Annotated in this window: 182 protein-coding genes, 1 tRNA gene and 1 pseudogene (2 of these 184 cut by a window edge); 94 read left to right on the forward strand and 90 right to left on the reverse strand. The window is 59.4% G+C overall.

What is annotated here, in order from left to right:
* The 3 genes in view from nuoL to IPP95_11130 are tightly spaced (each overlapping or abutting the next) and all read right to left on the reverse strand, a layout consistent with a single transcriptional unit that may run on beyond the window.
* On the reverse strand, positions 1–205 hold the 5' end (the start) of the coding sequence (gene nuoL / locus IPP95_11120) for an NADH-quinone oxidoreductase subunit L (protein ID QQS71734.1). Its footprint begins 1712 nt before the window's first position; the window shows 205 of its 1917 coding nt (coding positions 1–205); it begins with the start codon at positions 203–205; the stop codon falls past the left edge of the window.
* Positions 199–528: an NADH-quinone oxidoreductase subunit NuoK gene (gene nuoK, locus IPP95_11125; GenBank protein QQS74252.1), complete on the reverse strand. Its 330-nt coding sequence runs from the start codon at positions 526–528 to the stop codon at positions 199–201. The genes nuoL and nuoK overlap by 7 nt, the downstream gene beginning before the upstream one ends.
* On the reverse strand, positions 528–1061 hold the full coding sequence (locus tag IPP95_11130) for an NADH-quinone oxidoreductase subunit J (GenBank protein ID QQS74253.1): 534 nt from the start codon (positions 1059–1061) through the stop codon (positions 528–530). Before IPP95_11130 ends, nuoK begins: the two co-directional genes overlap by 1 nt.
* 352 nt (positions 1062–1413) lie before the next feature.
* On the opposite strand from IPP95_11130, the gene IPP95_11135 reads away from it, so the two are divergent.
* On the forward strand, positions 1414–2142 hold the full coding sequence (locus IPP95_11135) for a transposase (protein ID QQS71735.1): 729 nt from the start codon (positions 1414–1416) through the stop codon (positions 2140–2142).
* 135 nt (positions 2143–2277) lie between these two features.
* Positions 2278–3090: a universal stress protein gene (locus IPP95_11140; protein QQS71736.1), complete on the forward strand. Its 813-nt coding sequence runs from the start codon at positions 2278–2280 to the stop codon at positions 3088–3090.
* A gap of 123 nt (positions 3091–3213) precedes the next feature.
* Here the strand turns inward: IPP95_11140 and IPP95_11145 are convergent, their stop codons facing one another.
* The 3 genes from IPP95_11145 to IPP95_11155 all read right to left on the reverse strand — a co-directional run bounded on the left by IPP95_11145 (position 3214) and on the right by IPP95_11155 (position 5712).
* A complete protein-coding gene (locus IPP95_11145) occupies positions 3214–3969 on the reverse strand; it encodes a response regulator transcription factor (GenBank protein ID QQS71737.1) in 756 nt (251 codons plus the stop codon).
* Positions 3970–4154: 185 nt separating this feature from the next.
* Complete coding sequence (locus IPP95_11150; GenBank protein QQS71738.1) at positions 4155–4646, reverse strand: hypothetical protein; 492 nt, start codon at positions 4644–4646, stop codon at positions 4155–4157.
* 646 nt (positions 4647–5292) lie between these two features.
* Positions 5293–5712, reverse strand: a complete 420-nt coding sequence (locus IPP95_11155) for a hypothetical protein (GenBank protein QQS71739.1) — start codon at positions 5710–5712, stop codon at positions 5293–5295.
* Between the two features lie 690 nt (positions 5713–6402).
* Here IPP95_11155 and IPP95_11160 point away from each other — a divergent pair.
* The 10 genes from IPP95_11160 to IPP95_11205 all read left to right on the forward strand — a co-directional run bounded on the left by IPP95_11160 (position 6403) and on the right by IPP95_11205 (position 21447).
* Positions 6403–7044 carry a TIGR02594 family protein gene (locus IPP95_11160; protein QQS71740.1) on the forward strand — a complete coding sequence of 214 codons (642 nt, stop codon included), beginning with the start codon at positions 6403–6405 and terminating at the stop codon, positions 7042–7044.
* 183 nt (positions 7045–7227) lie between these two features.
* Positions 7228–9027, forward strand: a complete 1800-nt coding sequence (locus IPP95_11165) for a hypothetical protein (GenBank protein ID QQS71741.1) — start codon at positions 7228–7230, stop codon at positions 9025–9027.
* 111 nt (positions 9028–9138) lie between these two features.
* A complete protein-coding gene (locus IPP95_11170; GenBank protein QQS71742.1) occupies positions 9139–9735 on the forward strand; it encodes a hypothetical protein in 597 nt (198 codons plus the stop codon).
* A gap of 357 nt (positions 9736–10092) precedes the next feature.
* Positions 10093–12408 carry an SAM-dependent DNA methyltransferase gene (locus IPP95_11175; GenBank protein QQS71743.1) on the forward strand — a complete coding sequence of 772 codons (2316 nt, stop codon included), beginning with the start codon at positions 10093–10095 and terminating at the stop codon, positions 12406–12408.
* 194 nt (positions 12409–12602) lie between these two features.
* Complete coding sequence (locus IPP95_11180; GenBank protein ID QQS71744.1) at positions 12603–13511, forward strand: Abi family protein; 909 nt, start codon at positions 12603–12605, stop codon at positions 13509–13511.
* A gap of 13 nt (positions 13512–13524) precedes the next feature.
* The gene (locus IPP95_11185; GenBank protein ID QQS71745.1) at positions 13525–15351 is read left to right on the forward strand and encodes a DUF262 domain-containing protein; all 1827 of its coding nucleotides are present in this window, start codon (positions 13525–13527) and stop codon (positions 15349–15351) included.
* Positions 15348–16757, forward strand: a complete 1410-nt coding sequence (locus tag IPP95_11190; GenBank protein ID QQS71746.1) for a restriction endonuclease subunit S — start codon at positions 15348–15350, stop codon at positions 16755–16757. The genes IPP95_11185 and IPP95_11190 overlap by 4 nt, the downstream gene beginning before the upstream one ends.
* A gap of 36 nt (positions 16758–16793) precedes the next feature.
* Complete coding sequence (locus IPP95_11195; GenBank protein ID QQS71747.1) at positions 16794–17951, forward strand: ImmA/IrrE family metallo-endopeptidase; 1158 nt, start codon at positions 16794–16796, stop codon at positions 17949–17951.
* Complete coding sequence (locus IPP95_11200; protein ID QQS71748.1) at positions 17951–18442, forward strand: DUF4411 family protein; 492 nt, start codon at positions 17951–17953, stop codon at positions 18440–18442. Before IPP95_11195 ends, IPP95_11200 begins: the two co-directional genes overlap by 1 nt.
* Entirely contained in the window at positions 18439–21447 is a 3009-nt protein-coding gene (locus tag IPP95_11205) for a type I restriction endonuclease subunit R (protein ID QQS71749.1), read from the forward strand. The genes IPP95_11200 and IPP95_11205 overlap by 4 nt, the downstream gene beginning before the upstream one ends.
* Before the next feature lie 30 nt (positions 21448–21477).
* On the opposite strand, the gene IPP95_11210 is transcribed toward IPP95_11205, so the two are convergent.
* Positions 21478–22248, reverse strand: coding sequence for an HNH endonuclease (locus IPP95_11210; GenBank protein ID QQS71750.1), 771 nt, complete (start codon positions 22246–22248; stop codon positions 21478–21480).
* A gap of 366 nt (positions 22249–22614) precedes the next feature.
* On the opposite strand from IPP95_11210, the gene IPP95_11215 reads away from it, so the two are divergent.
* Positions 22615–23097, forward strand: a complete 483-nt coding sequence (locus IPP95_11215; GenBank protein ID QQS71751.1) for a hypothetical protein — start codon at positions 22615–22617, stop codon at positions 23095–23097.
* Positions 23098–23208: 111 nt separating this feature from the next.
* Here the strand turns inward: IPP95_11215 and IPP95_11220 are convergent, their stop codons facing one another.
* From IPP95_11220 to IPP95_11255, 8 genes are all read right to left on the reverse strand, one after another.
* Complete coding sequence (locus IPP95_11220; protein QQS71752.1) at positions 23209–24834, reverse strand: T9SS type A sorting domain-containing protein; 1626 nt, start codon at positions 24832–24834, stop codon at positions 23209–23211.
* 126 nt (positions 24835–24960) lie between these two features.
* Entirely contained in the window at positions 24961–27375 is a 2415-nt protein-coding gene (locus IPP95_11225; GenBank protein ID QQS71753.1) for an SBBP repeat-containing protein, read from the reverse strand.
* A gap of 107 nt (positions 27376–27482) precedes the next feature.
* Positions 27483–28220, reverse strand: a complete 738-nt coding sequence (locus tag IPP95_11230; protein QQS71754.1) for a response regulator transcription factor — start codon at positions 28218–28220, stop codon at positions 27483–27485.
* A 22-nt stretch (positions 28221–28242) separates the two neighbouring features.
* Positions 28243–30018: a histidine kinase gene (locus IPP95_11235; GenBank protein ID QQS71755.1), complete on the reverse strand. Its 1776-nt coding sequence runs from the start codon at positions 30016–30018 to the stop codon at positions 28243–28245.
* Positions 30019–30120: 102 nt separating this feature from the next.
* Positions 30121–31332: an N-glycanase gene (locus tag IPP95_11240; protein QQS71756.1), complete on the reverse strand. Its 1212-nt coding sequence runs from the start codon at positions 31330–31332 to the stop codon at positions 30121–30123.
* A 323-nt stretch (positions 31333–31655) separates the two neighbouring features.
* Positions 31656–31883 (reverse strand): DUF1902 domain-containing protein, encoded by a 228-nt coding sequence (locus IPP95_11245; GenBank protein QQS71757.1) that lies wholly within the window; start codon positions 31881–31883, stop codon positions 31656–31658.
* 313 nt (positions 31884–32196) lie between these two features.
* The gene (locus tag IPP95_11250) at positions 32197–32781 is read right to left on the reverse strand and encodes an HNH endonuclease (protein ID QQS71758.1); all 585 of its coding nucleotides are present in this window, start codon (positions 32779–32781) and stop codon (positions 32197–32199) included.
* Complete coding sequence (locus IPP95_11255; GenBank protein QQS71759.1) at positions 32781–33734, reverse strand: DNA cytosine methyltransferase; 954 nt, start codon at positions 33732–33734, stop codon at positions 32781–32783. Before IPP95_11255 ends, IPP95_11250 begins: the two co-directional genes overlap by 1 nt.
* A 2047-nt stretch (positions 33735–35781) precedes the next feature.
* Here IPP95_11255 and IPP95_11260 point away from each other — a divergent pair.
* Positions 35782–36735: an IS256 family transposase gene (locus tag IPP95_11260; GenBank protein QQS71760.1), complete on the forward strand. Its 954-nt coding sequence runs from the start codon at positions 35782–35784 to the stop codon at positions 36733–36735.
* Between the two features lie 47 nt (positions 36736–36782).
* On the opposite strand, the gene IPP95_11265 is transcribed toward IPP95_11260, so the two are convergent.
* The 4 genes from IPP95_11265 to IPP95_11280 form a co-directional block, all read right to left on the reverse strand.
* A complete protein-coding gene (locus IPP95_11265) occupies positions 36783–37430 on the reverse strand; it encodes a hypothetical protein (GenBank protein QQS71761.1) in 648 nt (215 codons plus the stop codon).
* Between the two features lie 162 nt (positions 37431–37592).
* The gene (gene fdhF, locus IPP95_11270; protein ID QQS71762.1) at positions 37593–40415 is read right to left on the reverse strand and encodes a formate dehydrogenase subunit alpha; all 2823 of its coding nucleotides are present in this window, start codon (positions 40413–40415) and stop codon (positions 37593–37595) included.
* 60 nt (positions 40416–40475) lie between these two features.
* Positions 40476–41021: a 5-formyltetrahydrofolate cyclo-ligase gene (locus tag IPP95_11275; GenBank protein ID QQS71763.1), complete on the reverse strand. Its 546-nt coding sequence runs from the start codon at positions 41019–41021 to the stop codon at positions 40476–40478.
* A gap of 6 nt (positions 41022–41027) precedes the next feature.
* Positions 41028–42713: a formate dehydrogenase gene (locus IPP95_11280; protein QQS71764.1), complete on the reverse strand. Its 1686-nt coding sequence runs from the start codon at positions 42711–42713 to the stop codon at positions 41028–41030.
* 328 nt (positions 42714–43041) lie between these two features.
* On the opposite strand from IPP95_11280, the gene IPP95_11285 reads away from it, so the two are divergent.
* Complete coding sequence (locus IPP95_11285) at positions 43042–44802, forward strand: alpha/beta hydrolase (protein ID QQS71765.1); 1761 nt, start codon at positions 43042–43044, stop codon at positions 44800–44802.
* Positions 44803–44998: 196 nt separating this feature from the next.
* Here the strand turns inward: IPP95_11285 and IPP95_11290 are convergent, their stop codons facing one another.
* Positions 44999–46123, reverse strand: a complete 1125-nt coding sequence (locus tag IPP95_11290) for a hypothetical protein (protein ID QQS71766.1) — start codon at positions 46121–46123, stop codon at positions 44999–45001.
* A gap of 395 nt (positions 46124–46518) precedes the next feature.
* Here IPP95_11290 and IPP95_11295 point away from each other — a divergent pair, with 395 nt between their 5' ends.
* From IPP95_11295 to IPP95_11310, 4 genes are all read left to right on the forward strand, one after another.
* Positions 46519–47040 (forward strand): hypothetical protein, encoded by a 522-nt coding sequence (locus IPP95_11295; protein QQS71767.1) that lies wholly within the window; start codon positions 46519–46521, stop codon positions 47038–47040.
* Between the two features lie 76 nt (positions 47041–47116).
* Positions 47117–48358, forward strand: a complete 1242-nt coding sequence (locus IPP95_11300) for a nuclear transport factor 2 family protein (protein ID QQS71768.1) — start codon at positions 47117–47119, stop codon at positions 48356–48358.
* Between the two features lie 155 nt (positions 48359–48513).
* On the forward strand, positions 48514–50592 hold the full coding sequence (locus IPP95_11305; GenBank protein QQS71769.1) for a hypothetical protein: 2079 nt from the start codon (positions 48514–48516) through the stop codon (positions 50590–50592).
* Positions 50589–52916, forward strand: a complete 2328-nt coding sequence (locus IPP95_11310; GenBank protein ID QQS71770.1) for a hypothetical protein — start codon at positions 50589–50591, stop codon at positions 52914–52916. The genes IPP95_11305 and IPP95_11310 overlap by 4 nt, the downstream gene beginning before the upstream one ends.
* Here the strand turns inward: IPP95_11310 and IPP95_11315 are convergent.
* The gene (locus IPP95_11315) at positions 52903–53085 is read right to left on the reverse strand and encodes a hypothetical protein (protein ID QQS71771.1); all 183 of its coding nucleotides are present in this window, start codon (positions 53083–53085) and stop codon (positions 52903–52905) included. The two genes, IPP95_11310 and IPP95_11315, sit on opposite strands and share 14 nt — an antisense overlap.
* 566 nt (positions 53086–53651) lie before the next feature.
* Here IPP95_11315 and IPP95_11320 point away from each other — a divergent pair.
* Positions 53652–55007, forward strand: a complete 1356-nt coding sequence (locus tag IPP95_11320; GenBank protein QQS71772.1) for an adenylate/guanylate cyclase domain-containing protein — start codon at positions 53652–53654, stop codon at positions 55005–55007.
* Between the two features lie 2 nt (positions 55008–55009).
* Positions 55010–55354: a ribose-5-phosphate isomerase gene (locus IPP95_11325; GenBank protein QQS71773.1), complete on the forward strand. Its 345-nt coding sequence runs from the start codon at positions 55010–55012 to the stop codon at positions 55352–55354.
* Between the two features lie 102 nt (positions 55355–55456).
* On the opposite strand, the gene IPP95_11330 is transcribed toward IPP95_11325, so the two are convergent.
* Together IPP95_11330 and IPP95_11335 are read right to left on the reverse strand one after the other, a co-directional pair.
* On the reverse strand, positions 55457–56038 hold the full coding sequence (locus IPP95_11330; protein ID QQS71774.1) for an ester cyclase: 582 nt from the start codon (positions 56036–56038) through the stop codon (positions 55457–55459).
* 192 nt (positions 56039–56230) lie between these two features.
* Positions 56231–58417 carry a S8 family peptidase gene (locus tag IPP95_11335; GenBank protein ID QQS71775.1) on the reverse strand — a complete coding sequence of 729 codons (2187 nt, stop codon included), beginning with the start codon at positions 58415–58417 and terminating at the stop codon, positions 56231–56233.
* Positions 58418–58500: 83 nt separating this feature from the next.
* Between IPP95_11335 and IPP95_11340 the strand changes: the two genes are divergently transcribed.
* Positions 58501–59448, forward strand: a complete 948-nt coding sequence (locus IPP95_11340) for an aldo/keto reductase (protein ID QQS71776.1) — start codon at positions 58501–58503, stop codon at positions 59446–59448.
* Positions 59449–59466: 18 nt separating this feature from the next.
* Here the strand turns inward: IPP95_11340 and msrB are convergent, their stop codons facing one another.
* Positions 59467–59991: a peptide-methionine (R)-S-oxide reductase MsrB gene (gene msrB, locus IPP95_11345; protein ID QQS74254.1), complete on the reverse strand. Its 525-nt coding sequence runs from the start codon at positions 59989–59991 to the stop codon at positions 59467–59469.
* A 242-nt stretch (positions 59992–60233) separates the two neighbouring features.
* Between msrB and IPP95_11350 the strand changes: the two genes are divergently transcribed.
* Entirely contained in the window at positions 60234–60623 is a 390-nt protein-coding gene (locus IPP95_11350; GenBank protein ID QQS71777.1) for a hypothetical protein, read from the forward strand.
* 141 nt (positions 60624–60764) lie between these two features.
* On the opposite strand, the gene IPP95_11355 is transcribed toward IPP95_11350, so the two are convergent.
* Together IPP95_11355 and IPP95_11360 are read right to left on the reverse strand one after the other, a co-directional pair.
* Entirely contained in the window at positions 60765–61337 is a 573-nt protein-coding gene (locus tag IPP95_11355) for a DUF1211 domain-containing protein (GenBank protein ID QQS71778.1), read from the reverse strand.
* Between the two features lie 69 nt (positions 61338–61406).
* Positions 61407–63461, reverse strand: coding sequence for a M13 family metallopeptidase (locus IPP95_11360; GenBank protein ID QQS74255.1), 2055 nt, complete (start codon positions 63459–63461; stop codon positions 61407–61409).
* A 171-nt stretch (positions 63462–63632) separates the two neighbouring features.
* Between IPP95_11360 and IPP95_11365 the strand changes: the two genes are divergently transcribed.
* Entirely contained in the window at positions 63633–65378 is a 1746-nt protein-coding gene (locus IPP95_11365) for a hypothetical protein (GenBank protein QQS71779.1), read from the forward strand.
* A 65-nt stretch (positions 65379–65443) separates the two neighbouring features.
* Here IPP95_11365 and IPP95_11370 read toward each other — a convergent pair whose 3' ends face one another.
* From IPP95_11370 to IPP95_11405, 8 genes are all read right to left on the reverse strand, one after another.
* A complete protein-coding gene (locus IPP95_11370) occupies positions 65444–65791 on the reverse strand; it encodes a hypothetical protein (GenBank protein QQS71780.1) in 348 nt (115 codons plus the stop codon).
* 249 nt (positions 65792–66040) lie between these two features.
* The gene (locus tag IPP95_11375; GenBank protein ID QQS71781.1) at positions 66041–67489 is read right to left on the reverse strand and encodes a hypothetical protein; all 1449 of its coding nucleotides are present in this window, start codon (positions 67487–67489) and stop codon (positions 66041–66043) included.
* 181 nt (positions 67490–67670) lie between these two features.
* Positions 67671–69122: an asparagine--tRNA ligase gene (gene asnS, locus IPP95_11380; protein ID QQS71782.1), complete on the reverse strand. Its 1452-nt coding sequence runs from the start codon at positions 69120–69122 to the stop codon at positions 67671–67673.
* A gap of 199 nt (positions 69123–69321) precedes the next feature.
* Complete coding sequence (locus tag IPP95_11385; GenBank protein QQS71783.1) at positions 69322–71073, reverse strand: tail fiber domain-containing protein; 1752 nt, start codon at positions 71071–71073, stop codon at positions 69322–69324.
* Entirely contained in the window at positions 71070–72818 is a 1749-nt protein-coding gene (locus tag IPP95_11390) for a tail fiber domain-containing protein (protein QQS71784.1), read from the reverse strand. Before IPP95_11390 ends, IPP95_11385 begins: the two co-directional genes overlap by 4 nt.
* Complete coding sequence (locus IPP95_11395; protein QQS71785.1) at positions 72815–74572, reverse strand: tail fiber domain-containing protein; 1758 nt, start codon at positions 74570–74572, stop codon at positions 72815–72817. Before IPP95_11395 ends, IPP95_11390 begins: the two co-directional genes overlap by 4 nt.
* Before the next feature lie 187 nt (positions 74573–74759).
* Positions 74760–75572, reverse strand: a complete 813-nt coding sequence (locus IPP95_11400) for an AraC family transcriptional regulator (GenBank protein ID QQS71786.1) — start codon at positions 75570–75572, stop codon at positions 74760–74762.
* A 121-nt stretch (positions 75573–75693) separates the two neighbouring features.
* Positions 75694–75831, reverse strand: coding sequence for a hypothetical protein (locus tag IPP95_11405; GenBank protein QQS74302.1), 138 nt, complete (start codon positions 75829–75831; stop codon positions 75694–75696).
* 197 nt (positions 75832–76028) lie between these two features.
* On the opposite strand from IPP95_11405, the gene IPP95_11410 reads away from it, so the two are divergent.
* The 7 genes from IPP95_11410 to ccsA all read left to right on the forward strand — a co-directional run bounded on the left by IPP95_11410 (position 76029) and on the right by ccsA (position 87422).
* Complete coding sequence (locus tag IPP95_11410; GenBank protein ID QQS71787.1) at positions 76029–76697, forward strand: TetR/AcrR family transcriptional regulator; 669 nt, start codon at positions 76029–76031, stop codon at positions 76695–76697.
* The gene (locus IPP95_11415; GenBank protein ID QQS71788.1) at positions 76694–78013 is read left to right on the forward strand and encodes a TolC family protein; all 1320 of its coding nucleotides are present in this window, start codon (positions 76694–76696) and stop codon (positions 78011–78013) included. Before IPP95_11410 ends, IPP95_11415 begins: the two co-directional genes overlap by 4 nt.
* An 89-nt stretch (positions 78014–78102) precedes the next feature.
* The gene (locus tag IPP95_11420) at positions 78103–79275 is read left to right on the forward strand and encodes an efflux RND transporter periplasmic adaptor subunit (GenBank protein QQS71789.1); all 1173 of its coding nucleotides are present in this window, start codon (positions 78103–78105) and stop codon (positions 79273–79275) included.
* A gap of 117 nt (positions 79276–79392) precedes the next feature.
* Complete coding sequence (locus tag IPP95_11425) at positions 79393–82950, forward strand: efflux RND transporter permease subunit (protein ID QQS71790.1); 3558 nt, start codon at positions 79393–79395, stop codon at positions 82948–82950.
* Positions 82951–83153: 203 nt separating this feature from the next.
* Positions 83154–83537: a TM2 domain-containing protein gene (locus IPP95_11430; protein ID QQS71791.1), complete on the forward strand. Its 384-nt coding sequence runs from the start codon at positions 83154–83156 to the stop codon at positions 83535–83537.
* Positions 83506–83829 (forward strand): DUF2752 domain-containing protein, encoded by a 324-nt coding sequence (locus tag IPP95_11435; protein ID QQS71792.1) that lies wholly within the window; start codon positions 83506–83508, stop codon positions 83827–83829. The genes IPP95_11430 and IPP95_11435 overlap by 32 nt, the downstream gene beginning before the upstream one ends.
* 455 nt (positions 83830–84284) lie before the next feature.
* The gene (gene ccsA, locus IPP95_11440) at positions 84285–87422 is read left to right on the forward strand and encodes a cytochrome c biogenesis protein CcsA (protein ID QQS71793.1); all 3138 of its coding nucleotides are present in this window, start codon (positions 84285–84287) and stop codon (positions 87420–87422) included.
* Positions 87423–87425: 3 nt separating this feature from the next.
* Here ccsA and IPP95_11445 read toward each other — a convergent pair whose 3' ends face one another.
* From IPP95_11445 to IPP95_11480, 8 genes are all read right to left on the reverse strand, one after another.
* Positions 87426–88205, reverse strand: coding sequence for a hypothetical protein (locus IPP95_11445; protein ID QQS71794.1), 780 nt, complete (start codon positions 88203–88205; stop codon positions 87426–87428).
* Between the two features lies 1 nt (position 88206).
* Complete coding sequence (locus IPP95_11450) at positions 88207–89817, reverse strand: hypothetical protein (GenBank protein ID QQS71795.1); 1611 nt, start codon at positions 89815–89817, stop codon at positions 88207–88209.
* 6 nt (positions 89818–89823) lie between these two features.
* Positions 89824–91566: a hypothetical protein gene (locus IPP95_11455; protein ID QQS71796.1), complete on the reverse strand. Its 1743-nt coding sequence runs from the start codon at positions 91564–91566 to the stop codon at positions 89824–89826.
* A complete protein-coding gene (locus IPP95_11460) occupies positions 91542–95114 on the reverse strand; it encodes a hypothetical protein (protein ID QQS71797.1) in 3573 nt (1190 codons plus the stop codon). Before IPP95_11460 ends, IPP95_11455 begins: the two co-directional genes overlap by 25 nt.
* Positions 95115–95965: 851 nt before the next feature.
* Positions 95966–97519, reverse strand: a complete 1554-nt coding sequence (locus tag IPP95_11465) for a hypothetical protein (GenBank protein ID QQS71798.1) — start codon at positions 97517–97519, stop codon at positions 95966–95968.
* 26 nt (positions 97520–97545) lie between these two features.
* Complete coding sequence (locus tag IPP95_11470) at positions 97546–98877, reverse strand: NAD(P)-binding domain-containing protein (protein QQS71799.1); 1332 nt, start codon at positions 98875–98877, stop codon at positions 97546–97548.
* On the reverse strand, positions 98877–99701 hold the full coding sequence (locus IPP95_11475) for a hypothetical protein (protein QQS74256.1): 825 nt from the start codon (positions 99699–99701) through the stop codon (positions 98877–98879). Before IPP95_11475 ends, IPP95_11470 begins: the two co-directional genes overlap by 1 nt.
* 343 nt (positions 99702–100044) lie before the next feature.
* Positions 100045–101790, reverse strand: a complete 1746-nt coding sequence (locus tag IPP95_11480; GenBank protein ID QQS71800.1) for an APC family permease — start codon at positions 101788–101790, stop codon at positions 100045–100047.
* A gap of 800 nt (positions 101791–102590) precedes the next feature.
* On the opposite strand from IPP95_11480, the gene IPP95_11485 reads away from it, so the two are divergent.
* The 4 genes from IPP95_11485 to IPP95_11500 all read left to right on the forward strand — a co-directional run bounded on the left by IPP95_11485 (position 102591) and on the right by IPP95_11500 (position 106671).
* Entirely contained in the window at positions 102591–104012 is a 1422-nt protein-coding gene (locus tag IPP95_11485) for a chloride channel protein (GenBank protein ID QQS71801.1), read from the forward strand.
* A gap of 263 nt (positions 104013–104275) precedes the next feature.
* Complete coding sequence (locus IPP95_11490; GenBank protein QQS71802.1) at positions 104276–105403, forward strand: T9SS type A sorting domain-containing protein; 1128 nt, start codon at positions 104276–104278, stop codon at positions 105401–105403.
* 66 nt (positions 105404–105469) lie between these two features.
* On the forward strand, positions 105470–106366 hold the full coding sequence (locus IPP95_11495) for a J domain-containing protein (protein QQS71803.1): 897 nt from the start codon (positions 105470–105472) through the stop codon (positions 106364–106366).
* A complete protein-coding gene (locus IPP95_11500) occupies positions 106363–106671 on the forward strand; it encodes a MerR family transcriptional regulator (GenBank protein QQS71804.1) in 309 nt (102 codons plus the stop codon). The genes IPP95_11495 and IPP95_11500 overlap by 4 nt, the downstream gene beginning before the upstream one ends.
* Here IPP95_11500 and IPP95_11505 read toward each other — a convergent pair.
* From IPP95_11505 to IPP95_11515, 3 genes are all read right to left on the reverse strand, one after another.
* On the reverse strand, positions 106653–106889 hold the full coding sequence (locus IPP95_11505; protein ID QQS71805.1) for a hypothetical protein: 237 nt from the start codon (positions 106887–106889) through the stop codon (positions 106653–106655). The two genes, IPP95_11500 and IPP95_11505, sit on opposite strands and share 19 nt — an antisense overlap.
* Before the next feature lie 96 nt (positions 106890–106985).
* On the reverse strand, positions 106986–107552 hold the full coding sequence (locus IPP95_11510; GenBank protein ID QQS71806.1) for an isoprenylcysteine carboxylmethyltransferase family protein: 567 nt from the start codon (positions 107550–107552) through the stop codon (positions 106986–106988).
* A gap of 122 nt (positions 107553–107674) precedes the next feature.
* Positions 107675–108085 carry a RidA family protein gene (locus tag IPP95_11515; protein QQS71807.1) on the reverse strand — a complete coding sequence of 137 codons (411 nt, stop codon included), beginning with the start codon at positions 108083–108085 and terminating at the stop codon, positions 107675–107677.
* 104 nt (positions 108086–108189) lie between these two features.
* Between IPP95_11515 and IPP95_11520 the strand changes: the two genes are divergently transcribed.
* Genes IPP95_11520 through IPP95_11530 form a run of 3 tightly spaced genes read left to right on the forward strand, consistent with a single transcriptional unit; the run spans position 108190 to position 111235 of the window.
* Positions 108190–109275, forward strand: coding sequence for an efflux RND transporter periplasmic adaptor subunit (locus IPP95_11520; GenBank protein QQS71808.1), 1086 nt, complete (start codon positions 108190–108192; stop codon positions 109273–109275).
* 8 nt (positions 109276–109283) lie between these two features.
* The gene (locus tag IPP95_11525; GenBank protein QQS71809.1) at positions 109284–110555 is read left to right on the forward strand and encodes an ABC transporter permease; all 1272 of its coding nucleotides are present in this window, start codon (positions 109284–109286) and stop codon (positions 110553–110555) included.
* Entirely contained in the window at positions 110552–111235 is a 684-nt protein-coding gene (locus tag IPP95_11530; protein ID QQS71810.1) for an ABC transporter ATP-binding protein, read from the forward strand. Before IPP95_11525 ends, IPP95_11530 begins: the two co-directional genes overlap by 4 nt.
* Before the next feature lie 9 nt (positions 111236–111244).
* Here the strand turns inward: IPP95_11530 and IPP95_11535 are convergent, their stop codons facing one another.
* Positions 111245–111709: a DUF1569 domain-containing protein gene (locus tag IPP95_11535; GenBank protein QQS71811.1), complete on the reverse strand. Its 465-nt coding sequence runs from the start codon at positions 111707–111709 to the stop codon at positions 111245–111247.
* 299 nt (positions 111710–112008) lie between these two features.
* On the opposite strand from IPP95_11535, the gene IPP95_11540 reads away from it, so the two are divergent.
* From IPP95_11540 to IPP95_11555, 4 genes are all read left to right on the forward strand, one after another.
* Entirely contained in the window at positions 112009–112761 is a 753-nt protein-coding gene (locus tag IPP95_11540; GenBank protein QQS71812.1) for a hypothetical protein, read from the forward strand.
* Positions 112762–112832: 71 nt separating this feature from the next.
* The gene (lysS, locus tag IPP95_11545; protein ID QQS71813.1) at positions 112833–114347 is read left to right on the forward strand and encodes a lysine--tRNA ligase; all 1515 of its coding nucleotides are present in this window, start codon (positions 112833–112835) and stop codon (positions 114345–114347) included.
* Positions 114348–114354: 7 nt separating this feature from the next.
* Positions 114355–115770, forward strand: coding sequence for an MBOAT family protein (locus tag IPP95_11550; GenBank protein QQS71814.1), 1416 nt, complete (start codon positions 114355–114357; stop codon positions 115768–115770).
* Positions 115739–116674, forward strand: a complete 936-nt coding sequence (locus IPP95_11555; protein QQS71815.1) for a hypothetical protein — start codon at positions 115739–115741, stop codon at positions 116672–116674. The genes IPP95_11550 and IPP95_11555 overlap by 32 nt, the downstream gene beginning before the upstream one ends.
* A gap of 19 nt (positions 116675–116693) precedes the next feature.
* Here IPP95_11555 and IPP95_11560 read toward each other — a convergent pair whose 3' ends face one another.
* On the reverse strand, positions 116694–118514 hold the full coding sequence (locus tag IPP95_11560) for a peptidylprolyl isomerase (GenBank protein QQS71816.1): 1821 nt from the start codon (positions 118512–118514) through the stop codon (positions 116694–116696).
* Positions 118515–118634: 120 nt separating this feature from the next.
* Here IPP95_11560 and IPP95_11565 point away from each other — a divergent pair, with 120 nt between their 5' ends.
* The 4 genes from IPP95_11565 (at position 118635) to IPP95_11580 (ending at position 122551) form a co-directional block, all read left to right on the forward strand.
* The gene (locus IPP95_11565) at positions 118635–120317 is read left to right on the forward strand and encodes a M28 family peptidase (GenBank protein QQS71817.1); all 1683 of its coding nucleotides are present in this window, start codon (positions 118635–118637) and stop codon (positions 120315–120317) included.
* The gene (locus IPP95_11570; protein QQS71818.1) at positions 120314–121330 is read left to right on the forward strand and encodes an NAD(P)H-dependent glycerol-3-phosphate dehydrogenase; all 1017 of its coding nucleotides are present in this window, start codon (positions 120314–120316) and stop codon (positions 121328–121330) included. Before IPP95_11565 ends, IPP95_11570 begins: the two co-directional genes overlap by 4 nt.
* Positions 121331–121676: 346 nt before the next feature.
* Entirely contained in the window at positions 121677–122096 is a 420-nt protein-coding gene (locus tag IPP95_11575) for a polyketide cyclase (protein QQS71819.1), read from the forward strand.
* Positions 122093–122551, forward strand: coding sequence for a MarR family transcriptional regulator (locus tag IPP95_11580; GenBank protein QQS71820.1), 459 nt, complete (start codon positions 122093–122095; stop codon positions 122549–122551). The genes IPP95_11575 and IPP95_11580 overlap by 4 nt, the downstream gene beginning before the upstream one ends.
* Before the next feature lie 354 nt (positions 122552–122905).
* Here the strand turns inward: IPP95_11580 and IPP95_11585 are convergent, their stop codons facing one another.
* Positions 122906–123604 carry a ComF family protein gene (locus IPP95_11585; protein ID QQS71821.1) on the reverse strand — a complete coding sequence of 233 codons (699 nt, stop codon included), beginning with the start codon at positions 123602–123604 and terminating at the stop codon, positions 122906–122908.
* A 92-nt stretch (positions 123605–123696) separates the two neighbouring features.
* Between IPP95_11585 and IPP95_11590 the strand changes: the two genes are divergently transcribed.
* Entirely contained in the window at positions 123697–124614 is a 918-nt protein-coding gene (locus IPP95_11590; protein QQS71822.1) for a hypothetical protein, read from the forward strand.
* Positions 124615–124851: 237 nt separating this feature from the next.
* Here IPP95_11590 and IPP95_11595 read toward each other — a convergent pair whose 3' ends face one another.
* Positions 124852–128286 (reverse strand): hypothetical protein, encoded by a 3435-nt coding sequence (locus IPP95_11595; GenBank protein ID QQS71823.1) that lies wholly within the window; start codon positions 128284–128286, stop codon positions 124852–124854.
* 199 nt (positions 128287–128485) lie between these two features.
* On the opposite strand from IPP95_11595, the gene IPP95_11600 reads away from it, so the two are divergent.
* Positions 128486–130210 carry an ABC transporter substrate-binding protein gene (locus IPP95_11600; GenBank protein QQS71824.1) on the forward strand — a complete coding sequence of 575 codons (1725 nt, stop codon included), beginning with the start codon at positions 128486–128488 and terminating at the stop codon, positions 130208–130210.
* Here IPP95_11600 and IPP95_11605 read toward each other — a convergent pair.
* Positions 130180–130908, reverse strand: a complete 729-nt coding sequence (locus IPP95_11605) for a hypothetical protein (protein ID QQS71825.1) — start codon at positions 130906–130908, stop codon at positions 130180–130182. The genes IPP95_11600 and IPP95_11605 overlap by 31 nt on opposite strands.
* Before the next feature lie 95 nt (positions 130909–131003).
* On the opposite strand from IPP95_11605, the gene IPP95_11610 reads away from it, so the two are divergent.
* A complete protein-coding gene (locus tag IPP95_11610; GenBank protein QQS71826.1) occupies positions 131004–131960 on the forward strand; it encodes an OmpA family protein in 957 nt (318 codons plus the stop codon).
* A 99-nt stretch (positions 131961–132059) separates the two neighbouring features.
* Here IPP95_11610 and IPP95_11615 read toward each other — a convergent pair whose 3' ends face one another.
* The 4 genes from IPP95_11615 to IPP95_11630 all read right to left on the reverse strand — a co-directional run bounded on the left by IPP95_11615 (position 132060) and on the right by IPP95_11630 (position 135961).
* On the reverse strand, positions 132060–132584 hold the full coding sequence (locus tag IPP95_11615) for a VOC family protein (GenBank protein ID QQS71827.1): 525 nt from the start codon (positions 132582–132584) through the stop codon (positions 132060–132062).
* Positions 132585–132611: 27 nt separating this feature from the next.
* On the reverse strand, positions 132612–133565 hold the full coding sequence (locus IPP95_11620; GenBank protein ID QQS71828.1) for a carbon-nitrogen hydrolase family protein: 954 nt from the start codon (positions 133563–133565) through the stop codon (positions 132612–132614).
* A gap of 126 nt (positions 133566–133691) precedes the next feature.
* Positions 133692–135002 carry an aspartate aminotransferase family protein gene (locus IPP95_11625; protein QQS71829.1) on the reverse strand — a complete coding sequence of 437 codons (1311 nt, stop codon included), beginning with the start codon at positions 135000–135002 and terminating at the stop codon, positions 133692–133694.
* 104 nt (positions 135003–135106) lie between these two features.
* On the reverse strand, positions 135107–135961 hold the full coding sequence (locus IPP95_11630) for a class II glutamine amidotransferase (GenBank protein ID QQS71830.1): 855 nt from the start codon (positions 135959–135961) through the stop codon (positions 135107–135109).
* Positions 135962–136244: 283 nt separating this feature from the next.
* On the opposite strand from IPP95_11630, the gene IPP95_11635 reads away from it, so the two are divergent.
* The 9 genes from IPP95_11635 (at position 136245) to IPP95_11675 (ending at position 146327) form a co-directional block, all read left to right on the forward strand.
* Positions 136245–136814, forward strand: a complete 570-nt coding sequence (locus tag IPP95_11635) for a DUF1003 domain-containing protein (protein QQS71831.1) — start codon at positions 136245–136247, stop codon at positions 136812–136814.
* Between the two features lie 380 nt (positions 136815–137194).
* Positions 137195–138208 (forward strand): (2Fe-2S)-binding protein, encoded by a 1014-nt coding sequence (locus IPP95_11640; protein QQS71832.1) that lies wholly within the window; start codon positions 137195–137197, stop codon positions 138206–138208.
* On the forward strand, positions 138205–139227 hold the full coding sequence (nuoH, locus tag IPP95_11645; GenBank protein QQS71833.1) for an NADH-quinone oxidoreductase subunit NuoH: 1023 nt from the start codon (positions 138205–138207) through the stop codon (positions 139225–139227). Before IPP95_11640 ends, nuoH begins: the two co-directional genes overlap by 4 nt.
* Positions 139224–139838, forward strand: coding sequence for an NADH-quinone oxidoreductase subunit I (locus IPP95_11650; GenBank protein QQS71834.1), 615 nt, complete (start codon positions 139224–139226; stop codon positions 139836–139838). The genes nuoH and IPP95_11650 overlap by 4 nt, the downstream gene beginning before the upstream one ends.
* 129 nt (positions 139839–139967) lie before the next feature.
* Complete coding sequence (thiL, locus tag IPP95_11655; GenBank protein QQS71835.1) at positions 139968–141011, forward strand: thiamine-phosphate kinase; 1044 nt, start codon at positions 139968–139970, stop codon at positions 141009–141011.
* A 339-nt stretch (positions 141012–141350) separates the two neighbouring features.
* On the forward strand, positions 141351–143294 hold the full coding sequence (locus IPP95_11660) for a 1-deoxy-D-xylulose-5-phosphate synthase (protein ID QQS71836.1): 1944 nt from the start codon (positions 141351–141353) through the stop codon (positions 143292–143294).
* Between the two features lie 216 nt (positions 143295–143510).
* Positions 143511–145256, forward strand: a complete 1746-nt coding sequence (locus IPP95_11665; GenBank protein ID QQS71837.1) for a T9SS type A sorting domain-containing protein — start codon at positions 143511–143513, stop codon at positions 145254–145256.
* A 394-nt stretch (positions 145257–145650) separates the two neighbouring features.
* On the forward strand, positions 145651–146175 hold the full coding sequence (locus IPP95_11670) for a zeta toxin family protein (protein QQS71838.1): 525 nt from the start codon (positions 145651–145653) through the stop codon (positions 146173–146175).
* Positions 146172–146327 carry a hypothetical protein gene (locus tag IPP95_11675; protein QQS71839.1) on the forward strand — a complete coding sequence of 52 codons (156 nt, stop codon included), beginning with the start codon at positions 146172–146174 and terminating at the stop codon, positions 146325–146327. The genes IPP95_11670 and IPP95_11675 overlap by 4 nt, the downstream gene beginning before the upstream one ends.
* A gap of 144 nt (positions 146328–146471) precedes the next feature.
* Here IPP95_11675 and IPP95_11680 read toward each other — a convergent pair whose 3' ends face one another.
* The 5 genes from IPP95_11680 to IPP95_11700 all read right to left on the reverse strand — a co-directional run bounded on the left by IPP95_11680 (position 146472) and on the right by IPP95_11700 (position 154390).
* A complete protein-coding gene (locus IPP95_11680; protein ID QQS71840.1) occupies positions 146472–148493 on the reverse strand; it encodes a glycoside hydrolase family 2 protein in 2022 nt (673 codons plus the stop codon).
* A gap of 46 nt (positions 148494–148539) precedes the next feature.
* On the reverse strand, positions 148540–150141 hold the full coding sequence (locus IPP95_11685) for a hypothetical protein (GenBank protein ID QQS71841.1): 1602 nt from the start codon (positions 150139–150141) through the stop codon (positions 148540–148542).
* 151 nt (positions 150142–150292) lie between these two features.
* Positions 150293–150559 (reverse strand): hypothetical protein, encoded by a 267-nt coding sequence (locus IPP95_11690; protein ID QQS71842.1) that lies wholly within the window; start codon positions 150557–150559, stop codon positions 150293–150295.
* A 19-nt stretch (positions 150560–150578) separates the two neighbouring features.
* A complete protein-coding gene (locus tag IPP95_11695) occupies positions 150579–153629 on the reverse strand; it encodes a histidine kinase (GenBank protein QQS71843.1) in 3051 nt (1016 codons plus the stop codon).
* Positions 153630–153631: 2 nt separating this feature from the next.
* Entirely contained in the window at positions 153632–154390 is a 759-nt protein-coding gene (locus IPP95_11700; protein ID QQS71844.1) for a response regulator transcription factor, read from the reverse strand.
* 437 nt (positions 154391–154827) lie between these two features.
* On the opposite strand from IPP95_11700, the gene IPP95_11705 reads away from it, so the two are divergent.
* Positions 154828–155088, forward strand: a complete 261-nt coding sequence (locus tag IPP95_11705) for a hypothetical protein (GenBank protein QQS71845.1) — start codon at positions 154828–154830, stop codon at positions 155086–155088.
* Between the two features lie 584 nt (positions 155089–155672).
* Here the strand turns inward: IPP95_11705 and radA are convergent.
* The 4 genes and pseudogenes from radA to IPP95_11725 form a co-directional block, all read right to left on the reverse strand.
* Positions 155673–157178 (reverse strand): DNA repair protein RadA, encoded by a 1506-nt coding sequence (gene radA, locus IPP95_11710; protein ID QQS74257.1) that lies wholly within the window; start codon positions 157176–157178, stop codon positions 155673–155675.
* A pseudogene (rfaE2, locus tag IPP95_11715) lies at positions 157106–157585 on the reverse strand (D-glycero-beta-D-manno-heptose 1-phosphate adenylyltransferase). The gene radA and the pseudogene rfaE2 overlap by 73 nt, the downstream one beginning before the upstream one ends.
* Complete coding sequence (locus tag IPP95_11720; GenBank protein QQS71846.1) at positions 157582–158601, reverse strand: flippase-like domain-containing protein; 1020 nt, start codon at positions 158599–158601, stop codon at positions 157582–157584. Before IPP95_11720 ends, rfaE2 begins: the two are co-directional and overlap by 4 nt.
* Before the next feature lie 84 nt (positions 158602–158685).
* Positions 158686–159531, reverse strand: coding sequence for a pantoate--beta-alanine ligase (locus IPP95_11725; protein ID QQS71847.1), 846 nt, complete (start codon positions 159529–159531; stop codon positions 158686–158688).
* Between the two features lie 99 nt (positions 159532–159630).
* Here IPP95_11725 and IPP95_11730 point away from each other — a divergent pair, with 99 nt between their 5' ends.
* Genes IPP95_11730 through glmS form a run of 3 tightly spaced genes read left to right on the forward strand, consistent with a single transcriptional unit; the run spans position 159631 to position 163651 of the window.
* Positions 159631–160449: a glycogen/starch synthase gene (locus IPP95_11730; protein ID QQS74258.1), complete on the forward strand. Its 819-nt coding sequence runs from the start codon at positions 159631–159633 to the stop codon at positions 160447–160449.
* A 4-nt stretch (positions 160450–160453) separates the two neighbouring features.
* On the forward strand, positions 160454–161797 hold the full coding sequence (locus IPP95_11735) for a DUF4270 domain-containing protein (GenBank protein ID QQS71848.1): 1344 nt from the start codon (positions 160454–160456) through the stop codon (positions 161795–161797).
* Positions 161798–161806: 9 nt separating this feature from the next.
* Positions 161807–163651 (forward strand): glutamine--fructose-6-phosphate transaminase (isomerizing), encoded by a 1845-nt coding sequence (glmS, locus tag IPP95_11740; protein ID QQS71849.1) that lies wholly within the window; start codon positions 161807–161809, stop codon positions 163649–163651.
* On the opposite strand, the gene IPP95_11745 is transcribed toward glmS, so the two are convergent.
* Positions 163638–164036 carry a TM2 domain-containing protein gene (locus IPP95_11745; GenBank protein QQS71850.1) on the reverse strand — a complete coding sequence of 133 codons (399 nt, stop codon included), beginning with the start codon at positions 164034–164036 and terminating at the stop codon, positions 163638–163640. The genes glmS and IPP95_11745 overlap by 14 nt on opposite strands.
* Before the next feature lie 66 nt (positions 164037–164102).
* Positions 164103–164711 carry a superoxide dismutase gene (locus tag IPP95_11750; protein QQS71851.1) on the reverse strand — a complete coding sequence of 203 codons (609 nt, stop codon included), beginning with the start codon at positions 164709–164711 and terminating at the stop codon, positions 164103–164105.
* 125 nt (positions 164712–164836) lie between these two features.
* Between IPP95_11750 and IPP95_11755 the strand changes: the two genes are divergently transcribed.
* The gene (locus IPP95_11755; GenBank protein QQS71852.1) at positions 164837–165085 is read left to right on the forward strand and encodes a hypothetical protein; all 249 of its coding nucleotides are present in this window, start codon (positions 164837–164839) and stop codon (positions 165083–165085) included.
* Positions 165086–165150: 65 nt separating this feature from the next.
* On the opposite strand, the gene IPP95_11760 is transcribed toward IPP95_11755, so the two are convergent.
* From IPP95_11760 to IPP95_11780, 5 genes are all read right to left on the reverse strand, one after another.
* Complete coding sequence (locus IPP95_11760; GenBank protein QQS71853.1) at positions 165151–166791, reverse strand: S41 family peptidase; 1641 nt, start codon at positions 166789–166791, stop codon at positions 165151–165153.
* Complete coding sequence (locus IPP95_11765) at positions 166788–167237, reverse strand: dCMP deaminase family protein (GenBank protein ID QQS71854.1); 450 nt, start codon at positions 167235–167237, stop codon at positions 166788–166790. The genes IPP95_11760 and IPP95_11765 overlap by 4 nt, the downstream gene beginning before the upstream one ends.
* A 199-nt stretch (positions 167238–167436) precedes the next feature.
* Positions 167437–167694 carry a GIY-YIG nuclease family protein gene (locus tag IPP95_11770; protein ID QQS71855.1) on the reverse strand — a complete coding sequence of 86 codons (258 nt, stop codon included), beginning with the start codon at positions 167692–167694 and terminating at the stop codon, positions 167437–167439.
* Between the two features lie 4 nt (positions 167695–167698).
* Positions 167699–167780 (reverse strand) — tRNA-Leu (locus tag IPP95_11775).
* A gap of 799 nt (positions 167781–168579) precedes the next feature.
* Positions 168580–168813 (reverse strand): T9SS type A sorting domain-containing protein, encoded by a 234-nt coding sequence (locus tag IPP95_11780; protein ID QQS71856.1) that lies wholly within the window; start codon positions 168811–168813, stop codon positions 168580–168582.
* A gap of 152 nt (positions 168814–168965) precedes the next feature.
* Here IPP95_11780 and IPP95_11785 point away from each other — a divergent pair, with 152 nt between their 5' ends.
* On the forward strand, positions 168966–170345 hold the full coding sequence (locus IPP95_11785) for a T9SS type A sorting domain-containing protein (protein QQS71857.1): 1380 nt from the start codon (positions 168966–168968) through the stop codon (positions 170343–170345).
* Positions 170346–170473: 128 nt separating this feature from the next.
* Here IPP95_11785 and IPP95_11790 read toward each other — a convergent pair whose 3' ends face one another.
* From IPP95_11790 to IPP95_11820, 7 genes are all read right to left on the reverse strand, one after another.
* Positions 170474–170770, reverse strand: coding sequence for a PIN domain-containing protein (locus IPP95_11790; GenBank protein ID QQS71858.1), 297 nt, complete (start codon positions 170768–170770; stop codon positions 170474–170476).
* On the reverse strand, positions 170760–170984 hold the full coding sequence (locus IPP95_11795; protein ID QQS71859.1) for a hypothetical protein: 225 nt from the start codon (positions 170982–170984) through the stop codon (positions 170760–170762). Before IPP95_11795 ends, IPP95_11790 begins: the two co-directional genes overlap by 11 nt.
* A 27-nt stretch (positions 170985–171011) precedes the next feature.
* Positions 171012–172553, reverse strand: coding sequence for a glycine--tRNA ligase (locus tag IPP95_11800; GenBank protein QQS71860.1), 1542 nt, complete (start codon positions 172551–172553; stop codon positions 171012–171014).
* A gap of 305 nt (positions 172554–172858) precedes the next feature.
* On the reverse strand, positions 172859–173644 hold the full coding sequence (locus IPP95_11805) for a hypothetical protein (protein ID QQS71861.1): 786 nt from the start codon (positions 173642–173644) through the stop codon (positions 172859–172861).
* Positions 173641–174330, reverse strand: a complete 690-nt coding sequence (locus IPP95_11810) for a hypothetical protein (GenBank protein QQS71862.1) — start codon at positions 174328–174330, stop codon at positions 173641–173643. The genes IPP95_11805 and IPP95_11810 overlap by 4 nt, the downstream gene beginning before the upstream one ends.
* Positions 174327–176267 (reverse strand): AAA family ATPase, encoded by a 1941-nt coding sequence (locus IPP95_11815; GenBank protein QQS71863.1) that lies wholly within the window; start codon positions 176265–176267, stop codon positions 174327–174329. Before IPP95_11815 ends, IPP95_11810 begins: the two co-directional genes overlap by 4 nt.
* 51 nt (positions 176268–176318) lie before the next feature.
* Positions 176319–177209 (reverse strand): WYL domain-containing protein, encoded by an 891-nt coding sequence (locus IPP95_11820; protein ID QQS71864.1) that lies wholly within the window; start codon positions 177207–177209, stop codon positions 176319–176321.
* Positions 177210–177308: 99 nt separating this feature from the next.
* On the opposite strand from IPP95_11820, the gene IPP95_11825 reads away from it, so the two are divergent.
* Positions 177309–177926, forward strand: coding sequence for a DUF3109 family protein (locus tag IPP95_11825; protein QQS71865.1), 618 nt, complete (start codon positions 177309–177311; stop codon positions 177924–177926).
* 200 nt (positions 177927–178126) lie between these two features.
* On the opposite strand, the gene IPP95_11830 is transcribed toward IPP95_11825, so the two are convergent.
* A complete protein-coding gene (locus IPP95_11830) occupies positions 178127–179308 on the reverse strand; it encodes a TIGR03862 family flavoprotein (GenBank protein ID QQS71866.1) in 1182 nt (393 codons plus the stop codon).
* A gap of 275 nt (positions 179309–179583) precedes the next feature.
* Between IPP95_11830 and IPP95_11835 the strand changes: the two genes are divergently transcribed.
* From IPP95_11835 to IPP95_11850, 4 genes are all read left to right on the forward strand, one after another.
* Positions 179584–181074, forward strand: coding sequence for a SprB repeat-containing protein (locus IPP95_11835; GenBank protein ID QQS71867.1), 1491 nt, complete (start codon positions 179584–179586; stop codon positions 181072–181074).
* 9 nt (positions 181075–181083) lie between these two features.
* Positions 181084–183534: a T9SS type A sorting domain-containing protein gene (locus IPP95_11840; GenBank protein QQS71868.1), complete on the forward strand. Its 2451-nt coding sequence runs from the start codon at positions 181084–181086 to the stop codon at positions 183532–183534.
* A gap of 5 nt (positions 183535–183539) precedes the next feature.
* Positions 183540–185237, forward strand: coding sequence for a hypothetical protein (locus IPP95_11845; GenBank protein ID QQS71869.1), 1698 nt, complete (start codon positions 183540–183542; stop codon positions 185235–185237).
* 241 nt (positions 185238–185478) lie between these two features.
* The gene (locus IPP95_11850) at positions 185479–186237 is read left to right on the forward strand and encodes a DUF481 domain-containing protein (GenBank protein ID QQS71870.1); all 759 of its coding nucleotides are present in this window, start codon (positions 185479–185481) and stop codon (positions 186235–186237) included.
* A gap of 33 nt (positions 186238–186270) precedes the next feature.
* Here IPP95_11850 and IPP95_11855 read toward each other — a convergent pair whose 3' ends face one another.
* Positions 186271–187485 carry an acyl-CoA dehydrogenase family protein gene (locus IPP95_11855; GenBank protein ID QQS71871.1) on the reverse strand — a complete coding sequence of 405 codons (1215 nt, stop codon included), beginning with the start codon at positions 187483–187485 and terminating at the stop codon, positions 186271–186273.
* A gap of 132 nt (positions 187486–187617) precedes the next feature.
* Between IPP95_11855 and IPP95_11860 the strand changes: the two genes are divergently transcribed.
* From IPP95_11860 to IPP95_11885, 6 genes are read left to right on the forward strand one after another with little or no spacing between them, the layout of a single operon-like run.
* Positions 187618–188301: a DUF4271 domain-containing protein gene (locus IPP95_11860; protein QQS71872.1), complete on the forward strand. Its 684-nt coding sequence runs from the start codon at positions 187618–187620 to the stop codon at positions 188299–188301.
* Positions 188302–188313: 12 nt separating this feature from the next.
* Positions 188314–189171, forward strand: coding sequence for a uroporphyrinogen-III synthase (locus tag IPP95_11865; protein QQS71873.1), 858 nt, complete (start codon positions 188314–188316; stop codon positions 189169–189171).
* Positions 189172–189222: 51 nt separating this feature from the next.
* Positions 189223–189621: a ribonuclease P protein component gene (locus IPP95_11870; GenBank protein QQS71874.1), complete on the forward strand. Its 399-nt coding sequence runs from the start codon at positions 189223–189225 to the stop codon at positions 189619–189621.
* A complete protein-coding gene (gene yidD / locus IPP95_11875; protein QQS71875.1) occupies positions 189602–189823 on the forward strand; it encodes a membrane protein insertion efficiency factor YidD in 222 nt (73 codons plus the stop codon). Before IPP95_11870 ends, yidD begins: the two co-directional genes overlap by 20 nt.
* Before the next feature lie 14 nt (positions 189824–189837).
* Entirely contained in the window at positions 189838–191508 is a 1671-nt protein-coding gene (locus tag IPP95_11880) for a S41 family peptidase (GenBank protein ID QQS71876.1), read from the forward strand.
* A gap of 18 nt (positions 191509–191526) precedes the next feature.
* Positions 191527–193182 carry an O-antigen ligase family protein gene (locus IPP95_11885; protein ID QQS71877.1) on the forward strand — a complete coding sequence of 552 codons (1656 nt, stop codon included), beginning with the start codon at positions 191527–191529 and terminating at the stop codon, positions 193180–193182.
* A 94-nt stretch (positions 193183–193276) separates the two neighbouring features.
* On the opposite strand, the gene IPP95_11890 is transcribed toward IPP95_11885, so the two are convergent.
* From IPP95_11890 to IPP95_11900, 3 genes are read right to left on the reverse strand one after another with little or no spacing between them, the layout of a single operon-like run.
* Positions 193277–194272, reverse strand: coding sequence for a glycosyltransferase family 9 protein (locus IPP95_11890; protein ID QQS71878.1), 996 nt, complete (start codon positions 194270–194272; stop codon positions 193277–193279).
* Positions 194269–195027 (reverse strand): glycosyltransferase family 2 protein, encoded by a 759-nt coding sequence (locus IPP95_11895; GenBank protein ID QQS71879.1) that lies wholly within the window; start codon positions 195025–195027, stop codon positions 194269–194271. The genes IPP95_11890 and IPP95_11895 overlap by 4 nt, the downstream gene beginning before the upstream one ends.
* 39 nt (positions 195028–195066) lie before the next feature.
* Entirely contained in the window at positions 195067–197673 is a 2607-nt protein-coding gene (locus tag IPP95_11900) for a S8 family serine peptidase (GenBank protein ID QQS71880.1), read from the reverse strand.
* A 96-nt stretch (positions 197674–197769) separates the two neighbouring features.
* Between IPP95_11900 and IPP95_11905 the strand changes: the two genes are divergently transcribed.
* A complete protein-coding gene (locus IPP95_11905; protein QQS71881.1) occupies positions 197770–198495 on the forward strand; it encodes a hypothetical protein in 726 nt (241 codons plus the stop codon).
* 14 nt (positions 198496–198509) lie between these two features.
* Here the strand turns inward: IPP95_11905 and IPP95_11910 are convergent, their stop codons facing one another.
* Positions 198510–199982 carry a carboxylesterase family protein gene (locus IPP95_11910; protein ID QQS71882.1) on the reverse strand — a complete coding sequence of 491 codons (1473 nt, stop codon included), beginning with the start codon at positions 199980–199982 and terminating at the stop codon, positions 198510–198512.
* 225 nt (positions 199983–200207) lie between these two features.
* Here IPP95_11910 and polA point away from each other — a divergent pair, with 225 nt between their 5' ends.
* The 3 genes from polA to IPP95_11925 are packed head-to-tail and all read left to right on the forward strand — an operon-like array spanning position 200208 to position 204457.
* A complete protein-coding gene (polA, locus tag IPP95_11915) occupies positions 200208–203069 on the forward strand; it encodes a DNA polymerase I (protein QQS71883.1) in 2862 nt (953 codons plus the stop codon).
* Positions 203070–203126: 57 nt separating this feature from the next.
* Positions 203127–204011: a hypothetical protein gene (locus IPP95_11920; GenBank protein ID QQS71884.1), complete on the forward strand. Its 885-nt coding sequence runs from the start codon at positions 203127–203129 to the stop codon at positions 204009–204011.
* An 8-nt stretch (positions 204012–204019) separates the two neighbouring features.
* Complete coding sequence (locus IPP95_11925; GenBank protein ID QQS71885.1) at positions 204020–204457, forward strand: hypothetical protein; 438 nt, start codon at positions 204020–204022, stop codon at positions 204455–204457.
* 83 nt (positions 204458–204540) lie between these two features.
* Here IPP95_11925 and IPP95_11930 read toward each other — a convergent pair whose 3' ends face one another.
* From IPP95_11930 to IPP95_11940, 3 genes are all read right to left on the reverse strand, one after another.
* On the reverse strand, positions 204541–206652 hold the full coding sequence (locus IPP95_11930; GenBank protein ID QQS71886.1) for a T9SS type A sorting domain-containing protein: 2112 nt from the start codon (positions 206650–206652) through the stop codon (positions 204541–204543).
* A gap of 101 nt (positions 206653–206753) precedes the next feature.
* Positions 206754–207893, reverse strand: a complete 1140-nt coding sequence (locus tag IPP95_11935; GenBank protein QQS71887.1) for a cystathionine gamma-synthase — start codon at positions 207891–207893, stop codon at positions 206754–206756.
* Between the two features lie 100 nt (positions 207894–207993).
* On the reverse strand, positions 207994–208953 hold the full coding sequence (locus IPP95_11940; GenBank protein QQS71888.1) for a PHB depolymerase family esterase: 960 nt from the start codon (positions 208951–208953) through the stop codon (positions 207994–207996).
* 242 nt (positions 208954–209195) lie between these two features.
* On the opposite strand from IPP95_11940, the gene IPP95_11945 reads away from it, so the two are divergent.
* Entirely contained in the window at positions 209196–209546 is a 351-nt protein-coding gene (locus IPP95_11945) for a hypothetical protein (GenBank protein QQS71889.1), read from the forward strand.
* 201 nt (positions 209547–209747) lie between these two features.
* Here the strand turns inward: IPP95_11945 and IPP95_11950 are convergent, their stop codons facing one another.
* Together IPP95_11950 and IPP95_11955 are read right to left on the reverse strand one after the other, a co-directional pair.
* The gene (locus tag IPP95_11950; GenBank protein QQS71890.1) at positions 209748–212204 is read right to left on the reverse strand and encodes a bifunctional UDP-N-acetylmuramoyl-tripeptide:D-alanyl-D-alanine ligase/alanine racemase; all 2457 of its coding nucleotides are present in this window, start codon (positions 212202–212204) and stop codon (positions 209748–209750) included.
* Positions 212204–212812 (reverse strand): thymidine kinase, encoded by a 609-nt coding sequence (locus IPP95_11955; GenBank protein QQS71891.1) that lies wholly within the window; start codon positions 212810–212812, stop codon positions 212204–212206. Before IPP95_11955 ends, IPP95_11950 begins: the two co-directional genes overlap by 1 nt.
* A 115-nt stretch (positions 212813–212927) precedes the next feature.
* On the opposite strand from IPP95_11955, the gene IPP95_11960 reads away from it, so the two are divergent.
* The 3 genes from IPP95_11960 to rsmI are packed head-to-tail and all read left to right on the forward strand — an operon-like array spanning position 212928 to position 215601.
* Positions 212928–213650 carry a hypothetical protein gene (locus IPP95_11960; GenBank protein QQS71892.1) on the forward strand — a complete coding sequence of 241 codons (723 nt, stop codon included), beginning with the start codon at positions 212928–212930 and terminating at the stop codon, positions 213648–213650.
* Positions 213650–214918: a M28 family peptidase gene (locus tag IPP95_11965; protein QQS71893.1), complete on the forward strand. Its 1269-nt coding sequence runs from the start codon at positions 213650–213652 to the stop codon at positions 214916–214918. The genes IPP95_11960 and IPP95_11965 overlap by 1 nt, the downstream gene beginning before the upstream one ends.
* Positions 214915–215601, forward strand: coding sequence for a 16S rRNA (cytidine(1402)-2'-O)-methyltransferase (rsmI, locus tag IPP95_11970; GenBank protein ID QQS71894.1), 687 nt, complete (start codon positions 214915–214917; stop codon positions 215599–215601). The genes IPP95_11965 and rsmI overlap by 4 nt, the downstream gene beginning before the upstream one ends.
* A gap of 136 nt (positions 215602–215737) precedes the next feature.
* On the opposite strand, the gene IPP95_11975 is transcribed toward rsmI, so the two are convergent.
* Positions 215738–219679 (reverse strand): PKD domain-containing protein, encoded by a 3942-nt coding sequence (locus tag IPP95_11975; protein QQS71895.1) that lies wholly within the window; start codon positions 219677–219679, stop codon positions 215738–215740.
* Positions 219680–220036: 357 nt separating this feature from the next.
* On the opposite strand from IPP95_11975, the gene IPP95_11980 reads away from it, so the two are divergent.
* Together IPP95_11980 and IPP95_11985 are read left to right on the forward strand one after the other, a co-directional pair.
* A complete protein-coding gene (locus tag IPP95_11980; protein ID QQS71896.1) occupies positions 220037–220618 on the forward strand; it encodes a hypothetical protein in 582 nt (193 codons plus the stop codon).
* Positions 220619–220715: 97 nt separating this feature from the next.
* Positions 220716–221735 (forward strand): zinc-binding dehydrogenase, encoded by a 1020-nt coding sequence (locus IPP95_11985; GenBank protein ID QQS71897.1) that lies wholly within the window; start codon positions 220716–220718, stop codon positions 221733–221735.
* Between the two features lie 2 nt (positions 221736–221737).
* On the opposite strand, the gene IPP95_11990 is transcribed toward IPP95_11985, so the two are convergent.
* On the reverse strand, positions 221738–221926 hold the full coding sequence (locus IPP95_11990; protein ID QQS71898.1) for a hypothetical protein: 189 nt from the start codon (positions 221924–221926) through the stop codon (positions 221738–221740).
* An 83-nt stretch (positions 221927–222009) separates the two neighbouring features.
* On the opposite strand from IPP95_11990, the gene IPP95_11995 reads away from it, so the two are divergent.
* The 9 genes from IPP95_11995 to IPP95_12035 all read left to right on the forward strand — a co-directional run.
* A complete protein-coding gene (locus IPP95_11995) occupies positions 222010–223176 on the forward strand; it encodes a bifunctional 3-deoxy-7-phosphoheptulonate synthase/chorismate mutase type II (GenBank protein ID QQS71899.1) in 1167 nt (388 codons plus the stop codon).
* Positions 223177–223220: 44 nt separating this feature from the next.
* Positions 223221–226022, forward strand: coding sequence for a VCBS repeat-containing protein (locus IPP95_12000; GenBank protein ID QQS71900.1), 2802 nt, complete (start codon positions 223221–223223; stop codon positions 226020–226022).
* Positions 226023–226108: 86 nt separating this feature from the next.
* Positions 226109–226771, forward strand: a complete 663-nt coding sequence (locus IPP95_12005) for a ThiF family adenylyltransferase (GenBank protein QQS71901.1) — start codon at positions 226109–226111, stop codon at positions 226769–226771.
* A gap of 3 nt (positions 226772–226774) precedes the next feature.
* Positions 226775–227503, forward strand: a complete 729-nt coding sequence (locus tag IPP95_12010) for a sulfite exporter TauE/SafE family protein (protein QQS71902.1) — start codon at positions 226775–226777, stop codon at positions 227501–227503.
* Complete coding sequence (locus IPP95_12015; GenBank protein ID QQS71903.1) at positions 227500–228672, forward strand: molybdopterin molybdotransferase MoeA; 1173 nt, start codon at positions 227500–227502, stop codon at positions 228670–228672. Before IPP95_12010 ends, IPP95_12015 begins: the two co-directional genes overlap by 4 nt.
* On the forward strand, positions 228672–229241 hold the full coding sequence (locus IPP95_12020) for a molybdenum cofactor guanylyltransferase (GenBank protein ID QQS71904.1): 570 nt from the start codon (positions 228672–228674) through the stop codon (positions 229239–229241). Before IPP95_12015 ends, IPP95_12020 begins: the two co-directional genes overlap by 1 nt.
* 3 nt (positions 229242–229244) lie before the next feature.
* Complete coding sequence (locus tag IPP95_12025; GenBank protein ID QQS71905.1) at positions 229245–229469, forward strand: MoaD/ThiS family protein; 225 nt, start codon at positions 229245–229247, stop codon at positions 229467–229469.
* Positions 229466–229936, forward strand: coding sequence for a molybdenum cofactor biosynthesis protein MoaE (locus IPP95_12030; protein QQS71906.1), 471 nt, complete (start codon positions 229466–229468; stop codon positions 229934–229936). The genes IPP95_12025 and IPP95_12030 overlap by 4 nt, the downstream gene beginning before the upstream one ends.
* A 106-nt stretch (positions 229937–230042) precedes the next feature.
* On the forward strand, positions 230043–230686 hold the 5' portion of the coding sequence (locus IPP95_12035) for a bifunctional molybdenum cofactor biosynthesis protein MoaC/MoaB (protein QQS71907.1). 274 nt of this gene lie beyond the right edge of the window; the window shows 644 of its 918 coding nt (coding positions 1–644); its start codon is at positions 230043–230045; the stop codon falls past the right edge of the window.

A 230686-nucleotide genomic window follows, 5' to 3' on the forward strand; every position in this document is an offset into this window, starting at 1 on the left:
AGAGCGTGGTGATGTGCGTCGGCTCATCCGCGCCGCGATGCAGGAAGAGGATGGCGCTGACAACGAATGATAAGGCGATCAATGCCGTCCCGAGGATGCCCGCCGTGTTGCCCTTCAGCTTGCGGCGCATCGCACCGATCACCACCGCGCCGAGCAGCGGGAAGGCCGGGACCATCAGCACATGCAGATCCAGTGCGCTCACCATTTCAGGCGGTTCAATTGGTTCATGTCCACGCCGTTGGTGTTGCGTTTCAGCAACACCAAAATAGCCAAGCCCACCGTGACTTCCGCCGCGGCCACCAGCATGATGAAGAACACCATGATCTGTCCGCCGGGGTCGCTGTGGTAGGCGCTGAAGGCCACCAGCAGCAGGTTCACGCTGTTGAGCATCAGCTCCAGGCACATGATCACGATGATGATGTTCCGCCGCACCAAGGCCCCGACCATCCCGATGCTGAACAGCAGGAAGCTGAGGATCAGGTAGTGGTCCAGCGGCACCAAGCGGATGGCGGTCATCACGTTCTCCATCATGCGGCCTTCTCGTTAGGTCCTGCCTGCCGTAGGTCAGGCTCGCTGCTGGGCGGGCGGTTCACGTTGGAGGGGTCGTCCTTCTTGGCCAGCATCATCGCCCCGGCCATGGCCGAAAGGAAGAGGACGCTGCTCAGCTCGAAAGGCAGGAGGAAATCCTGGAAGAGGGACATGCCGATGCGCTTCACCAGCCCGATGCCGGGGTCGAAGCCTTCGGGCACCGGCGTGCTCAGTCCGGAGCGCGTAGCCGCCAAAAGCACCAAGAAGAAGAGGCCGCCCGTCACCACCGCGAGGATCCGCGTCACCATCGGCTTGCGCACCTCCACGATCGTGTTCATGTTCAGCAGCATGATCACAAAGAGCATCAGCACCAGGATGGCGCCGGTGTAGACGATCACATGCACCATGGCGAGGAACTGCGCGTTCAGCAGGATGTAGTGCGCCGCGATGCTCAGGAAACACACCACCAGCGCGATCACGCTATTGATCGGGCTTTTCGCCGACACCACCACCAACGCGGCAATGACCGAGATAGCAGCGAAGAAGTAGAAGAGGTATAGCATAGCGGCCCGGAAGGGGTTCCGATACGTATCGGACGGCGGCGAAAGTAAACGCTCCGTTTGGATTGGCGAGCATGGGTGGTGGTTAGTTGTTCGGAGGGGAGTGTTATGCCCTCACCCCGGCCCCCCGCTGCTGCGGGACTGGGAAGCTCTCCGAGGGAGAGGGGAGTTGATACCTACAGTGCTTATCGCCCAATAACGGTCCGCCGGGCTCCAGCCCGGCAGCTAGCCAACCGGGCTCCAGCCCGGCCCAGCGCCTCATAACCAGATCCCGACCCATATCTTCGGAACTTACCGAGTTCCTTCAACTCCCACGAGCCGACACATGCCCACCGACAACGACAAAGACGATCCCAACAAGCAAGGCACCGGACGCTTAAAGGATGGTCTGGACGCAGCGGGAAAGCTGCGTCCAGGAGCGCACATCTGGTGGGACCGCGACTACCTCCCTCACGTGGAAAGCACGGACCTCGTCCAACATGTCTGTTTCCGCCTCGAGGACAGCCTCCCACGCCAGGTAGTGCAACAAATGGAAGCGGAGCTGATGAGCCTGCCGCCAAGCCTGCGCAGCCCCGAGCAAGAGAAGCGTGTGAACGCCTACCTCGACGCGGGCCATGGAAGCTGCATCCTGCGCGATCCGTTCATCGCGGAGCTGATCGATTCAACCCTGCTGCATTTCCACGGCGACCGCTACACGCTCTATGCGTGGTGCATCATGCCCAACCATGTCCATGTGCTGTTCCAGCCGGAAGCGGGTTGGACGATGAGCAAGATCGTGGCGTCCTGGAAATCGTTCACTGGCAGGAGGATCAGTGCGCATCGGAAAGAGCTGTTGGCATCAACGGCCGGGCTGGAGCCCGGCGGACCAAAATTGGGGGCGGCCGGCCCCGTGTGGCAGCGCGAATACTTTGACCGCTTCATGCGCGACAGCGCGCATTTTGCCAACACCGTCAACTACATCCACATGAACCCGGTAAAAGCTCGACTGGTACAAAAGCCGGAGGACTGGCCCTTCTCCTCCGCCTCAAAGAGCGACGATCCGCCCACCCCATAACCCCGGTCCGCCGGGCTCCAGCCCGGCCATGACCATAACCATAACCTCCGGCCACGGCATTCCACCATCTGATCACCTGATCAAGCTCAACTTCCAGCCCACCACCCGCGGCTATCTTGCAGCACCATCCCATCCATGAAGCACATCTTCCATCCCACCGACCTTGGCCACGGTAGCACCACGGCCTTCCTGATCGCCCTGCGCCTCGCCGCCACGACCAAAAGCGCGCTCACCATCATGCACGTGGACGGCACCGGTGAAGGTGAGTGGTCCGACCTGCCCGGCGTGCGCAAGACCTTGAGCCGCTGGGGCATGCTGAAGGATGAGCACGACCTCGAAGAGTTCGAGCAGATGGGCATCCGTGTGAACAAGCAGATGATGAAGGGCGATCGCCCGGTGAGCAATTGCTTGGACTACCTGAGCGAGCATCGGTCCGACCTCATCGTGCTGGCCACCCACCAAGGCAGTGGCAACAACTGGCGCAAGCGCAAGGTGGCCGAGCCGCTCGCACGCGGTGCCGGCGAACCCACCCTCTTCGTCCCCGAGAACGCCAAGGGCTTGGTGGATGCCGACACCGGCAAGGTCAACCTGCGGAGCATCCTCGTGCCGGTAACGGTGGACCCCGACCCGCAGCGCGCCATCGACATGGCCGTAAGCACCGCGAAAGCGCTGGCGGACGGGCGCGTGCGCTTCAATTTTTTGCATGTAGGCGGGGAATACAAGGCACCCGTGGTCACCGTTCCGGAACATCCGAACTGGACCACCGAGCACATGCTCCGGCTGGGCGACCCCGTGGAAACCATTGTGAACGTGGCCGACGCGACCAGCGCGGACCTGGTGGTGATGTCCACCAAAGGCCACGATGGCTTCCTCGACATGCTCCGCGGGAGCAAGACCGAGCGCGTGTTGCGCGCGGTGCGTTGCCCCATAATGGCGGTGCCGACGTAGGGCATCCCCCCAATTTCAGTCCGCCGGCCTCCAGCCTCCCCAATTTTGGTCCGCCGGGCCCGGCCCGGCAGATGCCCTATCGGGCTCCGGCCCGGCCCATAATGCCAAGCACGCTTGGCGCGCTCACAGCCGGGACAAACTGTCCATCAGCTCCTGCTTCTTCCTGCGGGAGACCGCCACATTGGTGCCATCGTTCATGATCACCTCGCCACCTTCCCCGCGGATGTACTTCTTCACATGCCGCGTGTTGATCAGGTAGGAGTGGTGTACGCGCACGAAACCCTGCCCGCCCAGCATGTCCTCGAACTGCTTCAGCGTCCGCGTGATCAGCAGGCGCTTCTGGTCCTGCTGATGCACGATGGTGTAGTTGCTGTCGGATTCGCAATAGAGGATGTTCCGCGGGTCCACCATCTCCAGTCCGTCCGCCACCGGCAACGCGATCTTGGACGGCCCGTTCGCGGCACCGGAGAGGTTGTGCAGTAACGCCCGGAACAGCTCCGGGTCCTGCGGGATGCGTGTGGCTTGCTTCACCTTGCCCAAGGCCTCCGTCAGCTCGTCGGGGTCCACGGGCTTCAAGAGATAGTCCAAGGCACTGAAGCGGATCGCCTTCACGGCGTAGCCCTCATGCGCGGTCTGGAAGATCACGTGCGGCCGGTCGGGACCCAGCGCTTCAAGCAGCTCGAAGCCGGTGCGGTCACCGATCTCGATATCTAAAAAGAGGATATCGGGGGTGGTGCGGCCCAGCAGTTCCAGCCCCTCCTCCACACTACTGGCGATACCCAGCAGTTCGACCTCCGGATGGTTGCGTTTCAGCACCCCGGACAAAGCGTCCTGACAGTGCTTCTCATCGTCCACGATCACGGCCGTCTGTGCTGGCATGGGGAAGGTTTAAGCGCTGGAAGATAGGCCAATTATTATCCAGTCCAATTATGGTCCGCCGGGCTTCAACCCGGCCCACAAGGGCCTCCGGTCCGACCCGGCACAAGACCGCCGATGCCGGCACCAAGGGCCCCAACGCAAAAAGCCGTCGATGGACGGCCATTGCTCGTTCGATCGGAACGTTCTCAACGCTGCGTGGAGGCGACGGAGTTCTGTTCGAGCTGGAACTGTGTCTGCTCCCAGGTCAACCCGGTATAGACGCGTTCGGCCAAGGTGGTCCCATGGGCGTCGAAGCGTAGCCAGAGCCCCGTCTTGATGCCCATTGCGTAGGAACCTTGGGCGCTGACCTGGCCATTGCCGTAGTAGTAGGTGAAGGGCCCGTTCTGCACCAGGCACTCCGGGTCGCTGTAGCTGCCTTCCATCATCAGGGTGCCGTCGGGCGCGGTGACCTGTACCGTGAACTTGCCATCCGCCCCGGCGCTGACCACGCGCTGCAAAGTGTTCACCGTGTCGGTGGTGGGCATGAAGAACATGTCCACGGGCTCGATGCGCAGGACGTTCACCGCGCCCGAGACCCCTTCAGGTGCTCCGTCCATGGCGTTGGCGTGGAGGGAGCAGCAGCAGATGATGGCGGCGGCGATGGCGGCGGAGAGGAGGGTGCGTTTTGCGGTGTTCATAGTGTTCGGGGTTTTTTTGGTTCGTTATCGTTGATGACGGGTCAAAAGTCCCCTGACCTGAAGCGGTTTTCATGCGCCCCGGAGCAAGTGGCGGGGTCCACTGAGCAAGTGGCGGGGGGTGACGCCCAATAATGGTGCGCCGGGCTCCAGCCCTCCCGCCGGCGCCTGCGGTGCAGGCTTGCTCGATCAACCGCAACGCGGGGCAGCGATGGTTATTAACCGCAACGCATGCAACGAACGCAACGCGGATCGGTGGTGTTTTTTAACCGCAACGCCCGCAATGAGGAGGGTGACACAGCGTCGGTTCCATGCTCTCGCATTTCGTTGCGGTCGTTGCGGTTCCCCTTTGCATTGCCGGCACACCTGATAATGGTCCGCCGGGCTCCTCCAGCCCGGCATATGGACCACCAAGTGTGCGCCTTGGGGGCAAGTCCAAGTCCTCATAATGGATGCCACCGTGCTGCTTCCGCACCAAGCGCGAGCGGCTGTGGGTGATGGCCGTGCCCAAAGAGTTCTTCTTGGGGACTGGACCATCACCGGAGGACGGGGTCCGGTGATGCTGGCCGGGTCCCAACGCAAAAAGCCGTCGATGGACGGCCTTTGCACGAGCGATATGGGCTTGCCGATCTCCGAGGCACGTTCAAGGCTACTTGGCGGCCAGGGCGATCTTCCGTGCATCGAAGTGCATCCAGGTCCCCGTCTTGGTGCCCATCTCGTAGTAACCCCGGTCGCTGACCTGGCCATTGCCGTAGTAGTAGGTGAAAAGCCCGTTCTGCACCAAGCACTCCACATCGCTGTAGCTGCCTTCCATCATCAGGGTGCCGTCGGCCGCGGTCACCTGTACATGGAACTGGCCATCGGCACCGGCGCGGACCGTGCGATGCGAAGTGTTCACCGTGTCAATGGTGGGCATGAGGAACATGTCCACGGGCTCGATGCGCAGGACGTTCACCGCGCCCGAGACCCCTTCAGGTGCTCCGTCCATGGCGTTGGCATGGAGGGAGCAGCAGCAGATGAGGGCGGCGGCGATGGCGGCGGAGAGGAGGGTGCGTTTTGCGGTGTTCATGGTCGTTCGGGTTTTTGGTTGTCGTTGATGACGGGTCAAAAGTCCCCTGACCGGAAGCGCTTTTCATGCGCCCCGGAGCAAGTGGCGGGGTACACTGAGCAAGTGGCGGTCGATGACCGCCCAATATCAGTCCGCCGGGCTCTAAGCCCGGCACACTAAGGCCTTCCGCCCGTCTCTTTCTCCTTCTTGGTATGTCACCTGCGCCAGTGGCGCAGCCAGGATCGGTTTGTTTCCGGCTTGCTCCGGATCCGATGGGATCCCAAAGGCGACCACCCTGAGCCGTGAAAAGCGCTTTGCCATACAAATCACTGGCGTCCGGGGAAAAATGACAAACAACGGCTGCGACCCTTTCAGGGTCGTTGTCGACCTAACTCCCAGTGCAACAGGCTGTGACCCTTTCAGGGTCAAAAGCCTCGTTGCTGCCGGGTTTCGACCCCGAAGGGGTCGCAGCATTTTGTATTCATGGACAAGAGGATATTCGACCCTGAAGGGGTCGCAGCCGGTGTTTATTTCCGAATGCGATAGGTGGGGCCCTTGTCGGTGATATGGACGATCAACCGTACAGGATGGACATTCCGGGACGTTGCTGGAAAATTTCCCGGACGCCAGTGCATACAAATACAAAATACCCATTTCCGGGTATTGCGGACGGCAGCCTGCCAGCTAAGATTTGACGTGCAATTCAAGCCGATGCCCACCCATCGCACCACAGCATCCGTACTTCGGCTTCGCGAAGGACCGAGTACCGAACACGCCATCATCGGTCGCCTACCCCAACACACCGCGCTGGACCTCCTACAAGGACCAACCAAAGGGTGGGCACGGGTTCGGGCGAAACTCCGCGACGGTGAACTGATCGGTTGGGTAAGCACAAGCTACATCGAACCCGTCGCCACCGCGCCACCGATCGATGACCCGAGCTGGTTGAAGGCCGCCCGTGCGGAGATCGGCACCAAGGAATATCCAGGGCCGAGCCAGAACCCGCGCATCCTGGAGTACTTCCAAACCTGTTCTTACAAGGCCACCACCGACGAAACGCCGTGGTGTTCCGCTTTCGTGAATTGGTGTATGGCCCAAGCGAAGATCAATGGCACCAAGAGTGCCGCGGCTCGCAGTTGGAATAAATGGGGCCGCGAATTGAGCACACCCGAACACGGCTGTATAGTGGTCTTCGACCGCAGTGACCCCACGAACAACCAAGCAGCGCACGTGGCCTTCTACTTGGAAACACGCGGCACAGGAATTTTGGTCTTGGGCGGCAATCAGAGCAACTCCGTCAGCATCACAAGCTACTCAGCAAGCAGGGTCCTCGGTTATCGAGGGAAACCTTGACAGAGCAACAAGACCACCATCCGATGCTTGAGAACCCCTACCTCGATATGATTGCTGGCTTGGTGCTGGTGTATGTGCTCTTGAGTGCTTTGGTCAGTGCTGCAGGTACTTCGCGTGGGGATCAAGTAGCACCGCAACTTCTAGCAAAGAGAACAGATCACAACACACCAAATACCAACCACCATGGCCAAGTCAGCTGCACTGGCATTCGCGAACAATGATGTGATCACCATCGCATGGACACACGGCAAGAAGTTGCCCGGTTGCATGGGCTACGCGATTTACCGCATCGACAAGAACGGCAAGAAGGAGGCCCTGCCTGCCAAGGCAACATTCAAAGGGCATCCTTGGAAGAAGGGCCAAACCTGCGAGGATGCTCCGTACCAAAAGTTCTATTGGAAGGATGTGTATGCCCGCTTGATCAAGGAGCATAGCAAAGGGGATCTGGACACGTTCAGCTACCGCATCGTAGCCTTGGAGGGTAAGCCCGGCAAGCTGAAGCCCATGAACGTGGAGGAATTGGCAACAAACAAGGTCACCATCGGTGCCGAGGTCTCCCCTAAGATGAAAGCCTACTTCAACCGGGGCCTTATCAGTACACAACGCATTTCCCGTGCGCTGGATGGCAAGCCCGCCAAGGGCAAACTGCTGGCGCGTGTTGCGGACGTAAAGGACGATCTGCGCGCGAGTCTGAGCGGAGATATGGTTGAGGCCCTCACGGAATTCATGCGGCGCACAGGAACGGATGGGCACATCTATGCCGCTTTGTACGAATTGAATGATGAGGAACTGGAGGGGCTGCTCATGCATCTGGGCGATCGGCTACATATCGTGTTGAGCAACCCTTCGTCTGATGACAAGGAGACCGGGGGCATGGCGGATGGGAACAAGGTTTCGCGCGGCCGCCTGAAACGGGGCGGGGCAGATATGTACGATCGCCTGTTAAAGAAAGGACAGATCGGCCACAACAAGTTCCTGGTGCATGTGGACAAGAACGGTAAGGCCCAAGCGGTGCTCTGCGGATCCACGAACTGGACCTTCACTGGCTTGTGTACCCAAACGAACAATACGGTAGTGATCGACAACCCCCAGGTTGCGGAACGCTATCTGACGTACTGGGAAGAACTGAAGAAGGATACCAAAGCGGCCAAGAAGGATGCGACCAAGTTGCAAGCCAAAGCGCTCCGCGACCTCAACGCGAAGAGCAAGACCATCGACCTTGGGAAAGACGGAACGTGGACCAGTTGGTTCTCGCCGAACACGCCGAAACTGAGGGCCTCGAATACAAAGAACGAAAAGACACCGCCCGATATGCAGGAAGTGCAAAAGCTGATGCATGAGGCCAAGGAGGCCGTGCTCATGCTCGCCTTTTATCCTGGATCACCATGCCTTACGAACTGGGCAGCGGATGTGCAGAAGAGCAAGCCGGACGTGTTCGTGCGCGGGTGCGTTACACACATTAGCGCCGCCGAGGGCTTCTACTACCAGTTGCACGGCATGACGCCACCGAAGTTGACGAAAGAAGAAAAGGACAAGGGAGTGAAGAAGGTGTACAAGCAGGATGGCCGCGTGTTCGCCGCTAGGGCGCTTGATGAGAAGACCGTCCCGGAGGGCTGGATCGAAGAGATCCTCTCCGCCGGCTTTGCGGTGATCCACGATAAGATCGTAGTTATCGACCCGTTCAGCGATGATTGCGTCGTGATCATGGGCAGCCACAATCTTGGGCACAGGGCGTCATACAATAACGATGAGAACCTCGCCATCATCCGTGGCAACCGCAAATTGGCCGAGGCCTATGCATCCCATGTGCTTGATGTTTACGATCACTTTGCTTGGCGCTACCGGCTCTCACAAGGCAAGGTAGATCCGAACGCGGGCTACTTGAAAACGGATCCAAACGCTTGGCAGGATGTCTATTTTGATGCGGACGGGAAGATCAAGGTGGCGCAATTACGTTTCTGGTTGAACGCCGCCAAAGGATGAACAAACTGGCCTTCATCATCAACTACGACATCAAGTTCACTAGAGACACTAAAGATCAAGTGACGGCAGAAGGCACATTCTGAATAGAACAACCAACCAACAAACAAGACCATGAAAAAGCTTTTGACGATGCTCGTGCTGACGTTATGTATGGCCATGGCCGTTCAAGCACAGAAACAACCGGCCGCTAAGACCGATGGGATCGAAACAAGGGGATTGGATGAGGTCGTGCAGGAGGTTAATATCGGTATTGGCCTTGCCAGGGAGGATCTGAAAGCGAACGGACTGGAAATTTCAACGGCTGAAGTGACGCTCAAAACCATACGGAGCACCGATGCGGGTGGGGGGTTCAAGATCTTCGTTAAGGCTTCCAAGAAGTGGCAATTGGAAAAGGCGAGCAGCGTCAAGTACTCCTATGCGAAGATGGAATCTTTGGTGGCCATGGACAGTACCAAGGGCAAGGAGAAACTCCACGAAGCATTGCGCAAGGCGATTTCTGCATCAGCGGCGCAGTGGAAGAGAGCGAGTTCTGCCATCCAAGGCTTGGAAAAGAATTCCTTCACGATCGAGATTTCGTTCGGGGTGACAAAGTCAACGAGCGGTGGGGTCGAGTTCGAGGTCTGGGGTGTTGGTTTGGATTTGGAAGGGAGCAAGGAGCTGACCGCATCCCACAGCATATCGTTAACATTCAAGAGTGAGACTCGATAGCCGAAAACAGCGCCAATGAGCTAACCGGGCATTTGGCCTCTTGGCTTTGGCTCAGGCATGGGCTGAAGCCTTTCAGGCCTCTTCGGCTGCGTTCGGGTGTTCAGGTGTATTTCGATCGTTTGGTCGGGGTCAGGCGTATTGGGTTTCTTGGCTTTGGGCTTGCTTTAGGCGCATTCATGCATTGGGCCTTTAACTCAGGGTGGGGGTTACGCGTCGGCTTGGCATTTGTCTTCTTGGTATTCAAGGCGCATTCAGTTCTTCGGCCGTTTGGCGGGTTCAGGCTCAGGCGGTTCTCACGGTTTGTGGAATTAGGTACTTTGAGCGCCCTTTAGCCTTCTATCCCTTCCTTATCCACCCATGGACCACGCCCTCCACACCCGCATCGTTTCCTTCATCTGGGGCATAGCCGACGATGTACTACGCGACCTCTATGTACGCGGCAAGTATCGCGACGTCATCCTGCCCATGACCGTGCTGCGTCGCTTGGACGCGGTATTGGAACCCACCAAAAAGGATGTGCTCGACCTGAAGAAGACCTTGGACAAGCAAGGCATCGTGAACCAGGACGAGGCCCTGCGCGCCGCTGCGCAGCAGGCTTTTTACAACACCAGCGCCTTTACCCTGCGCGACCTGAAGAACCGCAGCAACGCGCAAACGCTACAGGCCGACTTCCTCGATTACCTCGACGGCTTCAGTCCCAATGTGCAAGAGATCTTCGTCAACTTCTCCTTCCGCATCCAAGTGCCGAAGTTGGTGAAAGCCGACGCGCTCGGCTACCTCATCGAGAAATACTTGGACCCTACCATCAACTTCAGCCCGAAGCCCGTGGGCCAATTGCCGGGGTTGGACAACCACAGCATGGGCACCATCTTCGAGGAGCTGGTGCGCAAGTTCAACGAGGAGAATAACGAGGAGGCCGGTGAGCACTGGACCCCGCGCGACGTGGTGAAGGTGATGACCAAGCTGATGTTCATGCCCATCGCCGACCAGATCGAGAGCGGCACCTACCTGCTCTATGACTGCGCATGCGGCACCGGCGGCATGCTCACCGTGGCGGAGGAGACGCTCAAAGAGATCGGCGCGAAACAGAACAAGCAGATCGCCACGCACCTCTACGGACAGGAGATCAACGACGAAACATACGCCATCTGCAAAGCCGACATGCTGATGAAGGGCGAGGGGGACGGCGCCGACAATATCGTGGGCGGCGGTGAGCGCAGCACACTGAGCAACGATGCCTTCCCGGGCCGCGAATTCGACTTCATGCTCGCCAACCCGCCCTATGGCAAAAGCTGGAAGAAGGACCTGGAGCGCATGGGCGGCAAGAGTGACATGAAGGACCCGCGCTTCGTTATCGAGCATGACGGCAATCCTGAGTATTCGCTGATCACGCGCAGCAGCGATGGCCAGATGCTCTTCCTGGCCAATATGCTCAGCAAGATGAAGCGGAACACGCCGCTGGGCAGCCGCATCGCCGAGGTACACAACGGCAGCTCGCTCTTCACGGGCGATGCCGGGCAGGGCGAAAGCAACATCCGCCGCTGGATCATTGAGAACGATTGGCTGGACGCCATCGTGGCCCTGCCGCTCAACATCTTCTACAACACCGGCATCGCCACCTACATCTGGGTGCTCAGCAACCGCAAGGCGGAGCACCGCAAAGGCAAGGTGCAGCTGATCGATGCCACGCAATGGTATAAGCCCCTGCGGAAGAACCTCGGCAGCAAGAACTGCGAGCTGGGCGAGGAGGATATCCAGCGCATTGTGGACACCTTCCTCGATTTCAAGGAGACCGAGCAGAGCAAGATCTTCCCGAACAAGGCTTTTGGCTATTGGAAGGTGAAGGTGGAACGGCCGCTGAAGTTGCGCGCCAAGTTCACCCGGCAAGTGGTGGAGGAATTGCGCTTCGCCAGTGGTGATGCGGAACTGCGCATGGCCCTGTACGAGGAATTCGGTGATGCGCTCGGCGAGGACTTCGCAAAACTGCGCAAGCCCATGGAAGCTTGGTTGGACGAGCAAAGCAAAGGCAGCGACGACGAGGACGGTGACGAAGATGCACCCAAGGCAAAGGCCATCCCCGAGAAGAAGCGCAAGAAGCTGCTCGATGCCAAGACCTGGGAGCGTGACCTGCGCTTGGCCGACATCGGTGGTGAGCTGCTGAAGCGTTTTGGCACCACCGTCTTCAACGACCTGATCGAACTGGACAAGGCGCTGGATGCGGCCGAGAAGGAATTGAAGTTCAGCCTCAGCAAGCCCGAACGCAAACTGCTCGTGAACGCGGTGAGTTACCGCGATGAGGCCGCACCGCCCGTGATCAAAAAGGTCCACAAGCCAGGGAAAGCAAAGGCCGATCCGCTACACGGCTTGTTCGAGGCGGTAGTTGATGGCAAGAACTGCGTGATCGAATGCGAGCCGGACGGCGAGCTACGCGACTATGAACAGATCCCCTTGCTCGAAGGGGGCGGTATTGAAGCATTCATCCGCCGCGAGGTGTTGCCTTATGCGCCGGAAGCATGGATCGATGAAGAAGCCACCAAGATCGGTTACGAAGTGAGCTTCAACCGGTACTTCTACAAGCCCCAGCCACTGCGCAGCTTGGAGGAGATCCGGTCTGACATTGTGACACTTGAGAAGGAGACGGAAGGTTTGTTGAATGAAATTATATCAGCCTGATGAACAGTTGGTTGAACAGGTACGTACCACCCAGTTACGCACAGTTACACAATCTGCCAATTGTGGATAAGTTGTTAATAGGCTTGTGTATCAATGGTCTATGTACGTACGTTTGCAGCAACAGTAGCCGCCACGCTTCCCATCAGAACAGCGCACCAGGGCGGCTCTTTTTTTGCACCCAAGCCAACTGAGCCATGGGTGTGGAATTTGCAAAGGAGCCACTGACGCTCGATAAGCAGATCGACCTGCTCCGAGAGCGAGGCATGGTGATCAGCGATGAGGCCAAGGCCCGGACCTACCTTACCAATATCAGCTACTACCGGCTTAGTGCCTACTGGTACATTTTCTTGGAACTGCCGCAAGCGGCCCACAAATTCAAGGAAGGCACCGAGTTCCATCGTGTGGTGGACACTTACGTCTTCGACCGCAAGCTGCGCATGTTACTGTTTGATGAGATCGAGCGCATTGAGATCTCCATCAAGACCCGATTGATCCAGGAATTCTGTGAGACCAAAGGGAAGAACTGGTATGAGGACCCTGCGCTTTACACGAAGCCCTATCACCAGCAGAAGTTCCTCGAGTGTGTGGACGATGAGATCAAACGCACCAGTGAGGTCTTTATCAAGCATTATCGGCAGAAGTATAACAATGGGGTTAGACCACCTGCTTGGATGGTGTTTCAATTGGTCTCGTTCGGCCAAGTGAGCCGCCTTATGAAGAATCTTCGCTCTTGCCCTGAATTAAAGGCTGTGGCGGACCATTATGGTGTGGACGCACAAGTGCTCTTGTCCTGGATGGAGAGTCTTTCCTTCGTACGGAACACTGCGGCCCATCACGCCCGGCTCTGGAACAGACGGATCCCCAAGGCACCCGTACTTCCCAACAACCCCCAGCATGCTTGGTTGAAGGCGGTTCCTGGCCCGGGAGAGGAACGCAAGCTCTATGCGGTGTTGGCTGTGGTCCGCTACTTATTGGCCCGCTTCATACCCAGTACATCATTCAGCACGAAGTTGAACAAACTGCTTGCCGACCATCCAGAGGTGCTAGAGTCCTATATGGGGTTCACACCGAACTGGAGGGACGAACCACTTTGGAAGAATTGAGTATTCAACGAACATGAGAGAGATTCTAGGAAAGGCCAAGACCGTTCGCGAATTGCTCAAGGAGGTCAAGTACTCCATTGACTACTACCAGCGGGAATACAAATGGCATGAGAAGCAGATCCGCGAGCTTGTGGATGACCTGAGCGACAAGTTCTTGGAGGAGTACCAGCCGGGACATCCACGGGCCAAGGTCGCCGAATACCCGCATTACTTCTTGGGTTCGATCATCATCAGCAAGAAGGAGAATGTCGGTTACATCGTGGATGGCCAGCAGCGCCTTACGAGCTTGACGTTGCTGCTGATCCTCTTGCGTAACCTACAGAAGGGGCGGGAGAAACAAGTGAAGGTGGACGAGCTCATCTTCTCGGAGAAGTTCGACCAGAAGTCGTACAACCTGCATGTGGATGAACGCACACCAGCGATGGATGCACTATACGAGGGGCTTCCTTTCGACGTGACCGACCGACCGGAATCTGTGCAGAATTTGGTACAGCGTTATCGCGATCTTGAGAGCTGCTTCCCTGAGGAATTGCGTGATGATGCCCTTCCTTACTTCATTGATTGGCTGTTGGAGAACGTTCACTTGGTGGAGATCACGGCCTACTCCGATGATGATGCTTACACCATCTTCGAGACGATGAACGACCGGGGGCTTTCATTGAGCCCGACGGATATGTTGAAGGGCTATCTACTTGCGAATATTGACGAGAACAAAAGGACCGCAGCGAACACGAAGTGGCGTGATCGCATTCGTGTCCTGAATGAGGCTGGAAAGGAGGTGGAGTCGGACTTCTTCAAAACTTGGTTGCGTAGCCAGTATGCAACCAAGATCAGGGAACGCAAGAAGAATGCAAGGCCAGAGGATTTCGATCGGATCGGAACCGAGTTCCACCGATGGTTGCGGGATACGTCGGACGTTGTCGGTCTCAAACAAAGCGCAGACTTCTATCGCTTCATCGATCGCGATTTCGAATTCTATAGCCGACAGTATCTCCGGTTGATCGACGCAGGCAAGCGGCCTGTTCCGGGCCTTGAACACGTGCTATACAATGCGCAACATGGCTTCACGCTGCAATACATGTTGTTGATGTCGCCACTTGATCCGGATGATAGCGATGAGGTCGTGGTGCGAAAAGCAGGACTTGTCGCCCGTTACTTGGACATTCTGTTGACATGGCGATTATGGAATTTCCGCACGATCTCCTATTCAGGAATGCAGTATGCCATGTTCCTCGTCATGCGAGATATTCGCGGGCTCGCCGTTGATGCCCTGTCCCAGAAACTTCACGACCTTCTGACCAAGGAGAGCGAGAATTTCACGAGCAACGACCGGCTGCGCGTTCACCAGCAGAACCGCTATTACATCCATCGACTCTTGGCGCGGATCACGGACTTCGTGGAGACCAGTTCAGGACAACCGTCACGCTACTTGGATTATGTCAGCGAAGGAAAGACACGCTGTGAGGTGGAACACATTTGGGCGGACCATGCTGAACGACACACCGATGAGTTCGACCACCCGGCTGACTTCGCTGAGTACCGCAACCGGATCGGGGGCCTCCTTCTCTTGCCGAAGAGTTTCAACGCGAGTTACGGGGATCTGACATACATAGAGAAGCTGCCGCATTACAACACGCAGAACCTGTTGGCCCGTTCACTGCACCCACAGTGTTACCAACACAACCCAGGGTTCATCCGGTTCAAAAGCGAAAGCGAGATCCCGTTCGCTCCAATGCCAGCGTTCAAGAAGACAGAACTTGAAGCACGCGGAGATCTCTATCGGCAGTTGGCCGAGAAGATCTGGGACCCCGCACATCTTCTACAAGGAGTGCCAGCATGAGCAACACCACCCTCAACCCCTACCCCGCCTACAAGCCCGCAGGCGTACCCTGGCTCCAGCAGGTGCCGGAGCATTGGGCGTTGCTGCGCACAAAGAACTTTCTGCGCGAAGTGAACGTGCGGAGCAAGACCGGCAAGGAAGACCTGCTTTCGGTTTCACAATACACGGGCATCACACGGCGCAAGGATTCAATGCGCGGTGGCTCGGGTTTGGTGACTACCGCGAAGACATTGGTCGGCTACAAGCTTGTTGAGCCCGGTGATCTGGTCATGAATATCATGCTCGCTTGGCGTGGAAGTCAGGCGGTTTCTCCGATCGCAGGCATAACAAGTCCGGCATACAGCGTCTTCCGTGTCACGACCGACCAGGTCATCCCGCAATACCTGCATTACATCTACCGCACGGATCTGTATAATGGCCTGTTCAAGACCGTTTCAACAGGTGTAATGGATAGTCGGCTGCGCTTGTATCCCGAGGTGTTCTTTAGGCTACCAACGCTATTGCCGCCCCCCGACGAACAACACCTCATCGTCCGCTACCTGCAGGCCTTGGATGCCAAGGTGAAGCGCTACATCCGCACCAAGCGCACCCTCATTGCGCGCTTGCAGGAGCAAAAGCAGGCCATCATCCAGCGGGCCGTTACGCGCGGGCTGGACCCCAACGTGAAACTGAAACCCAGCGGCGTGGAGTGGCTGGGGGAGGTGCCGGAGCATTGGGAGGTGAAGCAGCTGAAACAAGCGGCTACAATTCTGCGCGGAAAGTTCTCGCATCGGCCAAGGAATGACCCAAGGTTCTATGGTGGGTCGTATCCCTTCATACAGACCGGTTCAATTGCACGCGCGAACAAGTTCATCACCGAGTACAAGCAAACGCTGAATGAGAAAGGTCTTTCGGTTAGCAAACTGTTTCCGAAGGGTACGCTCGTTATGGCCATTGCAGCCAACATTGGTGACGTGGCGGTTCTCTCCTTCGATTCTTGTGCGCCGGACAGCGTTATAGGCTTTCTACCATTTGCACAAACGAATCAAGACTATCTGTATCTGACTCTCACGGCGATGAAACCTGAGCTTCTTGCCGAAGCACCGGTCAATACACAAGGCAATCTGAGCATCGCACGAGTGGGAAGCATGGCAATGCCCTACCCGCCAATTGAGGAACAAGGAATCATTGCTGATCACATCAACCAACATGTAACGCATATCGACCAGAACATCTCGCTAATGCTTCGGACCATTCAACAAGTACACGAGTACCACACGCGCCTGATCGCGAATGTGGTAACGGGTGCGGTGGATGTAAGAGCAGCCGCACAAGCCTTGCCCACTGATCAGACAATTGGTGGATCAGACGATCAGACAATGGAGGAGGAGGAAATGGAGGTGGAAGAGGAGGCTGGAGAAGAGTAGAAAGAGCGATAACCGAACTTTGTGGTACTTGGCCCAATGGATCTCACCCTACAACCCAGCCTCTTGCAGTGGGCGCGCGAACGCGCGCGGCTCACGCGGGATGACCTTGCCCAGAAGATGGGCCTGGTGCCCAAGCGCGTGGAAGAGTGGGAGGAGACCGGTGTGATCAAAGCGGATTGGGCGCAACGCCTGGCGGACAAGACCCACGCTCCGTACGGCTACCTCTTCCTGAAGGAACCGCCCGAGGTAAAGCTGGACATACCGGACTTCCGCACCTTGGGCGACCAGCGTGTGCGCCGCGCAAGCACGGAGCTAGTGGATACGGTGGACATCGCGATCCTGCGCCAGGATTGGTACAGGGAATACCTGATCGCCGAGGGCGAAGAGCCCCTGGCCTTCGTGGGCAGCATCACCCCATCCATGTCCATCGCGAAGGCCGCAGCGCTCATCCGCGATACCATGGCCATCGGTACCGAAGTGCGCCGCCAGGAAAGCACTTGGGAGGACGCCTTGCGCGTAATGGTCGCGCACATCGAGGAGCGCGACGTACTGGTGATGCGCAACGGCGTGGTGGGCAACAACACCTCCCGTCCCCTCAGTGTGGAGGAGTTCCGGGGTTTCGCCATCGCGGACGAGTTCGCCCCGCTCATCTTTATCAATGGCGCGGACTACCTGAGCGCCCAGATGTTCACGCTTGCGCACGAACTGGTACACGTCTTTGTGAAGGCTTCGGGCATTTCCAACCTGCACGACACTTTTCCTTCGGACCATGTGATCGAACGCTTCTGCAACCAGGTTGCGGCGGAGTTGCTGGTACCCGAAGAGGAACTGCGTGCCCTGCATGCGGCCATCGGCAGCAACGGCGACCCGGCGGACCGGCTGGCACGCCACTTCAAGGTCAGCGCCATGGTGATGCTGCGCCGCCTGCTGGACCTTGGCCTGATCACGAAGCCGGACTTCATCGCCCGCATCAGCGCCATCAAAGCGCAGTTCGATGCGCAACGCGCGCAGCGTCCGTCCGGCGGCAGTTTCTACAACACCTACAAGACACGCACCAGTGGCCGTTTCGCACGTGCCATCATCGCCAGCACATTGGAAGGTCGCACCTCCTACCGCGAAGGCCTGAAATTGTTGGGCCTGGCCAAGTACGAGACCTTCCAGAAAGTGGCCCGCGAATTCAACTTCCAAGTCTGATGGCCTATTGCTTGGACGCCGATTCGCTCATCGACGCGAAGAACCACTACTACGGAATGGACTTCTGTCCGGCCTTTTGGCAATGGTTGGACGTGCAAGCGCAGGCGGGTCAAGTGTTGAGCATCGTGCAAGTGGCCGATGAACTGGAGCCCTACGGTGGTCCCTTGAAAGCCTGGGGCGAAGCACGAAAGGGACCCCTGTTCAAGGGCCTCGACGCCGGGGTGACCAAATGGCTCGCAGAACTGGCCGAGTGGACCATGCGGCAGCCGTATCTGGAGTCTGCGAAGAATGAATTCCTCTCGTCCACCGACCTGAAGTTGATCGCCTACGCGAAGGCGCACGGGCATACCGTCGTGACCCGCGAAGTACACGAGGATGGGAAGAAGAAGGTCAAGATCCCCACGGTGTGCAAAGCCTTCGACGTGGACATTGCACGCACCCATGACATGCTGCGGACGCTGAAAGCCCGCTTTGTACTCGAAGCCGCATGAGCAGTACCAACACCAGCGAAGCCGGCCTTGAGGCCCTGATCGTGGCGGACATGACCGGCAACGGGGCCGCGAAGACCAAGGGCCACGAAGCCAAGGACCTTGCTGCCGCCGTGGCCGACCCCGCTGGGACCTATGGCCAGTGCTGGCTGCCCGGCGATGCCAGCGACTACGACCGCGCCCATGCCGTGGACCTGCGCCAATTGCGCCTCTTTCTGGAAGCCACCCAGCCAAAGCTGGCCGAAGAACTGGACCTGGCCAACGACAGCCACCGGCGCCGCAGCTTCTTGGCCCGCCTGCAAGGCGTGATCGCCAAAGAGGGTGTGGTGCATGCCCTGCGCAAAGGCATCGATGACGGTCCGCTGCACATTGACCTGTATTACCCCACACCCACACCGGGCAACGCAACGGCCTCGCTGCACTATGCCGCGAACCGCTTCACCGTAACCCGCCAACTGCACTTCAGTCCCGACCAAACGAAACTCTCGTTGGACCTGTGCTGCTTCCTGAACGGCCTGCCCATCTTCACCTTCGAACTGAAGAACAGCCTGACCAAGCAGACCGTGGAAGATGCCGTGGAGCAGTACCGCCGCGACCGCGACCCCAAGGAACTGCTCTTCCAGTTCGGTCGCTGCGTGGCGCACTTCGCGGTGGACGATGCGCTGGTGAAATTCTGCACTGACCTGAAAGGCAAGGCCAGTTGGTTCCTGCCCTTCGACCAAGGGTGGAACGATGGTGCGGGCAATCCGCCCAACCCCAATGGCCTGAAGACCGACTACCTGTGGAAGCGGGTGCTGGCACCGATGAGCCTGAGCAACATCCTGGAGAGCTACGCGCAGGTGGTGGAGTTCAAGGATGACAAGACCGGCCGCAAGAAGCAGACGCAGATCTACCCGCGCTACCATCAGTTGAGCGTGGTGCGCGCCCTGTTGAAGCACGCACGCGACAACGGTGCAGGGCAGAAATACCTGGTGCAGCACAGCGCGGGCAGCGGCAAGAGCAACAGCATCGCGTGGCTCGCGCACCAGCTCACCGGCTTGGAGCACGAAGACAAGGTGCTCTTCGATAGCATCATCGTCGTTACCGATCGTCGCAACTTGGACAAGCAGATCAGCGAGACCATCAAGCAATTCACGCAAGTGCGTGCCGTGGTGGGCCACGCGGACCGCAGCGGCAACCTTCGCGAGATGATCGAGGGTGGCAAGAAGATCATCATCAGCACCATCCAGAAGTTCCCGCACATCCTGGACGAGATCGGCAGCGCGCATGCCGGTCGTCGCTTCGCCATCATCATCGATGAGGCGCACAGCAGTCAGGGCGGCAAGGCCAGCGCCGCATTGAACACTGCATTGAGCGGCGAAGAGGAGGAGGAGGAAACGATGGAGGACAAGATCAACGCCTTGATCGAGGCGAAGAAACTCTTGCCTAATGCCAGCTACTTTGCCTTCACCGCTACGCCGAAGCACAAGACGCTGGAGCTGTTCGGTGTGCCGTATGAGCACGACGGCCGCACGAAGTTCAAGCCCTTCCACAGCTACACCATGAAGCAAGCCATCCAGGAAGGCTTCATCATGGATGTGCTGAAGTACTACACGCCGGTGGATAGCTTCTACAAGCTGGTGAAGCGCGTGGAGGAGGATCCGGAATTCGATACCAGCCGCGCCAACAAGAAACTGCGCCGCTATGTGGAAGGGCACGACCATGCCATCCGCATGAAGGCCGAGATCATGGTCGATCACTTCCATGAGCAGGTCCTCGCGCAGAACAAGGTGGGTGGCAAGGCCCGCGCGATGCTGGTGACCAACGGCATCGACCGAGCCATGCAATACTTCGCAGCCTTCAACGCCTACTTGGCGGAGCGCAAGAGTCCGTACAAGGCCATCATCGCCTTTAGCGGCGAACAGGAGTTGGATGGCCACAAGGTGACCGAGGCCAGCATGAACGGTTTTCCGAGCAACAAGATCGAAGAAGAGATAGAGCAGGACCCCTACCGCTTCCTCATCTGTGCGGACAAGTTCCAGACGGGCTACGACCAGCCCTTGATGCACACGATGTACGTGGACAAGACGCTCAACGGCATCAAGGCCGTGCAGACGCTGAGCCGCCTGAACCGTGCGCACCCGCAGAAGCACGACGTGTTCGTCCTCGACTTCATGAACGACGTGGACACCATCCAACAATCCTTCGCCGACTTCTATCGCACCACCATCCTCAGCGAAGGCACCGACCCGAACATCCTGCACGACTTGAACGGTGCGTTGGACGGACACGGGTTGTATGACACTTCGCTCATCGACGATTTCGTTGCCAAGTACTTGGGCGGTGCCTCACGCGACACGCTCGACCCCGCACTCGACATCACCGTGGCGCATTACGTGGCCGACCTCGATGAAGACCAGCAGGTAGCCTTCAAGGGCAGCGCCAAGGCCTTCTGCCGCACCTACGGTTTCCTCAGCGGCATACTGCCCTACAAGAAACCGGAATGGGAGAAGCTCAGCATCTTCCTCAATTTCCTGATCCCTAAGTTGCCCGCACCGGTGGAAGAGGATCTTGCACGCGGCATTCTCGAGGCCATCGACATGGACAGCTACCGCGTGGAGAAAAAGGCCATGCAGGCCATCGACCTGCCGGACGCCGACAGCGAGATAGCGCCCATCCCCGGCACCGCCGGTGGCCGCAAACCGGAACCGGAGCTGGACCATCTGAGCAACATCATCAAGGTCTTCAACGAGCACTGGGGCAACATCCCGTGGGAGGACAAGGACCGCATCACCGAGCGCCTAACGAAGGAGATTCCAGCCAAGGTCGCCGCCGACAGCGCCTACCAGAATGCCATCAAGAACAGCGACAAGCAGAACGCCCGCATCGAGATGGACAAGGCCCTGCTCCGCGTAATGATAGGCCTGATGAAGGACGAGACGCAGCTCTTCAAGGAATTCAGCGATAACCCTGGCTTCAAGCGGTGGCTGGGGGATAGTGTGTTTGGGCAGACGTATTTGGAGCGCTGAGATTCCTGTGCTCTCCGATAGCAGGTCGCCTTAAGCGTTTGCTCGCTTCGCTTTCCATGCTTTGGAGCGTTCCGCGCGCATGGCCCACTCTGCCTTTTGCCAAGTCTTTGGATCGTAGCAATTGCGCAAAGGCGTCTCGCTGAATATGGCCTGAATGTATGCATCACCCGAGGTGAACAGACTGAGTTGCTTCAGGAAATGCGCTTCGAGTTCCTTCCGGCTCATCGACCTAGCGCGAGGAACATGTGGACCCGCAATTTCATATCCGAGTGATCGACCATGCAGATCATCATGGCAATCCTTACAAAGCAGTTGAAGGTTCTCAAGCGCACTGGACGATCCCTTCGCATGATGGATCTCAGTCCCGCGGTTCCCGCATAGTTCGCACTTATTATGGCTTCTCTTGTGTACAGCTTTGCGTACTATGATCGATACGCTCCTGGCCTTCAAATTGTATCCTCCATTTGAAATGCTTTTCACGCGGGTATATATGGCATCAAGGATGTCAGATCTCCAAAAGATGCCTTCCCGCAACTTGGCCCTTCCATAGCGTATGGCCGCTGCCTTTTGCCGACACAGGTAGCCGCAATAGGCACTGGGTTGGTCAACGGTAACTCCGCAGTTGGCGCATTGCAATGAATGGGCGAAGCGGAACAATGCGATAGGAAGTTCGTCGGCTTTGGTTGCAGAGGCAACACGGAGAACGCTCGTATTCAGGATCGACTGAGGGTAAGGATGGTAACCGCGCACGGGTGCGCTTTCACGTCGTGTGTGATCGTTAAGGGATTGAAGGTGGCTCATGGTGGCTGAGTTTTTGGTGCTCTATTCTATTATCGTGCCAAGCACTTAAGGGTTGATTGCATCCGGTCCAATTCCTACTGTGGCCGATGCCGGGAGCTTATTGCCGTAGGGCCTGATCCGCCAGAAAACCTGAACCCGCCAAATACCTGAGCCGAAGGCCAAGAAGCAAGGGACCTGAAAAACATAGAGTCCGAATGCGCATGAAGGCCTGAAGCCGCCTAGAGGCCTGAAACCAAGAAACCGAATGCGCTTAAAATGCCAGAAGGCCAACTAGCCTAAAGAGGCCTGAAGCCGCTGAACCTTGCATTTGTTCCACCCCTCGATATATTGCGTTGCTGATCAACTTGACTTGACCTATTCCATTCCATGGCCCTCTCCACCTTCTCCCAAAACAGCATCAAAGGCCGCGTGGCCGAGACCATCATCCAAGAGCTCTTCTTGGCGCACGACTTCAATGTCTTCCACTACGGCATGGAACGCAGTATACCGGGCATCGCGCAGTTGACGCGCAAGACCTTCGGCGCTGTGAAGCAGCAGATCCGCAGCATGCCGGACTTCGTGGTGCAGGACCCGCGTAACAACAAGCTGCACTTCGTGGAGGTGAAGTACCGCGCCAGCGGCACCTTCAGCATCGAGGACATCAAGGGCGAGTACCCGTGGCCGCACGCCTTCTTCATCGTGGTGAGCAAGAAGCATATCAAGTGTCTCACCTACAAGCAGCTCGCGGCGGGCAAGGCCATCACGCCGGAGTGCAACAACCTGCTCATCGTCCGCAAGGACCTCGATCTGGACCGTAAGCTGATCGTGGAGTTCGGGCAGATGGCGCAGAAGTTCTTTACGGGGGTGTGAGGGATGGCGATGACCGTCAATTGCCGTCATCGCGCGCGGTAACCCGCGCACGATCCCGCATCGGCGCCCGCGACCGACACGCTGACAAGATCGTACCTGCTTCGCTGCGGTTCACCTGCTCACCACCAAGCGAGCGCTCCGTGGCGCCTGCCCTTCCACACGGACCATCACCAGGTACAAGCCCTCTTTCCGATCGCTCGATAGTTCGAGCTCTTGCAACACCTTCAGCGATGCGACCTGCTCCGCCTGTACGCGCTTGCCGGTGGCATCGAACACTTCGATCACACCGCGTTTGCCGAAGAGGTCCGCACCGCACACGATGTTCACCCGATCGTGCGCGGGGTTCGGGAACGCTGTAAGGATAACCGCATCATCCGGCGCGGATATCCCCGTGCTGATCCCGCTACTTGGATCGATACGCGTACCGTGGATGTTGTTGCCCTGCGTGGCCCAGAAGATGACGGCATTGCCATCGGAAGTGGGAAGCATGCGCACGTCACCGTAGAACGGAGCGTAGCTCGCTTCCGTCATCTTGTAGGCCGGGTCCCATACCGGTACACCGGAGCTGTTGAGCAGCATCGCCTTGAAGCCCCCGCTCGCCTTGTGTACCACGTACGCGCCACCGTCAGGTGTTGGCGCAATGCGGGCATGTGGGATGTAGGTGTTTTCCCGGATGGCCAATACGCCATCCACGGTCCAGAGCGGATCGCCGTTCAGGTCCATCTTCTGCGCGAAGAGGTCGGTGTTGTTCGCCGGTGGGCGCGCATCGGACCATGCGAAATAAAGGTGACCTCCCTGCGCGACAACGGTGGGCCGCCGCTGTGTATTGGACTGCACGCACACCGGCTTGATCGCGGGGCTCCAGGTGAGCGCACCACTGATATCGACCCGGCTCATGAGCACATCACCATTATTGTTCCACACCACCACAAGACCGTCCGTGCCGTCGTACACTGCGGTGTACTCGCCATCGGAGATCCCCGCGGACCCAGTGGTCGGCGCCACATTGCCGACCCATTGAAGATCGCCGTTGGCGTCCACGCGCCGCACACGGATCCCTGCGCCGAGCGCATTCGCGGTGGCCCAATGGATGAACATGCCGCCGCTGCCGTCCGGGTTGACGCCGTTCACCGCATAGCCGCTGCTGGGGATGTAGATCCCATTGAAACCGTGCATCACTCCACCTGCTCCATCGACCACGTTATAGGCCACGACGGCATTCGAGCCCTGATGGTCAGCCATCCAGGTGACGAACGCGCCGTTGCCCCGTGCGAGCACACGTGGCGCTGCGATGTTGTACGCATTGGCATTCAAGCGGCCCGCAACAAGGGCGGGCTGGGGCCAGGTGGAAGCACCGGCTGCGTCCAGCAACTGCGCCTTCAGTGTATCGGTGCCATGGACCCATGCGATGAAAAGCGAGCCTGCATCGGTCAGGCATACAGCGAAGTCGCCGACCTTCTTCACCGGATCGGCGATCAGCTGCCTGCCGTCCGCTTCCCAGAGCGCCACGCCGTCGGCATTCACGTGTTGGCCATACACTTCATCCTTTGTGTTGCTCACGCGGCCATCGAGCCAGAGCACATACCAGCCATCCGCCCCATCGCTCACGGCCTTCACGGCGTTCTGCTCGTTCGCTGCTGCGCAGATCGCCAGCGGTGGGTCCGGGAAGTTCGTCCATTGGGCGTTCGCGGCGAATGCCATGGTCATACAGGCGAGCAGGGCTGAAATGGTCTTCATGATGATGGGTTATTGGCCACCAAGTGAAGGTCTTTCGCCACGGCATGAAAGAACTTCCGAGGGAACGGTAAGGGATCGAGGGAACGGTCCAGTTCCCGACCGGTCGGGAACTGGACCGGGACCCCCTCAATGGATCACCACGCGCACCACCCAACGTTGATCGGCGCTTTCCAGGATCACGAGATACGCGCCGACCCCGCATACGGAGCGATCGAACCTGACCTCTCGCTGATCCACGGGAATGCGTTGCTCCAATACGCCTCGACCCAGCACATCGGCTACCCGGAGCATCACAGTGCTTGCGGCAAGCTCCTGGACCGCTCCGGGAAGCACGACGCTGAAGCCAGCTGCATCAGCGCGCACAACGAGCTCGTCGCTCGCATCACTCGCAGCGTTGGCATTCTTTGCGGAGAAGACCGGTGCGGTGAAACGGGCCACGAACTTGCTGTAGTTGTTCGGGGATGCGTTGGATGTGGTCTGGAACGCACCCGAGGTGGCGATGCCTGTCGAGGATTCCGTGTAACCGACCAACGCGAAGTCGGTTCCCGAGACGGCCATGCCCAGCGCGCTCTCGCCGTCCTCGCCACCGTAATACGTGCCCCATACGCGCGAGCCGGAATTGGTGAACCCCACCGCCATCGCATCCGACGGGCCGGAAAGTGCGGTGCTCCATGCATCAAGGGTGGCGATGCCGGAAGTGGACGTCGTTCCGCCCGAAACGAACACCCGCGAGAACGAGCCCACGGCAACGCTCGCGATGCCGTCGGTGCCCGACCCGCCGAGATACGTGCCCCATTGCCGGGTGCATGCACTGTTGAACTTGACCAGGAAACCGTCCTGTCCCCCCGAAAGGAACTGCTGATGTGAACCCCCCGTCGCGATGCCGCTTGTCGAAGTCGACTGTCCCGCCAAGTAAACATTGCCCGTGCCTGTTTCAGCGAAGCAGCTATTACCCGCGTCAGTGCCGGTGCTGCCATAGTAGGTGCCCCACACCTTCTGCCCGGACCCGCTGTATTTCACCAAGTAGGCATCAAAGCCGGAACCGCTGTAGGTGGCATCGTGCGCGGTACCCGATGCGATCCCGGATGCCGACATCGTGGTCCCCGCAAGGAAGAAAATGGTTCCATCACACGTTACGGAATTGCCCACATCCGTTCCGGTCCCTCCCAAGTAAGTGGACCATTGGCGCACACCCGATGCGTTGAATTTTGCGAGGAACGCATCGTTGCCGCCCCCGAGCGTGCCATCGGCCGCACCACCGGTCGCAATGCCACTGGTCGATGAAGTGGTGCCTGCGATCGCCGGGTTCCCGGCACCGTCGATCACGATCGAGTTCGCACGGTCCGAGGAGGAGCCGCCCATGTACGTGCCCCACACCCGTGTTCCTTGCGGCGTGAACTTCACCAGGAAAGCATCGGTCTGTCCGGCCTGCGTCATTTGGTGGGAGAAGAGCGTGGCGATGCCGCTCGTGCTCCAAGAATCGCCTGTTAGGTAGATGTTGCCATTGGCATCCACCGCCACGCCGTTGCCGAAGTCGTGATCGTTACCACCGTAGTACGTGGCCCAAATACGCTGTCCGTTCGCATCGAACTTCACCAGTAGGGCATCCCCACTGCCGGAAAGGGTTTGGTCATGCGTCCCTGCTGTTGCCATGCCGGTCAGTCCGATCGTACCCGCAGCGAACGTGTTCCCGCTCGCATCGATGGCCACCGCGTTCATGCTGCCATGGTGGTCGGCATTGCCGTAGTAGGTGCCCCACTCCAGGTCCGGGACCGGGTCGATCACCAAGGTGCGGTCCTCCGTCCACGGCGCCGTGGCGTCCTTTAATTGAAAGGTGAACACGTTCGGTTCCACTTCGAACAGCGATACGGATGCATGCTGCTGTTCCGCACGGGTCTGCCAATAGCTCTTCGGCACGCGATCGTGCAGCACGCCTTCATCCCACGCCAGCGATATGGCCGGTGATGTTGCGTTCAAAGCTGCCGTGGCACCGCGATAGCGCATGCGGATCATCGCCGGATCACCACCGCGGCGCACGATGAAGTCGTATTTCACGCCGCTATGATCATCCGTGGTCCGGAACTCCAGATCGATGAAGGGATAGATGTTGCGGCACAGCACGCGTCGGTAATGATGCACCCCCGTGACCCCTTCCTCAGCCGTCCCGGTGGTGTAGTAGTTCAGCACATCAAGTGAAGCATCGAAGGCCTCCCAACGCGCAGCGGGATCACTGCTCCCCAGATCGATGTCGATACGGTGCATGCGGACATCGTGCTTTTCGCCGGATCCATCCGCTGCCTCCGATACCTCTTGCCACGTGTCGTATGAGAAACCACCTTGCCGCAACTGCACATTCAGGCCGTCGCCCTGGAACAGGAACAGGGCCTCTGCATTGGGCTTCCCTTGCTGATCGACCAATTGGCCCCGGTTCGGGATGAAGCCCGTGGGCGAGTATGCCACATCTCCCTGACGGGCTGTAGCGGGAAGCATGGCGACCATCAGCGCGGCGGCTGTGGTCAAGCGGGATGGGATCAAGCACATGGGTCGGGGAGTTTCCAACGAAGGAACAGGTTCCGCGCCAACAGGGCCGGAAGTACCGAGGGAACGGCAAGGGATCGAGGGAACGGTCAACTCCCGCCAAGCCGGGATCACTTGGCCCGCAGCTCGCGCGTCACTTCCTCCAGCCGCCTCCGGCTGATCTCCACACGTGTACCGTTGCGCAGCCGCACGCGCCCTTCGCCATCGATGCCCTCCACATGGCGGCGGTTCACCAGCGCGCTCTTGTGTACGCGGATGAAACCGAGCGGTGAAAGCATCCGGTCATAGTCCATCAACGTGCGGGCGGCGACCAAACGGCGCTCATCGGCGAGGTGCAGCGCGGTATAGTTGTCATCGGCCTGGCACCAGGCGATGTCGGCGGGGTCGATGGCCAGTGTGCGATCACCGCTGGTGATGCTCAACTTCATGGTGCGCTCATCGGGCTGCGCGATGTTGTGGAGCAAGTGGGCCTGCACATCTGGATCCGTCGGGCGCTTAGCGATGTGCCGATCGATCGCTGCGCGCAATTCATCACCGAGCACTGGCTTCATCAAGTAGTCGAGCGCGCTGTAGCGGATGGCTTGGATGGCGTGTTGGCTGCTGCCGGTGGTGAAGACCACATCGAAGTCCCAGTGGCCGAGATGCTTCAGGAGTTCGAAGCCATCGCCGCCGGGCATCTGCACATCGAGGAAGAGCAGATCGGGTTTGTGTTCGGCGATCAATGCCTTGGCTTCCGCCATGGAGGATCCTTCCGCCAGGATCTCGACGTCCGATGCACAGCGATGCAACATGGCGCGGAGCACGTCGCGTGCTTCCTCCTCATCGTCCACGATCACCGCTCGCACCATGGGCACAAGTTATCACGCACCGCTACAATTTCAGGCTGACCCGCGTGCCGGTCGGTGCTCCTTGCCCGTCCTTGAGGTCCACCACGTGGAAGGCCCCTTCGTTATCGAGGCGTTCGGTGAGCAACTGCAAGCGTTCACTCGTGAGCTGCAGGCCCAGGGACCGTCTTCCGGGTGTGGGCACCTTGTCGGTCCGGCCCATGCCGTTGTCCTCCACGGTACAGGTGATCGCACCGTCTTTTTCCGCGAAGAAGACTTCCAATCGTTTGGGGCCGGACCTTGGTGCCAAGCCATGCCAGATCGCGTTCTCCACGAAGGGCTGCACCATCAGGGACGGGATCAGCGGCTCATCATCGATCAGGGCTTGGTCCGCGGTGATCGACCACGTGAAGTCATCACCCAAGCGCAGTTGTTCCAGCTTCACGTAGTCCTCAAGGAAGGCGATCTCTTCCTCCAACGTGATGCGGTCGCGCACGCTGTGCTCCAGCACGGTACGGAGCAACCGCGCGAAGCCTTCGAGGTATTCATCGGCACGTTCGTGGTCGCCTTTCAGGGAGAGCGCACGGATCGCGTTCAGGCAATTGTGGATGAAGTGGGGATCCATCTGCGTGCGCAACACCTTCATGCGTAGCAGGGCGTTGATCTCCTCGATGCGCGAACGTTGTTCCTTCAGCTCGCTGTTCAGCTGTTCCAGCACCACCGAATAGCGGCGTTTCTGTCGCAGGCTGCGCCACACGAGCACTACTGCGGCCAAGGCAAGCAATGCGAGCGCGAGGCTTCCATACAGCTGGATGTTGCGCAGCCGAAGTCGTTCCTCCTGTGCGTGCGCCTGCGCATCGAGCCGTTGGATCTCCTCTTCCTTCAGCTTCGTCCCGAAGCGTGTCTCCAGTTCGAGCAACTGTTCGTTCATGGAGCGGTCGAACAAGGTGTCCTGCAGGTCGCGCGCCTGCTTGATCAGCTTGAAAGCGCCGGCATTGTCGCCCATGGCTTCCAGGATGTCCGCCCGCACTTCCGCAAGTTCGATGGCCAGGTCCAGTGCGCCGCCGCTCGTGTTGTTCAGGGAATCACTTTCATTCAGCACGTTCAATGCCTCTTTGTACCGCTGTGCATGCATCAAGGACTGCCCCAGGTTGTTCAGTGCCCATGCCCTGTTGCGCAGATCGGCACTGTCCAGTTCCGCCGCAACTTGTTGCAGCAGCAATGCCGCTTCATGATGATCGCCCTGTGCACTGAGCACACTGGCCAGGTTGCCCATGAGGGCCTGTTTCACCGGATGCTTGCGGTCACCAAGCAAATGCAACCCCTCGCGGTAGAAGTAGATCTCCGAGTCGGGTTTTTCCAGTCGACTGTACATGCTGCCCATGCTGTTTAGGGCGAGCGCAAGTTGGATGGTGTCCTTACCGTAGGCTTGAGCAGTTGCCAGGTGCTCGCGTCGATGGCGGTCCGCTTCCTCGTAGTGCCGCCCTTCCACGTTGAACTTGGTGAGCTGGTAGAGCGAACCGAGCATGCGGCTGGAGTCGCGTAACGCATACGCGATCAATAAGCCCTGCTGCGCGTGCGATATGGCGCCCAAGGCATCGTTGTTGGCGCTCAATGCGAATGCCAACTGCCACTCCGCTTCGTAGCGCGGAATGCCCGGCCCCGGCGGAAGTTGCTTGAGCAGGTCGATGGCCACCTGCTGCAAGGAATCCATCTCACCGGCGGCCCGCAAGCTCGCCATCCGTTCCACGGCAGTGCCTGTATCCTGGGCGCGCGCGGCACCGAGAAGCAATACGAGCCATACGAACGTCCAGCGGCGCATGGGGTGAAGATCGTCACGATCCGTGCATAGGACGCGAGAAGCGCTCCTCGATCATCGCATCGGCACCTGCGGCCGACCCTCCCTTCGATGGTCCCATGTCCCTCACTCCCGCCAAGTCAAATAAGCGGAGACTAACCAATGATTGAGTTCATTGGCCTTGCCGTCCCATTGCTGGGCCTCCGGAATGGCGATGGACAACACGTGTTCTCCGGGTCCCAGGTCATGCAGCTCCATCACTACGGGGTCTGCCATGCTTCCCGGGCACCATCCCGAGCGGGACAGGTCCGAGGAGGCCAGTGATTGTTCCTCCGGCTTTCCGTGGTAATCCTTGGTCTTCACCCGCCACACCCCTGAGGTGGGATTGAAGCGGCGGAAACTTGCACAATCGTCACGCCATGGGGTGAAGGCCTTGACCAGGCTGTCGTCCAACGAGATCCTGTTCTCCTTCCGGACGAATTCATCCCCACCCTCATGGCCACCATGGCCGGTGGTGATGTAGTGCAGTTGGACGTCCTTGGCGGAGTCGGGCAGGTTGAAGGGGACGTCCAGCGGCCCATCGTGAAAGGCTGCGTACGCCCTTTGCGGATGCACGTACCTGACGGTGTTGCACAGTGGGAGCACCTGTTGCTTTTTCACCAGGTCACCTGCGATATCACTCTCATCGAAGGTCAGTTCAACGGTGATCGAAAAGCCTTCCTTGGTCCAAGTGTCGATGTAACAGCCCAGCCAGACCTCGCCTTCCAACGCGCTGAGCAAGGGAGTGATGTCCGCCTCCCAGGTGACGCTCTTCTCCCATTGCGGCACATAGATCGGCGGCCTTACCCGTGCCGTATCGCTGAAATGCCCGATGCCAAAGGGTGTCATGAAGCGGAGGAGCTCGATCGCCGGTGCATAGCCGGCTTGCGCCACCACGCCCGGGTATCCGGTGGTATCCATCGGAAGGGTCCCGTTCTCCACCTGCTGGAAAAGGGGAAGGTCCGCACCGGGCAAGATGAAGAGCGAACCGGCTTTGTCCCACGGGTCACCGAGCGAGACCAAGCGCATGCGGAGATGTACGTCCACCCGTTTATCGAAATGAGGGACGGTGATCTTGGTCATCACGACCCTTCCCGCATCCAGCCGGAGCAGTCCGTAGGTATCCGGCGCCTCGCCTTTCTTCCAGGCCGTGTCGAACCGCACGTGGCAGGTATCGAAAACAGAGATCACCACATCGCCGTTCGACACCGGGCCTTTCGGAGCAGGAGTGGTGCATGCTGAAGTACCGAGCAGCAGGAGAGCTATGAACGAGCAGTAGGTGGAATGCATCGTGTTCATCGCTTGGCGCGATAGCCGTCCGTTGTGTTCCGGCAATTTGCCATGAGGAGGCAAAGGTCGGAGATGGTGGGGTCGGTGCTGCTGAGGATGCCGGGCTTCAACGTGCTTTGAGGAACTCCTCCACATCAACTTCCGCTTACTTGAGTATGGCGCGCAACGTTCCTTCCGGCATGTCACCGGTGTGGTGGGTATTGTGGTATACCGTTTCGTTTGTTCACAATACCAGATCTCATGACTTCCCGCCGCTTGGCGGTGGAAGATGAATCCGAAGCGCTTCAACCGGGAAATGATCTCACGGTAGCGGAAACCGCCGAGCCGACCCATCAGAACCCGATCACTAAGGGGTGATCGAAGTTGTCGCCGAACTCGACCGCTTTAATGTCGGTGTCCGGTTCACTGGATTCGATGAGCTTCTTCGCTACATCACGTGCGATCTCCAAGGTCTCGGCTATGGTACGCCCTTGCGCCACCAAGCCCTGCAACGAATCGGAAGTGGCGAGATAGAAGCCTTCCGGCAGCTTCTCTATGTGCAGAATGATCTTGCGTTCCAAGCATCTAAGTTAATTGATCATAGTGACAATGGCATTTCCGACCCCGGCGCGCGGCTTAACGATAACCTCACGGCTCTGCCCTGTGCCCGGCACTTGATCCGCCATTGGCGGGTTCCGCCAATGGTCCATGTGTCCGCTCTCTTTCAGGTGGTCCGCAGCGCACATCTTGAAGGTTTATACATGATGTGTGGAGATGCGTTGAAGATGGCCGGAGGCCGCAAGGGATGGGCACTCGGGAACCCCGGATGAGGCACCGGGGCCGAGCGCCGGTGTGGGGAGGTGGTTGCCATAGGAGAGCTTCGGGGAGCAGTGATCACCCCTTCGCCTGCTTCGGAAACTTCTGCAGTAACCACTTCAGCACATCCAACTGGTCCTTGGCCGGAGCACGTCGCACCTGTGCGATCAGTTTGATCGCATCCGGTCGGTTCAAGGTCAGGTTCGAGGCCCCTTCGTTACACACAGAACAGATCGCACGCAAGTTGTTCGGGCTGTCATCCCCGCCCATTGACTTGTCGATGATGTGGCCCAAGTGTAGACGGGTCTTGCGCCCGTTGTCATAAGGATGTGGTTCCCCGGCAGCAGCGCCACACATCTGACATGTGAAGCCATTCCGGTCCAATACGTGGGCGCGGGTCTCTTTCGAGATATTGCGCTCAAAGGCAGGCTTGGGTTTGGCGGAAAGCAAAATGTATTGCCCTGGCTTCAGGTCACTGCGGTCGTTGTGGGTTTGGATATCGTAGCCCTCTTCATTCCGCAATTCACGGATCCGTCGACCGAACTCATTGGTGCCTCCCGAAACTTCGAATAGCGTTGCAGAGTCGAGTACCTCGCCGACATTCTCCAGAAAGTATCGGCGTAGTTTGGATCTTGCCCCTTCGCCACGTTTCGCCTTCGCCATCACGCCACCATAACGGTCCGTTGTGCCGCCAACTCGAACATCCGTGCAATGCTCCTTCCGACTGCTTCAGCCACCGGTGGAGGAAATGCATTGCCCACCTGTCGGTAAGCTGCCGTCTTCCTTCCTGTGAAATGCCAATCGTCCGGGAAGCCTTGGATGCGGGCCACCATGCGAACGGTTAGCCGTGGGTTGCCGACGAAGCCGCGCTCGGGTGCTTCTTCCGCGATCGTCCGACCTTCCACACCCAACTGTGCCCATGCCATTCGGGCACGTGTCGGGCCGAGGTCCGGACCGCCGTGCTTCTTGGATCCGCCTACGATCGTGGGTGCAATGGACTGCGCACCAGCCGCCCATTGTTCTGCCTTCTTCCAACCGTTCGCGGCCATCAGGTCAACAAGCGTATCACCGACGGTGCGAACAGATGTGTTCAATTTCTCTGGCCAAGTGAAGTGATCGGCATCATCGGAACGCAAGGCGACGATCACCACGCGTGGGCGTAGTTGCGGAACGCCATGGTCCGAGGCATGGAACAGTTTGATGTCCGGCACGTAGCCCAGCTTCCGGAAGTTCTTGAAGAGCTTGGTCCTGTAGTCCGCGAACGAGGGGTCAAGGAAGCCGCGGACGTTCTCCAGCAGCACGGCACGTGGCCGCATCTCGTCCGTTAGGCGCAGCGCTTCGGGGAATAGGTCGCGCTCATCCTTGGCCCCTAACTGTTTGCCGGCCACCGAGAACGGCGGACAAGGAACACCGCCCGCAAGCAGATCGATACCCTTGTACGGTCGGCCATCGAACTGCGTGACATCGCCGTGCAGCACATTCCACTCCGGGCGGTTGCTCCGCAACGTCGCGCAGCAGGCATCATCGATCTCCACCAAGGCCTCATGCCCAAAGCCAGCCCGCTCCAACCCCAGGGACTGGCCTCCCGCACCGGCACAGATCTCTACACTTGTCATCTTCTTCGCTTGACGGGATAGCCGTCAGTTGTGTTTCGGCAACTTAATCACGCGAGGGCAAAGATCAGACATTGTGAGGTGGGCAAGTTGTACACAACGAAGGCGCAGATCTCAGATACGGACCAGTGATTGAACAGCTTCGTTTTCCATAGCTGTTAAACGCTCCACCCCCGGCGCTCGGCTTTACAATAACCTCACGGCTCTGCCCTGTGCCCGGCGCTTGATCCGCCTCGGGCGGGCTCCGCCAATGGTCCATTCGTCCGCTCTCTTTCAGGTGGTCCGCAGCGCACATCTTGAAGGTTTATACATGATGTGTGGAGATGCGTTGAAGATGGCCGGAGGCCGGAAGGGATGGGCACTTGGGAAACCCCGAGCGCCAGTATAGGACCTGTCCCGCCTTGGTGCGAACTGCGGGAGGGGGGTACATTCGCCAGCTGTGACGCAGTGGCTTAACAATTTGAACGAATGACTCTTCTCGTTTCATGGATTGGAGTAGATTATAGGAAGATTTCCTCCCTCTACATCGCAAGTGATAGTCGAATTTCTTGGTCGTCTTCTGCGAACTACGATAGAGGACGAAAAGTGTTTGGTTGTGCCAAAGAGCCAATTGTGGTGGGTTACTGTGGAGATGTGCTTTTCCCTTCACAAGTGTTAGGTCAGGTTGTAGAAGCAGCGGACTGTGGTGTCCTTTTCTCGGAAACCAGCTCCAACGATACTCGACTCGATGCTGTTGAAAGCATGATCAAGTGCTGCTTACAGGAGTATATTCTAGGGGCTTCAAGACTTGCAGGTGACTCTGTGGAATTCTTGTTGGCCTCAAGAGCAAGTGAATCCGACTTTCTCTGTCGCACACTAAGATGGACAAGTAAGACGAATGCATGGGAAATGAAGACTGAAGTCTTCAAGCCTCACTCGTACACTTTAGCCGTCCTTGGATCAGGAGCTGCTATTTTCAGAAGGAGGTTCGAAGAGTACCAAAGTGGGAATGACCGGAAGACAAGTCGGGCGGCTTATCAGTGCCTATGTCATGCATTGGCCGATGAGATGGATAATTTCTGCGGTGGGGCACCTCAACTAGTTGGTTTGTACAACAGAGGTCCCGCACGAAGGTTCGGGATAGTTCACCAAGGCCGTCGGTTCTTGCATGGCGTTGAGATACCGGAGAATGCTGATATTAACTTTGATGGAGTGGAATGGAGGAATGACCTTTTTGAACGCTGCGATCCACGAACAAAGATGATTTTGGAAGGGGCACAACGACAACCCAATCCTTTGAGATATTGAAGAGGCGATTCCCTGGGCGTCCACTGGTCTTTGACCATCCAGATTGGGCGTGCTAGTGCTTGGTAGGGTTGGCGGGAAACTGCCAGCCCTATCTACCGGGGTTGGGTCCATCAGTTACCCCAAGTGGATTGCCCATTCGGTAGGATTGAATGCCATTGACACCCCTCTCGATGCAGACCACCACTTTGTACAATGAAGGCGAGCCCGTCCAAAGCCATTCACCAATCATAGAAGCCTTGCCGGGAATGGTTGCGATATTAGCCTCTTCTCGAACTTCATCTGGTTCGCGAAGGCCATCAAGAAGACTACCGACGGTGCCAGCTGCGAGATCTGGTATCGCAGTGAACGAGGTACCCACGGGATGTAAGTGATCAAATGTCAAGTTCACAGCGCTTCTTCTTGTTGATCCCGTGAACCCATGGAGAGTATTCTGAAAAGTGTGTCAAGGATAGTTTGACAAACCATTCAGAAACTTGCCCCATGAAAAAGAGAAAAGTTGAAAAAGAGAAGGCGTTCGACTACGCCAAGTTCGAGCAAGAAGCCATCCAAGGATTGACAGAAGGCAAGGGCCTGATCGGAGAACACGGTGTGCTCACGGGCATGATCGGCCGCCTGCTTTCCGCCGCCTTCGAAGGGGAGATGGACGCGCATTTGGACCAGGAGAAGAAGCGGAGCAATAGGCGCAACGGCTACACCGACAAGACCGTGAGAACGGCACTGGGTCCCGTTTCGGTCAGGCCTCCGCGAGACCGCAACGGCAGTTTTGAGCCGACGATCATCAAGAAGTGGGACCGGTCGCTGGCCCCCGAACTGGAGAACCAGATCCCCGCATCTGTACGGCAAGGGCACCAGCTACGAGGACATTGGGGACCATCTAAAGAAGATGTACGGGGTGAGCTACTCCCCATCGTTCATCAGCTCGATCACCGACCGGGTGTTCGAGGAGATCGAGACATGGCGCAACCGCCCGCTGGAAGAGGTGTACGTGGTCATTTATCTCGATGCGGTCCACTACAAGGTCCGGGAGAATAGAAAGGTGTTGACCAAAGCCGTTTACTCGGTATACGGGGTGAGGATGGACGGGGAACGTGATGTTCTCGGCTTGTTCATCGGCGATGCGGAAGGAGCACGCCATTGGGCGCGCGTTCTGGAGAACATCAAGGACCGCGGGGTAAAGGACGTGCTGTTCTTCAGCGTGGACGGCCTGAACGGCTTCAGCGAGGCGATCCAAGGCGTATTCACGCGAGCGGTCGTACAGCGCTGCATCGTCCATATGGTGCGCACCAGCTTGAAGTTCGTCTCTTGGAAGGACTACAAGACAGTTTGCCAAGGACTGCGTTCGATCTACCAGCAGGATAGTCCCGAAGCGGCCTGGGAAAAGCTCCAGGAGTTCAAGCGGGAATGGGTAGGGAGATATCCGGAGATCGCGGCCAAGTGGGAGAAAGACTGGTGCGAGCTAAGCCCGTTCTTTGATCATCCCGATGCCATACGCAGGGTGATCTACACCACGAACCCGGTGGAGGCCCTGCACCGCATTCTTCGCAAGGCCACCAAGACCAAGGGTGCGTTCATCAGCGAAAGTGCCTTGGAGAAGCAATTATATTTGACACTTAAGCACAACGAGAAAAGCTGGAAGAGAAAGGTCCGCAGCTGGCCGCAGATCCTTCAGTCGTTGAGCAACATGTACCCCGAAAGATTGGCCCATGTGCTGGTCTGAGGATCCGGCACGGAGACATTCTCCTTTGGCTTGGGGCCAGGAGAATGTCACCGTGCCTCAGTGCAGATTGACACACATTTCGGAATACTCCCGAACCCATGCCAAGAACTTAGTGCCGTATTGAAATCCATGCGTTGATTTTCATTCCCCAAGAGGTCATCATCATTGTCGAAGAAGACCAAATTGCGATCGTCATCGGCAACGAACGCGCCTAAAAGCAGGTTTAGATTGTCAGCAACAACAAACGATTTCCACAGGTTTGTCGTCTTCCACTTGTGATGAAACGTACTTCCTATAAGCAGCTCGAAGTCGTGGCGGTGATGTTCAACCCAGTGGGCGATAACAGCTTTCTCAATCGCGATGGTGATGCACACTCCCCGTAGTTCATGAGCAGCCTGCAACAGCGGTAACAAGCCCTTCTGACGCACCTTGTCGTTGAGCTTCGAGTACTTTATCACTCTTCCTTTCGTGATGTCGAGAATCGAGGTCTGCCTTTGGCGCCAGACATGAAAGGAAGTACTATCAACACACAGGAACGAATCGATGTGATAGTGTTTGTTGTGACCGGCATCCCAAGCGATAAAGCTTGCGGGACCTGTACTCACCTGCAATTGGGCCTCCCTTAGGACACGCTTCAGGTATGAACTCCAACCAAAGATGCCAGAGGGTTTGACTTCGTGCAGATTGGAATCCATGACATCGATTTACACTATTGAGCAAGGTGAGAGTTATCGCGTCAGAGCTCCGCGTGACGGATTGAAGCGTAAAGCCCGCAAGCGAGGAGGAACGACGAGTGCGGACTTGCAGCGAAAAGCCGGACCCCGCCTGCATTTGAGGCGGGGGCACGCCCTAATACTTCAAGCATTTAAGCTAATCTCCCCCGCCTTCCTCAAATGCCCTTTCTTCGCCTTCCGTATCCGGCAACTCACCACCTTATACTCCGGGCATAGCGCCTCACTATCGTGTACATCACTGGTGATGATGTTGAGCATGATCTCCGGGAAGTGGAAGGTGCTGCTGAGGATGCCGGGCTTCACTTCGTCGGTGATCTTGGCCTTGATGTCCACCTTGCCGCGCGGGCTTTCCACGCAGACCATGTCGCCATCGGCGAGGTTGTTCTTGGCGGCATCGTCCGGGTGGATCAGCAGCACATCTTCGGTAAGGATGTCGCTGTTGAGCGTGCGGCGCGTCATGGTGCCGCAGTTGTAGTGCTCCAGTTCGCGGTTGGTGGTGATGATGTAGGGGTAGTCTTTGCCGTGCTCGCTCACCTCCTTGCTCTCGATCCAGTCCGGCGCGAAGAACCGGCCCAGGCCGCGCTTGAAGGTGGCGCCGTGCAGGATCTGCGTGTCGGTACCATCCTCGGCCACGGGCCATTGCTTGCCATTTTCGCCGAGGTTCTCCCAGCGGATGCCTTTGAAGAACGGCACGATGCGGCTGATCTCCTCCAGCACCCAGCTCGGGTGGTAGTCCGGCTGCTTGAAGCCCATGCGGTTCATGATGTCCACGATGATCTGGCCATCGGGCTTGGTGCCGGACAATGGTTCCACTGCCGCGTTCACGCGTTGCACACGGCGCTCGCCATTGGTGAAGGTGCCGCTCTTTTCCAGGAAGCTGGCACCGGGCAGGATCACATCGGCGTACTGGGCGGTCTCGGTCATGAAGAGCTCTTGCACCACCAGCAACTCCAAGCTTTCCATGGCCTTGATCACCTTGTTGGTGTTCGGGTCCGTCTGCACCACGTCCTCTCCGATCAGCCACAGCGCCTTCAGGCTGCCATCGATCGCGGCGTTGAACATCTCGGGGATCTTGTAGCCGATGTGTGATGGAACAGGCACGCCGTAGTGGGCTTCGTACAGTTTGTTGATCTCGGCATCATCGACCTCGAAATAGCCAGCGCCTTGGTGCGGTTGCGCGCCCATGTCCGCCGCGCCCTGCACGTTGTTCTGTCCGCGCAACGGGTTCACGCCCACACCGCGTCTGCCGATGTTGCCGGTCATCATCGCCAGGTCGGCGATCTGCATCACGGTGAAGGTGCCTTGCGAATGTTCGGTGACGCCCAGGCCGTGGAAGCTCATGGCGGCGGGGCTCTTCGCGTAGGTCATCGCAGCGGCGCGCACCTGCTCACGCGGCACGCCGGTAACAGCTTCCATTTTGTCGATGTCCAGTGCCAGCAGGTGGTCGCGGAACTCCGTATAGCCCTCCGTGCGGCTGTCGATGAACTTCTGATCCACCAATCCTTCCTTGATGATGTAGTGCATCATCATGTTCAGCAGGGCCACATTGGTGCCGGGCTTCAGCTGCAGGTGGTGTTGCGCGTACTTGGCCAAGTGGATGCGCCGTGGATCGATCACGATCAGCGTCTTGCCCTTCATGGCCTGCTGCTTGATCTTGGCACCGGTCACGGGGTGCGCATCGGTGGGGTTGGCACCGATCACCATGATCGTGTCCGTGTCGTTGAGGTCGTCGATGCTGTTGGTGGCCGCGCCCGTGCCATAGGTGTACTGCATGCCCAAGGCCGTGGGGCTGTGGCATACGCGCGCGCAGCAGTCGATGTTGTTGGTGCCGATCACCGCCCGCATGAATTTCTGCATGAGGTAGTTCTCCTCGTTCGGGCAGCGCGCACTGCTGATCCCCGCTATGCTGTCGGGTCCGTGGTCCTTCTTCAACTGCGTGAATTTGTGTACGATGAAGTCGTAGGCCTCGTCCCAGGTGGCCGGAACGAACTTGCCATCCTTCTTCAGGAGCGGCGTGCGGATGCGGTCCGGATGGTCATAGAAGCTGAAAGCGTAGCGGCCCTTCAAGCAGGTGTGCCCTTGGTTCGCTTCGGCATCATAGGGCGCGCGGATGGCCACGACCTTCTCGTCCTTCACGCGAACGTCCAGGTTGCAGCCCACGCCGCAGTAGGTGCATACGGTGCGCACGATGCGGTCGGCCTCGGTCTCCTTGCTGCGGAACACGTCGGTGATGGCGCTGGTGGGGCAGGCCTGCGCACAGGCGCCGCAGCTCACGCAATCGCTCTCCATGAAGCTCTCGCCCGTGCCCTTCGCGATCCAGCTGTCGAAGCCGCGACCGGCCATGGTCAACACCATTTCACCCTGCACCTCATCGCAGGCCCGCACGCAGCGGTAGCAGTTGATGCAGCTGTCGAGGTTGCTCACCATATACGGGTGCGTGGTGTCCTTCGCGAAGGCGCGATCGGCACCGGCGGCATCCAACGGAAGCGCGCCTTTCGGGTAGCGCACGTTGTCCACGTCGAAGCCGATCTTCTGCACCACGTTGTAGAGTTCGTTGGCGCCGTGGTCCTCGGTCTTCAGCTGCTCCACCGGGTAGTTGGTGAGCACCAGCTCCACGATGTTCTTGCGCAGGCGCTTCATGCGCTCGCTGTGCGTGGTGATGTACTGCCCTTGCGCCACGGGCGAATGGCAGCTGGCCATCACTTTCGTCGGTCCGTCCTCCTTCAACGCCACTTCCACGCTGCACACGCGGCAAGATCCGAAGGGTTCCAGGTTCGGTGCATCACAGAGCGTGGGCACGGGGTCCGGGCCCATGGAGCGGCGCAGGAAGGCGAGCATGGTTTCGCCCTCCACGATGGGGTGCGCCTTCCCGTTGATGAACGCCACCTTGGTATCGGTCGGCGCGGACTTCGGACCGGAATGAGCTGTGGTTGTGGTGTTTGCCATGGAAGCGGACGTCGGATTCATTGGGGATGTACGAAGGTAATGAACGGTGCAGGCCAAGGCCTAAGTGCCGCCGCTTGCCACGCGGTGCACCACATGGTCATGGCCTTCTACGGGCAGGCTGGCCACCACTTGAAAAGGGAAGCAGACCGCCACGGTGAACGCCTCCGGGTGCTGTGGCAGGAAGGTGTCGTAGTACCCGGCGCCGTAGCCCAGCCGGTGGCCCTTGGCGGTGAAGGCCAGCCCCGGGACGATGATCAGGTCGAAGGTTCCGGTATAGGCATCGCCCGCCGGATGCCGTGTGCCGAAGACACCGGGCACCAGGTCTTGCTGACCCGTGTAACGGTAGTTCTCCATCACGCGGCCCTTCAAGGACTTCGGCGCGTAGACTGCAATGCCCTTCGCCACGGCGCGGTCCAGCAGCGGAAAGAGGTCCACCTCCGAGCCCATCGGCAGGAAGCTGTGCAGCACCTTCACCTTGCGCACGCGCATCACCGCTTCGATCTCGGTGATGATGCATGCGCTCAATGCGGCACGTTCGGCAGGGTCGCAGGCATCGCGCAGGGCGGACATGCGTTGGCGCAGGGCTTTCTTTTCGGCAGCGATCATTCCGGCTCAGGCCTTGAAGTAGGCCTTCAGCTCTTCATCGAAATACTGAAGTGCGTTCTTGATGCCGAGCGGCAGGCCGCCACCGAGCGCACAGAGGCTGCCGATCTCCAGGGTCTCCAACAGGTCGTCGAAGAGCGCGCGGTCGATCTTGTTGCCGTTGGTCTGCGCTTGATGCAGCAGTTCCTCGCCGCGCTTGCTGCCGATGCGGCAGGGGAAGCATTTGCCGCAGCTCTCCACGGCGGTGAATTGGAAGAGGTGATCGAGGTATTCCACCATCGGGAAATCTTCGGGGATGCTCAACACGCCGGCATGGCCGAGCAGGAAGCCCTCCTGCTGGAAGCTCTCGAAATCGATGCTCAGCTTGTCGATCTTGCTCAAGGGCACGATGCCGCCGAGCGGTCCGCCGATGTGCAGGGCCTTCACCTTTTTCCTGAAGCCCTGTCCGAGCTCGTCGATCACTTTGCGCAATGGCGTGCCGCATTCCACCTCGTACAGACCGGGCCGGTTGAAGGCGCTGTCCATGCTCACGAGTTTGGTGCCGTTGCTTTTTTCGGTGCCGAGCTTCGCGAAGGCTTCACCACCATTGGCGATGATCCACGGGACGCAAGCCAGGGTCTCCACGTTGTTCACCAAGGTGGGGCGGTTGAACAGGCCTTGTTGCGCGGGGTAGGGTGGACGCGTGCGCACTTCGCCACGCTTGCCTTCGATGCTGTTGAGCAGGGCGGTCTCTTCGCCGCACACGTATGCACCGGCGGCCATGATCACCTTGAAGCGGTAGTTGAAACCGCTGCCCTTGATGTTCTTTCCGATCCAGCCTTTCGCTTCCAATTCCGCAACGGCCTCCTTCACGATCTGCACAGCTTCGGGATACTCGGCGCGTATGTACAGCACACCCGTATCGGCCCCCGCGCAGTACCCGGCGATCATCATGCCTAACAGCACGAGGTGCGGTCGTTGCTCCAGCAGATAGCGATCGCTGAACGCGGCGGGATCGCCTTCGTCGGCGTTGCACACGATGTACTTGCGCGGTGTGCCATTGCCCGTCCTGTCCTCCGCATCGCGACAGGCCTGCAGCTTGAAGCCCATCGGGAAGCCCGCACCGCCGCGGCCGCGGATCGTCGCGACCTTGATCTCGTTGAGGACGTCGGCGGGGTCGGCCTTCAGCACGCGTTCCCAGATGGCGTAGAAGTCGCCGAGCGCAGGCATCGGTGCCGTAAGGACCGGCTTCTCCATCGAAGTGCCGACATAGTGCTTGCCGTTCGCTTCGGCTTTGCCGCTCTTCATGAGATCACCGAGATGATCGACACTATCGCCGCTGTAGTTCCGGCCGCCGATGTTGAACGCACTGTTCTCGTGGCAGCGTCCCAGGCAGCACATGTGGCCGATCTCCTCCGCCTTGAAATGCTTGCTCAGTTCCTGGTGGACATGATCCTGCGTGCCGGCCACCAAGCAGGTGCTGCCGTTGCACACGTAGGCCTTCACGCCCTTGTTCTCCCGCTTCAAAAAATCGTAGAAACTGCTGGTGCCGTAGGTGTTCGCCTCGCCCACGAGGAAGTCATCACCCACTTCAGTGAGCGCTTCCACGGAAGGTGATCCGCCGTTCGATCGGGCGCGGTCCTGCAGTCGTTCCCATAGTGCGTCGTCGAGCTCCTTGCCGTCGCGGCCGCTGAGCGATGTGATGTTCTTGGACATGCGTAGTTGGATCCTTTTCCGGACGTGCCAAGGTAGGAAGAGAAGCGATTTGGATGAACGCACGCAGGATCGGAGTGATCGTTAAGGCATCCGTCGGCAGCCTGACAACTGACAACGAACAACTGACAACTACATGTCGCCTAGCCCCCACCTTAATGGCCTCTGGTCCAGCGCTGTGCTTGTGTTCCAAGTCTTTGCGTGTAGGACGAGCCGGGTCCCTTTCGACCTTTCCGGCACCGCTCATCGCGAGCTTCAGATAGACGTCGGCCCTGTAGTTGTCGGACCATGTCCATATCGATCGGGATCGAAATGCCGTTACCATACCATCATGAAAGCCGGGTTCCGTGCATTGTCCTTTGCCAATCTATCGGTGCTCACGGCGCCGGCACTGCTCGCGCAGGACTGCTCCATCCCCTTCACCGAGCCGATGTTCGGGGTGCAACAGGAGATGGACATCCTCTACGGTTCGAGCGTTCGGTACAACGGCACCACGCAGGAGCTGCGGTTGAACCTTTTTAAGCCCGTGGACGACGAGCAGACGCAACGGCCGTTGATCATCCTGATCCCCGGCGGCGGCTTCTTCGACGGGGACCGCAGCGACCTCAACGCGATGTGCCGTGATCTGGCGAGCAAGGGCTGGGCCGCGGCCACCATCAGCTATCGGCTGGGCTTCTATGCTCCGTGGCCGCTCAGCTCGCCGTTCGCCTATGACCCGGCAGAGATCGTGCGTGCGGCGTACAGGGCCCAGCAGGATGCGCGCGGGGCCATCCGCTTTCTGAAAGCCCGCAGCGCGATCGACAGCACCAGCACCGTGAATGTGATGCTGATGGGCTTCAGCGCCGGCGCCATCACCGCCTTGCATGCCGCGTATGTGGACGACCCCTCGAAGAAGCCGGCCGCATGCGAGGCCATCGGCCCGGTGACGCGCTTCACCAGCACCTATCCCCGGCCGGACCTCGGGCCGATCGAGGGCACCTTGAACCTGAACGGCCAGAACGAAAAGGTGTTGGCCGTGGCCTCGAACTACGGCGGATTGCTGGACACGTCGCTCATCTCCGGACCGCTGGATCCTGCTTTGTACATGTACCATCAGACGGGCGACCCCGTGGTGGGCTGCGGCTACCAGCAAGGGCTCTGGGGCCTGCCCTTGGGCGTAGGCGACAACTTCCCCTGGCTCTATGGATCGTGCGTTACCGACATCAGGATCCAGCACCTCGACCCGGCACCGGGCCGCTACCTCCTCCATCTCTATGCCGGCAACGAACACGGTGTGCATGACCCGGACGCGATCCTATTGGAGACGGAACTCTTCCTGCGGGACCTTTTCTGCAGCCCGGTCACGGGGGTGAACCTCGCCGCACGCGTTTTTCTGGACGGCCCGTACGATGCTTCGACAGGTCTGATGGACGATCAGCTCCGCAGCTTAGGCGGCTTTCCTATGATCGAACCCTACACCGCATTGGGCTATTCACATGCTGGTGGCGGCGACGAGTTCATCCAGCCCGCCGTGCTCATGGTCACCGGCAACGACGCCATTGTGGACTGGGTGGTGCTGGAGCTGCGCGATGCGATGGACCCCGCAGTGGTATCGGCCACGCGCAGTGCCTTGCTCCAACGTGACGGCGACATCGTGGACGTCGACGGCAACTCCCCGGTCCACTTCAACGCGGCCCCCGCGATGTACAATGTGGCAGTGCTGCACCGCAACCATTTGGGCGCGATGACCCTGGACCCTGTGATCTTGGATGCCACACCTACTCCGGTGGATCTCACCAATGCGGCCACTTCCACCTATGGCACCGAGGCACGTAAAAGCGTCTGGGGAGCCTTCCCGGTCAAAGCGCTCTGGGCGGGCGACGTGAACTTCGACGGGGCGGTGAAGTACACCGGTGCGGACAACGACCGTGATGTTGTCCTGCAGAGCATCGGCGGCAGCTCACCCACAGAGATCGCCACGGGCTACCTGCCCACCGATGTGAACATGAACGGCGTGGTGCAGTACACCGGCGCGGCCAACGACCGCGATATCATTCTACAGAGTGTTGGCGGCAGCTCGCCCACGGGTACGCGGACGGAACAGCTGCCGTAGAGCGCATTGCGGAAGGAAAGGTTGAAGTTGGCCGGAGGCCACAAGGGATCGGTGCGCGAAAAAAAACGAGCGCCGGCGCTGGAGGCTAATGCTGGGCATGGCGGTCATTGTTGAGCGGCCGGATCAGAGGTCCGCGCTAGTCATCTTCCGCTTCAAGCGGCCCTGTCGAAGTTCGTGCCTATCATATCAGGCGTTGTCATCGTTCATCGCTCGTGAAGAGCATGTCCTCGACCGGCATGCGCAGCGAGCGCACTTCCGTGGCACCGGCGAGGGTCAGCTTCATCATGAGCGCTGGCTGAAGTCCCTGCACGTTGAACAGGGAGCGTATCTCCTGGAGCAATGCGCGGCACTTCTGTGCTTGCGCATCACCCAGCACACGCAGTGATGGGTGCTCGGCAAGATGCCCAAAAAAGATGGAGGCCGATACCGGGTGGACCGCCACACCCATCGCCGTGGCCTTCAACCATACCCGCTGGGCAGCACGTCCGGCCAGCAGGCGCCCGCGCAGGTCCAGTTGTGGCACGGCCACCAGTACCACCGCGGCCGCGTTCCGCACGGCATCGGCGGTCGGGCGCTCCAATGCGCGGCTACCGCTCCGCCGCAGCAGATCGATGAACCAGGGCTTGGCCGCAAGGCGCAGGGCCATGCGCCCGGCCGCTGGCAACCCGAGGGTCCGCACATCCAGCCCGTCGCGGGTGCGGGCCGCTTCCGCAGCGGTCCAACGCACCTCGCGCCCGAAGAATTCGGCATGTCCATGCGGGTCCAGCAGCCGGATCTGTTCCGCCGTTCCGCAGATGCCGCCTACCCGGGCCAGCGCATCGCGGTCCTCGACCGCCAGCAGGCGTGCCCCCTCCACCGCTGCCAGGGCCTCCTGCAATGCTGCGATCGTTCCTTGAGGCAGGTCCGTGCCCAGGGAGGGGCCCCGGTTGGTATGCCGGGCAGCGAGCTGTTCCGCCCACGCGTAGGACTCCGGGCGTGGCGTTCCCTCGACGCGTTCGAACCAGGCGATCGGACCCGGGCCGACTGCTTCGGCCATGCGGACGTCGAGCTGCACGCCGGATGCACCGGCTTGCTGGAGCACGTTCTCAATGAACATCCCGAGCGCGATGTGCGGGATCATTCGTTCGGGGTCGTGGACGGAGTAGGACCGCTCGGCGTCGTGGAACAAGAGCAGGCGGCCGCCGTGCAACAGCAATTTCCATGGCTGATCATTGCCTGCCGAGGGTGCCAGAGCGCCTGCGGACACGAGTTTTTGGGCTAGATCGGCACTGATGGTCAGGCGTGGCGTCGCAAGGCCGAGCCGCGATGCTTGCGAGATCATTTCCTCAGGTTGCAGAGGTGCTGGTCGGTTCGTATCCATGGGCGATCAGCAATATTAGCTCAACAGGGCCATGCTGATCATGACCAATGTTATTTGTTCCGGGTCGATGCCTGAAAGCGGCCCTTTGTTGGTATGGACCGGTCATGAGTCCCAATGTGACGCGACCTCTGGGATTATTGCAAATCGGATACCCTAACGATGGATGTGGATATTGTCGGCAGCATTCACGCTCAGGCCTTCCGCCCAGCTTCGCCCTTCGGTGCTCCGCACCCATTGCACCTCGCCGAGCGTGTTCACCTTGATCAAGAAGGTACTGTCGGTTTCCGCTTCGAAGCACCTAGAGGCTATCGGGGGTGGCGATGCTGATCTCGCCGAGGTAGCTGCCGTACCGGATAATGCTGCTGTCCGACTGCATGCCCACACAGGCAGCGCCCGCTTTCCGGCATGAGGGTCAGGTTGTCCGTGCCTCGTGGACCGATGAACTATTTTGGCGTTCCGCACTAGGAGGAGGCCGTCTGGCCATGCCGGCCTTCATGCATGAGCACAAGCAGCAGCCCGTTGCGGCAGGCAAGCCCGTCTTCGAAATGCGCGTGGGCATCCACACCGGCCCGGTCGTCGCGGGTATCGTAGGCGTGAAGAAGTTCCAGTACGACATCTGGGGCGACACGGTGAACACCGCCAGCCGTATGGAGAGCAGCGGTGAAGTGGGGCAGGTGAACATCAGCGAGGCGACGTATGTACTGGTGAAAGATGTGAATAGCGAATGGTCATTGGCGAATAGTGAGCAACCCATTCACCATTCACCAACTCCCATTCACCGACCTGCATTCACCTTCACCCCGCGCGGCAAAGTGCAAGCAAAGGGCAAGGGTGAAATGGAGATGTACTTCGTTAGTAACAGCCTTGGTGAAGGCTGACTTCGTGAGGTGGCAACTCAGTCAGGGAGGCAGTGGTTATTGCGACCGGTCGGTACCAGCTTACCTTTCCGCTTCAATGGCGGAACCAGGATCGACATCGGGTAGTCCATCGGATGAAGGGCGACCATTTCACGGGGATCCCGAGGAAGCAGCCGTGCTGGCTGCTCACGACAAGTTCTGGCAGAGCTATGCGCGCCGCGACCTCGACGAACGCTTCAGCATTTGCGCCGAGGACATCACATTCTTCGGCACCGCAATGCACGAACGGGCCACCAACAAGGCCCAGTACCGCGCCATGAACGAGAAGGGCTTGGAGCAATATCCTGAGCCCTTCGTTATAGAGAACCTGTGGCTCGATGTGCACCTGCTAGGCGACACGGCCTGGACGGAATGCGATTCCTACTGGATCCAGGAGCACGCCGGTACACCCATTCGCGACCTGCTGCGGCAGACCACCATTTTCCACAGGCGGGACGGCCAGTGGTCGGTGGTGCACGTACACGGGTCCGAGCCGGATTACCGTTTGCAGGAAGGCGAATACATGACCAACCCGAAGATCATTGCGCGCAACAAGGAACTGGAAGGACAGGTGGCGGAGCGAACGCGCCAGCTGAAGTATGAGAAGAAGCGCAGCGAAGATCTGTTGCTCAACATCCTGCCTGCGGAGGTGGCGCAGGAATTGATGGACACCGGCACCTCGATCGCAAAGCAGTACGAGAACGCCACCATCCTGTTCACGGATTTCAAGGATTTCACGCGGGCCAGTGAACTGATGTCACCGCAGGAACTGGTGGCGGAACTGAACAGCTGCTTCAAGGCTTTCGACAACATCATCACCGCTCGTGGCATCGAGAAGATCAAGACCATAGGCGACTCCTACATGTGCGTGGGCGGCCTGCCCGACCCCGGCACAAGCACGCCGACGGACGTGGTGCATGCGGCGTTGGAGATGCAGTCGTTCATGAAGTCGCGGAAGAAGGAACGCGATGGGCAAGGCCTGCCCGCGTTCGAGATGCGGGTGGGCATCCACACCGGTCCGGTAGTGGCGGGCATCGTAGGCGTGAAGAAGTTCCAGTACGACATTTGGGGCGATACGGTGAACACCGCGAGCCGCATGGAATCTTCAGGCGAGGTCGGGCAGGTGAACATCAGCGAGGCGACGTACCGGTTGGTTGTCGGTGATCGGTTGTCGGTTGTCGGGCGTGCGGATGAACAAAGGATATCGGACAACCGACAATCCTTCAGCTTCACCCCGCGCGGAAAAGTGCAGGTGAAAGGGAAGGGAGAGATGGAGATGTACTACGTGGAGCGGGCCTAAAGTGGCCAAGCCAGCGTACCCCGTAGAAATACGAGGCGCAAGACCGGAGGGAATGCGCACCTTGCAAGGCCGGATAACACCGGTCTACACACAACAAACATGAGGGGTCCGGTCCATCCGTTCGGAGTTTCCATGGAGGCTGAACGCAGTGCACGATGAGCCGCGCATTTTGTCGCCTGCTCGTTTTCATGATCCTGCTTTCCGCAGGAAGGTCGCTCACCATGGCGGCCGCGGTGAATGCATCCGGGATCGATACGGCTGCTGTTCCATCACCTTCGTTGCAACGGGAGACCGCGCCACGAAGCGACGCCTTAGTGATCACTGAACAAGCCTTGCGCGACCATCGGTTCTTTGCGTGGGATATCGTGACCAGAATGCCGGGCATCGACCTGATGCAGCTCGGACATCCGCGCTATTCACAGGACGACCGCGCCGAATTCGCAACGCGCGGATACGATGACGCGATGTGGCCTGCACTGGACAGCTCCGCCTACGCAGATCTTTCACGCGGCAAGGTCTTCTGGGTGCGTTTCGAAATGGTGTGCCCGACCACTTCGGATACATCCGGCATGGGTGAAGCAGACCTCCACATCTTCAGCCAAGGCGCCATCGAGGTATACCTGAACGGCCGCATGGTGGATCGCATCGGGAGCCTGCCTGCACCGGAGATAGCAGGGCCTTACCACACAGCCTCATTCAGTCCACGTCGCACGGTCCGTCTTCATTTTCTGTACGATGGGAGGCCGGAGATCATCGCCATCCGTGCGGTGTACGCACCTGACCGCGACTTCAATCGAGGCGGCTCCGACCTCTTGAAGTTCGACCTTTCCAGCTCCGCGGTCACGGAGAACATCAGGGAACTTGAAGGCAACGCGTTGCTCCTGTACGGCATGTTCACGGGCATCAACCTGCTCATCATGCTCCTGGCCATCGCCATCCTTTCCTGGGGTGGTCGTGACAAGGGCTGGCCGCAATTGGCGGTATTCTCCTTCGCCTTGGCGTTGGTGGCCATCACCAACACGGTGATGAAGGTGGCCGCCGACCTCCCTTTGGCCGCTATGGAAAAAATTGGTTACGTGAATGATCTGGCCTATCCGCTCAGCATACTGTTCCTCGTGCTGGTGTTGCGCGCCATGTTCGGCGATGGCGATCGGCGCGGCACGTGGTTCTTCATCGGCCTAACTGCGGTGATGATCGGCCTGAACTTCCTGAATTACTATTTCCCCGGAACGTCCGGTAAGTACGGCTCTTGGATGACGCTGATCTATTTTTTCGAGGTGGTGCGCCAAGCTTGGAACGCCATGCGGAAGAAGGTGCCTGGTGGTTGGTTGATCGCCGTCGGGTCATTGGTCTTCGTCTGCGGTGGGGTGTTGTTGGAGCAAGCCTACAACTATTCGGGACAGGAAATGCCGTTCCTCCTGCGCACGATCATGCGGCTCACCGTCTACCTCTCCATGCCGGTCACCATCGCGGTCTATATGGCGCTGCGTTCGGTGCATGCCAACCGCCTGCTGGCGCGGCAGCGCGATGAGCTGGACATCGAGGTGAACGAACGCACGGCGGAACTGCGCGTGGAGAAACAACGTTCGGATGATCTGCTGCACAACATCCTGCCGGAGGAGGTGGCGAACGAACTCAAGGCGAAAGGAAGCGCGGAGGCCGAGCTCATTGAGCATGTCACGGTGCTCTTCACGGATTTCAAAGGCTTCACCGCGATGAGCGAACAGCTCAGTCCGAAGGAGCTGGTGCGCGACATCCATGAATGCTTCAGCGCCTTCGACGGCATCTGCGGGAAGTACGGCATCGAGAAGATCAAGACCATCGGTGACGCTTACATGGCGGCGGGCGGCCTGCCCACGCCCAACACCACGCACGCCACGGATGTGGTGCGCGCCGCGTTGGAAATGCGGGACTTCATCGCCGAAGGCAAAGCGCGAAAAGTGGCGGCGGGCCTACCCTATTTCGAGATCCGCATCGGCGTACACACCGGTCCGGTCGTAGCAGGCATCGTAGGCGTGAAGAAGTTCCAGTACGACATCTGGGGTGACACGGTGAACACGGCGAGCCGCATGGAAAGCAGCGGTGAGGTGGGGCAGGTGAACATCAGTGAAGCGACGTATGCACTCGTGAAAGATGAAGCGGACCTCACGTTCTCCCCGCGAGGCAAAGTGCAAGCGAAGGGCAAAGGGGAAATGGAAATGTACTTTGTATCCAATAACAATCCCATCACTTGACCCGGACACTTCTCCTTCTGGTGCTTTGGGCCGCTCTTGTCCCGGCATTCGGTCAGCAAGCCCGGCTGGATCGTCTCATCGATCGGTTGAGCGAGCAGCCCGGACCGGATACGGCGCGCATGAACACGCTGGTGGAAATGGCCCGCGTGTACGCCACCATCAACTACCCGAAAGCGCTGGACGCCGCACATGAGGCATGGCGCATCGCCGATCGTTTGGACAACGATGAAGGCCGTGCGGCGGCTTGGACCTTCGAGGCCTATGCGCACATCCGCGCGGAAGAGTTCGCTGCCGCCGATTCGGTGAACAAGCGCGCCATGACGATCACTGGCAAGGGTGGCCACCCGCGCTTGCTCGGGTACAACTACTGGTTCAACAACGCCAAAGCGGTATGGGGCGATACCACTGCGAACTACAGGCAAGAGATGGCCGAAGCCATTCGGCTGCTGCGCAGTGTGGGCGATGACCAAGGCGTGGCAGAGGTATTGGTGGAGTCGTCGTTGTTCATTCTCAATACCGATGTACAGGGAAGGAAGGACAGCCTGGAGAAGGCGACCGCCATCTACGAGGCAAACCACGACTTGTCGGGCTTGGCGCAATGTGAGGGCGCGCGGCTCTTCGTCGGACTCTATGCGGATGACACCAAGGCCCTCATCCTAGCGCTGGAGCGGGCACTCGCAATGGCCGAACGGGATGGCAATCTCTGGGTGATCTCTGCCATGCAACAGAACCTGGGGTTCATGTTCATCGGCTCTGCGGATTATGAACGTGGCCTACAGTATACACTGGCGAGCATCCGCTCCCTCGAGGCGCAACAGCACGAACATGCGATCGGCGAACTCTATGCGAATGTCGGATACCTGCTCCTTGAAATGAACGATACAGAGGCGGCAGGATCATACTTCCGGACAGCACTCACCAAGCAGCCGAGTGGCAGTCCGAACACCTTGATCGGCCTGGCCATTGTCTGTTTGCGCCAACAAAAGCCGGACAGTGCATTGTTCCACTTGGATAAGGCACGCGCCATTTCATCGCAGGGGGATAATGAGGCGGAACTCGGCGAGATCGAAGGTTGGGAGGGCGATGCCTTAGCCATGAAGGGGGACACGGTAGCGGCCATCACGCACTATGAGGGTGCATTGCGGATGCATCGCAGAGACGTTACCTCCTCGGAACTGGAAGCAAGGGAGTCCAACGCCTTGGGCAATGTGCTCTTGAGTGCTTCGGCCCACGTTCTGGCGGCCACTGGCAACAAGCGCACCGAAGCGCGGGCGCATGCGGAAAGCCTCTTCACCCGGGCGCTGGAACTGGGGCGTAAGAACGACCTGTTGAAGCCCCAAGAACAGGCCTTGCGGGGTTTGGCACGATCGTACGACCTGCAAGGGAACCCTGTTGCAGCGCTGGACTTCTTCAAGCAGTATGCTGTCATAAAGGACAGCACCCTCAACATCGATAAGGCGAAGGCCGTGGCCTTGCTCAGTGTGCAATACGAGACCGAGAAGAAGGAGCAGGAGATCGTGCTGCTCGGGAAGGACAAGGAGGTGCAAGCGAAGGAGATCCAGAAGCAGAAGCTGGTGCGTAATGGCTTCATGGGCGGCTTCGCACTGGTGGCTTTGTTCGCGGGCGTGTTCTTCTTCCAGCGCAACCGGATCAGCAAGGCGCGCAAGCGCAGTGATGAGTTGCTGTTGAACATCCTTCCCGCGGAAGTAGCGGAAGAACTGAAGGAGAAGGGCGAGGCCGAGGCCCGGCTCATCCCGCACGTCACGGTGCTCTTCACGGACTTCAAAGGCTTCACCGCGATGAGCGAACAGCTGAGTCCCAAGCAATTGGTGAAGGACCTCCACGAATGCTTCAGCGCTTTTGACGGGATGATGGAGCGGCACGGGTTGGAAAAGATCAAGACTATTGGTGATGCGTACATGGCTGCAGGCGGGTTACCGGTGGAGAACAGTACGCACGCGGAGGACGCGGTGCGGGCCGCCTTCGAGATGCGCGATTTCATTGCCGAGGGCAGGGCCGGCAAGGTCGCCGCCGGGCTGCCCTTCTTCGAGATCCGCATCGGCATCCACACCGGCCCGGTAGTGGCGGGCATCGTGGGTGTGAAGAAGTTCGCCTACGACATCTGGGGCGATACGGTGAACACGGCGAGCCGCATGGAGAGCAGTGGTGAAGTCGGGCAAGTGAACATCAGCGAAGCGACGTATGCATTGGTGAAGGGTGAAGCGGATCTCACGTTCACCCCACGCGGAAAAGTGCAGGCGAAAGGGAAAGGGGAGATGGAGATGTACTTTGTCAACGCGACAGGATCGGTCACACAAGAATGAAATTGTCAGTCCCTCGCGCGCTCGTCAAATGGACCATGACATCGTGCCTCGCGTGCATCACCTGCATGTCCACGATCGGCCAAACGCATGAATTGGATTCCTTGCGCACACGCTTGCGCACCGAAGGCCCCACCACAGCACGCGTGGACATGTTGAACCGGGTGGGCATGTGGACGTTCGACGCGACCGGGGACACGGCATGCCTCGTTTCCCTGAAGGAGGCCGCGGCCCTTTCCACCACCCTCGGATACCGCGTCGGCATGGCCTACATCCCCTGCATTAAGGCGATCCGCTTGAACCAACAAGAAGACTATCCCGGGTCGATCAAGGCATGGAAGGAGAGCATCGAGCTCTTGGATAAGGAGCATGTCGAGCAGTTGTACTTCTCTCCCTTGTCATTCATACGCATCGCCTACAATTCCTCCGGTGCGCAAGAGGAGCGCTTGGCCTTCTACCAAGCGGCTTTGGAGCGGTATCGCCGCACCGGACCGGAGGTGAATTTGGCGGCCAGCTATCATGGCCTTGCCGGTTACTATCTTCAATTCGAACAGTACGCACTTGCCATTGAGAACTACTTGAAGTCCGGCGAGTACTTCCAGGGCCGCGATCCCGAAGCGGCGGCGAACGAGACGTTGATGGCGGGCTGGTCCTATCGGGTGTGGGGCAACCTTGACCGTGCTGAACCCTATATCCGCCAGGCACTGAAGGATAATGAAGAACAGCACTATTTCGCCGATGTCCGAATGCTACATGGAGCTCGGCCGCCTCGAACTGCTGCGCGGGGATACACTCAAGGCGTTGCAATGCTTCAAGGACACACGCGTCTCGTGGGCGCGTGTCCCTATTCTACAGCAAGGAGTGTGCAGGGTGCTCCTCGCGATGTCCTACATCTGGACGGGCCAGCTGGACAGTGCCCGCATGGAGCTGGATACAGTGAATGTGATCGCGGCCAAGAACTATCTCCCCATCTCTTCCATCAGTGGCGACTGCGAAGTGTCCTTCGGCAACTATCTCTATCAGCGCGCCGTTGGGAACCGCGTTGCCGCTACCCGTTACTTGGAAAAGGCCTTGGGCGAAGCCACGACGCTGTATAGCTTGGGCCTGGTCCTGAAATACGAACTGGAGCTGAGCAACATTTACAAGTCCGCAGGTCGGGATCGCGAGGCCTTGGACCTGGCGCTGGACCATGCCCGCCTCAGCGATTCATTGAAGACCATCACCAGCAAGGGTGCCTTGGCGGCCTACGAGAATACCGTGCAAGAGCGGCAAAGTGCATTGGAGATCGAGCGGCAGAAAGCCAACGTCCAGCAACAACAGGAACGGTTACGGCAACAACGCATTATCTCCTTCTCCATCGCCGGCGGCCTGCTCCTGCTGATCGCGCTGGCCTTCTCCGTGTATCGCGGCAAGAAGCGCAGCGATGAACTGCTGTTGAACATCCTACCGGAGGAAGTGGCCAACGAGTTGAAGGCAAATGGCCATGCCGTTGCCAAACAGTTCGACAGCGCCACCATCCTCTTCACCGATTTCAAAGGCTTCACCGAAGCGAGCGAGAAGCTATCCCCGCAAGATCTGGTGGAAGAGTTGAACACCTGCTTCAAAGCCTTCGACAACATCATCACCGCGCGCGGCATCGAGAAGATCAAGACCATCGGCGACGCCTACATGTGCGCAGGCGGTCTGCCGGACCCGAAGAGCGCAGCACCGGCGGACGTGATGCATGCCGCGTTGGAAATGCAAGCGTTCATGATCACACGGAAAAAGGAGCGCGATGCAAAAGGGCTGTCTGCTTTCGAAATGCGCGTGGGCATCCACACCGGCCCCGTCGTCGCAGGCATCGTGGGCGTGAAGAAATTCCAGTACGACATCTGGGGCGATACGGTGAATACGGCGAGCCGCATGGAGAGCAGCGGTGAAGTGGGGAAGGTGAACATCAGTGAGGCGACGTATGATCTGGTGAAGGATGTGGTCCACCAGTCACCAGTCACCAACGACCGTTCACCAGTATTCACCTTCACCCCGCGCGGCAAAGTGCAGGCAAAGGGCAAGGGAGAAATGGAGATGTACTTTGTGGAGCGCCTCGTGGCCTGACCATGCCCACCGTCTACACCGTCTACGTCATCGAGCTCAGCCGGAAGGTATTCACCGAGGACCGCAAATTCCGCGAGGCGAACCCGCAGTACAACGGTGTGCTTGAATGCCTCTACGTGGGCCAGACGAGCAAGACTCCGCAGGAGCGGTTCACGCAGCACAAGACAGGCTACCGCAATGCGAAAGGACAGAAGCTCTCGTCGAACATCGTGGAGAAGTATGGCCGCTATTTGAGGCCGAGCCTCTATCAGGACATCGGCCCGCTGAGCCGCAAGGAAGCGCTGGAAGTGGAACTGGGGCTGGCGCTGGAATTGCGGAAGAAGGGCTACGCCGTATGGTTCGGGTGAAGGGGTGAGATCAACTGCACAGGTGTACCATAGCTGCTGCGGAACGACGAACGGCGAGAGTTTCCTCGCCGTTCGTTCTGCTCATCGGGCGGGTGCCGATCACTATTTCTTCATGCTCTTCGGCGCAGCGGCAGGCGCAGGCGGCCATAGGCCCAGCTGGCCCATCATCTTCATCTCCTCCATGTAGCCCCAATGCTCGGCGACCTTGCCGTCAACAAAGCGGACCACGTCGGCGCCCATCACGTCGATGGCCTTGCCGGTGGCGGGCATGGTACTACCCCAAGGCCCCTTGTTGGTACCCGTGATGTGCAGCACCACGTACGTGCGGTCGCCGTTGGTGGCCATGCCCATGATGTCCTGGTGGAAGTCGGGGAAGGCGGTGAAGTACATCGCCATCTCATCCTTCAAGGCCTGGATGCCGGTGGACTTGATCGACGTGTCCATCTGGTGGTCGACGAAATCGTCAGTGACGAGCTTCTCGATCCCATCGGAACTGGTCGTGTTGATCAGGTCGTAGAGAGCCTTGGTGGTGGCCTCCTGTGCCTTGGTCAGGCTGTCGGCGGCCATCATGGCCTTGTTATGGGCCATCATTTCATCGGTCTTGGCATGATCCCCTCCGCTACAGGATGCGAGCAGAAGGAGCGCGGCAACAGGTGCGGTTATGAAAAACGTCCGTTTTAACATGGAGGTGGTTTTAGTGGTTCCAGTAGGTTGGATCCGGACGAAAGCTATGTTCATGGAATGCGGTTTTGTTCCGGGCGGCAAGAAATCTATTTGCTCACCCGTCACTGCGAGAATGCCCTGTGCGAAAGCAAAGCCCGCTCCATCCGGCATCGCGAGTAGTTGCGACGAAGCAATGACGTCGGAATAAATGCGCTACTCCCGCACAACCTTCCCGACAGCACACTGCCCCTCCTTTTCCATCCGCAGGAAATACACACCACTGGGCCAGCCGGAACCATCCACGGAGAAGGCTCCGGAACTGTTCAGTGCGCGGGAGAGCACGGTGCGTCCCAACGCATCGGTCACATAAAGCTGTGCGCCATCGGTTGCGAAGGGCGGGCTGACGAAGAGCATGCCGCTGGCCGGGTTGGGCCAAACGGACAGGTGAGGTTCACCGGCCTCGTTCACGCCCGTTACGCCGAGCAACTGCGTCACCGCATGGTAGGCGTTGAGCTTGCCCATGCCCCAGCGGGTGCTACCGCCAGGCGGGATCGTGCCGGTGTAGTTGTCGGTGATGGCGGTCTGCCGGATGATGTCGCGGATCTGTGCCGGTGTCAGCGTGGGGTCGGCCTGCAGCATCAGGGCCACCGCGCCGGTGACGGCGGGGGCGGACATGCTGGTGCCGCTGAAGCGAGCGAAGGGATAATCCCGGCCTTGGAAGGGCACGGTGAGCAAGGGGCTGAAGGCATTGTCCGTGAAGGAGCTGATGGACGAGGCCACGTTGGAACCCGGTGCGGTGATGTCCGGCTTGATGCGTCCGTCCAAAGTGGGGCCGAAGGAGGAGAAGCTGGCGATATTGCCACCGATGGGATTGCCGGTGGGGGAGTAGCCGACAATGGAGCTGCACGCGGCCACGGTGATGGCACTTTCGGCGCAGGCGGGTTCACCGATACCGTACTGGGTGTCGCCGGCGGTCCCTCCGGGCACCCCGGTCTGAAATTCCTGCCCCCAGTTGCCCACGTCGTTGTTGAGCTCCGTCACGTTCCAGAAATGCACGGTTCCGGATGGGGCGGTGGCTTGCATGATCACGCGCAGGGTGGTATTGGTGTTCTTGATGCGAAGCCGGAAATGTGGCCGGTCGTTCAGGGGGTTGGCCGCCTCGGCAGTAAGGTTGAAGAACACCGTGTCATCGCTTGCGATCAGCAGGGAATCGACATAAGTGGCCTGGGTAGCGGTGTGGTACCACGGCGTTTCCATCACCAGGGCATTATTGCTGTTGAACACTTTGATATTGGCGGAGAAGGAGGTGTTCGGCTCACCCCACATCGTCAGGCTTTGCCCCCACATGTGCGGGTGGGCGCTGTACGGGTAGAACTGCACGCGGCTGCGCAGGGTATCGCCCGTAAAGGTCTTGCCGATGTGGAAGGCAATGTCGCCGTTGTTGCCTGCGGAAATGGAGAAGACGACCCCCTCGGCGGAGAACTGGTCCAGTGCTTGGCTGATGAGCGAATGGCCGTCAAGGGTGCCCATGTAGTAGAGACCCCAGCTCATGTTCACCACCAAGCGTTTGCCGTCCTGCTGCGCGACCTGCTGCATCCAGGCCACGCCGTCGAGCGCGGCGGCGGCATCGATCAAGAAGGAACAGAAGAGGAACTGTGCATCGAAGGCCACGCCGCGATAGATCGTTCCTGCACCGCCTCCTCCCATGATCCCCGCCACATGCGTGCCGTGCGTGCCGTAGGTGTAGATGTTGGAGGTATCGCCCTGCGCGGCCAACAGCGTGGCCGGCGTGGTGAACTCAGCACCATAGCCGAAGGTGGCCGGTGCCGGGCCCGCTTGGCGGAACTGGTCCCACGCGGCACGCACGCGGTAGTTGGTCAGAGCGGTGTCGTAAAACATCGGGTGCGTGTAGTCGAAGCCCCAGTCCAGGTCGCCGATCAGCACGCCTTCACCGGTATAGGGCTGCGGCAGGTTGATGCCTTGCTGCACGCTGTCGGCGTGGATGGTGGTCACCAATTTGTCCAACGTGGGCTTCGCGATGCCCGCCAGCTCTGCATATGCTAGTCCGGGGATAGCCGATGCCGCAAGGAGGTGGTAGGCATCCACGCGGAAGGAGAGCACATCGCCGATGCGTGCGCCCACATGCACGATCGACGGGTCGAGCTCATCAGGATCGAAAGTGTCATTCACCTTTCCGAGGAAGCCCACCATGCAGCGCCCGCCCATCATCGCCACGGGGTACTTGCCTTGGGCCTCGGCCGTCAGTTTGTGCGCATCGGGCTGGCGCAGGGCCACCGCTTGCAGCTCGGCGATGCCCACGCGCGTCTCGGCGGGCATCGGCGTTTGCGCGTGCAAGGCGGTGGTGAAGAGCAGGGAAGCGAGGATCAGTGATCGGATCATGGGGCGGTGTTGAGCAACGAAGGTCGGTGTTCTTCCCGACGTCACCGCAAGGGGTCTTCGGCGAAGAGGCTTACTTTGACAACATGCAAAAGCGCACCATCGGCAAGAGCGACCTCCATGTCGCGCCTCTCGCTTTCGGTGGCAACGTCTTCGGTTGGACCGTCGACGAAGCCACGTCCTTCGAACTTTTAGATGCCTTTGTAGACGGCGGCTTCGATCTGGTCGACACGGCGGACTCCTATTCAAACTGGGTGCCGGGCCACATGGGCGGCGAGTCCGAGACCGTGATCGGTAATTGGATGCACGCCCGCGGCAACCGCGATAAAGTGGTGATCGCCACCAAGGTGGGCGGCGATATGGGCGAGGGCAAGAACCTGCGGAAGGACTATATCCTGCGGGCCGTTGAGGCCTCGCTGAAGCGCCTGCGCACGGACTACATCGACCTCTACCAGACCCATTGGGACGACCTGGATACGCCGATCGGGGAAACCCTCGAAGCCTTGGACCAGCTGGTGACGGCGGGCAAGGTGCGCTGGATCGGCGCATCCAACTTCAGCCCGGGGCGCTTGCAGGAGTCCATGCGCATCAGTGCCGGCATGGGGCTTGCGGCCTACGTCTCGCTACAGCCGCGTTACAACCTCTTCGACCGTGACGTGTTCGAGCGGGATCACGCGCCCCTCTGCGAAGAACACGGCTTGGGCGTGATCAACTACTACGCCTTGGCCAGCGGCTTCCTCACGGGCAAATACCGCAGCGAGGCTGACTTCAGCAAGAGCGTACGCGGCAGCAGCATGCCCAAATACCTCACCCCGCACGGGTTGAAGATCTTGGCCTCGTTGGATGCGGTCTCCGTGCGGCTGGGCAGCACTCCGGCAGCGGTATCACTGGCCTGGCTGATGGCCCGTCCACACATCACGGCGCCCATCGCCAGCGCGACCAACATCGCACAACTGGACGAACTGATGTCCGCCGCGGCATTGCGCTTGAGCAAGGAGGACATGGCGGAGTTGAACGAGGCAAGCGCGTATTGAACGGTTGCTGAACGAGCGCTATTTCTCCGCCTCGAAATCCAGCACGATGGAGTTCATGCAGAAGCGCTTGCCGGTAGGGGGAGGGCCATCGTCGAAGATGTGCCCGAGGTGGCTGTCGCAGCGGCCGCAGAGCACCTCCGTGCGCACCATGCCGTAGCTGGGGTCCTCCACGTAACGCACGCTGTTGGGGCGCAGTGCTTGGTAGAAGCTGGGCCAACCGCAGCTGCTGCCGAACTTGCTGTCCGATCGGAAGAGGGCGTTGCCGCAGACGGCGCAGTAGTACGTGCCTAAGCCGTCCGTATCCCAGTATTTGCCGGTGAAGGCGCGCTCCGTCGCCTTGTTGCGGGCCACATCATATACGCTGTCGGGCAGGATGCGCTTCCATTCGGCATCGCTCACGTTGAGATGCGTGGTGTCGGTGCGGGAGTAGTAAGGATTGTCCATGTGGGTGGGGGAGATGGCTTTGCCCATGGTCGATGAAGATCCGGGGTTGGCACAGGCCAAGGCACCGATGAAAAGTAAGAAGGCTGTTCGGATGAACATGATCATGGGCGTTTGCAAGATCCGTGCTGCAACGGGTGCATGACAGTGTTGCGGAAGAGTACCTCGATGCAGGGGGAACCTTCGGAAAACGCTGGCAGTCGCATGCCCATTGCGCGCTGTTTCAGAATGTACGTGAACGAATACATCCAAGACGATGGTCGCTTCCGTGCCATTCGCCCTGACAAGCGACCGCTCTTCCGGATCCCGGTGGGCCATGCAGTGGAAAGCCCCAACTTCGGGATATGAAACATCACCTCTCCACACTGAGCGTGCTGCACTATGTGTACGGCGTGCTCCTCTGCCTTTGCGGTTTTGCCTTGTTGAGCCTGGTGTTCGCGGCTTCGTTCCTGAACAGCCCCTGGTTCGCGCAACATAGCGGCGAGGCACCACCGGTCTGGTTGGGTTCCTTCCTGTACGCGTTGGGCTGGGGCCTGTTCGTTCTGGTGGAGGCGCATGGCATCCTGAACCTCATCAGTGCGCGCATGATCGATAAGCGCAAGAGCCGCAGCTTCACGCAAGTGATCGCCGCGCTGAACTGCCTCAATTTCCCCTTCGGCATCGCCTTGGGCATCTTCACCTTCGTGGTGCTGGGCAATAAGGACGTGCGCACGGAATACGGCCTCGTGGCTTGAGGAACTATCAGCGGTGCGCTTCTCCCCGAAGCACCCGCATGTCTCCGGCCCTTCACCGGGACGTGATCGCACCACCCCGCCTTCCGCATCAGCGGTGATCCGTCTTTCTGCGTGATCCGCGTTCCGTACCGATTCCCGGTTTCACCGCATCGTCCGCTCGATACGCCGGTCGGGGATGAACCATATCAGTGCCACGGCGGCATAAAGCGCTCCGGTGACGTACGGCAGGTAGAACGCGCACGCGATCGCAATGACGTACAACGCCAGCGACGCCTTTCCCTTCCAGTCCTTGCCCACCGCTTTGGCCAGTTTGGAGCTTTCGCCCTGCATGCCGATGATGGCGAACTGCAGGATGGTATAGGCGATCGCGGCCATCAGCAGTACCACGCCGTACATCGCGGTCGGGAGCGGGGCGAAGTGGTTCTCGCCCATCCATCCGGTGACGAACGGGATGAGCGACAGCCAAAAGAGCAAGTGCATGTTGGCCCAGAGCACTGCGCCGTTCACCCGCTCGGTGGTGTGCAGCATGTGGTGGTGGTTGTTCCAATAGATGCCCACGTAAACGAAGCTCAGCACATAGCTCAGGAGCTTCGGCACCAACGGGTGCAGGTCCGCCAGTTCCGTGCCGTGCGGCACCTTCAGTTCCAGCACCATGATGGTGATGATGATCGCCATCACCCCGTCGCTGAACGCTTCCATGCGGTTAGTGCCCATGGGGTGAAAGGTAATTGCGGTTTTCCCCTCCATTTTTCAAGGAGGGGAGACGGATCCCCCGGAGGGAACTTACCAGATCACTACACGCTCACTGTCCGGCACGATCATGGTGCCGGGGTCGTTCGGGCACCACGCCTCCGCGAATGGCTTGAACTGGCCAAGGGCGGCATCGATGCGGAAGTGGGCGGGGCTGTGCGGATCACGTTCGATGCGCATGCGCAGGGCCTCCGGGCGGATGTTGTCGCGCCAAACCTGCGCCCAGCCTAAGAAGAACCGCTGCTGCCAGGTGAAGCCGTCGATCAACGGAGGCTCCGACTTGCCTTCCAGGCTGTGCTTCAGGGCCGCGTAGCTCAGCGTGAGGCCACCGAGGTCCGCGATGTTCTCGCCCACGGTGAGCGCACCTTTGATGAAGAGCCCGGGCATCGCTTCCTGCTTATCGAAGTAGGCGATCATCTTGTGGGCCAGCGAGTCGAAATTGGCCTTGTCGCCCGACGTCCACCAGTCCACCAGATTGCCGTGGCCGTCGTATTTCGCACCTTGGTCATCGAAGCCGTGGGTGAGCTCATGCCCGATCACCGCGATGATGCCGCCATAGTTGATCGCATCGTCCGCATCGGGGTTGAAGAACGGAGGTTGCAGGATACCGGCGGGGAAGACCACCTCGTTCATGGCGGGGTTGTAATAGGCGTTCACCGTCTGCGGCGTCATGCCCCATTCCTTCGGGTCCACCGGCTTGCCGATGCGCACGAGGTTGTCGTTGGTGCGCCATTCGATCAGGTGCATGGTGTTCTCCAACAAGGCGTTCGGCTTGATGTCCACCATGCTGTAGTCCTTCCACTGGTCCGGGTAGCCGATCTTGGTGGTGAAGAGGGCGAGCTTCTCCAAGGCCTTCTCCTTCGTCGCCTCGCTCATCCATGTGAGGTCCTTGATGCGCTCGCCATACACGGTGCGCACGTTCTCGATCATGTCCTCCACCCTTTTGCGGGAGGAGGCGGGGAAGTACTTCTCCGCATAGAGCTTGCCCAGTGGCTCACCCAGCAGGCCGTCGGTGGCGCGCAGGGCACGCAGGTCCCGGGATTTCTGCTCCTTCGTGCCGCTCATCACGGTACCATTGAAGTGGAAATTCTCCTCGGTGATGGCCTTGTTCAGGGTGTTCGCGTAGGTGGAGAGCATTTGCCATTTCATCCAGGTCTTCAGCGTGCCCAGCGGCGTACCGGCGAAGTAGGCGGAGGCCATTTGCACGTATTCCTTGTTCTCCACCAATAAGCTGTCACTGCTGATGCCAGCCTTCGCGATGGCGGTCGCCAGATCGTACCGGGGCGAGAGCTTGAGGTAATCCGCAAAGGCCATACGCGTGTAAATGCTCGGGTCGCGGCGCTGGATGTTGGTGAGCTGAAATTTGGCCAGGCCGGTCTCGAAATCGAGTATGGTCTGCCCGGCGTTCTTCTCCGGAAGGCCCGCGAGGCTGAACATCGTGTCCACGTGATGGACGAACTCCTTGCGGATATTCACCATCGAGCTGTCTTTGCTTTCGTAATAGCTGCGTTCGCCAAGGCTCAACCCGTCCTGATCGCTCCACAGGGTGTTCATCTTGCTGTCCTGCTGGTCGGGTTGCGCAGAAAGGCTCACGAAGGAGGAGGCACCGATCCTTGCGTATTCGCCGGAGAGCGCGGCCTGGTCCTCCAGGTTCTTCAGGGCGTCGATGCGGTCCATCCACGGCTTCAACGGCGTGGCGCCGAGCTTTTCCAAGGTCACCGTGTCCATGTAGGAGCGGTAGTAGTCCCCGACGAGCTGGGGCGTGGAGCCTTTCTTGGCCTCCTTCTCGTTCATCAGCGTGTCGATGATGCTCTTCACCTTCACCTCCAGGTTCTCCTTGGCGAGGATGCCGAACGCGCCCCAGCGGGATTCGGTCGCGGGCACGGGATTGTTGTCCTTCCACGTACCGTTGGCGAAGCGGTCGAAATCATCGCAAGGGGTGGCGGTGCTGTCCATACCGGCCACATCGAAGGCGGGCACCGTGGGGGGGGTGGTTTCGGGCATCTTGGGTTCGGAGGTGCAGGCCGTAAGGCCGACGAGCGTGAGGAGGAAGAGATCGCGGAGTGTTCCGGAAGCACTTGTGGTCATGGGGAATGCGTTGATCAACGCGGGCAAATGTATTACCCGGGCAAAGGGCCTCCGATCCGTTGTGATGAGCGGCGGGGAAGAAGGATGAAGGAGCATGTGCCGGTGTTCATCGCAGGCACTTATTGAGACGAGCACCGTTGGAGGTCCACAGTCCTGAACTTTACCCCGCCCATGTCTTCCGCTACTACCCCGCGAACGTTGCGCTTGCTGTTGCGTGTGCTCGGTGCCTTAGTGCTCGTGAGCGCCGCGGCGGCCGGCGCACTGGCCTGGTGGGTAAGGCACGGCGGCGAGCCTTGGCTGGACCGGCAGGTGGAGGCACGCATCCACGCCGCTATCGAAAGGGCCAGCGTGCCGGGCTATCACATCACATTGGCCAGTTTGAAGGCCGATGCCCGGCACGGCAGTCTGGTGGTCACGGACGCCGATCTGGATTTCGAACCGCGCCTGCTGGACAGTCTGCGCACCGGAGCCTTCCGCTACCTGTTCTCCGCGAAAGTGGGCCGGGTGGAGCTGCGCGGCCTTTCCTTCTGGCGTTTGTTGCTTAAAGGCGAGTTCCGTGTGCGGGGCATTGTGTTGGAAGGACCCGAGTTCCATTATTACACCGGGCCGAAGCGCGTGGACCTTACGGACCCGTTCAAGCGCTTGGGCCGCAAAGGGAATGGCCTGATGTCAGTGCTGGCCGCGGACACGCTCTCCATCCGGAGCGCGAACGCTTCCGTGCAGGACCTCAACAAACTGTTGCCGGAGCTGAAGGTGAACGGGTTGGGCATCGGTGCTTCGGCGGTGCGCATCGCCTCAGCGGGCCGGAATGCCGGCGTGCGCCTTTCCATGGAAGGGGCGGAGCTGAAGGTGGACAGCATCGGCACGCTTCTGCCCGACGGGAGCCGCCTGCACATCGGTGCGGTCTCCTTGTCCCGAGCAGGCCGGAGCGGCAGGCTTACGGACATTCGTATCACCCCGGAACAGATGGACAGCACGGGTCCCGGACGCCTGCGGAAATGCGTAATGGCCCTTGCGGTGGACAGCATCTTGCTCAGTGGATTGGATGTGGACCGTTCCATCGCCGACGAAGCGCTGCTCGTACACCACGTGGACATTCTCGGCCTGCACGTGGAACTGGAGCTGGACAAGACATTGCCTGATCAGGCAAGGACCCCGAGAAAACTGCCACCGGCCGCATTGGCCGCCATGCCGTTCTCCATCCAAGTGGACACCGCCCGGCTGGTGAACGCGAACGTGCGTTACCGGGAGCGCGATCCCCGGACCGGGCGGTGGGGCGAGGTGCCGTTCACCGGCATGAACGCCCGGTTCCACAACATCACCAATGAGGCGGGGAGCATTGCGGAAGGCGACAGCATCACGGGTGATTTCACGTTCATGATCTTCGACAGTGCCCGCGTTGAGGGCCGCTACAGTGCGGCGTTGAACGGGAACGAGCGGTTCACTTTGACGGCCTCGTTGGCGGGGCTGCCCTTGGTGGAGCTGAACCGGGCCACGCGCCCGTTGTTGCGTATGGAAGTGGAGCAAGGCGTGCTTCGCCATCTGACCTTGCGCATGAACGGGAACGCACGCCGCGCCAAGGGCACGATGGCGGTGGACTATGCGGACGTGCTGGTGCAGGTGGAACCCGGTACGCCCCGCGAACTGCGCCACAGCATGCTCGGCAGCGTGATGGACATCATGCTATTGCAGGAGTACGGCGGTGGCATGAGCGCGGACCGCGAACGCAACTACACCGTCGAACGTGACCCGGACCGCTCCGTGTTCAACTTCGTGTGGCATGCCACGCGCGAGGGCCTGGTGCGCAACCTGATGCCCGAGGCCAAGGAACGGATGCGCACGGTGCTGCGCACGGATGCTGAGAAAAGGAGGGAGGACCGAGCTGCACGGAAGGAGAAAAAGGAAGTGGCGCAGTGACCGCGGTAGCGTTGCTATGAGGCCCACCCAGAAGGGCCGCTCCTTCCGATGGTGGACACCAAGTATCAGCTTGCGACCGCCACTGCTGCCTGCACAACGTTCTTGCTATTTCCCACGAAGATCTTCTCACCGATCATGATCACCGGGCGCTTCAGGAAGGTGTATTCCGAAAGGATCAGGTCGTGATAGTCCGTTTCGGCGAGCGTCTTCTTGTCCAGGCCCATGCTGCGGAATTTGATCGCGCGGCGACTGAATAGCGCTTCGTAGCTACCTGCCATTTTCCGCATCGCGTCCAATTGCGCCGCAGTGATCGGCTCCGTTTTGATGTCCTGCAATTCGAAGCGCGCCAAGTCCGGCATCTGTTTCAGGATGCGTTGGCACGTGGAACACGTGGAGAGATGGTAGATCTTCATGGGTTTCCTACCGCGAAGTACGCGAAGGGCACAAAGGGATCGCCACGCGATCGTAAGTACAGTGGCTTTTTACCGCAACGCACGCGACGGACGCAACGACTTTGGTGCTTCAAACCACATAGGCGTGGCGCGTATTCCGTTGCGCTCTCCCGATTTGTATCGGGAGCGTCCGTTGCGGTCAACCTTCCCTTGGTGCGCTCCCGAGAAGGTCCGGATGAAACATTGGCATCCTTGGCGGCGATCCACCTATTAAGGCACCATCACCTTCGCGGTCGATCGTGCGTTGCCCTGTTCCAAGCTCACGAGCAACAGACCGGTGCCGGGGTCCATTTTCACACCGATCGTGCTGTTCGCTGCTGCGCCTGCGCGTTGGCTGTATACCAGCTGTCCGGTGCTGGTGTACACGTTCAAGCGCGCACCGCTGGTGAATCCGTCCGGCATTGTCACCCGCAGTTCACGGGAGTTCCACCAGGCATTCAACGCGGCAGGTGCGTCGTGGCCTTCGTTGATGCCCGCGAAGCTCGACTCGTGCAAGCGGATGAGCTGGTGGTATTCCGTCTCCGTGTCGAAGCTGGTGAAGCGGCCGCCCACCAGCACCTTATTATCCTGTTGCACGGCGATGCTCCGCACAAAATAGGTGTCCCCGGGATCGGCTCCCAGGCCGGTACCCAGATCGTACGTGTCATCCCGGCTGCCATCGGCGTTCATCCGGACCAAGCAGGACGGGCCAGGTACATTGGGGTCGTACATGCTCCCGATGAATTCACCGCCGACAAGGATATGACCGTCCGCCTGCACCGCGATGGCATCCACCCGCGCGTAGGGATAAAGCGGTGAGGTGAACGAGGGGTCGAAAGCGCCGCTCAGGTCCAGCCGGGCGATAGCGGCGCGTGGCACACTGTTGTGGTAGGTAAAGTAGCCGCCGACCAAGATCTTGCCATCCGGCTGCCGCGCCAATGCCCTGACCGAACTGGCGGAGCCGTGAATTCCCGGATCATTGTCCATCGAGGGGTCGAACAGCCCGTTGGGGGCAAGCAGGGCGATGCGGCCGCACGGATTGTCCTGGTACAGGAAGAAGGTGCCGCCTGCTAATATGCGGTCATCGGGAAGCACCAACAGGTCGTACACGGTGGAGGTGAAACCCGCGCCCACAAGGAAGGTGGTGTCCACAACGCCCGTGGAATCGAAGCGCGTGATGTGCGGCTGGCTGTGTCCGCTGCAGACCCAGAAATCGCCGGCGACCAACACGCTGTTTTTCCGGTGCAACGCAACAGCGTAAACGGCGCTGTTAATGGAGTTCGGCGGCACGTGAAAGCCGGGGTCCAATGTCCCATCGGGGAACAGGCGTGCCACGAAGTTGTTCTGTACGCCGTTGTAAGTGTTGAAATTGCCCGCGATCAGGATCCTTCCGTCAGGCATCAGGTCGATATCCTGTACCAGGAAATCAGGGCCGCTGCCGCCGGGGTTGAAGGTGGCGTCCACTGTGCCATCGCTGTTCAAGCGCACCAAATTGCCCTTTCCCGAGCCCGCATAGTTGGTGAACCCGCCACCGACGAGGATCTTTCCATCGGGCTGCACGATCACTTTGTTCACCAACACCGATGGCGGCACCGCCAGGAAGCTGTAGTCGATGATGGGTACTTGCGCGTGCAACATCGTGGCGACACAAAGGCTCGCAAGGAGTAGGAGGTGTTTCATGGCGCTGGTGGGCTGGCACAGTGACGGCGGATCGCCGTGCCCGGTTGCTTGACAAGGTAGCTCGCGCATGTGGGTATAGTAGGTTGCCGCAAAGACGCAAAGAGCGCTAAGTCCTCACCCCAACCCCTCTCCCAAGGAAGAGGGGATAAGCGGTCTTTGCGTCTTTGCGGTGAATTCCTTCTCAGAACTCCGCGCTCCCCGGCGTTCTCGGGTAAGGGATCACATCGCGGATATTCCCCATGCCTGTTACGAACAGCACGAAGCGCTCCAGCCCCAGTCCGAAGCCCGCGTGCGGCACGGTGCCGAAGCGGCGCGTGTCTAAGTACCACCAGAGTTCCTCCTTGGGCACGCCCATCTCATCCATGCGTGCCTCCAGCACATCTAAGCGTTCCTCGCGCTGGCTGCCGCCGATGATCTCGCCGATGCCGGGGAAGAGCACGTCCATCGCCGCGACGGTCTTGCCTTTGTCGCTGTATCCGAAGTCGCCCGGCGCATTGGTGCGCATGTAGAATGCTTTGATCTTCGCCGGGTAGCCCGTGACGATCACCGGCTTCTTGAAGTGCTTCTCAACCAAGTAGCGCTCGTGCTCGCTCTGCAGGTCCACGCCCCATTCCACCGGGAACTGGAACTTCTTCTTCTGGTAGGGCTTGCTGCGTAGGAGGATGTTGATCGCATCGTCGTAGGTGATGCGCTCGAAGGGGTTTTCCAGCACGAACTTCAGGCGGTCGACCAGGCCCATTTCACTGCGCTGGTCCTGCGGTTTGCTCTTCTCCTCTTCGGCCAGCCGTGCATCTAAGAACTGGAGGTCGTCCATGCTGCTGTTCAGCACACGGGCGATCAGGTGCTTGCACAAGCCCTCGGCAAGATCCATGTCGCCTTTGAGGTCCATGAAGGCGGCCTCGGGTTCGATCATCCAGAACTCGGCGAGGTGGCGCGTGGTGTTGCTGTTCTCCGCGCGGAATGTGGGGCCGAAGGTGTAGACCTTGCCCAATGCAAGTGCAGCGGTCTCTGCTTGCAATTGCCCGCTCACGGTGAGGTGGCTTTCCGCGCCGAAGAAGTCCTCCTTGAAGTCGACTTCGCCGGCCTCGTTGAGCGGTGGCTGCTTTGCATCCAGCGTGCTGACGCGGAACATCTCACCGGCCCCCTCCGCATCGCTCGCTGTGATGATCGGCGCGTGGAAGTAGTTATAGCCCTCCTTATCGAAGTACTCGTGGATGCCGAAGCTCACCTGGTGCCGCATGCGGAAGACCGCGCTGTAGGTGTTGGTTCGGAAGCGCAGGTGTGCGTTCTCGCGGAGGAATTCCAACGAATGCTTCTTCGGTTGGATCGGGTACTTGTCCGCCGGGCAATCACCGAGCACCTCCACGGCCGTCACCTTCATTTCCACGCGCTGGCCGCCGCCTTGCGACGGGATAAGCTCTCCGGTGCATTGTACGGACGCGCCGGTGGTGAAGCGTGCGCGCGTTTCCGCGTCCACTTCCTGCTGATCGATCACGCACTGCAGGTTGCGGATGGTGCTGCCGTCGTTGAGCGCGATGAAGCGGTCGTTGCGAAAGGTGCGCACCCAGCCGGCCACGGTGATGGTGGTGTTGGTGAGTGACTCCTCGTCGAGGGCGAATTTGATGGAATTCATTTCGATCAGAAAATCAGATGCTTCCGCCGAAGCTTTAGCGAAGGAGGACGATCAGACAATGGGAATGCCGTGTTGCTCGCCGTTGCCGCAAAGGAACGACGGGGCGGCGAATGATCTCAAATCGCCGCAGGGGCATTGCATTCTTGGGTTGGGACGAACGCGATGTGCGCCACCTATCCCTCCCACAACTCCCTTCCCGCTATTCCCCCTTGGCACCTTCCTCGGCTGCTTCCAATTGCACGAGCCGGGTGTTGATGCGTGCCCGGAGCTGTGAAAGGGCTTCCAACTGCTCCTGTTGTTCCTGAACGGCCTTTACCAGCGGCACTACGAATTGTTCATACCCGATGGTGTAGTGGTCCTTCTCATCGATGGGCCGGTGAACGCCCGAGAACTCGAAGCTCAACACACGGGCCAGACTGTCCACTTCCTGGGCGATGAAGCCGGTATGCCTTTTTGAAGAAGCCGCAGCAACAGCCTCGGTATAGGCGCTGCGTTCCTCCGTGCGGGCACTATCGCGCATGCGATCGGCAAGGCCGGTGAAGGTGTCGTAGGCATTCACGTCGAACCGGTAAGTGACCGGCCGCAAACGGAGGATGAAGTTGAGCCCCGGCACATTCTCCCGGATATCGCGCTTGAACCGTGCATCGCTCAGGTTCTGCCATGCGCCGAAGCCGCCCGTGAGGTTGGTGTTGTTGGCCGCATTTCCGATGCGGATGGTATTGGCCGAAAGGGCTAGCGCGTCATAGCCGATAGCGGTCATGTTGTCCCCAACGTCGCCGGTGTTGGTCTGTTCGCCTACCGCGGTGCACAGGTTCACGAACTTCGGAATGCCGTTGGCGTTGCTGAGCGCTTTGCTCCCTAGCGCCACGCTGTAGTCTCCATCCTCATTTTCATTGTGCGTCAACTCCCCGATGGTCGTGTTGAACTTGCCGGTGATGTTCTTGGGGAGAGCCGCACGACCCATGGTCGTGTTTCCGCTCCCACCACCATTCCATAAGAGCCCATTGAAGGCAGTGTTGTTGCTCTCTGTTGTAATATGATTCTCGCTGGAGAACCCCGTATTACTCGAGCCCGTGGTGATGGAGCTCATTGTGTACGAGCCAAAGGCGGTGTTGCCCGAGCCGGTGGTGTTCGAAGCAAGCGATAAATAGCCACAGGCGGTGTTGTTTGCACCGCTCGAATTTCCCAACGCTCCCACACCAACGGCTGTGCAGGTGTTGCTCGTAGGTTCTTGCAGTGCAAAGGCGCCCACGGCGGTATTGCCGGCGCCTGTGGTGTAGTTCTCCATGGCCGCACTGCCCACGGCGGTCTGCGCACCCACGCTCGTGCCAACGCGAAGGGCGTTCGCACCCACGGCTACGCTGTTCGCTCCGTCCAGGTTGCTGGAGAGCGCGCCCGCACCCACGGCCGTGTTGCGTGATCCGCTTGTGTTCGCTGCCAAGGCGCGTGACCCCAAGGCGGTATTGTCCGTTCCGGTGTTCACGGCCAAGGCGAGCAACCCCCAGGAGGTGTTCGCATAGTTGGGGCTGACGTAGCCGCTTCGCACACCGCTACGCCTGAACTCCAAGGGCCTGGCATCAGGAGTACCCAAATAATGTGTACCCGCTATGATCCCTGTATTGCCCACCCGGCGCCAACCGTCGTTCGGACCACCGAGCGCTACCCAGATCGAACCGTTGAAGTACCAGAACGTGTTGGTCGTGGTCTCGTACACCAGAAGGCCCGTGGCGGGCGCCGGTAGTGCAATGCGTTCAACAGCGGTCATGCGCGGGCACAGGAACCCTTGCTTCCCATTGGCTGGCAGTGTGGCCACACTCAGGTCCAGCATGGCGGAAGGGTCGGGCGCGGCCCCTGCCGCATTGATGGCGATCTGGGCCACGGAGCTGGTCCGAAGGCCCATGAAAGCCAGGGCGATGAGCAGCGCCGTGAGGTGGTGCCGTTGCGTGTTCATGGTTTGGACGCTATTTGTTGCGATCCGCGCTTGTCGACCGAGCGCTCCAGTAGATCGAGCTGTTCCAAGAGCAGGACATTATCCGCCTGTAGTGCGTCGATCCTTACCTGGTTCTGTTGCACGGCACGGACCAGGGGCACCACCAATGCGGAATAGGACAAGGTGTAATGATCATGCGCATCTGTCGGCCGATGCACTAAATCGAGATCGGAGTGGAGGCTGTCCAATACCACCGCGACCTCTTGAGCAAGCAGACCGGTGCATCGTGCTGCCGCAACTTCCTCCCAACGCTGCTGCATGTATCGCAAGGGTGCGGGGTCCTCTAAGCGGGCCAAGCGGGCTTCGCCGCCGGTGAAGCGCTCTATGGCCTGGGCGTTCAAGCGGTAGGTCACAGGGCGCAAGTGCTGGATGAGCTCGATGCCGGGCACGTCCTCACGAATGTCCTGCTTGAAGCGGGCGTCCGATGGGTTCTGCCAAGCGCCGTAGCCGCCGGTGAGGTTGTTGCTCGCCACGGTACCGAACACGATCCTGCCTGTGGCGGTGGGCACCGCGTTGTAGCCAATAGCGCCGGTGTAATTGAGCGTGGTGATGGTGGGCCCGGCCAATGCGCCGATGCCGGTGTTGTAGCTGCCGCTCCCTACTCCTCCGAGCGCATTGTAGCCAATGGCCGTGTTGTCACCGCCTGTGGTGTTGCCCAAGGCAAAAGCTCCGATCGCGGTATTGTGCGAACCAGTCGTGAGCGCCGACAGGGCCTCATACCCGAGGGCAACGTCACCCCACCCGCTCGATACATTGGTCGCTGCGCGATAGCCGAACCCGTGAGCGCCTGTCGTCGCCGTTTCGACCGCATAGGCGCCAAACCCGTAGCTCCACGGACCTGTTGCTGCGCTTCGGCCTGCACCGTATGCACCAGTGCGACCCGCTTGGTAGCCCAGGGCAGTTGTCCAAATTAGGGTCGGTGCTGAAGCTGACGCCGCCTGCGAACCGACGACCGTCCAAAAGGGGCCATTCACATCCATGGCTCCAGCCTCGTACCCTACCGCAGTACAGTTATGCACTTTCAGTGCCCACAAGGCCCGATGTCCTACTGCGGTGTTGGTGCCACCGAGATCGACAAATGATGAGAGCGCATAGCTTCCGATCGCGGTGTTGCGTGCCTCTTCGTTAAGCAGGGCCAAACTTCTGTACCCGACCGCGGTCGTTTGTGCGACCGGCAGCCCATGCAGATCCCGCGTGGCCTCATATCCAAAAGCCGTATGGTCGGTTCCTGTGGCAACCCCGGCGTACGCACCGAATGTGGTGATGCCATCGGCGAGGTGCCCTGCGTGCTGGTTGTTCACGCGCAGTTGCACGTTCACATTGTCCGTGGTACCGATGAAGTGGGTGCCGGCAACAAGGCCCGCGTTCCCCAACGGGGCCCATCCCGTGCTGGGCAATGCCCAGTTCACCCAGATCGTTCCGTTGAAGTACCAGAAGTCATTGGTGTTGGTCACATAGACCAGGAGCCCGGTGGCCGGTGCCGGGATGTTGTCGCGTTGGCCCGAGCTCATGCGTGGGATCAGCAATCCGCGCTTGGCATTGGCCGCAAGCCCGCTCACATCCAGATCGAGCAAGGCGCTGGGGTGCGGTGCGAGCCCGGTGGTATTGATGGCCACGTTCTGTGCGAAGAGCGCTGTGCATGGAAGGAGCACGACCAGGAGGATCGCCCCAAAGCGTACACCGATGGCCTGGGCAAGAGGCATCATGGCCCTGTGGTGTTGGTGGCATTTGCTTTCAACAGCGCATCGATACGCAAGTGTAGTGCTGCGTTCATCCCTTCCAGCTCGTTGATCACGGCATGCTGCTCCTGTACGGCAACGATCAAGGGCAGGGTGAACTGCTCATAGCCCAAGGTGTAATGGTCGTGATCATCCACCGGATGATGCACACCGTCGAAATCGAAACCGACCGCCTGCGCTGCGGTCTCCACTTCTTGCGCGACGAAGCCCGTTTGCCGGTCGTGCGAAACCTCGGCAAGACGTGCGCGGTACGTGGCTATGTGATCGAAAGCGGTCATCGTGTCAAGGCGCTGCCAAATGCCCAAGTGCTTGTCCACCGCTTCGGCTTCAAGCAGGTAGGTCACCGGTCGCAGCCGCAGCACCAGGTCCAGGCCGGGGACGTTGTGGAGCACATCGGTTTTGAACCGCGCATCGGAGAAATTCTGCCAGGTGCCGTAGCCGCCTGTACGGTTGTTGTTGGCCACTGTTCCCAAGGTGATGCGGTTGGAAGCACTCGGTGCTGCCGCGTAGCCCACCGATGTCGTGTTCGTGTAATTGCCGGCCGGCCCGTTTATCGGCCCAACAGCGGTGTTGTAGCTCGCCGTAGTGACGGCGACCAAAGTGACGTAGCCACCTGCAGTGTTGTATGCGCCCGTGGTAATGCCAAAGCCACTTGACATGCCCACACCGGTATTATAAGACGCTAAGCTCTCTCCGAGCGCGTCCTTTCCGAAGGCCACATTGTACGAGCCGGTCAGGTTGACGTCCGAGGCACCGGCCCCCATGGCGCTATTGCGCTGGCCCGTGGTATTCGCTTCCATGGCGCGGTAGCCCATGGCCGCATTCTGGGCGCCGGTCGTGTTGTTCGCCATACAGCGTGCTCCAGCGGCGGTGTTGGAAGCACCTGTGGTCGTGTTCTGCAAGGCCTGGTAGCCGAGCGCGGTATTATCCGATGTGGTCGCATTCTCCAATGCCTGGCAGCCCACCGACGTGTTGCGGCTGCCCGTGGTGTTGGCGCGAAGTGCGCTCAACCCTACAGCCGTATTGTCCGCACCCGTGGTATTGGCAAACAGCGCTCTATAGCCTACTGCGGTATTGCGTGCACCAGAGGACTGGTAAAGTGCTTGGTAACCCACTGCCGTGTTCGAAACATTCGCGAACATCGTGTTGAGCGCAAAGGCGCCCACGGCCGTGTTGTCCGTGCCGGCCACAACATTTTCCAAGGCCTGTATCCCGAATGCAGTATTGCGTGACCCGGTGGTCGCGGTCATGGCACGATAGCCGAAGGACGTGCGGGTGTCGCCATCGGCCAGAAAGCCTGCCCGCTGCCCGCCCACGCGCAACTCCAATGGGCTATTGGTAATGGTGCCGATGAAGTCGGTGCTGAGCGTACCCGCATTACCCGTGAGGGACCACAGGGGGTTCGCCCCCGCTACCGCTACGGCCGCCCACGCTGCACCATCGAAATACCAAAATTCGTTCACTGAGGTATCATACACCAACAAGCCTTGGGCGGGCGCGGGGATGGCCGTCCGCTCTGCGGTGGTCATGCGCGGGATCAGAAAGCCGCGTTTCGAATTCCCGGGAAGCCCCCCTGTACTGATATCCAATAGCGCTGATGCATCGGCCGCGGCCCCGGTAACGTTGATGCCGATGTTCTGTGCCGAAACGATCAGCGGCAAGAGCAAGGCGAAGGCAAGAACCCAGCCTAAGCGCCGAATGGAACAATGTGCGCGCTCCATGGAAGAAGCCAAACACGAGGTTCGCGAAGTGGGCGCGAAAAAGATATGGCGGGTCCGGGTGGGCATCACTTACAAAGAGGGCACTATATCCGCTTTTGGGCAATACCACTTGAGTAGTACGGATCAGCCCAGTGCGAAGCAAAGCCAGGCCCGGATGGCCAACAAGTAAAAACCCGACATGCGCCGATCAATGGCCAATGTTCCGATCCACCATTGGGCGGATCATGCTGGCGAAGCGTTTGGGTGCTTTCCCCAAGTAGTAGGAAAGATCCTTCATCATATGGCTCTCGTCGAAGTAACCGCATTCCAGCGCGATGTCCAGATCCAGTTTGCGGGTGCGTTGCATGTGACTGTACACATGGTTGAATCGTACCACGGAGCAGAACTCCTTCGGGCTGAGGCCGATCTCTTCCTTGAACTTGCGTTGTAGTTGGCGTTCGCTGAGACCAATGCTCTTTGCCATTTCGTTAACGGGCAACGTGCCATTGCTTTCGCGTATCCGACCCTCCAGGATTTGCACGTGAGTAGGTTCGCTCGTATTGTTCCGCTCGTGTATCCCGTGAACGAATTCCAGCAGCAGATCGAACATGACCTGCGGTTCCGGGTTCGCTCGTAATCGTGCATAGATGTCGTCAATGGCATCGCCGATCACCTCGTGCGGTGGGATCATTAGTCCGTTGAAGTCCTCCACACTTCGGCCGAATAGCTGGTGGAACGCGCTGGGGTAGAAATTCAACATAACGCACCGCACGGGAGCATCAGAAGTGCAGATGATGCCACGTTCGGGCGGTACATGTCCGCAGAAGCCATCGTGCCAATCCATAGGGCCGTTATGGTCGAAGTACTGTGGTTCACCGTCCAGGATCAGCGCCCACTTGATGTAACTGTCAGGCGCGAGTTGCTCAGGCGGAAGTGGGTGGGGGAAGTAGCCGTATGCCAAGCGATGGATGTGGCGATCCAACGGGACGGGCGGGAAGAATTCGCGGAAGCCTTCGATCATCGTTTACGCGCTTAAGTGTCAATGACCACATGCGGGCTGTCACTCAAACTTAGGTAGCATCCCTCGATAGTTCCTGGTTTTATTATTCGGTCCTGAAAGAGCCTCACATCCGATCGAGCAGCTACAATGGATCGGGAATGGTGCTGCCGTCATTGAGCGCGATGAAGCGGTCGTTGCGGAAGGTGCGCACCCAGCCGGCCACGGTGATGGTGGTGTTGGTAGGTGCGCTGTCGTCGAGGACGGACTTGATGGAATGCATGGTCGATCAGAAAATCAGAAGATCGGACGATCAGACAATGGGAATGCCGGGCTGCCGACCGATGCGGCAAAGGAACGACGAGGCGCGGACCGGGCCAAGGCGGAATAGCCAAGAGCAACTGAAAGGGGCCACAGGAAACGTTTTTGCATTTTTTTGTTTCCACTGTATCCAAGAGCATTACATTTGCGCCCTCGAAAATGGCAACAGACAAGGAAAACATCCGGGAGGACCGGGGCAAATGCTTGGTGGACGAGGCCGTGAAGGTCTTTTGGACCTATGGCATCAAGAGCGTGACGATGGACGACATGTCCGCGCGGCTCGGCATCAGCAAGAAGACGCTCTACCAGCATGTGAAGGACAAGAACGACCTGGTGGCCAAAGTGCTGCGGCACGTGAGGACGCAGTTCAAGGAAGCGATCGACGAGGAGCTGGCCAAGGAACTGAACGCCATCGACGAGCTCTTCGCCATCACCAACCGTGTGGCGGGCGAGTTGCGCGGCATCCATCCCTCGATCCACTTCGACCTGGAGAAGTATCATCCCGAGGCCTTCCACGAGATGCTGGAGAACAAGCGCTCGGAGATCTATGGGTGCATGGCCGCGAACATGCAGCGGGGTATCCGGGAAGGCGTGTACCGCGACGATCTGGACATTCCGATGATCGCCATGATCTACATCGCGCGCTTCGACCTGGTGTTCGACGGGGAACTCTTCCCGCCGGAGCAGTTCAACATGGACGACCTGCACTGGGAACTGTTCCGCTACCACATCCGCGGCATCGCCAGTGCCAAGGGGTTGAAGTATTTGGAGAAGAAAGTCGCCAAGGAAATGACGCCGGCCACCGGGCACCCATCGCACCACCTATGAGACGACCATTGACAACCGCATTGCTCCTTTTTTCGGTGGCGGCGTTCGCACAAGGGCCGGTGAGCCTAAGCCTGAAACAGGCCATGGACATGGCCGCGCAGCAGAGCTACACCGTTCAGTACAGTGCCTTGGAGGCGGAAAAGGCCGATTCCCGGATCAAGGAGATCCTGGCCACGGGCCTGCCGCAGGTCGCGGCCTCGGGCAGCCTCAACAACTACCTGAAGGTGCCCACGCAGGTGATCCCGAACTTCTTCGGCAACGAACCCGAGACGATCGAGGTCCAGTTCGGTATCCCCTGGGCCGTCACCGGCGCGGTGCAGCTCAACCAGCTCTTGTTCGACGGCAGCTATCTCATTGGACTTAAGGCCACGCGCGAACTAAAGGAGAAGGCCCAGCTGGACCTGCAGAAGGCCCAGCACGATGCCCGTGCCCAGGCGGCAAAAGCCTACCTCTCCGTGCTGGCCGCGGAAGAAGGTGTGCGGCTGCTCGGCGAAGGACTTCCGCTGCTGGAGAAAAGCGATACCGACGCCAAGGCAATGCTGCAGCAGGGCTTCATGGAAAGCACCGATGTGGACCGGCTGTCCATCCAGCTCGCCGACACCCGGAACCAGCAGCGCAACCTGCAGCTGCAGGCCAACGTGGCAAGGGCTTTCCTGGCCTTGGTCCTGGGCCTTCCCAGCGGTACGCCGCTTACGCTCACCGACCCCTTGGCCACGTTGATGGCCGACCCTGCGGAGAAGGCGCTGGCCGACCAGCCCTTCACGGTGGACCAGCACATCGAAGATGAACAGGCCAACTCCCAAGCGCGTCTCAGCGAGCTTCAGATGCGCAATGAAAAGGCGGCATACCTGCCAAAGCTCAACAGTTTCATCAACTACCAGCAGCAGTTCAACGGACTGGAGTTCACACCCGGCGCAGGACCGTGGTACCCGGCTTCCCTTTGGGGCCTCTCGCTCAACATCCCCATCTTCAGCAGCGGCATGCGCTCCAGCCGGGTGAAGCAGGCGAAGATCGGGATGAAGGAGGCCGAGGTGAACCGGAAGGGGACCGAGCAGCGGTTGCTCACCACCTATCTCCAGCAGCAGGCCGTGCTGAAGTCGGCAGAGGACAACTACAGCACCGCCAAGGCGAACATGGACCTGGCCCAGCGCATCTTCGAGCGTGCCTCGGTGAAGTTCAACGAGGGCGTGGGAAGCAGCTTTGAACTGACCCAGGAGCATGCCAACTACCTCACCGGGCAGCAGACGTACATCCAGCGCATGGTGGACTTGCTCCAGGCGCGCACGGACATGCGGAAGGCGTTGGATACGTACTGATGTGAGAAGGTGATAGGTGAATAGTGATAGGTGACTGGAACAACGCAACCGTACCGTCGATCCATTGGGTCGACCAAGAATAACCCCTGATGAAAAGATCGATCTACTTGATCCCGATGCTGGCACTGCTTGCCTCCTGCGGCGCGAAGGGTACCGGTGAACTGGCGGAGAAACGCGCGGAGCGCGACTCGCTGAAGACCGTGTACGACAAGGTGGGCAAGGACCTCAAGAAGGTGGAGGACTGGCTGGCGCTGAACGACAGCACGGCCAACCGCAGCCTGCCTCTGGTCTCCGCGAAGGCCCTGGTGCAGGGCCCGTTCACGCACTACATCGATGTGCATGGCGTAGTGAAGGCGGACGAGAGCGCCACGCTTTATTCGATGACCGGAGGGCGCGTGGCCAGCATCCGCGTAAAGGCCGGTGACAAGGTGCGCAAGGGGGACTTGATCGCCACGATGGACAACGACATGGTGGAGAAGCAGATCGCACAGGCACAGGCCGGCGCGGACCTCGCGCGAACCACTTTTGAAAAGCAGCAGAAACTGTGGGGCCAGCACATCGGCAGCGAGATGCAGTTCTTGCAGGCGAAGACACAGAAGGAACAGGCCGAAGCGGGGCTGGCCACATTGAAGGAACAGCAGCGCCTCTCCAACGTCACCGCACCTTTTGACGGCATGGTGGACGAGGTGATGGCCCGTGTGGGCGATATGGCCGCTCCCCAGATGCCCGTGGCACGGGTGGTGAACCTCACCGGCATCCAGCTGCAGGCGGACGTGAGCGAGGCTTACTTGAAAAGAGTGAGGGCAGGAGCGCCGACGAAAGTGGTCTTCCCCAGCATCAACGAAGGCTTCAGCGCGCCCTTGACGCACGTGGGCGACTACATCGACCCGAGCAACCGCACCTTCTTGGTGACCCTGCGTGCCCCCAAGGGCGAGGCCTACATGCGCCCCAACCTGCTGGGCGACCTCAGCATCCAGGATTCCCACACCGACAGCGCCATGGTAGTGCCCAGCGCGGCCGTGCTGGACGATGTGGGCGGCAACAGCTACCTCTTCGTCCTCGGTCCGGCGCCACAAGGGGCCAATGTGGGGTCGAACGAAAGGGTGGCGCAAAAGATCTTCGTGGACCGTGTGAGCGAATACCAAGGGCGCATGAACGTGGCCGCCAAGACCGCCGGTGAATTGAAGGACGGCGCGATGGTGGTGATCGATGGCGCCAAGAACGTGAGCGACGGGCAGACCGTGCGCGTGGATGAGAACTGAGGTTGAAGAGTTCACCACAGAGGCACGGAGCACACAGAGGAATGCGAAATGCAAGGAAGAACGGGATGGTGACCTTCCCCAAGTTCTTCTCCGTGCCTCTGTGGTGAAAAAACGATAATGTCAATGAACCACAACGAAGACGTAGAAAAGGACCTCCACGGCCCGGAGCGGGAGTTCGCGATCACGACATGGGCGGTGCAGAACCGCACTACGGTGATCGTGCTCACGGTGCTGATCTTCCTGATGGGGATCTACTCCTACCAGGTGATGCCCAAGGAGAGCTTCCCCGAGGTGGTGACGCCGGAGATATTCGTCTCCACGCCTTACAACAGCAGTTCGGTGGTGGACATCGAGAAGCTCATCACCAAGCCCTTGGAAAAGGAGATCAACACCATCAGCGGGGTGGACGAGATCAAGAGCACCACGGTGCCGAACTTCAGCGCCATCGATGTGAAGTTCAACTACAACATCTCGCCAGATCAGGCCCTGCGGAAGGTGAAGGACGCGGTGGACAAGGCGCGCGGCGACAAGAACTTCCCCACGGACCTGCCCTCGGAGCCGAACGTGATCGAGCTCAACTTCAGCGAGCTGATGCCGGTGATGAACATCAACCTCAGCGGCGACTACCCGATGGAGCAGCTCCACTCCTATGCGCAACACCTGAAGGACCGCATCGAATCCCTGCCGGAGATCAACAAGGTGAACATCCGCGGCGTACCCGAGCGCGAGGTGCGCATCAGTCTCGATCTGTATAAGCTGGAGGCGTTGCAGCTCAACTTCAACGACATTGCCCAGGCCATCCAAATGGAGAACCTCACCATGAGCGGTGGCGAACTGCTCACCGATGGGCAACGCCGCGCCGTGCGCGTGATCGGCGAATTCACCGACATGGCGCAGATCCGCGACATCGTGGTGAAGAACATCGATCAGAAGGAAGTGCGCCTCGGCGACATCGCCACGGTGGACTATGCCTACAAGGAACCGGACAGCTTCGCCCGTGAGTACGGCAAGTCCGTGGTGATGCTCGACGTGATCAAGCGCGCGGGCCAGAATCTCCTCACGGCCAGCGACGGCATCCAGCAGATCCTGAAGGAGGACCGCGGCCGGGTGCTGCCCACCGATCTCCGCATCTCCGTTACCGGCGACCAGAGCGACAACACGCGCACCAGCGTGGATGAGCTGATGAACCACATCATCCTCGGCGTGCTGCTGGTGATCGGCACCCTTATGCTCTTCCTCGGCCTGCGCAACGCCATGTTCGTGGGGCTTGCGATCCCGATGAGCATGTTCATCTCCTTCACGCTGCTCAACGCGTTCGGCGTCACGCTGAACATCATGGTGCTCTTCGCGCTGATCCTCGCGCTGGGCCGTCTGGTGGACGATGGCATCGTGATCGTGGAGAACATCTACCGCCACATGACCAACGGCGAGCCGCCGTTGCGGGCCACGAAATTAGCCGTGGGCGAGGTGACCATGCCGATCATCGCCGCGACCACGGCCACGGTGATGGTGTTCGTGCCGCTGCTCTTCTGGCCCGGCATGATGGGCTCCTTCATGAAGTACCTGCCCATCACCTTCATGATCGCCCTCGGCTCCTCGCTCTTCGTGGCCTTGGTGGTGAACCCCGCGCTGGCCTCGAAGTTCATGAAGGTGGAAGAGGACAACATGCCGATGAAGCGCGTGTGGAAACTGGCAGGCATCCTTGCCGCCGTGGGCACGCTGATCCTCGTTCTTGGCCTGTCCTTCAAAAGCGACACCGTCTTCGGCATCGGACTGCTCACCCTCTTCTTTGGCGTGATGGGCATAGTCAACGCCAAGTGGTTCGTGCCCGCCACGGACTGGTTCCAGAACAGTTGGCTGCCCCGCTTGGAGGCCCGCTATGAGAAATTCCTGCGCTATGCGTTGGACCGCCACCACCCGCGGACCTTCCTCTTCGGCACCTTCGGCATGCTGGTGCTGGTGATCGCCCTGCTGGCCGTCTTCCCACCCAAAACGCTCTTCTTCCCGGAGAATGAGCCGCAGTTCGTCAACGTGTTCATCGAAGCGCCCATCGGCACGGACATCCTGAAAACGGATTCCATCACGCGGATCGTGGAAAAGCAGGTGATGGATGTGATCGACGTGCCGGGATTCAAGGTCCCGCCCGGGACCAAAATGCCTGATGGCACGATCACTGCGGACAGCACGAACTACCTCGTCAACTCCGTGATCTCGCAGGTGGGCGAGGGCACCAGCGATCCCGGTGCCGGCGGCATGCAGGTCGGTGCCACGCCGTACAAGGGCCGTATCGCCGTGAGCTTCGTGAAGTTCGCCGACCGCCACGGCAAGAAGACCAGCGATGTGCTGAAAGACCTGCAGGAACACGTGAAGGCCCCGCCCGGCGTGGTGGTCTCCGTGGCCAAGAACGCCGCGGGGCCGCCGGTGGGCAAGCCCATCAACATCGAGATCAAGGGGAAGGAGATCGAAGGGCTGCTGGCGGAGGCCGAGCGTGTGCAGCGCTTCATCGAGTTGCGCAATGTGCCCGGCATCGAGGCCCTGCGCCTGGACATAGACCGTGCCAAGCCGGAGATGCCCATCATCATCGACCGCGAGAAGGCCCGCCGCCTCAATGTGAGCACCTACGCCATCGCCGATGCGGTGCGCACGGCGCTCTTCGGCAAGGAGGTGAGCAACTACCGCGTGGAGGGCGACGATGACGACCACGAGATCAACATCCGCCTGAACGACAAGTACCGCTATGATCCGCAGCAGTTGCTGGACATGAAGGTGACCTTCCGCGACATGCTCAACGGGCAGATCCGGCAGATACCGATCAGCGCCGTGGCGCACGCCGAGCGCACCAGCACCTTCAGCGCGATCAAGCGCAAGGACCTGGACCGCGTGGTGACCGTGAGCTCCAACATCATCAGCGGCTACAACGGGAACGAAGTGGTGCAGCAGATCAAGGACCAGCTCGCCAGCGGCTTTACCGTCGGCAAGGACTACACGCTGAAATTCACCGGCGAGCAGGAGGATCAGGCCAAGGACATGGGCTTTCTGATGATGGCATTTCTCGTGGCCATCTTCGTGGTGTTCCTCATCATCGTCGCGCAGTTCAACAGCATCAGCTATCCCATGGTGGTGATGAGCACCGTGCTCTTCAGCACCATTGGCGTCTTCCTCGGGCTGGTGGTGTTCCGCATGGACTTCATCGTGCTGATGACGATGCTGGGCATCATCTCGCTGATCGGCGTGGTGGTGAACAACGCCATCGTGCTCATGGATTTTGCGCGCCTGCTCTTTGAGCGCAGCGCGCGCAAGCTGGGCCTGCCGGAGGACCGCATCATCCCCATCGCCGAAAGCCGCGAGGCCTTGGTGACCGCAGGGAAGACGCGTTTACGACCGGTGCTGCTCACGGCTTTCACCGCAGTGCTCGGCCTGTTGCCGCTGGCCATCGGGCTCAACTTCAACTTCCTCACCCTCTTCACGGAGCTGGACCCGCACATCCACATGGGCGGCGACAACGTGATCTTCTGGGGCCCCCTCAGTTGGGCGGTGATCTACGGCCTGCTCTTCGCCACCTTCCTCACCCTGATCATGGTGCCGGTGATGCTGCTGATCATCCAAAAGATCAAGCACGGCAGGCAGTGGAAGCACGACCTGCGGGAAGTGCATAGGCATTCCGAAGTCGGTTGATCTCTTGAACGGAACGAATAGGAAAGGCGCGGCGGAGGCTGCGCCTTTCCTATTTGTTCCGCATGCACGCACTCGGCGAAAAGCCGGGCGCATACTTCGCGAAACTGCTCCGTAAGAGAACTTGCGGCATATATTGGCATCGGAAATTCTGCCTGAACGGTGGAAAGCCGCGAGTAAACCTTCACCAACAAAACCCAACGAACATGTACTGTCGGAACTGTGGAAATGAAGTCAGCGACCAAGCCGTGATGTGCGTTGCCTGTGGGACACCACCAAAGGCCGGCAACAAGTATTGTTCGAATTGCAAGGGGGAAACCTCTGCAAATGCTGAGATCTGCATGAAATGCGGGGTGGGATTGGGAAAGAAAAGTATCAATGGCGAAGGGAAGGATTGGATGACCACGCTGTTGCTGGCTATTTTTCTGGGAGGTCTTGGCGTCCATCGGTTCTACACGGGCCATACCATGATCGGTGTTGTGCAGCTCCTTACGCTGGGCGGTTGCGGCATTTGGACACTCGTGGACATCATCATGATCGCAACGGGCAAGTTCCAGGATGCGGAGGGGAATCTCCTCGTTAAGAGCTGATCACACTACGACCGCGATCAAGGCCATTGCGTTGATCGCGATCCCCATCGCGCTTGCGTTGGTGCCGCTCAGCGCGGTTGAACAGGGGCCGACACTTTGCCTGTACCACAACCTCACGGGGCACAGTTGTCCGGGCTGCGGCATGACCCGTTCCCTCGTAGCGTTGTGCCATGGTGCCTTGGGGGCATCCTTCGCCTATAACAAGGGCATCATCATCGTTGCTCCCTTGCTGCTCTTGCTTTGGGGTAATGAACTGTGGATAGCGGCAAAAGCCTGGATCTACAGCTGTTGAGTTGTTGATCGCACGTTCGGTATCCGCTCGTGCTTTAATTCTTCCTATGGATCCAGGCGCTCGGGAAAATGCCGAGCGGGTGCTTCGCAGGATGTGGGTGGACGAAGTGATCCCCCTGCGTCACCGCACAGGTCATTGCTGCGCCTATCGCCCCTTGCGTTCGTTTGAAATGTGGGCAACTCCCTGCCCACTTCACAGACCAACGCACGGACCTCCCCATATTCAAACACGACATCCACATCACCACAATTCACAGAACTACCTTTAACAACCACTGCGCCTGAAAAGGGGATGCTTACATTTGGTCGACATGTAGCAGCCCCAACTTTGATCTACGGTTGTGATCTTGACCAACGATCCGTTCAGGACCCGCTCCGGTCGATATCGATCTTGATCTTGGAGCCTCTCAAACGCATCTCAAACCAGTCACCTTTCCAAAGCGTGCCGACAATTCCATGAAAGCAACAGAGACAGGGAGGTTCGAAGTCTTGGCCCGACCCTTGAAACTGCTCTTCTCTACACGGGCAGCTGGCCTGTATATGCTCATCTTCGCGGGGTCTATCGGCGCAGGAACATTCATCGAGAACGATTTCGGAACAAGTTCGGCGCAGCATGTGATATACAGATCTTGGTGGTTCTCTCTGCTGCTCGTGCTTTTCTGTATCACCATTGCGGTGAACATGATACGTTTCAAGATGGTGCGTCAAAAGAAGTGGGCACTGCTCACCTTCCACTTGGCCATGATCGTGATTCTCATCGGTGCGGGCGTTACGCGGTACACGGGTTACGAAGGGGTCATGCACATCCGCGAGAATGATTCTTCCAACAGCTTTCTTTCCGCAGAAACACATTTGCAATTCCAAGTTCGCAAAGGAGAAAAGGAATATTCATTTGACGAACCGGTCCTGTTCTCTACAAAGGGGAACAACAATTGGAGCGAGTCTTATTTGATCGGGAATGACCTGGTCGAGGTCGTGGTGAAGGAATTCATTCCGAACCCGAAAGAGATATTGGAAGATGGTATTGCGGGCAAGCCGACCATCAAGATCGTGATCGGTGGTGCGAATGGGCGCGAGGAATATTTCCTGAGCGCTGGTGAGACGCGCAGGATCAGAGGGACCTTGTTCAATTTCGCGGATGGCGCATTACCGGATGCCGTGAATATCGCTTACCGCGATAATGTGCTATTGATCAAGGCGGATCAGCCCATGGTACAGCGCGTAATGGCCACGCAAAAAGTGGACACGCTATTACCGCAAGCGGCTTATCATCCATTGATGCTTCGGTCATTGTACATGGTCGGTTCCGGAAGTTTCGTTTTCGGCGATTTCAATAAGCAAGGTGTGGTGCAATTGATCTCCGATGGCCCGAAAGTGAAGAACGAAAGTTTGACCGCATTAAGGGTTGAAGCAACGATCAACGGTGATCTGCATGAAGTACTTGTGTACGGTCAAAAAGGGCAACCAGGGCGGCCAGCAGTGGTACACAATGAAAAGCTGGATCTCGCCATTTCGTACGGATCGAAGGAAGTGGTATTGCCCTTCTCCGTTAAGCTGTACGACTTCATCATGGAGCGTTATCCCGGTACCAATAGTGCGACCTCGTATGCGAGTGAAGTGCAATTGATCGACGAGCGCGGCGGGATCAAGGAAAACCATCGGATCTTCATGAACAATGTTTTGGACCACGATGGTTATCGCTTTTTCCAATCCTCTTTTGATCAGGATGAATTGGGTACTTACTTGAGTGTGAACCACGACTTCTGGGGAACTTGGATCACGTACATCGGCTACATATTGCTCACGGTGGGCCTGTTGCTTTCCATGTTCAGCAAGAAGAGCCGTTTCCAAAAGTTGGCCAATAGTATTCGCGATCTGCGAAGTAGTTCAATTGCCGCCATCCTGCTCATCGCCACTTCGACATTACCCGTCACCGTTTATGCGCAGAAGGTGATCGAAGAGATCAATGGATCCCATGTTGTAAGTGCGGATCATGCCGAACGATTCAGCAAACTGGTAGTGCAGGACAATCGTGGTCGGATGAAACCGATACACACCCTTTCGCGCGAAGTGATGCGAAAGGTTTTCCGCCGGGAAAGCATCAATGGCCTTAGTGCGGACCAAGTGATCCTTGGCATGTTAGCGAATAGTGCCGAATGGCTCGATGTACCGTTGATCAAATTGGGAGAGCATCATAGCGTGCATGAGCTGGTCGGTGTTGAAGGTCCAAAGGCGGCGTACGAGGATTTCTTCGCACCCGACGGCAGTTACAAGTTGCGGGATGAAATGCGCCGGATCAGTGCGTTGCAGCCCATTGACCGTGGCGTGTACGAGAAGGACCTGATCAAAGTGGATGAACGAGTGAACATCGTACACATGGCGCTGGGCGGCGCTTTGTTGAAGATCATTCCGATCGCTGGAGATGCCAACAACACCTGGGTGGGCACTGATCTCGAAGGTCCGGAACATGCCCATGTGCATGATTTAGTAGCGGAACGGTTCTTCGCCACTTATGTCCCGGCTTTGCAGGAGGCCATGCACAATGGCAACTACAGCCTTCCGGACAAGCTACTGAATGAACTTGATGCTTATCAAAAGGAGAAAGGAGCGGCTGTGATCCCGAGCCCTGCCAAGATCAAGGCGGAGATCATTTTGAACGGGTTAAGTGTGTTCGATCGATTGGCGCTGTTTTATGCACTGCTTGGACTTACGTTCTTATTCCTGTTGTTCTTCTCCGTGTTCAAGCCGCGTGTGGATCTTGCGAAAGTGCAGCGTATCATGTTGGTCCTATTGATCGCTGGCTTTGCATTGCACACCATCGGCCTTGGCCTTCGATGGTATGTTTCCGGTCGTGCACCATGGAGCAATGGGTACGAATCCATGATCTACATCGCTTGGACCACTGTACTTGCGGGAATTCTGTTCAGCCGAAAGTCATTGGGAGCATCGGCCGCGACCATGATCCTCTCTGCTACTCTTTTGCTTGTGGCGATGTTGAGTTATTTAGATCCGGAGATCACACCACTTGTACCCGTTCTACAATCCTACTGGTTGACCATTCACGTATCCATGGAAGCGGGCAGTTACGGCTTCCTAGCATTGGGCGCGGTTATCGGTCTGATCAACCTGATCCTGATGATTTTCCTAACGCAGAAGAACGAAAAACGCGTTCATCGATTGGTTAAGGAGATGAGCTACTTGAGCGAGATGACGTTGATCGGCGGGCTCACCATGATCAGTATCGGCACCTACCTCGGTGGCGTCTGGGCGAACGAATCGTGGGGACGCTATTGGGGTTGGGATGCAAAAGAGACCTGGGCCTTGGTAACGATTCTTGTGTACGCGTTCATCCTGCACATGCGCTTGATCCCTAAGATGCAAGGGCTCTATGCTTACAACGTTTCGTCGCTCTTCGGCCTGGCCTCGGTGATCATGACCTATTACGGGGTGAACTACTACCTCTCCGGTCTGCACTCTTATGCTGCTGGAGATCCCGTGCCGGTCCCCGATTGGGTGTATGTTGGGGTAACCGTGTTGGTGCTGATCAGCCTATTGGCCTTCTTCCGGAAAAGGAAATTCAAGTTGATCACATAGTGATCAATGTACGGTCGTCGCGTTCTCCAACAGGATCGCGTACCGGTACCCAGCACCGAAATCCTTGTCCAGCACAACGGTGCCAACAATCGTTGCTTTCTCGCCGAGGGGAACCACAACATCGGTAGTTGCCACCACCTCCGGATCACCTTTGGAACCATCCTTCAAGTGTACCCAATTGCGGCCCATGATGTTCGGATTGACCTTCGTGCACGTTCCACTGACCTGGATGACCTTGCCTTCATACTTCTTCGGTGATGCGATGAGGTCGGCGATCTTCACGGAACCGGCCACATCCACTTTTACTGTAGGTTTTACCTCTTGTGAGTTCACCGTTGTTGGTGATGCATCCGCCATACCGCTTTCCCCGTGATCGGCAGGCACTACTTTGGAGACCAGAACAAGCTCGTCGAAATCCCGGTTGTATTCATTGCTATGGAAGTTCGTCTTTAGCAAACCACCACGATAGAAATACGGACGACCAACGATCACTTCCGTCTTGTCCGAAGCGATCCAGAATTCATCGGCACCTTCTTTCACACGCACATAAACATAGCGCTCTGTTGGAAGGACCTCTAGCGCAACCACCGTATGCAGGTCTTGCTCGATGCCCGATGAAGAACCCGGTACAGCTTGTGTTGGGGCTTTGCCATCGTTGGAGAACACCCCCGTGCTACCACTTTCGTGTTGATCCGGTCCGTCCGTCGGAATTGTCTTCGGGCCACTATCACACGCACCGAACAAGAGCAAGGAAAGCGTTAGTGGCAAAGTGTTCTTGTTCATGTTACTTTTTGTTCTTGCTGTCGAATCGTTTGATGATGCTGAAATTCACTCTGTAATTCTTCTCGTCCTTCAGTGTGGACATTTCTCCGAGCAAACTCGCAACAAGTGTACGGCTCAGATTATACGCCATATCAACACCATAGTAATGTTGCTTGGTGGTAAGAGGCACACCATCCGCACCGCCCCTGCTGGCGTAACGGTACATCAGTATCCGATAATAAGGGTTCAACGTAAGCCTATTGTTCAGCAAGGACTTTGAGTAGCGTACGGAAGCAATATCACTCCTCAAATAGGAAGATAGATTTCGATTGAATTGGAAGTTCCACCTACCTCCAATGACCGGCATTTTGTTGAACGTTAGGGATCCATTGTAATTATTGGAACTGTTCTGACCGTCACTTTGGAATCGCTTTCCGACCGAGATCCCTACGATCACATTCTTGATCGGTTTGATGTTCAATCGCGCTCTCAACCCCTGCCGTGCCTGATCATCCTCCAACATGTTCTCCACGTCGGTACGATAGGTCTCGTAGTAAACGATGCGTTTGCGCGAATCGTAGGAGGCGAACAGATCCACCTTCTTACTGAAGCGGTAACGCGATGAAACGAACAAGTTCGTGAGTCGTGCCCCACCGGAATTACCATTCACTTGATTGAAAAGATCAAGCTCTGCGGAAGAGAAGATGTTGAAGTTGTTATTGATCGTGGTGGTATGCTGGAAATAGGTGTACCGCCGGTCGGTCGCCCCTTTGTTCGTCTGCTGCATCAGTCCAGCGGTTGTTCGCGAACGGATCCTATCCGAGTTCAATTGCAGACCGAGATAGCCACCGTATTGGAACAGGTTCGCATTGAATCCGAACGTAGCGATATCCGGACGGAAACCAGCGATAGCACCAGCATATAACTTACCGAAGTACTTCTCGGCTTGCAGTCCATCGATAGCGCCGAGTGAAGATGCGTTGTTGTTGATCTTCCTTCCCAATGTGATCGTCGTGTTGGAATCGGGTTCGTACCGTACTGCCAAATTGTACACGTTGAAGTAGCTTGTTCGGTAGTTGAATGAACGATCATTCGACGGAAAGAGCTTTCGATAATTGATGTAGCTCTCAGCGCTGAATTTCGAATTTCCGATATGGTCCGCGTTGATCGAGAAGCGATACATCATGCGGTGGTCATCACCACGGTTCGAATTGACGGTACTGTAGGTCGCTCCCGATATCCTACCTCTGATCCGCTCCTTGTTCCGTTCGTTCTTTTCTGTTGTGATGGAGTCATCACGCTGTAGCTGGGCAGGTGGCTGTTCCGCGGCTATGGCGGGAACAACGACCACGGAGATGAAATGGACCACGTCGGCTTTGTCGATCTTACAGCCATTGATGATCTTGCATACGCATGAGATCGACGACTTGCTTGTGACCACCATGCACGGCAGGCTCTCAGCGCCTTTCACAAGATCGAGCGTATCGCCTATTGCAATGTTGTTCGTGTTCTCGAAGTGTACATACACATTGTTCGCAGTTACAAAAGTCACTTCACCGCGCAATAACTCTTGTGCTGAACCGATCGAGCAGAGCAGAGAAAAGAACAGTATGGTAAGATCTCTCAATTTCATCGCCTATCAATTCCCATCCGGATGGCAGCTGAAACACGCCGCGCTGTTGTACGAATATCCATTGACCCCGTTATGATGATCATTCACATCATTCTGATTATTGTGTTCATGACAGTTGATGCATGTGAATTGGCTGTAATCGTTCGGGTTGTTGTGGCAATCGGCGCAGGTGTTCCATTCCCCATCGTGCCTTCCGCTGTAGATCGGGAAGTACTGATTATCGTGATCGAAAGTTGAAGGTTGCCAGGCTGTTTCATTGTGGCACTGCGTGCAATCCATCGGGAACTGTGCCGAAGCATGGTTCGGGTTGTTGGTGCTGTTGTAGTCGTCCAAATGGCAGGCACTACACGCCGTAGGAGTACCTGCATATCCGTTCGCATGGCATTCGATGCAAGCCGTTGTTGTATGCGCACCATGCAATGGGAATGCGGTGTTGTTATGATCGAAGGTTGCCGTACCCCAATTCGTTTCGTCGTGGCATTGCGCACAGTCAGTTGGGAAGCCAGAGGCCGCGTGGTTCGGAGCGGTCGTGCTGTTGTAGTCATCCATATGGCACGCATTGCACGCAGTTGGTGTGCCTGCATATCCATTAGCGTGGCATTCAATACAAGCTGTAGTGATGTGCGTTCCGTGCAATGGGAAAGCCGTGTTATTATGATCGAAACTCGCCGTGCCCCAATTCGTTTCGTCGTGGCATTGCGCGCAGTCAGTTGGGAAGCCAGAGGCGGCGTGGTTCGGAGCCGTCGTGCTGTTGTAATCATCCATATGGCATGCATTACACGTCGTGGGTGTTCCAGCGAAACCATTCGCATGGCACTCGATACAAGCTGTAGTGATATGCGTTCCGTGAAGCGGGAAAGCTGTGTTGTTGTGATCGAAGGTGGCAGGTACCCAACCCGCTATGCTATGACATGATGCACAGTCCGTCGAAAAGCCAGATGCCGTGTGCGATGGGGACACCGTGTTATTGAAATCCTGCTGGTGACAGGAAACACATTCCGGCGAAGCATCCGAGAAGTTTGGTGTGGTATGACATTGCGCACAATCATTGATCGCGTGTCCCATGACCAGTGGGAAGAAGTCGTGGTTCACTGAATTAGTGCTCCAGCCTGTTCCGAACGGATCGTGGCATTCGGTGCAATCCATTGAATAACCAGCCGCTACATGATCCGGTGCCTTTGCAGCTTGGAAATCAGTCATATGGCAGTTGATGCAATCATTACCCAACCGTGCGAAAACGAGAGGATTCCCTGCGCTATGGCAATCCACACAACTCAATGCGATGTGCGAACCCACCAAGGGGAATCCATTCTGCTCGTGGATCTCGGGAATGGTATTCACCAACCAGTTCTGAGGCGTATGGCAGCGTATGCAATCGTTCCCAACGCTTTGGTTGTGGACATCGGTATGACAGGAGATACAATCGCTGGAAGGTGCTTTATCAAAATCGATGGAGGTGTGGCACTGCTTGCAATTGATCGAAGTGTGTGATCCTTCCAAAGGAAAATTCGTTATTCCGTGATCAAAGGTCATATCGGTCCGCATCGTTGTCCATCCTTGGGGATCATGACAGGCGGCGCAGTCGAGTTTCATGCGCTCACCATGCGGGGACTGGGCGAAGACAACAACAGCTCCCAATACCAAGAACAGCGAAGCGAATAGACGCATCGCCGAACCGAAGCCATGTGCTTTATATGTGCTTGGCAGTCCCATTGCTTCAACCATCAATTTCCATGACAGGAATAACATGCCACGCTATTGTACGAATAGCCATTTACACCGCTATGGTTGCTGTTGACCTGGTTTTGGTTGTTGTGGCAATCTATACAGGTAAAGATACTGAAGTCCCCAGGCACGTTGTGACAGGTCGCGCACGTGTTCCATACTGAACTATGATTCCCACTATAGATCCGGAAGTAGTCAGCATCGTGGTTGAAGCTCGATGGTGACCAAGCATTTTCGTTGTGGCACAACGTACAATCAGTCGGAAAGAGGTCCGCTGCATGGTTCGGATTATTGGCGCTGTTGTAGTCCGGCATGTGGCATGCATTACAATTGGTCGGCGTGCCGGTGTACCCATTCGCATGGCAGGAAACACAGCTCACGCCGACGTGTGCCCCAACGAGCGGGAAGTTGGTTGCATTGTGGTCATACGTAGCTGGGACCCAATTGGTTACATCGTGGCAAACGATGCAATCCGTTGGAAATCCAGCTGTTACGTGGTTCGGGTTAGTCGTTCCATTGTATTCCGTGATGTGGCAGGCATCGCAATTCGTTGGAGTTCCTTGGTATCCATTGCTATGACATGTCACGCAGCTCGGTCCCAAATGCGAGCCGGTCAATGGGAAATTTGTCGCGTTATGATCAAAACTTGAGTTAGTCCAAAGGGTCGGATCGTGACATAAAGCGCAGTCCGTCGGGAAGCCAGCAGAAACGTGATTCGGGTTCGTAGCACCCGTGTACTCCGTCATGTGGCAACCATCGCAGGTGTTCGGCGTGTTGTTGTAGTTGCCGTTGTGGCATTGATCGCAACTGACCGTCGCATGTGAGTTCGTCAACGGATAGATCGCATGGTCGTAGCTGCTCGGTGACCAGGCCGTTTCATTGTGGCAGGTCGCGCAGTCCGTTGCGAAGCCAGCAGCTGTGTGGTTCGGGTTCGTTGACCCGTTGTAATCCGGCAAGTGGCAGCCGTCACAGGTGTTCGGCGTGTTGGTGTAGTTACCGTTGTGGCATGCATCGCAACTTGTTGTAGCGTGTACACCAAGCAACGGATAATTGCTGTGATCGAATGTCGCGTTGTTCCAAAGCGTTGGATCATGGCATTGCGCGCAATCCGTGGGGAAGCCAGCTGTGACGTGGTTAGGGTTGGCAGCTCCGTTGTAATCGGTCATGTGGCAACCATCACAGGTATTCGGCGTGTTGTTGTAGTTGCCGTTGTGGCATTGATCGCAACTGACTGAGGCGTGCGAGTTTGTCAGCGGATAGATCGCATGGTCGTAACTGCTCGGTGACCAGGCCGTTTCATTGTGGCAGGTTGCGCAGTCCGTTGCGAAGCCCGCAGCCGTGTGGTTCGGGTTTGTACTAGCGTTGTAATCCGGCAAGTGACAGCCGTCGCAGGTGTTCGGCGTGTTGGTGTAGTTACCGTTGTGGCAGGCATCGCAACTTGTTGTCGCGTGTGCGCCGAGCAATGGGAAGCCACTATGATCGAAGGTTGCGTTGTTCCAGTTCGTTGGGTCATGGCAAGTCGCGCAATCCGTCGGGAATCCAGCCGTGACGTGGTTCGGGTTCGCGGCTCCGTTGTAATCGGTCATGTGGCAACCATCACAGGTATTCGGTGTGTTGTTGTAGTTGCCGTTGTGGCATTGATCACAACTCACAGTAGCGTGCGAGTTGGTCAATGGATAGATCGCGTGGTCATAGCTGCTCGGTGACCAAGCCGTTTCGTTGTGGCAAGTTGCGCAGTCCGTCGCGAAGCCCGCGGCAGTGTGGTTCGGATTGGTCGAGCCGTTGTAATCCGGCAAGTGGCAACCGTCGCAGGTATTCGGTGTGTTGGTATAGTTACCGTTGTGGCAAGCGTCGCAACTTGTTGTCGCGTGTACACCAAGCAGCGGATAGATGTTGTGATCGAAGGTCGCGTTGGTCCACAACGTCGGGTCGTGGCATTGCGCACAGTCCGTCGGGAAGCCAGCTGTGACGTGGTTAGGGTTGGCAGCTCCGTTGTAATCGGTCATGTGGCAACCATCACAGGTATTCGGCGTGTTGTTGTAGTTGCCGTTGTGGCATTGATCGCAACTGACTGAGGCGTGCGAGTTTGTCAGCGGATAGCTCGGTGACCAGGCCGTTTCATTGTGGCAGGTTGCGCAGTCCGTTGCGAAGCCCGCAGCCGTGTGGTTCGGGTTTGTACTAGCGTTGTAATCCGGCAAGTGACAGCCGTCGCAGGTGTTCGGCGTGTTGGTGTAGTTACCGTTGTGGCAGGCATCGCAACTTGTTGTCGCGTGTGCGCCGAGCAATGGGAAGCCACTATGATCGAAGGTTGCGTTGTTCCAGTTCGTTGGGTCATGGCAAGTCGCGCAATCCGTCGGGAATCCAGCCGTGACGTGGTTCGGATTGGTTGCTCCGTTGTACTCCGTCATGTGGCAACCATCACACGTGTTCGGTGTGTTGTTGTAATTGCTGTTGTGGCATTGATCGCAACTGACTGAGGCGTGCGAGTTTGTCAGCGGATAGATCGCATGGTCGTAACTGCTCGGTGACCAGGCTGTTTCGTTGTGGCAAGTTGCGCAGTCCGTGGCGAAGCCCGCGGCAGTGTGGTTCGGATTGGTCGAGCCGTTGTAATCCGGCAAGTGGCAGCCATCGCACGTGTTCGGTGTGTTGGTATAGTTACCGTTGTGGCAAGCGTCGCAACTTGTTGTCGCGTGTACACCAAGCAGCGGATAGATGTTGTGATCGAAGGTCGCGTTGGTCCACAACGTCGGGTCGTGGCATTGCGCACAGTCCGTCGGGAAGCCAGCTGTGACGTGGTTCGGGTTCGCGGCTCCGTTGTAATCGGTCATGTGGCAACCATCACAGGTGTTCGGCGTGTTGTTGTAGTTGCCGTTGTGGCATTGATCGCAACTGACCGTCGCATGTGAGTTCGTCAATGGATAGATCGCATGGTCGTAGCTGCTCGGTGACCAGGCCGTTTCATTGTGGCAGGTCGCGCAGTCCGTTGCGAAGCCAGCAGCTGTGTGGTTCGGGTTCGTTGACCCGTTGTAATCCGGCAAGTGACAGCCATGGCACGTGTTCGGTGTGTTCGTGTAATTGCCATTGTGGCATGCATCGCAACTTGTGGTCGCGTGCGCGCCGAGCAATGGGAAGCCACTGTGGTCGAAGGTCGCGTTGTTCCAGTTCGTTGGGTCATGGCATTGCGCGCAGTCCGTGGGGAAGCCGGCCGTGACGTGGTTCGGGTTCGCGGCTCCGTTGTAATCGGTCATGTGGCAACCATCGCAGGTGTTCGGCGTGTTGTTGTAGTTGCCGTTGTGGCATTGATCGCAACTGACCGTCGCATGTGAGTTCGTCAACGGATAGATCGCATGGTCGTAGCTGCTCGGTGACCAGGCCGTTTCATTGTGGCAGGTCGCGCAGTCCGTTGCGAAGCCTGCGGCCGTGTGGTTCGGATTGGTTGATCCGTTGTAGTCCGGTAGGTGACAACCATCGCACGTGTTCGGGGTGTTCGTGTAGTTGCCGTTGTGGCATGCATCGCAACTTGTTGTAGCGTGCGCGCCTATCAGCGGATAGATGTTGTGATCAAATGCCACCGGTGTCCATCCGACATTTGTCGTATGGCATGTAGCGCAATCCGTAGAAAATCCGCTCACAACGTGATTCGGATTCGTCGTGCCATTGAAGTCATTCAAATGGCACGACACACATTCCGGTGATGCATCCGAGAACATGCCCGTCGTGTGGCACTGGTTACAATCCGTAATAGCGTGTCCCATTGTAAGTGGGAAGAAACTGTGATCCACCGTGTTCGTGTTCCAACCTGTGCCGATCGGATCATGGCATTCGATACAGTCCGTAGAGAAACCGACAACGACGTGGTTCGGGCTCTGGGTATTCTGAAAGTCGGCCCGGTGGCAACTGATGCAATCATTCCCCACGCGATCGAATTGGGACGCATTTCCACCGCCATGGCAGTCCACGCAACTCAAATTCCCATGCGAACCGAATAGCGGGAACCCGTTCTGCTCGTGCAGCTCCGGTATGTTGTTCACCAACCAGCTTTGCGGCGTATGGCATCGGGCGCAATCATCACCCAAGGTCATGTTGTGTACATCGGTGTGGCATCCGATACACTGCATTGGAGACTGATCGAAAACCATAGTGGAGTGACAGGATCTACAATCCACTTTCTTATGGAAGCCTTCCAAAACGAAATCCGTGGAATCGTGACTGAACATGACCGACTTCGAATCCGAAGCGACCTTCCCTTCTGTATATCGCGAACGTCCCTTATGCTTCAACGTACCCGAAACTTTTTCGCTCCAGATCAAGGTGGGGTTGGTCCAACCGGCCGGGCTGTGGCATTGTGAACAATCGATCTTTAACGCATCGCCATGGGGGGACTGTGCGGAGACCCGCAGTCCTGCGAACAGGAGCATCACAACTATTTGTGACAGTCGGCGCATTCGTACTTCTGGATCTTGAATGATGGCACTTTACCATCGCTCGCAACCGTGTGACAATCCTTGCAATCCACCTTCACATGTTCCCCCACCAACGGGAATTCCGTTAGGTCGTGGTCGAATTTGCTGGGGAACCAGGTCTCAGAAACGTGACAACGTTTGCAATCCGTAACTCCCTTCACTGCGAAATCCTCACCATGCACATTGTCGTGGCAATCGATGCAGGCCGAACCGATCTCTCGGAATTTCCACTTTTCCTCCTTCATGTGGCAGGAGTTGCAGGGCGTAGCAAGATGCGCCCCTTCCAACGGGAACTTGGTGCTCCTATGTTGCTCGAAAGTGAATGAACTCGTTTCGAATCCATCGGTCAGGAAGTGGCATTCGATACAATCCGGCGACACTCCGTTCTTCGCAAATTCCCCTTCGTGGAAGTCCTTGTGGCAACTGCTACATGCAACAAAAACAACAGGCTCAGTGAGGTTGTTCGGATGGCATTTCTTGCAATCCACATCCACGTGCTTGCCCTGCAACGGGAAATCCGTCAACGTGTGATCGAAGGAATCCATGTTCTTCAACTTCTTGAAGCTCTTCTCCTGGTGGCATTTCGCGCAGTCCGTTCCGAATTTTCCTTCGTGCGCATCCTCGTGACAGGTGACGCATTGGTTCACGGTCACGCCTTTAGGATCCGCGAATACGCGATGGGGGTCGCTCGACTTCGCATGGCAAGCAAAGCAATCCGTGGTCTTGTGCCTTCCATTCAGTTTGAATGAGGTGGTGTTGTGATCGAACCGTCCTTTCCCTTGGAAGATCGAAAACCCTTCTTCGGTATGGCATTGGGCACAGGCACCGCCGATCCGTGATGTGTGTGGATCATCGTGGCACGCCTTGCAATCCGCGTGGGGCACATCGTTGAACACTTCGAAATCCACACCGTTCCGCGTGATCGTTTCATGGCATTTCTTACAATCGACCGGCACATGTTTGCCTTTCAGTTTGAAATCTGTCTCGTTGTGATCGAACTTACTCGCCGGACGGAACGCTTGCATATCGTGGCACTTCAAACATTCACCGGACATGGTGCCTTGGTGGAAATCCTTGTGGCACGAAAGACATGCCTCATCCATTCCGAGGAAGGTGCCCTTACGCGCTTTGATCTCGCGATCCTTGATGTTGTCCGGCTTGTGGCAATCGCGGCAATCGATTGGTTTGTGCGCACCTTCCAATTTGTAACCGGTAAGGCCGTGATCGAAGGCCTTTTCATCGAAACGCACCATCTCGAACTTCCGACCATGGTGTTCACTGTGGCACTTGAAACAGTCCTGCCCTTTCACCTCCTTGCTCGCATGGAACCCTTGGTTCTTGCTGATCAAGGACTTCATTTCCTTGTGGCAATTCAGGCACTTCGCGTTGGTCACCTTGTTGCCCAGATCGTGGCATTGGGTGCAGTTGCTCATGCCCTCCCACTTCGCGTGCGCATCGGTCAGATCACCCGGTGAAAGCTGCGCGTAGCCTGACCCTGCAAGCAAAGCAAGCATGACGAACAGGTATGTGCGCAGCGTTTTCAACTGTGCTTTTTTACAATGTGTCCGAAACGTTTTGTGATCTCCACCCCGGCTTTCTGCAAAAAGCTCGTCGGCAATTCCCCACCTGCGAAAATGTACACGAGGTCGTTCTTCAATTCTTTGGTCTCCTCGCCCACTTTCAGCAATACCGCCTCCTCCGTGATGTTGATCAGATCCGAATTGAAGATCACTTTTAGTTTCTCGGATGTAATGGCCTCTTCGATCGCCGTTTTGTTCTTCGGTTTGATCCGTGCGAATTGATCCTTTCGGTAGGACAGGATCACTTCGTTGTCATCCGCCAACAACATCGCTGATTCCACCGCACTATCACCTCCGCCCACCACGATCACCTTCTTGCCTTGGATATTCTCCGGCTCCAACAAGCGGTACGCGACATTCGGAAGTTCTTCGCCGGGCACCCCCAATTTTCGAGGACTGCCGCGCCTTCCGATCGCGAGGAGCACATTGTGGCTTATGTGCTCAGCGCCCGTATTCGTGGAAACCTTGAATGTTCCGTCCTTTTGCGGTAGGATGCTTTCCACCTTGGTGTTCTCCGTGATGGTGATCCCTTGTTCTTGGATCACCTTCTTCCACAGCGCGAGCAATTCGCCTTTAGACGTGTCGAACAACTTCGCTTTGCCATAGAGCGGAAGGTCCATCGGTGCCGTCATCACGATCTTGGCCCGGGGGAATGTGAACACCGTTCCACCCAACGAGTCCTGCTCCAAGGTGATGCTCGTGAGGCCGCGTTTCTTGGCCTCCAATGTGGCGGATATCCCAGCGGGACCTGCGCCGACGATCACCACGTCCAACACACCTACCCGTTTGGTGGTCTTACGATCGGCAATGCTCTCCAAGGCTTGTTGGCCCTGCTCCACACTGTTCTTGATCAGTCCCATTCCGCCCAGTTCTCCAGCGATAAAGATCCCCGTGATGTTGCTTTGGAAATTCTCGTCCACGTGCGGCAATTCCACACCGCGCTTCTCGGTTCCGATGCGCAAGGAGATCGCTTCCACCGGACACGCGTGGAAACACGCACCGTGCCCCACACAATTCGAGGCGTGGATCACCGTGGCCTTGCCGTTCACGATGCCCAGGATGTCCTTCTCCGGGCAATCAGCGACGCAAGCTGCACTACCGATGCACGTATTCAAATCGATATACGGATGCAAGGACACCGGCTCGAAGGTGCCTTCGGCCTTGGCCACTTCCACCTTCTGCTCCACTACGGCCGACTTCATCTTCGAACTGCGCATATAGAAGAAGATCACCAACCCACACAGCAGTGCCACTGAACCGTAAATGGCTATTTGTTCCGAGAGCACTTCCATTAGAAGATCCAGCGATATCCGAAAGTCAGGGTAACAGCGACGTGGATGACGAGCACGATCAGCATGATCAACGCGAACGGCAAGTGCACCACGTGCCAGTATTTGAATAGGCGTTGCATGGTCAGCAGCCGGCCGATCCGATGTGTCAGCGCGAATTCATCCTTTACCATGCGAATGATCGACACTTCTTCGGCACGTGCCACGTTGCGTTCCTTCAGCGAGGAACGGATCCGGCCGATTGCCTTCCGCTCACGGAAATAGCGTGCAAAGAGGTTCGGACCCATCGTCACAAGACCATCCGATTTGTCCCCCCCAGTGATCAACCCGATCAATTTCTCATCGAGCCCTGCACTTGTCTTCAACTTCTCGACCAATCCCGACCGCATACCCTTCACCTCGTTCAGGCTCAGCTCCCGTCCTTCGATGGTGCGCGGGATCTGGATGTAAATGAAGCGACCAACCACTCCGCTCGCTACCACCGCCACCATGCTCCAGAACGCCACCGAAACCAATCCGCCGAATTTGAATGCGGTATGGAACAGCACTAGGATCGGACCCAGCGTACACAGGAAAATGTGGAACTCCAGCAAGTACTTCAAACGCAATTGTTTCGCCATGAAGTTGTACCGTTTGCGGGCGATGTAGATCACCACGCCGAACAGGATCATGAATGTGCCCAGGATCCCGATCCCATGTCCGAATGCACCACTTGGTTTGAACCACGCATGTCGTGGATGGTAGAACCGTTCTTCGAGCGGAAGCCCGTAGTAGGAATAGCCGGTGTACGCGAGGTAGGCCGTAACGACCACCGTGATCGCGACCATGGAGCCGATGAAGAGAGAGTGTGTTTTTCGCGTCATCAGTTCCTCGGTGCGCGGGTCAACAGGAAAAGAGCCTGCACGAGCGATCGGCAGACCCTCTGGGACCCAAGGCCATTGTTAGTGAATATCGCATGTTGGAGCAGGCCTAAGTTCGGAAAGGCCGGGTGACAATACCATGACATTTAGCTGAATGTACTAATAATGACGCTGAAACCGCCCCTTGGAGAACCGGACCTGATCCGGATGCCAGAATAAATGGGCCGCAGGAGGTAGATAGCTCAACTCCCTGACCGCAAGCGCGACGTGTCTTGTCCTAGAATTGTTTGACACTGACAACTAACCCCGGTCAGATCACCAGCCTTACCCCACCAAGCTCTGCCACGCGGTAGGGGAAGCGGTTACTCGGGGAGCCGATGAACATGAAGTTCGTGGGGATGTTCCACTCCTCGCTCAGGCGGTGTACCAGCTCGGGGCCGAAGACGCCGTGCATCTCCGTGAACTCGATCTTGATCTCCGGGTAGGCGCGGTCCAGCACCTCCATGTCGCGGAGGTATTCCTCGTGCATCTTCTCGCCCTCTTTCAGCACGGTGACGATCCTGAGCTTCTTGGTGATCTCGTTGGCCTGCACGTACATCATCACGCGGTTGAGGATGGAGAGGTCGTCGCCCTTGGTGAAGTACACGAACTCCTGGCTGTTGAGCTTTCGGATGGTGCGCGAGATGGCGAAGCGCCCGATCACGGCGAGGCCCGGCACGCTTTCCACGAAACGGCTCATCCACGCCATCAACACTTCCAGGATGGCCTTGCGGTTGAGCATCACTGCGATGACGAGCATGGTGGGAATGAAATACTGGAGGAACACTACGAGGAATTCCGGATGGAGCCGCACGTTGCCGTACAGGGCCAGCACCACGCCCATCAAGGCCACGGAGACGGCGGCCACGGAGGCCGTCTCGGGCCGGGGCAGGCGGGCCCGTTTCATCTTCAGCAGGAAGTTGCCGATGGCGAAGAAGGCCATCACCGTGAGGAAGGAAATGGTGTAGACGCCGGCGAGGGCCGCGGTCTCGGCATTGGTGAGGAAGAGCACCGAGAGGCAGAGCAGGAAGAAGAGGATGATGATGCGCGGCGAGCTCCCTTGCTTGGTCTCCTTCAGCAGGAACTGGGGCATGATGCGGTCCAAGGTCATCCGCTTGATGAGGCCGGATACGCCCACGTAGCTGGTGAGCACGGCACCGCAAAGCACCACCACGGCGTCCACGGTGATCACGGTGGCCAGCCAGTTGCCGCCGATGGTAAGGCCCATGAAGGAGAGCATGGTCTCCTCGTGCTCACCGATGGCGGACATGGGCAGCACCATGATGGCGCAGAGCACGATCAGCGGGTTCAGCACGCTGACGGCCACCCACATGTTGCGCAGGGTTTTTGGGAAAACGCCGTGCTCCTGTTCCTCCACGTAGTTCGCGGAACTCTCGAAACCGGTGACGCCCAACATGGCAGTGCTGAAGCCGAAGAAAAGCGCGGCCGCGATCCCCCGGCCTTCCGGCAGGGGCAGGCTCCAATTGAGCGAGAAGAGGTGCAACCCATGTTGGGTGACGAACCAGATGCTCGCACAGATCAGCAGGCCCATGGTGACTAAGTGCGCGATGAAGATGATGATGGCCACCACGGAGGATTCCGTCATGCCCGCGATGCTCAACAGCATGAAGATGGCCAGTACCACCCCCGTGGCGATAAGCACCGGTATGGCAGGGACGAGGGCATGCAGATAGTACATCGCCGTGCTGGCGCTGAGCACGGCCGTGGCCATGTAGCTGAGGATGGTAAGGCAGGCGGCGATGCTGGCGTTGTACTTGTTGGTGGTGTTCAACAGCACGTTGTAGGCACCGCCGTTCAGCGGCAAAGCGCCCACCACCTCGCCATAGATCTTGCGGAACAGGAAGAGCACGCCCGCCACAATGATCAGTGCGACCACGGCCCACGGACCCGCATAGCCCATGGCGATGGCGCCCACGTACAGACAACTGCTGGTGATGTCGTTGCCGGCGATCGCAGTCGCGGCCAAGGGTCCCAGTTTCTTCGGAGCGTGTGCCATGGAGGGTGCGAAGGTGCGCCAAAGCGTTGAATTCAACAGCCTCTGTAGCAACAAGTTTTCGATCAAGGCGGAAGAGGGTCGTGGTTTTCCCCTCCTTCCTTCAAGGAGGGGAAGGGGTGGTGCATTTCTAGCACGACCCACCCCCGAACCACCCCCGACCCCTCCTTTTAAGAAGGAGGGGAGAACGACCCTCTTGCACGTCACTCTGTTACATCGCGTTCTGAGCGCTCTTGGGTTTTCCCCTCCTTCCTTCAAGGAGGGGAAGGGGTGGTGCATTTCTAGCACGACCCTACCCGAACCACCCCCGACCCCTCCTTTTAAGAAGGAGGGGAGAACGACCCTCTTGCACGTCACTCTGTTACATCGCGTTCTGAGCGCTCTTGGGTTTTCCCCTCCTTTCTTCAAGGAGGGGTAGGGGTGGTGCATTCGTAGCACGACCCCTACCCGAACCACCCCCGACCCCTCCTTTTAAGAAGGAGGGGAGAACGACCCTCTTGCACGTCACTCTGTTTCATCGCGTTCTGAGCGCTCTTGGGTTTTCCCCTCCTTTCTTCAAGGAGGGGTAGGGGTGGTGCATTCGTAGCACGACCCCTACCCGAACCACCCCCGACCCCTCCTTTTAAGAAGGAGGGGAGAACGACCCTCTGCGCGATCCTTTGGCGCGCTCCGATGAGAACCCATCGATCTCCGCTCCTGTTTTCAAGGTGGGTATCCGCTTCTACGATCAGTATGAAGGTTAAGAGGCGAGAGTACTGGGCCCCGTGGGGATTTATCTGTGAAAGCCACTGTACTATTGTGCCATGGAACGCTCGCATCCGCTGACCACGGTGGGTCATGTCCGGCAGCGGTACTTCGGGCCGCACACTTCGTTGATCGTCGCGAGCGCGGTGATCGGCATCTTGGCCGCGTTGGGGGCCATTGCACTGAAAGTGGGGGTGCATGCCTTTACCGCCCAAGCGCATCGTTTGACCTTTGCCGGGGAGCGGCCGTGGCTCATCTTCCTCCTGCCCATGGCGGGGTTGCTGCTCGTGGCGGGCATCACGCGGCTTTTCCTGCACGACAATCTGGGGGCGGGCCTTCCCAGCCTCATCCGCGACGTGCGTGTGCGGGACGGGCGCGTGGCCAAGCACAAGCTGTGGTCACAGATCGTCACCAGTGCGATCACCATGGGCATGGGCGGCTCGGCCGGGCTGGAGCCTCCCATCGCCGCCACCGGCGGGGCCATCGGCAGCACCTTGTCGCAATGGTTGCGCTTCGGGCGCACCGAACGGATCCTGCTGCTTGCCAGTGGTGCCGGTGCGGGGGTAGGGGCCATTTTCAATGCGCCAATCGCGGGCACGGTGTTCGCGTTGGAGATCCTGCTGGCCAACAATGCCCTGCCGCTGATGGTGCCCATGCTGATCGCTTCGGCATGCGCCACGTTGGTCTCCTCGTTGATCTATCACGGGCAGCCCTTCGTGCTCATCACCAGTTCCTGGGATCCACAGTCCTTGGGGTTCTATGTGCTGCTGGCCTTTGTCGCCGCGCCGCTCTCGGTCTTCGTGATCCGCATCTACCGCTGGATGCAGCATTTTGCTACGCGGAACTTCTCCGGTCCGTTCACCCGGGCCGCCGTGGGAGGTGCCTTGCTCGGGCTGCTCATCTTCTTTTTTCCGCCGCTGTTCGGCGAGGGTTATGACAGCGTTGAGCTGCTCCTGCAAGGCCGTGCCGCCGAGCTGGCCATGCACGCCCCGGTGACCTTCCAGCTCGGTGTGTGGAACATCGTGCTGCTCACCTTGGGCCTCACCGTGTTGAAGGTGGTGGCTACGGCGCTCACCGTGCATTCCGGCGGTAACGGCGGGATGTTCGGCCCTTCGCTCTTTATCGGGGCCATGCTGGGGTTCACCTTCGCCCGCGCCGTGAACCTTACCGGCGTCATGGAGCTCAATGAGGTGAACTTCACGGTGGTGGGCATGGCGGCCGTGCTCAGTGGTGCCATCCATGTGCCGCTTACGGCGATCTTCCTCATCGCGGAGATCACCGGAGGCTATGCGTTGTTCGTCCCGTTGATGATCGTGACCTCGCTGTCCTACCTCGCCTCCCGCTACATGGAACCCACCTCGGTCTATGGAACCCCGCCAGCGATGGTGGTGAACGCGGAACCGGCCCGGTCTGACGCGCAGGGAAAAGAGGCGGGGCCAACGAAGAACGGCACCCCCGAAGGAGTGCCGCCTCGTCCGTGACGCTTCCACCAAAGCGCCGCGGCCAAACGGTCAATGACCGTTAGTACTTGACATCATCAATGGTCCTGATGGCTTTGCCGGGCCACCCGCGATCGCCGTTCCACAGTTTGTTCGATCGGTGATCTGACCACTATCTCTTGCTGGACAGGGAAATGCATTGACCGGGCCCGGCGCGACAAGAAACCCGGTGCGAGGAATTCCCTCCCCAACCCCCATGCTTTTCGGGGAATGTGGATTACGGATTTTTCCAGGACCTTTGTTCAATGCGCATAGCAATACTCCTTGTTCTTGCACTTCCCATGGCCATGCGCTCCCAGCCGCTCACGCCCACCGTGATCACCCCGCTGGACACTTTACTTAACGAGACCAGTGAATTGCTTGAGGTGGATGGCAGCTGGTGGACGATCTTGGACAGCGGCAACCCCCATGCGCTGTACAGCATCGACCCGGCCACGGGCGACATATTGCGCACCGTAACGGTGACGAATGCCGTGAACACGGACTGGGAGGCCCTTGCCTCCGACGCCGACTGGCTCTACATCGGGGATGTGGGCAACAACAGCGGCGCACGTACGGACCTGCGCGTATACCGTGTTCCCTTGTCGTCCGTGCTGGACCCTGATATCACCTCCATGGAAGCGGATACGATCCGCTTCGCCTATGCCCTGCAATCGGACTTCACACCGGCGTACAACAATACGGACTGGGATTGCGAGGCGATGGTAGCGGCAGACGACAGCCTGTTCCTCTTCAGCAAGAACAGGGTCACCGGTACCTGCTATCTGTATGCATTGCCAGCAACGCCCGGCGACCATTTGGCCGAGCGGCGTGACACACTGGATGCCCAAGGACTGATCACCGGGGCCAGCATCGACACCGCCCATGGTGCGATTGCCCTTGTGGGCTATTCAAACGGTGTCTATTTACCCTTCATTTGGCGCCTTGCGGATTATTCCGGACATGACTTCTTCCAAGGGACTGCCCAGCGCCATGACCTGGCCATCGGCATCACCCAAATGGAAGGGATCGCGTGGAACGGCCCTTTCCAGCTGTACATGACCAGTGAGCAGAACAGCCCGGACGTCGCGCGCCTTTGGGAGCTTGAGCTTGATTCGACCATTGGCATCATTCCGCCACCTTCGCAAGCACTTGGACCCGTCCCGGCACCCCTGCTCGTCCATCCCAATCCGGCGAACGACCGGGTCAGCCTGAGCAGTCTTTTCGGCGTGGGCCGCTGGCAGGTGACCGACACGCAAGGCCGGGTGCTATTGGATGGCTCCACTACGACCACCGCACAGGCGATCGACCTTTCCTCCTTGGCGCCCGGAGTTTACCTGTTGATCGTCACCGATGCGATGGGGCAGCGCGTGGTGCGCGTGGTGAAGCGCTGACCCGCGACCATATCGAAGGACGGTTGTCCGTGGTGGACCGGCAGCTTGCGGATAACTTTGTGCCCGATGGCGAAGGACTATTACCAGACGCTCGGCATCAGCCGCAACGCGACGGCTGAGCAGATCAAGAAAGCCTACCGCAAGTTGGCGCGAAAGCACCACCCGGACCTCAATCCCAACGACGAGGCCGCCAAGAAGCTGTTCCAGGAGATCAACGAGGCGAACGAGGTCTTGAGCGATCCCGGGAGCCGGAAGAAGTACGACAAGCACGGGGACCAATGGAAGCACGCCGACCAGATCGAGGCTGCCCAGCGCGAGCGGGCCTCAGCGGGCGGTGGTGGCTTCCGCGGAGGTGACCCCTTCGGTGGCTACAGCGGCGGAAACAGTGGTGCCCAGGAACAGGACCTCAACGATATCTTCGGCTCCATGTTCGGTGGTGCGCGAGGTCAGGCCCGGTTCCGCGGTCACGACCTGCAGGCCGGGCTGCAAATGCCCCTGCGCGATGCCGCAGTGACCGAGAAGCGCACCCTCACCATCAACGGGAAGCAGATCCGCCTCACCATTCCCGCAGGCGTGGAGAACGGCCAGACCATCCGCATCAAAGGCCATGGCGCACCTGGCATGAACGGAGGACCGGCCGGTGACCTGTTGATCACTTTCAGCGTAGCGGTGGACCCCGTGTTCAAGCGTGTGGGCAAGGACCTCTATGTGGATCTTGACCTCGACCTCTACACCGCCGTTCTGGGCGGAGAGGTCACCGTGCCAACATTGAACGGGAAAGTGAAGGTGACCGTGAAACCCGAGACGCAGAACGGAACAGTGGTGCGGCTGAAGGGTAAGGGCTTTCCGGTGTACAAGAAGGAAGACAGCTTCGGCGACCTCTTCGTCACTTATACCGTCAAAGTGCCCGTCAACTTGACCGAAAAACAGAAGGAGCTTTTCAAACAACTCGCCAATACATGATCACCATGGAAAACGAGGAACTGGTCCCGATAGAAGTTTTCTGCAGCACCTGCCAGGTGGAGACCACGTTGATCGATACGTTGGAGGAGAGGGGCCTTGTTGAGGTCACCGTGCGGCAAGAGCGCCGTTACATTGCCTTCGCGCAGTTGGAGCGCGTGGAGAAAATGGTGAGGCTTCACGAAGACCTCGGCATCAACGTGGAAGGCATCGAGGCGATCGAAAACCTGCTCGAGAGGATGGAGAGGCTCCAAGCCGAAATGACCCGACTGCGCAACCGGCTACGCCGCTACGGCGACACCGATTGAGCCGCACTGGCCACCATCAGCCACCTGGGGATATCCATGCCGCCGGGTTGTTCGGCCCGCACGAAATAAACACCATTGGCAAGGCCGTTCAGGTCGATCACCGACCGCGTCCCTTCGGTCCGCCCGATCTGCTGGACATAGGGTCCATTGGTCCATTGGGAAGTTGAATATGGCCCGGCGTTACCGGGCATGGCCGCCGTTGACAGTGATACTGCCACGACTGCTAAGAAGACCATGGTTCTCATGGCTTTGGTGTATCGGTCCGACCGGAAGACTGCAAGATCCGTTCTGTGGCCGGTCGCACGGACAACCTGTCAATACACGAACGGGATCAGGCGCTTGGTCCGCGCCATATAATCGGTGTAAGCCTTACCCAGCGCGGCGGACAGCGCGCGCTCCTCGATATGGATCCGCCACAGGAACATGATCGTTATCGGAACTACGAGCAACAGCGCGGCCATCCAGTTGTGGACCAATATCCCCAAGCCGATAAAGGCCACCAGCGCCCCGGTATAGCTCGGGTGGCGCACGAAGCGGTAGGGCCCGTCGCTCACCACGCGATGGTCCTTCGCGATGGCCACGTTCACCGTGAAGAAGCGGCCCAAGTGTATGATGGACCACCATCGCAGCGCGATCCCGAAAACGAAAAGTAAGGCCCCGGTGGAATACGTCGCTACCGAATAGGGATAGCTGAACTGCGGCCATGCATAAGAGCCATAGATCGCCAGGAAGATGGAGATGCCGATCACGCCCCAAAGCAGGGTGAACGAGCCACCATCCTTGCTTTCGGCGGACTTCCCGCTGCGTTTGAAAAGGGCGAGACCGATCTCGGAGACGCCGAGAAGGATGAAGAAATTGGTGGGTGATGGCAGGGCGGTCATGCAGTGAAAGCTTGCACGAAAGTACATTCACCCAAGGCGTGGCCGGACGCGTTCCTCTGCGGGCAGGTAAGCATCCATGCGGCCGCGACGAACTGCATCTGAGCAGAGCGCGGATCTGGCGCTCACACCGTCGCCACCACCTTCAGCTCGATCGCGATCGGCGTGGGCAGGCAGTTGATCTCCAACGTCGTGCGGCACGGTGGATCCTTCTCGAAGTACTCCTTCCACAGCCGGTTGTAGGTGGCGAAGTCGTCTTTCATGTTGGTGAGGAAGACGGTGACGTCCACGATCTTCTCCCAGCTGCTCCCGGCGTCCTCCAAGATCCACTTTACGTTCTGGAACACGCTGCGCACCTGTGTTTCAATGTCGTAGCTGAGGATCTTCCCTTCGGCATCCAGTTCCACACCGGGGATCTTCTTTGTGCCCCGTTCACGTGGACCGACACCGCTGAGGAAGAGCAGCTCTCCCACGCGGCGGGCATGCGGATAGTGGCCTACGGGCTCGGGTGCTTTGCTGCTGGAAATGGAAGGCATGGGTGGTCGGTTTGGGCTGGAATGCAGGACGAAGTTCGGGGGAATGATCGGAACAGGTGACCAATGGCACCGTTCCATGGCGGCGGGGTTACGACATTTGTACCATGGGCATACGCGCGTTGATCGGCTTGACCTTGCTGCTGTTCGGTAGTGGGTGTCAACACAAGGAGAATACCATCATGCCCACCGTGGGTGCGATCACGGAGAGCGTGTATGCCAACGGATCCGTGAAGGCCGAGGGGCAGTATCAAGTGTTCCCCACGGTGAACGGTACCGTGCTGGCCTTGCTGGTGAAGGAAGGCGATACGGTGAAGGCCGGCCAGCCGTTGATGCGGATCGACGACCGTACGAGCAGCCTCAACACCCGTAGTACTGACGCTCAATTGCGCCTGCTGGAGCAGAACATCCGCGAGGATGGCCCCGTGCTCTCACGGCTGCGTGCCACTGTGGATCAGGCGCGAGATAAGCTCACCTTGGACAGCACCAATTTCAAACGACAAGAAGCGTTGTGGGCGCAGGGCATCGGCAGCCGGAACGAGCTGGACCAGCGCCAACTGGCCTACACCACCAGCAAGGCTGCCTACCACATGGCTTCGAAAGCTTTGGTGGAGAACAGGGAACAACTGCGCACCTCGTTGGAGGTGGCACGCAACACGGCGGCCATCAGCGCAGTGGGTGATGCGGACCGGGCACCGGGCAGCTTGATGGACGGCATCGTGTACGACCTGTTGATCGAACCCGGTGAACTGGCCACGCCGCAGAAGCCCGTGGCGGTGATCGGCAGTGCCTCGGACCTGTACTTGGAGATGGAGGTGGATGAATTCGACATCCGGCGGATCAAGCCGGGCCAACACGTGTTCGTTACGCTGGACAGCTATGGGGGGCAAGCCTTTGAGGCGGAGGTCACGCGTGTCATTCCCCTGATGAACGAGCGCTCACGCACTTTCAAGGTGGAGGCACGCTTCACCAAGCGTCCGCCGCAGCTGTTTCCCAACCTTACGGTAGAGGCCAGCATCGTGATCCGCACCAAGGAAAACGCTTTGCTGGTGCCGGCATCCTACATCGTGGACGGCACCTATGTGCTTACGGACGGCGATGAGAAGACACTGGTGAAGCTCGGCGCGCATGACATGGAAAAGGTGGAGGTGCTCGAAGGTATTACGGCCAATACCACGCTGTACAAGCCGTGATCCGGTCGATGCGCTTGCTGGCCACCATCGCCATTACCCTGCTGCGCGCCAAGCTGCGGCAGAGCATCGTGGCGGCCGTGGGCGTGATGTTCAGCATCGCCATGTTCGTCACGCTTCTCGGTTTCATGAACGGCCTGAACCAGTTGTTGGACGGCCTGATATTGAACCGCACCCCGCACATCCGCCTGTATAATGAACTTCGTGCATCAGCAGAGCAACCGGTGCAGTTGGCCTATGCGGACAGCGCCACCGCAGGGCATGCTTCCATGCACCACTTCATCTACTCCATCAAGCCCAAGGACGATCTGCCCCGCCTGCGCAATGCCACGGCCATCATGGACGTCCTGAACAAGGACCCCCGCGTGTTGGCCATATCACCAAGGTTGGTGGCACAGGTGCTCTTCAACGCGGGCACCACCGACCTCACCGGCCAGGTGAACGGGATCGATGTAATGCGGGAGGTGCGCTACTACATGTTCCAGGACTACATGGTGGCGGGCGATCCAAACGATCTTGCCAACGGCAACAACACGATCGTGTTGGGAAAGGGATTGGCTGACCTCATGGAGGCCAAGATCGGCGACCTCGTGCAGGTGACCACCGCCACCGGTGACCGCACCATGCTGCGCGTGGTAGGCTACTTCCAAAGCGGCATCGCCGACGTTGACAAAGTGCAGTGCTATGCCAACATCAAGACCGTACAGAAACTGCTGGCCCGGCCCGCGAGCTATTTTACCGACATCAACATCAAGCTGCACGACCTGAACGAAGCGCCCACCATGGCCAAGGAGCTCGCCGTGCGCTTCGGGGTGCAGGCCACGGACATCCAGACCGCGAACGCACAGTTCGAGACCGGCTCCGATGTGCGCAACATCATCAGCTACGCGGTCGGTATCGTCCTACTGATCGTGGCGGGCTTCGGCATCTACAATATCCTGAACATGATGATCTATGAGAAGCTGGACGCCATCGCCATCCTCAAGGCCACCGGCTTCAGCGGCAGCGATGTGCGCCGGATCTTCCTCCTGCTCAGCATTATCATCGGCATCGCAGGTGCCTTGGGTGGCCTTGTCGTGGGCGTCACGCTGCAGCACATCATCGATAATATCCCCTTCGACACCGCAGCCCTGCCGTCGGTCACCACCTTCCCGGTGGACTATTCCATCCGTTACTATGTCATCGCCGTCACCTTTGCCCTGGCCACCACGTGGGTAGCGGGCTGGTTCCCTGCGCGCAAGGCCAGCCAAGTGGACCCGGTGGAGATCATCCGAGGAAAATGAACACGAGCGGGCTGGTACTGGAAGTGGAGAAGGTGAACAAGTACTTCCACGACCCTGTGACCATTCAGGTGCTGAAGGAGGTGAGCATGCAGGTGGCCCGTGGTGAATTCGTGAGCATCACCGGCAAGAGCGGCTGCGGCAAGAGCACCTTGCTGTACATCCTCAGCACCATGGACACGGACTACGAGGGTGAGCTGAAGATCGATGGTGAACCCACACGGAAGTCCGATCATACCCGGTTGGCCCGCATCCGCAACGAAAAGATCGGCTTCGTCTTCCAGTTCCACTACCTGCTCACGGAATTCAGCGTGTTGCACAACGTGATGCTTCCCGGGTTAAAGCTGGGCCTGAAGAGCCGCGAGGAAGTGGAGCACCGCGCCATGCAACTGCTGGGCGAACTCGGCATCGCCGACCAAGCGCTCAAAGGAGCCAACCAGATCAGCGGCGGCCAGAAACAGCGGGTGGCCATCGCCCGTGCCATGATCAATGATCCGCTCATCATCATGGGCGATGAGCCCACCGGCAACTTGGACAGCCGGAACAGTGATATCGTCTTCGACATCTTCCGCCGCATCGCCGATGAGCACAAGCGCAGCCTGCTGATCGTTACGCACGACCAGGATTTTGCAGCGCGCACGGACCGCATCATCGAGATGGATGATGGGCGCGTGGTCTCCTAAAGCCCACGCTCACACACCGAACTGCCGCAAATGATGGTCCAGGTGCTTGTGGAAAAGCACGTTCCACTCGGCACTGGTCAACGCACCGAAAGAAGGTGAGTGCTTCCCTTCGAAATAGGCGGCGCCAAGCTCCTGCGTCCTGTTGATGTATGCGATCATACGTTCGCGTTCCTCGGTGAAGTCCCTTTCATCCGTGATCAGGAACTCAGGTGCGGTCCGGCTGTTGCGCTTGTAGGGCTTTGGGCCCACGACCACCGGTTTGAGGAAGAGCTTCAGTAACGTCCGCACGAACGCGTTGGGCGGCGGATGTCGCTTGGCATACTCCGGGTCGTACACCATCTCATAGATGCAGTTGCAATGCGCGAGCATCTGGCCCACGTTCATCTTGCCCCATTTCGGCGCGGTATCTGCCTGTAAGCGGTTAATGCGGGCGATCGCGAGATCCGAAACGGATCTTGAGAAAATGTTTTCCATGTGAGGGGTCGATAGAGGTGGAATATAGGCCGAAAGAGTGTTTGGCTCACGACTGTGGCTGCCGGGTGCGGAGGAAAGGCTGAACCAGGTTCTGTGGGATTCCTCAAGGCTCAGTTCAACGACATCGGGCCCTTGCGGCGAAGCCCTCACGAAAGATCGGTCTCCTTGGTGATTGATGACATGGCCCAAGGACAGTTCATGATCGACGACGAAGTTGTTTTTGTCGACCAACCGTCATTGGGGCGTAACCACCACCTCGCCAACGGCGTACACCGGTGCCTTTCCCAATTGAGGGCCGCATGAAGTTCATAAGCACACACGCATTCGCCTTGTTCACGCTGATCACCGGTATCTCCGGTGTGCAGGCCCAACAACAAGCGTTGACCTGGAATTGGGCCAATACGATCTGCAGCAATATGCTCAACTGTAGCGATGGCTGCAGCTCCTGCAACCTGCCAAGTCCACTGGTCAACAACTTCTATGGCACCAATGCGGCCTGGGTGGGCCTCACAACCTGCCCGCAACCCGTTGTGACGGGGGACAATGCCGTGTTCAGCGAAGGCTGGTCCTCCGCTCCTGACGCGTCTAAATTGATGATGGTCAGCGGCATCGTTGCCATCCCCATGACGTTGGATTCGATCATCATCCGTCACCGCACGGCTGATCAAGGACCCACTTGGTTGCGCATTTCCCTGAAACGCGACCTGTCCCAGCCCGCCACGAAGGTCTACGAGGGTCCCATCAGCTCCGAATTTAACAGCCTGGACCTTACCGACATGGGGCTCATGGAGATACCCGAAGGCAACACCGCCGGCGGCTTCCAATTGCAATTCCAAGCCTTTGGCAGCGATGGGGGCGCATGGGTCCTGGACCAGGTGCGCGTGGTGGTTTCGCCCTACATGTCCAACCTCGCCACGGGGTTGACCGAGTTGAGCTCGCGGCCCGCTGACAGGTCAGAGCCGATGTATGATGTCTTAGGCCGTCCGGCCGATAGCAATACGTTGCTGAGCATCTCGCGCGACGGCACCCGCCGCGTTGTGGTGATCGAATAATACCGAGGTCCTTCCTTTTCAATACGGCGCGGCATCGCAGCGCCGGTATCTTCGCGGCCATTGATCAACAAATGGCAGAGACTTTGAGCGAACAGGAAGCCAATCGCCGGACTTCCCTTCAAAAGATCCGTGACCTCGGGATCGAGCCGTTCCCTGCGGCGGAATTCCCTGTTACCGCAACGAGCAAAGGCATCGCGGCCAGCTTCAAGGATGATGCGCCGCAACAGGACGTCGCCCTGGCCGGCCGTTTGATGAGCATCCGCATCATGGGCAAGGCCGCGTTCGCGGTGCTGCGCGATGGGGAAGGCGACCAGCAGATCTACATCAGCCGCGACGACATCGCCCCCGGCGAGGACAAGGCGATGTACAACGACTTCTTCAAGAAATACTTGGACCTCGGCGACTTCATCGGCGTGAAAGGCTTTGTGTTCCGCACGCGCACCGGCGAGATCACCGTGCATGTGAAGGAGCTGACGATGCTCGCGAAGTCGCTGCGTCCGCTGCCCACCGTGAAGACCGATGAGGAAGGCAACGTTCACGATGCCTTCGCCGACCCCGAGCAGCGCTACCGCATGCGCTATGTGGACCTCATCGTGAACCGCGACGTGAAGGAGACGTTTTTGAAGCGCGCCCGGATCTTCGATGCCATGCGGAAGAGTTTCCAAGAGGCCGGCTATATCGAAGTGGACACGCCCGTGCTGCAGGCCATTCCCGGTGGTGCGGCGGCGCGTCCGTTCGCAACGCACCACAACGCGCTGGACACGCCCTTCTACCTCCGCATTGCTAACGAGCTCTATCTGAAGCGCCTCATCGTGGGCGGCTTCGACGGCGTGTTCGAGTTCAGCCGCAACTTCCGCAACGAGGGCATGGACCGCACCCACAACCCGGAGTTCACCGTGATGGAGCTCTACGTGGCCTACAAGGACTACCGCTGGATGATGGACTACATCGAAGGTGTCTTCACCGCGGCGGCCAACGCCGCCAACGGCGCGCCCACCGCTACCTTCCAGGGCAAGGAGATCAGCTTCAAGGCCCCGTTCAAGCGCATCACCATGTGCGGCGCGATCAAGGAGAAGACCGGCCAGGATGTGCTGGAATTGGATGAACAAACCTTGGGCGAACTCTGTAAAAAACACGGCATCGAGGTGACGGCCAGCATGGGCAAAGGCAAGTTGATCGACGAGCTCTTCAGCGAGCTGGTGCAGCCGGAATTGATCCAGCCCACCTTCGTGATGGACTTCCCCTTGGAGATGAGCCCGCTTTGCAAGAAACACCGCGACGACGACCGCCTTACCGAGCGCTTCGAGCTCTTCATCGGCGGCTTCGAAGTGGCCAATGCCTACAGCGAGCTGAACGACCCCATCGACCAGCGCGAGCGCTTCGAGGCGCAGCTGAAGTTGATGGAGCGCGGCGACGATGAGGCCATGTTCATCGACCGCGATTTTCTTCGCGCGCTGGAGTATGGCATGCCCCCGACAAGTGGCATCGGCATCGGTATGGACCGGCTGGTGATGCTGCTCACGGACAATCCTGCGATCCAGGAGGTGCTGCTGTTCCCGCAGATGCGGCCGGAAAAATTCGACTAAGCACAAGATGCTCTTCAATTCCACCGAGTTCCTCGTGTTCTTCCCGGTGGTGGTGGGGCTGTTCTTCGCGCTTCCGTACAAGTGGCGCTGGCTGCTGTTACTGGTGGCGAGTTGTGTGTTCTACATGGCTTTCGTGCCGGTGTACATCCTCATTCTGGGCTTCACCATCGGCGTGGATTATTTCGCGGGGATCTTGATCGAACGATCGCTTGGAGCCGACCGGAAACGCTGGCTTGTGCTCAGCATTTTTGCCAACGTCGGTGTGCTCGCGATCTTTAAGTACTACGCTTTCCTCACCGGCAACTTGGAAGTCTTTCTCGCCTCCGTGGGCATGGCCCGGCATTTTCCGGACCTCGGCATCCTGCTACCGATCGGCCTTTCCTTCCATACGTTCCAAAGTCTGAGCTATACCGTTGAGGTGTACCGCGGGCATGTCCCTGCGGAACGGCGCTTCGGCATCTTCGCCCTGTATGTGATGTTCTTTCCACAGTTGGTCGCGGGCCCGATCGAACGGCCACAGTCCCTCTTGCCGCAGTTCCACGCACGCAGACCGTTCAACATGGACGACCTCACGTGGGGCTTGGTGAAGATGGCCTACGGCTTCTTCAAGAAGGTAGTGGTGGCGGACCGGCTGGCGCTCTTCGTGGATCCCGTCTATGCGGACCTGGGCTCGCGCAACAGCTTCACCATTCTTGTCGCCACCGTGTTCTTCGCCATCCAGATCTATTGCGATTTCAGCGGTTATTCGGACATCGCCATCGGTGCCGCGCGGATCATGGGCTTCCGCCTGATGGAGAATTTCCGGAGGCCCTATCTCTCAGGGTCCGTCAGCGAGTTCTGGGGCCGCTGGCACATCAGTCTCAGCAGCTGGTTCCGTGATTACCTCTACATCCCGTTGGGAGGTAACCGTGTGTTGAAATGGCGTTGGTACTACAACCTCATGATCACCTTCCTGATCAGCGGTCTCTGGCACGGCGCCAATTGGACCTACGTGATCTGGGGCGCGCTGCAAGGTGGCTACCTGGTCGCATCGATCATGCTGGGCCGGTCTTCTTCGCGCATGGTGCAAGCGATCGGTCTGCACCGCGTGCCAAGGGTCCGCCGCGCGATCAATGTGAGCTTCACCTTCGTCCTTGTTACGCTGGCATGGGTGTTTTTCCGTGCCACCACGGCGAAGCAGGCTTTCACGGGCTTGGGCAAGTTGCTCCATTTCCATGGGCCGATCGCTTTCGATGGCGTGTTCGACAACGTGGACAACTACCACTTCGCGGCCTGCATGGGCGCCATTGCGCTGCTCGTGCTGAGCTATCGCTTGCCGATCGACCTGCGGCTGAAACGGCCCCGCACATTCATCGTCCTCACTACCTTGATCATCATCGTCCTCGGGCGCAATGGCGGAGACTTCATCTACTTCCAGTTCTAAGCGCGCGGTGTTCCGCTTCCTGCTGTCCACGGCCGTGGGGATCGGCTTGGGCTGCCTGCTGCTGGACCGGCCGCTCACGCGCTTGGCCTTGGCGAACGAGAATTTCGGCGCGTTCAAGGTGCAGCGGATGTTCACGGAAGATCACCCGGGCGAAGTGGCCATCATCGGTTCTTCGCGTGCTGCGGGTTCCTACGTCCCTTCGCTGCTGGGCGACTCCGTGTTCAATTACGGCATCGAGGAGACCGGCTGGCGGGAAGCCGAATTGATGCTCTCCAAGGAACTATCAAAACCGAAGAACACACCGGTGATCGTCAACTTCGAGTACTCGTTCTTCGACGGCCACCGACCGAACACGGCGCACTTCATCCCTGCAGCGGGCCAGCCGGAAGTGCGGGATCTCCTCGGTAAGCGCATGCGTTGGTATTACCGCTTTCCGACGCTGCGGTATTTCGGATCAGTGGACGAATACGTCCGGGTGTTCATCCCGTGGGTCACAAGAAGGGGACAGGTTTCGGACAACGGCTTCTTCATCGACCAGGGACCGGACCGCGCCACGCGCGACAAGATGATGGCCATCGGAAAGACCAAGCTTCCTATGCAATGGAAGCCACACCCCGCGGAGGAAAAGGCGTTCCTGGAATTGTTGGGCTCCACGCAACGCACGATCGTATTGGCCATTTCACCGTACTACCCGGAATTCTACACCGATTTCGGCCACATGGACCAAGCTGAGGCATGGCTGGCCGCTGCTCGTTCACTCCCGAACGTGGTGGTGGTGGACCTTGGCCGGATGCCCTTGCCGGAAACGGACTATCTCAACATTACGCACGTGATGCTGCCCGGTGCCGAAGCCTTCAGCAAGGAACTGCGGAAGGAGTTGAACGCGCGCGGGATCGAGCTCTGATACACGAACGTTGACGGTTTCAAGGCATCTGCTCCACGCGCGACATTGCGTCGCCGACCACCAGCCTTTGCGCCACGTCCATCCCGCTCACCACGTGGGCGAAGCGGGTGTAACGCCCATCCAGATGCGGGGCGGGGGCGAGCATGATGAAAAACTGGCAACTCTCCGTGTCACGGCCCGCCGAGGCAATGCCCACAGCGCCGGTGACAAAGCCCGCATAGCCGTTCTCGGTCCGCATGGTCCAGTCCATCGCGCCGAAACCATCACCGCGCGGGCAACCGCCCTGGGCCACGAAATCCGGGACGATGCGGTGGAAGTATTTGCCGTTGTAGAAACCCGATGTCACCAATGAGTCAAAGGCCGTGCAGGTGCCGGGTGCGGTGTTGGGCTCGATGGCGATCACGATGTCGCCCTTCGTGGTGGTGATGCGGTATTCTTTGCCTTCTTTTAATGAGGCGAGCCGTGCACGATTGATGGGATGGTTGTAGATCGGAGCTTGATGAGGTGGTGGAGGTGACCCATTCCGTTTGGCGACCACCAAGTCCAACAGCTGGAGTGTTTCGAGGTCACGGATGGGATGCAAGGCTGAACGCACCTGCTGTTCCACTGTGTTGTCCAGCACCATGCCGATCGCTGTGGTATCCGACCCGACAAGTTCCTCGGCCGCAGCGGCGATCAGGCCCGGATCGTTGGTCCCGAATGCTGCCCTGAGCACCTTGTTCCGTTGGGCATCCGAAGCGTGAACCACTTGCTCCACAGCTCCAGCAAAAGCAGCTTGGCGCTCTACCGCCGACCACGCTTGTTCCATCCAGAAGATCAAGGTGTCCACGGGTACGAACAGGGACTTCGCTTCGATCAATGCAACCCTTGTGTAAGGATCACGCTCCTTGCTCCACAGGATCTCCAATGCGGCTCCTGCCCGATCACGCGTTGTCGCATTCCCGGACTTTGCGGCAAGCCCGTACAGCGGGATCTTCAACTTTGTGTCCGTGATCTTCTCCGCGGCCTTCAGGCATGCTCCAACATCCACTTCATCCATGGTCTTCAACAGCTCCACGGCAGTGGACCGCACGGCCGGAAAGCTATCGTACAGCGCCTGGAACAGTTCATCTATCGCTCCCTTTCCGGCTATGGCCGCATGAGCGCGCAGGGCGGCGACGCGGATCATCGGGTCCGGGTCGTTCAGCATCCCCGACACGACCTTGCGGGCCAAGGTGTCGCTGAAGTTCTTCATGCCCGCGAGCAGCAACATTTTCGACTCCGGTTGCATTTCGCGTTGCAGCAGTTCGATGTAGCGGCGCTCCACCGGGACGAGGGTTTCCTTGGGCAACCGCCGCAGTGCTTCTGCGATGCACACCCGCTGGTATCCGTCGCTTTTCACGAAGGCGGAAAAGAGTTCTTGCGGTTCAAGTTGGGGCTTCGTCTTTGTCAATGCCCGGAAGGATGCGGCATAGAACGCGCTTGCCATGGTTGGGTCCGTCTCTTTCAGCGCCTGATCGGCGATCGCCTTCACCGCGTTCGTATCGGCCACGAAGCTCAAGGCCCAGGCGGCGGCGAGCCGGACTGTGGGCTGTGTGTCATGCATTGCTGCGGCCAGGCCGGCACGCACCGAGGTATCCTGCACGCTGATGAACGCCATGGCCGCCGCTTCGCGGACCGCGTCGGCCGTGTCCGTCAGCAACACCAGGAGCGCCTTGCTATCGCGATGGTCTTGGGCGTCCAGCACAGAGGCCAAGCGCGCATCGGACCATTTATTGGTGGCCGGGGCGGGAGGCTTGGTCGTGGAAGCGTGTTCGCAGCCAAGGGCCAACATGCAAAGCGCCAAGATGGAGTTCTTCATTTGCCCGGAAAGCTACTTGTACTTCGTGCCACGAAGCCCCGGAAGGAACAGGACGGGTTCAAAGCACCTCCATCCTTCCTGCGGTACCTTCGCGGCCCGTAAGACCATACCATGCAACTGATGAAACCACTGGGTCGCGTCGCCCTCGCCGCCCTCCTCCTCGCCCCCTTCGCCACGCAGGCGCAAACGCTGATGCCCGACAGCCAAGCCGTGCGCCAGATGCGTATGGACGTATACACCCTCGCTGACGACAGCATGCAGGGCCGTGAGACCGGCACCAAGGGCGAGCAAATGGCCGGAGCCTACATCGTGGGCCGCTTCAAGGCGATCGGCCTCACGCCAAGAGGGGATAGCACCAGCTATTTGAACGCGTTCAACTTCGCCGCGTTGCCCCGCTCCGGCCCGGACAACAGCTTGCAGCTCGGTCGCAACAAACTGAAGCTCGGCGACGACTTCTACCCGCTGGGCTACTCCGCCAACGGACAGGTGCTCACCCGCGTGGCCCGCTGCCGCTATGGCATCCTCGCGCCGGAGCTGGGACGTGACGACTTCGATGGCGTGGACGTGAAGGACCATGCCGTATGCATGAGCATCAGCTCGCCGGACGGCATCCACCCGCACTCAAAATGGCTGGCGCACAACGACCTCCGCTCGCGCATTGACGACGCCATCAAGCTCGGTGCCAACGCGATCATCTTCTACAACGACGACCCCGAGAAGGCCGATGACCCGCCCGCCGATTTCGAGATGAAACTACAGTCGTGCAGTGTGCCGGTGGTCTTCCTCACCAAGAGCGGCTTTGCGAAGCTGGGGCAGGACGGCGACCCCGTGGTGATCCACACGGACATCATCCACGAGGAGAAGACCGGGCACAACGTGGTGGGTTTTCTCAACAACCACAAGCCCTACACCGTGGTGATCGGCGCGCACTACGACCACCTTGGCTTCGGCGGTGAGGGCTCGCTCTACCGCGGCGAGCCGGCCATCCACAACGGCGCGGACGATAACGCCAGCGGCGTGGCCGTGCTGATGCAATTGGCCACGGACCTGCAGCACATGCCGAACGCCCAGAATAACAACTTTCTCTTCATCGCCTTTAGCGGCGAAGAGAAAGGACTGTACGGTTCCAACTGGTGGACCAAGCATCCCACCTTGGTGATCGACAGCCTCAACTACATGATCAACATGGACATGGTGGGCCGCTTGGACAGCACGAACAACGTGGCGATCAACAGCATCGGCACCTCGCCGTCGTGGCCCGGCATTACCAAATTGAAGGTGGGCGACCTCAACATCAAGACCTCCGAAGGCGGTATCGGGCCTAGCGATCACACCAGCTTCTACCTGCAGGGCGTGCCCGCGATCCACTTCTTCACCGGCAGCGAGGAGGACTACCACAAGCCGACCGACGATGCCGACAAGGTGAACTACCCGGGCATGCTACGCATCGCGCGCTACATCGAGGCGGTGATCACCACGCTGAACGACAGCGCCAAGCTCGCCTTCGCCAAAACCGCCGACAGTGATACCTCGAAAGCACCGCGCTTCTCCGTGACCTTAGGCGTTGTGCCGGATTACATGTACGACGGCAAGGGCCTGCGCATCGACGGTGTCACAGAGGACAAGACCGCTGCGCACGCGGGGCTGAAAGCCGGTGACATCGTGATCAAAATGGGCGACCATGAAGTGCCCGACATGATGGGCTACATGAAAGCGCTCGGCATGTTCAAGAAAGGCGACAAGTCCACGGTGACGGTGATCCGCGACGGCAAGGAAATGAAGGCCGACATCCATTTCCAATGAGCGGTAAGCACGGTACGTCCGCCGAACGGCGGATCGCGGTGATCGGTGCCGGCTCGTGGGGAACGGCCTTGGTAAAGCTCTTGACCGGCTCGCAGGAAAGCGTGGGCTGGTGGGTGCGCCGTCAAGCCACCATCGACCACATCGTGAAGTATGGCCACAACCCGGACTACACCTCGGGTGCCCAGCTGGATGCCAGCCGCCTCAGTATGGGCACGGATATCCGCGCCGTGGTGAAGGGTGCAGACGTGGTGGTGCTCGCTGTGCCCAGTGCTTTCCTGAAGGCCGCCATGGACCAGTTGGAGCCGGATGCCTTGAAAGGCAAGACCTGCTTCAGCGCCGTGAAAGGCATCGTGCCGGAAACCAACCAGATCGTGGGCGAATACCTCTTTGAGCACTGGGGCGTGGAGAAGAACGACCTCGGCATCATCTGCGGCCCGTGCCATGCGGAAGAAGTGGCGTTGGAACGCTTGAGCTACCTCACCATTGCCAGTCAGGATCCCGAGAAAGCCAAGCTAATGGGTGACTCCCTGAGCGGCCGCTTCTTGAAGACGACGCTCAGCGATGACATCTATGGCACCGAATATGCCGCGATCCTGAAGAACGTGATCGCCGTGTGCGCGGGCATCAGCGTGGGGCTGGGCTATGGCGACAATTTCCGGGCGGTGCTGGTGAGCCGCGCCATCCAGGAGATCGAGCGCTTCGTCACCGCCGTGCATCCGATCACGCGCGACATCAACGAACCGGCCTACTTGGGCGATCTTTTGGTGACGGCTTATTCCGCCTTCAGCCGCAACCGTGAGTTCGGCGCCATGGTGGGCAAGGGCTACAGCGTGAAGGCCGCGCAGATGGAGATGAAGATGGTGGCCGAGGGCTACTACGCCGTGAAGTGCGTACACGAGATCAATAGCAAGCTCCGCGTGGACATGCCCATCACCGAGGCCACGTACCGCATGCTATATGAGCGCATCGCGCCGACGATCGAAATGCGGTTGTTGAGCGATAAGCTGGCGTGAGGGAAGAGGTACCACGAAGGACGCGAAGTACACGAAGAAGGTAGGAATTATTGTTGGGCACGGGAGGACGGCCTTCCCTGCGCTTCCCTGCGCTTTCCTGCGCTCGCCTAACTCCCGCGCCAATGTTTTGTGGAAAGTCTCGTGCTGGTCAGGGGTCACGATAGGTCGGTCCGCCACGATCGTATCGACGCTCGCGTGCTGGCACGCCAACCCTTCCATCCTATCCCTTCCTACGGGCCTCTGCAAGATCACTCCAAGAGTTAAGCCGCATTGAACATTTTTCATTTACTATGTATACATATCATCAGTACACATATCTTTGTCCCCGGACCAACCCCTCAACATCATGTGGCAACGCACCTACTCCATCACCACAAACCAAGCTACCGCCGCCGCCCTTTGGGATGTGCAAGCGGACGTGAGCAACTGGCCCGCTTTGGGCGATGACCTTGAATGGACGCGCATTGATGGGCCCGCACAGGTCGGCAAGGAATTCTTCCTGAAACCGAAAGGTGGCCCGAAAGTCCGGCTCACCATCGTTCGGTGCGAACGCGCATCGGCCTTTACGGACATGAGCCATTTGCCGCTATGCAAGATGACCTTCGCACATTCCTTCACCGAGGTGCCTGAAGGTGTGCGGATCGATATGGAGCTGCGCTTGAACGGGCCTTTGACCTTTCTTTGGAAGAAGGTGATCGGCGAGAAACAAGTGGCGGATTTCCCGGCACACGGCAAGGCGCTGATCGCTGCAGCGAAGAAATCATGAAGAACAAGACGGGACCGTTCCGTGCGGAACAGGCCGAGGCCAGCAGCGGATTCCTATTGTGGCAGGTGGTGAGCCTTTGGCAACGCGGCATTTCGCGTGAACTGGCACCGCTCGGACTTTCCCATTCACAATTCGTGTTGCTCGCAAGCTTGACCTGGTTACGCATGCATGGATCATCCGTAAGCCAGCGCGAACTGGCCGATCACGCAACGATGGACGCGATGACGGTAAGCACCGTGCTGCGCCGCTTGGAGGCAACGGGGCACGTGCAACGCAAACCACACGCGACCGACACCCGTGCGAGGGATCTTCGCGTTACACCGAAAGGGAAAGCGGCGGCGAACAAGGCCGTGCATGCGGTGGAGCAATTCGATGAGACATTCTTCGCCGCGCTGGGTGTTCAGCGGCCTGCCTTTGCACAAGGACTGATGCAGTTGGTGAAGGGGAACAAGTAATTGAGTTCAGATCAACCCCACCGGCGCAAGACTTCCGCCTCCTGTCCTCTGCGTACCAGATAAGCGTGTGTCTCGCGCCATTCAACGAATATAACAAGGATGGTCAGGGAGCCTTCGCCCCTGCACACCAGATGCTCCCACTCACGCACAAGCACAAGCCAACACGCTGATCCGGATCCCCGGCACGTCCGCCAAGGCCAAGGCACAGCCTTCGATCGTGGCGCCGGTGATCCCTAATTCTGGCGCGAGACTTCCGCCAACGATACTCTGCGTTCCAGAGGGCGGGTGTCTCGTGCCATTCCGAAAATAGCAATGGTGGTCGGGGGGACTTCGTCTCCACACCACACGTCCCGTTCACGCGCACGCACAAGCCAGCACGCTGATCCGGATCCCCGGCACTTCAGCTAACGCCAAGGCACAACCTTCGATCGTGGCGCCGGTGGTCACCACATCATCCACCAGCAGCACGTGCGCGCCGGCCAATACTTGCGGGTCGGAAAGCTGGAAGGCCGCCTTCACGTTCGTCCAACGGGCCAGCCTGCCGCGCTTGGTCTGCGTTGTGGTGTTCAGCACGCGGAGCAGGCCGGTATCCACTTCGCGCTGGGGCCACACCTCGCGCATGCCGTCCACCAATACCTGCGCCTGGTTGAAGCCGCGCTGCTTCAGCTTCCGGGGGTGAAGAGGCACCGCCAATAAAACGTCCACATCGGCAAAACGTGGGCTCTTCATCACGTCCTCGGCCATCCGTCTGCCGAGTTCCAGGCCCACACCGGGGTCTCCACGGTATTTCAGCCGGTGGAGCATGTGCTGCACCATACCGTCCTTGCTGAACTGGAGGAAAGCGCTCGCGGCATGCAGGCGCACCCGTCCCTTGAAGACCTGTTCCACCTTGTTAAGCGGATCGTCGTGGCCCCGCAAACGGGGAAGATCGTCCACACATTCGGAGCAGATGCTTTGCTCGAAGCCCATCAATCCCTGGTCGCATCCGGCGCAGCGCCGGGGCAGGAAAACCCCGGCCAGGTCGTACAGGATGTTGCTTTTGCGAAGGGCCATGGTTCATGGATCTGTTGACAACTGGTGCATGGCACGAAGGATGCACGGACGCACGAAGATAATTTCGCCCTTTAGCCCAACAAACGGACCCTATGACGGAGACCCAAGCCCCCGCCCCCCAGCCGAGCAAGAACCGCAACAGCACCATTCTTCTCGCTCTGGTGGTCTTGCTCTTGATCAGTAATGTGGTCTTACTCTTCCTCTGGTTCCAGAAGAAAGATCAGGCCATGGCATCCGCCGATCAGGTGACGGCCGTGACCAGTGAAAAGGAGAACGTGACCAAGTTATTGGAGGACATGCTGGTGCAATACGATACGCTGAGCACCAACAACGACCAGCTCCGGACGGGCATGGATTCGCTGCAGAAGCAGATCGTGACGTTGATGGACAAGGTGAAGCGGGGCAACTATGATGTCCATAAGGCAAAGCGGGAAGCTGAGACCCTTCGGAAGATCATGAAGGGCTACGTGGTCACCATCGACTCGCTGAACCAAGTGAATCAAGCACTGATGGTGGAGAACGTCAACACCAAGCAGCAGCTCGGCGAGGTGACCGGCCAGAAACAGGCTCTGGAGAGCAAAACCGCCGCACAGCAGGCGCTGATCGACAAGGGGTCCGTGCTCACGGCCACGGCGATGACCGCCAATGCGCTCTTCGTGCGCAACAGCGGCAAACAGGTGGACACCGAGCGCAGCAGCAAGGCGGAGATGATCAAATGCTGCTTCAACCTGGGCGAGAACCGCATCACGCAGGCCGGGACTAAAACCCTGTACATGCGGGTGATCGGCCCCGACGGCTCCGTGCTGCCGGCCAGCGACCAGGCCAACCGCTTCTTCTATGACGGCGTGGAAGGGGAGTTCAGCGTGAAACGCGACGTGAACTATCAGAACGAGCCAGTGGACGTATGCATGTTCTGGACCGCCACCGGCAAGCTCACCGGTGGGGAGTACAAAGTGGACGTGTACGAGAGCGGCGTGAAGGTGGGGCACACCACGTTCAATCTGAAATAGTAGTGTAGTTGTCCGTTGCCAGTTGTCAGTTGTCAGTTGTCAGTTGTCCGGCTGGATGCGACCTGAATGCGCCCGAGCGTCCGATGAAACGGACGCTTGGGCGTCTCGTTCCTGATCCGCTGATCCCTCGGCATTTGGGCTCCTTTACTGCACCAGCCCAAAGGGGCCAAGGCCGTCGAGCTTGAGAGTCTCTGCAGGACTTGAGATCGCCCTGACAACTGACAACTGTGCCCTGAGCTAGAAGAACGCCCTTACCTGCGCCCCGCCGACATGCACCGTCGGTGAACCGGGGCTTGAACGGCCGTTATAGGTGATGTCCACCTGCAAGTGATCGCTCAACCGGCGCTGGATGGAAAGGCTCCAAGTCAGGTTTTTGCCGGGCTTTAGGCCGCTAAGCATCTCCGTGCCCAAGGAGGAATCCACCGTGCCGCTGTACGAGATATCCACCAAGTTGCCGTTCACTTGCACGGTCCCCTTGTCCGGGGAATTGAATCTGAACTCCGCCCCCAGGTCGCGCACCTCCGCGCGCTCCCCGCCCAGGTCCTCATCATTCCGTTTGTCCGTGTACTTGAAGCGGAGCGAGCCCCGCATGCGGGTGTTGGGCTGCCAGGTAAGCTTCGGTGCCGTGCTTTGGTCCTTGATGGCGAAGGTGCGCCCCAGCAACAGATCGCTGTTGCTGCCCGTGCGGCCCGAACCGGCTTCCACCTCCAACATCCATTGCGTGGTGGTGTTCCAACGCAGATGCACCAAGTTGCTCTCCCGCACCCGCGACTCGGATCCGTTCAGGAGCAGGCTCTTGCCCCGGTCGCTCTGGTAGGTGTGGTCCATGCTCCATTTCCGGCTGCTGCGGTCGTAATAGATGGTGTTCCGCACGGAGCTGTTCAGCGCGATCAGCGAGGTGTCCGCCGGGTCGATGATGAAGGGATTGAAGGCGCTCGCGTTGGCATCGTCCCCGGTCTTGCGGTCGCTGCGGAAGCTGGCCACATCGTTCCATTTGCCAAGGAAACCGCACAGCCCCTTCTTGTCACGCCAGATGGCTGATGGGCGCAGTTCCCCGGAGGCGCTCAACTGGTTGCTGAAAACCCGTACGGTCTCATTGGTCTGCACGAACACCCGGATATAGTCCGCTTCATAGCCGAAAGGCGCCTGCTCAAATTCGTTCAGCTCCTTCACGCCATTCCCGTTGTAATCGTTCCAGACATAAGCACCTTGCCCTGCCGGCACCTGCACATAGATGAACTCGCGCCGCGGCTCCAGACCGCTCCCGAACTCATAGAACATGTCCCAGTTCAGCACCCCCTTCAACGCGCTGTGGCCATGGTCCAAGCGGGCGAGGTAGGTGTCCTCCGCAGGCTGGACGGTCAACACGGTGTCCACGATGCGCAGTTGGCGGTAGGTGAAAGTGGCGGCGAGCTTCCGGATCTTCTTCCCGCCGAGGCCCAGGCTGGCGCTGTAGTTGGTGGCCTCGGTGCTGGGAGTGAGGGCACCGTTGCGGAAGGCCTGGTCATAACGCTGCCCGGCGCTCAACCGGAATTTGGCCTTGGCGGAATCCGGGCTTTGCACGAAGGCCTCCCAGTCGTTGTACTGATAGCTGCCCGCGGTGAGGGCGTCCAAGCTGTCGTTGCGGAAGAGGTTGCGCTCCAGTTCATCGGAGACACCGAGCGTGAAGCGATTGAAGCGACGGGCCAGCACGGCCTTGTTCCGCAGGAAGCCGCTGGAGCTACTGCCGGCCGAGGTGTTCAGCAGGCTGCCGTCCAACGTGGCGTCGAACTTCCCGAAGCGCATGTTGCCGCGCAGGGCCTGCCGAAAGCCGTCATAGCGCTGGTCGATGTGGAAGATGGAGCTGGAAAGATCCGCCTTGCCCTGCTTGCCATTGAGCAGGCCGATGCTCACCGTGCTCAGCACCTGGTCGCCGTCCTGCACCACTCCTGCGATGTTCCAGTCCCGGTCGAACTCCACCGTGCGGTAGCGCTCCACCACACGGAAATCCTTGGAGCGCCATTCGTTGTCGGTGCCCACCACCATCTGCTTCGTGCTGTCCGACCGGGAGATGGGTATGGCATGGCTGGCCCCGGCGCGGACCGCCAGCGCCGTGTTGTCGGCATCATCGACGGAACTGAACGTGTTGCGGTCCTCGTCGCTTACGGCCACCTCGCCCCACGCCTTGGTACGCGCGGAAAAGCGATGGTCCGCGCCGATCGCCAGCATCCGTTTGTGCCGGGGCGGAACGAGCACGCGCACCGGAGCTTGGTCGCCCTTGTGGACGATGGCCCCGTTCACCGTGTCCGGCGCTATCCAGCGGAACACCCTTCCGTTGGGCGTGAATTCTTGCTGCACGTAGTCGCCCTTTCCCGCGCCCACCGTGCTGAAGGAAACGCGATAGCGTGCGCTGTCCGCATTGGTGCTGTAGCGGTACACCGGTGACCAGCCCAAGGAATCGATCTGGGCGTAGAGCACCTCATCGGCGGAAAAAGCCACGCTGTCCGCACCGGGCACCACCGCCGCCAAGGGATCGTCGCCGGCCTCGGTGAGCGCCTGCTTTTCCGTGTCCGTGAGGGCTTGTTGCAGGGGTTGGCCCTTGTGGTCCTGTTCACTGTACAGGTCCAAGCGCAGGGTGGTGGCGCCCATGGTCAGCTCGTTGGCCACGCGCACCAAGGACCGCGCGTAGTTCTTGTCCGAGTACTGGAATTCCACGGTGATGCGGCGGTCTTTGGTGATAGGGCGCTTGGCGGTGAAGGTGACCTCGGCGGTGTTGTAGTCGATCACGTAGTCGTTCTCCAAACCGCGCGTCAGCTGCTGCCCGTCGATAAAAATGCGCTCGGTGCCGGAGAGCACGATGATGTAGGTGCCGCCGTCGCTGGCGGTGAGGCGGTAGGGGCCTTGCACCCCTTCGGTCCCTTGGATCTGGTTCCGCGAGAAATTACCCTTGCTGATGGCCGCGCTGAACCCCAGCACGTCATGCACTCCGTCGGGTTTTCCCAGCTTCGTGGTGTAGCTGAGGCCCTTGGTCTTCTTGTAGTAGGTGAGGAAGTGGCTCTTCGGGCGCTGCAGTACGAAATCACCGGCGGTCAGCTCCTGCCGGTCGTCGGACAGGGTGATGAACACCTGGTCGAAATCCTGAAGCTCCAGCGTATTGCCCCCGGCCTGTATCGGGATGGTGTTGTCCGTCACCGAGGCCTTCACATTGATCTTGTCGGTGAGCTTCCCGTTCAACTCCAGGTTCAGGGAGCTGTTCACGGAGAGGTCCTGGTTGTTGCCGAAGAGGATGCCGCGCGAGATGCTTCCGCTTTTGTTCAGTCCGCCCATGCCGAAGACGTCCTGCTCGCCTTTTTGGGGCATGTACCGGAACGGGTCCTCGCGATCACCGGAGGGTTTCAGCAGGCGCTCGGGGTCCTTATGGCGAAAGGTGCCGCCCAACAACAGCGGCATCACGCGGAACCGCGCGATGAGCGTGTCCGAAGGTGATCCCGCCTTCCGGACCAGCAGGCTGCGGTAGGGGTCCAGCACATAGTGGTCCGGAGGGATCTCCGCCGTGTCCCCCCAAAGGCTGAAGGAGCCCGGGACGATGCTCAGCGTGTCCAAGACCAGCGTATCCCGGTCCATAACGATGCGCCGCGTCACCCGGTTATCCGGGTTTTGAGCATGCACCGCCCCCGCCGCAAGGAGCGGCATCACCGCCCAAAGGAGGCGGCGCAAGGGGAGGGCGGGGGCGGGTTTCAACACGGGGAACGGCGGAAAGGGTACGTGGCAACGGGTTGAAAAGTATCCCCGAAAACCTCGTGGATGTCCGTTGTTTCACGACAACGCTGTTGGTAATGCACTGGAGCAAGGTGAAAACGCACACCGTAGCCCGATAGATTTGGCTCTCTCTATGCTCCGATCGACCCTGTTCACCGCCATGCTTGCCGCCTTTTGCGGTTGTGGAAGTCCACCGGTCGCGGACCGGGGCGAAGGGGCGCTGCACGGCGGGGTGTTCAACTTCAACGAGACCCAGGTGCTGCGTAGCATCTTCCCGCTCACCATCACGCGGGTCTCCGAGCAGCGGGTGGCTTCACAGATCTATGAAGGGCTCGTCCGGTTCAATGCGAAGGACCTTTCCGTGGTACCCTGCTTGGCCAAAAGTTGGGATGTGGATCCCACCGGTACCATCTACACTTTTCACCTGCGGGATGACGTGCGTTTTCAGGACGACCCGATATTTTCCGACGGGGAAGGGCGGGAGTTGACAGCGGAGGACGTCGTGCATTGCTTCACCACGATCTGCCAAAAGGGCGCGGGCGACCAGGTTTTCTGGCTGTTCCAGGACAAGGTGGCCGGTGCGGACGACTACAATACTTCCGGGAAGCAGGACGGCTCCGTTAGCGGGATCGCCGCCTTGGACGACCGCACGGTGCGCATCACGCTTACCCGGCCCTGCCCGAACTTCCTGCAGAGCATCGCGGGATCCGGGTGCTGGATATGGCCGAAGGAGCTGCCCGCGCAGTATGGCAAGGACCTGTTCCGCCATGCCGTCGGCACCGGGCCGTTCCGGCTGAAAGTGGCACGCCCCGAGGAGGTGATCGTGCTGGAGCGGAACAGCAACTATTGGGGCCGGGACGAGGACGGTGGCTCATTGCCATACTTGGACGGTGTCCGGGTGACCTTGGTGCCGGACAAGGAAAAGGAGATCGCCGAGTTCCTCAAAGGGAGGTTGAACATGGTGACGGAACTGTCGCTGGAGAGCATGAAGGTGCTGGCCGATTCGGTGGACCCGGGTACCGGTGAACGGCGGTTCAACAAGCTTTCGACCCCCGCCTTTGCCGTCCAGTTCTATGGCTTCAATGCCTCCAAGTCCCCGTTCAACGATCTGCGTGTCCGCCGTGCGTTCGCCTTGGCGCTGGACCGGCGGACGTTGGTGGACAGTGTGCTGCACGGCATCGCGGTTTTGGCGGACCATGGGTTGGTGCCACCGGGGCTGGCCGGTTATCCTTACGATCTGGTTCCGGGCATCCCGTTCGACCCGGACAGCGCCCGCCAATTGATGGCGCTGGCCGGCTATCCGGACGGCAAGGGTTTCCCCCGGGTGCAACTGCAGGTGAACAACTACGGCTTCGGGTACCGCAACGTGGCGAGCAAGGCACAGGAGATGCTGGGGAAGGAACTGGGTGTTGCGATCACCGTGAGCGTGGTGCCGCCCAAGGAATACTACGAACGGATCGAACGGGGCGAGGCCCTTTTCTGGCGCGAAGGCTGGGTGGCGGACCTGCCGGACCCTGAGAATTTCCTCGCCTTGATCTATGGCAAGAACGCCGTGAAGGACACTTCCCTGTCCTCGAGCCTCAACACCACGCGTTACGCGGATCCGCGCTTCGATGCCCTCTTTGCGAAGTCCATGACGGAGACCGATGAACAACGGCGGATGCAGGATCTTGCCCGCGCGGAAGAGATCGCCATGCGGGACGTTCCGCTCGTGCCTCTGTACCATGAACGGTACATCGTACTGTTGGACCCGAAGGTGCTCGACCTGGCCGTGAACCCGATGGAGCTGTTGGACCTGAGCCGGGTGAGGTTCAAGCGGCCAAAGCCTCACTCGAAAGTGCCCGATACCAGCTCGTAAGCGATCCGTTTCGCCAAAGGCAGAAAGGTCTCGATGCGTGGCAGGCTGATGTCCGCCTCGAAGACAAAGGTGGCCGGGTTGGGCAGTGGGCCTTTGCGGGCCAATTCCGCCTTGATGTGCTCGTAAGTGCAGGAAAGGCCCACGGTCCATGTGGCGAAGTAGTGCGTGCGCACATGCCTGTGAAGGTCGGGGGGCTGGAACTCCTGAATGATCGGCAAGGAATAGGAATACACCAATGCCTCGTTTTGCTGGCGCAATAGCAACCAGCCTTCGCGCGCGCCCAACGGCACCACGCCCACGGGCTCGAAGCGGATGCGGGCATGGAGCTCATCACGCAGTTCCCGGCCGCGCTCCATGGCCGTGAGCAGGGGAGGGAGCGTTCGCTCCAGCGAGCGCAGCACCAAGGCCCACGAGCGCTGCTCCACCATCGGTTTTCTCACTAAGCCACTCCGCGAAAAGTCCATCCCGATGACCTCGCCGGGCATGTGCGCTCCCAGTTCCACGGCGCGGTCCTGCACCTGCCGGAGCTGCCCGATGCGCAATTTCAGCTCATCCAGCCACGGGTAGAGTTTATGCTCCCGGTATTGGGCCTCCACCCGCTGCAGATAGGCCAACAGGCGGTATTCCTCCAGCTCCTCGTCCAACGCGGTGGTGAGGATGCGGTCAGCGGGCGCGCCGCTCCAGCTTAAGGGTTCCATGGTAGCAAGGAAAACGCGATGTTCATAAAAAGGTTGCACCCACAGGGGTCGATCGGCGCTTTGGAATGACCTTTGGTCTTTCACGAAAGATAGCCATGATCCGTACACGAAAGACCGTTCTGCCGCTCCTCGCGGCCATCGCCATCCTCAGTGCCTGCGTGCCCGCCCGCAAGTACGAAGAGCTGAACACGCGCTACAAGGCCATGCAGGAAAATGAAAGCTCCGCGTTGGCGAAGGCCCAACAGACCGAGGCCGCCATGAAGGACCAGCAGGTCACCTTGGAGGACCTGACGCGCCGCAAGGAAATGCTCCAGCGCGACACGCTCACCTTGGGCACCAGCCTGCGCCACATGACCACGCAGTACGACAAGATCAATGCGCTGAACAACGAGCTGCTGGAAAAGTACAACCTGCTGCTGGCCGGGGGCAACAACGAGAACCGCAAGCTGCTCACCGACCTCGAGGCCAACCGCCTGAAGCTCCAGAACAAGGAGGATTCACTGGCAGTGCTGGCCGGTTCCTTGAAGGACCGCGAGGCCAAATTGGCTGAGCTGCAGGCGGAGTTGGACAAGAAGGACCAGGCCATGAAAGCGCTGAAGGACCGCGTGAGCCAAGCACTGACCGGTTTCGAGGGGAAGGGATTGACCGTGACCCAGAGGGACGGGCAGATCTACGTAAGCTTGGACAACAAGCTGCTATTCCCCAGCGGAAGCACCACGGTGGACGCCAAGGGCCGTGAGGCATTGAGCAGTTTGGCCAAGGCGATCGAAAACGACAAGGATGTGAACATCATGGTGGAAGGCCATACGGACACCGACAAGGTGCTGCCGGGTGCGGCCTACAAGGACAATTGGGACCTCAGCGTCCTACGGGCCACCAGTGTGGTGCGCATCCTTCAAGAAAGCTCCAAGATCGACCCCAAGCGCATCACCGCGGCCGGCAAAGGCGAATACGAGCCTGCCGACCCCGACGACAAAGCCAAGAACCGCCGCATCGAGGTCGTGCTGGCACCGGACCTGAAGGGGCTGTACGATCTGGTGAAGGAGCACTGATCTGGTCCGTGGTCAGAACCAGTTGCCCGCGCTCGGCTACTTGCCAAGTGCGTGTGCATTCAGGGCCTCTGGCCGGTTTCAATAAACGATACGCGGTAACTACTTCTTCTTAGCCACCTTCTTCGCGGCAGCCTTTTTAGCAGCAGGCTTACGCGTAGTAGGACGCTTCGCCGCCCTCTTCGCCTTAGGCACAGCGGACTTCGCTGCGGGACGCTCATGCAAGGCCAAACGGTTCCCTTCCGTATCGATGAACAGTGCGAACCAGCCCGAATCCTCGCTGATGAGCGTGCGGCCCATGATCACGCGGCCACCGGCCTCGGCCACGCGGCCCAACAGCATCTCCAGGTTTGAACCCGCGTTCAGGTAGATCAATGCGCCGGTATCGTTCGGCAGGCAGCCCGGGCCTTGCACCACGGCACCACCGATGCCTTGGTCGGCAGGGAAATACGCCATGGCGAAATCACCCGTACGGGAGGTCTCCATACGGATGTGATATACGTGATCGTAAAAGGCCTTGGCGCGTTCCATGTCGTAGGCCGGTATCTCGAACCAGGTCACGTAGTCCTTCAAGGCCGTGAACTTCTTCATGGCAGCGCTGATGCTGTTGCTTGCTGTGCTTCCCATTTTCGTTGTGCCGTGGCCCGGCTGGCTTCAAATTGCTGATCCCGACCCGCCCGGAGGTATGGAGGAGGTGAATGCCGACTTGCCCGGGATCCCGACCGCTTCTTCCTGGATACGCAGGTCGCCGAGCTCTTTAACCCGTTGTGGCTTGATCAAAGGACCGAGGCTGTCAAGATACGGCTTCGGCGCGTTCTTCCAGTAAATGTCGAAATCGCCCAGATGGTCGCGGAAACTCTTCAATGGCTGGCCTAAGCGCAACAGCCCGAGCTCCCGGCTACGGCGCACTTTTTCAAGGTTGATCTCGATGGGGATCATCTCCTCGTTGTTCTGAGCCTGATACATTACGCGGCCTTCCGGCCCGCAGATGATGCTGCGTCCGCTACCTCCCGTGTCCAACCCGTTGATGTCGAAGATGTAGCACTGGTTGATGGCAGCGCTGGCGCGTACAATGCTCAGCTCGATCTCGCGGTCGATAGTGCCGGTGAGCGTGGGGTGCAGGATCACCTCCGCGCCTTGCACGGCCAAGGTGCGCGTGGTCTCGGGGAACCACATGTCGTAGCAGATGCTCACCCCGAAACGGCCCACTTCCGGTACGTCGAACAAACAGAATTCATGTCCAGGGGTGACGCCCACCTCGTACGGGTAGAACGGGAACATTTTCCGGTAGCGCGTCACTACGTTGCCGTCCGGGTCGATGACGGACGCCGTGTTGTAGATCTTGCCTTCCACCGTGTGGAACACCGAGCCGGGCAACAGCCACACCTTGTGCTTGCGGGCCAACTCCTGCATCGGCTCCTCGAAATCCTCGATCCGGGCAAGCGAATGATGCGTGAGCGGGCCGTAGGCGCAGAGTTCGCTGTACACCACCATGTCCACCCACGGGTAGAGGTTCATGAGGATGTTGAGCTTCAGTTTCATGGCCTCCACGTTGCTGTAGGAGGCGCTGACGCGCATTTGGATGCCGGCGATGGAGAAGGGTTTCATGGATCTTTATTTTACCACAGAGACACGGAGGCACAGAGAAGTGCGGTTTGCACTCGATGTCCCCTATGACTGCATGTGTTCTCGTGTTTCGAAATTCTCTGTGTCTCCGTGCCTCTGTGGTGAACCTTACCCGACGATCGCAGCGAGTTCCTCCTCCATGATGTCCAACCCCTTCTTCAGCAGTTCGTCACTGATGACGAGCGGGCAGAGCACACGGATGATGTTCTTCTCCGTGCCGGCGTTGATCACGATGAGGTCGCGCTTGGCGCAGGCAGCCATCAACTTGCCACAGGTGTCGGCATCGGGCTTTTGCGGGTCGCCGTCCTGCACGAACTCCATGGCCATCATCGCGCCTAAGCCGCGCACGTCGCCTATGCACTTGTGCTTCGCCTGCATCTTCTCGAAGCGCTTGCGTATCACTTCGCCCACATGCCGTCCTTTTGCGTTGATGTCGATCTCCTCCATGTACTTGATGGTGGCCAGCGCCGCCGCACAACTCACCGGACTTCCGATGTAGGTGCCGCCGATGCTGCTGGGGCCGGCCGCGTCCATCACTTCCGCACGACCCACCACTGCTGCGATGGGCAGGCCGCTGCCGAGGCTTTTCGCCCAGGTGCTGATGTCGGGCATCACGCCCAGCTGCTCAAATGCGCTCCATGCACCCGTGCGCCCGAAGCCGCTCTGGATCTCGTCCAAGATCAGCAGGATGCCGTGCTGGTCGCACCACTTCCGCAGGCCCTTCAAGTATTCCTTCGGGATCACGTTGAAGCCGCCTTCGCCCTGCACCGGCTCCACGATCACTGCTGCGAGGTTCTCCGGTGCCACGGTGTTGTGCGACAATTCGTGCAAGCGATGCAGCTCGTCCTTCACGAACGCCGCCTCGCTGCGGCCCGCGCCATAGCGGTAGAAATTCGGGAACTGCGTGCGGTACACTTCCGGAGCGAACGGCCCGCTGTTCGGCTTGTAGCCCACCTTGCTGGTAAGCGTCATGGCCATAAGCGTGCGGCCGTGGAAAGCATCGGTGAAGCAGAGCACACCTTGGCGACCGGTGGCCTGTCGCGCGATCTTCACGGCGTTCTCTACGGCTTCCGCGCCGGTGCTGACCAACATGGTCTTAGTGGCCTTGCCGTGCGGAAGTATAGTGTTCAGCTTTTCGCAGAGCGCGATGTACGGCTCGTAGCTGGCCACGTTGAAGCTGACATGCAGGAATTTCGCGGCCTGCTCTTGGATGGCCTTCACCACGGGCGGTGGGCAATGTCCCGCGTTCACCACGCCGATGCCACCGGCGAAATCGATCAGCTCGCGGCCGTCCGCGTCGGTGATGATGGCCCCTTCGGCCTTCACGGCGGTGGCGTGGTTGAACATGCCGACCCCGTTCGGGATGGCGGCTTTGCGGCGGGAGATGAGCTCTTGGCTCTTGGTCACTTCTTCGGTCATGGTAGAAACTGGGATGCGGTGCAAAGGTCTTCTTCTTTGGTAAACCGGACTGTGACGGAATGGCAAAACCGCCCAAACTTTTCAATACCCGTTGAGAACTTTCACTACCCCACCACCGCCCGCACCTTCACGATCAGATCCGCATCCACCAGCACAAAGTGATGCGCTGGCACCTCGATAAAATCATCGGCCACATCGGTGAGCTTTTCCGAGACGATCATCGCCGCGTGCTCCTTCTTATCGGTACCCCGCACCATCTGGCACACGTTGTCCGTGCAGATGTATTTCTTGCCTTCGCTGTAATACATGGTGAGTGCGGCACTGCGGTCGGTGACGTAGCGCAGGCCCACGGCGATGCGGCCATCGGTGTAGACCATGTTGAGATACGCCGGTTCGGTGATGGCGTGTGTGGCCATCAGCTTCTTCAGGTCGGCGATCATGGCCTCGAAGGCATCCGCCACTTGGTCGGGCGTTGGCTTTTCATGCGCGCTCAGGTGGTCCAGGAACAGGGCGAAGAGATGCTCGCTGTCGGTCTGTCCCTTCACCCAAGTGTACATCACCTCGGAAAGCAGGTTGCAGAGGTCGCGCTTGATCCGATGAAAATGCTCTACGCCACCGTTGTGCATCAGCAGGCGGTCCTTGCAGTGGAAGGGATGGCAGTTGGCCTCGGCCACGTCGCCCACGCTGGCGGCGCGCACATGGGCGGCAATGCAGTGCGAGGTCACTTTCGGGGCGAGGTAGCGCAGGTTGCGGTTGTTCCAGGCGGGCGTGACGCTTACGAACACAGCAGGGTGGGGCGTGCGGTCGTGGTGGTACCAGCCCACACCGAAGCCGTCGCCATTGAGGGGTTCCTCGATCTCACGCGCGGCATAACTCTGCTTGATGATGGAATCTTTGGGGTCATATAAGAGCTCGCCCATGCTGATGGGGGCACCGAGATAGGATAGGAAGCGGCACATGGAAGGAAGTTTGTACCGCAAAGGACGCTAAGAACACGACGAAGAAGTTTCAACCGCAAAGGGCGCGGAGAACGCGGAGAAGAGGTTTTCACCGCAACGGTCGCTACGACGCTACGAAATACACGCAACGCTTTGGGAAGCATCTGAAATAAGAGTGCAATGCTCCCTTGCATTTCGTTGCGCCCCCGTTGCGCTCGTTGCGACCGTTGCGGTTCCATTCTTCGCATTCACCTTCGTGTGCTTCGTGTCCTTAGTGGTCTACTTTTCTTCCGATCTTCACCCCATGGCACGAACGAAGAAACACACCGAGCTGGACGAGCTCCTTACTGCACGGAACGAGCGGATGCAGAAACTGCAAGGCATCGTGAAGGAAGCGATCGAAGAGCAGGAGCTGATCATCAACAATCTGGCGAACCCGCCGCACGAGGCTATTTCCCGCGGGCAAAAATTGGCGGACAAGGTGGCGTCGTTCGGCGGCAGCTGGACTTTCATCGTATCCTTCTTCATCATCCTGGGGGCCTGGATATTGTACAATTCTCTCACTCCTGAAGGCGACCACTTCGATCCCTATCCCTTCATCCTGATGAACCTGGTGCTTTCCTGCATCGCGGCCTTGCAGGCACCGGTGATCATGATGAGCCAGAACCGGCAGGAGGAGAAGGACCGGAAGCGCAGCGAGAATGACTATCTGATCAACCTGAAGGCCGAGCTGGAGCTGCGCAGCCTGCACCAGAAGATGGACCTGCTGCTGCAGGACGAGGTCCGCTCGATCTCCGAAGTGCAGGAGAAGCAGTTCAAGGTGCTTACGGACATGGAGCACCGGCTGGCGAAGCTGGCTTCCGGAGTACGATAGGGTAAGTACCGCGAAGAACGCGAAGGACACGAAGAAGAAGGTTTAACCGCAGAGGGGGTAAACTGGGACGGCCCGGTCAATTCCAAGGATTTAACCGCAACGGACGCAACGTTCGCAACGAAATTTCACGCAACGCCCCCCGCTGGCTTCACAAGCAGGGGCAAACTCAGGTCTGGCATTCATTGTGGTCAAGCCCGCATTCCGTCGCACCCTGTTGCGCCTGTTGCGGTTCCCCTATTTGCATTCCGTTGCCCTCCTTTGTGTTCTTCGTGTCCTTCGTGGTATAAACCTTTAGCGGTAAAACTTCAGGGGTTCGCTTTTATCCCCGTGCATGCGTTTCTTTGCGGGCCAAGGGCCTACCGATCCACAACGGCCCGACCATGCCAAAGGTCACCATAGACAACATCGAGATCGAGGTCCCGGAGGGTACCACGATCCTGCAAGCCGCCCGCATGATCGGCGAGCGCAACAGTGCCGAGCGCTACGTGGCCCCGCCCACCATGTGCTATTACACCAGCCTCAAGGGCAGCGGGGGCTATTGCCGCACCTGCATCGTGAAGGTGACGAAGGGCAGTGAGCGGGACCCCCGCCCTATTCCCAAGCCGGTGGCCAGCTGCCGCACGGCCGTGATGGACGGCATGGTGGTGGAGAACACCCTCAGCCCGGAGCTGCTCGACGCCCGCAGCGGCGTCACCGAGTTCCTATTGATCAACCACCCGCTGGACTGCCCCATCTGCGACCAGGCCGGGGAGTGCCACCTTCAGGACCTCTCCTACGAGCACGGCTTGGCCACCAGCCGCTACCAGTTCGAACGCCGCACCTTCGATCCCATCGACATCGGGGAGACGATCAAGCTGCACATGACGCGCTGCATCCTGTGCTACCGCTGCGTGAAGGTGGCCGAGCAGATCACCGATGGCCGTGTTCATGGCGTGATCAATCGCGGGGACGTGGCCGAGATCAGTACCTACATCGAGCAGGCCATCGACAACGACTTCAGCGGCAACATGATCGATGTGTGCCCCGTGGGCGCGTTGACCGACCGCACCTTCCGGTTCGCCGCCCGCGTGTGGATCACCAAGCCCGTGGACGCACACCGCGACTGCGACAAGTGCAGCGGCAAGACCACGGTGTGGCTGAAGGGACAGGAGGTATTGCGCGTCACCGGCCGGAAGGACCAGTGGGGCGAGGTGGAGGAATTCATCTGCAACACATGCCGCTTCGAGAAGAAGCAGCTCAGTGACTGGGTCGTGGAAGGGCCGCGCAACATCGACCGGCACAGCGTGATCTCCCAAGGGCACTATGTGCTGAAGACCGAGCAGAAGGTGCTGGACAACCCCGCGCCCAACGTGCCCGAGCTGACCCACCTGAAACCCGCCAAGAAGAACCGATGATCCCTACCGCGATCTTCCTGCTCGTGCTCTTCGTGATCACCCTCACCGTGGCAGCGTATTCCACCTATGGCGAGCGCAAGGTGGCCGCTTTCATGCAGGACCGCATCGGCCCCAACCGTGCCGGCCCCTTCGGCCTCTTCCAGCCCTTGGCCGACGGTGGTAAAATGTTCATGAAGGAGGACTTCGTGCCCGCCAACGCTAACCGCACCCTCTACTTCCTCGGCCCCGCCGTGGCCATGACCACCGCCTTGATCACCGGTGTGGTGATCCCCTGGGGCGGCACATTGCAGTTCGGTGATGTCAGCGTGAGCCTGCAAGGGATCAATCCGGAGATCGGCATCCTCTTCGTTTTCGCGATGGTGGGCATCGGCGTCTACGGCATCATGCGCGGCGGCTGGGCCAGCAACAACAAGTACTCGCTGCTCGGCGCCATCCGGGCGGCCAGCCAGATGGTGAGCTACGAGCTGGCCATGGGCCTCAGCATCGTGGCGCTGGTGATGATGACCGGCACCCTCAGCCTCGGCGGCATCGTGGACTATCAGGTGGAGCACGGCTGGAACATCATCCGCCAGCCGCTCGGCTTCTTGATCTTCATTGTCTGCGCTTTCGCGGAAGCCAACCGGGCGCCCTTCGACATGCCCGAGTGCGAGACCGAGCTGGTGGGAGGCTACCATACCGAGTTCAGCAGCATGAAGCTCGGCTTCTACCTTTTTGCCGAATATGTGAACATGTTCATCAGTGGCGCGGTGATGGCCACGCTCTACTTCGGTGGATACGACGTGCCCGGGCTCGCCAGCACCGGCTGGGACCCCAACCTCATCACCATCATCGGTGTGGCCGCGATGTTCGCCAAGACCTTCTTCTTCATCTTCTTCTTCATGTGGATCCGCTGGACCCTGCCGCGTTTCCGCTTCGACCAGCTGATGAACCTCGGTTGGAAAGGCCTGATCCCCTTGGCCATCGTCAATATCCTCATCACCGGCGGCATCATGCTCGCACAAGGCCAACTGGCGCCATGAGCACGGCGAATAACATGTCCGCTCGCGGCGGCTTCGCACCGCTGACCTCCCGCAGCAAGCAGGTGAGCAATAAAAAGATGACGCTGATGGAGCGCATTTACCTGCCGGCGATCCTCGGCGGGCTGTTCATCACCATTAAGCACTTCTTCCGCCTGAAGCGGCCCACGATCCAGTATCCCGAGCAGCAGCGGCCCTTCAGCGATGTATATCGTGGCATGCACGTGCTGAAGCGCGATGATCAAGGCCGCGAGCGCTGCACCTCCTGCGGCCTGTGCGCCGTGGCCTGCCCTGCCGAGGCCATCACCATGACCAGCGGTGAGCGCAAGAAAGGGGAGGAGCACCTCTATCGCGAGGAGAAGTATTCGGTGACCTACGAGATCAACATGCTCCGCTGCATCTATTGCGGTGATTGCGAGGACGCCTGCCCGAAGGAGGCCATCTTCCTCACCGATCGCATCGTGGAAAGCGACTACCTGCGTAAGCCCTTCATCTTTACCAAAGAAGAGCTGGTGGAGCCGATGGACCCCGCCAAACGCATCGATATCAGCAAGCGCCAACCGCCCGCCGTGCTGAAGTTCAAGGCGAACAAGCACTTTGCGCATAATCGGTGAGGTCCGGGAGCATCGCGGATATGTCCTGTCTGGTGTCTTATGTCCCATGCTTCATCCGGCATAGGACATAGGACATACGACCTTGGCCTATGGGAACGGACACAACGTTCTCCGGTAACTTCGCCGCCCATGTCAGATACCCCCTCCCGCACGGAACTTTCCGCGCTCGGCGAATTCGGCTTGATCGACCGGTTGGCATCCGCGGTTGAACTGGTGAACCCCTCATCGCTGCAAGGCATCGGCGATGACGCTGCGGTGATCGACCCGCAAGGCCTCATGCAGGTGGTTACCACCGATATGCTCGTGGAGGGCGTCCACTTCGACCTCGGCTATGTGCCCTTGAAGCACCTCGGCTACAAGGCGATGATCGTCAACTTCAGCGATGTGTACGCCATGAACGCCGTGCCGAAGCAGGTCACCGTGGCCATCGCCATCAGCAACCGTTTTTCCTTGGAAGCCGTGGATGAGCTGTACGCGGGTATGCTCACCGCCTGCCAGGCCTACGGCGTCGACCTCGTGGGCGGCGACACCACCTCTTCCACCAGCGGACTGGTGCTATCCATCACGGCCATCGGTGCGGCGAAAAAGGAGGACATCGTCTACCGCCATGGCGCCAAGGAGCACGACCTTTTGGTAGTGAGCGGCGACCTCGGCGGCGCCTACATGGGCCTGCAAGTGCTGGAGCGCGAAAAGGCCGTCTTCAAACAGGACCCCAACGTACAGCCCGACCTCGTCGGCTTCGATTACATCTTGGAGCGGCAGTTGAAGCCGGAAGCCCGCAAAGACGTCATCGCCATGTTCAAAGAGATGGAGATCAAGCCCACGGCCATGATCGACATCAGTGACGGCCTGGCCAGCGAAGCGATGCACGTCGCACGCCGCTCCGAATTAGGCGTGAAGATCTACGAGGAAAAGCTCCCCATCGACCCGGTGACCTATCGCACCGCCCGCGACTTCGACCTGGACCCCACCACCTGCGCGCTCAACGGCGGTGAGGACTACGAGCTGCTCTTCACCATCCCCCAAGGCGACTACGACAAGGTGAAGGGTTCACCGCACTTTACGGTGATCGGCCACATGACCGACCTGGCCAGCGGCTATCAGTTGGTGGACCGCCAAGGTGGGCAGCATGAACTGAAGGCACAGGGCTGGGATGCGCTGCTGAAGCGCTGAGCGGCCCGGAACTTTCTTGTCATTCGATGGAACGTTGTGTCGCGAACAACGGCCACATACGTTTTTTCGTCAGAAAGGAGTTGAATGCCTGTAGAGTACCTCGAAGAACCTCACTCCCGCGTCATCGGCACTACGTACCGACCCTTCGGGCAAGCCTTCTCGATCGGCCATCCTGCGTTGCTCCTCAGTCAGTTACCTGCGGGTAACTTCCTTTCGTCGCGCCTTGGCTGAACCGAACGATAAGTGCTTGTGCCATCGGTTCGAGGTTCTTCGAGGTACTCTTTAGCCCACGGCTCGGCCATAGATCCTAACTTTGTTCGACTTTTGAATTTTTCTCCCGTGAGCAAGACCACCAGCCCCTACCCCCTGCTCGATCGCATCATCGTTCCCTCGGACCTGCGCACGATCCCCGAAGCGCAGCTCGATCAGGTGTGCCAAGAGCTCCGCGACTTCATCATCGACGTGGTGAGCGTGAAGGGCGGCCACTTCGGCGCCAGCCTTGGCGTGGTGGAGCTCACCGTGGCACTGCACTACGTCTTCAACACGCCCTACGACCAGCTCGTTTGGGACGTGGGACACCAGGCCTACGGGCACAAGATCCTCACCGGAAGGCGTGAACTGTTCCACACCAACCGGCTGTACAAGGGCCTCAGCGGTTTCCCCAAGCGCAGCGAAAGTGAGTACGACACCTTCGGCGTGGGCCACAGCAGCACCTCCATCGGCGGCGCGCTCGGCATGGCCGTGGCCAGCAAGCTGAAGGGCGAACTGGACCGCCACACCGTGGCCGTGATCGGCGACGGCGCGATGACCGCCGGCATGGCCTTCGAGGCGCTCAACCACGGCGGTACCGCCAACAGCGACCTGCTCGTGGTGCTGAACGACAACTGCATGAGCATCGACCCGAACGTGGGCGCGCTCAAGGAATACCTCACCGACATCACCACCAGCCAGAGCTACAACAAGGTGAAGGACGAGGTGTGGAAACTGCTCGGTAAGGTCAGCAAGTTCGGGCCGAACGCGCAAGGTGTGGCGCAGAAGGTGGAGAACGCCGTGAAGGCCGCATTGCTCAAGCAGAGCAATCTTTTCGAGAGCCTGCGCTTCCGCTACTTCGGCCCGGTGGACGGCCACGATGTGGAGCGCTTGGTGAAGGTGCTGCGCGACCTGAAGGACATCCCCGGCCCGAAGATCCTGCACACGGTAACGATGAAGGGCAAGGGCTACAAGCCTGCTGAAGAAGGCAGCCCGACCGTGTGGCACTCACCCGGACTGTTCAACAAAGAGACCGGCGAGATCATCAAGGTGGTGCCGAAAAGCCCGCAGCCGCCGAAATACCAGGACGTCTTCGGCCACACCATCGTGGAGCTGGCGGAGAAGAATCCGAAGATCGTGGGTGTGACGCCCGCCATGCCCAGCGGCTGTTCCCTGAACATCATGATGAAGGCCATGCCGGACCGTGCGTTCGACGTGGGCATCGCCGAGCAGCATGCCGTCACCTTCAGCGCCGGCATGGCCACGCAAGGGCTGATCCCGTTCTGCAACATCTACAGCTCCTTCATGCAACGCGCCTACGACCAGGTGGTACATGACGTGGCGCTGCAAAAGCTGCACGTCGTCCTCTGCCTCGATCGCGGCGGACTTGCTGGTGCCGACGGTCCCACGCACCACGGCGCGTTCGACATCGCCTACTTCCGCTGCATCCCGAACATGATCGTGAGCGCCCCGATGAACGAGGAGGAACTGCGCAACCTGATGTACACAGCGCAGCTCCGTGACATCGGCCCTTTCAGCATCCGCTACCCGCGTGGCGAAGGCGTGATGACCGAATGGAAGACACCCTTCAAGGAGATCACCATCGGCACCGGTCGCAAAGTGCGCTCCGGCAACGACATCGCGGTGCTCACCATCGGGCACATCGGCAACATCGCAGCCAAGGGCATTGATGCGTTGCAGGCGGAAGGCTACAGCGTGGCGCACTACGACATGCGCTTCGCGAAGCCCATCGACGAGATGTTGCTACACGAGGTCTTCGGCAAGTTCAAACACGTGATCACCATCGAGGATGGCTGCATCCAAGGCGGCATGGGCAGCGCGGTACTGGAGTTCATGGCGGACCATGGCTACCAGGCCCAAGTGAAACGCTTAGGCATCCCGGACCATTTCATTGAGCACGGTACGCAAAAGGAGCTCTACGCGGAATGTGGCTTTGATGAAGTTGCGCTGGTGGCTGCGGTGAAGGAGATGCTGCCGGCGAAGGGTGCGCGGAGTGTTGGAGCTTCAGCGTAATAAGATGGTGTGGCTGAAGTCTTGAAAGTGGTGAACGGCAGGGTCCCGAAGCGGAGACCATGCGACGGGGTAAAATGACTGCCACTCGTCAAAAAGCCGAGCGGCTGCCCGCGTTGGGGACACGCGAGCGCCAGCAGTGGACACCCATCTCCAATCCATAAGCTTCGGAAGAAGAAGTAGCGTACATTCGATAGTTCAAATTCCACGCTCATGGTCATGCGCTACACCACCTTTGCCGCGTACATACTGCTCGCGACCGTATCAATGTCACAATCGCCCCAATGGGGGTTCACGCTGGACAGTCCCGGCTATGATCAGGCGGAATTCCTGGGCGTGGATGCTGATGGCAACGTGGTAGTCGTGGGCGAACTGGGCGATGTGCTGGACGCCGACCCTGGTACGGATGAGTTCTTGCTGGATCCCGGTGCGGATGAGGCTTGGTTCGTCGCGAAGTACACCGCCACGGGCGACTTCCTCTGGGCCTTTCCGCTACACGCCAGCGCTGGTGTGAGCGATCAACTACAGATCCATGATGTAGCAGTCTCTCCCGATGGCGCGGTACACCTCTTCTTCACCCTTTGGGGTAGCGTGGACCTGGATCCATCGGGTGCCGCACAGGTGGTGCAAGCGACCACGTTGGATCCAGTGAACCAAGAGGTGCATGATCTGGTACTGGTCACTTACACCACCGATGGCAACTACGCCTGGCACAAGCATCTGAGCGGCGGTGTGGCCGGCCTGTCCGGTCGCAACGTAATGCTGCGGACCAATGGCTCGGTGCTGATCGCGGGAGGTTACAACCGTGATATCGATCTGGACCAGGAGCTGAACTCCTCGGCGGATTCGTTGCACGCCGTTATCCAGTTTAACGCGCAGACGTTCCTGGCCCAATACACCAGCTCGGGAGTGTTCGAATGGGCTGCGGATCTCGACACGGAATCCTATCTGCAACACGCTATGGTTTCCAGCAGCGACGGTATTGCACTGGCGGTCACGGGACCCGGCGCGCTGGATCTCGATCCCGGACCGGGTGTGGAGGAGGTGACGGCGACATCGGGGACCACCTATATCATACAACTGGCTCCCACGCTTGAGCTTGTATCGTCTTTTGCTTTGGTGGGCATGTACGGTGTGGGCATCGCGGACATGGTCGGGACAGCTGGTCGCCTGTTCGTGGTAGGTTCCTACGAGGACCAGATCGTGATCGGTGATTCCATTTTCCACGACAGCAATACCGGCCCCACGAACGACTTCCTTGCCTGCATCCCGCTCAACGGCGCAGCCTACTGGGCGGTGAACTTGAACATTCCGGTAGGCTCCAACGAGTCGCTTGCCGTGGATGCGAGCGGGGCGCCCGTGCTGGGCTTCGAGTTCAATGACCCGGTGGATCTGGACGCCACAGGGACCGATCCCGCTGCCGTGCTGGACCCCATCGGTCCTACAGGGGATATCGGGGTTGCATCGTACGACGCCATGGATGGGACCTTCCGCTATGCATGGCACGTGGGCGATGCACAGGGCGAATTGTTCCTGAACGACATTGCGCTGGATGATGCCGATCACATCCTGCTAGCCGGACAGATGGTGGGAACGGTGGACTTCGATCCCGGACCAGGTGAATTCCCGCTCGCGGTGCCGACGACGCTGGATGAATTGGACGGTGCGTTCGTAGTGAGGTATGATGCGGTGTACACCGGGCTGGTAGGTACGCCCACCGCGCGGGATGGAATGCAGGTGTTCCCGAACCCAGCGCATGATGTCTTGCAGCTGGACATGCCACCTGATGGTGCCACCAACTTGGCCTATGTGGTGTATGATGGGACAGGGCGCGCGGTCGAGCACGGATCCACACGGCCCGGAATGTCCCGTTCCATTTCCGTGCATGCGTTGCAGCCGGGGTTTTATTCCATCCGTGTAGTAACGGACCAGGGGATCGTAGCGGTTCCATTCTTGAAGGAGTAGCAGCTACGAGCGGCGCGTAGGCCGGGTCTACGCGCAAGAGTAACATCGACGAGGAATCGATCTTCGGCAACCTCAAACAGAACAAGGGCCTCACCCTATTCATGCGCCGGGGGCAGGCAAGGTCGCCTTGGAGCCCGGATTGCTCCCCGCACCTGCACTCCGGTTTTTCCCGAGTGCCTAACTCTTGCGGCCTCCGGCCATTTTCAACCCTCAGGACCATATCGGCAGAGCCCGCCTGAGGCGGATAAGAGCCGGGCACCTACCTGAGGTAGGCAAGCGCGGCCGACCTTTGTGGTTATCGTGGAGCCGAGCGCCGAGAGTTGTTTGTTGACCCCCGGAGCGCGGATATGGATGGTGAACCGATGCCGCATGTTGAACCTATCTTGCGATAACAATGGCCAAGAGAACCGCGCCTCGGTGCATCATCATCGCAGGTCCAAACGGTGCGGGGAAGACCACGTTCGCCAAGAGTTTCCTTGTTCCTGATGCCCACGTTGTCAACTTTATCAATGCCGATCTGATCGCATCCGGGCTTTCACCCTTGATGCCGGAACGGGCAGCACGCGCTGCAGGACGGATCCTGTTGATGGAACTTGAACGCCTCACAGTGCGTGGGGAATCCTTCGCATTGGAAAGCACATTGAGCGGTCACACCTATGTGGAGCTGTTCAAGCGATGGAAAGAGCGAGGGTACCACATCGAGATCGTATTCCTGAGGGTTGAGGATTCGAAGATCTGCCTCTCGCGGGTGGCCGCACGAGTGAAGCAAGGAGGACATGACGTTCCTGCGAAAGATGTGGTGCGCAGGAATATCCGGGGCTGGGCGAATTTCAAGGAACACTATCGCGGATTGGCTGATAACTGGTGGGTATTTGATGCGACTGGCGCCGAACCAGTACTTTTGGAAAAGCATCCATGAAGAAGCCAAACTCCCAGAACGGAGAACTAAAGACGGAGGTGATCCTTAAGGCGCTCAAACGCGCAGCAAAGGAAGCCCGCCGCATGGCCAAGATCCACGGCACCAAGGTGTGGGTGATGGTGGATGGGAAGGTGGTGGGATTGAAGCCTTGAATTTTTGGATTCGCTAATTCCTGATTCCTAATTCCGATCAGCCTAAGCGGTCGTGGCCAATTAGGAATCAGGAATTAGCGAATCAGTATTGGGCCAACCACAGGACCTGCCCAACTTCGGACTCTTTCGTACTGCGGATTGGCATCAACGCGCATAAAGCTTCTGCACCGCAAACATCCCTGGCTTCCAATGCCCGTCGTGATCGATCAGGCTCCAGCTGGGGCCCGGCCAGCAATCGTTGAGTTGCCAGAAGAGCGTGCCCATGCAGCGCGGCTGCGCGGCCATCTGTGCTTTGATCGCGATCTGGTAAGCGTTGGCCTGTACCTCTTGGCTGTCGGTGATGAAGCGGCCTAAGGTCTTCGGTTCTTCGCCCAATTCTTCCTTGATCGCTTTCCAGATCGGAGCGTCCGTCTTGTAGCTCCGTTGGCGGTATTGGAGCGCAGGACTGCCGAGGTAAAGCTGCTTTGGATCGATGTACTTGGCGAGCAGAGCACTATCCGGCCAGCTCTGGAAACCGTACTCACTTACAAAGCGCCCGACGTTTTCCGCCATTGCCGCGATGGGTTCATCGCCATGCCACACGCCCCAATAGTGTAGGTCGCCGTTACGCAGTCCCGCCGCGTTTCCCCAGTTGCTCAGCGGACTTGTCCACGTGTAGGGTAGCCCCGCATCGTGTGCGACCTCTGCAAGTTGGCGCGCCCATAGATCGTGGTTCGTTTGGAAGATGCGTGCAGAATCAGCGCCGTGCAGATCGTACTTCTGCTGCCAACCCCAGTTCTTCCACGCCACGTCCAGCTCGTTGTTCCCGCAGAGCAGCGCCACGCTTGGATGTGTTGACAAACGAACTACTTGTTCGCGAGATTCCGCCAGAACGTTGTCTAAGAATGCGCCTTCCGCAGGTACCAAATTCGACAGCATGAAGTCCTGCCAGACCAAGATGCCCGCCGTGTCGCAGGCATCGAAGAAGGCATCGGGCGGGTAGATGCCACCGGCCCAGATGCGCACCATGTTCATGTTCGCGCGCTGAGCACTCGCCACCAAGGCCACCCAAGCGGAATCCCCGGCGCGCGAGGGGAACATGTCCGGCGGAACGATGTTGCAGCCCTTCATAAAGGTGGGCACGCCATTGATCACGAAGGTGAAAGAGCGACCGATGCTGTCCGCTTCTTGCCGCAGTTCAACACTTCGGAAACCGATGTTGCATTGTGCTTTGTCGAGCACATCTCCTGTGGCGTTACGCACTTCCACACGGATGCGATGCAGCGCTTGGTTACCGGATCCAGCAGGCCACCACAGATCGTTCTTGTCCACCGCGAAATGAAACGGTGCATCGATCATGTCCGATCGGGATGGCTCGATCCTTCGTTCGCCGATAAGTCGATCGTCGAGGAAATAGTGAAGTGACGCACGTTTTTCGCCACGAACGCTTGCGTGAATGGTGGCGCGGATGCTGTCCGCATCAAACTGCTGTCGCACCTGCAACGCGGTGATCCGTGACTTATTCCAGCAGCGCAATTCCACCGGTTGCCAAATGCCGCTGCTCACCAAGCGTGGCGCAAAGTCCCAGCCGAATTGATAAGCCGCCTTGCGGGCGTAGGGGCTTGCACCGGAAGGGTCATTGTCGTGCGGCAACTGCAGGCTGTACGCTTCACGCAGGGTTTTTCCTTCCGCGATCGGACTTCGGAAGATCACCTTCAATTCGTTGGCACCACGCCGCAATTTCTTCTTGATCGGCCATTCCCAGGTGCGGAACATGTTATCCGCCTTGCCAAGCAGGGCATTGTTCAGGTAGACCTCGGCGAAGGTGTCAAGCCCTTTGAAAACAAGGTCGATGTGCTCGTTCCGCAACAGCGTGCGGTCCGCAGTGATCGTGCGGGTGTAGGCCCAGTCCTTATTCTCGATCCATTGCACGCTGTCCGCATTGAAGTTGACATACGGATCCGGGATCAAGCCATGGCGCAGGAGGTCCGTATGCACCACGCCGGGCACTTCCGCAGAGAACCAACGTTCCGTGTCGGCTTGGCGAAAACGCCAGTTGCTGTCCAAGGGAACGTGGGTTACCTGCGCCGCGATCGTGATCGCGAAGGCGAGGCCACTGATCGTTGAAGCCACGGCCCTGCTGAGCAAGTATGTGAAGGTTGGTCGCCGGGCGATGCGGTCGAACATGGAGGCAATGTACTCCGCAGGTCACGGGGGAAGGACCAGAGAAACCTCACGCCGCCTGCTTCCGCCCGGATCTTTTAGACTTGGCTGCTGTGGCCTTGGACGACGCGCTCCATAGTTCCTTGACCAGTTCCGCGAAGCCCCTGCCCTCGGCCTTGGCGCGTGCCCAAGAGAGGAGGTCGATCTGGTCCATCACGGAGCGTTCGCGCGGCTCCTTCGCTGTGGCCTGCAGCTCCAGCAATAGGTTTTGCCAAAGGTCTTTCCGGAGTTTCATGGAGCCTGGCTTGGCCAATGCCTGCGCCTGTTCCAGCAGGATAAGCTCCAAAGTGAACGGGCCGTTGTGCTGCTTCAATGCGCGTTGGGTGTTGCGCACTATGTAAGCCAGTAGCTCCTCCTTGCCCAGTTCCACCAGGACCATCAAGTTGAGCATGCGGCCCAGTGCGTGCAGCTCGGTGTGGGCCTCGATACCCTTTTCGTTCAGGAGGCGGTTGCACCAGCGCAGTGCCCGGTCGTATTCCCCCGCGCCGAGGGAGACGTACGCGGCCTGTAGTGCGAGCTCGGCGCGGCGCACGGTGCTGGCGCGATCGCCGAACTGCTCCAGGCCCGCTTCCAAGGCGGTCAGATGCTCCACGGCCTTGCCGAATTCGCCCTTCGCGGAAAGCACCGAAAGCTCCAAGCTGCTGCCCATCACAAAGAGCTTCATCTCCAGGTCCGGGCTGGGCACCGTGGCCATCATCAGCGGGATCTTGCGGAATTCCCGAAAGCCGTCCAGGGCCTCCTGGTGCCTGCCCAAGCGCATGCGCACTTGGGCGAGGTTACCCATCACGCCGAGCATCAGGTCCGGCTCTTCTTGGAAGTGCTTCTGCTCTTTGCTCAGCACGTCGGCGCAGGCGGCCAATTGTTGTTCGCAAGGGGCCAGGTCGTTCTGCGCGTAAGCCAAGGCGCTGCGCACGTGATGGTGCAGGAACCGTGCGCGTGCGCTGTGCAGCTCGGCCCCGTCCGCCAGCAGCGGTTCTTGTGCCAAAGCCTCCAGTTGCTCCAGCTCCTTCGGGCCGGGTGCTTGGCCGCTTCGATAGATCAGTAGGAAGGAGGCGCTTTTGATCTGCCACAGCCGGTCCACCTCCTGCCACTCGTCCGCCACGCCTGCCACGGACCCTGCGCGCGTTGCAAGGTCAGCGGCGGTGACACCCGAATAGTTGCAGCGCTCCATGGCGCGCCGCTCCCATTCCGCCACCTGAAGAAGCAACGCCTGTCGGTCGTGTGCACGGGCCAATGTGCGTGCGCCACGCAGCACCTTGACGGCATCCGCATAGAGCGCCCTGCGGTGCAGCAGTTCCACATGATGGAGCATGCGCCGAAGCTTGTCGTCGATGGAGCTATCGGCGTGGAAAGCGTCCAAGCTGGCGAGCACGGTTTCATAGAGCCGTCGCTTGGTGATGGAAAAGCGGCGCATGAACGCAGCCCCGGCGAAGCGCTTGCGAATGGCCTTCTCGTCATAGGCGGGCATGGCGGCGATGGCGTCGAATAGCGCTTGGTGGTTGCTGTGGCCGGCCACCAGATGGCGGGAGGTATGGAGCTTGAAGTAGCGTTTCTCCGCCCGCGACATTGAATGGATCAGACGGTGTACATGGTCTTGGGCAAGCTTGGGCATGGTATACGTTTTTTGATAGCCTCCGTAAGCTATCACCGAGCTGTCCGTCCCGATATGCCCATCGCGGGGAACGGCGTGTTGCAGGGCACCAACGGCATGCGCAACAAAAAAGCCCGGAGGACCGGGCTTTGCTTGCAATGAGGAAAAAATTTCAGGACTTCGGCTTGCTCGACCGCTCCTTGTCGCCGAGGTCATCGCCGTCATCGGAGATGGGATCTTTACTGTTATCCGTGTTGCCCGGAGTTATGGTGGTACCGCCCTGGTCGCTGCTTCCTTGCACCGGCTTCATGGACTTCGAGACCTGAGGAGCCGTGGTAGGGGCCACGACCTCTTCCTTGGAACACCCGGTAGCGACCAGCATGAGCAATGCGAAAAGCATCGCACTGGCGGTCATGGTTATTTTTACTGGGCGTAGCATGTGCAACAAATGTAATGCATCAGGTCCCCGATCGCAAACGGTCCGGGCCGGTCGGCGCGGCCTCGGGTGAAGGCAGTTCGATCACCACCTGGGTACCGGCACTGCCGTGCTTGCCACCGAGCTGCTCTGGGCCTTGGATGCGGATGTCCGCGAGGTTGAGCTTCCGCAGGATGTCCGCGCGGCCCTTGGTGATCTCGATCCCGCGTGAGATGTGGTCACGCTCCGTGCCGTTCTTGCTGCCCACGCTGTGATCGATGCCGATACCGTCATCGGTGATGCGGATCCGCGTTCGGCCCTCCGCCGTGCGGTCCACGGTGATCTCCACGCGACCGGGGCGCGCCATGGGCAGAATGCCGTGCCAGATGCTGTTTTCCACGTAGGGCTGAAGCATCATCGCGGGGATCTTCACCGCATGGGTGTCCACTTCAGGGGCGATGCTAACGCTGTACTGGAATTTGTCTTTGAAGCGCATGTGCTCCAGCACCAAGTACAGTTCCAAGCGGGAAAGTTCCTCGGCCAAGGTGGTGGTGTCGTTCTGGCTGGCGTCCAGGTTCTTGCGGATCAGCTTCGCGAAGCTGGTGAGGTACTTGTTCGCCATGGTCCGGTCCTGGCGGTTGATGCTGTACTGGATGCTGTTCAACGCGTTGAAGATGAAGTGCCGGTTCATGTTCGCGTTCAACGCTTGTTGCTCAAATTGGAGCATACGGGAGCGGAGGATGAGGTTGTGGGTTTTTTCAGCGCGTTGGCGGCGGATCTTCCGATAGCGCATCACGCCCAGCAGGATCCCTGCGAGGATCGCCGCGCACAAGGCGAAGAACCACCACCGGAGCCAGAACGGCGGGGTGATGGTGAAGTCCACTGAGGCAGCGGGTCCCCAACGACCTTGACTGTCCGCAGCGCGCACCTCGAAGGTGTACGCCCCTTGCGGCAGGTTGGAATAGCTGGCGAAGCGCGCTTCGGTGGGCGGAAGCCGATCGTTGTCGAAACCGATGAGGCGGTACTGGAAACGCACATGCTGCCCATTCGCCAAGGCGATGGCGGTATAGGTGAAAGTGAGGTGGTTTTTCCGATAGCCGACCTGTAGTGGTGCCTTGGGCCCGCTGCCGATCCCGATGCTGTCCGACCCGGCGATGGGTTCGAGGAAGCTCGTGATGGCCGTGATGTGCGTGATCGGGGGAGCAGTGCTTGCGCGCAGCGGTTTGCGGACGGGGTCATGCACGACCAGGCCGGCGTTCGTGCCGAAGTAGAGCCGACCGCGGGCGTCCAGGTAGCCGGCATTGAGGTTGCATTCCAGCCCGCGCAAGCCCTCTTCTTCCGTAACGTGCTCCTTGGCTGAAGGGTCTGCCAGCAGGCTGTCCGGGTTGAAGCGGAAGAGCCCGTTGTTGGTACCGGCCCAGAGGTTGTTGCTTTCGTCCCGCAGCAGGAGGTCCACGTAGTTCGACCCGAAATCCATTCCGAGGTCGATCCGGGTGAAATGTCCTTTGTCATAGCAGGTCAGTCCGTTCGATGTGCCCATCCAGAGCCGCCCTTTCGCATCCGGGCTGAGGCAGAAGACGTTGTTGTGGCTCATGCCGTCCGCAGTGGTGAAGCATCGGGCGCTGTCGCCTTCGATCCGCACCGCACCAAGGTCCGTGGCCAACCAGATCGTCCCCGAGGTGGTACTGCGAATACTCCGCACCCCGCGCAAGGCGGTCCCGTGCATTTCGCCATGTTGTTCCACGCTGCCGTCCGGGTGTAGCATGGATACGCCGTCCCGTGTTCCGCACCACAGGTCGCCGGTCGGTGCGCGGAAAAGGGAAAGCACACGTTGACCGGTCAGCGCTTGGAACGGCTCCAGAGGGATCACGATGCCGTTCACGATGTGGCAGAGGCCGTCGCTGGTGCCGAACCACAGGGAGCTGTCCCTGTCCACAAGCCCGCACCAGACGGTGTTGTTGGGCAGGCCGTCCAAAGTGGAGATCTGCGCCATGCCGTCCATGCGGCACACCCCGTTGCCGTAAGTGCCCAACCAGATATCGCCGTGCTTGTCGCTCAGGGCACACATCACCAGGTCGCTGCACAGCCCTTCGGTAACGGTGTATGTCACATAGGATTCGCCGGCGTAGCGCAGCACCCCCGCGCCGTCCGTGCCGAACCACAGGCCGCCGCCATCATCCTCGAAAAGGCACCAGACATTGTCGTTGGGCATGCCCTGATGCACCGTGTAGGCACGCAAGCGCCCGTCCTCCAGCAGGTCGACGCCGAACTTGGTCCCCGCCCACAAGCGATCGCGGCGGTCCACGAGCAGGGCGCGCACATTGTTCTGAAGCAGGCCGTTCGCTTCGTTATATTCCACCGGCGTCCCGTCCTTCTGCAGCCCGAACAGGCCATCGCCGTAGGTACCCACCCAGATCGTTCCGTCCTTCCCCAGGGCCAAGGCGCTGATGGAGGAGGATATGGGGAGCTTCACCGGCGTCCAGCCCTTGCTGCCCCCGCGAAGCAGGCCATTCCGGAGTCCGGCCAACAAACTGCCGTCGTGCATGATCAGCAGGGTGCGCACGCTGCTGGCCGTGTCCTTGGGCCAATGGGGAGGAACGCTCACCAGCCCGCGTTGCAGTTGAAGCAGCCCGGCACCTTCGGACCCGATGTAGATCGTGCCGTCGGTTCCTTCCGCCAGCGCGAGGATGCGGGCATCGGAAGCCGACTTTGGTAGGGGAACGGTATGCATGGCATGGCCATCGAAATGGACCAGGAAGGAGCCGCAGCCCAACCACACCGTGCCGTCCGAAGCACCCAGCAGCGCATTTACCTGAGGGTCGGGGAGGCCGTCGCGCAGGCCGAAATTGATGAAGTCCTCACCGTCGAAACGGCTGGCGCCGCCCAAGGTCCCGAACCAGAGGTAGCCCGACCTGTCCTGCGCCATGCAGCGCACCTGGCTTTGTGCAAGGCCGTTCCGCGGGGCGAACTGTGTGAAGCCGAACTGCTGGGCGAGCAGGGAAGGAGCGGGAAAGCAGAGGGCGACGGCAAGCAGGAAGCCTGCCCTGCGGCGCGACCGGGCACGTGCTGATACCGGGCTTCCCGTGCCTGCCACCGTCAAAAAGTATTGATCATCGCCAAGAGGTCCGGCAAGCGGCGGCGGCTCACCGGCACCAGCGCACCGTTGTCCAGCACGGCCATGTTGCCTTCACTGCGGCTGAAGCTCCGCAGATGCTCCAGGTTGATGATGTAGGATTTGTGGACGCGGAAGAATTTCTTGGGGTCGAGGTTGGTCTCGAACACGCGGATGTGCTTGCTGCTGATGGTGCGCTTCCCGTCGCGGACATGCACCACGGTGTAGCTGTCACTGGCTTCCAGATAGAGGATGTCCTCGTGGCGCAACAGTACCAGCCCGTCGCGGCTGGGCACGGCCACACGGGTGCTCAGCGGCGATGCCGGATCGTTCATCAGGGCATGTAAGCCTTCGCTGCGCCGTTTGGTCTCACCAGGGTCGCCCACCGTGCGCTCCAGCTTGCCCACGGCCCGGTCCAGTTCTTCCGGGTCGATCGGCTTCTCCAGATAGTCCAAGGCATTTTCCTTGAAGGCACGCAGGGCGAACTCGTCGTAGGCCGTGGTGAAGACCACAGGGAGATGGGGTTCCGGAAGGGAGCGCAGCAGCGAAAAGCCGTCCTCGCCGGGCATCTTGATGTCAAGGAAAAGCGCCTGCGGGTCCATCGTTCCGATCAGTTTCCGGGCCTCATCGGCCGTGGCCGCCATGCCCACCACTTCCACGTTCGGACATTGCTCTTCAAGCATCAGCTGAAGGTTATGGCGGGCATCCGCCTCATCGTCCACTATCAGTGCGCGTATGGCCATGGTGTCGGAATTGTCCGGAAAGTAGGACAAGGTAGGGAGGCCGGGACATGCGAAGCCATGAACGGTCGTTCCTGGCCAAGGCGCGGAAGAGGTTGTCCATTGCTTGAATGATTGCGAGGAATGGGGTATTTCCCGCTCGCGCCTTGGGATCCACCGTTGCTCGTTGTGAGCATATGGACGCACTGAGATCGCGATAGTTTCGTGCAGGACCAACACCTCCGTTACCATGAAAAACTCATACTCCATCCTCACGATCGGCGCTCCCTACTGGATCTTCAACGACTTGGGGAACTAGACCGGCGCTCCAAGAGTTGGCGACATTCCGGGCCTGCCTCCCGCAGGGACGGCCTGCCCCGGAATCCCGGAAGGACTTCCCGTAACCGCGTTTTCGGAACATTTGGCCGCTCAGGGCGTAACAAGCCCCGAAACCATTTGCCATGAAAACGGGACCAGAAACGGAACTGAAGATCCGCATCGACCAGATCGAGCGGCTCTTGATGTTCGACTACGAACCGGGTACCGCGGACGCGCTCTTCGATATCTGCACCAGTGACGGACATATCCTGAAGACCGGCGATGTGATAGGCCCGGTTACTGAGGTCCGACTCACCGACGTGCATGACAACGAGCTGGTGCTCATGGTGCTCGACGGCGACCGTTCCGTGGTGCGCCCGATCCACTTGAACAAGGCGGTTTGATGCGCAGTTGCTCAGGCACAACGCCCCGTTTCAGCGGGTTGACGATCGTCTGTACGGCGCTCTCCGAGCAGGCCAATGAAGGCTTGGTACATCGGGTTGTCACACATACCACGCATCCTGTTGCATTGGAAGTGCGGTATGTACTTCGGCTGAAGGCCGGTGCTGGCGGTTCTTCGAAGGCGAAGGCTTGATCGATCGCGATCCTTCCCGACCCGTTCCGTTCCGGCGCTCGGATCGGCGATAACCTCAGAACTCAGCCGAGTACCTGGCTGTTGAACGCCTCAAGCGGACTCCGATAATACTGGCTTGCGCCAATCCCCATCTTCGTGCTCGGGGGTCCTCAACGCTTTCCGTCGCTCCGGCCACTCCACACTTGCTTTGACGGACATTTGAAGGGCCGAGCAAAGGCCACGTGCCTCACCCGAACAACTGCCCCAGCACTTCATCCACTCGTCCCACCGGCACGACTTCGATCCCTCTGCTCTTGGGCAATCCCCGAACTCGCGCAGGTCTTCCCAGAATAATTTCTGGCGCGGGAGTTAGGCGAGCGTGGCCTTGTGCGAGGTAGGCCGTCCTCCCGTGCCTCACCCGAACAACTGCCCCAGCACCTCATCCACCCGTCCCACCGGCACGATCTCGATCCCGCTGCTTTTGGGCAATCCCTTGGTTCCTTTCGGCACGAAGATCTTCGCGAAGCCCAACTTGGCGGCTTCTGAGATGCGCTGTTCGGTGCGGGTTACCGGGCGCACTTCGCCGGTAAGGCCCACTTCGCCTGCAAAGCAGCAATCCATGGGCACGGGGATGTCAGCATTGCTGCCCAGCACGGCGCAGACCACCGCGAGGTCAATGGCGGGTTCCTCCACGCGGAAGCCGCCAGCGAGGTTGAGGAATACGTCCTTCTGGCCCAGCCTGAATCCGCAGCGCTTCTCCAGAACCGCCAGCAGCATGTTCATCCGGCGCAGGTCGAAGCCGGTGGCGCTGCGTTGTGGGGTACCGTAGACGGCGCTGCTCACCAAGGCCTGCACCTCGATCAGGAGAGGCCGCATGCCTTCCAACGTGGCCGCTACGCATACGCCGCTGGGGCGCGGGCCGCGGTCGCCTAAAAGCACTTGGCTGGGGTCCTCCACGATGGCGAGGCCGCTGCCGCGCATCTCATAGATCCCCAGCTCGTTGGTGCTGCCGAAGCGGTTCTTCAACGGGCGCAGCAGCCGGTAGGCATGGTCGCGGTCGCCTTCGAACTGCAGCACACAGTCCACCATGTGTTCCAGCACCTTCGGTCCGGCGATGGCGCCGTCCTTGGTGATGTGGCCGATCAGCACCATGGGGATGCCAGTGGCCTTGGCGTAGCGCATGAGCTCGCTGGTGCATTCGCGCACTTGGCCCACGCTGCCGGGGCTTCCGTCCAGCACGGCGGTATGGAGCGTTTGCACGCTGTCCACGATCACCAGGCCGGGTTGCAACTCCTCGATCTGGCGGAAAATGTTCTGGGTATTGGTCTCGGTGAGAACGAAGCAGTTGGAGCCGTCGGCCTTCTTTCCCAATTCCTCGGAAAGGCGCTCGGCGCGCATCTTCACCTGCTGAGCACTTTCTTCCCCACTGATGTACAGCGTGGATAGCTGCGGTGTGCGCAAGGCCGTCTGCAGCATCAACGTGCTTTTGCCGATGCCGGGGTCGCCACCGATGAGGATCAAGGAGCCGGGTACCACGCCGCCGCCAAGCACGCGGTCCAGTTCACGGTCGCCCAAGGTGATGCGCGGCCCGTCCTCAGCGCTGATATCGGAGATCGCTACCGGGCGTTGGTCGCGGTTGCGGATGCTGGCCGGTGTTCCGCGCTTTTCCTCCACGCGGTCCCGCACTTCCTCCACCAGCGTGTTCCACTCCTTGCAGGTGCTGCACTGGCCAAGCCACTGGGCATGCACCGCGCCGCAGTTCTTGCAGACGTACTGCGAGCGGAGTTTAGGCGGTTTGGGTACGGCGAAGGCGAGGCTCGCAGGCCTTGGGGAGTACTCCCGCCATGGCGGATGCGCTCCACGAGTGAGGTGGTGGAAAGTCCTTCCACCAGCGGCAGGGAAAGCACCTCGCCGCCGTATTTCGTCACGTATTCGCCACCGACGATCTTGTCCACGGTCCAGTCACCCCCTTTCACCAGTACGTCGGGGTGTACGGCTTGGATCAATTCCATCGGTGTGTCCTGGTCGAAGATCACTACGGCATCCACACAGCGCAGGGCGGCGAGCACATGGGCGCGATCGTCCTCCGTGTTCAAGGGGCGGTCCTCGCCTTTGCCCAAGCGCTTCACACTGGCATCGCTGTTGAGGCCCACGATCAGCCGGTGCCCCTGTGCTGCGGCCTGTTCCAAGTAGGTGATGTGGCCGCGGTGCAGGATGTCGAACACGCCGTTGGTGAAGACGATGCGGTCGCTTTTCAGGCGCCACACGTGGGCCATGCGTTGCACGTTCACGAGGTCCATGATGCGGGAAGCGGGCGGGTTCGTCATTTGGCTGCGGGCCTTTTGATGGCCAATAAAAGTAGGGACAGTCCGCCGAGCACGATCAGCATCAGCGTTTGGGCCACCCAGAGCAGCCAGCCCATAGCGAGTGCCTCGGGACGGATGTAGCCGCCGCCCACCGGAGGCAACATGTAGATGCTGACGATGAGCGCCACGAAGGCCGGGTACACCCCGATGCCGCCCTGCACCAGCACGATGCCCACGGCACCGGCCACGAAGCCGGCGAGGATGCCGGCCATGGGCACGTCCACCGTTTCCGGAAGGGCGTAGAAGCCCAGCTTGAACATACCGACGTAGGCGGCCCAGATGATCAAGGTGTGCAGCAGGAAGCCGACGCGGTCCTTGGTGCGGAACACGGCGCGCAGGCCTTGGCTGAAGCCGCGCAACAGCTCGCGCACTTTATAGCGCAGCGTGGGCCGAGTGGCTATGAGATAGACCGCGACGATGGCGATGGCGGCAAGCCCCGCCATGATCCACGGTCCCCAGGCAATGCCACCCTCTTGCGCAGGCCCCTGCGATTCGCGGAAGGCCGCGATGCGGCTCTTGAACAGGTCCAGTTTTTCGAGCTGGAGCAGCAGGGTGACCCCGGCGATCCCCAAGAGCATCAACATGTCCACGGCGCGTTCGGCCAGGATGGTACCGAAGCCCTTTTCGAAAGGCACCTTCTCCGTGCGGTAAAGAGAGACGGCGCGGCTGGCCTCGCCCGCGCGGGGCAGGAAGAGGTTCATGAAGTAGCCGATCATCACCGCGTGGTAGCAGTTCCAAAACCCGGGGCGGTAGCCCATCGGCTCCAGTATGTAACGCCAGCGCCATGCCCGGCTGATATGGGAGAGCCAACCCACGAAGCTTGCCAAGATCAACCAGCGTAGATCAGCCTGCCGGAATGCCTCGAACAATTCCTCCCGCTGCTTAGGTTCCAAGGCATCGTAGAAGTAGAACACCAGCCATACGCCGATGGCCAGTGGCAGGCCCACTTTCAATATGGCGATCACTGTCCGCTTCACCGGTGCAGCGTGTTGTTGCGTTCGCCTGGAATGCTATCGACAGTGTTGAAGTTGCAGGCTTTCTCCAAGGGCATGTGGGCAAAGTTATCGGCGCAGGGTAATGTTGTCGATCAAGCGCACGGGGCCTACTTGGGCGGCGATGAGCGCTGCGGCTTCGGATACTTCGTCCCAGCTCGTCAAGGGCTGAAGCGTGTCCGGATGTGCGACCTGGAGGTAGTCCAGCTGGACCGATGGTCGCTCGGCCAGCACGTGCAGGCCGGCCTGGAGCGCTTCTGCGACCGGTAGCTTGAATGCTGCATCTTGCACCGCACGAAGCACACTGTACAGAACGGGTGCCATTTCACGCTCTTCCGCGGAAAGCCGTTGGTTCCTCGAGCTCAGGGCGAGGCCATCCTCCGCCCGCACGATCGGATGGCCGATGATCTCCACGGGCCAGCGAAGACGGTCCGTGACATGATGGATCACTGCTAATTGCTGCCGGTCCTTTTCGCCGAAGAGGGCCAGGTCCGGGCGCACATAATGGAACAGGCGTTCCACCACGTTCACAACGCCTTGGAAATGCCCCGGCCGTGATGCGCCTTCCAAGATCCCGTCCAAGCCGTTCAGGTCGTATTCCACGGGCTTGAAGTCATGGAACAGCTCCTCGGCCACGGGCGAGAATACCATGTCGCAGCCCACCTCCCCGAGCATGCGCCGGTCCTCCTCGGGATGCCGCGGATACCGTTCGAGGTCCTTCTTGTCGTTGAATTGGAGCGGGTTCACGAAGATGCTGGCCACCACGGTGTCGGCGTGCTCGCGGGCATGGCGCACGAGGGCGAGGTGGCCTTCGTGCAGCGCGCCCATGGTGGGGACGAAGGCGATACGCCGGGCATTCCGGCGTTGGGACGCCGACCAAAGAGCAGCCTGTGCGGGGTGGGTGGTGAGTTCCAAAAGCGCCGGTACAAGGGGGCCAAACTACGGTCGAGCTTGAATATCGGGGAATTTGTCTATACTTTTGTGGTCCCAATCCCCAGAACCTTACAGATGAGTTTGAAGAACGCGAAGGTCCTCACCATATCCCAAAACATCCACCCCTTTACGGATGGTTCAGGTATGGCGAAGGCCACCCGGCAGTTGCCCCAGGGCATTTTGGAGAAAGGCAACGAGATCCGGGTGTTCATGCCGAAATTCGGCTCCATCAATGAGCGTAGGCACCAATTGCACGAGGTGATCCGGCTCAGCGGGATGAACCTGATCATCAACGATACGGACCACGCCTTGCTGATCAAGGTGGCCAGCGTGCCCAGTGCGCGCATGCAGGTCTACTTCATTGACAACGAGGAGTATTTCAAGCGGAAAGCCACCATCGAGGACGATGACGAGGTCTTCTTCCCGGACAATGACGAGCGCGCGCTCTTCTTCTGCCGCGGGGTGCTGGAGACCGTGCGCAAGCTCGGCTGGCGGCCGGACATCATCCATTGCCACGGCTGGATGACCGCGTTCATTCCCTTGTACGTCCGCCACTTCTTCAATGACGATCCGCACTTCGAGGATGCCAAGATCGTGTTCAGCGCTTACGACGACAAGCCGGAGGCCTTGGACAAGGAGCTTCCCAAGAAGTTGGCCATGGAAGGCTTCGACAAGACCCTGCTCAAGGGCTTGGGCAAGTGTACCACGGACGACCTGCTCAAGTTCGCCATGGGCATGAGCGATGCCTTGGTGAAGGGCAGCCCCAAGCTCAGCCGCTCCATGGATACGGCCATCAAGGCCATGGACAAGCCCCTGCTCACTTATTCCAAGGATGCGGATGAGCGCTTGGACGCCCACTTGGAGTTCTACCAGAGTGTGATGGAGGAAGCGCTCGTCTGATATTTTGAGCACATCCACCCCCGCCGTTCTTGTACGGTCCGCGCTTGCGGCTGTGCTGTTATTTGGCCTGTTCGCCGCTGAAGGTTGCAAGAAACCGGAGGACGATCTTGGGCTTTCCGTACTGGACCCCGCGGACACATTGGGTACCGTCCGCACCGATACCGTTAGCATCGTGGCATGGACGCGGATCGCGGATTCCGTGCAAACCAGCGCACTGAGTTCCAACGAGATCGGTAGCTACCTCGATCCACAGTTCGGGCGGGTGACTACGGGCACGGTCACGCAGCTGCGGCTCAGTGTGAATGACGTGGGCCCCGCCGATGAGAGCCTCGTTTGCGATTCCTTAGTACTGTCCTTGGCGTATAGCACGGTAGACCCTTATTATGGGACCCTCGACCCACAGACCATCCGCGTGTTCAGGCTGAATGAGGACCTGACGACGGATTCCATCTACAGGAGCAACCGCCAACCCGTGACGGACAATGTGGACTTGGTGCAGGAGGGTTCGTCGCTTCACTTCACTCCTTTTCCCGTCGATTCGCCCTTGGTCGGTGGGGTACGCGTGACACCGCAGCTGCGCATTCCGCTTTCCACGGATCTCGGCAAAGAGCTGCTTGGGTTATGGGGCCAGCCCACATTGGCCGACAACGCCTCTTTCCTGGCCTTTTTCAAAGGACTTTATGTCGTTCCGGACGAGACGGGTCAATCACCGTCGACCGGCGGGATCTGGCGCTTCAATCTCTTGAACGGGGCCTCCAAGATGACCCTGTACTACCACGATGGGGCAGGTGTGAACTCTTCGTTCGACTTTATCATCGGATCGAGCGGCGTGCGCTATACATATGCCAAGTTCGATCGTTCTTCCGCCACTGGGATCACGCAAGCTTTGTCGGATACTTCCCAAGGTCAGCAAGTCACTTACATCCAAGCCATGGGCGGCCTTCGCCCGGAGATCCGCTTCCCGTACTTGGACCGCTATGCCAACAGTCCTTATCAGACATTAGCCAAGGCTGAACTGATCGTTTCCGTGGCCAATGATGACACGGCCAGCTATCCGCCCCCATCGCTATTGTACCCACTGCGCAAGGATGCGGACGGCATCGACCGCTTCCTGCCGGACCAGGACCCGGGGCTGGGGGTCTTGGGCGGCTTCTATGAGGCGGAGACCAAGGAATACCATTTCAACATGACGCGCTGGGTACAAGGTGTGATCAACGGCACCTATGCGAACACGGGCCTGGCCTTCGTACCGGGCAGCAGCGGCATATCGGTGAACAGGGCAGCCCTTGCCGGACCCCAGCACCCGGACCACCCGATGAAACTGGTGCTTACCTTCACCACATATTGACGGAGAATCATGTGCGGGATCGTCGGCTATGTGGGCAAAAAGGAAGCCTACCCCATTTTGATCAACGGCTTGAAGCGGCTGGAATACCGGGGCTATGACAGTGCTGGTGTGGCCTTGATCGGCCCGGACGGGCTGAATGTGCGCAAGTGCAAGGGCAAGGTGAGCGACTTGGAGGCCCATGTGAACGGTGCTCAAATGCTCGGTACCATCGGTATCGGCCACACGCGCTGGGCTACGCATGGCGAACCGAACGATGTGAACGCGCACCCGCACGTTTCCAACAGCGGCGACCTGGCCTTGATCCATAACGGGATCATCGAGAACTACGCCACGCTGAAGGAGGAGCTCATTAAACGTGGTCACGAGTTCAAGAGTGAGACCGATACGGAAGTGCTGGTGCATCTCATCGATGACATCCAGCGTTCGGAGGGTACCGACCTCCCGGAATCCGTGCGGTTAGCTTTGGAGAACGTGGTAGGGGCCTATGCCATCGTGGTGCTGGACCGGAAGACGCCGGACCTGTTGGTGGCCGCGCGGAAAAGCAGTCCGTTGGTCATCGGCATCGGCGAGGACGGCGACCATTTCCTGGCCAGCGACGCCACCCCGATCGTGGAGCACACCCGCAACGTGGTGTACATGGAGGACGGCGAGATCGCCATCATCGAACGGGACAAGGGCCTTCGGGTGCGGAACATCAAGAACCAAGAGAAGCGGCCTTCGATCCAAGCGCTGGAGATCCAGTTGGAAGCGCTGGAGAAGAGCGGATACGAGCACTTCATGCTCAAGGAGATCAACGAGCAGCCCAGGAGCATCCGCGATTCCATGCGGGGGCGGTTGAACTTGGCGCAAGGCGAGATCGTCCTCGGTGGCATTAAGGACTATGAGCAGAAGTTCGTCAACGCTAAGCGGATCCTTATCGTGGCGTGCGGCACCAGCTGGCATGCGGGCATGGTGGGCGAATACCTCTTCGAGGAGTTCGCACGCATTCCGGTGGAAGTGGAATATGCAAGTGAATTCCGCTATCGGGACCCGGTGATCAACGAGGACGACATTGTGATCGCCGTCAGCCAGAGCGGGGAGACGGCGGACACCTTGGCGGCCATCGAACTGGCGAAGGGCCGCGGTGCCACGATCATCGGCATCTGCAACGTGGTGGGCAGCAGCATTGCGCGCATGACCCATGCGGGCTCATACACCCATGCCGGCCCGGAGATCGGCGTGGCCAGCACCAAGGCGTTCACCGCACAGGTTACCCTGCTCACGTTAATGGCCCTGATGATCGGGCACCGGAAGGGAACCATCGACGAGGCCAAGTACCGGGAGCTGCTGATGGAGCTCGATGCCATTCCGTCCAAGGTGGAGAAGGTGTTGAAGACGGAGGCGCAGATCAAGTACATCGCCAGCATCTACAAAGATGCCCGCAACGCGCTGTACTTGGGCCGTGGATATTCCTTCCCGGTGGCTTTGGAAGGCGCATTGAAGTTGAAGGAGATCAGCTACATCCATGCGGAGGGTTATCCTGCGGCGGAGATGAAGCATGGTCCCATCGCGTTGATCGACGAGGAGATGCCGGTGTTCGTCATCGCCACGCACGGTGCCAGCTATGAGAAGGTGGTGAGCAACATCCAGGAAGTGAAGGCGAGGAAGGGCAAAGTGATCGCCGTGGTCACCGAGGGGGATACCACTGTGAAGGAACTGGCGGACCATACGATCGAGATCCCCGCCTCACCGGACGCTTTCGTGCCCTTGCTGGCCGTGGTGCCGTTCCAGCTGATCAGCTACCACATCGCCGTGATGCGCGGTTGCAACGTGGACCAGCCCCGGAACCTGGCCAAGAGCGTCACGGTGGAGTAAGTGCCTTGGTGCGCCCTTCGGACCACATGAACACCTTGTTGTTGTGCATGTAGGCTTTCAGGTCCTTTGTGAAGAGGATATGGGCAAGGTCGATGAGAACGAACACCCCAAAGCCGCCGAACGTGAGGCCGTAGATGATCGGCACCTTCAGATCCGTGCCGAAATAAAGCCGGTGTGCACCGAAAGTGCCCAAGGTCAAGGCAAGGGTGGCGGCTACTAACCGTTGCGGCTCCTTTTGGGCCGGGTCGCCGGGTGTAGTTTCCACGGGTAAAAGGACCGTGATCACCGCCGCCGGATCGGTGAACGGCCCTGCCGCCATGCAGGTGCTTTGGCCAAGAATGGTCAATAGGAGACCCGTGATCACGACGAGGTGCTTTACCGGCATGTGTCAAAAGTAAGCGGGCGGCATCCGGTTTCCCGGGCCGCCCGCTATGCTTTCTTCCGGTAAAGGCTACTTCGCGTTCGCGTAGCGCTTGGCCACGGCGTTCCAGTCCACCACGTTCCACCAGGCTTTCAGGTAGTCCGGCCTGCGGTTCTGGTAGTGGAGGTAGTATGCGTGTTCCCAAACATCGACGCCAAGGACCGGGGTTCCTCCGCAACCGGTATCCGGCATCAGCGGATTGTCCTGGTTGGGTGTTGAGCAGATCCCCAACTTGCCGCCCTTGTGGACGCAGAGCCATGCCCACCCGCTGCCGAAGCGGGTGGCCGCTGCCTTGGCGAAGTCCTCCTTGAAGGTGTCGAAGCCGCGGAGATCGCGGTTGATGGCCTCTGCCAGCTCGCCGGAAGGGGCGCCGCCGGCGTTCGGTGCCATCACGGACCAGAAGAGACTATGGTTATAGTGCCCTCCGCCGTTGTTGCGCACGGCCATGTTCTTCATGTCCAGGTTCTTCAGGATGTCCTCGATGGACTTGCCCTCCAGTGGCGTGCCTGCGATGGCGTTGTTCAGGTTATTCACGTAGCCTTGATGGTGCTTGCCGTGGTGGATCTCCATCGTACGAGCATCGATATGCGGCTCAAGTGCATTGAAGGCGTAGGGAAGGGCAGGAAGTTCAAATGCCATTTGTAGGGTGTTTTTAGGGGTTTGACGATAGGAGGCGCAAGTTAGCCGAGGAGGTTAACATTTTTTTCCTTGGTGTGATGGATCCAATTACATTTGCGGCCACTTTCACCAAACCAACAACAAGGATGATCAGGAAGTTCGCAATGCTCGCCACCACGGCAGCAATTTTCGCCGCTTGCGGGAGCAATGTAGAGGAGAATGCCTCCTCCACCATGGACGCCGCCCAGGACAATGCCACTGAGATGATGGACAATGCCCAGGATGCCGTTCAAGAGGCTGCTGCCACTGTGGACAGCACGGCCAACGCCGCCATGGACACTGTGAAGCAATCGATGGAGAACGCTGCCGACGCAGCCAAGGAGGCTGTTAAGTAAGTGTAGTACCGCACAGAGAAGAGAGGGGCCGAGAGGCCCCTTTTCTTTTTGTACCTCCGAAGAACCTAATGGGCGATGGCCACTTGTCCGGCCCGCAGAACTTGGTGCGCACGATCATAGATCCGGTCCTCGCTGAGCAGTACGCGGTAATAACCGCTGTCCCCCCAGATGTTGCGTGCAACGCCCGCCTTGAGGCGCAATGCGATGATGGAGGCGGAAGCCTTCAGGTCTTCCGGGTCATACTTCACCCCTTGGCTTTCCGCTTCTTTGGCCAATGCCTCCAGCTGGGCCGTGGTGATCGCATATTGCTTGTTGAAGCGTTCCGGACCTCCGAACTTCTTCAATGCGGCCCTGTGCCGATCGGCAACATCGAACGAGTAACGGTTCAATGCGCCCGAGAAGAAGAGCTCACTGAGGTAGGCCGAACGATCGGTGGTGTCCGCAGGCACGAAGATGTCCGGCATGATGCCGCCCCCGCCATACACCGTACGCCCGTCCTTGGTGGAATAGGCTTTGGAGGAGTCCAGATGGATGCTGTCGATGTTCAGCAATTCACCATGGATATAGCGCTCCTCCAGATCGTCATTATAGTCGATGCCATTTCCATAAGGCCGCTGGATGCAGCGGCCGCTGGGTGTGTAATAGCGGGCCGTGGTGATGCGCACCGCACTGTTGTCCCGTAGGTTGATCTGCTCCTGCACCAAGCCTTTCCCGAAGGAGCGCCGCCCCACGATGAGCGCACGGTCGTTGTCCTGGACGGCACCGGTGACGATCTCGCTGGCCGAGGCGGACCCTTCATCGATCAGCACGGCCAGCGGCATGTCGATCAAGGTGCCGTCGCCGTCCGCCTTGTAGTCCTGCCGGGGTGAAGCACGGCCTTCGGTATAGACGATCCCGCTTCCTTTGGGCAGCAGTTCATCGCACACGCCTATCGCGGCATTGAGATAGCCCCCTCCGTTCCCGCGCAGGTCCAGAATGAGCCGCTTCATGCCAAGCGCTTTCAGCTCGGAAGTGGCCTTTACGAACTCTTCATGGGTGGTCCGTGCGAACCGGGAAAGCTTTACATAGCCGGTGCTGTCGTCATCCAACAAGGAAACGGCCACACTGTTGATCGGGATCGGCCCGCGGGTAATGGTGACATCGAAGGGTTTTCCGCCGCCGCGCACAATGCCCACGGTGACCTTGGTGTTCTCCGGGCCGCGCAGGGCCTTCATCACCATGTCGTTGGTAACGCCCACCCCGGCCAACTTCACGCTGTCCGCGTTTACGATCCGGTCGCCGGCCCGTATCCCGAGCGCCTCGCTGGGGCCGCCCTCGATGGTGGCCACCACGATGATGGTGTCGCGTTGTATGCTGAACTCCACACCGATGCCCATGAAGCTGCCCTCCAACGGCTCTTCCGCCGCCTGCAGGTCAGCAGCACTGATGTAGTAGCTGTGCGGATCGAGCTGTTGCAACATGTTCTGCAGCACCGCGTCCACCAGCTTGCCTTTCTGCACCGTGTCCACATATTGCCGTTCGATGAGGTCCAGCACCTGCTGCAGCTTGGCGCCGGGGTTGTTCTTCCGCAGCTCGAACAGCCGCGATGTCGGTACTTCGGACCCGCCCATGCGCGAGCCGACATAGAAGCCGCCGGCCACGGCAACGCCCAACATGAGCGGGTAGAACACCGCCCACGACCGCTTCTTATCGTCCGTGCCGTTCACGTTCCTTGGATCCGTTGGATGAGCACGCCGCCCTTTTCGAGCAGGTCGAGACCGGAGGTGTCCTTGTAGGCATCGAGATAGACCAAGCGCTTGATGCCCGCTTGCAGGATGAGCTTGCTGCAATCCTTGCAGGGGGAGTGGGTGAGGTACAGGGTTGCCTCACGGGCGTTGTTGGTGCTTCGGGCCACTTTCATGATCGCGTTGGCTTCGGCGTGAAGAACGTACCAATGCGTGGCGCCTTGCACGTCTTCACAATCGTTGGGGAAGCCGGTGGGCGTGCCGTTGTAGCCGTCGCTGATGATCATGCCGTCCTTCACGAGGATGGCGCCGACCTGCTTCCTCTTGCAATGGCTGAGTTTGGCCCATTCCAAGGCCATTTTCATATAAGCCCCGTCGTAGCGCGCCTGCTTGGCGGGGTCCGCGTAGGTCAAGGAATCCTTTTGCATCGGGGGCGATCGGAACTTCTGCCTTCCATCATCTGATCATCTGATCGCCCGATCATCTGATCGAAAAAGTACCCAGGGCGGGAGTCGAACCTACCTGCGGTAGGTAGGCCCGCGCTTCGCGCCGGCAGGCCCGCACTGAGTGACTTAGTGTTTGGGAATAGGACTAAGGAGTTATTGAATTCGGGTTGAAAGATACAGTTCACTCGGAAGCTCCATCACGCAATCGCTTGAGAAACTCTTTGCCTTGGCCGCTCTTCAAATACTTTTCCCGGATCCGGGCACTTGGTCTATCCGGGTGAACTTCAGAATGCAGCAGGATGAACGGTCGATAAGGCTTCGTCGTCCGCTCCCTTCCTTGTTGATGCCGTTGGATGCGATCTTCAAGATCACCGCTCAAACCGACGTAGATATACGGTTGTTGAAGGCTCGAAAGGGCATAAACCCAGCAAACTGCCATAATGTACCCAGGGCGGGAGTCGAACCCGCACGATTTGCATCACTGGTGTTTGAGACCAGCGCGTCTACCAATTCCGCCACCTGGGTAGGAAGCTCAAAAGAACGAAAACAACACCACTTACAGGTGGAAGAGGCGCGCCTGCCTGCCGCAGGCAGGTCTACCAATTCCGCCACCTGGGTAGGAAGCTCAAAAGAACGAAAACAACACCACTTACAGGTGGAAGAGGCGCGCCGCCTGCCGCAGGCAGGTCTACCAATTCCGCCACCTGGGTAGGAAGCTCAAAAGAACGAAAACAACACCACTTACAGGTGGAAGAGGCGCGCCGCCTGCCGCAGGCAGGTCTACCAATTCCGCCACCTGGGTAGGAAGCTCAAAAGAACGAAAACAACACCACTTACAGGTGGAAGAGGCGCGCCTGCCTGCCGCAGGCAGGTCTACCAATTCCGCCACCTGGGTAGGAAGCTCAAAAGAACGAAAACAACACCACTTACAGGTGGAAGAGGCGCGCCTGCCTGCCGCAGGCAGGTCTACCAATTCCGCCACCTGGGTAGGAAGCTCAAAAGAACGAAAACAACACCACTTACAGGTGGAAGAGGCGCGCCTGCCTGCCGCAGGCAGGTCTACCAATTCCGCCACCTGGGTAGGAAGCTCAAAAGAACGAAAACAACACCACTTACAGGTGGAAGAGGCGCGCCTGCCTGCCGCAGGCAGGTCTACCAATTCCGCCACCTGGGTAGGTGAATAGGGCTGCGAAGGTAATTCGGGAATGCCAACGGATGGAACGCTGATAACGCAGATCCTTATGATGGCCGCCGTTCTGAGGAAGCCGAATGGAAAATGGCGGGCATCCGCAGTTCGCGAATGCCCGCCATGGCACCTTCCCGCCTACTCCTTCACGAAGAACTTGCTGGATGACTTTCCTGCGGTTTCAATCCGTACTAGGTACAGGCCCGGGCTGAGTGCTCCTACATCGATGGCCTTATCGGCGCTGTTCACTTCTTGCTTCAGCACCAACGCACCTTGGCTGTCGAAGATGGATATCGTGCTGCGTGCGACAGAGCTGGGAAGCAGTATATGGAGCCGAGCATCTGCCGGTTTTTGGATACAAACGCAAGCCAAGGTCGTTGCCTCTAAGGGGAGTGATCTCCGTGACCAAACCCTCACAGGTAGACCCCAAGATCCATAGATCGACATCCGGTGCTGGGCTGAAAAAAATCACTCCCACACCGGCCAAGCACCGTTCCCCCGGAATCCATCGTCATATCGCTATCATGCATACTACACGGTATTTTCTTCTTTCGATCACGGTCGCCCTTGTTTGCGCACCTTTCGCCCTGCAGGGCCAAACCCTCGGCGCGGGCAACCAGTTCAGCGTATTCCTCTGTGCACCCGCGGGCCTCAGTGCCTCCGGTTCGGACTACTACGGGCAGCTCGGCAATAGCACCTCGGGGGACCATAACCTAGCGGTGCCGGTGGCCATGACGGATGAAGTGACTATGGTGAGCGTGCAACAGGCACAGACCATCGTGCTGGGTACCGATGGCACGGTGTGGACCTGGGGCCAGCGCGTGGGCACGACCGATGTGTTTGACAGCATTCCCTACCATGTGCCCGGATTGAACAACGTGGTCCAGGTGGCCATGGGTTTCGGACACGCGGCGGCCCTGCGGGCTGATAGCACGGTATGGGTCTGGGGCAGCGGCCTCTTCGGTCAGTTGGGCAACGGACAGATGGGGCCGGGCACGGTGACCTTGGCGCCCATACAGGTCCCGGGCCTTGCGGGGGTTACCGCCATCGCCACCGGGGGCTACCATACCCTCGCACTGCTGGCTAATGGGAGTATCCGCTCCTGGGGCCTGAACGCGAACGGGCAATTGGGCGATGTGACCTTCGAGAACCGGTCCAGTCCGGTGAACGTGGTAGGCCCCGCTGCCACGGCCGTGGCCGGAGGCAACAATCATTCGTTGATGTTGCGCGCCAACGGGAGCATCTGGGCCTGGGGTGGCAACGGCGAGGGTGAATTGGGCGACGGCACCAACGTGGACAAGTCCGGCCCGGTACCCTCCTTGGCCACCAGCGGTTTCACGAGCGTGAAAGCTGGCGTGTTCCATTCCTTGGCGCTGAAGGACGATGGTACCGCATGGGCTTGGGGGTACAACCTCTACGGCCGCTTGGGCGATGGCACCCAGACGAACCGGTTGAGCCCTGTGCAGATCACCGCGCTCAGCAATGTGGTGGAGCTCTGCGGCGGTGCCGGGCACAGCCTTGCCCGCACCGGGGATGGCGGGATCTGGGCCTGGGGGAACAACGAATGGGGCCAGCTCTCGATCGGGACGAACACGAACTCATGGGTGCCGGTAAGGGTCCAATTGGATTGCGGCTTTGCCGCGATCACAGAGCCGGGTGAAGTGCAGTCCTTGACGGTTCAGCCGAATCCGTTCCGTTCCAGTGTGGTGGTGTATTCGCCCACGTTCTCCAGGGGAGGCACGTTCATCCTGTATGATGCCTGCGGAAGAGCGGTGATCCCAGCTACACACTTCGCTGGCGCCCCGCTTACGGTTCAACGCGGTGTGCTACCGGCGGGATCCTATATCCTGCAAGTGCATCAAGCTGATGGCAGCCGGCAGGCCGTGCGGCTGATGGCGGAGTAGGGGGCGTAGTGAACGACGCGCGTTGTGAAACGCGTGGAGTTCTGTCCGTTGGTGGATCTACAACATGTAGAGTTCCAATTCTTCCTTCAGCCGGTTGAAGTGCTTGTCTTGCGTGACCAGTGGAATATTCAGGCGATGGCCGTGGCGGCGATCAAGGCATCGGCGAGTTTCAGCTTGTGTCTTATCCGAAGGTCAATGGCGATCATCTTCACCCGTTCGGTCGCATCCATGATGATGAACTCTTGGATCTGTTCCGCCACCACAGCTCGCTCCTTTGCCGTATAGCCGGGCCAACTGAGCAATTCGATCTGCGTAACGAATGAGATATGGACCTTTTTGTCTTTCAACAAGTCTCCCACGCGCTGGTCTCCGCCTAATTGATGGATGAGTGCGTTGGTGTCCGCAAGCAGGCGCTCAGCGGTCATCGCGCATATGTTCCAAATACTCCTTCATGCGCTCGGCAAGACCTGGGATCGCTCCGGTGTATTTATCCGCATCGTAGCCCTTGGAAGTCCGCTTGGGCACGGTGCGTTTGACTGCGGTATCAACTTTCCTTTCCTTACCGGCAACACGCTTGGGCGCAGCCCGCCTTGCGCGTGCCTTCACCGCTTCCGCCGATCTGCTTTTCTTCTTGGCCATGGTATGGCGAAGATAGGAAGCCGCGTCCTACAGCTTCCGCAGCAGCCCGCGCATGTCCACCTTCCCGCTCACGAGGCGCCCCAGCTCGCTGATCGCCACGCGCTCCTGCTGCATGGTGTCGCGGTCGCGGATGGTGACTTTGTCGTCGGTTAGGGAATCGTGGTCCACGGTGATGCAGTAGGGCGTGCCGATGGCATCCTGGCGGCGGTAGCGCTTGCCGATGCTGTCTTTCTCGTCGTACTGGCAGTTATGGTCCAGCTTCAGCATGTCGATGATGGCGCGTGCCTTCTCCGGCAGGCCGTCCTTCTTGATCAGCGGCAGCACGGCGACCTTCACCGGTGCCAGCGGCGCAGGGATACGCAGCACGGTGCGGTCCTCGCCGCTCTCCAGCTTCTCCTCTTCGTAGGCCGCGCTCAGCACGGCTAAGAACATGCGGTCCAGGCCGATGGAGGTTTCCACCACGTAAGGAATGTAGCTCTCGTTGGTCTCGGTATCGAAGTAGCGCAGCTTCTTGCCGCTGAATTCCTCGTGCTGTTTCAGGTCAAAGTCCGTGCGGCTGTGAATGCCCTCGAGCTCCTTGTAGCCCATGGGGAAAAGGAACTCGATGTCGCAGGCGGCGTTGGCGTAATGCGCCAGTTTGATGTGGTCGTGGAAGCGGTAGTTCTCTTCCGGCATGCCCAGCGCTTTGTGCCAAGCGATGCGTTTCGCTTTCCACGTCTCGTACCATTCCATTTCGGTGCCGGGCTTCACGAAGAATTGCATCTCCATCTGCTCGAATTCGCGCATGCGGAACACGAACTGGCGCGCGACGATCTCATTCCGGAACGCCTTGCCCGTCTGCGCGATGCCGAAGGGGATCTTCATCCGCGCGCTCCTCTGCACGTTGAGGTAGTTCACGAAGATGCCCTGTGCCGTTTCGGGGCGGAGGTAGATGGTGCTGCTTTCGCCGCTCACGCTGCCGAGCTCGGTGGCGAACATCAGGTTGAACTGGCGCACCTCGGTCCAGTTGGCAGTGCCGCTCACGGGGCACTTGATCTCCTCGTCGATGATGAGCTGGCGCAAGGCTTCGAGGTCGCCGGAATTCAAGGCTTCCTTCATGCGGCCTTCCACCGCGTCGATGCGGTCCTGGCTGCGCTTCACGTTGGGGTTGGTGGCGCGGAACTGCCCTTCGTCAAAACCTTCGGCGAAGCGCTTGCGGCCCTTCTCCACCTCCTTGGCGATCTTGTCCTCGTACTTGGCGATGTGGTCCTCCAGCAGCACGTCGGCACGGTAACGCTTCTTGCTGTCCTTGTTGTCGATCAAGGGATCGTTGAAAGCGTCCACGTGTCCGCTGGCCTTCCACGTGAGCGGGTGCATGAAGATGGCGGCGTCCAGGCCCACGATGTTCTCGTTGAGCTTGGTCATGGCCTCCCACCAATAGCGGCGGATGTTGTTCTTCAACTCGACGCCGTAGGGGCCGTAGTCGTACGTGGCGCTGAGGCCGTCGTAGATCTCACTGCTTTGGAACACGAACCCGTATTCCTTGGCGTGGCCGATAAGGGTTTTTAGGCGGTCTTCTTGATTGCTCATTGCGATGGGCGAACGCTCTGGAAATCTTCAGCGTCGCGGCGCAAAGATGCATGCTTCGGAAGGATGAACCGCAACGACGCTACGAGCGCAACGGGGGCGCAACGTTTTTGTACCGCTAAGGACGCTCAGGGCACGAAGAAGGGGAACCGCAACGGATGCTACGGGCGCAACGTTTTGTATCGCTGAGGGCGCGAAGAGGAAAAACCGCAGATAGCGCAGATCACCGCAGATGATCCGATATACATCGGATGCCTATTGGGTGATAGGGATGGACGCAGATGTCCCGCGTTGCGGGAATGGTCAGGCTATGCCTGGCCGTGAAGCCATTCGGGTTTGCTTTTTACACGCCAGTCGAGCCAATCCAAGTATCGACCCATGCGCATGTGTTGCACATGGCCGACCCAATCCTTGGCCCATCCGGAGTGCGCTTTTCCTCCGCAACCGGCCTTGTTAAGCTGTTTCTCGATGTGCCGGTTGATCACACCCGCGTTGGTCTGGTATATCGTCCAAGTGTTCGGGCGGCTCAAATCCTCATTTATGAGCAAGCCATTGAACGAGTGCTGATAGATGCTTCTCGGGAGTATGACAACATCAGGCTTGAGCACTTCCAGATCAGCCTTCACATACGGATGTGAGACTTCCAACAACTTCGGTTTGGAGGCGTAGTCAGAGTTCTTCTTTCCTTTCAAGCTGAACTTCCCGTAGTTGCTCACCGCGATCTGCTGGAGAAAGTCCTTTGGCTCGGTGGAGAATCCTTCTTTCTCAAAGATCTCCAACAGATAGCGGGCTGCGGTGAGCAGGCTGCCGTCTGTTATTGGTGAGATGTGGACCCGAGGGAAGAATTTGTCCGTGCCTTGCGGCCCCTCATCGAAAAAGACCCTGTTACGGGCGGCTGACAATGTCAAATTACTCGTGTAGGTCAGGTTTTCCGCACTGCCGTAAACGAGGACCTTGGGCAGGCCATTCGCACCATAGTTCTTCCCGACGAATGGGGTTGCAGGAGCTTCGTTGATCCAGATCGTTTCGTCAAGTGGATCCTTAATAAGGATCTCGCGGTACCTCTTTTCGAGTTGTGCTTCTTCAAGGTTCATTGGTTGCATTTTTTGATATTCGCTTCGGTGGAGGGATGCTCACAGACCTTTTCTCCCCAAGGGGCAAAGGTGGTATAGTGCCATTTTACTTCGGGCGTGTCGCCTCGCTCGTCCAGCTGCCCCACGATCAGCAAGTACTCCGTGTCCCAGTTCTCCGGGAAGTTCTTCCATGCGGCTTTCAGCATGGCTTGGAATTGATTGCGGGTTTCGTCGATAAGGTCTTGGCTTTTCTTTTGTGATTTCTCCGAGCTGCCGACGTCGTAGGTGTATGTGATCAGCACCTTCAACCGGCTTCGCAGATGGATCAGCTTGACCATTTCCTGCCAACTGATCCCGCCAGAGGTTTCATGCTCTACGATGATCTCGTAGGTGGTAGGCCAGAAGATTTTATCCCATTTTGATTGCCATTCCCCCTCCTTCCAATCTTTGGGCGTTGGCCAATTCTGTTTCTTGGCGAGCACGAGGTCCAGTTTCCATTCTTCCGTGCGGTAACGCCAAATACCTTGGGGGAGGTGTTCAACGAGCTTGTCGCCCAACGGGCTTTCCTTTTCGCTGGCGTTCGCTTCGCCGGTTACACGTCTGGTCCATCCCGCATCCTGGTACCAAAGCGTCCCAACATTATCACCATCCTGTACGATGGTTTTCGCAAATTCCTCCCAAACCTCAATAAACTCTTTCGCTTTCATGCTTCTTCAAATTGAACGGCGTTCAAGGTATGCGCTTCCGCTTCACGCTGTAAAAGCGCTTCCAGTTCCTTCATCCCCAGTGAACCTTTGGCGGTTAAGCGTTCCACCCATTCATCAATTAAGGCCGCGTTTTCGCTGAGCGTATCCAAGGCCATCGCCTCGGCGGCTTCGATCCATTGGCGGGCTTGTGCTTCCACTTCATCGGTGGTAGTGAGGAATCCTTCCGTGGATCGTGCTGGGTTTTCCGCATGTCGGAGCCGGTCCGTACCAAAACCTTGTTGCTTGATCAGCTCCAGGGCAAATCCGGTGGCTTTCTGCAAGTCGCCCTCGCAACCGGTTGAGGTGCCTTCGGGTCCGTAGCGCAATGTTTCCGCAGCCCATCCACCCAGCATAACCGCCAAGCGCGGGACCACTTCTTCACGACGGAACACGATCGACCGCGGGCGGTCCCACACTACGAAGCCGCCGACCTCCGGGTCGTTCGTGTATGCGCACACCTGCAACGGACGCATGCCGCAGAGTAGCGCCCCGCACAGCAGGTGCCCGATCTCATGCACGGCGTGTTGCAGCAGGTCGGCAGGCAAAGGCCCGGCGGTTTTCGCCGATGGCCACGAAAGTTGAACGATCTGTTCTTGTCCTTTTCTTGTGTGAAGTGCCACGGCCCGGGCATTGCGCAAGGCCAGTTTGATGGTGCGCGCCTTATCCATTTCCGGACTGCTCAATGCTTCTGAAAGCAGGCTGGGCAACAGTCGATGGACCGCCGCCACCACGGGGCGCGCGCCCATCACCGCAATGGTGGAGCTGTCGCGGATGGCCTGCACGAGCGCGTCGTCCACGGTGATCTTCTTGCCGCATTGTTTGGAAAGCGCAGCCGCGAGCGATGCCGAACCGTTGCGTGCCATGGCATCCACGGTGGCCTGTCCGATCGGCGGGAACACCACATGGTCCGCACCCATGCGCGCTACTTGTTCGATCCGGAAGAGCTTCAACAGCGCATTATGAACGCCACCCGTGCCGATGTCGCGGTGCCGTTGCAGCAGCACGTCCGGATCCAGTTCCGCAAGGGGTTCACGACCTGTGTCGTAGAGCTCGTCCAAGTTGCCCAGTATGATCACCAAGGCTTTGCTGGCATCCACGATCTTGGGTCCCCTACTTAATTGGCTCACCTCCAACAACCAGCTCAATATCCCCGGCCCATCGAGCGAGCTCAATTTCTGCTGGAGTTCGCTCATGGTGGGCTTGGGTGTTGGATGTAGCCCTTGCAAAGTGTCCAATTCCCCCAAGGGTACGGCCCAACGATCCGTGCTCTTTCGGTCAATGTGATAGTGGTGAGCCACGAGCTTCTTGAACACTTCGGGCTTGTCCACCACCTTGCCTTTGCATACTGTGACACCGGCATTGAAAGCTATCCGGAGCCGGTCATGCAGGTCATAAAGTGCCAACAGGTGATGTGACCAGATATCCGACCATGTGATGATGCGCCCCGAGTCCATCATCTCCCAAAAGGTCCGCAGTGCGTTTGGTTCGATCTGCTCACTGCCGCCCTTGATCGTGCGGGCATGTTGGAACTCGTCCACGACCACGATGAAAGGCGCGCCGCTCAGGTCTTGCGCAACCCGGCTGAACATCTCGCCTAACCAGTTATTGCTGCGGCATTCACCCGCATCGAGCCAATAGGTGCGGTCGTCCAGCCCAAGGTGTTTTACGAGTTCGCGCACCAAGCTGCTCTTTCCCGTGCCCGTCATGCCCCAAAGGCCGATGGTGCGCGGTCGTGATTGTGACTCAGAGAACAGGTACCACGGTGCGAAGGCGCCCAAGAGCCGTTCGATCTCGCTATCGATACCGAAGTGGGTGGAAGCGAGTGTTCTCTTCAGGCCGTGAAGGCGGGTTTGGCGGTCTGTGAAGTTGACCGGATAGGAGGAGGTTGCGGGTTTCATTCCGCAAGGTTCCGAAGTCACTACGCCAAAGTATGTCGTAGTGGTGAGTCGTTACTTTTTCCCGTATTGCTTAGCGGCATTCCTGTGGGCGTCGCGAATCTCCTTAGCGAGATACTTCGGCTCCAGCACTTGCACCAGATCGCCCCAACCCATCAGCATCTGTCGCAGTTCAGTGTTGGCCATCACGTACACCGAAAAGACAACGCCGTCCTTGTCCTCACTTTCCACCTGTTGCGAGTGGTGGATCGGCAAGGCCTTCACATAGCGCGCCTGCACAGGGTTGAAGCGTAGCCGGATCAGTTCGGGCTTGCCGGGACTCGTGTCCACGCCGATCACAGTCTCATAAAAATCGGCCACTGCATCATTGTTGCGGGTGAACTTGGTGCGTGTGGCTTCCAGCTTCTCGATCCGGTCCAGGCCCAGCGCGATAGGTCCGGCATGCTTCGTGGAGCGGCCCAATACGTACCAGCGGCCGCGGTATTCCTTCAACTGATGCGGCCGGATGAGATGCTCTTTGCTCCGATCACCTTGGAATTTGCGGTGGGTGATCTTCACCTCATGGCGCGCACGTATCGCTTGCAGCAATGATCCCAAGTGATGAATGCCCTGAAGCCGCCCCAGCTCCTCGAAACGGACATATTGACGAAGCTCCTTCAATGTCTTGCCATCACGCACCAGCTCCAGCAGTTGCGCGCGTTGCAAAAGCGGCATCACGTCTTGCAGATCGGTCTGGTCCTCTACGGCATAGGTCTTCGTGCTGTGGTCGTAGGGTACTTCGATACCGAACTCGTCACGCAGGTCCGCGAGGTCGCGCTGAAGGGTGCGTTGGCTCAAGTGGAACCCTTCCTCTTCCAGTAAGGACTCCAGCTCGCTGAAGTTGGCAGGCCGATGCAGACGTTCTAGGATGAGGAGATAGCGCTTGACTTTACCACGGTAGGACATGGGGGAAAGTTGGGAGATCTTCGGGAATGGGAGAAGAGGAGCCGCAACGACGCTCATTGCCGCTCTTCCGGCCCACCTTGGTAGCTTGCAGGCCGAAAAATGATCGAACACCGCGGCACCCTCCTAAGCGAAGAACTCTTCGAGAAGCGCTTCGTCTGCAACCTCGATGCTTGCAAAGGCGCGTGCTGCGAGGTGGGCGATAGCGGCGCGCCATTGGAACCCGACGAGGCCAAGCTGATCGAGAAGCACTACGCCGCCATCGAGCCGTACATGACCCAGCGCGGCAAGAAGGCCGTGAAGGACCAAGGCGCTACCAGCGTGGTGGACATCGATGGTGAGCTGGTCACGCCGATCGTGCAGGAGTACGCCGAATGCGTGTACGCGAAGAAGGACGGCAAAGGCATTTGGATGTGCGGCATCGAGCAAGCGTTCAATGACGGCAAGATCGCCTTCAACAAACCGAAGAGCTGCCACCTGTACCCCATCCGCATTTCGAAGTTGAAGTACCACGATGCGCTCAACTATCACCAGTGGGACATCTGCTCCCCGGCCTGTGAGCTGGGCGCTAAACTGGGTGTTCCAGTGTTCCGCTTTCTGAAGGGATCGCTGACGCGGGTTTATGGTGCGGACTGGTACGATGAGCTGGAGGTGATCTATGAGGAGTGGCTGAAGCAACAGAGTTCACCACAGAGCCACGGAGAGCACAGAGAGATGTGACCGGAGGATGGTTTACCGACCTTGATGGCTTCCGGTATTTTAGGGAGCTACCTTTGCCGGGGACACCTATGAAAGAGCTCAAAGACCTCTGGAAGACATACTCCCACTACTTCCTGGACTTCTGGCAGTACTTGGTGATCATCGTGGTCTTCATCATCGGCGCCATCATTTTCCTATAGGACCGGTCTCTGGTCCGATCCTCATCCGGCCTTTGTTCCGATCAATGACCGCGCCGCATGCCGACCCATGGCGAAGCAAGCTTGTAGTAGAAAGCCACCGGTGGGTGCGTCCCAGTCCACCATTTCGCCAATGGTGAAGAGGTGCGGATGTCGCTTCAAGGAAAAGTCCGGGTTCAACGCTTCCACGGGGATGCCGCCCACCGTGGAGATGGCCTCACCGATGGGCCGAAGCCCCGTCACCGGGATGCGCAGGTCCTTCACACTTTCCACGAAGCGTTCGGCTGAACCGGACACTTCCTTCGGCGTGAAGGCCTTTAACAACGCGACCTGCGTGCGGTTTAGGTGCAGTGCTGAAGCGAAGTTCTTCGGAGCCTTGTCGCCGATGCGCTCGACCAACCGCTCGTGCGTGCTGTCGGGTTTCAGGTCGAGGTGAAGTTCCGGTGCTCCCTCGCGCACCGCCGGCACCACGGGATAAATGGCGTTGCCTTCCAGCCCGTGCTGAGTGATCGTGCCCTCGCCCCATGCGCTCTTTGGGCCGGCGGAAACGCGGATGTTCTTCAGCGGTTTGCCTTCGTGCGCATGGATGAAGTCGGCAGGCCATTCGACCTCAACGCCGCAGTTGGAAGCTTGGAACGCACGCACTTCCACCCCGATCGCAGCGAACAACGGTGGCCAGATGCCCGTGGAACCGGTGACCGGCCAGGACGCACCGCCGAGCGCGAAGATCACGCGGTCGGCCTGCAGCGTGATCGGTCCGTCGCGGTTCTCCACCTGCACCCGGCCTTCGCCGTCGAAACCGGTGAACGCATGTTCCGTGTGGATCTGCACACCGGCTTGGATCAGCCGCTCGCGGATCTGCCCCAGCACGTCGATCGGCTTGATGCCTTTTTTTGGAAAGACCCGGCCACTGGTGCCGATGAAGGTTTCCACGCCCAGCCCCACTAGCCATTCCCGCAGTTGCGCAGGCCCGAACGCACGCAGCGCTTCGTCCAAAAGACCGGCGGGGGCATAGAGCCGAAGCAGGTCATCGCCCTCGAGTTCGTTCGTCAGATTGAAGCCGCCCTGCCCGGCCACCAGGAACTTGCGCCCGATCTGCTTGCCATGTTCGTAGAGGTCCACCTCGGCATGCGGCGCGAGGGTGTCCGCGGCCATCAGCCCGGCGGGGCCGCCACCGATGATCGCGATGTGTAGACGACGGGACATGTTGCAAAGGAGGTGAACATTGGGGAAGGGCGGGCGAGATCGGCATCCGTCCATCGAACAGCTCGGATCACCCACCTCAGAAATTATGAACCGGATTTGGAAATAATGGAAATAATGCCCTGCTTGGCACTTGCAAAATCCATCCGTAATGTCTATCGCCCCCCCCCCCCCGGAATTTAGTCGCGATCCTGTCCCAATGCTTTCGTTACGGTAAGAACGATAGCCTTCTGCACCGGATCGCGCTGCCGATCTTGGTTCTTCTGTGCAGTACGGCGATGGCGGCGGACTCCTTGGTCGTCTCCATGCAGGTGAGCAACTACAACGGGTTCGAAGTGAGCTGCTTCGGGGAGAAGGACGGATGGATCGACCTTACAGTTACCGGCGGACAATCTCCATATCACTACAAGTGGAGCAATGGCCCCACCACACAGGACGTGGAGGAACTTGCAGCCGGTTACTACAAGGTGGACGTGATCGATGCCGATGGCCTGCATGCGGTAGGGGAGGTCACTTTGGACCAGCCGCTGTCCATGAAGCTGGACGTGGACGTATACGAATATTCGAACGGCTACAACATCAGTTGCTATAACTGCAGCAACGGCAACGCCTCCGTGATGGTGCTGGGAGGTGCGCCACCCTTCACGACCACATGGAGCGACGGCCCAACAGGGGCCGACCGGTACAACCTGGCTGCCAAGGATTACAAGATCACTACGGCCGATGCCAACGGTTGCGAAGGCACCTCCGCCACCATCTACCTGCGCGGGCCGGACCGCAGTGACTGGAGCATGAGCGGGAACCCCGGCACCACGCCCGGTCCGCAATACATCGGTACGCCGGACAACAAGGACGTGGTGTTCAAAAGCAATGGCCAAGAACGACTGCGACTTTTGAGTAACGGGGACATACGCCTTTGGGGCGCGGACACTACAGTTGGGCCGCTGTATCGCGATAGCGATGGGAGCTTGAAAATGGGAGGTGGTCCAACTCCTACGGAAGGACGGTGTTTTCTTTTGAACGCCATGCCGTATTGGCAAACCCGTGGCAACGATTTCACCGAGCTCTGCCCGGATGAGCCGCAGCCAGTGCTGGGCACCTTGAGCAACGACAACCTACCGATCTACACCAACGCGTTGGAGCGGATGCGGATCACCACGGCGGGGCGCGTGGGAATTGGTACGGGTGCCCCGGCCCAACAATTAGATGTGGCCACATCGGATGTGAGCGGCGGGATGAACCTCACCAACACCCGCAGTGATGCCAATGCCCATACGGAGATCCGCTTTATGAAAGGAACTGATCAACGATGGGGCTTGGGATGCGACTTCGGGGCGAACGGAGGACAGGATTTTTTCCTTTGGGACGAGTGGGCCCATTCAAGGCGCTTGGCCGTGGACGGGAATGGTCGCGTGCTGATAGGTGGCGATGCCGTGCCGGGAACGGACCTGCTCTACAAGCTCTATGTGGAAGGCGGCATTGCTACCCGCGATGTAAAGGTTACTTCCCAACCTTTTCCGGACTACGTCTTTGCCCCGAACTATGCCCTGATGCCCCTTGCGGAACTTGAACGGTTCTTAAAGACCGAGCATCACTTACCCGGCTTTGCGAGCGCAGCCGAAGTGGAGGCCGCAGGGGGCTTTGAGGTGGGCGACATGAGCACGCGCCTGTTGAAGCTTGCTGAGGAACAAAGCCTCTACATCCTGCAGCTCAATAAGGAAGTGGAGGAGTTGAAGGCGCGCTTAACGGAACTTGAAGTACGGCATTAAGGCAGCGCAATGGCACGTTCCATCGTCTTCCTGCTAAGCCTGCTATTTGGCGCACTGTTTGCCCAGGCGCAGTACATCACGCTGCAAGGTGATCAGTTCATGGATGAGCATGGCGAACCGTTCTACCCGGTGATGATGAGCTACTATCTGGACTTGTATTACTTCGGCACTACAGTACTACCTGTGGATCCGGATGAAACGTTCATGGACGAACATGTCGGCTTTGGCCGCTATGTTTTCTATTGCGCTGATGAGGAGTATGATTTTCCGGTGGACCAAGGTGCCCTTAGCGTTCTCCAAGACCTCAAAGAGATGAAGGCGGATGGCTTCAACACCGTGCGGCTTATCAATTTCGTGATAAAGAAGACGTTGGAAGCGGGTTTCACGGTGAAGATCGATCTCTATCCGCTACCGAATGACAACGAATACGTCAACATGTACCCGCCCTATTCCGGTGATCCCGCCATCAATCCGGTCTGTGCCAAGTATTTTGACATGATCCTCCAGACATGCACCATGGCGAACAGCTTGGACATGAAGGTGAGCGTGGAAGTGGTGACCGGCGATGCCATTGTCACGGCCACGGTGGGGGATGCCATGAACAACGACCAGATCGCCTTTTTACAGGCGTTCGCATCATTCATTCACGCCCATCAAGTGCATAATTTGATCGGCTATGAATTTGCGGGCGAGCCCACCTTGGCCTCCGCCAATATCCCAACTTTACGGACCAGGCATGATCTATGCGAACTCGTCACCTCGTGGAACGATGTGACGAAAGCGGCAGATCCGGACCACTTGACCTGCGTGGGCGCGGGCTTCTTTCAGGATGTCTTCCGCAACGGATGGGACCCCATGATCTTCCCCGTCGACTATGCATCCATCCATTGGTATCCCGGGCCGGATATCTACGAAGACCCTGCGACCTACAAACAGAGCATGACCGAGCGGTACCTCAACAACTTCCGCTTCTATGACCGTTACTTGAAAAAGCCCTACATCTTGGACGAGACCGGTTTCTCGGCCGAGGACCCGTTGCACCCGCCTGACTATACCAACCCTAATCCCTATCTCCATTACCCATTGGCATGCTGGGGGGATGAACAGGACCAACAGGACTTTGTGGAGAACACCTTCCTCCCCATCCGGGACAGCCGTTGCGCGGGTTATTCCTGGTGGATCTTCCACAACCAATGGGTAACCGACCCGAACGCGAACAACACGAACCCCACGGATCCCACATATATCTCGCTACCGGGGTTCAAAGAGCGCTACTTCGGCCTGCTGCGCTTTGGCGGCGCGGACCCTAATCCCGCACCCGGCCAAACGGGTTGGGAGGGATCCCGCAAGCTGGTGGCCGCCACCTTCGCGGCCTATGCCGCCAACCCGCCAGCACCCGCCCCCATGGCGCCCGTGCCCGCTGCTTTGGATATGAACGACCGCTACTTCAACCCGTACATGCATCCGGTGAACAACACCACACATGCCGATGAAGGCTCAACGCCGTGGACCTTCGGCACCCTTACGGGCCAAGTGGTGAACCAAACCAGTGAGGGTATTGCCGGAGCTGTCCTTTTGGGTGGGGCTATTGTGGCACCTGCTAAGCCGCTACAGAACCGCCCGAATCCCATCTACTACAACTACTACACCTACACAGATGACGACGGCTACTTCGAGATCCGGGGAAAGGATCCGCTTCCCTCCTTAAATGAACGTGCGGAATCTCTATTGACCGATCCTGGCAACACCAAGGACGGCACCATTCAGACCTTGGAGGTGGGCGCTTATGCCTCCCAGTGGACCGGTTCGGGTTGGGCCGGCGAAGACGGGAGCGATGCTTTTGAAGCGAATCACACCTACATCCTGAACTCCTTGCAATACCGCTACGATGTGGTGCTGGACAATATCGTTATCCCATCCGGCACTACCGAGGACCACAGCGGCTTGTCCACACTGACCGCCGAGGATGTGACCATAGCCGGGTCTTCCGAACTGAAAGCCCGTTACGAGGTACACTTGAAGCCCGGCTTCCATGCCACAACGAGCAGTGAATGCCACATCTACACCGTTCCCCTCAATTTGACTTGTGATGAGATAAGCGGGGCGCAACTTTTCTCCGTTCAACAAACCCAAGGAGGCGCTTCAGGTTATCGCAGCCCGACAAATACGGAGAAGAAGGAAGTGCCGCTGGACTTCCACTTCAAGGAATTTTCCATTCAACTTGATGTGTTCCCAAACCCGGCAAGCGAACAGGTGAAGGTGCAACTTACAGGGTCTGCACTGGATGGAAATGCGCATTGGGATCTCCTGCTCTTGAACAGCGAGGGAAAAGAGATCCTTGGGCAACCCTTCAGCGGTATGAGCTGTGCGCTGGATATGGCGCCGCTAGCCTCCGGCACATACACAGTAGTGGTGCGGTCGTCCGACCGGACCTTGCGACAACGGATCGTAAAACCATAGACATCATGCGTACCGCACTCCTCCTCACGCTCTGCTTTCTCTCCCAGCTACTTGCTGCCCAAACATGGCAGTGGTCCCAGCAAATTGGTGGGCCGGGTGACGAAACCGCCGCCATTGCCGGAACCGATGCAACCGGGGCTGTGTATCTCTATGGCCGTTATGACAGTCATTGGAACAGTGAGGCTTATGGGCTGTACATAGGACCGGACACCCTACAGGAAGCCAACCACAGCACCTATTTGGCAAAGTTCAGCACAGATGGCACACTACAATGGTTGCGAAGCTGCACGAGCATTATAGGAATTGAGATCAATAATGCATTTCTGGATCCAGTTTCGCAGAAACTTTATGTGGTCGGGGGGTACGTAAATTCTTGCAGTCTTGATACGGTCTCACTTTCAACCGGTTCAAATGTCGCTGCCTTTCTTTCCCAATGGGATCTGGATGGACATTGCCAGTGGGCGCGGAACGTGGCATTCAGTGGGTTCGACAGCCAACGTAGCTGCGATATCGGGGCTGTAACAGTTGATGACCAAGCTCGAATACTTATTGCTGGGCATACGGCTACACTTCCGGTGAATCATCTGGCTGGAAGAGAGGTGCCTCCAGGTACGTTTGCTTCAGCCTACAATTCATCCGGTGATACTTTATGGACCCGCATGGTGTCTACTTATAATGGCACCTCTCCCATGTTAGATCCCCTTGAAATGCACACTTGGAACGGAGATGCATTTGTGTACAATGCGCTTTACATGGATAACGCTTCGGATACTTTACTGGTCGGCGATAGTGTGGTGACCGGCCTAAGTGGTGGCGGCTATGCCCTGTTCAGGCTGAATTCGAATAATGGCGATCTGGGATGGTTCACAACGGATGGATGGCCTCTGGGCCCCGCGGACCGGCGGTCGCCACACCTCTTTGTTCTTGATGAAATGGGCCAAGCATTCATAGCTGGGGGCTACGGTGTCGGGGTATTTGGCACCGATACGCTTGATGCTCCGGGGGCAGGCTCCGCAGGTTTCATTGCGAGGTACGATACATCCGGGACTCTCCTTTGGGTCCGTGGCTATGAATCCATTGGCGGCACGGTAAGCCTTACTGCCCTTTCCCTGCGCCCCGGTGGGGGACTTTATGCAGTCGGTTCAATGGTTGGTACGGTGAATTGGGATGGTATCACTCACACTGCTACCACTTTTGATCTGATGCTTGCAACGTTCTCGGAAACAGGAGAATGCCTGGGGATCGATAGTGATGTCGGTTCGGCATTTGGCAGCAGTATAGTCCCGGCTTATGATGGCATTTACCTGGCTGGAGGTTTTCCGGTGAGTACAGATTGGCCACCCTACTTACCGATCACCTTTGGCAATATGACGTACAACACCTTCGGCTGGAAGGACGCATTCATCGCCAAGCACTCCTTGGCCACCAGCATTCCGACTCAATCTATGGGATCCGATGGCCTGCACATCTATGCCAACCCCAACCGGGGCAGCTTCCAATTGGAAATGCCCGATGCCTTCGCCAACGAGCGCGATCTGGTCCTGCGCATTTACGACAGCACGGGCCGCATGGTGCTGGAGCAGCCCATGGACATGACCGGGGAGGCGGTCCACTTGGACGTGTTCGATGCGGTACCGGGGTTTTACAATGTCACGCTTACCAATGGGCGCCGGTCTTGTAGTGGGAGCATGGTGGTGGAGTAGGCCTCACCGCTCAATGCATTCATTTGCCGGAACTGACCACTGAACCACCCCGCGCCGTCGCCGACTCGGCCTTCGTAGCCACTTCGGCGAAGTAGGCACCCGCTATGGCGAAGTGCGACCGGCCCCTCCTTGAAGGAAGGAGGGGAGACGACCCTTGGCATTGATCGTTCGGGACATCGTAAGGTTTCCCTTGCACCTGTCGCAAGTGATTCCCTTCAGGATGGCCATTTTTGCACGCTCCATGTCCTTTCGCGCCCGCTTCATCTTACTGCTCTTTCTTTCGATCATCTTGGGCGGAATATCGCAGGCGCAGGTGGTGAACATCGAAGGGCGCCGCTTCATGAACGATACCGTGCCTTGGACCGGCTTCGTGAACTTCCGCTTCAATGTGGCCGAGAGCGGACAGCGCTCTTTGAACGTCGGCTTGAACGGTGCGGTCCAACACATCGAAGGGCGAAGCCGCTACATGTTCATCAACGACATTTCCTTCAGCCAGGTGGAGGCGAACGAGTTCCTGAACACCGGTTTCCAGCACCTGCGCTACAACTACCGCGTGGACTCCACGTGGACCGGCGAGGCCTTCGCCCAATCGCAGTACAACAAGCCGCTACGCTTGGACCTGCGCCTGATGATCGGTGCCGGCCCGCGCTTCACCGCCGTGGACAATGCCAAGATGCGGGTGAACCTCGGCACGGCGGTGATGCTGGAACGGGAGGATGTCACCGACGGTCCCATCACCACGCTGTGGCGCAGCAGCAGCTATGTTTCAGCGACGCTCAAATTCACCGGCATGGCCAGCTTGACCACCGTTGTCTATTACCAGCCCAAGCTCTTCGACGCCAGCGACCACCGCATCGCCGTGGAGGGCGGCCTGCTCATCAACGTCACCAAGCACATGACCCTGGAAAGCCGCCTGAACCTGTTGAAGGACAGCGCGCAGCCGGAGGGCGTGCCCTCGCTCACCTACAGTTGGAACAATTTGTTCGGGTACCGGTTCTGAACGGCGTTCGTAAGGGCGGAAGATCTTCCGCCCTTACTTGAACGCCGCCAATCCGGTCACCTCGTGGCCGGTGATCAGCAGGTGGATGTCGTGCGTGCCTTCGTAGGTCACCACGCTTTCGAGGTTCATCATGTGGCGCATGATGGGGTACTCGTTGGTGATGCCCATGCCGCCGAGGATCTGCCGCGCTTCGCGGGCCACGGTGAGGGCCAAATGCACGTTGTTGCGCTTGGCCATGCTGATCTGCGCGGTGGTGGCGCGGTTCTCGTTCTTCAGCACGCCTAAGCGCCAGGTGAGCAGTTGGGCCTTGGTGATCTCAGTGATCATTTCGGCGAGCTTCTTCTGCGTGAGCTGGAACTGCCCGATCGGTTTGCCGAACTGGATGCGTTCCTTGCTATAGCGCAGGGCGGTGTCATAACATTCCAAGGCCACGCCGAGGGTGCCCCAGGAGATGCCGTAGCGTGCGCTGTCCAAACAGCCTAAGGGTGCGCCGAGCCCGCTCTTGTTGGGCAGCAGGTTGGCCTTGGGCACTTTCACATTGTCGAACACGAGTTCGCCGGTGGGGCTGGCACGCAGGGAGAGCTTGCCGTGCGTGGTGGGGGTGGTGAAGCCCTCCATGCCCCGCTCCACCACGAGGCCATGGATGCGGCCCTCGGTGTTCTCTGCCTTGGCCCACACCACCGCGATGTCCGCGATGGGGCTGTTGCTGATCCACATCTTGGCGCCGTTCAGCAGGTAGTGGTCGCCCTTGTCCTGAAAGGTGGTGACCATGCCGCCGGGGTTGCTGCCGTGGTCCGGCTCGGTGAGGCCGAAGCAGCCGATCATCTCACCGGCGGCGAGCTTGGGCAGCCACTTCATGCGCTGTTCCTCATTGCCGTATTTCCAGATCGGGTACATCACCAAGCTGCCTTGCACGCTGCAGAGGCTGCGCAGGCCGCTGTCCACGCGCTCGATCTCCTGCATGATCAGGCCGTAGCTGATCTGGTCCAGGCCCATGCCGCCGTATTCCGTGGGGATGTTGGGGCCGAACGCACCGATCTCCGCCAGCCCGGGAATGATCTCCGGGTGGAACTCGGCCTTCTCGAAGCTCTCCTCGATGATGGGCTTGATGTGCTTGCTGACGTGCTTCCGCGTGGTATCGCGGATCAGCTTGTGCTCATCGGTGAGCAGCTCGTCCATCAGGTAATGGTCGTGGGCTTGGTACAGGTCGGTGGCGTTGCGCGCGGGGTCTTTGGCTTTGGTGCTCATGGGAGGGCTTGAAGGCCGCGAATTTACTCCGTCCAAGTGAAAGGCCGTCAGTAGCTGCCGCTGCCAACTGCTGACTGCAACTGCCAACTGTCAATAGCACAACGGATGTCAAGACCCTACTTTCGCGGCGCAATGGACCAGGTACGGGCAGTGGACGCCTTGAGTTCCGGTTGGCTGGCAGGCGTTCTGCTCTTGGCCTTGGGCATTATAGCCTGGGTGAACATGGTCTCGCCCAAGCAGTGGACGGTCCTCGGGCGTTCCTTCGGGGCGCTGAGGCTGGGTAAACATCGCCTTCGTGAGGACCTGGACCTGCGGGACCGGACGTTGACCGGCTTAGTGGTGCTGTCCACGCTGGTGATCGCGATGTTCGCCTACCAGGTCCTGCTCTTTCATGGCTGGATACCCCATGGGATCAAGGAGTTTGGACGGATCCTCCTGATGGTGGCGGCGGTGATCGTGGCACAGGTGGTGTTGTTGCGGGCGATCGCGGTACTCCCTGCCACGGATGGCGGAACGGAGGAATACCTCTATACCGTGATCGTGATGCATGTGGTGATGGGCCTGCTGCTGCTTCCGGTCGTCACCTTGATGTCCTTCCCCTGGAGGGTGGCCTGGCGGGAGTGGGCATGGGTCCTCGGGGCGGCTGTCATCACCTTGACCGTCGCCTTCCGATGGGTCCGGGCGACCAGCATCGGGGTGGGCAACGGGGTACCCCTGCGATATATTTTCCTTTACATTTGCGCCTTCGAAATCCTGCCGGTCGCGCTCGCGCTTGAACATGCCCGACAATTCGTTCCTCCTTCGCACAACCTTTAAGCAGCGCGGAACTTGAAGATCAAGACCATTCTCGTCACTCAGCCGGCCCCCACCGACGAGCGTTCGCCCTACTTTGCCTTGGCGAAGAAGTTCGGCCTGAAGATCGACTTCAAGCCGTTCATCAAGATCGAGGCGGTACCCGGCCAGGAGTTCCGGCAGGAGCGCATCACCGTGCTGGACCATAGCGCCATCGTGCTCACCAGCCGCAACGCGGTGGACCACTTCTTCCGCATGTGCAAGGAGCTCCGCCTCACGGTGCCCGAGTCCATGAAGTACTTCTGCGTCTCGGAAAGCGTGGCCTACTACGTGCAGAAGTACATCGTATACCGCAAGCGGAAGGTCTTTATCGGGAGGCTGACCTTCAGCGACCTGATGGACGTGATCAAGAAGCACAAGGGCGAGAAGTTCCTCGTGCCCGGTTCCGACATCCAGAAGCCGGAGATCCCCAAGTTGCTGGACAAGGCCGGCGTGGACTATACCAACGCAGTGTTCTACCGCACGGTGGCGAGCGACCTCAGCGACATGCGCAACGTGCATTACGACATGCTGGTGTTCTTCAGTCCCGGCGGCATCGAAAGCCTGCGGAAGAATTTCCCGGACTACGAGCAGAAGGACACGGTGATGGCCGCCTTCGGCCCCACCACGGCCAAAGCCGTGCGCGAAGCCGGGCTGAGGCTGGACATCGAGGCACCGCTGCCCGAGGCCCCTTCCATGACGGGTGCCATCGAACTCTTCCTGAAGAACGGTGCCAAGATCGAGGCCAAGACCGCCAAGACCGAAGCCAAGGCCAAGCGCGCCGCACCGGCGAAAAAAGCCGCGAAGCCCGCTAAAAAGGCAGCCGCCAAGTCCGCCAAGGGAGGCAAGAAGTGACACGGGGCACCATGACCGGTCCCGGCCACACCGCCAATGTTGATCGGCCACATGCCCCAGCGCCCCACCTTTCGCAAGCACGAACGCCTTACCGGCCGCGACCGTTTGAAATTAGTGGCCACTACCGGCAAGGTGGTCAAGGTCCATCCCTTTCGCCTCGTTGGCCTGTTGATGCCCTTGGACACCATTGCCCCGGCGCAGGTGGCCTTCGCCATCCCCAAACGGCATGTGAAATTGGCCGTGGACCGCAACCGCCAGCGCCGGCTCATGCGCGAGGCCTACCGGCTCAACAAGCAAACGTGGTACGAGCAGCTGACCGCCAAGAACAGCCAATGTGCCTGGCTCCTGATCTTCCAAGGGAGCAGCCCGCTGCCCTGGGAGGAGACCCGGGAGAAAATAACGCGCATCTTCGACCGTTGGACCCAGGAACATGTCGGCGCTGATCCGTAAGTTGTTCATCGCGCTCATCCGCCTCTACCAAGGAATGATCTCCCCGTTGCTCCCCGGTTCCTGCCGCTACACCCCCACCTGCTCCGACTACGGGGTGCAGGCACTGCGCAAACATGGCCCGTGGCGCGGCGGCCTGCTCACGTTGAAGCGCTTCCTATCTTGCAATCCGTGGGGAGGCCACGGCCACGACCCCGTTCCCTGATAACGATACTGTACATGAAGAACCCGTTCAATTCCTGGAAGAAACCCGCCATCATACTGGCCGTCGCGGCGGGCGGGGCGTTCACCATCGCCGCGGGCGACAATTACTTCGAGGTGGGCAAGAACCTGGAGATCTTCAATGAGCTCTACAAGAACATCAACATCTATTACGTGGACGATGTCAACCCCGGCGAGCTGATCGATACGGGGATCGACGCGATGCTCGAAAGCCTCGACCCCTACACCCAGTACATCGCCGAGAGCGACATGGAGGATTACCGCATCATGACCACCGGGCAGTACGGCGGCATCGGGGCCATGATCCGCAAGAAGGACGACGGGGTGATGGTGAGCGAACCCTACGAGGGCTACCCGGCGATGACCAACGGTATCAAGGCAGGCGACCTGATCCTGAAAGTGGACGGGCGCGATACCAAGGGCATGGACACCGAGGACGTGAGCAAGCTGCTGAAGGGACAGGCCGGCACCAAGGTGAACATCGTCACCAGCCGCGATGGGCAGGCGCCGGAGGACCATGCGTTGACACGGGAGGAGATCAAGATCCCGGACGTGCCATACAGTGGCTTTATTGACCAAGGGAACAAGGTGGGTTATATCAAGCTCAACAGTTTTACCCAGACCGCCGGGCAGGAGGTCCGCAAAGCCTTCACCGAGCTCAAGGAGCAAGGCGCCCAAAAGATGGTGCTGGACCTTCGCGGCAATGGCGGCGGGCTGCTCCGCGAAGCGATCAACATCGTGAACATCTGGGTGCCGAAGGGGCTGACCGTGGTGGAGACCAAGGGCAAGATCTCCGAGTGGGACAAGACCTACAAGACCTTGAGCGAGCCCTTGGACAAGGAGATGCCCTTGGTGGTCCTGGTGGATACCGGCTCGGCTTCCGCCAGCGAGATCGTCACTGGTGCGCTACAGGATCTGGACCGCGCTGTGATCGTGGGCCACCGCACCTATGGGAAAGGCCTCGTGCAACAGACACGGGACCTTTTCTACAACAGCAAGCTGAAGGTGACCGTGGCGAAGTACTACATCCCCAGCGGCCGTTGCATTCAAAAGGTCGATTATGCCCACCATGACAAGGAGGGCAAAGCGGTCATCAAGGCGGACTCCACCATCCTCGCGTTCAAGACCGCCGATGGCCGGCCGGTGTATGACGGGCGCGGCATCGCTCCGGACATCGCAGTGGACCTGCCCCCACTGCCCAAGATCGTGGGCGGGCTTTACCAGGCGGACCTCTTCTTCGACTTCGCCAACCAGTACCAGTGGACGCATGATTCCATCCCGCCGCCGGAGCGGTTCACCATCACCGAGGATATCTACCAGCAGTTCCTCACTTTCGTGAAGGACAAGAAATTCGAGTACCACACCGAGAGCTTGGACGACCTGGACAAGCTGGTGGCGAATGCGAAGAAGGAGCGGTACTACGAGCATTCCAAGGACGCTATAGATGCGTTGCGCACCCGGTTGGACCCGGACCGCGCGGAGGAACTCGAACGGTTCCGGCCGGAGATCGAGGAGGTGCTCAAGAGTGAACTGGTGGGCCGCTACTACTACCAGACCGGCCGGGCCAAAGCGATGCTGGGCTCCGACCCTGCGGTGAAAGAGGCGCTCACCGTGATCAACGGCCCCGCGTACAAGGAAGTGCTGGCAGGCACCTACAAGGCGAACTAGGAACGGCACTCCCGCGCAATGGCCGAGCAAGCGATGCGCCTTCCCGGTACTGTCGGCACCGGGGTCCATTGGCGCATCCATCTGGGTGCCTTGGGCTTGGCGCTGATCATGCTGCCATGGTCCGAGTTCCTGCTCAGCCTTTCGCAGATCATCCTGGGGGTGAACTGGCTGTGGGAAGGCATCGCCACACGTGATCTGGGCGGACGTTTCAAGCGCGGCTTCACCACGAAGGAGAGCGCGGTATTTCTTTCTTTTTTCGGGTTGAACCTATTGGGCCTGTTGTGGACCACCGACCTGAAGTGGGGTCTGGACCTCTGCCGGATCCTGCTGCCGGTGTTCATATTCGGATCGGTGCTGTCCACCGCACCGAAATTGAGCGCACGCCAATTACGCGACCTGCTGCTGTTGGGCGCATGGAGCGCCACGGCCAGCACGATCGCCTGCTTGGCGATGCGCCATGGTGTATTGGCACAGGGCAACTACAGGGAACTCTCTCCCTTCATCAGTCACATCCGCCTGTCGCTGATGCTCTGCTTCAGCATCGCCGTGTTCGTGTATTACTGGCCGCGCACATGGCTGCTGCGGTCGGCACATGTGGCCGCGATCCTCTTGTGTCTCTGGTTCATGGACCAGCTCAGCAGCTTGATCGCCCTGCCTGTGCTAGCTGTGTTGAGCCTCTACTTCCTTTGGCAACTGGTCAGGCAGAGAAGCACTACATGGCGCATCGCAGCGGTGGTTGTCTTTATTGCCGGGGCAGCGGGAAGCACGCTCTACCTGCGCTCCTGCGTGCAGGACTATTGGCATACCGACCCCACGCAGCTCGACCACTTGGACAATGCCAGCGCAGGCGGAGAGGTGTACTACCACGACCTGCGCGACCCCCAGCGCGAGAACGGCCATTATGTGTGGATCAACGTGGCGGACAAGGAAATGAAGCGGACATGGGACCGGCGCAGCGACATTAAATTCCTAGGGAAGGACAAGCTTGGCCAGCCCTTGCGCTCCACCTTGGTGCGCTACCTCGCGAGTATGGGTATGCGCAAGGATTCCACCGGCATCCAGGCCCTGTCACCGACCGATGTGGAGCGGATCGAGAACGGCATGACCAGCGTGGATGAAGGTCGGCAAGGCGCCATGCGCGCACGCATCGAGCAGGTGCTGTACGAGCTGGACACTTATCGAGCGTCCGGGGATCCCAACGGGCATTCGGTCACCATGCGCATGGAGTTCCAGCGTGTCGGGCTGGGGATCGCCAAGGAACACTGGTTGACCGGTGCGGGTACCGGCGATACGCAACTGGCCTTCGATGCCGCATATGCTGCCGAGCAAAGCCCCTTGGCGGGGAAGTGGCGGTTGCGCGCGCACAACCAATACCTCACCCTTCTGATCAGCTTCGGCGTGTTCGGTCTGTTGTGGAGCCTCTTCTCCTGGTGGTGGCCCGCATGGCGGCTGAACGCTTTCCGGCACCCCTTGTTCATCGCCTGGGGGATCATTTTCCTGCTGTCCTGCTTTAGCGAGGACACGCTCGAAACGCAGATGGGCGCCACCTTCTTCGCGCTGTACTACGCGCTGTTCGTCTTTGCCGCACCGCCTATACCATGCGGAACTAGAAATACGTCCGAAGATGCGAAGCTATTTTTTGATCAGGCGCCCCGCAATGCTGCGGGGCAATAAATCGTTGCATAGCCATAGCTACGGAACTATTTCTTGAAGAAGCTTGGGCGGAAAAGAGCGAGCAGGTTGGGCGTATTTCTAGTTCCACGTGGTATTATTTCGGTAGAAGGTCCAGCACCCGTTCCGGTGGGATCCGTGTGATACAATCGCACACCTCGCCTTTCACGCATCGCGGGCAATCAGGGTCCTGGACCAGCACATGCGCATCCTTGCCCAACGGCGCCCAACGGCCCGGATGGAGGGGCCGCTTCATGTTGAACAGTCCGACGGTGCGGATGCCCGCCGCTGCCGCGATGTGCAACGGGCCGGTGCTCGCCGCGATCAGCGCATCGGCCTTGCCGATCAAGGCCATCAACTGTGTCAGCGAGAGTTTGCCGCCGGTGTCCGTGACATGGGGAAGCTCGACCGGGAGCGCCTTGCGATAGATCTCGGCCTCCGTTCGCGTGCCGGTTAGCAGCACATGGTAATGTTCCGGGTCCAGGAGCTGCATGAGCTTTCCGAAGTTCTCCAAGCCCCATGCGGCCCCGGTCACCTTCAACGGGTGCAGAATGACGTTGATCCGGTCCGTCCGAAGTTGTTCAAGCACGGTCGTATCAGGTTGCGGCACATGAAGGCCGATCAACGGGATCAATGAGCTTACATCCTCCGGCACGGCGATGCCGAACGGCGCCAACAGCTTGAAGTTCAATTGCGCCTCGTGCAGGTCGCTGTTCTTGCGGCTGAAATGGACCCGTTCGTTGCAGGTGGTCCAATGCCAAAGACGGTGGCTGGTTCCGATCCGTCGCGTGATGCCCGCCTGCTTGGCCCAGCGTGCGACTTCCTGGTGCGGGAAGACATGGACGATCGCTTCAGCACCTGTCTTCCGCAAAACCTCCGGGACTCTTGGACCGGCCTCTTGCAGGTCTTCCAATGCCAAGACCTCGTCCACATGTACGCAGTGCGCCCATAGCGGCATGGTGTATCGCTTCACTAGGGCGATGATGCGCGTGCCGGGCGCCTTGGCCTTGATCGCACCCGCCATGGGCAGTGTGAGCAGCGCATCGCCGAGGTTGTCCGGCCGGCTCAAGATCACGGTGCCGGGAATGCTCATGCCTTTTCGCGCCACAACTGCTTCAGCTTGGCGTATTTGAGGAACGTGGCGTGGGCGCTGATCCGCGCGATCACAAAGCCGTGGTATCCGTCCAGAAAGCCGCCACGGAAGAGGTAGTCCCCGATGAACTTCGCGATGGGGCTGATGAGCAGTTTCACCAAGCCCGCTTTCCGGCCTTGTTGGTACAGGGCGTTCGAAGAGATACCGGTGAAATAGTCCACCTGTCGCAGGTGGTCACTGATCGAATTGTAGCTGTAATGCAGCAGATCTCCGGTCAAGCGAATGGTCCGCGAGCCCGGTTCCATCTCATACTGGTCGTGCGGGTTCGTTCCGCCCCAAAGGCCTTTCCGGCTGTCCCACAAGCGCAACTTGATGTCCGGGTACCATCCGCCATGGCGGACCCAGGTGCCGCAGTAATTCGTCAGTCTCGCCATGCTGTACCCGTCCGCGGAAGGTGCCCCGCGCTTCACTTCCAGGATGGACCGGATGAGCTCTTCATCGAGCGCTTCGTCCGCGTCCAAGGAGAGCACCCACGGGTACTTTGCCTGTGTGATGGCCCAGTTCTTCTGCTCGATGTGGCCCTCAAAGGCGTGTTGCACGAAGCGTGCGCCGTGTTCCAAGGCGATCTTCTCCGTGGCGTCCATGCTGAAGGAATCCACCACTACCACATCATCGGCCACCTGCTTCACCGAAGCGATGCAACGCGCGAGGTTGCGCTCCTCGTTGAAGGTGATGATAACGACCGAGATCTCCATCGCGCCGAAGGTAGCCGGGCCGCTGTCAAACAACACGCTTCAATGGGCGACCATGAAGCTGCCACGGGCGATCGCCGCACCCTGGTCCAAGATGCGGTAGAGGTACATGCCCGTACCCAATCGCTCCGTGCCCACAATAGCGTTCCCCTTGTTGAACTGCTGTTCCAGCACCGTTCTTCCGGCCGCGTCCGTCACCATCAGGTCCAGTGCCCCCGTATGCCCCACGGCAATATGGAGAAGGTCGTCGGCCGGCTGTGGGTAGATCCGGACGGCCATTGAAGTGGGCACCTCATCGATCCCGGCGGTCCCGAACATCAGGGTGACACAATAGTCTTCCGTCTCGCCGTAGTCGTAGGTGGTGCAGCCGTTGTCCGGGGCCGCATTGTACTTCATCACCACCCGCATCCGCGCAGGACCGGCGGTGGCGGTGGCGGGGACGGTGAGGATGCCGTTCAGCTCCTCGGTCACCGTATTGCCGGCATCGAATATCAGTTCGTCGGGCGTGAACTGCCCGTTGCGGTCCATGTCCAGCCACACGGTGAAGTATTCCGGATAATGTGCACTGGTGGCATAGCCGGGGGTGAGAATGATCGGATATGGCAGGTCGATGGAGAGCCCCGTGGTCTGTTCCGTGGTGGTGATGTCCGCATAACCTCCATCGCTTCCGGAGGTCCGGTCGATGCCGTTCACCTTCACCCGGGTGATCCATTCCGTAGCGGCGCTGCTACCCCGGCTGGTGCAGAACACACCTTCAACACACTGGCCACATCCCGGGACATGCAGCGCCGTGGAAGTGGACCAATCAGCCGTTGTGCCGTCGCAGGTGCTGCGCATCTGCACCTCGATGTCCGAGCACGGGGCCAGACCGGAGATCGTGGTGTTGTTCCCGCTGAGGCCATCCAGCTCCGTCCATGGAAAAGTGCCCAAAACACGGTAGCGCAGGTCATAGGCGTTGGACGCGAGCACGGTGGTCCATGCGATGGTCGCGCCCATGGTATCGACCGCCGTTGCCGTGATACTGAGCGGGGCGGTGCAGCAGCCTTCGGTGGTCCAGAGGAGCGTGGGGCTGAACGCGCTCACATCGGTGCCGCAATCGGCTGCTACTTGGAACTCATAGGCTTGGCATACGGCAAGACCGGTGAGCGCTAGCTCGGGGCTTGTGCTCCCGGGGACCGTGGTCCATTCCGTGCTGCCCGGAAGGCGGTAGCGCAGAGCATATGTTCCCGGCAATGCGCTCCAGCCGATCACGGCCTCCCCGATGGCATTGCTGGTGGCCGTGAGGTTGTACGGTACCGGACAGGCAGCGCAACTGTCCATCAGCAGTTGCACGCTGTTATAGGCATTGATGCGCCCTCCGGTGACCGTGTTCCCCGGCAGGTTGCCCACTTGGTCCACACCGGCGAACAGGGCTTCGCGCACCCGTAGTGCGGCCTCCTCCGGGTCGTTGTGGGCGATGGAGGCCAAACTGACGCAAGGCACGCTGTACATCAGGGCGATCACCCCGGCGGTAAGCGGGCTGGCGAACGAGGTGCCGTTGGCGGAACCGGTGCCCCCACCGATGTGCGTCGTGAACACGCCAGCTCCCGGGGCACCCACATCAACGGTGGTGGCACCATAGCCGGAGAAGGTCCGCACGTCGCTGCTGTTGGTGGCGGTAACGCTGATCATAAAATCGCTTGGGCAGGCCGTGGGCAGGTCGCCGACCACGTCCACGTCCACGTTATTGTTAGTGGTGGAACCGCAGTTGAGCACACCGGCCGTTCCCAGCGTGTCGTACACCGCGCACCAGAGCGGGGCGTCCGCAGGCTGCCCGCCGTCCACGCCCCAACTGGCGTTCGTGGCCACGATGAAGGCGCCTTTCGCACCATTGGTGGAATTGTAAAGCCTGCGCATGATCAAGGGGTAGGTATAAGCCGTGATCACGTTGGCCTCTTCGGCATCCTGATAGTTCACCGGCATCATCTTCACGTGCCAGTTGGCGCCTACCACTAAGCTGTCGTTGTTGCCCACGGCACCGATCATGCCGGCCACCTCCGTGCCGTGCCCGCCGGAATAGACCGCGTCGTTCCCGGCCACGGGATCCCAGCCGCGCACATCGTCCACATAGCCGTTGCCGTCATCGTCAATCCCGTTGCCCGGGATCTCCCCACGGTTGATCCAAGCGTTCGCGGCCAGATCCGGATGGCCCAGGTCCGCTTTTTCAATGATCGCCACCACGATGGTATCGCCCGCGGCCGTAACACCACCGGTGGTGATGTCCCAAGCCAGTTCGCTTTGGATGTTCTGGTGCTGCCACTGCTGCCCGAACTGCGGGTCGTCCGGCGTGTTCCGTTCCATCACGATATGATTGTTCTGTGCAAGCTGTACGGCCGGATGGCCTTGGAACGTCCGCAGCATCACTGCCTGGTCCACCGCGGCGGTATCGAAATGGAAGAGCCACGCCCGCATCGGTGCGGACACCTCCCTCATCAGGTGAAGCGAAGTGGATCTACCGTCCACGATAGCCAGATCCTTCACCACATCGTCCGGGGTGGCTCCGGGGCGCAGCATCGTAAGGATGTCGCCGGGTACGATGGCGGCTTGTGGGAGCACCGTGGCGGCACATCCCGACAGGAACAGGAAAAACAGGGATCTCTTCAGGAGCATGGTCCAAAATTAGACGCTCCGGGCTTGGCATTCGTGGCCCGGGTCCATCAGGACTTAATGATTATTCTTGCGTGAAATTCGACCACCATGAGCAGCATGGGAAGATCCATCGTATTAGCATTTGCACTTTTAATGTCGCTTGCCGCCATGGCCCAAAAAGGCATGCAGGATGTTGTTTACCTGAAGAACGGCAGCATCATCCGCGGAATGGTGATCGAGCAGGTGCCCGGTGTTTCCATCAAGGTGGAGACTGCGGACAAGAGCGTCTTCGTATATCCGATGGATGAGGTGGAGAAGATCACGAAGGAGCCGGCCGTGAGGTCCTCCGTGGCGAACGCCGGGATCGGGAAAGGCTATGAGGGCCTGGTGCAGGTGGGTTATGGCATCGGCGTGGGACTGTACGGGGAGGACCGGGCGAAATTCAATTTCATCAACGGCTACCGTTTCAACCCCCACTTGATGACCGGTATCGGCGTGGGCGTCAGGGCTTACACGGGTTCCGGCGAGACCACGTTGTTCGTGCCCTTCTTCCTGCATGTTCGCTACACCCCCTTGGACCGTAAGATCTCGCCCTATTTAGCGGTTGACTTCGGCACATCCTTCAATGCCTCGGAAGATTTCAGGACGGAGGGGATCATGCTGAACGCGGGTCTTGGCGTGAGCATCCGGACCGGGGAAAGCACGGCCCTGCTGCTCGGCTTTGGGCTGGATCTGCAAAAGCACAGTGTTTACGAGCTGATGCGGATCAATTATCGCAACGAGCTCGTTGAACGCGGCGTGAACTCGAGTGCCTTGAGCTTCAACGTCGGATTCTCCTTCTGACGTGGGAACCCGCCTTACCGCTGCAGGAGAACGCGCACCGACCCCATGCCTTCATCCGCTTGGAACCGGAGCAGGTAAATGCCGTCCGGCACCTCTTTCCCGAACGTGAATTCCACGCTTCCGTGCGCATCACGAATGCTCTTTTCCGCGACCATGTGCCCGTCCATGGCGATCATCCGTAAGGCCACCTTCCCTTCTAACCTTGGATCGATCACTTGTACCTGGTCCGTTGCCGGTTGAGGGAATACGCGCGTTTCCGGCGGACTTTGTTCCGCGATACCGGTGACCGAACAGTTGGACGGACCACTGGCCAACGGTTCCAGGAAAGCGGCGATGTTGGCGGCACGCTGGACCAGGTTGCCCGGCGCATGATAGCTGCCGTTGTTGCCGTACCGTATGCAATCGATCACAGCGATGTCGCTGTTGAAGGGATCGCAGGAGATGAAGTCCGTGGTGAAATTGGGCGGATCGGGCATCGCCTCGAACGTGGCCTTGATCGCATTACTGCCGAGAATGATGGGATAGGTGTAGTGCCATGGAGTTGCTCCGAGGTTGCAGTATCCGGACATGGTCTGGTACGGCCTTCCGACGTTGAAGGGGACGATGCCATCGCAGCTCTGATGGAAGAGGTAGACGCTCGGTGTATCCACGCCCTGCCACCAGTCCAGTGCGATCGCATCCGTGGGCACGCCGCCGAACAGGTTCACCACGCCACGGACGCGCGCATCCGTCCCGTTCAGGTTCAACGTGCCGTCAACGGGGCCAAGGTCAGGACGTTGGAGCATGGTGCCGGTCGGGGTCCATGTCTGCAGCCCGCAGGCGTAGCCGGTCTGGTTCAGCAGGTTCGCGCCGGGCACGGGCGCGTCGGGGAGATCACCGCAGGAGGCGGGTTTTTCCTCCGGCCGGTCCAAGAAGCCCACCGCCAGCGCGTTGAAACCACCGGCGCTCTCACCGCCCACGAAGGTCTTATCAGCGCAGGTACTGTCGATGTCAGCACGCGCTTTCAGCCAGCGGATCGCCCCCTTCACGTCCTGTTGCGCCCGGTAGAGCGCCCGCACCATTTCCAAGGTGTCCGCCGCGTACAGGCTGAGGTATGCCCCTGGCCATACGGGCGGCCCTGCCGGAGTGGGCACATAGGCCGCCTTCTGATAGCCCAGCCGATAGTTCACGCTGGCCACCACATAGCCACGGCCGGCAAAAGCACGCGCCAAACCCACCACCCCGCTGTTGCCGTCGTTCTTGCAACCGGCCAACCAGGAACCGCCATGCACCAAGACGAGCAAGGGACGGGCATCGTCCGTGTTGCCGATCGGCTTGTACAGGTCCAGCGTCAACGTCACCGGGACGCCGAGGTAGTTCGGGGCGGTGCCATAGACCAGGTTGCTGTCCACGCGGAAGGCGAATTGATCGGGCGTGACATAGTTCTGGGTGCAAGCCGCCTGTGAAAGCAGGAAAAGCAGCGGCAACGTGAGCGAGCGTCCGGTCATGGATGTTGTGTAGAACTGCAAGTTATGTACTGGAGAGGGAGTTAGGCCAGAGAACCCAAGAACTGGCGCTAGAGTTAGGCCGGCACGAACCTCCGGCCAACGGCCGTCCTCTCGTGCCAGTGTCAATGGTTGCCGTGCCAGGGTCCAGGACCGCCGACTTTCCATGTTCGTACTGTTCAACTGCCGCTACCTTCACGGCCCGATCCCAATTCCATATCCAAAGGCATGTCCCTTACCCTTGATAACGCCGGTAATAACAATGAGGACAAGCGCCTCTTTCTCCTGGACGCCTTCGCCTTGATCTACCGCGCCTATTTCAGTTTCATCCGCAACCCGCGCATCAATAGCCAGCGGATGAATACCAGCGCGGCCTTTGGCTTCACGCTGACGTTGATGGACCTGATCAAGCGGGAGAAACCCACGCACATCGCCGTGGTATTCGACACCGCCGCGCCCACCGAACGGCACATCACGCACGTTGAATACAAAGCCAACCGGCAGGAGATGCCGGACGACATCCGCAGCAACGTGCCGTATATCCGCCGCATCATTGAGGCATTCAACATCCCGGTGATCGAAAGCGACGGCTACGAGGCGGACGATGTGATCGGCACACTGGCCAAGAAAGCGGAAAGGGAAGGCTACACCACCTATATGGTGACGCCCGACAAGGACTTCGGACAATTGGTGACCGGGAAGATCTTAATGTATAAGCCCGGCCGCAGTGGCGCGCCACCAGAACTATTGGGGCCGAAGGAAGTCTGCGCGCGCTGGGACCTGGAGAACACCGATCAGGTGCGCGACATCCTCGGCCTGATGGGCGACGCGGTGGACAACATCCCCGGCATTCCCGGCATCGGCGAGAAGACCGCCATGAAGCTGGTGAAACAGTTCGGCAGCTTGGAAGGCGTCATCGACGGTGTGGAGCAGCTCAAGGGCAAGCAGAAGGAGAACGTGATCGCCTTCGCGGAGCAGGGCCGGATGAGCAAGGCGTTGGCCACCATCCTGGTGGACGCACCTGTGGAGGTGGACCATACCGCACTGCACCTGGATCCGCCGGACGAGGAGAAGATCAAGGAGGTGTTCAGCGAACTGGAATTCCGCAGTCTGTTGAAGGCCGTACTGGGCGTAGATGCACAAGTGGAAGCCGCGCCCGCAGCACGCAAAAAGGCGGCAGTGCATGCGGACCAGATCAGCATGTTCGGGAGTGAAGGAGGTGAGGGAGGCGATGGAAGGGAGGGAAACGAGGGGGGGATGGGAAGTGCTGCCATGGCCGACCTCACCACCACCCCGCACGATTACCGAATCGCCGACACGCCTGAAAGACAGACGGCCTTGGCTAAGGAGCTGACCGTGCTGGAGAAATTCTGTTTTGACACCGAGACCGACGCCCTCTCCGTGCAGAATGCGGAGCTGGTGGGCCTCTCCTTCAGCTGGAAAGCACATGAAGGATGGTACGTCCCGGTGCCCGCCGGGAAGGAGCATGCACAGCCCGTTGTGGAGCGCTTCCGTGCCGTGCTGGAGGACCTGAAGATCGAAAAGGTGGCGCAGAACCTCAAGTATGACATGCTGGTGATGGAGCGCTACGGCGTCAGCGTGAAAGGCCCGCAGTTCGACACCATGCTCGCGCACTTCCTGCTGGAATCCGACCTGCGGCACGGCATGGACTACATGGCCGAGACCATCCTGCACTACAGGCCGAAGCCGATCACCGATCTGATCGGGCCGAAAGGCAAAGGCCAGAAGACCATGCGCGACGTGCCCGTGGAAGCGGTGGCGGAATATGCCGCGGAAGATGCCGACATCACCTGGCAGCTCCATGAAAAACTGGCGCCTCAACTGAAGGAAAAGGAACAGGAAAAACTCTTCAAGGAAGTGGAGATGCCGCTAGTGCGCGTGTTGGCGGACATGGAGCGCGAGGGCATCCGCCTGGACGTGGACGCATTGAACGCCTTCAGCAAGGAACTGGGCGAGGACATCCTGGTCCTGCAGGAGAAGATCATCGCGGCCTGCGGCGTACAATTCAATATCGATTCGCCCAAGCAGTTAGGCGATGTGCTGTTCGAGACGCTGAAGCTTGGCGGCGAGAAGCCGAAGAAGACACGCACCGGCCAGTACCAGACCAGCGAGGACGTGCTGAGCGCCATGGCCCACGAACATGCCGTCATCCCTTTGATCCTGGACTACCGTAGCCTGCGGAAGTTGAAAGGCACCTATGTGGATACGCTTCCGCTCGCCGTGGACCCTGCGGACGGCCGCGTCCACACCAACTACCGTCAGGCCGTGGCGGCCACGGGCCGGTTGAGCAGTGATGAGCCGAACCTGCAGAACATCCCGATCCGCACGGAGAAGGGCCGTGAGATCCGCAAGGCCTTCGTGCCGCGTGATGAAAATTACGGCCTGCTCAGCGCGGACTATTCGCAGATCGAACTGCGCATCATTGCGCACATGAGCGGCGACGCCAACATGCAAGAGGCCTTCCGGCAAGGGCTGGACATCCACGCGGCCACGGCGGCCAAGGTGTTCAATACGCCCATCGAAGCGGTAACCCGTGAACAGCGTGGCCGTGCCAAGGCCGTCAACTTTGGTATAGCCTACGGGCAAGGCGCGTTCGGCCTCAGCCAGAACCTCGGCATCCCGCGCGGGGAGGCACAGGGCATCATCGACGGCTACTTCGCGGAATTCCCCGGCGTGAAAGGCTACATGGACGAGATGATCGGTTTCTGCCGGGAGCACGGATACGTGCAGACCATGATGGGGCGCCGGCGTTACCTGCCGGACATCCAAAGTGGCAACAACACCGTGCGTGCGGCGGCGGAGCGGGTGGCCATCAATGCGCCCATGCAGGGCAGCGCGGCGGACATCATCAAGGTGGCCATGATCAGGATCCATGACAAGATCCGGGCGGAACGCATGAAAAGCAAATTGCTCCTGCAGGTCCACGACGAACTGGTGTTCGACTGCTTGTTGGAAGAGGAGGAAGAGCTGATGGCGATGGTGAAAGAGTTGATGGAAGGAGCGCTTGCCTTGGCCGTACCGCTCGTTGTTGACATGCGCGTGGGGAAAAACTGGCTGGAGGCCCATTGATCCGGACCTTTCGGATAGGCACCTTTACCCCGTTCATCAATTCCGAAGTAAGCCCACATGCGACCGAACTCCATCATTTACGCCACGATCGCGACCTTGACGTTGGCCGCATGCGGCGGCGAACAGCCGCAACAGGACAACCTCACCGTTACCCCGGTGGACTCCACCGCAGCGCTTCGCGCCGAGCATACCAAGAACATCTTCCACAACATCCCTTCGCCGATGGAGACCGCCGCACTCCTAAAGAAGGCCGGTTCGGAATACGACAAGAACATCCTCAACGACGTGAAGAACGTGGACAACTACACCGCGGCGAGCAAGCAGGCCCTCAACCTCGGTATTTATGGCGCGGACCTCAGCTATGCCAGCGTGTTCAACAATACCCAGGAAAGCATGCTCTACACCAGCTGTGCGCAGAAGCTGGCCAAGAAGCTGGACGTGACCAACGCCTTCAATGAGGAGGTCGTGAGCCGCTTGGAGAAGAACAGGAACAACCGCGACTCGCTCCTCAGCATTATCAGCGAGACGTACTGGCACGTGGACGCCTACCTGAAGGAGAACCAGCGGGACAACATCAGCGCGCTGATGGTGGCTGGCGGCTGGATGGAAGGGCTGTACATCGCCAGCCAAGTGACCAAAGCGCACGACACACCGGAGTTGCGGCAACGCATAGCTGAGCAGAAGCTGCCGCTCACGGACCTGATCGAACTGGTGGAGACCTATAGCCCCGACGATGCAGCCGTGGGAGTGGTGCTGAAGGACCTGAAGGCGCTCGACTCCCTGTTCGCCGATGTGACCGTACCCTCAGGCAACAGCACCGTGACCGAGGAGAACGGGGTGACCACCATCGGTGGCACCGCACCGCAGGCCGCCCTCACCGATGCCCAATTGAAGTCCATCACAGACGCCGTGGCCACCATCCGCGCCAGCTATATCAACTAAGACCGGTCATGAAGCACCTTACCACGATCATCGCCGTCCTGTTCTTGGTGGCACTGCCCTCCGTTTCCAACGCGCAATGCCGCAGCTTTGCCAAGAACAAGTGCATGCCGTCGATGGCACCCTACAAGTTCAACGAGACCTTCAATGCCGCACAATTGGCGCCCGGCGAAGAGGCCCAGGTGGACCTTACCTTCTACAGCGGCCAGGAGTATCGGCTGCTGGTGTGCGCCCATCCCATCCTCGGCAACGTGAACTGGCAGTTGCAGGATGCAACCGGAAAGTCCCTGTTCGAGAGCAGTGCCGACGCACCCAAAGATCATTTCGACTTCAAAGTGGCCACCACCCAGAAGCTCAAGGTCCACATTGCCGTGCCCGAGGCGGACAAGGGCGGGAACAACTTGCTCACCGTCGGTTGCGTCGGCATCTTGGTAGGCTACAAGGAATAACCGGCTTGGTCACGCATGAAAAAGGCCCGGGGATCACCGGGGCCTTTTTCAATTGCACATGGCCCGCGATCAGCGGGTCGCTGTCATTCCTTGGTGAATTTCGCCACGCGCACTGCATCGTGTTGTTGGAGGCGGACGAAGTACATGCCTCCCGACAGCCCGCTCAGGTCCATCGTCCATTGGGCCGTGCCTGCGGGCCGGGTCCCTTCCGCGATGGTGCGCACCGGTCGGCCCAACAGGTCGACCAGTTCCACCTTCACCGGCCCGGCATCCTTCAGGTGCGCCGTGATCACCGAGCGGTCATGCGCCGGGTTGGGCACCACCGTCAGGGTGTTGGACGCATCCCCGGCCAGCTCGGACACAGCTGTGGTGGATCCCGTGATGTTGATGTCGTCTATCCATAGGTTGTTGCCACCGTCACTTTCGAACAGGAACTTGAAGCGCAGGTTGGAGACGATGAACAGACTGCCGATGGGCGAGGTCTCATTATACCCCCATTGGCCAGGGCCATTGGGCGTAAAAGAGCCGGTGGTGATGGGCGCCGTGACCAAGGCATCCCCGCTCAATGTGCGCCGAAGGCTCCAAGTATCGCCGCAATCGCGACTGGCATACACCCGCAGGACGTCGTTGTTGGCACTGGACCGTTTGGCATAGGCATAGCGGAAGCTGAACACCACGGGGGGGGCGGTGGTGATGTCGATCGTGGTGCTGATCAATTCATCCTTGTTGCCTGTAGTGGAGGAGGAGTTTTGCAGGCGGACACTTTTTGAACCCGTGAACGCCGCCGCCGAGCTCACTTGGAATGTTCCGTCGAGTTCACTGTCGTTCACCGTCCAATCGTTGGAAGGCAGCGTGGTCACCGCCTCGAAACCCTCCACAAAAGGCAGCGCCATACCGGCGTATGGAAGCACCCGCACGTATTGCTGTTCGGTAGTGCTCTGGCTCTGGCTGCCATTGCCCACGGTAAGGCTGACATTGAAAAGCCCGGGGGTGTCGTACGTGACCACGGGGGTAACGGCATCGGAAGTGGCCGGGGTCCCGCCCTCGAAGGTCCAGTCCCGCTCGGTAACCCCGTTGAAGCTGGCATCGGTGAACGTGACGGACTCACCGGCACAGATCACGCGCTCAGTGCTATTGAACTGCACGGCACAGATCACCGGGTCCAAGGATACCCCGGTGAGGGCCAAGTTCGAGGTGGTCCACAGGTTGTTGCGGGAGGCGGTCGAGCTGTTAAGCGCGGCCAGCACGCGGTTCTTCTGGCCATCGGTGAACATCTTGGAGCAATAGGAGTATTCCATGAAGTTCTCCACGTTGTCCAATGCCGACCCGCAACTAGCGCCCCGGAGGTTGCAGGAGGTCCAACCGATCGTGTTCGGCGTATCCGACACGTTGTCGTCGGTACTGCAATTGGAGGTGACGCCCGGATCGTTCGAATCGCCCCAGCAATGCTTGAGGTTCAACCAATGGCCGGCCTCATGGCTCAGGGAGTGTGAGTTGTTGAGACTGCTGGTGCCGATGGCACCCACGTAAGAGCTTAAGATCACGATACCGTCCGCGGCCGCACCCCAGCTGCCGGACACATCCGAGGGATACATGGAGTAACCTGCCGCACCTCCGGCGCTGGCGGCCACCCAGATGTTCAGGTACCGGTTGCGGGGCCAGTCGATCAAATTCTTCATCTGCTGGTTGCCCGAATTGGTCAACGAGCTTACCGTACGGGTAATCCCATTGGTGCAGTTGCCGTCCGGGTCCAGTTGGGCCAATTTAAAGGTGATGCCGATATCGCCCACCGAGCTGAGGAACTCGGGTTGCACGTCCTGCCAGTCCGGGGTCATCTTGTTGTAGTCCTCGTTCATCACGCGGATCGCGTCATACACCTGAAGGTCGCTGATGTTTTCCGGCCCGTTCTCATGGATGATATGGAACACGACCGGGATGATGTAGTTGGTGCCACCGCCCCGGGCAGCGTCCGCCTGCCAGGCCTGGGTGAAATGCTCCAAATTGTCCGCAGCGGTCTGGATCTCCTGTAGGCGCACGGGGTCGTTGTTGACCAACGGGCCCATGAGGCTCAGGTCGTGCGCACGACAACTGAAACCGGACTCTTGGGCGGAAGCGGCCAAGGGGCCGAGAAGAAGGGCGGAAAGCAATAGCGAAAAGGCACTTCGGGACATACGGGAGAGATTTTTCATGTTCATGGTCTGTCCCAAATTTACGGGATCCCTGACATTTCCGGCCAAGCTCGGCCACCAAGCGGCAGGGCACTCTTGGGTTCCAAGGGACCGGTAGGGCGAGGTTCCTACCCCAGTGCTTGTTCCAGGTCGGCGATGAGGTCCTGGGCATCCTCCACGCCCACGCTGAGGCGTATGAGCGAATCGGTGACGCCCGACTTCAGGCGCACCTCGCGGGGAATGCTGGCGTGCGTCATGCTGGCCGGATGCCCCATGAGGGATTCCACGCCGCCAAGCGATTCCGCCAAGGTGAAGAGTTCACAGGAACTGAGGAATTTGATGGCATCCTCCTGTTCGTCACCCTTTATCGTAAAGCTCATCATGCCGCCGAAATCGCGCATTTGCCGTTTGGCCACGTCGTGGTTCACATGGCTTTCCAGGCCGGGCCAGTACACCTTGCCCACCTTGGGATGCTTCACCAACCATTCCGCGATGGCGCGACCGTTCGTGCTGTGCCGCTCCATGCGCAGGTGCAGGGTCTTCAGGCCGCGCAGCACCAGGAAGCAATCCTGCGGACCGGGCGTGCCGCCGCAGCTGTTCTGGATGAACGCTAAGCGCTCGGCCAGGTCATCGTCGTTCACGATCAATGCGCCCATCACCACGTCGCTGTGGCCACCGAGGAACTTGGTCACCGAGTGCATCACGATGTCCGCGCCCAGGTCCATGGGGTTCTGCAGATAGGGCGAGGCGAAGGTGTTGTCCACCGCCAGTAGGATGTCCTTCCCTGCTGTGAGTTTCGCAATGGCAGCGATGTCCACGATGCGCAACGTGGGGTTCGTCGGTGTTTCCACCCACACCAACTTGGTCTTCGGCGTAATGGCCGCAGCCACGTTGGCCGGATCCTCCATGTCCACGAAAGTGAACTTCACGCCGAACGGCTCGAAGATCTTGGTGAAGAGGCGGTAGGTGCCGCCGTAGAGGTCATTGGTGCTCACTACTTCATCACCCGGCTTCAACAGCTTCACCACCGCGTCGATGCTCGCCATGCCGGAGGCGAAGCAGAGGCCGTGCTTGCCGTTCTCCAGTTCCGCCAGCGCGTTCTGCAAGGCCGTGCGTGTGGGGTTGTGCGTGCGGCTGTATTCGTAGCCCTTGTGGTCGCCCGGTGCCGCCTGCACATAGGTGCTGGTCTGGAAGATGGGGGTCATGATGGCACCGGTGGAGGGGTCGGGCTCCACGCCGGCGTGTACGGCCTTGGTCGAAAATTGCATGGCAAGGTTTGAAATGGGCCGCGAAGGTATCCAAGGTCTTTCCCAGTGGGAGATCGACGCTCCGACGCGCCATGGGCGGGACCGGCCTTGGTTTTTCCTGTCAGAGACCGAAGCCGTCCGCGATCACGCAGGTGCTGTGGAAGCCGATATCGATGGACCGGGGTCCGGGGCTGCCGCCTTGGCAAGGGCCGTCCCCCGCATCGATGGCCAGCGCATGGCCCAGGTCCTTGAACACATAGCTGGTGACCGCCGCCCGGCCCGAACTGTCGCGATAGATGTACTGCGCGATCCCGGGATGGCCGCCCAGGTCATTCGCCACCTCCTCCGGTGTGGTATCCATTCCGTTCAGTCCTGCCCACTGGTCGACCAGCTCATCGGATGCGCGCGGGTCCACCACATGGTCCTTCAGGCCGTGCATCACGATCAATGGAGGCCAAGGCCCAGTGATCCCGGGGAATGACCGGTCGACGATCCCGCGCCATTCGTCCGGGGTCCGGTCCACCGGGTCCATCATCGTCCGCATCGCTGCGAAGGCACTGACATCACCGAGGAAGGGGCCGCCCGCGATCACCGCACCGCCCTTGAACACGGCCGGGTGGGCCACCAAGAGGTTCACGGCCATGGCAGCTCCTGCGGACACACCGTATACGAACACGCGTCCCGTATCCACCGGCATGGTGCGCATGGCCTGGCCCACCATGGCCATGATGGAGGCCGCTTCTCCGTCCGGTCCTTGCGCATCGCGGTAGCGGAACCAGTCGAAGCATTGCGCCATGTTGTTCACGCCCCGTTGTTGCGGGCAGAGCAGGATGAAGCCGCGCAGGTCCGCAAGCTTCCCCCAGCCGCTGATATCGAGCAGCTCCTCCGCTGTTTGTCCGCAGCCGTGCAAAGCCACCACCATGGGAAGGGAGGCACGGGCTTCGTTGGCCGCCGGCGGCAGGAGGACGAACATCCGCAACTTCCCGGGGTTCGGGCCGGGAACGTCCACCTCTTGCAGCCCTTGTGCCGCAACACCGCCTGCGCGGAGGAAGATCAAAAAGAGTAGAAGAAGTACGCGCATGTCCAGTGACCCATCAACGTTGCAGGTTGACCTTGTAGTGCAAGCTACCATCGCGGGTATGACCCGGCCGGCCGGTTTCGCCGCTTCACCAGGTTGCTGCTTTGATCCTTGCACCCTCATGGCAACCTCTTCCCGAAGTCCGGGATCGGGAGCATGTGCGCACGCAACCGTGCCGATCTTCTGTTAAAGACTCCCGATCTCGAAGGAAATCGCTCTCGAGGGCAGTAACCTTGATCATGCTCATGGATCGCCTTGTCCCCTTGTTGTTCATTGCGGCGTGCTGTTCTTGTGCTTGCGATCAGGATAGTAATGTTGTATCGGGCGTACGGCTTCAGGAAGACCCCGTTATTGTATACAAGAACTCGGCCGGTGTGGAAATGAATGCTTTGACGTTCGATATCGTTCAACGCACCTGTGCCATGTATTTCGCAGTGCGATCGCGGGCCATTGATGAGTCCATCGGCTTTGGCCGGGACCTCGATGAAGTCGATGTACACTGGAACAAGTGTCCGGGCGGGAACATGGTGGCCTGCGCCAAGGTACCTTCCGCGAACGGCGACTCCACCCAGATGGGCATTCCTTGGCCGTATTGAGGGGACGTGCCGAAGTCCGCATATTGCCACCTTGTTCGCCCACACGAAGCGCTTCAGTGCCCGCGTCAGGGACTGGTGAGCGGATACTCGAGGGCTGATCGGCCCATGAACCTCGGTATTCCGTTCCGGAGGCCACGGTGGAGCCACGCTCTCCAAGCCTGACCATACACAACTGACGTCCGATCAATACCGGACCGCCAACTATCCACCATGCACGAACACCCGTTTCACCCTCGGGCTGATGGAGGTGAGCGCCTCGTAAGGTATCGTGCCGAGGTCGCGGGCGTATTCCTGAACAGGATGTGCCGGGGAGAAGAGAATGGCTTCATCGCCCACAGCGCAGGGGATGTGGGTGACATCCACCATGCACATGTCCATGCAGATCGCCCCTGTAAAACGTGCCTCCTGGCCATGTATCCAGAGGCGACCACGGCCTTCACCAAGTCGTCGTGAAAGTCCGTCCGCGTAGCCGATGGGCAGCACAGCGATGCGCGTTGGCACGGTGACACGGGTCTTGCGCCCATAGCTGATGCTGTCCCCGGCGGGGATCTCCTTCACCTGTGCGATCACCGTGCGGAGCGTTTCCACGGGTTGCAACAACGCCGTCTCTCCGGCATCGGCCCCGATGCCGTGCAGGCCGATCCCCAGCCGCACCATGTTGAACCGGGCCTCGGGAAAGCGCGTAACTCCAGCGGAATTGGCGATGTGCAACAACGGGGCATAGCCCAGCACATCGGTGATGGTGGCGGAAAGCGAACGGAACAACATGATCTGTTCCCGCGTGAACGCATCGTGCTGCGGGTCTTCGCTGGCGGCCAAGTGGGAGAGGATGGAGGCCACGTGCAGCTTCTTCGTTCCGCGAAGCGCGTCCAGTACGGTGGGCACTTCTTCCGGCATGAAGCCAAGGCGGTGCATGCCGGTGTCCAGCTTGATGTGGACCGCCGGCGCGTCGGGCACATGCTCCGCGAAATCCAGCGCGGCCTTCAGTGATCGGGCGTCATACACCTCCGCCTCCAAGTGATAGCGGTGCAGCGTTTCCATCGGCACTGGCTCGGGGTTCATCACCAGCACGGGCGTTCGGATGCCCTGCCTGCGCAGCTCGATGCCCTCGTCCGCGTATGCTACGCCGAGCCATGCCACCTGCTCGTGCGCGAAGAAGCGGGCCAGTTCCGCCGCGCCGCTGCCATAGCCGCCCGCCTTCACCATGGCCATGATGCGGACGTCCGGACCGCACAGCTCACGATAGTGGTTCAGGTTGTGGCGCAGGGCCTCCACGTCGATCTCCATCACGGTGCCGTGGGTGCGTTCCTCCCAGCGCTCCACCACGCGCTCCAGCTCGAAGCGGCGCGCGCCCTTCACCAAGGTCACAGCTCCGTCCACGGGCGGCTCCGGTAGTGCCTGCAGCAATTGTGCGGCATCGGTGAAGAAGCGTGTGGTGTCGGAGAAAAGCGCCGCGTGCTCCTGCATTCCTGGACCGATCGCGAACAGTTGTTCCACCTGCGCGGCCCGGAGCAGCCCGGCGATCCGTGCATACAGCTGCGCCGGTGCCTCACCGCTTTCCGAGATGTCCGATAGCACGACCGTCTTCGGCCGGCCGACGGCCATGCGGGTCAATTGCGAGAGCGCGATGGTGAGCGAGGCTAGGTCGTTGCTGTAGGCGTCGTTCAGCAAGGTGCCGTTATTCATGCCCGGCAACATCTCCAAGCGCATGCTCACGGGGCGAAGATGGTACATGCGGTCGGCGATGGTTCCCGGGGTGCGGCCCAACAGGAAGAGCAGGGTGATGCAGTGCAGGGCGTTCTCCACCGAAGCGCCGTCGGTGAAAGGAAGCAGCACATCGAACTCCTTCCCATTGCATTGCAGCGACAGGCGCGTATCGCTTTCCTCGATGTTCTCTTTCAGGATCCGCAGATAGGCCTCCTCCTTCCGTGACCATGCATGTAACGCTGGCCCGTTCAACTTCGCCAGTGCGGCATGCACGTCGGCATGATCGCGGCAATAGACCACGGACTTGGCGTCGCGGAAGAGCTTCGCCTTCTCTTCAGCCTTGGCCGTGTCGTTCGGGAAACCAGCACTGTGCGCCGGGCCGATGTTGGTGAAGATCCCGATGTCCGGCGCGATGATGCGTGCAAGGGCTTGCATCTCACCGGGTTCGCTGATACCCGCCTCGAAGAGACCGAGGGTATCTTCTTCACTGATCTCCCAAACACTCAGCGGCACGCCCACTTGGCTGTTCCAACTTCCGGGGCTGCGCACGATCCGCTCTTCTTCCGCGAGCAGCTGGTTCAGCCATTCCTTCACCACGGTCTTCCCATTGCTTCCGGTGATGCCGATCACGGGCAGTTTGAACTGCGCACGGTGCCACGCGGCCAGGTCCTGCAGGGCCTTCAGGGTATCGTCCACCTCGATCACGCTGTCCCCTTCGGCCATGGGAACGGCACCGCGTTGCACCAGAAAGGCGTGTACGCCGCGCTGCCGGAGTTCCGCGATATAGCGATGCCCGTCGTGGTGCTTGCCGGTGAGGGCGATGAAGAGGCTGCCTTCCGCAGGGAAGGGCTGCCGCGTGTCGATACTGAGATGGTCGATGCGTTGGTCCGCGCCGTGCAGCACGCCCCCGGTGGCCGCAGCGATCCGGCTCAGCAGCCTGCCTTCGGGCATCACGTGAACAAGGTGTTCTTGGCTCCGGACTTTTCCGCGCGGGCCGCATCGAAGCAGTCGCGGCACAGCGGTTCATAGCTGTCCGTTTCGCCCAGCAGGATCAGGCGTTCGCTGGCGTTGGTCCGGTGGCTGAAGGTGGCCAGCTCGCCGCAGCGCATACATATCGCGTGCACCTTGGTGACGAATTCCGCGATGGCCAGCAGTTGCGGCATCGGCCCGAAAGGGCGGCCTTGGAAGTCCATATCGAGGCCGGCGACGATCACGCGCACCCCTTGTGAAGCGAGTTGCTCGCAAACACGCGGCAGGTGCTCATCGAAGAACTGCGCCTCATCGATGCCCACCACTTCCAGATCGCCGGCCTGTTGCAGCAGTGCAGCACTGTCGCGCACCGGGATGCTGGGGATGGTACGCTTGTCGTGGCTCACCACATCGGACTCGTGGTAGCGTGTATCAGTGCCGGGCTTGAAGATGCCCACGCGCTGTTTGGCGAACTCCGCGCGGCGCAATCGGCGGATCAATTCCTCGGTCTTTCCCGAGAACATGCTGCCGCAAACGACCTCGATCCAGCCCTTCTTCCGTGAGCGATCACTGGTGTGTTCCAGGAACATGTAACAGAAAGGCTAGACGGACTTGTGATGCAGCCATTTGGGAAGCGGCACGAATTTAGCCAAATTCGCACGCACCGGAACCCACGACATGCCCCAGCAAAAAGCACTTGAACGCATGAACGAGCTGATCCGCTCCTTGCAACAGGCCATCGGCCGGTTGGGGGAGGGGAAGCTCGACCTGCCCGAACTCGAGCAATGCGCCGAGGATGCCCGGGCACTCTATGAACGCTTGGTGGTGCTGCGGCACAAAGCGCGGGAAGCCGCTGTGGTCGCGGGTAAGAAGGAAGCTGCGAACACCGCCGGGGTAAGGCCGGCCACCGTGGAGGAAGCCATTGCTGAGGCGGACGTGAAGGAAAGCGTGATCCGTCTGGACACGCGCCCGGCAGAGCTGTCACCGCACCAGACCTCGTTGATCGATGCGATCGCCGAGACCGAGACACCTCCCGTATCCAAGCCCACCACTGAGGCCGCGACGCCTCCCAGGCCTGCCACTGAGGCCCCTAAACCTTCTGCACAGCCCAAGCCCAAACCGCCGAAGGTCATCCCGGTGAAGGAGAAGCAGGAACAACCGATCAGCGTGGCCGACAAGATGGAGCACGCGCCTGTTGCCGACCTGCGTAAGGCGATCGCGTTGAGCCAGAAGTTCTGGTTTGTCGCGGAGCTTTTCGGCGGAGAACGCGACCGCTATGAGAAGGCCATCGACGCCATCAACGGCATGGGTAGCAAAGAGGAAGCCGAAGCTTTTATGCGCACGGAGGTAACGGGCAAACTGCCCAAGCCACCGGGCGAGGAGGTCGCCGCCACGTTCACGGACCTGTTGCAACGGCGATTCAGCTGATGCGTATCCCTGTTTTTATCCTGCCATTGCTCCTGGCCGGCAAGCTCGCCGCGCAGGACATGCCTTCCGTGAAGGATCAGGCGAAGCAATATGTGGACACCCTTGCGGGTCCCGCCATGTACGGTCGCGGCTACGTGCAAGGCGGCGACAGCCTCGCGGCGGAATGGATCGCCAAGCAGTTCGACCGGATCGGCCTTGAAAAGCTGAACGACAAGCATTTCGAGCCGTTCACATTCCCGGTGAACAGCTTTCCGGACCCCATCGCACTGAGCGTTGACGGCACCTTGCTACAGCCCGGTATCGATTACCTCCTGGATCCCGCCTCCGGCCCGGCGGACGGGAAGTACGACCTAATACATCTCGGCGTGAACGACCTGGCAACTCCGGAGCGCAAGGCCGTGACCATGGGCGTGGTGAGCGGCAATGCCGCCGTGCTGCATTTTCCGCACACCACCGATGCGGACAGCTTGGCGATGTACAACGATTGGGAGAACGAACTGGCGCGGGCGGTCCCCGTGATCCGCATCGGCGGCGAGAAGCTGACGTGGAGCGTGGCCGGAACCCAGACGCGCAACGCGGTGATCGAAATGCGCGCTGGCGTGATGCCGGATTCCGCCCGCACCGCAACGATCCATGTGCAGAACCGCTTCATTCCAAGGCACACCGCGCGCAATGTGCTGGGCGTGGCCAAGGCCAAGGGCGGCAGCAAGGACTGGCTACTGGTAACGGCCCACTACGACCACCTCGGCATGATGGGGCAGGCCCTGTTCCCCGGCGCGAACGACAATGCCAGCGGCGTCAGCATGCTGCTCAGCCTCGCGGAATGGTTTAAGAAACACCCCCCGAAGACGAACATCCTCTTCGTGGCCTTCGCCGCTGAGGAGGCCGGCTTGAAAGGCAGCCAATGGTTCGTGGCGGATCGCCCGATCGACCTTTCGCGCATCAAGATGCTCGTCAATCTGGACCTCAACGGCACAGGCGATGAAGGCATCACCGTGGTGAACGCCACGGCACAGCAGGGGATTTACGACCAGCTCGTCGCGATCAACGAAAAGACCCAGGACCTGCCGCAAGTGAAGTCGCGCGGACCGGCGTGCAACAGCGACCACTGCCCCTTTGTGCAGAAGGGCGTACCGGCCATCTTCATCTACACCATGGGCGGCGTCAGCTATTACCACGACGTGATGGACCGGCCGGAAACATTGCCGCTCACGAAGTTCGACGGGCTCTACCGCACCCTGGCCACGTTGCTCAGTACCTTGAAATGAGCGTGGAGCGCGCGGGCGGAAGGCTCTTCTTAGTGCCCACGCCCATCGGCAATCTGGAGGACATCACCCTGCGCGCGAAGCGCATCCTGGAGGAAGCCGACGCGGTGATCGCCGAGGACACCCGCGTGAGCGGGAGGCTGCTGCAGCACTACGGCATCAGCCGCCCCTTTATCGCTTTCCATGCGCACAACGAGCACAAGGTGACGGACCGCTTGGTGGAGCGCTTGGTGGCCGGTGAGCGCTTTGCGCTGGTCACCGATGCGGGAACGCCCGCGATCAGCGACCCCGGATTTTTGCTGGTGCGCGCTGCCGTAAAGCAGGGCGTCGTCGTGGAATGCCTTCCCGGCGCCACGGCCTTCGTTCCCGCCTTGGTGAACAGCGGCCTGCCCTGCGACCGGTTCACCTTCGAAGGCTTTCTACCGGTGAAGAAGGGCCGCCGGACGCGTATCACCGAGCTGGTGAACGAGCCGCGCACGATGGTCTTCTACGAAAGCCCGCACCGCATCGTCCGCACCCTGCACGAATTGGCGGAAGCCTTTGGGGCGGAACGCCAAGCCAGCATTTCACGCGAGATCACCAAGCTGCACGAGGAGACCTTGCGCGGCACGCTGCCGGAGCTGGCCGCGTACTTTGAAGTGCATCCGCCGAAGGGGGAATTCGTGTTGTGCGTGGCGGGGGCGTGAGTGGTGGACATGTTCGACAGGCACGTGCGACCATGTCCACGGCAGGTCGACACACCAAGCTCGCGCTCGCGTGTTTTACTTTTTCTGCCAGTGCAACACTGATACCTCGCACACAGGAGCGCCCTTCACTAACCCCTCACGGCAACTGCTCCACACGCACGTTCGTGGTGATCACACCGCCAATGTTCTGAAGAATGGGGTCCCGGTCGTTCCCGGTGCCGGTATATTTCGCAGTGCCGTCCATGTTCACGTCGGATGATAAGTAGCCGTTCACCGTATTGGTGGTGACCCCCCCGACGACTTGCAGAATAGGGTCGCGATCGTTGTTGTTGCCGGTGTATTTCAATCCGGAAGGAGCTGCGACATCCTTGGAGACATCACCGGCCCAAAGCACATGCGTGCTACCGATGGTCTTCGTGCCGCCCGTACCATAGGTCGCCGCACTGGTGAAGTCCACGGCGCTCACGACCGTGGACAGCATCAGGGGGGCAGCGGTCATGGTTCCAAGGTGGTTACGGTGCCGAACTACGATGTGGTAGCTGCCTGCCGCGACGGGGAATGAGATCGGCGACACGCCATCCACCGCGACCACATCCCCATTCCGCTGAAGCAACGCCGCGCGGGTAGCCACGATGTTCGCTGGCGCACTTGCCTCCCTCAATTCGACGATCACCCAATCCACGATGGCTGGGTTGCCTTCTTTCCGGAGCACGCCATCATGGATGCGCTCGCCGCCACCATCCGGTCTGTTGAAGCCCGATCCGGTGTACGGTTCATCTGCCGGTAACAGACCCGCAACACGCAGGTCGTCGCGCATCAACAGGGTCCCGGTAACATAGGGTCCTTCCAGCATCAGCTTTACGGCGAGCCGCACGCCGCTGTTCGTTATGGACACATTGTCCAAGTACAGGCGATCGCCATAGTCGTTCACTCCGGTGAACCGGATCACGACATTCATGCCATCGTATGCGCTCAGGTCGATATCATGCAATTGCCATTGTTCCGCTGCAGTAGGGGACCAAGGGCTGGTACCCGTGGTCGTAGTACCCAGTGCAAGTGCCTCGGCGTAGTACAGCTGCGCCCAATTCGCTCCGCAATCCGTACTGATCTCAACACGCAGACCATCGGTATAATTGGCGCCATAAGGTTTGTAGGCGTGATGGAATTTCAACCGTGTGCCTGCACTGCCCGCCAACGAGATCAATGGCGATACCAGGTGGTCCAACTGGCCCGGTGCGTTGTAGTAATAATAATCCATCCTCCAAGCTCGTGTGGGCAGACCATCTGCCCCGGAGGTGAGCGCTTGGTTGCTCCACGTGTCCAGATCATCCGGGTTCTTCAAGCTCCATCCGGCAGGGGCGATCAGCAGATCTTCGGCATCGGCGGTCACCGGTGTTGCGGCCGTACTGTTCAAGTACGTGATCTGATCACTGACCGTTCTGGTATGCGTTCCGTTCACATCGGTAACTGTTAACGATACACCATAGGTGCCGGGTGCGCCGTATGTCACCACCGGATCGCGCACTGTACTGGTAGCCGGGTTTCCGCCCACGAAAGTCCATGCCCAAGTGGCACCGTTGCCGCTGAGCGCGCTGTTGTCGTAGAATTTCACGGTGGGTCCGAGGCACGTGACGGTCCTCCTGTCCACGGCGAAATTGGCGACCGGCGGAGCTGGTGCTTCCATTGCACTTTCCCATACGCTCCGGTCCGTTCCATTGCGGATCAAGCCATCGCGGTAGTTGATCAAAAGGCGTGTGCTGAAGATCTTGGCAGGCAGTCCAGCATTCCACAGCGACCATGCCGGAGCCGCATCGTTGCGCGTGTACACGGCACGACGCGTTCCGATGTAGACCACGCCATTGCTACCATACTGATGCGTGATGTTCGTTGGCCATTCACCGTTCAACCCGGCATCCGTGATGTTGGTCCACGCACTACCTCCTGATGTGCTCTTGTACACCACGTATCCGTTCAAGTTCGGACTATTCCCGTACTGCGAGGTGCGCACCAACCAGATCGTTTGTGGGTCCACAGCGCTGACAGCGATGTCGTACGGCACCCATGTGTTCCCGTTCAGAGCTGCACTTGTCGGGGTAATGTCCGTCCAGCTGCCGCCGGCATCCGTGCTGCGATACACGCGTTTCACGCCCCACCAGTCCACATACGTACATGCGTAGATCGTATTCGCATCGCTGAACGCGACTTCGATGTTCGTGACCTTCTCACCGAAATCATGCACTTGTGAAAAGCTCAGCCCATTGTCATTCGTGAGCCAAAGCGCGGTCCCGTTCCCCACGTATGCCGCATCGACCAAGTTCGGATGCCATGCCACTTCGCTGCTTTCGCCCACGATATAGCTCGCGTTCGGTTGTTTGCTCCACGTGCCGTTGGTGTTGTTCACATTGCGGTCTCCGCTCAACACTTTGTAGCCGTAGTCGCTCAATGCGCGTCGGTCATATTGGGGGTGAACGAAGCCTCGATATCCATCACCACCGTCAGTGCTGACCCAGCCGTTGATGTACGTATTGTTGTCCTTGAGCAAGGTGCCGTTGTGGTACGTGCCGCCGAGCATCACGTTGCTACCGGTCCATCCGCCTGCACCGAATCCCCAGAAGTCCGTTCCACTGATCCCGAACATGCGCCGTTCGAAGGTTGCGCCGCCGTCGCTGCTGTAGAACACGCCACCGTCGTTCGCAGCCCATACCTCGTTGGCCCCGTAGTAGCGGAAGTCGTGGATGTCCGCATGCAGGTAGTCCACTTTGTTGCTATGGCTCCATTTCGCGGGGCAGGTGAAGCTTGCACCACCATCGGTGCTCACCCAACGTTGCACACCGCACACGTTCACCTTGTCCGCGTTGGAGGGATCAACATCGAAGGCCAGATCGTAGTAGTACTGTCCGCCATCATCCTGTCCGCCATCGTCCCAACCCATCAAGTTGAAATTGGTGGGAGAGGGGACACCCGCCGGTTGCGCACCGCAACACTGAAAGGTCCAATTCGCACCTTGGTCAACGCTTTTGTAGACACCGTACAAGCCGCTTCCACCATTGGCATCGCCGGTACACAGTGCATAGACCATGTTGGGGGCGGCAGCGCTCACGGCGATCTCCGTCCGCTTTTGCTCGTCGGGCGAAACGGGTAACGGCCAACCGGTCCCGACCTGCGCAAATGTTGAACCATTGTTCGTGCTGCGCCAGAATTCGGTACGGTTGCCGATCTGCTTAATGGCGTACACCGTATTCGGATCGCTCGGTTTAAATTCCAATTCCTGCCAGGCGCCGGCCTGCACCTGGGTGAACGTTGATCCGGCGTTCGAGCTGCGCCACAATCCTAGATCGCTCAACACATACAGCACTTGCGCGTTCGTCGGGTGGACCTGGATCTCCTTGAAAGCATGGGCCAAGCCTTGAAAGGTGGCATCCCCGATGGTATTCCATGTGGAACCGCCATCAAGGGTCTTCCAAAGATCACCTCCTGCCCCGAAGTACACGATGTTGGCGTCCGTCCGGTCGATCTCCAGCGCATAAACTTCACCGACCATCATGCTTTTCGTAAGGTTCGTCCAGTTCAAACCTTTGTCCACGCTCTTCCAAAGCCCACTGTTCGCCGTGCCGGCATAGATCACATCCGGGCTGCTCGCACTCTGCTTCACGGTGTATACATGGGCCGCACCGCACGCATAGCTCTTCGCTACAGCGCCATGGTCCCAATCGAAAGGGCCGATGCAACCCCAATTTGCCGCACGTGAGCCGACAAGTTCCTCCGATGCACGGAGGTAGACGTTCAATGTGGTCGCATAGTCCGCCCGTTGTTGCGGATCGAGGGGAATTTGATCATGGCCCAATTCACGCTTCCAGCGCTTATAGTATTGGGTATGGCCGTTCTTCACGAACGGGTGCGAGGCGTAGTAGGCAACGTACGCCTCCTCCACCGCTCCGGGGTCCGGGTCAGGTGCGTACATGAGCCTCACCCATTCCGGTAGCGATGGCCCATCCGCATTGTAACGAAGCGCCTCCAATTGTGCGCGGGACACGAGGAATAGGCAGATGAAGACGAGGAACAGTTGTGATCTCTTCATTGGTCAACAGGATCTGCTTGTAAGATGGGAGGTCCTGAAGATCGCAGCGGAACAGATCTACCTCCGTATTGGGTTCCTATGGGTGTGGAAAGAGCGCTGGGGAACGCCCGACGAAATTCACCTCTTGACCCTCGGTGTTTCCGTGGCCCAGGCTGGGCTATGTTGATCTTGCCGACATGAAATTGACGAAGCACCATCTGCGTGATCCCGCGCTGCGGAACAGGTCCTGAGGTTACGTTGACCAGGAGCCCGCGGCCATCAGTTGTGCGCAACGCACGATCCCCCGTTGGCAAGCCGGGGCCGGTGCGGCTCCTGTCCGGGACCATATGCCACTATCTTTCGTCAAGTCCCGCCACCATGCGCAGCCTGATCTTCCTTCTTACCCTCGGCCTCAGCTCCGGAGCGATGGCGCAGAACGTCATCTACCGTAACTATGGCGAGTACGTCGCCAAGCAGGGCGATTCGGTGGACGGCCCGGTCAGCGTGGTGCCGAACATGGGCCGCTTCGTGGTGAGCTATGTGAAAGAAGGATCGAAGAAGCACGTGGCCACCCGCAAAGTCTGGGGTTTTCTGAACAATGGTTTTCTGTATAGGATAGAGCCGGAGGGCCACCTCCCTGTGCGGTTGATGGCACAGGGCGCGATCTTCTATTGGGAGAACGGCTTCGCTCACTTGCGCATCCAACGCGATTCCACAGGGGCGGCCGGGTTTAAGTACGGTTACGGTTCCTACCTCAGCCGGGAACTGCAAAGCGGGATCGTCCCCGCCAGCTTCAAGGCGGAGGACACGAAGTCATCGTCCGCGAAGTTCAAGGAATCATGGCCGGCATACGCGGAGTTATTGGGCCGCATCGGAGAAGGTGCGGACATGGACAGTGTGCGCCAGTTGGTGGTGGACTATGAAGTTGCAGTGGAGGAAGGGAAAGTGGCGGGGCCGTGAGGGAGGAGAGGATTAGCTGATAGGTTGCTCAATGCGACCATCAGCTAATCGTCACATCAGCTCATCAGCTAATCATCGGACCCCGTAGCTTTCGGCCATGAAAGCATGGCAGCTCACCGCGCACGGCGATCCCGCGAAAGTCCTTGTACTACGGGAGCTTCCCGACCCCGTGCCGAAGCCGGGCGAGGTGCTCATCCGCAGCGAGGGCTTCGGCCTGAACTATGCTGATGTGATGGCCGTGAAGGGCCTCTATCGCGATGCGCCGCCGCCGCCTTGCGTGATCGGTTATGAGACGGTGGGCCGTGTGGAACAATGCGGCGAAGGTGTTCCTCCGGAGCTGTTGGGCAAGCGCGTGTTGGCGATGACGCGCTTCGGAGGTTATGCGGAGCTTGCTTGTACGGATCATCGCGCCGTGGCTGTGATCCCGGAGGACATGGGGCTTGGCGAAGCCTTGGCCATGGCCACCCAAGGGGCCACGGCTTGGTACATGGCCATGGTGGCCTCACCGGTGCAGGCGGGCCAACGCATTCTTGTGCATAGCGCCGCCGGGGGCGTGGGGCAGTTGCTCACGCAGATGGCCGTGCATCAAGGATGTGAGGTTTTCGCCGTGGCGAACGGGGAGGAGAAGATGGCCTACTTGAAGCAGTTGGGCGCACAGCACGTCATCGACCGCAAAGCGGGTGACCATGCGGTGCAAGTCGGGAAACTATTAGGCAAGGAACGCTTGAACGCGAGCTTCAACGCGGTGGGCGGGACCACCTTCAAAAAGGACTTGAAGTTGATCGGCAGCGGTGGTCGCTTGTTGCTCTTCGGTGGTGCCGAGCGCGGCGCGGGCGGTGCGTTCGGCACGTTGCGCTTCGTGTGGAACATGGGCCTGGTGATCCCGATCTTCCTGATGATGCGCAGCAAGAGCCTGATCGGCGTGAACATGCTTCGCCTCAGCGAGCACAAGCCTTTGTTGGTGGCCACCTGCATGCAAGGTGCGCTGGACGCGATGCGCGAAGGCTGGCTGAAACCCAAGGTCCATCCACTTTTCAGCGCGGATCAACTTCCGCAGGCGGTGGAGCTGCTGGGCTCGGGGAAGAGCATTGGGAAGGTGGCGGTGAAGTGGGCCTGATGCTATTCCTTCTCTTCCTTGGCGTCGGGGTCGTCCTCCACCGGCGTGGGGTCTCCGCCCACATTCTCCTCTTCCTCCTCTTGGCGCAGCCGCTCGTGCAGGCTGCCGGGCGGTAAGGTGGGCGAGAACGGGTCGGTGCTTTCGTTGCCGAGCGGGCGTGGCTTCGGGTCGGGTGTGGGCTTGGTGTCCATGGTACAGTGAATTGCTTTGTACAAGGTACGCACGAAAAGGCGTGCCGAAAAGGTCGGGCCTTGACCCAATACCTTTGCATCTCATGCCGCTACTGAATATCCAGCCCGTTCCCTTCGCCGATTGGGGCATCGGCATTGATCGACCCTTGATCATTGCAGGCCCTTGCAGTGCTGAAAGCCGTGAGCAGGTGCTGGCCACCGCTGAAGGGATCGTGGAACATGCTCCACAGGTGAAGGTGTTCCGCGCGGGCGTGTGGAAGCCCCGCACCCGGCCCGGTGGCTTTGAGGGCGCGGGCGAGGCCGCCCTGCCTTGGCTGGCCGAAGCCAGGGAGCGCACCGGTCTGTTGACAATGGTGGAGGTGGCCACACCGCAACATGTGGAAGCCGCGCTGAAGGGCGGGGTGGACATGCTGTGGATCGGTGCCCGCACCACCCCGAACCCGTTCAGTGTGCAGGCCATTGCCGATGCGCTCAGCGGCACGGACATCCCGATCTTCGTGAAGAACCCCGTGAACCCCGACCTGCAATTGTGGATCGGTGCCTTGGAGCGCTTGTTCGCCGCCGGGCTGACGCGCGTGGCCGCCATACACCGCGGCTTCCATTGGTTCGAGCGCACGCCCTACCGGAACAGCCCGATGTGGGAGATCCCGGTGCGGCTCAAGGCGGCCTTCCCGGATCTGGAACTGCTGTGCGACCCCAGCCACATCGCCGGAAACCGGGAACTGTTGGCCGGCGTGGCCCAACAGGCCTTGGACCTCAACTTCAGCGGGTTGATGATCGAGACGCATATCGATCCCGAGGCGGCGAAGAGTGACGCGGACCAGCAGGTAAGACCACAGGACCTTGCCACCCTACTGAACGGATCGACCTATCGCCGTTCCACCGCCGGCCCGGACCTTCGGGATGAACTGCAGGAGCACCGCGACCTGATCGATCGGCTCGATGAGGAGATCCTACAGAAGGTCGCGGCGCGCATGGAGATCTCCGAGCGCATCGGCCTGTTCAAACAGGCGCACAACATCGCCATACTCCAGCCCGAACGTTGGCGGTACATCATGCGGGCCGCGCAGGCAATGGGCACGGAACTAGGGCATTCACAGCACTTCATCCAAGCGCTGATGGACGCCGTACATGACGAGAGCATCCGCAAGCAGACCGCCGTTTGGGAACGCGAACAACTTGCCGCAGGATACCAAGGATCGAGCGAGAATGGCATCGCCTCTCCTGACATTGGTCACGGATCGGCATAGCTTTCATGCTTGAGCCAACACAACATCGTTCCAACCCCGACCCCATGATCAAGAACTACGCCTTCGTCCTCACGGCCTTGTTAATAGTCTCCCAAGCCACCGCCCAACCCGCCTTCACCGATGGCACCGCGATGCTGGGCCACACGGCCAACAGCGGTGGTTGCATGGCCGTCACGGACATGGACGGCGACGGCCTGGACGATGTGGTGCAGTTGGATTTCGGTACACATGTCTACGTGCTCTATCAAGAGACCGACGGTAGCTTTACCACCGTGGACTACGGCTCTTTGGACAATAGTTCCCAATGGGGCTGGGCCATCGGCGATCTGGACAACGACGGGCATAAGGACATCTGCGGCGGGGCCACCGGCCAACAGAATTTCCTCAGCATCACCGCACGTGGGGTCTCCAGCTTCAGCAATTTGGACGGTCCGTCCATCTTCACCCAGTGCATGAGCATGGGCGACATGAACAATGACGGCCGGACGGACATTTTCGCCTGCCATGACAATGGGCCGCCCAACATCTGGTTCACCAATGCCAGCGGTGTCCCGGTGAACAGCAACAGCTACATCGATTGGAGCACCTCTCCTTCCAGCGACATGAGCGGGAACTATGGGAGCTGCTTTGTCGATTTCGACAACGATGGCGACCTCGACCTGTACATCGCACACTGCCGCCAAGGGGTGAACAGTTCGGATGACCCACGCCGTTGGAACCGCTTGTTCGTCAACGACGGCACCAACCATTACACGGACCAAGCTGCTGAATATGGCGTTCAGGACCACGAGCAGACCTGGACATCCGATTTCGGGGACTACGACAATGACGGCGATCTGGACATGTTCAGCAACGAACACAGCACGGGTACGCAACTGTTCGAGAATGACGGGACGGGACACTACACGAACGTCACCGCCGGAAGTGGATTGGGCGTAGCAAGTTTCCCGCTACAGGGCATGTTCCGGGACATGGACAACGACGGCTTTCTGGACATCCTGATCGCCGGCGGAAGTGAATTTTATTACAAGGGCAATGGCGATGGGACCTTCACCCTGGTTGAAGGTCTGTTCCCCTCTTCCAAGGCCATGCACGGCTTTGCCTTCGGCGACCTCAACCGGGATGGCTTTGAGGATGTATATGCCAACTATGGCAGCGGCTATGTGGATGGCAGTGCCGGCAACCCGGACCGTCTCTGGCTGAACACGCCCAACGGCAATCACTTCTTCCGCGTGCGGCTGCAAGGCACCACCAGTAACCGGGATGCTATCGGCGCGCGCGTCACTATCACCGGCCCGTGGGGCACGCAGATCCGTGAGGTGCGCTCCGGCGAGAGCTATGGCCTGGTGAACTCCTTCATCCTGCCCTTCGGTCTGGGAGCGGAGACCATTGTGCCGACGGTGACCGTGCGCTGGCCCAGCGGTCTGGTGGAGACCTTCAACGATCTGAACGCCGACCAGACCATCACCGTGGTGGAAGGCACCTGCGTCTCGCCGAACGTGGCCATTTCGGCCTCGCCTTCCGCCATCATCTGCCCCAGCAGCGGCCCTGTTCTGCTGACCGCCTCGCCGGGAACCGACTTCACGTGGAACACAGGTGCCACAGGACCGACCCTCAGCGTGGACCAAGCGGGTGCCTATTGGATCATGACCGGCACCGGCACCTGCACCACCCAAGCGAACGTGAACGTGCTGGAGAGCCCGGATGAGACGCCCACCGTATCCGCCGCAGGTCCCACCACGATCTGCCCCTTGGATCAGGTGGTGCTCACCGCCAGTCCGGCATCCGGTTATCTGTGGAGCAATGGAAGTGACCAGCAGAGCATCACGGTCAGTGCGGCCGGTAATTACACGGTGACGATCGAAGGAGCCTGCGCCGCGTTCACCTCGGAACCCGTGGAGGTGACCCTGCTCAATGCGCCCGCCGCACCGATGAGCGAGGATGTGTCGATCCCCGTGGCCGGCACCGCGGTGCTCACCGCCACGGGCGACAGCATTATTTGGTATGATGCGGAGGTGGACGGTACTCCCGTGGGCTATGGCAGCCCGTGGACCACGCCGTTCGTGGACACGAACACCCTCTTCTGGTGCTCGGACCTGGGCCAGAACGGCGGTGTGCCGCAGTATGGAGGAAAGACGGACAAGTCCGACATCGGGACCTACCAGAACAACGCCACGTACTACAACTATTTCAGCACCTACGAGGACATGGTGATCAAAAGTGCCAAGGTCTACGCGAACGGTGCCGGTGAGCGCCCGATCGCCGTCGTGGACCAGGGAACAGGCAACATAGTGGCCTCGGGGAACTTCTTCATCCCGGACGGTGAGAGCCGGGTGCAATTGGACCTGTTGGCTCCGGGCGGCGGCGCGTACGCCTTGCGGATCGTTTCCGGCGACCCGCAGCTTTGGCGCGATGGGGTTGGTAGCAACCCGGTATACCCGTACGACCTGGGCGGCTTAGGCGCGATCACGGGCTGCAACGCCGGTTCGGCCAATTACTACTACTACTTCTACAATTGGGAAGTTGCCTCGCCGGCTTCTTGGTGCGAAGGACCACGGACGCCGGTGGAAGTGCTGGTCGGTCCCACGGGCGTGGCGCCCGATGGTCAGGCCGAGGGCCTGCGTGTCTTCCCGAACCCGGCCACCGACAAGGTCACCATCTCCGGTAAACTGCCCGAAGGTGCTGCCACCGCGGAGTTCCTGGACGTGGCCGGCCGTGTCTGCCTCCGCGCCGCGATCACTCCCGCTGGTGTAACGATCGATGTTTCCTCCTTGGCCCCCGGTGCCTACACCTTGCAATTACGCGGGGAAGATGGCATCAGCAACACGGCTTTCGTGAAGCGTTGATTCCGGATGCATCCTCCACAAGAAGCCCTGGAACCCCCGGAGCTTTTTGCTGTCCGACCAAGGCGATCAGGTGGTTACTTTGCGGCATGACCGACCAGGTGGACGAACAGCAACCGCTGAGGCTGCTCATAGTGGGCGCAGGGGCCCTCGGGAATGCATTGCTGCCGCGCGTCCTGCGCTGGAAATGGGACGGTATCACCATCATGGACGGTGATCGGGTGGAGGAGAAGAACTTGGTACGGCAAGAGCTCTTTGCACCCGTGGACATCGGCAGGCCGAAGAGTGATGTACTGGCGGCCTGGGTCCGCAACATGCCCGTTCCGGTGCACATGGCGTCCCGGGATGAATTCCTTGATGCGAACAACGCCGAAGCGCTCATTGCCGTGCACGACGTGGTGGCGGACTGTACGGACGATGCACATGTGAAGCGGTTGATCGACCGCACCTGTGCTGAGTACGGCGTGGCGTTGGTGAGCGGGTCCGTCCACGGAAAGGAAAGTCAGGTGATCCTTTTGCACGCGGAAGGGGAGGACGAAAAGATCACGCGTGATGAGCTCTTCCATGGCAGACCCGGCGGGGAGCAGGACGGTTGCGACATGCGGAACGTGCCGATGGAGACCATCGAGGAAACAGGCCGGCGCATGGCACAACTGCTGCGCGCCGTGCGACAAGGCGAACCCGTGAAGAACGGCCGCATCGACCTCTTCGACGGTAAACGTTGGACCGCGATCGATCCCCCGGACCACTGAAAGATGGACAGCACCTTGTTGATCCTCCTGATCGCCTTCGTCGCCTTCGCCTACGCCATGGTGGGCCACGGCGGTGCCAGTGGCTACCTCGCGTTGATGGCATTGGCGGGCATGTCCGTGGTGGTGATGCGCCCCACCGCGCTGGTATTGAACCTCTTCGTCAGCGCCATCTCCTTCACGCTTTACGCGCGTTCAGGCCATTTCAAATGGAGCACCTTCTGGCCCTTCGCGGTACTGTCGATCCCGGCGGCGTGGCTCGGCGCGCACGTCGTGCTGGACCCCGTGATCTACAAGCGTATCCTTGCGGTCTGCCTGCTCTTTGCGGTCGCCAAGCTCTTCGGCTTTTTCGGAAAAGGCAAGGATGGCCTACGGCCCATCCCGTTGGTCTGGGGCTTGCTGATCGGCTCGGCGCTGGGCTTCGTCTCCGGCATGATCGGCATCGGTGGCGGCATCCTGTTGAGCCCGGTGCTACTGCTCTTCAATTGGGCGGACATGAAGACCACGGCGGCCACCTCGGCGCTCTTCATCTTCGTGAACAGCGCGGCCGGTATCGTGGGCGCTTTCGGCAACGGTGAAACGTTGGGCACGGAGATGGTGCCGTGGATCATCGCGGCAGTTCTGGGCGGTCTGCTCGGCAGTTGGATCGGCGCGAAGCGGTTGAACGAACTGCGCTTGAAGCAGGCCCTGGGCATCGTCCTCCTATTCGCCAGCGTGAAACTGATGATGGCATGATCGACGTGAAGGAGGCGAAGCGGCGTTTGATGGCCAACGTGCTGGTGATGCCCACGGAAGCCGTGCCGTTGCTCAATGCATTGGGCCGTTTTGCGGTGAACGACGTGGTCGCGCCATTCGATCATCCGCTGTTCGATTGCAGCGCGATGGACGGCTATGCGTTCAGGTTTTCCGAAGAGGTGAAGGCATGGACCGTGGTCGGCGAAGTGCCCGCCGGGGATGCTTTTTCACGCGGACTTCAAGCGGGTGAATGCGTACGCATCTTCACCGGGGCCATGATGCCTGAAGGTGCGGACACCGTGGTGATGCAGGAACTCGCGCAACGTTCCGGTGAGGCGATGACCCACACGGACGTGAAGTTGAAACGCGGCGGCAACGTGCGCTGCAAGGGCGAGCAGTTGCGCACGGGTGATGTGGCCTTGCTGAAAGGAACGCCGCTGGATGCGCCCGCGATCGGGCTGTTGGCTTCGGTCGGTGTGCAGGAGGTGCTTGTGGCGAAGCGGCCGCGCGTGGCCTTGCTGATCAGCGGTGATGAATTCGCCGAGGGCGCGGTCCCTTCGCCGGGGAAGATCTTCGGGACCAATGGCATGATGTTGCAGGCGGCCTTGCGCAACGCGGGGATCGAGGCAAGCCTCGTGCAGGTCAATGATGACCGCGAAGCGTTGATCGCTGCATGGAAGCAAGCAGCCAAGGCACATGATCTCGTCATCTCCACCGGTGGGGTGTCCGTCGGTGATCATGACCTGATCCGGCCCGCCTTGGAAGCGCTCGGAGCGGAGTTCATCCTTCACGGCGTGAAGCAGAAGCCGGGCAAACCGATGCTCTTTGCGAAGCTCGACGGCACGCCGGTCTTCGGCCTGCCCGGCAATCCCCGCGCGGTGATGGTGCTGTTCGGTGAATACGTGCTGCCCTTCCTGCGGGCCATGCAAGGAGCAGCGGATCCCGGTCCATGTATTGAGCATCTTCCGATCGAACAAGCGTTGAAGGTCAAAGGAGACCGGGCGGAATTCCGCGCGGCGCTCGTGACGGAAGGGAGAGTGAAATTATTGGCCGACGAAGGCTCGCACATGCTGCGATCGCTCACCGAAGCAAATGCATTGGCGTTCATCCCGGCCGATGTGCGGGAGTTTAAAGCAGGGGACACGATCGAAGTACACCACATCCGGTGATGGGAAGCAAATACGCATGGACCGGGGTGGTGCTCGCTGGTGGCAAGAGCACGCGCATGGGGCAGGACAAAGCGCTGCTGGAAGTGAACGGGAAACCGTTGCTGCTTCACGCCGTGGAGAAATTGAAGCCGCATGTGCGCGAGCTCTTCGTGATCGGGGAACCGCGCAAGTATGGCCACATCTGGCCGGACGTCATGCCGGATGATATCCCCGGCCTGGGACCCTTGGGCGGCATCGTGACGGCCATGGGCAACGCACGGCACGACCGCTTGCTGGTGCTGGCAGTGGACGCGCCCGGTGTGAACGCGAGGTTGCTGGAACGTCTCACCCGCGAACTGCCGGATGACGCCGATGCCTTGGTGCCGCGCCACGACGACGAATTGGAGCCCTTGGTCGCCGCGTATCATCGGCGGTGTGCCGGTGCCTTCATGGACCACATCACACGCAGCCAGCTTTCCATGCACGGAGCCTTGGCTGATGTCAACGTGGCTTACTTAGACATCAAGCCCGGTGATGACGGCTGGCCGGAGGACCTCTTTTGCAACCTCAACAGTCCTGCCGACCTTTGAGCCATGGACATCATGCTTTTTGGATTGATCGCGGAGAAGGCCGGGACTGATCGGCTAACCATCTCGGCACCGGATACGGGCGCGTTAAGGCAAGCCTTGGAAGAACGCATCGAAGGACTTTCATCGCTGAGCTATGCGCTGGCCGTGGACCGGAAGATCACGCATGAAAATATTGAACTGAGCGGCAGCGAGGAGATCGCGCTGCTGCCCCCATTTGCAGGAGGATGAGCGAAACCAAAGCGCCCAAGAAACGGGACATCTTCACTGATGGTCCGATCGATCCGACCTTCATCGCGGAGAGCATCGCGAAGCACGCCACGCGCCATGACATCGGCGCGCACGAGATCTTCCTGGGCCAGGTACGGGCGGACATGGCGGACGGTTCGGGCGGAAGATCTTCCGCCCGTACAACCGCCATCGCATACACCGCTTACCGCGACATGGCCAACGAACAGATGATCCCCATCCGCGAAGAAGCCTTCGCACGCTGGCCCATCACTTGCTTGCACGTACACCACAGCCAAGGCATCATCAAGGCCGGTGAGCTATGCTTCTTCGTCTTTGCCTCATCGGCGCATCGCCAGGTAGCGCGCGAGGCCGTGGCCTATGTCACGGATGAAGTGAAGAAGCGCCTACCGATCTTCGGGAAGGAGGTTTTGGAGGATGGGGAGCATGTATGGAAGATAAATACATGATGATATCCCGCAGTGGTGACCGGTAGTTGGTGATAGGTGATCAGAACCGATCCGCGCCCAATCACCAATCACTATCCACCAATCACCCGACCAAACTCCGTTGCCTATGATCGACATCACACACAAGCCTACCTCCCTCCGCGAAGCCATCGCCGAGGCCACCGTTAGCGTTAGCAAGCCGGAAACGATCGCAGCGGTGAAAGCCGGGACCGTCCCCAAGGGTGACGTGATCGAAGCCGCACGCATCGCCGGTCTCTTCGGCATCAAACGCACCGCGGACATGATCCCGGACTGCCATCCTTTGCCAGTGGAACACGCCGAGGTGACCAGCAGCGTCCAGGAAATGGCCATCGTGGTCACTGTGAAAGTGCGGACCATCTACCGCACCGGTGTGGAAGTGGAGGCCATGCACGGCGCCAGCGTGGCAGCGCTCACCATCTACGACATGCTTAAGCCGATCGACAAGGGCATCACCATCGACCGCATCCGCTTGGTGGGGAAGAAGGGTGGCAAAAGCGATTGGAAAGATCAGTTCGACAAGATGCCAAGCGCTGCCGTGCTCGTCATCAGTGACAGCGTTTCAGCGGGCAAGAAGGAGGACAAGGCCGGAAAGACGATCGGTGAACGGTTGAAGACGCTCGGTGTGGAGTTCGCTGCAAATGCGCTGGTACCGGATGAGCCGGAGCAGATCGCCGCACAGGTGAAGGCATGGGCGGAGCAGGGCATCGACCTTATCCTCACCACCGGCGG

It is taken from the genome of Flavobacteriales bacterium, assembly GCA_016700415.1.
GTDB lineage: Bacteria > Bacteroidota > Bacteroidia > Flavobacteriales_F > PHOS-HE28 > PHOS-HE28.

Excerpts from the sequence above, each read along its gene's own strand:
- IPP95_11540 (QQS71812.1), top strand. The coding sequence starts at position 112,009 with ATGAAGTTCATAAGCACACACGCATTCGCCTTGTTCACGCTGATCACC.
- IPP95_12030 (QQS71906.1), top strand. The coding sequence starts at position 229,466 with ATGAGCGAAACCAAAGCGCCCAAGAAACGGGACATCTTCACTGATGGT.
- IPP95_11360 (QQS74255.1), bottom strand. The coding sequence starts at position 63,461 with ATGACCACAAGTGCTTCCGGAACACTCCGCGATCTCTTCCTCCTCACG.
- IPP95_11175 (QQS71743.1), top strand. The coding sequence starts at position 10,093 with ATGGACCACGCCCTCCACACCCGCATCGTTTCCTTCATCTGGGGCATA.
- IPP95_11400 (QQS71786.1), bottom strand. The coding sequence starts at position 75,572 with ATGATCGAAGGCTTCCGCGAATTCTTCCCGCCCGTCCCGTTGGATCGC.
- IPP95_11445 (QQS71794.1), bottom strand. The coding sequence starts at position 88,205 with ATGAACAAGAACACTTTGCCACTAACGCTTTCCTTGCTCTTGTTCGGT.
- asnS (QQS71782.1), bottom strand. The coding sequence starts at position 69,122 with ATGAATTCCATCAAATTCGCCCTCGACGAGGAGTCACTCACCAACACC.
- IPP95_11600 (QQS71824.1), top strand. The coding sequence starts at position 128,486 with ATGCTCCGATCGACCCTGTTCACCGCCATGCTTGCCGCCTTTTGCGGT.
- IPP95_11350 (QQS71777.1), top strand. The coding sequence starts at position 60,234 with ATGAAACATCACCTCTCCACACTGAGCGTGCTGCACTATGTGTACGGC.
- IPP95_11810 (QQS71862.1), bottom strand. The coding sequence starts at position 174,330 with ATGAAAGCGAAAGAGTTTATTGAGGTTTGGGAGGAATTTGCGAAAACC.
- IPP95_11620 (QQS71828.1), bottom strand. The coding sequence starts at position 133,565 with ATGAAACCCTTCTCCATCGCCGGCATCCAAATGCGCGTCAGCGCCTCC.
- IPP95_11580 (QQS71820.1), top strand. The coding sequence starts at position 122,093 with ATGAAGAACAAGACGGGACCGTTCCGTGCGGAACAGGCCGAGGCCAGC.
- IPP95_12000 (QQS71900.1), top strand. The coding sequence starts at position 223,221 with ATGATCAAGAACTACGCCTTCGTCCTCACGGCCTTGTTAATAGTCTCC.
- IPP95_11820 (QQS71864.1), bottom strand. The coding sequence starts at position 177,209 with ATGTCCTACCGTGGTAAAGTCAAGCGCTATCTCCTCATCCTAGAACGT.
- IPP95_11685 (QQS71841.1), bottom strand. The coding sequence starts at position 150,141 with ATGCCCAAGCTTGCCCAAGACCATGTACACCGTCTGATCCATTCAATG.
- IPP95_11490 (QQS71802.1), top strand. The coding sequence starts at position 104,276 with ATGCGCATAGCAATACTCCTTGTTCTTGCACTTCCCATGGCCATGCGC.
- IPP95_11300 (QQS71768.1), top strand. The coding sequence starts at position 47,117 with ATGGCGGAACCAGGATCGACATCGGGTAGTCCATCGGATGAAGGGCGA.
- IPP95_11610 (QQS71826.1), top strand. The coding sequence starts at position 131,004 with ATGATCCGTACACGAAAGACCGTTCTGCCGCTCCTCGCGGCCATCGCC.
- IPP95_11225 (QQS71753.1), bottom strand. The coding sequence starts at position 27,375 with ATGTGCTTGATCCCATCCCGCTTGACCACAGCCGCCGCGCTGATGGTC.
- IPP95_11335 (QQS71775.1), bottom strand. The coding sequence starts at position 58,417 with ATGATCCGATCACTGATCCTCGCTTCCCTGCTCTTCACCACCGCCTTG.
- IPP95_11160 (QQS71740.1), top strand. The coding sequence starts at position 6,403 with ATGCCCACCCATCGCACCACAGCATCCGTACTTCGGCTTCGCGAAGGA.
- IPP95_11465 (QQS71798.1), bottom strand. The coding sequence starts at position 97,519 with ATGCTTGCTTTGCTTGCAGGGTCAGGCTACGCGCAGCTTTCACCGGGT.
- IPP95_11705 (QQS71845.1), top strand. The coding sequence starts at position 154,828 with ATGAAAACGGGACCAGAAACGGAACTGAAGATCCGCATCGACCAGATC.
- IPP95_11410 (QQS71787.1), top strand. The coding sequence starts at position 76,029 with ATGGCAACAGACAAGGAAAACATCCGGGAGGACCGGGGCAAATGCTTG.
- IPP95_11800 (QQS71860.1), bottom strand. The coding sequence starts at position 172,553 with ATGAGCAATCAAGAAGACCGCCTAAAAACCCTTATCGGCCACGCCAAG.
- IPP95_11550 (QQS71814.1), top strand. The coding sequence starts at position 114,355 with ATGCTCTTCAATTCCACCGAGTTCCTCGTGTTCTTCCCGGTGGTGGTG.
- IPP95_11995 (QQS71899.1), top strand. The coding sequence starts at position 222,010 with ATGCCGCTACTGAATATCCAGCCCGTTCCCTTCGCCGATTGGGGCATC.
- IPP95_11985 (QQS71897.1), top strand. The coding sequence starts at position 220,716 with ATGAAAGCATGGCAGCTCACCGCGCACGGCGATCCCGCGAAAGTCCTT.
- nuoH (QQS71833.1), top strand. The coding sequence starts at position 138,205 with ATGATCCCTACCGCGATCTTCCTGCTCGTGCTCTTCGTGATCACCCTC.
- IPP95_11845 (QQS71869.1), top strand. The coding sequence starts at position 183,540 with ATGCGTACCGCACTCCTCCTCACGCTCTGCTTTCTCTCCCAGCTACTT.
- IPP95_11450 (QQS71795.1), bottom strand. The coding sequence starts at position 89,817 with ATGAAATTGAGAGATCTTACCATACTGTTCTTTTCTCTGCTCTGCTCG.
- IPP95_11215 (QQS71751.1), top strand. The coding sequence starts at position 22,615 with ATGGCCCTCTCCACCTTCTCCCAAAACAGCATCAAAGGCCGCGTGGCC.
- IPP95_11560 (QQS71816.1), bottom strand. The coding sequence starts at position 118,514 with ATGAAGAACTCCATCTTGGCGCTTTGCATGTTGGCCCTTGGCTGCGAA.
- IPP95_11165 (QQS71741.1), top strand. The coding sequence starts at position 7,228 with ATGGCCAAGTCAGCTGCACTGGCATTCGCGAACAATGATGTGATCACC.
- IPP95_11930 (QQS71886.1), bottom strand. The coding sequence starts at position 206,652 with ATGAACATGAAAAATCTCTCCCGTATGTCCCGAAGTGCCTTTTCGCTA.
- IPP95_11945 (QQS71889.1), top strand. The coding sequence starts at position 209,196 with ATGGATCGCCTTGTCCCCTTGTTGTTCATTGCGGCGTGCTGTTCTTGT.
- thiL (QQS71835.1), top strand. The coding sequence starts at position 139,968 with ATGTCAGATACCCCCTCCCGCACGGAACTTTCCGCGCTCGGCGAATTC.
- IPP95_12005 (QQS71901.1), top strand. The coding sequence starts at position 226,109 with ATGACCGACCAGGTGGACGAACAGCAACCGCTGAGGCTGCTCATAGTG.
- IPP95_11190 (QQS71746.1), top strand. The coding sequence starts at position 15,348 with ATGAGCAACACCACCCTCAACCCCTACCCCGCCTACAAGCCCGCAGGC.
- IPP95_11515 (QQS71807.1), bottom strand. The coding sequence starts at position 108,085 with ATGCCTTCCATTTCCAGCAGCAAAGCACCCGAGCCCGTAGGCCACTAT.
- IPP95_11635 (QQS71831.1), top strand. The coding sequence starts at position 136,245 with ATGGCACGAACGAAGAAACACACCGAGCTGGACGAGCTCCTTACTGCA.
- IPP95_11485 (QQS71801.1), top strand. The coding sequence starts at position 102,591 with ATGGAACGCTCGCATCCGCTGACCACGGTGGGTCATGTCCGGCAGCGG.
- IPP95_11795 (QQS71859.1), bottom strand. The coding sequence starts at position 170,984 with ATGGCCAAGAAGAAAAGCAGATCGGCGGAAGCGGTGAAGGCACGCGCA.
- IPP95_11870 (QQS71874.1), top strand. The coding sequence starts at position 189,223 with ATGCCCCAGCGCCCCACCTTTCGCAAGCACGAACGCCTTACCGGCCGC.
- IPP95_11665 (QQS71837.1), top strand. The coding sequence starts at position 143,511 with ATGCGCTACACCACCTTTGCCGCGTACATACTGCTCGCGACCGTATCA.
- IPP95_11385 (QQS71783.1), bottom strand. The coding sequence starts at position 71,073 with ATGAACACGCAACGGCACCACCTCACGGCGCTGCTCATCGCCCTGGCT.
- IPP95_11825 (QQS71865.1), top strand. The coding sequence starts at position 177,309 with ATGATCGAACACCGCGGCACCCTCCTAAGCGAAGAACTCTTCGAGAAG.
- IPP95_11905 (QQS71881.1), top strand. The coding sequence starts at position 197,770 with ATGGGAAGATCCATCGTATTAGCATTTGCACTTTTAATGTCGCTTGCC.
- IPP95_11170 (QQS71742.1), top strand. The coding sequence starts at position 9,139 with ATGAAAAAGCTTTTGACGATGCTCGTGCTGACGTTATGTATGGCCATG.
- IPP95_11595 (QQS71823.1), bottom strand. The coding sequence starts at position 128,286 with ATGCCGCTCCTTGCGGCGGGGGCGGTGCATGCTCAAAACCCGGATAAC.
- IPP95_11355 (QQS71778.1), bottom strand. The coding sequence starts at position 61,337 with ATGGGCACTAACCGCATGGAAGCGTTCAGCGACGGGGTGATGGCGATC.
- IPP95_11640 (QQS71832.1), top strand. The coding sequence starts at position 137,195 with ATGCCAAAGGTCACCATAGACAACATCGAGATCGAGGTCCCGGAGGGT.
- IPP95_11325 (QQS71773.1), top strand. The coding sequence starts at position 55,010 with ATGCCCACCGTCTACACCGTCTACGTCATCGAGCTCAGCCGGAAGGTA.
- IPP95_11920 (QQS71884.1), top strand. The coding sequence starts at position 203,127 with ATGCGACCGAACTCCATCATTTACGCCACGATCGCGACCTTGACGTTG.
- IPP95_11235 (QQS71755.1), bottom strand. The coding sequence starts at position 30,018 with ATGCGCCGCTGGACGTTCGTATGGCTCGTATTGCTTCTCGGTGCCGCG.
- IPP95_11395 (QQS71785.1), bottom strand. The coding sequence starts at position 74,572 with ATGGAGCGCGCACATTGTTCCATTCGGCGCTTAGGCTGGGTTCTTGCC.
- IPP95_11480 (QQS71800.1), bottom strand. The coding sequence starts at position 101,790 with ATGGCACACGCTCCGAAGAAACTGGGACCCTTGGCCGCGACTGCGATC.
- IPP95_11630 (QQS71830.1), bottom strand. The coding sequence starts at position 135,961 with ATGTGCCGCTTCCTATCCTATCTCGGTGCCCCCATCAGCATGGGCGAG.
- rsmI (QQS71894.1), top strand. The coding sequence starts at position 214,915 with ATGAGCGTGGAGCGCGCGGGCGGAAGGCTCTTCTTAGTGCCCACGCCC.
- nuoK (QQS74252.1), bottom strand. The coding sequence starts at position 528 with ATGGAGAACGTGATGACCGCCATCCGCTTGGTGCCGCTGGACCACTAC.
- ccsA (QQS71793.1), top strand. The coding sequence starts at position 84,285 with ATGAAAGCAACAGAGACAGGGAGGTTCGAAGTCTTGGCCCGACCCTTG.
- IPP95_11840 (QQS71868.1), top strand. The coding sequence starts at position 181,084 with ATGGCACGTTCCATCGTCTTCCTGCTAAGCCTGCTATTTGGCGCACTG.
- IPP95_11365 (QQS71779.1), top strand. The coding sequence starts at position 63,633 with ATGTCTTCCGCTACTACCCCGCGAACGTTGCGCTTGCTGTTGCGTGTG.
- IPP95_11210 (QQS71750.1), bottom strand. The coding sequence starts at position 22,248 with ATGAGCCACCTTCAATCCCTTAACGATCACACACGACGTGAAAGCGCA.
- IPP95_11745 (QQS71850.1), bottom strand. The coding sequence starts at position 164,036 with ATGCCGGTAAAGCACCTCGTCGTGATCACGGGTCTCCTATTGACCATT.
- IPP95_11525 (QQS71809.1), top strand. The coding sequence starts at position 109,284 with ATGCGCTTGCTGGCCACCATCGCCATTACCCTGCTGCGCGCCAAGCTG.
- IPP95_11615 (QQS71827.1), bottom strand. The coding sequence starts at position 132,584 with ATGGGAAGCACAGCAAGCAACAGCATCAGCGCTGCCATGAAGAAGTTC.
- IPP95_11895 (QQS71879.1), bottom strand. The coding sequence starts at position 195,027 with ATGGAGATCTCGGTCGTTATCATCACCTTCAACGAGGAGCGCAACCTC.
- IPP95_11305 (QQS71769.1), top strand. The coding sequence starts at position 48,514 with ATGAGCCGCGCATTTTGTCGCCTGCTCGTTTTCATGATCCTGCTTTCC.
- IPP95_11860 (QQS71872.1), top strand. The coding sequence starts at position 187,618 with ATGGACCAGGTACGGGCAGTGGACGCCTTGAGTTCCGGTTGGCTGGCA.
- IPP95_11980 (QQS71896.1), top strand. The coding sequence starts at position 220,037 with ATGCGCAGCCTGATCTTCCTTCTTACCCTCGGCCTCAGCTCCGGAGCG.
- IPP95_11280 (QQS71764.1), bottom strand. The coding sequence starts at position 42,713 with ATGTCCAAGAACATCACATCGCTCAGCGGCCGCGACGGCAAGGAGCTC.
- IPP95_11240 (QQS71756.1), bottom strand. The coding sequence starts at position 31,332 with ATGAACACGATGCATTCCACCTACTGCTCGTTCATAGCTCTCCTGCTG.
- IPP95_11680 (QQS71840.1), bottom strand. The coding sequence starts at position 148,493 with ATGTTCGACCGCATCGCCCGGCGACCAACCTTCACATACTTGCTCAGC.
- fdhF (QQS71762.1), bottom strand. The coding sequence starts at position 40,415 with ATGGCAAACACCACAACCACAGCTCATTCCGGTCCGAAGTCCGCGCCG.
- IPP95_11880 (QQS71876.1), top strand. The coding sequence starts at position 189,838 with ATGAAGAACCCGTTCAATTCCTGGAAGAAACCCGCCATCATACTGGCC.
- IPP95_11220 (QQS71752.1), bottom strand. The coding sequence starts at position 24,834 with ATGAAGACCATTTCAGCCCTGCTCGCCTGTATGACCATGGCATTCGCC.
- IPP95_11265 (QQS71761.1), bottom strand. The coding sequence starts at position 37,430 with ATGGATTCCAATCTGCACGAAGTCAAACCCTCTGGCATCTTTGGTTGG.
- IPP95_11435 (QQS71792.1), top strand. The coding sequence starts at position 83,506 with ATGCGGAGGGGAATCTCCTCGTTAAGAGCTGATCACACTACGACCGCG.
- IPP95_11180 (QQS71744.1), top strand. The coding sequence starts at position 12,603 with ATGGGTGTGGAATTTGCAAAGGAGCCACTGACGCTCGATAAGCAGATC.
- IPP95_11140 (QQS71736.1), top strand. The coding sequence starts at position 2,278 with ATGAAGCACATCTTCCATCCCACCGACCTTGGCCACGGTAGCACCACG.
- IPP95_11315 (QQS71771.1), bottom strand. The coding sequence starts at position 53,085 with ATGCCCACCCGGTTCAACATGTCCACGCGTGCTGTGGTGGGGCCTTCG.
- IPP95_11415 (QQS71788.1), top strand. The coding sequence starts at position 76,694 with ATGAGACGACCATTGACAACCGCATTGCTCCTTTTTTCGGTGGCGGCG.
- IPP95_11520 (QQS71808.1), top strand. The coding sequence starts at position 108,190 with ATGGGCATACGCGCGTTGATCGGCTTGACCTTGCTGCTGTTCGGTAGT.
- IPP95_11405 (QQS74302.1), bottom strand. The coding sequence starts at position 75,831 with ATGCATTCCATCAAGTCCGTCCTCGACGACAGCGCACCTACCAACACC.
- IPP95_11150 (QQS71738.1), bottom strand. The coding sequence starts at position 4,646 with ATGAACACCGCAAAACGCACCCTCCTCTCCGCCGCCATCGCCGCCGCC.
- IPP95_11455 (QQS71796.1), bottom strand. The coding sequence starts at position 91,566 with ATGTTATTCCTGTCATGGAAATTGATGGTTGAAGCAATGGGACTGCCA.
- IPP95_11155 (QQS71739.1), bottom strand. The coding sequence starts at position 5,712 with ATGAACACCGCAAAACGCACCCTCCTCTCCGCCGCCATCGCCGCCGCC.
- IPP95_11470 (QQS71799.1), bottom strand. The coding sequence starts at position 98,877 with ATGGAAGTGCTCTCGGAACAAATAGCCATTTACGGTTCAGTGGCACTG.
- IPP95_11785 (QQS71857.1), top strand. The coding sequence starts at position 168,966 with ATGCATACTACACGGTATTTTCTTCTTTCGATCACGGTCGCCCTTGTT.
- IPP95_11700 (QQS71844.1), bottom strand. The coding sequence starts at position 154,390 with ATGGCCATACGCGCACTGATAGTGGACGATGAGGCGGATGCCCGCCAT.
- IPP95_11430 (QQS71791.1), top strand. The coding sequence starts at position 83,154 with ATGTACTGTCGGAACTGTGGAAATGAAGTCAGCGACCAAGCCGTGATG.
- IPP95_11530 (QQS71810.1), top strand. The coding sequence starts at position 110,552 with ATGAACACGAGCGGGCTGGTACTGGAAGTGGAGAAGGTGAACAAGTAC.
- IPP95_11535 (QQS71811.1), bottom strand. The coding sequence starts at position 111,709 with ATGGAAAACATTTTCTCAAGATCCGTTTCGGATCTCGCGATCGCCCGC.
- IPP95_11850 (QQS71870.1), top strand. The coding sequence starts at position 185,479 with ATGTCCTTTCGCGCCCGCTTCATCTTACTGCTCTTTCTTTCGATCATC.
- IPP95_11390 (QQS71784.1), bottom strand. The coding sequence starts at position 72,818 with ATGATGCCTCTTGCCCAGGCCATCGGTGTACGCTTTGGGGCGATCCTC.
- IPP95_11425 (QQS71790.1), top strand. The coding sequence starts at position 79,393 with ATGTCAATGAACCACAACGAAGACGTAGAAAAGGACCTCCACGGCCCG.
- IPP95_11990 (QQS71898.1), bottom strand. The coding sequence starts at position 221,926 with ATGGACACCAAGCCCACACCCGACCCGAAGCCACGCCCGCTCGGCAAC.
- IPP95_11510 (QQS71806.1), bottom strand. The coding sequence starts at position 107,552 with ATGACCGCCCTGCCATCACCCACCAATTTCTTCATCCTTCTCGGCGTC.
- IPP95_11790 (QQS71858.1), bottom strand. The coding sequence starts at position 170,770 with ATGACCGCTGAGCGCCTGCTTGCGGACACCAACGCACTCATCCATCAA.
- IPP95_11750 (QQS71851.1), bottom strand. The coding sequence starts at position 164,711 with ATGGCATTTGAACTTCCTGCCCTTCCCTACGCCTTCAATGCACTTGAG.
- IPP95_12020 (QQS71904.1), top strand. The coding sequence starts at position 228,672 with ATGGGAAGCAAATACGCATGGACCGGGGTGGTGCTCGCTGGTGGCAAG.
- IPP95_11885 (QQS71877.1), top strand. The coding sequence starts at position 191,527 with ATGGCCGAGCAAGCGATGCGCCTTCCCGGTACTGTCGGCACCGGGGTC.
- IPP95_11950 (QQS71890.1), bottom strand. The coding sequence starts at position 212,204 with ATGCCCGAAGGCAGGCTGCTGAGCCGGATCGCTGCGGCCACCGGGGGC.
- IPP95_11955 (QQS71891.1), bottom strand. The coding sequence starts at position 212,812 with ATGTTCCTGGAACACACCAGTGATCGCTCACGGAAGAAGGGCTGGATC.
- IPP95_11805 (QQS71861.1), bottom strand. The coding sequence starts at position 173,644 with ATGAACCTTGAAGAAGCACAACTCGAAAAGAGGTACCGCGAGATCCTT.
- IPP95_11250 (QQS71758.1), bottom strand. The coding sequence starts at position 32,781 with ATGGCGAAGGCGAAACGTGGCGAAGGGGCAAGATCCAAACTACGCCGA.
- IPP95_11890 (QQS71878.1), bottom strand. The coding sequence starts at position 194,272 with ATGAGCATTCCCGGCACCGTGATCTTGAGCCGGCCGGACAACCTCGGC.
- IPP95_11185 (QQS71745.1), top strand. The coding sequence starts at position 13,525 with ATGAGAGAGATTCTAGGAAAGGCCAAGACCGTTCGCGAATTGCTCAAG.
- IPP95_11925 (QQS71885.1), top strand. The coding sequence starts at position 204,020 with ATGAAGCACCTTACCACGATCATCGCCGTCCTGTTCTTGGTGGCACTG.
- IPP95_11285 (QQS71765.1), top strand. The coding sequence starts at position 43,042 with ATGAAAGCCGGGTTCCGTGCATTGTCCTTTGCCAATCTATCGGTGCTC.
- IPP95_11205 (QQS71749.1), top strand. The coding sequence starts at position 18,439 with ATGAGCAGTACCAACACCAGCGAAGCCGGCCTTGAGGCCCTGATCGTG.
- IPP95_11585 (QQS71821.1), bottom strand. The coding sequence starts at position 123,604 with ATGGCCCTTCGCAAAAGCAACATCCTGTACGACCTGGCCGGGGTTTTC.
- IPP95_11605 (QQS71825.1), bottom strand. The coding sequence starts at position 130,908 with ATGGAACCCTTAAGCTGGAGCGGCGCGCCCGCTGACCGCATCCTCACC.
- IPP95_11935 (QQS71887.1), bottom strand. The coding sequence starts at position 207,893 with ATGCAATTTTCGACCAAGGCCGTACACGCCGGCGTGGAGCCCGACCCC.
- IPP95_11200 (QQS71748.1), top strand. The coding sequence starts at position 17,951 with ATGGCCTATTGCTTGGACGCCGATTCGCTCATCGACGCGAAGAACCAC.
- IPP95_11960 (QQS71892.1), top strand. The coding sequence starts at position 212,928 with ATGAACGAGCTGATCCGCTCCTTGCAACAGGCCATCGGCCGGTTGGGG.
- IPP95_11755 (QQS71852.1), top strand. The coding sequence starts at position 164,837 with ATGATCAGGAAGTTCGCAATGCTCGCCACCACGGCAGCAATTTTCGCC.
- IPP95_12010 (QQS71902.1), top strand. The coding sequence starts at position 226,775 with ATGGACAGCACCTTGTTGATCCTCCTGATCGCCTTCGTCGCCTTCGCC.
- IPP95_11330 (QQS71774.1), bottom strand. The coding sequence starts at position 56,038 with ATGTTAAAACGGACGTTTTTCATAACCGCACCTGTTGCCGCGCTCCTT.
- IPP95_11420 (QQS71789.1), top strand. The coding sequence starts at position 78,103 with ATGAAAAGATCGATCTACTTGATCCCGATGCTGGCACTGCTTGCCTCC.
- IPP95_11940 (QQS71888.1), bottom strand. The coding sequence starts at position 208,953 with ATGCGCGTACTTCTTCTACTCTTTTTGATCTTCCTCCGCGCAGGCGGT.
- IPP95_11555 (QQS71815.1), top strand. The coding sequence starts at position 115,739 with ATGGCGGAGACTTCATCTACTTCCAGTTCTAAGCGCGCGGTGTTCCGC.
- IPP95_11670 (QQS71838.1), top strand. The coding sequence starts at position 145,651 with ATGGCCAAGAGAACCGCGCCTCGGTGCATCATCATCGCAGGTCCAAAC.
- IPP95_12025 (QQS71905.1), top strand. The coding sequence starts at position 229,245 with ATGGACATCATGCTTTTTGGATTGATCGCGGAGAAGGCCGGGACTGAT.
- IPP95_11500 (QQS71804.1), top strand. The coding sequence starts at position 106,363 with ATGATCACCATGGAAAACGAGGAACTGGTCCCGATAGAAGTTTTCTGC.
- IPP95_11275 (QQS71763.1), bottom strand. The coding sequence starts at position 41,021 with ATGATCGCTGCCGAAAAGAAAGCCCTGCGCCAACGCATGTCCGCCCTG.
- IPP95_11295 (QQS71767.1), top strand. The coding sequence starts at position 46,519 with ATGCTGCTGTCCGACTGCATGCCCACACAGGCAGCGCCCGCTTTCCGG.
- IPP95_11145 (QQS71737.1), bottom strand. The coding sequence starts at position 3,969 with ATGCCAGCACAGACGGCCGTGATCGTGGACGATGAGAAGCACTGTCAG.
- IPP95_11765 (QQS71854.1), bottom strand. The coding sequence starts at position 167,237 with ATGCAAAAGGATTCCTTGACCTACGCGGACCCCGCCAAGCAGGCGCGC.
- IPP95_11590 (QQS71822.1), top strand. The coding sequence starts at position 123,697 with ATGACGGAGACCCAAGCCCCCGCCCCCCAGCCGAGCAAGAACCGCAAC.
- IPP95_11255 (QQS71759.1), bottom strand. The coding sequence starts at position 33,734 with ATGACAAGTGTAGAGATCTGTGCCGGTGCGGGAGGCCAGTCCCTGGGG.
- IPP95_11830 (QQS71866.1), bottom strand. The coding sequence starts at position 179,308 with ATGTCCCGTCGTCTACACATCGCGATCATCGGTGGCGGCCCCGCCGGG.
- IPP95_11195 (QQS71747.1), top strand. The coding sequence starts at position 16,794 with ATGGATCTCACCCTACAACCCAGCCTCTTGCAGTGGGCGCGCGAACGC.
- IPP95_12015 (QQS71903.1), top strand. The coding sequence starts at position 227,500 with ATGATCGACGTGAAGGAGGCGAAGCGGCGTTTGATGGCCAACGTGCTG.
- IPP95_11375 (QQS71781.1), bottom strand. The coding sequence starts at position 67,489 with ATGAAACACCTCCTACTCCTTGCGAGCCTTTGTGTCGCCACGATGTTG.
- IPP95_11910 (QQS71882.1), bottom strand. The coding sequence starts at position 199,982 with ATGACCGGACGCTCGCTCACGTTGCCGCTGCTTTTCCTGCTTTCACAG.
- yidD (QQS71875.1), top strand. The coding sequence starts at position 189,602 with ATGTCGGCGCTGATCCGTAAGTTGTTCATCGCGCTCATCCGCCTCTAC.
- IPP95_11320 (QQS71772.1), top strand. The coding sequence starts at position 53,652 with ATGTCCGAATGCTACATGGAGCTCGGCCGCCTCGAACTGCTGCGCGGG.
- IPP95_11900 (QQS71880.1), bottom strand. The coding sequence starts at position 197,673 with ATGCTCCTGAAGAGATCCCTGTTTTTCCTGTTCCTGTCGGGATGTGCC.
- IPP95_11675 (QQS71839.1), top strand. The coding sequence starts at position 146,172 with ATGAAGAAGCCAAACTCCCAGAACGGAGAACTAAAGACGGAGGTGATC.
- lysS (QQS71813.1), top strand. The coding sequence starts at position 112,833 with ATGGCAGAGACTTTGAGCGAACAGGAAGCCAATCGCCGGACTTCCCTT.
- IPP95_11575 (QQS71819.1), top strand. The coding sequence starts at position 121,677 with ATGTGGCAACGCACCTACTCCATCACCACAAACCAAGCTACCGCCGCC.
- polA (QQS71883.1), top strand. The coding sequence starts at position 200,208 with ATGTCCCTTACCCTTGATAACGCCGGTAATAACAATGAGGACAAGCGC.
- IPP95_11770 (QQS71855.1), bottom strand. The coding sequence starts at position 167,694 with ATGGCAGTTTGCTGGGTTTATGCCCTTTCGAGCCTTCAACAACCGTAT.
- IPP95_11690 (QQS71842.1), bottom strand. The coding sequence starts at position 150,559 with ATGCTACGCCCAGTAAAAATAACCATGACCGCCAGTGCGATGCTTTTC.
- IPP95_11370 (QQS71780.1), bottom strand. The coding sequence starts at position 65,791 with ATGAAGATCTACCATCTCTCCACGTGTTCCACGTGCCAACGCATCCTG.
- IPP95_11135 (QQS71735.1), top strand. The coding sequence starts at position 1,414 with ATGCCCACCGACAACGACAAAGACGATCCCAACAAGCAAGGCACCGGA.
- msrB (QQS74254.1), bottom strand. The coding sequence starts at position 59,991 with ATGTTCATCCGAACAGCCTTCTTACTTTTCATCGGTGCCTTGGCCTGT.
- IPP95_11650 (QQS71834.1), top strand. The coding sequence starts at position 139,224 with ATGAGCACGGCGAATAACATGTCCGCTCGCGGCGGCTTCGCACCGCTG.
- IPP95_11475 (QQS74256.1), bottom strand. The coding sequence starts at position 99,701 with ATGGTCGCGATCACGGTGGTCGTTACGGCCTACCTCGCGTACACCGGC.
- IPP95_11565 (QQS71817.1), top strand. The coding sequence starts at position 118,635 with ATGAAACCACTGGGTCGCGTCGCCCTCGCCGCCCTCCTCCTCGCCCCC.
- IPP95_11855 (QQS71871.1), bottom strand. The coding sequence starts at position 187,485 with ATGAGCACCAAAGCCAAAGACCCCGCGCGCAACGCCACCGACCTGTAC.
- IPP95_11340 (QQS71776.1), top strand. The coding sequence starts at position 58,501 with ATGCAAAAGCGCACCATCGGCAAGAGCGACCTCCATGTCGCGCCTCTC.
- IPP95_11815 (QQS71863.1), bottom strand. The coding sequence starts at position 176,267 with ATGAAACCCGCAACCTCCTCCTATCCGGTCAACTTCACAGACCGCCAA.
- IPP95_11570 (QQS71818.1), top strand. The coding sequence starts at position 120,314 with ATGAGCGGTAAGCACGGTACGTCCGCCGAACGGCGGATCGCGGTGATC.
- IPP95_11625 (QQS71829.1), bottom strand. The coding sequence starts at position 135,002 with ATGACCGAAGAAGTGACCAAGAGCCAAGAGCTCATCTCCCGCCGCAAA.
- IPP95_11495 (QQS71803.1), top strand. The coding sequence starts at position 105,470 with ATGGCGAAGGACTATTACCAGACGCTCGGCATCAGCCGCAACGCGACG.
- IPP95_11290 (QQS71766.1), bottom strand. The coding sequence starts at position 46,123 with ATGATCTCGCAAGCATCGCGGCTCGGCCTTGCGACGCCACGCCTGACC.
- glmS (QQS71849.1), top strand. The coding sequence starts at position 161,807 with ATGTGCGGGATCGTCGGCTATGTGGGCAAAAAGGAAGCCTACCCCATT.
- IPP95_11230 (QQS71754.1), bottom strand. The coding sequence starts at position 28,220 with ATGGTGCGAGCGGTGATCGTGGACGATGAGGAGGAAGCACGCGACGTG.
- IPP95_11835 (QQS71867.1), top strand. The coding sequence starts at position 179,584 with ATGGCGGCGGACTCCTTGGTCGTCTCCATGCAGGTGAGCAACTACAAC.
- IPP95_11975 (QQS71895.1), bottom strand. The coding sequence starts at position 219,679 with ATGAAGAGATCACAACTGTTCCTCGTCTTCATCTGCCTATTCCTCGTG.
- IPP95_11965 (QQS71893.1), top strand. The coding sequence starts at position 213,650 with ATGCGTATCCCTGTTTTTATCCTGCCATTGCTCCTGGCCGGCAAGCTC.